This is a genomic window from Pseudomonas sp. PL-6, assembly GCF_054110165.1.
Map to the genome: position 1 here is coordinate 4493647 of NZ_CM134189.1, position 223861 is coordinate 4717507.

219 protein-coding genes, 5 tRNA genes, 3 pseudogenes and 2 riboswitches (2 of these 229 running past the window's edge) are annotated in these 223861 nt (G+C 66.0%); of the genes and pseudogenes, 83 read left to right on the top strand and 144 right to left on the bottom strand.

Annotated elements, in window-relative coordinates; all coding sequences use genetic code 11:
• On the top strand, positions 1-90 hold the final stretch of the coding sequence (locus ACW9UL_RS19550; RefSeq protein ID WP_457788007.1) for an EAL domain-containing protein. It extends 2514 nt beyond the left edge of the window; 90 of the gene's 2604 nt are visible here — the last part of the coding sequence; its start codon lies beyond the left edge, outside the window; the stop codon is at positions 88-90.
• A gap of 4 nt (positions 91-94) precedes the next feature.
• Here ACW9UL_RS19550 and ACW9UL_RS19555 read toward each other — a convergent pair whose 3' ends face one another.
• Positions 95-727, bottom strand: a complete 633-nt coding sequence (locus ACW9UL_RS19555) for a response regulator transcription factor (protein ID WP_457788008.1) — start codon at positions 725-727, stop codon at positions 95-97.
• A gap of 44 nt (positions 728-771) precedes the next feature.
• Positions 772-2682 carry a PAS domain-containing sensor histidine kinase gene (locus ACW9UL_RS19560; RefSeq protein ID WP_082457885.1) on the bottom strand — a complete coding sequence of 637 codons (1911 nt, stop codon included), beginning with the start codon at positions 2680-2682 and terminating at the stop codon, positions 772-774.
• A 141-nt stretch (positions 2683-2823) separates the two neighbouring features.
• Here ACW9UL_RS19560 and ACW9UL_RS19565 point away from each other — a divergent pair, with 141 nt between their 5' ends.
• From ACW9UL_RS19565 to glyA, 7 genes are all read left to right on the top strand, one after another.
• A complete protein-coding gene (locus tag ACW9UL_RS19565; protein ID WP_397495975.1) occupies positions 2824-4443 on the top strand; it encodes an acyl-CoA synthetase in 1620 nt (539 codons plus the stop codon).
• A gap of 102 nt (positions 4444-4545) precedes the next feature.
• The gene (locus tag ACW9UL_RS19570; protein ID WP_457788009.1) at positions 4546-5919 is read left to right on the top strand and encodes a solute carrier family 23 protein; all 1374 of its coding nucleotides are present in this window, start codon (positions 4546-4548) and stop codon (positions 5917-5919) included.
• Positions 5920-5978: 59 nt separating this feature from the next.
• Positions 5979-7751 carry an acyl-CoA dehydrogenase C-terminal domain-containing protein gene (locus ACW9UL_RS19575; protein ID WP_457788010.1) on the top strand — a complete coding sequence of 591 codons (1773 nt, stop codon included), beginning with the start codon at positions 5979-5981 and terminating at the stop codon, positions 7749-7751.
• Between the two features lie 157 nt (positions 7752-7908).
• Positions 7909-8775, top strand: coding sequence for an MBL fold metallo-hydrolase (locus ACW9UL_RS19580; protein WP_457788011.1), 867 nt, complete (start codon positions 7909-7911; stop codon positions 8773-8775).
• 106 nt (positions 8776-8881) lie between these two features.
• Entirely contained in the window at positions 8882-9364 is a 483-nt protein-coding gene (locus tag ACW9UL_RS19585; RefSeq protein ID WP_457788012.1) for a YbaK/EbsC family protein, read from the top strand.
• Positions 9364-9735, top strand: coding sequence for a thiol-disulfide oxidoreductase DCC family protein (locus tag ACW9UL_RS19590; protein WP_397495971.1), 372 nt, complete (start codon positions 9364-9366; stop codon positions 9733-9735). The genes ACW9UL_RS19585 and ACW9UL_RS19590 overlap by 1 nt, the downstream gene beginning before the upstream one ends.
• A 196-nt stretch (positions 9736-9931) precedes the next feature.
• Complete coding sequence (glyA, locus tag ACW9UL_RS19595) at positions 9932-11185, top strand: serine hydroxymethyltransferase (protein WP_031303573.1); 1254 nt, start codon at positions 9932-9934, stop codon at positions 11183-11185.
• Positions 11186-11244: 59 nt separating this feature from the next.
• Here glyA and ACW9UL_RS19600 read toward each other — a convergent pair whose 3' ends face one another.
• Entirely contained in the window at positions 11245-11751 is a 507-nt protein-coding gene (locus ACW9UL_RS19600) for a DUF3015 domain-containing protein (RefSeq protein WP_397497875.1), read from the bottom strand.
• A gap of 165 nt (positions 11752-11916) precedes the next feature.
• Between ACW9UL_RS19600 and ACW9UL_RS19605 the strand changes: the two genes are divergently transcribed.
• Positions 11917-12294 carry a PilZ domain-containing protein gene (locus ACW9UL_RS19605; protein ID WP_397497874.1) on the top strand — a complete coding sequence of 126 codons (378 nt, stop codon included), beginning with the start codon at positions 11917-11919 and terminating at the stop codon, positions 12292-12294.
• A 122-nt stretch (positions 12295-12416) separates the two neighbouring features.
• On the opposite strand, the gene radA is transcribed toward ACW9UL_RS19605, so the two are convergent.
• Positions 12417-13778: a DNA repair protein RadA gene (gene radA / locus ACW9UL_RS19610; RefSeq protein ID WP_122108958.1), complete on the bottom strand. Its 1362-nt coding sequence runs from the start codon at positions 13776-13778 to the stop codon at positions 12417-12419.
• A gap of 92 nt (positions 13779-13870) precedes the next feature.
• On the opposite strand from radA, the gene ACW9UL_RS19615 reads away from it, so the two are divergent.
• Positions 13871-14365 (top strand): GNAT family N-acetyltransferase, encoded by a 495-nt coding sequence (locus ACW9UL_RS19615; RefSeq protein WP_457788013.1) that lies wholly within the window; start codon positions 13871-13873, stop codon positions 14363-14365.
• 89 nt (positions 14366-14454) lie between these two features.
• Here ACW9UL_RS19615 and ACW9UL_RS19620 read toward each other — a convergent pair whose 3' ends face one another.
• Both ACW9UL_RS19620 and ACW9UL_RS19625 read right to left on the bottom strand, forming a co-directional pair.
• Positions 14455-14733, bottom strand: coding sequence for an HP1242/YdcH family protein (locus ACW9UL_RS19620; protein WP_457788014.1), 279 nt, complete (start codon positions 14731-14733; stop codon positions 14455-14457).
• 79 nt (positions 14734-14812) lie between these two features.
• Positions 14813-15058 (bottom strand): HP1242/YdcH family protein, encoded by a 246-nt coding sequence (locus ACW9UL_RS19625; RefSeq protein WP_021445303.1) that lies wholly within the window; start codon positions 15056-15058, stop codon positions 14813-14815.
• Between the two features lie 242 nt (positions 15059-15300).
• On the opposite strand from ACW9UL_RS19625, the gene mscL reads away from it, so the two are divergent.
• Positions 15301-15714: a large-conductance mechanosensitive channel protein MscL gene (gene mscL, locus ACW9UL_RS19630; RefSeq protein WP_021445304.1), complete on the top strand. Its 414-nt coding sequence runs from the start codon at positions 15301-15303 to the stop codon at positions 15712-15714.
• A gap of 48 nt (positions 15715-15762) precedes the next feature.
• Here mscL and ACW9UL_RS19635 read toward each other — a convergent pair whose 3' ends face one another.
• Positions 15763-17316, bottom strand: coding sequence for a TerC family protein (locus ACW9UL_RS19635; protein WP_457788015.1), 1554 nt, complete (start codon positions 17314-17316; stop codon positions 15763-15765).
• 423 nt (positions 17317-17739) lie between these two features.
• On the opposite strand from ACW9UL_RS19635, the gene ACW9UL_RS19640 reads away from it, so the two are divergent.
• Positions 17740-18765, top strand: a complete 1026-nt coding sequence (locus ACW9UL_RS19640; RefSeq protein ID WP_457788016.1) for a CNNM domain-containing protein — start codon at positions 17740-17742, stop codon at positions 18763-18765.
• A gap of 1 nt (position 18766) precedes the next feature.
• On the opposite strand, the gene ACW9UL_RS19645 is transcribed toward ACW9UL_RS19640, so the two are convergent.
• A complete protein-coding gene (locus ACW9UL_RS19645) occupies positions 18767-19543 on the bottom strand; it encodes a ferredoxin--NADP reductase (protein ID WP_397497870.1) in 777 nt (258 codons plus the stop codon).
• A 68-nt stretch (positions 19544-19611) separates the two neighbouring features.
• Between ACW9UL_RS19645 and ACW9UL_RS19650 the strand changes: the two genes are divergently transcribed.
• Positions 19612-20736 (top strand): methyltransferase, encoded by a 1125-nt coding sequence (locus ACW9UL_RS19650; RefSeq protein WP_457788017.1) that lies wholly within the window; start codon positions 19612-19614, stop codon positions 20734-20736.
• A gap of 9 nt (positions 20737-20745) precedes the next feature.
• Here the strand turns inward: ACW9UL_RS19650 and ACW9UL_RS19655 are convergent, their stop codons facing one another.
• Together ACW9UL_RS19655 and ACW9UL_RS19660 are read right to left on the bottom strand one after the other, a co-directional pair.
• Entirely contained in the window at positions 20746-21516 is a 771-nt protein-coding gene (locus tag ACW9UL_RS19655; RefSeq protein WP_457788018.1) for a YdcF family protein, read from the bottom strand.
• A 23-nt stretch (positions 21517-21539) separates the two neighbouring features.
• The gene (locus ACW9UL_RS19660) at positions 21540-21968 is read right to left on the bottom strand and encodes a hypothetical protein (protein ID WP_122108952.1); all 429 of its coding nucleotides are present in this window, start codon (positions 21966-21968) and stop codon (positions 21540-21542) included.
• 319 nt (positions 21969-22287) lie between these two features.
• Between ACW9UL_RS19660 and leuS the strand changes: the two genes are divergently transcribed.
• The 5 genes and pseudogenes from leuS (at position 22288) to ACW9UL_RS19685 (ending at position 28362) form a co-directional block, all read left to right on the top strand.
• Positions 22288-24900: a leucine--tRNA ligase gene (gene leuS, locus ACW9UL_RS19665; protein WP_457788019.1), complete on the top strand. Its 2613-nt coding sequence runs from the start codon at positions 22288-22290 to the stop codon at positions 24898-24900.
• Positions 24901-24954: 54 nt separating this feature from the next.
• Positions 24955-25566, top strand: a complete 612-nt coding sequence (locus ACW9UL_RS19670; RefSeq protein ID WP_397497866.1) for an LPS-assembly lipoprotein LptE — start codon at positions 24955-24957, stop codon at positions 25564-25566.
• Between the two features lie 58 nt (positions 25567-25624).
• Positions 25625-26653: a DNA polymerase III subunit delta gene (holA, locus tag ACW9UL_RS19675; RefSeq protein ID WP_457788020.1), complete on the top strand. Its 1029-nt coding sequence runs from the start codon at positions 25625-25627 to the stop codon at positions 26651-26653.
• 195 nt (positions 26654-26848) lie between these two features.
• Positions 26849-26998 (top strand): annotated as a pseudogene (gene arfA / locus ACW9UL_RS19680) (alternative ribosome rescue factor ArfA); the annotation flags it as partial.
• An 80-nt stretch (positions 26999-27078) separates the two neighbouring features.
• Entirely contained in the window at positions 27079-28362 is a 1284-nt protein-coding gene (locus ACW9UL_RS19685; protein WP_122108948.1) for a lytic murein transglycosylase, read from the top strand.
• On the opposite strand, the gene ACW9UL_RS19690 is transcribed toward ACW9UL_RS19685, so the two are convergent.
• Entirely contained in the window at positions 28359-28799 is a 441-nt protein-coding gene (locus tag ACW9UL_RS19690) for a GFA family protein (RefSeq protein ID WP_457788021.1), read from the bottom strand. The two genes, ACW9UL_RS19685 and ACW9UL_RS19690, sit on opposite strands and share 4 nt — an antisense overlap.
• 13 nt (positions 28800-28812) lie before the next feature.
• Entirely contained in the window at positions 28813-29757 is a 945-nt protein-coding gene (locus ACW9UL_RS19695) for a carbon-nitrogen hydrolase family protein (RefSeq protein ID WP_457788022.1), read from the bottom strand.
• Between the two features lie 98 nt (positions 29758-29855).
• Between ACW9UL_RS19695 and ACW9UL_RS19700 the strand changes: the two genes are divergently transcribed.
• Complete coding sequence (locus ACW9UL_RS19700) at positions 29856-30551, top strand: winged helix-turn-helix transcriptional regulator (RefSeq protein ID WP_457788023.1); 696 nt, start codon at positions 29856-29858, stop codon at positions 30549-30551.
• Between the two features lie 156 nt (positions 30552-30707).
• Positions 30708-31760: a lipoyl synthase gene (gene lipA / locus ACW9UL_RS19705; protein WP_457788024.1), complete on the top strand. Its 1053-nt coding sequence runs from the start codon at positions 30708-30710 to the stop codon at positions 31758-31760.
• A gap of 115 nt (positions 31761-31875) precedes the next feature.
• On the opposite strand, the gene lipB is transcribed toward lipA, so the two are convergent.
• The 11 genes from lipB to ACW9UL_RS19760 form a co-directional block, all read right to left on the bottom strand.
• A complete protein-coding gene (lipB, locus tag ACW9UL_RS19710) occupies positions 31876-32493 on the bottom strand; it encodes a lipoyl(octanoyl) transferase LipB (protein ID WP_457788025.1) in 618 nt (205 codons plus the stop codon).
• Positions 32493-32771, bottom strand: a complete 279-nt coding sequence (locus ACW9UL_RS19715; RefSeq protein ID WP_397497863.1) for a DUF493 domain-containing protein — start codon at positions 32769-32771, stop codon at positions 32493-32495. The genes lipB and ACW9UL_RS19715 overlap by 1 nt, the downstream gene beginning before the upstream one ends.
• Before the next feature lie 54 nt (positions 32772-32825).
• The gene (locus ACW9UL_RS19720) at positions 32826-33989 is read right to left on the bottom strand and encodes a D-alanyl-D-alanine carboxypeptidase family protein (RefSeq protein WP_021441828.1); all 1164 of its coding nucleotides are present in this window, start codon (positions 33987-33989) and stop codon (positions 32826-32828) included.
• Between the two features lie 111 nt (positions 33990-34100).
• On the bottom strand, positions 34101-35114 hold the full coding sequence (locus tag ACW9UL_RS19725; RefSeq protein ID WP_021441827.1) for a septal ring lytic transglycosylase RlpA family protein: 1014 nt from the start codon (positions 35112-35114) through the stop codon (positions 34101-34103).
• Positions 35111-36115: a lytic murein transglycosylase B gene (gene mltB / locus ACW9UL_RS19730; protein WP_457788026.1), complete on the bottom strand. Its 1005-nt coding sequence runs from the start codon at positions 36113-36115 to the stop codon at positions 35111-35113. Before mltB ends, ACW9UL_RS19725 begins: the two co-directional genes overlap by 4 nt.
• A 17-nt stretch (positions 36116-36132) precedes the next feature.
• Positions 36133-37236 carry a rod shape-determining protein RodA gene (gene rodA / locus ACW9UL_RS19735; protein ID WP_457791000.1) on the bottom strand — a complete coding sequence of 368 codons (1104 nt, stop codon included), beginning with the start codon at positions 37234-37236 and terminating at the stop codon, positions 36133-36135.
• Positions 37237-37274: 38 nt separating this feature from the next.
• Positions 37275-39164, bottom strand: coding sequence for a penicillin-binding protein 2 (mrdA, locus tag ACW9UL_RS19740; RefSeq protein WP_021441824.1), 1890 nt, complete (start codon positions 39162-39164; stop codon positions 37275-37277).
• 14 nt (positions 39165-39178) lie between these two features.
• Complete coding sequence (gene rlmH, locus ACW9UL_RS19745) at positions 39179-39646, bottom strand: 23S rRNA (pseudouridine(1915)-N(3))-methyltransferase RlmH (RefSeq protein WP_021441823.1); 468 nt, start codon at positions 39644-39646, stop codon at positions 39179-39181.
• 9 nt (positions 39647-39655) lie between these two features.
• Positions 39656-40009: a ribosome silencing factor gene (gene rsfS, locus ACW9UL_RS19750; RefSeq protein ID WP_031302530.1), complete on the bottom strand. Its 354-nt coding sequence runs from the start codon at positions 40007-40009 to the stop codon at positions 39656-39658.
• A 67-nt stretch (positions 40010-40076) separates the two neighbouring features.
• Positions 40077-40754, bottom strand: a complete 678-nt coding sequence (gene nadD, locus ACW9UL_RS19755; RefSeq protein ID WP_122108943.1) for a nicotinate-nucleotide adenylyltransferase — start codon at positions 40752-40754, stop codon at positions 40077-40079.
• Positions 40754-42019: a glutamate-5-semialdehyde dehydrogenase gene (locus ACW9UL_RS19760; protein ID WP_457788027.1), complete on the bottom strand. Its 1266-nt coding sequence runs from the start codon at positions 42017-42019 to the stop codon at positions 40754-40756. Before ACW9UL_RS19760 ends, nadD begins: the two co-directional genes overlap by 1 nt.
• 302 nt (positions 42020-42321) lie before the next feature.
• On the opposite strand from ACW9UL_RS19760, the gene ACW9UL_RS19765 reads away from it, so the two are divergent.
• The gene (locus ACW9UL_RS19765; protein ID WP_457788028.1) at positions 42322-43551 is read left to right on the top strand and encodes an alpha/beta fold hydrolase; all 1230 of its coding nucleotides are present in this window, start codon (positions 42322-42324) and stop codon (positions 43549-43551) included.
• A 40-nt stretch (positions 43552-43591) separates the two neighbouring features.
• On the opposite strand, the gene ACW9UL_RS19770 is transcribed toward ACW9UL_RS19765, so the two are convergent.
• Entirely contained in the window at positions 43592-44446 is an 855-nt protein-coding gene (locus ACW9UL_RS19770; RefSeq protein WP_457788029.1) for a class I SAM-dependent methyltransferase, read from the bottom strand.
• Between the two features lie 65 nt (positions 44447-44511).
• Between ACW9UL_RS19770 and ACW9UL_RS19775 the strand changes: the two genes are divergently transcribed.
• Together ACW9UL_RS19775 and ACW9UL_RS19780 are read left to right on the top strand one after the other, a co-directional pair.
• Positions 44512-45228: a DNA-3-methyladenine glycosylase gene (locus tag ACW9UL_RS19775; RefSeq protein ID WP_397497859.1), complete on the top strand. Its 717-nt coding sequence runs from the start codon at positions 44512-44514 to the stop codon at positions 45226-45228.
• Complete coding sequence (locus ACW9UL_RS19780; protein WP_457788030.1) at positions 45225-46541, top strand: bifunctional DedA family/phosphatase PAP2 family protein; 1317 nt, start codon at positions 45225-45227, stop codon at positions 46539-46541. The genes ACW9UL_RS19775 and ACW9UL_RS19780 overlap by 4 nt, the downstream gene beginning before the upstream one ends.
• Before the next feature lie 8 nt (positions 46542-46549).
• Here the strand turns inward: ACW9UL_RS19780 and ACW9UL_RS19785 are convergent, their stop codons facing one another.
• The 7 genes and pseudogenes from ACW9UL_RS19785 to pcaQ form a co-directional block, all read right to left on the bottom strand.
• Positions 46550-47287, bottom strand: coding sequence for a methyl-accepting chemotaxis protein (locus ACW9UL_RS19785; RefSeq protein WP_397486271.1), 738 nt, complete (start codon positions 47285-47287; stop codon positions 46550-46552).
• A gap of 126 nt (positions 47288-47413) precedes the next feature.
• A pseudogene (locus ACW9UL_RS19790) lies at positions 47414-48481 on the bottom strand (HAMP domain-containing protein); the annotation flags it as partial.
• Positions 48482-48670: 189 nt separating this feature from the next.
• Positions 48671-49615 carry an AEC family transporter gene (locus ACW9UL_RS19795; protein WP_457788031.1) on the bottom strand — a complete coding sequence of 315 codons (945 nt, stop codon included), beginning with the start codon at positions 49613-49615 and terminating at the stop codon, positions 48671-48673.
• Complete coding sequence (gene zapE, locus ACW9UL_RS19800; protein WP_457788032.1) at positions 49609-50631, bottom strand: cell division protein ZapE; 1023 nt, start codon at positions 50629-50631, stop codon at positions 49609-49611. The genes ACW9UL_RS19795 and zapE overlap by 7 nt, the downstream gene beginning before the upstream one ends.
• Positions 50621-51229, bottom strand: a complete 609-nt coding sequence (gene pcaG / locus ACW9UL_RS19805) for a protocatechuate 3,4-dioxygenase subunit alpha (protein WP_457788033.1) — start codon at positions 51227-51229, stop codon at positions 50621-50623. The genes zapE and pcaG overlap by 11 nt, the downstream gene beginning before the upstream one ends.
• A gap of 11 nt (positions 51230-51240) precedes the next feature.
• The gene (gene pcaH / locus ACW9UL_RS19810; RefSeq protein WP_457788034.1) at positions 51241-51960 is read right to left on the bottom strand and encodes a protocatechuate 3,4-dioxygenase subunit beta; all 720 of its coding nucleotides are present in this window, start codon (positions 51958-51960) and stop codon (positions 51241-51243) included.
• Positions 51961-52062: 102 nt separating this feature from the next.
• Positions 52063-52995, bottom strand: coding sequence for a pca operon transcription factor PcaQ (pcaQ, locus tag ACW9UL_RS19815; RefSeq protein ID WP_457788036.1), 933 nt, complete (start codon positions 52993-52995; stop codon positions 52063-52065).
• 135 nt (positions 52996-53130) lie between these two features.
• Here pcaQ and ACW9UL_RS19820 point away from each other — a divergent pair, with 135 nt between their 5' ends.
• Both ACW9UL_RS19820 and ACW9UL_RS19825 read left to right on the top strand, forming a co-directional pair.
• Positions 53131-54705, top strand: a complete 1575-nt coding sequence (locus tag ACW9UL_RS19820; protein WP_457788037.1) for a gamma-glutamyltransferase family protein — start codon at positions 53131-53133, stop codon at positions 54703-54705.
• A gap of 83 nt (positions 54706-54788) precedes the next feature.
• The gene (locus tag ACW9UL_RS19825; protein WP_457788038.1) at positions 54789-55484 is read left to right on the top strand and encodes a GntR family transcriptional regulator; all 696 of its coding nucleotides are present in this window, start codon (positions 54789-54791) and stop codon (positions 55482-55484) included.
• Here ACW9UL_RS19825 and ACW9UL_RS19830 read toward each other — a convergent pair.
• The 4 genes from ACW9UL_RS19830 to ACW9UL_RS19845 are packed head-to-tail and all read right to left on the bottom strand — an operon-like array spanning position 55481 to position 61297.
• Positions 55481-56710, bottom strand: a complete 1230-nt coding sequence (locus tag ACW9UL_RS19830; RefSeq protein WP_122108932.1) for an amidohydrolase family protein — start codon at positions 56708-56710, stop codon at positions 55481-55483. The two genes, ACW9UL_RS19825 and ACW9UL_RS19830, sit on opposite strands and share 4 nt — an antisense overlap.
• Positions 56707-59199, bottom strand: a complete 2493-nt coding sequence (locus tag ACW9UL_RS19835; RefSeq protein ID WP_457788039.1) for a branched-chain amino acid ABC transporter ATP-binding protein/permease — start codon at positions 59197-59199, stop codon at positions 56707-56709. The genes ACW9UL_RS19830 and ACW9UL_RS19835 overlap by 4 nt, the downstream gene beginning before the upstream one ends.
• Entirely contained in the window at positions 59196-60065 is an 870-nt protein-coding gene (locus ACW9UL_RS19840) for a branched-chain amino acid ABC transporter permease (protein ID WP_012019747.1), read from the bottom strand. The genes ACW9UL_RS19835 and ACW9UL_RS19840 overlap by 4 nt, the downstream gene beginning before the upstream one ends.
• Positions 60066-60109: 44 nt before the next feature.
• Positions 60110-61297 (bottom strand): ABC transporter substrate-binding protein, encoded by a 1188-nt coding sequence (locus ACW9UL_RS19845; RefSeq protein WP_457788040.1) that lies wholly within the window; start codon positions 61295-61297, stop codon positions 60110-60112.
• A 164-nt stretch (positions 61298-61461) separates the two neighbouring features.
• Here ACW9UL_RS19845 and ACW9UL_RS19850 point away from each other — a divergent pair, with 164 nt between their 5' ends.
• From ACW9UL_RS19850 to ACW9UL_RS19880, 7 genes are all read left to right on the top strand, one after another.
• The gene (locus tag ACW9UL_RS19850; RefSeq protein WP_021442789.1) at positions 61462-61860 is read left to right on the top strand and encodes a nuclear transport factor 2 family protein; all 399 of its coding nucleotides are present in this window, start codon (positions 61462-61464) and stop codon (positions 61858-61860) included.
• Between the two features lie 84 nt (positions 61861-61944).
• The gene (locus tag ACW9UL_RS19855) at positions 61945-62712 is read left to right on the top strand and encodes a sulfite exporter TauE/SafE family protein (protein ID WP_457788041.1); all 768 of its coding nucleotides are present in this window, start codon (positions 61945-61947) and stop codon (positions 62710-62712) included.
• Positions 62713-62851: 139 nt separating this feature from the next.
• Positions 62852-63094 (top strand): exodeoxyribonuclease VII small subunit, encoded by a 243-nt coding sequence (locus ACW9UL_RS19860; protein WP_021444941.1) that lies wholly within the window; start codon positions 62852-62854, stop codon positions 63092-63094.
• Positions 63091-63978: a polyprenyl synthetase family protein gene (locus tag ACW9UL_RS19865; protein WP_457788042.1), complete on the top strand. Its 888-nt coding sequence runs from the start codon at positions 63091-63093 to the stop codon at positions 63976-63978. The genes ACW9UL_RS19860 and ACW9UL_RS19865 overlap by 4 nt, the downstream gene beginning before the upstream one ends.
• A gap of 161 nt (positions 63979-64139) precedes the next feature.
• Positions 64140-67412 carry a carboxyl transferase domain-containing protein gene (locus ACW9UL_RS19870; protein ID WP_457788043.1) on the top strand — a complete coding sequence of 1091 codons (3273 nt, stop codon included), beginning with the start codon at positions 64140-64142 and terminating at the stop codon, positions 67410-67412.
• Positions 67413-67515: 103 nt separating this feature from the next.
• Positions 67516-69423 (top strand): 1-deoxy-D-xylulose-5-phosphate synthase, encoded by a 1908-nt coding sequence (dxs, locus tag ACW9UL_RS19875; protein ID WP_457788044.1) that lies wholly within the window; start codon positions 67516-67518, stop codon positions 69421-69423.
• 73 nt (positions 69424-69496) lie between these two features.
• A riboswitch (cobalamin riboswitch) is annotated at positions 69497-69699 on the top strand.
• A gap of 91 nt (positions 69700-69790) precedes the next feature.
• Positions 69791-71677, top strand: a complete 1887-nt coding sequence (locus ACW9UL_RS19880) for a TonB-dependent receptor domain-containing protein (RefSeq protein WP_457788045.1) — start codon at positions 69791-69793, stop codon at positions 71675-71677.
• Positions 71678-71711: 34 nt separating this feature from the next.
• Here the strand turns inward: ACW9UL_RS19880 and ACW9UL_RS19885 are convergent, their stop codons facing one another.
• From ACW9UL_RS19885 to nrdR, 13 genes are all read right to left on the bottom strand, one after another.
• Positions 71712-72506, bottom strand: coding sequence for a cobalamin-binding protein (locus ACW9UL_RS19885; protein ID WP_457788046.1), 795 nt, complete (start codon positions 72504-72506; stop codon positions 71712-71714).
• Complete coding sequence (locus tag ACW9UL_RS19890; protein WP_122108923.1) at positions 72506-72919, bottom strand: MFS transporter; 414 nt, start codon at positions 72917-72919, stop codon at positions 72506-72508. Before ACW9UL_RS19890 ends, ACW9UL_RS19885 begins: the two co-directional genes overlap by 1 nt.
• On the bottom strand, positions 72916-73536 hold the full coding sequence (ribA, locus tag ACW9UL_RS19895; protein ID WP_397497845.1) for a GTP cyclohydrolase II: 621 nt from the start codon (positions 73534-73536) through the stop codon (positions 72916-72918). Before ribA ends, ACW9UL_RS19890 begins: the two co-directional genes overlap by 4 nt.
• A gap of 111 nt (positions 73537-73647) precedes the next feature.
• Positions 73648-74292: a retropepsin-like aspartic protease family protein gene (locus tag ACW9UL_RS19900; RefSeq protein WP_397497844.1), complete on the bottom strand. Its 645-nt coding sequence runs from the start codon at positions 74290-74292 to the stop codon at positions 73648-73650.
• Positions 74293-74309: 17 nt separating this feature from the next.
• Positions 74310-75044, bottom strand: coding sequence for a substrate-binding periplasmic protein (locus ACW9UL_RS19905; protein WP_457788047.1), 735 nt, complete (start codon positions 75042-75044; stop codon positions 74310-74312).
• Between the two features lie 11 nt (positions 75045-75055).
• Positions 75056-75583 carry a phosphatidylglycerophosphatase A family protein gene (locus tag ACW9UL_RS19910; RefSeq protein WP_021442491.1) on the bottom strand — a complete coding sequence of 176 codons (528 nt, stop codon included), beginning with the start codon at positions 75581-75583 and terminating at the stop codon, positions 75056-75058.
• A gap of 15 nt (positions 75584-75598) precedes the next feature.
• The gene (gene thiL, locus ACW9UL_RS19915) at positions 75599-76552 is read right to left on the bottom strand and encodes a thiamine-phosphate kinase (protein ID WP_457788048.1); all 954 of its coding nucleotides are present in this window, start codon (positions 76550-76552) and stop codon (positions 75599-75601) included.
• 66 nt (positions 76553-76618) lie between these two features.
• On the bottom strand, positions 76619-77098 hold the full coding sequence (nusB, locus tag ACW9UL_RS19920) for a transcription antitermination factor NusB (protein WP_021444362.1): 480 nt from the start codon (positions 77096-77098) through the stop codon (positions 76619-76621).
• Complete coding sequence (gene ribH / locus ACW9UL_RS19925; RefSeq protein ID WP_024309628.1) at positions 77095-77571, bottom strand: 6,7-dimethyl-8-ribityllumazine synthase; 477 nt, start codon at positions 77569-77571, stop codon at positions 77095-77097. Before ribH ends, nusB begins: the two co-directional genes overlap by 4 nt.
• Before the next feature lie 139 nt (positions 77572-77710).
• Positions 77711-78790 (bottom strand): bifunctional 3,4-dihydroxy-2-butanone-4-phosphate synthase/GTP cyclohydrolase II, encoded by a 1080-nt coding sequence (gene ribBA / locus ACW9UL_RS19930; protein WP_021444361.1) that lies wholly within the window; start codon positions 78788-78790, stop codon positions 77711-77713.
• A gap of 12 nt (positions 78791-78802) precedes the next feature.
• A complete protein-coding gene (locus tag ACW9UL_RS19935) occupies positions 78803-79465 on the bottom strand; it encodes a riboflavin synthase (RefSeq protein WP_021444360.1) in 663 nt (220 codons plus the stop codon).
• Positions 79466-79591: 126 nt separating this feature from the next.
• A riboswitch (FMN riboswitch) is annotated at positions 79592-79734 on the bottom strand.
• A 220-nt stretch (positions 79735-79954) separates the two neighbouring features.
• Entirely contained in the window at positions 79955-81061 is a 1107-nt protein-coding gene (gene ribD / locus ACW9UL_RS19940; protein WP_457788049.1) for a bifunctional diaminohydroxyphosphoribosylaminopyrimidine deaminase/5-amino-6-(5-phosphoribosylamino)uracil reductase RibD, read from the bottom strand.
• Positions 81058-81525, bottom strand: coding sequence for a transcriptional regulator NrdR (nrdR, locus tag ACW9UL_RS19945; RefSeq protein WP_021445840.1), 468 nt, complete (start codon positions 81523-81525; stop codon positions 81058-81060). The genes ribD and nrdR overlap by 4 nt, the downstream gene beginning before the upstream one ends.
• A gap of 110 nt (positions 81526-81635) precedes the next feature.
• On the opposite strand from nrdR, the gene ACW9UL_RS19950 reads away from it, so the two are divergent.
• From ACW9UL_RS19950 to trxA, 3 genes are all read left to right on the top strand, one after another.
• Positions 81636-82076, top strand: coding sequence for a YbaY family lipoprotein (locus ACW9UL_RS19950; protein ID WP_457788050.1), 441 nt, complete (start codon positions 81636-81638; stop codon positions 82074-82076).
• A complete protein-coding gene (locus tag ACW9UL_RS19955) occupies positions 82073-82732 on the top strand; it encodes a class I SAM-dependent methyltransferase (RefSeq protein WP_457788051.1) in 660 nt (219 codons plus the stop codon). The genes ACW9UL_RS19950 and ACW9UL_RS19955 overlap by 4 nt, the downstream gene beginning before the upstream one ends.
• A 99-nt stretch (positions 82733-82831) precedes the next feature.
• On the top strand, positions 82832-83704 hold the full coding sequence (gene trxA / locus ACW9UL_RS19960) for a thioredoxin (RefSeq protein ID WP_397497838.1): 873 nt from the start codon (positions 82832-82834) through the stop codon (positions 83702-83704).
• A 110-nt stretch (positions 83705-83814) separates the two neighbouring features.
• Here trxA and ACW9UL_RS19965 read toward each other — a convergent pair whose 3' ends face one another.
• Positions 83815-84165 carry a hypothetical protein gene (locus ACW9UL_RS19965; RefSeq protein ID WP_122108915.1) on the bottom strand — a complete coding sequence of 117 codons (351 nt, stop codon included), beginning with the start codon at positions 84163-84165 and terminating at the stop codon, positions 83815-83817.
• 110 nt (positions 84166-84275) lie between these two features.
• Here ACW9UL_RS19965 and ACW9UL_RS19970 point away from each other — a divergent pair, with 110 nt between their 5' ends.
• The 4 genes from ACW9UL_RS19970 (at position 84276) to ACW9UL_RS19985 (ending at position 87735) form a co-directional block, all read left to right on the top strand.
• Entirely contained in the window at positions 84276-84854 is a 579-nt protein-coding gene (locus tag ACW9UL_RS19970; RefSeq protein ID WP_457788052.1) for a DUF2796 domain-containing protein, read from the top strand.
• 124 nt (positions 84855-84978) lie between these two features.
• Positions 84979-85686, top strand: coding sequence for an ABC transporter ATP-binding protein (locus ACW9UL_RS19975; protein WP_457788053.1), 708 nt, complete (start codon positions 84979-84981; stop codon positions 85684-85686).
• A gap of 1 nt (position 85687) precedes the next feature.
• Complete coding sequence (locus tag ACW9UL_RS19980; RefSeq protein WP_457788055.1) at positions 85688-86953, top strand: ABC transporter permease; 1266 nt, start codon at positions 85688-85690, stop codon at positions 86951-86953.
• A gap of 260 nt (positions 86954-87213) precedes the next feature.
• Positions 87214-87735, top strand: a complete 522-nt coding sequence (locus ACW9UL_RS19985; RefSeq protein ID WP_457788056.1) for a DUF3299 domain-containing protein — start codon at positions 87214-87216, stop codon at positions 87733-87735.
• Positions 87736-87878: 143 nt separating this feature from the next.
• Here ACW9UL_RS19985 and ACW9UL_RS19990 read toward each other — a convergent pair whose 3' ends face one another.
• The 6 genes from ACW9UL_RS19990 to ACW9UL_RS20015 are packed head-to-tail and all read right to left on the bottom strand — an operon-like array spanning position 87879 to position 92750.
• Complete coding sequence (locus ACW9UL_RS19990) at positions 87879-88976, bottom strand: tetratricopeptide repeat protein (protein ID WP_457788057.1); 1098 nt, start codon at positions 88974-88976, stop codon at positions 87879-87881.
• Between the two features lie 2 nt (positions 88977-88978).
• Complete coding sequence (locus ACW9UL_RS19995; RefSeq protein WP_457788058.1) at positions 88979-89668, bottom strand: TonB family protein; 690 nt, start codon at positions 89666-89668, stop codon at positions 88979-88981.
• The gene (locus tag ACW9UL_RS20000; protein WP_031303020.1) at positions 89668-90078 is read right to left on the bottom strand and encodes an ExbD/TolR family protein; all 411 of its coding nucleotides are present in this window, start codon (positions 90076-90078) and stop codon (positions 89668-89670) included. The genes ACW9UL_RS19995 and ACW9UL_RS20000 overlap by 1 nt, the downstream gene beginning before the upstream one ends.
• Positions 90079-90089: 11 nt before the next feature.
• Complete coding sequence (locus ACW9UL_RS20005) at positions 90090-90638, bottom strand: MotA/TolQ/ExbB proton channel family protein (RefSeq protein ID WP_122108909.1); 549 nt, start codon at positions 90636-90638, stop codon at positions 90090-90092.
• The gene (locus ACW9UL_RS20010) at positions 90631-91980 is read right to left on the bottom strand and encodes a MotA/TolQ/ExbB proton channel family protein (protein ID WP_457788059.1); all 1350 of its coding nucleotides are present in this window, start codon (positions 91978-91980) and stop codon (positions 90631-90633) included. The genes ACW9UL_RS20005 and ACW9UL_RS20010 overlap by 8 nt, the downstream gene beginning before the upstream one ends.
• Positions 91977-92750, bottom strand: coding sequence for a DUF3450 domain-containing protein (locus ACW9UL_RS20015; RefSeq protein WP_397497829.1), 774 nt, complete (start codon positions 92748-92750; stop codon positions 91977-91979). Before ACW9UL_RS20015 ends, ACW9UL_RS20010 begins: the two co-directional genes overlap by 4 nt.
• 193 nt (positions 92751-92943) lie before the next feature.
• Between ACW9UL_RS20015 and ACW9UL_RS20020 the strand changes: the two genes are divergently transcribed.
• Positions 92944-93627 carry an OmpW/AlkL family protein gene (locus ACW9UL_RS20020; protein ID WP_457788060.1) on the top strand — a complete coding sequence of 228 codons (684 nt, stop codon included), beginning with the start codon at positions 92944-92946 and terminating at the stop codon, positions 93625-93627.
• Between the two features lie 53 nt (positions 93628-93680).
• On the opposite strand, the gene ACW9UL_RS20025 is transcribed toward ACW9UL_RS20020, so the two are convergent.
• The 4 genes from ACW9UL_RS20025 to ACW9UL_RS20040 are packed head-to-tail and all read right to left on the bottom strand — an operon-like array spanning position 93681 to position 97399.
• Positions 93681-94604, bottom strand: a complete 924-nt coding sequence (locus tag ACW9UL_RS20025; RefSeq protein WP_457788061.1) for an NAD-dependent epimerase/dehydratase family protein — start codon at positions 94602-94604, stop codon at positions 93681-93683.
• The gene (locus ACW9UL_RS20030; RefSeq protein ID WP_457788062.1) at positions 94597-95481 is read right to left on the bottom strand and encodes a sugar nucleotide-binding protein; all 885 of its coding nucleotides are present in this window, start codon (positions 95479-95481) and stop codon (positions 94597-94599) included. The genes ACW9UL_RS20025 and ACW9UL_RS20030 overlap by 8 nt, the downstream gene beginning before the upstream one ends.
• 19 nt (positions 95482-95500) lie before the next feature.
• Positions 95501-95995: a single-stranded DNA-binding protein gene (locus ACW9UL_RS20035; RefSeq protein ID WP_122108904.1), complete on the bottom strand. Its 495-nt coding sequence runs from the start codon at positions 95993-95995 to the stop codon at positions 95501-95503.
• A 15-nt stretch (positions 95996-96010) separates the two neighbouring features.
• Positions 96011-97399, bottom strand: a complete 1389-nt coding sequence (locus tag ACW9UL_RS20040) for an MFS transporter (protein ID WP_457788063.1) — start codon at positions 97397-97399, stop codon at positions 96011-96013.
• Positions 97400-97590: 191 nt separating this feature from the next.
• Between ACW9UL_RS20040 and uvrA the strand changes: the two genes are divergently transcribed.
• Positions 97591-100425 (top strand): excinuclease ABC subunit UvrA, encoded by a 2835-nt coding sequence (gene uvrA / locus ACW9UL_RS20045; RefSeq protein ID WP_457788064.1) that lies wholly within the window; start codon positions 97591-97593, stop codon positions 100423-100425.
• A 48-nt stretch (positions 100426-100473) separates the two neighbouring features.
• On the opposite strand, the gene bfr is transcribed toward uvrA, so the two are convergent.
• The 52 genes from bfr to tyrS form a co-directional block, all read right to left on the bottom strand.
• Complete coding sequence (gene bfr, locus ACW9UL_RS20050) at positions 100474-100938, bottom strand: bacterioferritin (RefSeq protein ID WP_457788065.1); 465 nt, start codon at positions 100936-100938, stop codon at positions 100474-100476.
• A gap of 155 nt (positions 100939-101093) precedes the next feature.
• Positions 101094-103244 carry a catalase/peroxidase HPI gene (katG, locus tag ACW9UL_RS20055; protein WP_457788066.1) on the bottom strand — a complete coding sequence of 717 codons (2151 nt, stop codon included), beginning with the start codon at positions 103242-103244 and terminating at the stop codon, positions 101094-101096.
• A gap of 180 nt (positions 103245-103424) precedes the next feature.
• Positions 103425-104804, bottom strand: coding sequence for a Na+/H+ antiporter NhaC family protein (locus tag ACW9UL_RS20060; protein ID WP_457788067.1), 1380 nt, complete (start codon positions 104802-104804; stop codon positions 103425-103427).
• 200 nt (positions 104805-105004) lie between these two features.
• Positions 105005-105391, bottom strand: coding sequence for a 50S ribosomal protein L17 (gene rplQ / locus ACW9UL_RS20065; RefSeq protein ID WP_003243945.1), 387 nt, complete (start codon positions 105389-105391; stop codon positions 105005-105007).
• 44 nt (positions 105392-105435) lie between these two features.
• Positions 105436-106437, bottom strand: coding sequence for a DNA-directed RNA polymerase subunit alpha (locus ACW9UL_RS20070; RefSeq protein ID WP_021444321.1), 1002 nt, complete (start codon positions 106435-106437; stop codon positions 105436-105438).
• 22 nt (positions 106438-106459) lie between these two features.
• Positions 106460-107080 (bottom strand): 30S ribosomal protein S4, encoded by a 621-nt coding sequence (gene rpsD, locus ACW9UL_RS20075; RefSeq protein WP_021444322.1) that lies wholly within the window; start codon positions 107078-107080, stop codon positions 106460-106462.
• Between the two features lie 17 nt (positions 107081-107097).
• Entirely contained in the window at positions 107098-107487 is a 390-nt protein-coding gene (gene rpsK, locus ACW9UL_RS20080) for a 30S ribosomal protein S11 (protein WP_003243933.1), read from the bottom strand.
• A 30-nt stretch (positions 107488-107517) separates the two neighbouring features.
• On the bottom strand, positions 107518-107874 hold the full coding sequence (gene rpsM / locus ACW9UL_RS20085) for a 30S ribosomal protein S13 (RefSeq protein ID WP_021444323.1): 357 nt from the start codon (positions 107872-107874) through the stop codon (positions 107518-107520).
• 133 nt (positions 107875-108007) lie between these two features.
• The gene (gene rpmJ, locus ACW9UL_RS20090; protein ID WP_002555468.1) at positions 108008-108124 is read right to left on the bottom strand and encodes a 50S ribosomal protein L36; all 117 of its coding nucleotides are present in this window, start codon (positions 108122-108124) and stop codon (positions 108008-108010) included.
• A 28-nt stretch (positions 108125-108152) separates the two neighbouring features.
• Positions 108153-109481, bottom strand: a complete 1329-nt coding sequence (gene secY / locus ACW9UL_RS20095; protein WP_031303184.1) for a preprotein translocase subunit SecY — start codon at positions 109479-109481, stop codon at positions 108153-108155.
• Positions 109482-109913, bottom strand: coding sequence for a 50S ribosomal protein L15 (gene rplO / locus ACW9UL_RS20100; RefSeq protein ID WP_013717341.1), 432 nt, complete (start codon positions 109911-109913; stop codon positions 109482-109484).
• Between the two features lie 2 nt (positions 109914-109915).
• Positions 109916-110095, bottom strand: a complete 180-nt coding sequence (gene rpmD, locus ACW9UL_RS20105; RefSeq protein WP_003243922.1) for a 50S ribosomal protein L30 — start codon at positions 110093-110095, stop codon at positions 109916-109918.
• A 2-nt stretch (positions 110096-110097) separates the two neighbouring features.
• Positions 110098-110598, bottom strand: coding sequence for a 30S ribosomal protein S5 (gene rpsE, locus ACW9UL_RS20110; RefSeq protein ID WP_003243920.1), 501 nt, complete (start codon positions 110596-110598; stop codon positions 110098-110100).
• A 3-nt stretch (positions 110599-110601) separates the two neighbouring features.
• Positions 110602-110952 (bottom strand): 50S ribosomal protein L18, encoded by a 351-nt coding sequence (gene rplR / locus ACW9UL_RS20115; RefSeq protein ID WP_003243919.1) that lies wholly within the window; start codon positions 110950-110952, stop codon positions 110602-110604.
• An 11-nt stretch (positions 110953-110963) separates the two neighbouring features.
• Positions 110964-111497, bottom strand: a complete 534-nt coding sequence (rplF, locus tag ACW9UL_RS20120; RefSeq protein WP_021444325.1) for a 50S ribosomal protein L6 — start codon at positions 111495-111497, stop codon at positions 110964-110966.
• A gap of 12 nt (positions 111498-111509) precedes the next feature.
• Positions 111510-111902 carry a 30S ribosomal protein S8 gene (gene rpsH / locus ACW9UL_RS20125; RefSeq protein ID WP_013789766.1) on the bottom strand — a complete coding sequence of 131 codons (393 nt, stop codon included), beginning with the start codon at positions 111900-111902 and terminating at the stop codon, positions 111510-111512.
• 185 nt (positions 111903-112087) lie between these two features.
• Positions 112088-112393 carry a 30S ribosomal protein S14 gene (gene rpsN / locus ACW9UL_RS20130; RefSeq protein WP_003463288.1) on the bottom strand — a complete coding sequence of 102 codons (306 nt, stop codon included), beginning with the start codon at positions 112391-112393 and terminating at the stop codon, positions 112088-112090.
• Between the two features lie 14 nt (positions 112394-112407).
• Entirely contained in the window at positions 112408-112947 is a 540-nt protein-coding gene (gene rplE / locus ACW9UL_RS20135) for a 50S ribosomal protein L5 (RefSeq protein ID WP_003243911.1), read from the bottom strand.
• A 19-nt stretch (positions 112948-112966) separates the two neighbouring features.
• Positions 112967-113281: a 50S ribosomal protein L24 gene (gene rplX, locus ACW9UL_RS20140; protein WP_003243909.1), complete on the bottom strand. Its 315-nt coding sequence runs from the start codon at positions 113279-113281 to the stop codon at positions 112967-112969.
• Positions 113282-113292: 11 nt separating this feature from the next.
• On the bottom strand, positions 113293-113661 hold the full coding sequence (gene rplN / locus ACW9UL_RS20145; protein ID WP_003243907.1) for a 50S ribosomal protein L14: 369 nt from the start codon (positions 113659-113661) through the stop codon (positions 113293-113295).
• A 23-nt stretch (positions 113662-113684) separates the two neighbouring features.
• Positions 113685-113951 carry a 30S ribosomal protein S17 gene (gene rpsQ / locus ACW9UL_RS20150; protein ID WP_031303185.1) on the bottom strand — a complete coding sequence of 89 codons (267 nt, stop codon included), beginning with the start codon at positions 113949-113951 and terminating at the stop codon, positions 113685-113687.
• A gap of 2 nt (positions 113952-113953) precedes the next feature.
• Complete coding sequence (gene rpmC / locus ACW9UL_RS20155) at positions 113954-114145, bottom strand: 50S ribosomal protein L29 (protein WP_003463299.1); 192 nt, start codon at positions 114143-114145, stop codon at positions 113954-113956.
• Positions 114145-114558 (bottom strand): 50S ribosomal protein L16, encoded by a 414-nt coding sequence (gene rplP / locus ACW9UL_RS20160; RefSeq protein WP_003243901.1) that lies wholly within the window; start codon positions 114556-114558, stop codon positions 114145-114147. Before rplP ends, rpmC begins: the two co-directional genes overlap by 1 nt.
• A gap of 12 nt (positions 114559-114570) precedes the next feature.
• On the bottom strand, positions 114571-115257 hold the full coding sequence (rpsC, locus tag ACW9UL_RS20165) for a 30S ribosomal protein S3 (RefSeq protein ID WP_021444327.1): 687 nt from the start codon (positions 115255-115257) through the stop codon (positions 114571-114573).
• A gap of 13 nt (positions 115258-115270) precedes the next feature.
• On the bottom strand, positions 115271-115603 hold the full coding sequence (gene rplV / locus ACW9UL_RS20170; RefSeq protein ID WP_003103908.1) for a 50S ribosomal protein L22: 333 nt from the start codon (positions 115601-115603) through the stop codon (positions 115271-115273).
• An 11-nt stretch (positions 115604-115614) separates the two neighbouring features.
• On the bottom strand, positions 115615-115890 hold the full coding sequence (gene rpsS / locus ACW9UL_RS20175; protein ID WP_031303186.1) for a 30S ribosomal protein S19: 276 nt from the start codon (positions 115888-115890) through the stop codon (positions 115615-115617).
• Between the two features lie 16 nt (positions 115891-115906).
• A complete protein-coding gene (gene rplB / locus ACW9UL_RS20180) occupies positions 115907-116731 on the bottom strand; it encodes a 50S ribosomal protein L2 (protein WP_021444330.1) in 825 nt (274 codons plus the stop codon).
• Between the two features lie 14 nt (positions 116732-116745).
• A complete protein-coding gene (rplW, locus tag ACW9UL_RS20185) occupies positions 116746-117045 on the bottom strand; it encodes a 50S ribosomal protein L23 (protein ID WP_021444331.1) in 300 nt (99 codons plus the stop codon).
• Positions 117042-117644: a 50S ribosomal protein L4 gene (rplD, locus tag ACW9UL_RS20190; RefSeq protein WP_021444332.1), complete on the bottom strand. Its 603-nt coding sequence runs from the start codon at positions 117642-117644 to the stop codon at positions 117042-117044. The genes rplW and rplD overlap by 4 nt, the downstream gene beginning before the upstream one ends.
• A 14-nt stretch (positions 117645-117658) precedes the next feature.
• The gene (gene rplC, locus ACW9UL_RS20195) at positions 117659-118288 is read right to left on the bottom strand and encodes a 50S ribosomal protein L3 (RefSeq protein ID WP_122108897.1); all 630 of its coding nucleotides are present in this window, start codon (positions 118286-118288) and stop codon (positions 117659-117661) included.
• A gap of 83 nt (positions 118289-118371) precedes the next feature.
• Positions 118372-118683, bottom strand: a complete 312-nt coding sequence (gene rpsJ / locus ACW9UL_RS20200; protein WP_003243886.1) for a 30S ribosomal protein S10 — start codon at positions 118681-118683, stop codon at positions 118372-118374.
• A gap of 156 nt (positions 118684-118839) precedes the next feature.
• Positions 118840-120033, bottom strand: a complete 1194-nt coding sequence (gene tuf / locus ACW9UL_RS20205; protein WP_397497818.1) for an elongation factor Tu — start codon at positions 120031-120033, stop codon at positions 118840-118842.
• A 30-nt stretch (positions 120034-120063) separates the two neighbouring features.
• Positions 120064-122193 carry an elongation factor G gene (gene fusA / locus ACW9UL_RS20210; protein ID WP_031303874.1) on the bottom strand — a complete coding sequence of 710 codons (2130 nt, stop codon included), beginning with the start codon at positions 122191-122193 and terminating at the stop codon, positions 120064-120066.
• A gap of 30 nt (positions 122194-122223) precedes the next feature.
• A complete protein-coding gene (gene rpsG, locus ACW9UL_RS20215) occupies positions 122224-122694 on the bottom strand; it encodes a 30S ribosomal protein S7 (RefSeq protein ID WP_021445873.1) in 471 nt (156 codons plus the stop codon).
• Positions 122695-122797: 103 nt separating this feature from the next.
• Positions 122798-123169, bottom strand: coding sequence for a 30S ribosomal protein S12 (gene rpsL, locus ACW9UL_RS20220; protein ID WP_003463319.1), 372 nt, complete (start codon positions 123167-123169; stop codon positions 122798-122800).
• 157 nt (positions 123170-123326) lie between these two features.
• Positions 123327-127526 carry a DNA-directed RNA polymerase subunit beta' gene (gene rpoC, locus ACW9UL_RS20225; RefSeq protein ID WP_021445872.1) on the bottom strand — a complete coding sequence of 1400 codons (4200 nt, stop codon included), beginning with the start codon at positions 127524-127526 and terminating at the stop codon, positions 123327-123329.
• Positions 127527-127587: 61 nt separating this feature from the next.
• The gene (gene rpoB / locus ACW9UL_RS20230; RefSeq protein WP_031303872.1) at positions 127588-131661 is read right to left on the bottom strand and encodes a DNA-directed RNA polymerase subunit beta; all 4074 of its coding nucleotides are present in this window, start codon (positions 131659-131661) and stop codon (positions 127588-127590) included.
• 222 nt (positions 131662-131883) lie between these two features.
• Positions 131884-132252 (bottom strand): 50S ribosomal protein L7/L12, encoded by a 369-nt coding sequence (gene rplL, locus ACW9UL_RS20235; protein ID WP_021445870.1) that lies wholly within the window; start codon positions 132250-132252, stop codon positions 131884-131886.
• 81 nt (positions 132253-132333) lie between these two features.
• The gene (rplJ, locus tag ACW9UL_RS20240; RefSeq protein ID WP_021445869.1) at positions 132334-132834 is read right to left on the bottom strand and encodes a 50S ribosomal protein L10; all 501 of its coding nucleotides are present in this window, start codon (positions 132832-132834) and stop codon (positions 132334-132336) included.
• A gap of 214 nt (positions 132835-133048) precedes the next feature.
• Positions 133049-133744: a 50S ribosomal protein L1 gene (rplA, locus tag ACW9UL_RS20245; protein ID WP_397497819.1), complete on the bottom strand. Its 696-nt coding sequence runs from the start codon at positions 133742-133744 to the stop codon at positions 133049-133051.
• Positions 133744-134175 (bottom strand): 50S ribosomal protein L11, encoded by a 432-nt coding sequence (rplK, locus tag ACW9UL_RS20250; protein WP_021445867.1) that lies wholly within the window; start codon positions 134173-134175, stop codon positions 133744-133746. The genes rplA and rplK overlap by 1 nt, the downstream gene beginning before the upstream one ends.
• A 118-nt stretch (positions 134176-134293) precedes the next feature.
• Positions 134294-134827, bottom strand: coding sequence for a transcription termination/antitermination protein NusG (nusG, locus tag ACW9UL_RS20255; RefSeq protein ID WP_004373446.1), 534 nt, complete (start codon positions 134825-134827; stop codon positions 134294-134296).
• A gap of 9 nt (positions 134828-134836) precedes the next feature.
• Positions 134837-135205 carry a preprotein translocase subunit SecE gene (gene secE / locus ACW9UL_RS20260; RefSeq protein WP_021445866.1) on the bottom strand — a complete coding sequence of 123 codons (369 nt, stop codon included), beginning with the start codon at positions 135203-135205 and terminating at the stop codon, positions 134837-134839.
• Positions 135206-135247: 42 nt separating this feature from the next.
• Positions 135248-135323: transfer RNA gene (locus ACW9UL_RS20265), tRNA-Trp, on the bottom strand.
• Positions 135324-135376: 53 nt separating this feature from the next.
• A complete protein-coding gene (tuf, locus tag ACW9UL_RS20270) occupies positions 135377-136570 on the bottom strand; it encodes an elongation factor Tu (RefSeq protein WP_397497818.1) in 1194 nt (397 codons plus the stop codon).
• An 84-nt stretch (positions 136571-136654) separates the two neighbouring features.
• Positions 136655-136730, bottom strand: a tRNA-Thr gene (locus tag ACW9UL_RS20275).
• A gap of 26 nt (positions 136731-136756) precedes the next feature.
• A tRNA-Gly gene (locus ACW9UL_RS20280) sits at positions 136757-136830 on the bottom strand.
• Positions 136831-136854: 24 nt separating this feature from the next.
• Positions 136855-136939, bottom strand: a tRNA-Tyr gene (locus ACW9UL_RS20285).
• 142 nt (positions 136940-137081) lie between these two features.
• Positions 137082-137765, bottom strand: coding sequence for an SPOR domain-containing protein (locus tag ACW9UL_RS20290; RefSeq protein ID WP_122110279.1), 684 nt, complete (start codon positions 137763-137765; stop codon positions 137082-137084).
• Positions 137766-137773: 8 nt separating this feature from the next.
• Positions 137774-138523 carry a pantothenate kinase gene (locus tag ACW9UL_RS20295; RefSeq protein ID WP_457788069.1) on the bottom strand — a complete coding sequence of 250 codons (750 nt, stop codon included), beginning with the start codon at positions 138521-138523 and terminating at the stop codon, positions 137774-137776.
• Positions 138513-139478 (bottom strand): bifunctional biotin--[acetyl-CoA-carboxylase] ligase/biotin operon repressor BirA, encoded by a 966-nt coding sequence (gene birA, locus ACW9UL_RS20300; RefSeq protein WP_457788070.1) that lies wholly within the window; start codon positions 139476-139478, stop codon positions 138513-138515. The genes ACW9UL_RS20295 and birA overlap by 11 nt, the downstream gene beginning before the upstream one ends.
• Positions 139479-140035: 557 nt before the next feature.
• Entirely contained in the window at positions 140036-141235 is a 1200-nt protein-coding gene (gene tyrS, locus ACW9UL_RS20305; protein WP_457788071.1) for a tyrosine--tRNA ligase, read from the bottom strand.
• Positions 141236-141417: 182 nt separating this feature from the next.
• Between tyrS and ACW9UL_RS20310 the strand changes: the two genes are divergently transcribed.
• Both ACW9UL_RS20310 and ACW9UL_RS20315 read left to right on the top strand, forming a co-directional pair.
• Positions 141418-142845, top strand: a complete 1428-nt coding sequence (locus ACW9UL_RS20310; protein WP_457788072.1) for a peptidoglycan DD-metalloendopeptidase family protein — start codon at positions 141418-141420, stop codon at positions 142843-142845.
• 3 nt (positions 142846-142848) lie between these two features.
• Entirely contained in the window at positions 142849-143940 is a 1092-nt protein-coding gene (locus tag ACW9UL_RS20315) for an anhydro-N-acetylmuramic acid kinase (RefSeq protein WP_021443724.1), read from the top strand.
• A gap of 49 nt (positions 143941-143989) precedes the next feature.
• Here ACW9UL_RS20315 and erpA read toward each other — a convergent pair whose 3' ends face one another.
• The 4 genes from erpA to argC all read right to left on the bottom strand — a co-directional run bounded on the left by erpA (position 143990) and on the right by argC (position 146587).
• Positions 143990-144340, bottom strand: a complete 351-nt coding sequence (erpA, locus tag ACW9UL_RS20320; protein ID WP_021443725.1) for an iron-sulfur cluster insertion protein ErpA — start codon at positions 144338-144340, stop codon at positions 143990-143992.
• Positions 144341-144413: 73 nt separating this feature from the next.
• Positions 144414-144824 carry a bactofilin family protein gene (locus tag ACW9UL_RS20325; protein WP_021443726.1) on the bottom strand — a complete coding sequence of 137 codons (411 nt, stop codon included), beginning with the start codon at positions 144822-144824 and terminating at the stop codon, positions 144414-144416.
• A gap of 9 nt (positions 144825-144833) precedes the next feature.
• Positions 144834-145556: a DUF6776 family protein gene (locus ACW9UL_RS20330; RefSeq protein ID WP_457788073.1), complete on the bottom strand. Its 723-nt coding sequence runs from the start codon at positions 145554-145556 to the stop codon at positions 144834-144836.
• Positions 145553-146587 carry an N-acetyl-gamma-glutamyl-phosphate reductase gene (gene argC, locus ACW9UL_RS20335; RefSeq protein ID WP_457788074.1) on the bottom strand — a complete coding sequence of 345 codons (1035 nt, stop codon included), beginning with the start codon at positions 146585-146587 and terminating at the stop codon, positions 145553-145555. Before argC ends, ACW9UL_RS20330 begins: the two co-directional genes overlap by 4 nt.
• Before the next feature lie 133 nt (positions 146588-146720).
• Between argC and hemJ the strand changes: the two genes are divergently transcribed.
• The 5 genes from hemJ to ACW9UL_RS20360 all read left to right on the top strand — a co-directional run bounded on the left by hemJ (position 146721) and on the right by ACW9UL_RS20360 (position 151245).
• Positions 146721-147149 (top strand): protoporphyrinogen oxidase HemJ, encoded by a 429-nt coding sequence (hemJ, locus tag ACW9UL_RS20340; protein WP_457788075.1) that lies wholly within the window; start codon positions 146721-146723, stop codon positions 147147-147149.
• A 10-nt stretch (positions 147150-147159) separates the two neighbouring features.
• Positions 147160-148122 carry an NAD(P)H-dependent flavin oxidoreductase gene (locus tag ACW9UL_RS20345; protein WP_457788076.1) on the top strand — a complete coding sequence of 321 codons (963 nt, stop codon included), beginning with the start codon at positions 147160-147162 and terminating at the stop codon, positions 148120-148122.
• Complete coding sequence (locus ACW9UL_RS20350) at positions 148119-149384, top strand: alanine racemase (protein ID WP_457788077.1); 1266 nt, start codon at positions 148119-148121, stop codon at positions 149382-149384. The genes ACW9UL_RS20345 and ACW9UL_RS20350 overlap by 4 nt, the downstream gene beginning before the upstream one ends.
• A 97-nt stretch (positions 149385-149481) precedes the next feature.
• Positions 149482-150447: a DUF805 domain-containing protein gene (locus tag ACW9UL_RS20355; RefSeq protein ID WP_457788078.1), complete on the top strand. Its 966-nt coding sequence runs from the start codon at positions 149482-149484 to the stop codon at positions 150445-150447.
• 9 nt (positions 150448-150456) lie between these two features.
• Entirely contained in the window at positions 150457-151245 is a 789-nt protein-coding gene (locus tag ACW9UL_RS20360; RefSeq protein WP_457788079.1) for an SDR family NAD(P)-dependent oxidoreductase, read from the top strand.
• A gap of 149 nt (positions 151246-151394) precedes the next feature.
• Here the strand turns inward: ACW9UL_RS20360 and ACW9UL_RS20365 are convergent, their stop codons facing one another.
• Positions 151395-152876 carry an AAA family ATPase gene (locus ACW9UL_RS20365; protein ID WP_122110130.1) on the bottom strand — a complete coding sequence of 494 codons (1482 nt, stop codon included), beginning with the start codon at positions 152874-152876 and terminating at the stop codon, positions 151395-151397.
• Between the two features lie 90 nt (positions 152877-152966).
• Between ACW9UL_RS20365 and ACW9UL_RS20370 the strand changes: the two genes are divergently transcribed.
• The gene (locus ACW9UL_RS20370; RefSeq protein WP_021443136.1) at positions 152967-153305 is read left to right on the top strand and encodes a histidine triad nucleotide-binding protein; all 339 of its coding nucleotides are present in this window, start codon (positions 152967-152969) and stop codon (positions 153303-153305) included.
• A gap of 85 nt (positions 153306-153390) precedes the next feature.
• Positions 153391-154038 (top strand): 2-polyprenyl-3-methyl-6-methoxy-1,4-benzoquinone monooxygenase, encoded by a 648-nt coding sequence (gene coq7 / locus ACW9UL_RS20375; protein ID WP_457788080.1) that lies wholly within the window; start codon positions 153391-153393, stop codon positions 154036-154038.
• Between the two features lie 48 nt (positions 154039-154086).
• On the opposite strand, the gene ACW9UL_RS20380 is transcribed toward coq7, so the two are convergent.
• Positions 154087-154509: an OsmC family protein gene (locus ACW9UL_RS20380; protein ID WP_021443134.1), complete on the bottom strand. Its 423-nt coding sequence runs from the start codon at positions 154507-154509 to the stop codon at positions 154087-154089.
• 235 nt (positions 154510-154744) lie between these two features.
• On the opposite strand from ACW9UL_RS20380, the gene crp reads away from it, so the two are divergent.
• The gene (gene crp, locus ACW9UL_RS20385) at positions 154745-155389 is read left to right on the top strand and encodes a cAMP-activated global transcriptional regulator CRP (protein WP_021443133.1); all 645 of its coding nucleotides are present in this window, start codon (positions 154745-154747) and stop codon (positions 155387-155389) included.
• A gap of 57 nt (positions 155390-155446) precedes the next feature.
• On the opposite strand, the gene trpC is transcribed toward crp, so the two are convergent.
• From trpC to ACW9UL_RS20435, 10 genes and pseudogenes are all read right to left on the bottom strand, one after another.
• A complete protein-coding gene (trpC, locus tag ACW9UL_RS20390; protein WP_457788081.1) occupies positions 155447-156286 on the bottom strand; it encodes an indole-3-glycerol phosphate synthase TrpC in 840 nt (279 codons plus the stop codon).
• Positions 156283-157329, bottom strand: a complete 1047-nt coding sequence (gene trpD, locus ACW9UL_RS20395) for an anthranilate phosphoribosyltransferase (protein WP_457788082.1) — start codon at positions 157327-157329, stop codon at positions 156283-156285. The genes trpC and trpD overlap by 4 nt, the downstream gene beginning before the upstream one ends.
• Positions 157326-157922 (bottom strand): aminodeoxychorismate/anthranilate synthase component II, encoded by a 597-nt coding sequence (locus ACW9UL_RS20400; RefSeq protein WP_457788083.1) that lies wholly within the window; start codon positions 157920-157922, stop codon positions 157326-157328. Before ACW9UL_RS20400 ends, trpD begins: the two co-directional genes overlap by 4 nt.
• Positions 157923-157934: 12 nt before the next feature.
• Complete coding sequence (gene trpE, locus ACW9UL_RS20405; protein WP_457788084.1) at positions 157935-159413, bottom strand: anthranilate synthase component I; 1479 nt, start codon at positions 159411-159413, stop codon at positions 157935-157937.
• Between the two features lie 66 nt (positions 159414-159479).
• A pseudogene (locus tag ACW9UL_RS20410) lies at positions 159480-160300 on the bottom strand (phosphoglycolate phosphatase).
• Positions 160297-160971, bottom strand: coding sequence for a ribulose-phosphate 3-epimerase (gene rpe, locus ACW9UL_RS20415; protein WP_021445645.1), 675 nt, complete (start codon positions 160969-160971; stop codon positions 160297-160299). The pseudogene ACW9UL_RS20410 and the gene rpe overlap by 4 nt, the downstream one beginning before the upstream one ends.
• A 94-nt stretch (positions 160972-161065) precedes the next feature.
• A complete protein-coding gene (gene gabD, locus ACW9UL_RS20420) occupies positions 161066-162523 on the bottom strand; it encodes an NADP-dependent succinate-semialdehyde dehydrogenase (RefSeq protein ID WP_457788085.1) in 1458 nt (485 codons plus the stop codon).
• Between the two features lie 55 nt (positions 162524-162578).
• On the bottom strand, positions 162579-163958 hold the full coding sequence (locus tag ACW9UL_RS20425; RefSeq protein ID WP_457788086.1) for a hypothetical protein: 1380 nt from the start codon (positions 163956-163958) through the stop codon (positions 162579-162581).
• A gap of 78 nt (positions 163959-164036) precedes the next feature.
• Positions 164037-165185, bottom strand: a complete 1149-nt coding sequence (locus tag ACW9UL_RS20430; RefSeq protein ID WP_457788087.1) for an iron-containing alcohol dehydrogenase — start codon at positions 165183-165185, stop codon at positions 164037-164039.
• Positions 165186-165362: 177 nt separating this feature from the next.
• Positions 165363-166733, bottom strand: coding sequence for a sigma-54 interaction domain-containing protein (locus tag ACW9UL_RS20435; protein WP_457788088.1), 1371 nt, complete (start codon positions 166731-166733; stop codon positions 165363-165365).
• 259 nt (positions 166734-166992) lie between these two features.
• Here ACW9UL_RS20435 and ACW9UL_RS20440 point away from each other — a divergent pair, with 259 nt between their 5' ends.
• Complete coding sequence (locus tag ACW9UL_RS20440) at positions 166993-167982, top strand: alpha/beta hydrolase family protein (protein ID WP_457788089.1); 990 nt, start codon at positions 166993-166995, stop codon at positions 167980-167982.
• On the opposite strand, the gene ACW9UL_RS20445 is transcribed toward ACW9UL_RS20440, so the two are convergent.
• Genes ACW9UL_RS20445 through ACW9UL_RS20455 form a run of 3 tightly spaced genes read right to left on the bottom strand, consistent with a single transcriptional unit; the run spans position 167979 to position 170435 of the window.
• Positions 167979-168740: a DnaJ domain-containing protein gene (locus ACW9UL_RS20445; RefSeq protein ID WP_457788090.1), complete on the bottom strand. Its 762-nt coding sequence runs from the start codon at positions 168738-168740 to the stop codon at positions 167979-167981. The genes ACW9UL_RS20440 and ACW9UL_RS20445 overlap by 4 nt on opposite strands.
• A 1-nt stretch (position 168741) precedes the next feature.
• The gene (gene murU, locus ACW9UL_RS20450) at positions 168742-169413 is read right to left on the bottom strand and encodes an N-acetylmuramate alpha-1-phosphate uridylyltransferase MurU (protein ID WP_457788091.1); all 672 of its coding nucleotides are present in this window, start codon (positions 169411-169413) and stop codon (positions 168742-168744) included.
• Complete coding sequence (locus ACW9UL_RS20455; RefSeq protein WP_457788092.1) at positions 169410-170435, bottom strand: aminoglycoside phosphotransferase family protein; 1026 nt, start codon at positions 170433-170435, stop codon at positions 169410-169412. The genes murU and ACW9UL_RS20455 overlap by 4 nt, the downstream gene beginning before the upstream one ends.
• 124 nt (positions 170436-170559) lie before the next feature.
• Here ACW9UL_RS20455 and ACW9UL_RS20460 point away from each other — a divergent pair, with 124 nt between their 5' ends.
• The 12 genes from ACW9UL_RS20460 to ACW9UL_RS20515 all read left to right on the top strand — a co-directional run bounded on the left by ACW9UL_RS20460 (position 170560) and on the right by ACW9UL_RS20515 (position 185319).
• Positions 170560-173340: an LPS-assembly protein LptD gene (locus tag ACW9UL_RS20460; protein WP_457788093.1), complete on the top strand. Its 2781-nt coding sequence runs from the start codon at positions 170560-170562 to the stop codon at positions 173338-173340.
• Positions 173321-174613 (top strand): peptidylprolyl isomerase, encoded by a 1293-nt coding sequence (locus tag ACW9UL_RS20465; protein ID WP_457788094.1) that lies wholly within the window; start codon positions 173321-173323, stop codon positions 174611-174613. Before ACW9UL_RS20460 ends, ACW9UL_RS20465 begins: the two co-directional genes overlap by 20 nt.
• Before the next feature lie 100 nt (positions 174614-174713).
• On the top strand, positions 174714-175712 hold the full coding sequence (pdxA, locus tag ACW9UL_RS20470; protein ID WP_397497789.1) for a 4-hydroxythreonine-4-phosphate dehydrogenase PdxA: 999 nt from the start codon (positions 174714-174716) through the stop codon (positions 175710-175712).
• A 130-nt stretch (positions 175713-175842) separates the two neighbouring features.
• Positions 175843-176652, top strand: coding sequence for a 16S rRNA (adenine(1518)-N(6)/adenine(1519)-N(6))-dimethyltransferase RsmA (gene rsmA, locus ACW9UL_RS20475; RefSeq protein WP_021444781.1), 810 nt, complete (start codon positions 175843-175845; stop codon positions 176650-176652).
• A gap of 28 nt (positions 176653-176680) precedes the next feature.
• Positions 176681-177061: a Co2+/Mg2+ efflux facilitator ApaG/CorD gene (gene apaG, locus ACW9UL_RS20480; RefSeq protein WP_021444782.1), complete on the top strand. Its 381-nt coding sequence runs from the start codon at positions 176681-176683 to the stop codon at positions 177059-177061.
• A complete protein-coding gene (locus tag ACW9UL_RS20485) occupies positions 177061-177885 on the top strand; it encodes a symmetrical bis(5'-nucleosyl)-tetraphosphatase (protein ID WP_021444783.1) in 825 nt (274 codons plus the stop codon). Before apaG ends, ACW9UL_RS20485 begins: the two co-directional genes overlap by 1 nt.
• Positions 177882-178211 (top strand): thiosulfate sulfurtransferase GlpE, encoded by a 330-nt coding sequence (gene glpE, locus ACW9UL_RS20490; RefSeq protein WP_457788096.1) that lies wholly within the window; start codon positions 177882-177884, stop codon positions 178209-178211. Before ACW9UL_RS20485 ends, glpE begins: the two co-directional genes overlap by 4 nt.
• A gap of 359 nt (positions 178212-178570) precedes the next feature.
• Positions 178571-180493 (top strand): PrkA family serine protein kinase, encoded by a 1923-nt coding sequence (locus ACW9UL_RS20495; protein WP_021444785.1) that lies wholly within the window; start codon positions 178571-178573, stop codon positions 180491-180493.
• A 74-nt stretch (positions 180494-180567) separates the two neighbouring features.
• Positions 180568-181839, top strand: a complete 1272-nt coding sequence (locus tag ACW9UL_RS20500) for a YeaH/YhbH family protein (RefSeq protein WP_457788097.1) — start codon at positions 180568-180570, stop codon at positions 181837-181839.
• 12 nt (positions 181840-181851) lie between these two features.
• Entirely contained in the window at positions 181852-183417 is a 1566-nt protein-coding gene (locus tag ACW9UL_RS20505; protein WP_457788098.1) for a SpoVR family protein, read from the top strand.
• A gap of 61 nt (positions 183418-183478) precedes the next feature.
• Entirely contained in the window at positions 183479-183991 is a 513-nt protein-coding gene (locus tag ACW9UL_RS20510; RefSeq protein WP_457788100.1) for a DUF4136 domain-containing protein, read from the top strand.
• Positions 183992-184089: 98 nt separating this feature from the next.
• Positions 184090-185319: a multifunctional CCA addition/repair protein gene (locus ACW9UL_RS20515; RefSeq protein ID WP_457788102.1), complete on the top strand. Its 1230-nt coding sequence runs from the start codon at positions 184090-184092 to the stop codon at positions 185317-185319.
• A gap of 52 nt (positions 185320-185371) precedes the next feature.
• On the opposite strand, the gene folK is transcribed toward ACW9UL_RS20515, so the two are convergent.
• Positions 185372-185905, bottom strand: a complete 534-nt coding sequence (gene folK, locus ACW9UL_RS20520) for a 2-amino-4-hydroxy-6-hydroxymethyldihydropteridine diphosphokinase (protein ID WP_021444790.1) — start codon at positions 185903-185905, stop codon at positions 185372-185374.
• A complete protein-coding gene (gene folB / locus ACW9UL_RS20525) occupies positions 185896-186252 on the bottom strand; it encodes a dihydroneopterin aldolase (protein WP_021444791.1) in 357 nt (118 codons plus the stop codon). Before folB ends, folK begins: the two co-directional genes overlap by 10 nt.
• Before the next feature lie 75 nt (positions 186253-186327).
• Here folB and plsY point away from each other — a divergent pair, with 75 nt between their 5' ends.
• A complete protein-coding gene (gene plsY, locus ACW9UL_RS20530; protein WP_122110110.1) occupies positions 186328-186897 on the top strand; it encodes a glycerol-3-phosphate 1-O-acyltransferase PlsY in 570 nt (189 codons plus the stop codon).
• Here plsY and tsaD read toward each other — a convergent pair.
• Entirely contained in the window at positions 186894-187919 is a 1026-nt protein-coding gene (gene tsaD / locus ACW9UL_RS20535; RefSeq protein WP_457788104.1) for a tRNA (adenosine(37)-N6)-threonylcarbamoyltransferase complex transferase subunit TsaD, read from the bottom strand. The two genes, plsY and tsaD, sit on opposite strands and share 4 nt — an antisense overlap.
• Before the next feature lie 203 nt (positions 187920-188122).
• Here tsaD and rpsU point away from each other — a divergent pair, with 203 nt between their 5' ends.
• The 9 genes from rpsU to ACW9UL_RS20580 all read left to right on the top strand — a co-directional run bounded on the left by rpsU (position 188123) and on the right by ACW9UL_RS20580 (position 201177).
• Positions 188123-188338 (top strand): 30S ribosomal protein S21, encoded by a 216-nt coding sequence (gene rpsU / locus ACW9UL_RS20540; protein ID WP_003296736.1) that lies wholly within the window; start codon positions 188123-188125, stop codon positions 188336-188338.
• A 147-nt stretch (positions 188339-188485) separates the two neighbouring features.
• The gene (gene dnaG, locus ACW9UL_RS20545; protein ID WP_457788106.1) at positions 188486-190468 is read left to right on the top strand and encodes a DNA primase; all 1983 of its coding nucleotides are present in this window, start codon (positions 188486-188488) and stop codon (positions 190466-190468) included.
• Between the two features lie 67 nt (positions 190469-190535).
• Entirely contained in the window at positions 190536-192383 is a 1848-nt protein-coding gene (gene rpoD, locus ACW9UL_RS20550) for an RNA polymerase sigma factor RpoD (protein WP_457788107.1), read from the top strand.
• Positions 192384-192657: 274 nt separating this feature from the next.
• Positions 192658-196392 (top strand): bifunctional diguanylate cyclase/phosphodiesterase, encoded by a 3735-nt coding sequence (locus ACW9UL_RS20555; RefSeq protein WP_457788108.1) that lies wholly within the window; start codon positions 192658-192660, stop codon positions 196390-196392.
• A 16-nt stretch (positions 196393-196408) separates the two neighbouring features.
• Positions 196409-196485 (top strand) — tRNA-Ile (locus ACW9UL_RS20560).
• Between the two features lie 422 nt (positions 196486-196907).
• Entirely contained in the window at positions 196908-197678 is a 771-nt protein-coding gene (locus tag ACW9UL_RS20565; RefSeq protein WP_457788109.1) for a nuclease-related domain-containing protein, read from the top strand.
• 291 nt (positions 197679-197969) lie between these two features.
• Positions 197970-198893, top strand: coding sequence for an ABC-three component system protein (locus tag ACW9UL_RS20570; protein WP_457788110.1), 924 nt, complete (start codon positions 197970-197972; stop codon positions 198891-198893).
• The gene (locus ACW9UL_RS20575) at positions 198881-199375 is read left to right on the top strand and encodes an ABC-three component system middle component 2 (RefSeq protein ID WP_457788111.1); all 495 of its coding nucleotides are present in this window, start codon (positions 198881-198883) and stop codon (positions 199373-199375) included. The genes ACW9UL_RS20570 and ACW9UL_RS20575 overlap by 13 nt, the downstream gene beginning before the upstream one ends.
• Complete coding sequence (locus ACW9UL_RS20580) at positions 199375-201177, top strand: AAA family ATPase (protein ID WP_457788112.1); 1803 nt, start codon at positions 199375-199377, stop codon at positions 201175-201177. The genes ACW9UL_RS20575 and ACW9UL_RS20580 overlap by 1 nt, the downstream gene beginning before the upstream one ends.
• 396 nt (positions 201178-201573) lie before the next feature.
• Here the strand turns inward: ACW9UL_RS20580 and ACW9UL_RS20585 are convergent, their stop codons facing one another.
• The 4 genes from ACW9UL_RS20585 to ACW9UL_RS20600 form a co-directional block, all read right to left on the bottom strand.
• A complete protein-coding gene (locus ACW9UL_RS20585; protein WP_457791003.1) occupies positions 201574-202674 on the bottom strand; it encodes a GGDEF domain-containing protein in 1101 nt (366 codons plus the stop codon).
• Between the two features lie 96 nt (positions 202675-202770).
• Complete coding sequence (locus ACW9UL_RS20590) at positions 202771-204066, bottom strand: TRAP transporter large permease (RefSeq protein WP_457788113.1); 1296 nt, start codon at positions 204064-204066, stop codon at positions 202771-202773.
• Positions 204056-204532, bottom strand: a complete 477-nt coding sequence (locus ACW9UL_RS20595) for a TRAP transporter small permease (RefSeq protein WP_445582318.1) — start codon at positions 204530-204532, stop codon at positions 204056-204058. Before ACW9UL_RS20595 ends, ACW9UL_RS20590 begins: the two co-directional genes overlap by 11 nt.
• Before the next feature lie 154 nt (positions 204533-204686).
• Positions 204687-205688 (bottom strand): DctP family TRAP transporter solute-binding subunit, encoded by a 1002-nt coding sequence (locus tag ACW9UL_RS20600; protein WP_021445603.1) that lies wholly within the window; start codon positions 205686-205688, stop codon positions 204687-204689.
• Between the two features lie 437 nt (positions 205689-206125).
• On the opposite strand from ACW9UL_RS20600, the gene ACW9UL_RS20605 reads away from it, so the two are divergent.
• The 3 genes from ACW9UL_RS20605 to ACW9UL_RS20615 all read left to right on the top strand — a co-directional run bounded on the left by ACW9UL_RS20605 (position 206126) and on the right by ACW9UL_RS20615 (position 211048).
• Positions 206126-207538, top strand: coding sequence for a sigma-54 interaction domain-containing protein (locus tag ACW9UL_RS20605; RefSeq protein WP_457788114.1), 1413 nt, complete (start codon positions 206126-206128; stop codon positions 207536-207538).
• Positions 207539-208092: 554 nt separating this feature from the next.
• A complete protein-coding gene (locus ACW9UL_RS20610; protein WP_457788115.1) occupies positions 208093-209478 on the top strand; it encodes a GntP family permease in 1386 nt (461 codons plus the stop codon).
• Between the two features lie 10 nt (positions 209479-209488).
• Positions 209489-211048 carry an acyl CoA:acetate/3-ketoacid CoA transferase gene (locus ACW9UL_RS20615; protein ID WP_457788116.1) on the top strand — a complete coding sequence of 520 codons (1560 nt, stop codon included), beginning with the start codon at positions 209489-209491 and terminating at the stop codon, positions 211046-211048.
• 223 nt (positions 211049-211271) lie between these two features.
• Here the strand turns inward: ACW9UL_RS20615 and speB are convergent, their stop codons facing one another.
• Positions 211272-212243 carry an agmatinase gene (speB, locus tag ACW9UL_RS20620; RefSeq protein ID WP_457788117.1) on the bottom strand — a complete coding sequence of 324 codons (972 nt, stop codon included), beginning with the start codon at positions 212241-212243 and terminating at the stop codon, positions 211272-211274.
• A gap of 10 nt (positions 212244-212253) precedes the next feature.
• On the bottom strand, positions 212254-213333 hold the full coding sequence (locus ACW9UL_RS20625; protein WP_457788118.1) for a polyamine ABC transporter substrate-binding protein: 1080 nt from the start codon (positions 213331-213333) through the stop codon (positions 212254-212256).
• Between the two features lie 115 nt (positions 213334-213448).
• On the opposite strand from ACW9UL_RS20625, the gene ACW9UL_RS20630 reads away from it, so the two are divergent.
• Entirely contained in the window at positions 213449-214345 is an 897-nt protein-coding gene (locus tag ACW9UL_RS20630; RefSeq protein WP_457788119.1) for a LysR family transcriptional regulator, read from the top strand.
• Here the strand turns inward: ACW9UL_RS20630 and ACW9UL_RS20635 are convergent.
• Complete coding sequence (locus ACW9UL_RS20635) at positions 214342-214506, bottom strand: hypothetical protein (RefSeq protein WP_021442510.1); 165 nt, start codon at positions 214504-214506, stop codon at positions 214342-214344. The two genes, ACW9UL_RS20630 and ACW9UL_RS20635, sit on opposite strands and share 4 nt — an antisense overlap.
• Positions 214507-214727: 221 nt before the next feature.
• Between ACW9UL_RS20635 and ACW9UL_RS20640 the strand changes: the two genes are divergently transcribed.
• From ACW9UL_RS20640 to ACW9UL_RS20660, 5 genes are all read left to right on the top strand, one after another.
• Positions 214728-215282, top strand: coding sequence for an NADPH-dependent FMN reductase (locus tag ACW9UL_RS20640; RefSeq protein WP_021442511.1), 555 nt, complete (start codon positions 214728-214730; stop codon positions 215280-215282).
• Positions 215283-215336: 54 nt separating this feature from the next.
• Positions 215337-216263: an ion channel gene (locus ACW9UL_RS20645; RefSeq protein ID WP_122110211.1), complete on the top strand. Its 927-nt coding sequence runs from the start codon at positions 215337-215339 to the stop codon at positions 216261-216263.
• Positions 216264-216339: 76 nt separating this feature from the next.
• A complete protein-coding gene (locus tag ACW9UL_RS20650) occupies positions 216340-216915 on the top strand; it encodes a TetR/AcrR family transcriptional regulator (RefSeq protein ID WP_457788120.1) in 576 nt (191 codons plus the stop codon).
• The gene (locus ACW9UL_RS20655; protein WP_457788121.1) at positions 216912-217799 is read left to right on the top strand and encodes an alpha/beta hydrolase family protein; all 888 of its coding nucleotides are present in this window, start codon (positions 216912-216914) and stop codon (positions 217797-217799) included. The genes ACW9UL_RS20650 and ACW9UL_RS20655 overlap by 4 nt, the downstream gene beginning before the upstream one ends.
• A 405-nt stretch (positions 217800-218204) precedes the next feature.
• On the top strand, positions 218205-218864 hold the full coding sequence (locus ACW9UL_RS20660) for an endonuclease (protein ID WP_021443315.1): 660 nt from the start codon (positions 218205-218207) through the stop codon (positions 218862-218864).
• 33 nt (positions 218865-218897) lie between these two features.
• On the opposite strand, the gene hutC is transcribed toward ACW9UL_RS20660, so the two are convergent.
• The 4 genes from hutC to ACW9UL_RS20680 form a co-directional block, all read right to left on the bottom strand.
• Positions 218898-219611, bottom strand: a complete 714-nt coding sequence (gene hutC / locus ACW9UL_RS20665; RefSeq protein ID WP_021443316.1) for a histidine utilization transcriptional repressor HutC — start codon at positions 219609-219611, stop codon at positions 218898-218900.
• Between the two features lie 155 nt (positions 219612-219766).
• Positions 219767-220945 (bottom strand): hypothetical protein, encoded by a 1179-nt coding sequence (locus ACW9UL_RS20670; RefSeq protein WP_457788122.1) that lies wholly within the window; start codon positions 220943-220945, stop codon positions 219767-219769.
• 227 nt (positions 220946-221172) lie between these two features.
• Entirely contained in the window at positions 221173-222705 is a 1533-nt protein-coding gene (gene hutH / locus ACW9UL_RS20675) for a histidine ammonia-lyase (protein WP_457788123.1), read from the bottom strand.
• A 12-nt stretch (positions 222706-222717) separates the two neighbouring features.
• Positions 222718-223861 carry the 3' portion of an HAL/PAL/TAL family ammonia-lyase gene (locus tag ACW9UL_RS20680; RefSeq protein WP_457788124.1) on the bottom strand. Its footprint extends 392 nt past the window's final position, so only the last 1144 of its 1536 coding nucleotides appear in the window; its start codon lies off the right edge, out of view; its stop codon occupies positions 222718-222720.

The following is a 223861-nucleotide window of genomic DNA, read 5'->3' on the forward strand; positions in this document are numbered from 1 at the left end:
CTCTACGGCGCCCCGCAGCCGGCCGAGCAACTCGGCCTGCACGGCACGACGCCGGCCAGCGTGCGCCAGGGCGCGGGCCTGCAGGGCTGAGGCGTCAGGTCGTCTCGCGCAGCGCCAGGCCGTCCACCAGGCCGGCGGCGATGGCCATGCCCACCAGCTCCGCCAGCGTCTCGGCCTGCATGCGCTTCATCACCCGTGAGCGGTATAGGTCGACGGTCTTCACGCTGATATCGAGCTGCTCGGCGACTTCGCGGTTGGTGTAGCCGCGCACCAGCGGCACCAGCACGTCACGCTCGCGCGGGGTGAGCTGATCGAGCCGCGCCTGCACCTCGGCCAGACGCGGATCGTGCCGGGGCCGGGACGGACGGCGATCCAGCGCCTGCTGCACGCTGTCGAGCAACAGCTGCTCGTTGTAGGGCTTCTCGATGAAGTCCACCGCGCCGGCTTTGAACGCGCGCACGACTATGGGCACGTCGGCATGGCCGCTGACGAAGATCACCGGCAGGTCGATGCCGCGCGCGCGCATCTCCTCCTGCACGTTCAGCCCGCCCATGCCCGGCATGCGCACGTCCAGCAGCACACAGGCGTTGGCGCTGGGATCGCAGGCGTCGAGAAAGGCGCGCCCGCTGGTGAAGGGCACGCCGGTCAGGCCCACCGATTCCAGCAGCCAGAGCGTCGAGTCGAGCATGCCCTGGTCGTCATCGACCACGTAAACCCGTTGTTGCATCCCTGTGCTGCTCCTCTTGTTGTTATGACTCTCGTTGCTCGCGGCTACTCGTCCCTGCCCAAGGGCAAACGACACTCCAGACACAGCCCGCCGCCCTCGGCCGGGAAGGCCTCCAGCGCCCCGCCAAAGCCCTCGACGATGCTGCGGCTCATGGACAGGCCGAGGCCCAGGCCGTCCGCCTTGCTGGTGTAGAAGGGGGTGAACAGCTTGGCCAGTTGCTCGTCGCTGACGCCCGGCCCCTGGTCGATCACCCGGATCGCCAGACCGCCGTCGCGCTCGCCGGCCTCCAGGCGAACTTGCGATGCGCTGCCCGGATGCTGATCGCGGTTGGCCTCGATGGCGTTGCGCAACAAATTCAGCAGCACCTGCTCCAGCAGGACGCGGTCGGCGAATACCGGCGGCAGATTGTCCGGCAAGACGTCGCTGACCGCCACCTGCGCCGCACCGGCCTCCCAGTTGCACAGACGCACCGCCTCGCGCGCCACCTCGGCCAGGTTCAGCGCCTGCATGCGCCGCTGGCCCTTGCGCAGGAAGGCGCGCAGGCGCTTGATCACTGCCGCGGCGTGATTGGCGTGCTCGGTGATGCGCGCCAGGCCCTGGGCCACCTTGTCCGCACCGGCCGGATCGCCACCGACGCCCTGCAGGTAGCGCTGGCTGGCACTGGCGTAGTTGACCACCGCCGCCAGCGGCTGGTTGATCTCGTGGGCGATGCCCGAGGCCAGTTCGCCCAGGGTGATCAGCCGCGTGGTGTGCGCCAGCTCGTCCTCCAGGCGGCGCTTGTTCTCCTCGGCCTGGATACGCGCGGTGATGTCGCGCGACACGCTGACCACCTCCACCACCGCGCCGGTGTAGGTTTCGCGAATGGCGCGGCTGGCGGTCTCGAACCACAGGTAGTGGCCGTCGCGGTGGCGGATGCGGTAGGTCATGGTGTGGTAGCCGTCCTGCTCCAGCGCCTCGCGCGCCTGCTTGGCCTGCTGCAGTTGGTCCTGCGGATGCAGCAAGCCGTCGACCGCCATGCCGCGCAGTTCTTCCGGCCAGTAGCCGAGCAGCGTCCAGCAGGCCGGCGAGGCATCGAGAAACACGCCGTCCGGGGTATGCCGGGAAATCAGGTCGGTGGTGTTCTCGGTGATCAGCCGGTACAGCCGCCGCGCCCGCGCGGCCTCGCGCTGTTCGCGAATTTCCTGGGTCGCCTCGCGGCAGCGCGCCAGCACCCGCCGTTCGGCGACATCAGGGATAAAGCTCCAGATCAGGATGCGCTCGCCGTCCTGCGCCTCCACCGCCTCGATGGCCCGGCATTGCTCCAGGCAGGCGCGCACCAGCGGCACATGGTTGACCGGCAACAGCGCGCCGACCTGGGCCAGCGCGCGCTCGCCGAGCAGCGCCTGTAGCGCCTGATTGAACTCCAGCGGACGCGCCCGCTCGTCGAGCAGCAGCGCCGGCTGCGGATCGGCCGACAGCAGCGGCGCACCGCGGCTCATGCCACTGGCCAGGCCGACCAGTTGCGCCAGCAGCTCGCGCAGCCAGGGCAGCCATTCCAGGCCGGCGTCTTCGTCCACCTGCAGCAGCAACAGACCGGCGCCCCCCTCCTCCAGGCTCAGCGCCAGCGCCTGACCGTGATGAATGGCGGCGCGGCGCAGGCACCCGGCCAGCCAGCAGGGCAGCTGACGCACAGCTTCCAGGCTGAGGCAGGGCTGCGTCGTCAGCGCGTCGAACAGGGCCTGATCGCTGGCGGCCAGCGGATCCCCCTGCCCCGGTGGCAAACGCGGTCCGCCATCGTCCTGGGCATAGGTGCGACTGGCCGGCTGCCAGGCCAGGTACCAGGCCTGGCGCACCTGCGGGCAGCCCAGCACGGCGCGGCGCAAAGCGGCCGCCCGCTCGTGGAGGGATGGCGCTTCGCGCTGGATACGCAGCCAGGCCTGCAGCGGCACGGCCGCTCGATCGCTTGAAAGACTCATATAGTAACTATTCTATAAAACCTTGGTACATCTTCCATAAAAAATAGAAATGACCTATAAATCACCGTCAGCAAGCTTCGGTAATGCCTGCATCATTACCGGAATAACCAGAGCTAACAATCAGCCAAAGGTGTATCCGCCATGTCGATCTACGAGCAGGGCCTCGGCCGCGCCGCCGTCAACCATGTCGCCCTCAGCCCCCTGAGCTTCATCGAACGTACCGCGGCGGTTTACCCGCACTACCCGGCCGTGGTGCATGGCTCGATCCGTCGCAACTGGGCCGAGACCTACGCGCGCTGCCGGCGCCTGGCCTCGGCGCTGGCCGGCCGCGGCATCGGCCAGGGCGATACGGTGGCGGTGATGCTGCCGAACATTCCGGCCATGCTCGAAGCGCATTTCGGCGTGCCGATGATCGGCGCGGTGCTCAACACCCTCAACGTGCGCCTGGATGCCGAGGCCATCGCCTTCATGCTGCAGCATGGCGAAGCCAAGGTGGTGATCGCCGACCGCGAGTTCCATGAGGTGATCCACGCCGCCATCGGCATGCTCGACCACCCGCCGCTGGTGATCGATGTCGACGACCCCGAGTACGGCGAGGGCCAGGCGGTCAGCGAGCTGGACTACGAGGCCTTCCTCGCCGAGGGCGACCCCGCGTTCGCCTGGCAGTGGCCGACGGACGAGTGGCAGGCCATCAGCCTCAACTACACCTCTGGCACCACCGGCAACCCCAAGGGCGTGGTCTATCACCACCGCGGCGCCTTCCTCAACGCCATGGGCAACCAGATGACCTGGGCCATGGGCAACCACCCGGTCTACCTGTGGACCCTGCCGATGTTCCACTGCAACGGCTGGTGCTACCCCTGGACGGTCACTGCGCTGGCGGGCGTGCATGTGTTCCTGCGCCGCGTCGACCCGGCGAAGATCCTCACCCTGATCCGCGACGAGCAGGTCACCCACCTGTGCGGCGCGCCCATCGTGCTCAACGCCCTGGTGAACATGCCGGCCGAGGCCAAGGCGGCCATCGATCATCCGGTCAAGGCCATGGTCGCCGGTGCCGCGCCACCGGCCAAGGTGATCGGCGCGGTGGAGGAGATGGGCATCCATGTCACCCATGTGTACGGCCTGACCGAGGTCTACGGCCCCGTGACCCTGTGCGCCTGGCACGCCGAATGGGACGAGCTGCCGCTGGAAGAACGCGCCACCATCAAGGCGCGCCAGGGCGTGCGCTACCCGACTCTGGAAGGGGTGATGGTGGCCGACCCGAAGACCCTGGAGCCGGTGCCGCGCGACGGTCAGACCATCGGCGAGATCTTCATGCGCGGCAACACAGTGATGAAGGGCTACCTGAAGAACCCCAGCGCCACCGCCGAAGCCTTCGAGGGCGGCTGGTTCCACACCGGCGACCTGGGCGTGTGCCACGCCGACGGCTACGTGGAAATCCGCGACCGCCTCAAGGACATCATCATCTCCGGCGGCGAGAACATCTCCACCATCGAGGTCGAGGGCGTGCTCTATCGCCACCCGGCGGTGCTGGAGGCGGCGGTGGTCGCCCGTCCGGACGAGAAATGGGGCGAGACGCCCTGCGCCTTCATCACCCTCAAGACCGGCCAGCAGGCCAGCGACGCCGAGATCATGGCCTTCTGCCGCGAGCACCTGGCCGGCTTCAAGGTGCCCAAGACCGTGGTCTTCACCCAGTTGCCAAAGACCAGCACCGGCAAGATCCAGAAGTTCGTCCTGCGCGATATGGCCAAGGCGCTGTAGAAGCGCCCTCTCCCCCGGCCCCTCTCCCGCAAGCGGGAGAGGGGTGAATGAACCGTTTGCACAACAACAAGAACCGGCCCAGGCGGCCGACGGAGAACCCTCATGCAAATCTTCAAGCGCCGTGACGGCGACGAACAACCGTACTGGCCCCTCGGCCCGTTCAAGCTGCGCCTGCCGTTCGTGCATTACCGATGGGAAACCGCCGAGATGCTGCAGGCACTGATCATGTTCGTGGTCAGCCTGGCGATGATCCCCCTACTGGAAAAGTACCTCGGCCTGCCCTACGACGTGGCCCTGGCCTACGTGGTGGTGTGCGGCATCGGCTTCATGCTGCCGGCGCTGCTCGGCGTGCCGCTGGTGCCCGGCTGGATCACCCCCGGCATTCCGGTGGTGCTGCTGTTTCTCGGCAACTACGAGCCGGGTCCTGCGGCCATTCAGGCGCTGTTCGCCCTGCAGTTCCTGGTGTTCGTGATCTTCCTCTTCCTCGGCGTCACGCGCCTGGGCAGCGCGCTGGTGCGGCTGATCCCCAACTCGATGAAGGGCGGCATCATCATCGGCGCCGGCATCGCCGCGCTGATGGGCGAGATCAGCGCCGGCGGCCGCCTGGCCAACACGCCGATCTCCCTGGTTCTCGGCAGCCTGATCTGCCTGTATCTGATGTTCTCGGTGTCGTTCAAGGGTCTGACCGAGCGCGTGCCCTTCGCCCGCAAGATCGTCAACTACGGCATGGTGCCGGGCATGCTGATCGCCATCTTCATCGGCATCGCCGTGGGCGAGTACAAGATGCCGGACGTGAAGTGGGGCATCACCGCGCCGGCCTTCGGCGAAATGTGGAACTACCTGCCGTTCAACGTCGGTTTCCCCAGCCTCGATGTGTTCATGCTGGCCGTGCCCACGGCGGTGATCGCCTACGTGATCGCCTTCGGCGACATCATCGTCGGCCAGTCGCTGATGCAGCGCGCCGATGAACTGCGCACCGACGAGGTGATCGAAAACAACGTCGACCGCATCCACCTGGTGACCGCCATCCGCAACGCCCTGCACGCCTTCTTCGCGCCCTACCCGGGCCTGGCCGGCCCGCTGTGGACGGCGGTGGCGGCGACCATGGCCGAGCGTTACAAGTACGGGCGCAAGGCGATGGACTCGATCTACAGCGGCGCCGGCACCTTCTGGATCACCGGTTTCGCCGCGCTGTTCATGCTGCCGCTGGTCAGTTTCTTCCAGCCGGTACTGCCGATCGCCCTGTCGCTGACGCTGATCCTCACCGGCTACATCTGCCTGATGGTTGGCTTCGAGCAGCTCAACAACAACACCGAGCGCGGCATCGCCGGCACCATGGGTGTGGTGCTCGCCGTCTACGGCGCGGGCTGGGGCCTGGCCGCAGGCGCTGCGCTGTACATCCTGGTCGAACGCACCCATCTGCTTAAATTCACCAGCATCAAGGACAAACCGAACGAAGCGGCCGAGGCCGACTGAGTTCATTCGTTCACCCAGCGCCGCGCCAGTCGCGGCGCCTCCGCTGTCGAGGTTGCACCATGCCCGAATTCAACGCCCCGCTGCGCGATATGCGCTTCGTCCTCCATGACGTCTTCCAGGCGCCGAGCCTGTGGGCGCGCCTGCCGGCCCTGGCGGAAACCGTCGATGCCGACACCGCCGATGCCATCCTCGAAGAGGCGGCCAAGGTCACCGGCAGCCTGATCGCTCCGCTGAATCGCAGCGGCGACGAGGAAGGCGCGCAGTGGGTCGATGGCGACGTGCGCACCCCGGCAGGTTTTCGCGAGGCCTACGCCACCTATACCGAAGGCGGCTGGGTCGGCCTGTCCGGCAACCCGAATTACGGCGGTATGGGCATGCCCAAGATGCTCGCCGTGGCTTTCGAGGAGATGCTCTACGCCGCCGGCTCCAGCTTCGCGCTGTACTCGGCGCTGAGCTCCGGCGCCTGCCTGGCCATCGACGCCCACGCCAGCGAAGACCTTAAAACCACCTACCTGCCACCAATGTACGAAGGCCGCTGGGCCGGCTCCATGTGCCTGACCGAGGCCCATGCCGGCACCGATCTGGGCATCATCCGCACCCGCGCCGAGCCGCAGGCCGACGGCAGCTACAAGGTCACCGGCAGCAAGATCTTTATCACCGGCGGTGAGCAGGATCTGACCGAGAACATCATCCATCTGGTGCTGGCCAAGTTGCCGGACGCACCGGCCGGGCCGAAGGGCATCTCGCTGTTTCTGGTGCCCAAGGTGATGGTGGGTGCCGACGGCAGCCTCGGCGCGCGCAACGCGGTGAGCTGCGGCTCCATCGAGCACAAGATGGGCATCAAGGCCTCGGCTACCTGCGTGATGAATTTCGACGGCGCCACCGGCTATCTGATTGGCGAAGTGAACAAGGGCCTGGCGGCGATGTTCACCATGATGAACTACGAGCGCCTGTCCATCGGCATCCAGGGCATCGGCTGCGCCGAGGCGTCCTATCAGTCGGCGGTGGCCTATGCCCGCGAGCGCATCCAGAGCCGCGCCGCTACCGGCCCGGTGAACCACGACAAGATCGCCGACCCGATCATCGTCCACGCCGACGTGCGCCGCATGCTGCTGACCATGAAGGCGCTGAACGAGGGCGGGCGGGCCTTTGCATGCTACGTCGGCCAACAGCTCGACCTGGCCAAGTACGCCGAGGACGCCAGCGAGCGGCAGAACGCCGAAGCGATGGTGGCCCTGCTCACCCCGGTGGCCAAGGCCTTCTTCACCGACACCGGCCTGGAAAGCTGCGTGCACGGCCAGCAGGTGTTCGGCGGCCACGGCTATATCCGTGAATGGGGTCAGGAGCAACTGGTGCGTGACGTACGCATCGCACAGATCTATGAGGGCACCAACGGCATCCAGGCACTCGACCTGCTCGGGCGCAAGGTAGTGGCCAACGGCGGCGCCGCGCTGCGCCTGTTCGCCGGCGAGGTGCGCGACTTCGCCCATGCCCATGAATCGCCGTACCGCGAGCGCCTGATCGAGGCCCTGGAGCGCCTGGAGGCGGTCAGCGGCTGGCTGCTGGAACAAGCCAAGACCGATCCGAACTCGGTGGGCGCCGCCTCGGTGGAGTACCTGCACCTGTTCGGCTACGTCGCCTACGCCTACATGTGGGCGCGCATGGCCGCCGTGGCGCAGAGCAAGCAGGCAGAGGACGAAGCCTTCTACGGCGGCAAGCTGGCCACCGCCGAGTTCTTCTTCGCCCGCCTGCTGCCACGCAGCCTGAGCCTGGAGGCGAGCATTCGTGGCGGCAGCGCCCCGCTCTACGGCCTCGCTGCTGAGCAGTTCTGAAACCTTTGAGCGTGTTGCGCGGCGTCCGTCTGCGAGGCGCCGCGCCTTTTTATTCCCCGCAGCCCGGATGCAATCCGGGGACAGTCGGCAGGCCTCTCCCGGATTGCATCCGGGCTACAATCCCCGCCGCACCACGGCCCATAACAAGAGTCCTCCCATGCGAACCCTGACCACCCTGACCGGCAACAGCCAGAAACTCGATGGCGGCGCCATGTTCGGCAACGCGCCCAAGGCGCTGTGGCAGCGCTGGATGCCGGCCGACGACCTCAATCGCATCGACCTCGGCTGCCGCGCCCTGCTGGTGCAGGAGGACGAGCGCAATATCCTGGTGGAAACCGGCATCGGCGCCTTCTTCAGCCCCGAGCTGAAGCAGCGCTTCGGCGTGCAGGAAGAGCGTCACGTCCTGCTCGACAGCCTGGCGGCCGTGGACCTGAGCGACGCCGACATCGACATCGTCGTGCTCACCCACCTGCACTTCGACCATGCCGGCGGCCTGCTCGCCGCCTGGCAGGAGGGTCAGCCGGCGCGCCTGCTGTTCCCCAACGCCCGCTTCGTCAGCGGCCGCCGCCAATGGCAGCGGGCGCGCCAGCCCCATGCCCGCGACCGCGCCTCCTACATCCCCGAGCTGCTGGACCTGCTGGACGCCAGCGGCCGCCTGCAGCTGATCGACGAAACCGAAAGCTGTGAGCTGCTCGGCCCCGACTGGCGCCTGCACTGGAGCGACGGCCACACCCCGGGCCAGCTGCTGCCGGAAGTGGCCATGCCGGGCGGGCCGGTGGTGTTTCCCGGCGACCTGATCCCCGGCGCGCCCTGGGTGCACCTGCCGATCACCATGGGTTACGACCGCTTTCCCGAAGGCCTGATCGAGGAGAAGGAAGCCCTGCTGGCCGACCTCGTCGCCCGCGGCGGCCGCCTGGTGTTCACCCATGATCCGGAGGTGGCCATGGGCCGGGTAACGCGCGACGAAAAAGGCCGCTACGGGCTCGATGAAGCGGTAAAAGCGGCACATCTGCTGGCAAGTTGAGGCCAAGCGGTCTTGACGGCCTCGGCAGGCAGCGCGAGCATGGCCGCTTCGCTCGGCCGCCCGCCGAAACCGCCGCGACCATTCGACAGCCCTGGGGAACCGCCTTATGAGCCTGGCCTCCGTTCGTGCCTTCCTCGCTGACAAAGCGCCCGACATCCACATCATCGAGCTGCCCTCCAGCACCGCCACCGTGGCCCTGGCTGCCGAGGCACACGGCGTATCGCCGGGGCAGATCGCCAAGACCCTGGCCTTTCGCATCGCCGAACGCGACGTGCTGATCGTCGCCCGCGGCGATGCGCGCATCGACAACCGCAAGATGAAGGAATGCTTCGGCGCCAAGGCGCGCATGCTCGATGCGCAGACCGTGGTCGAACTGACCAGCCATCCGGTCGGCGGCGTCTGCCCCTTCGGCCTGGCCACGCCGCTCAGCGTCTACTGCGACCGCTCGCTGCTGGCCTTCGCCGAAGTGCTGCCGGCCGCCGGCGCCACCCACAGCGCCGTGCGCATCGCCCCCGAGCGCATGGCCGAGTTGGTCGACGCCGAGTGGATCGATGTGTGTATGGAAGTGGAACCCGAGCCCTGTCTCTGATGGCCAAGCTCAAGGTGTTCTACAACAGCGCCTGCCCGGTGTGCGACGCCGGCATCGCGGCGCAGCGCAAGCGCATGCAGGCCGGCGGCGACTGCCCGGTGGAATGGGTCGACGTGCACCGGCAGCCGCAGACGGTCGAAGAGCTGAACCAGGCTCTGGAGCCGGTGCGCGAGCGCCTGCACCTGCGCGACGAGCAGGGCCAAGTGCTGGTCGGCGTGGACGCCTTCGCCGCGCTGTTCCGCCACACCCGCGGCCAGCGCTGGCTGGCCCGCCTGCTGCGCCTGCCCGGCCTGCATTGGCTGGCGCAGCGCGCCTACAACCTGTTCGCCCGCGCCCTGTATCGCTGGAACCGCTGGCGCCGGCACTGGTAGCGCGGCCCGGGCGCCCGCTTCTCGCGCCAGGTTTCTGCACACGCAACTGCAAAACGGGCCATGGCCTGCGGAGCGCCCCCGCCATGAAGGCCATTTGTCCGCCGCATGACCGACCTTCATATGCCTGAATGCGACCTTTGCGGTAGAATCCGCCCCCTCTTTCTACCGCCCAGCTGATTTTTCTCAGGGGAATGCCATGTTCAGCCGTGATTTGAACCTTGCTCGTTATGACGCCGAATTGTTTGCCGCGATGGAGCAGGAAGCCCAGCGCCAGGAAGAACATATCGAGCTGATCGCCTCGGAAAACTACACCAGCCCGGCGGTGATGGAAGCCCAGGGCAGCGTGCTGACCAACAAGTACGCCGAAGGCTACCCGGGCAAGCGCTACTACGGCGGTTGCGAGTACGTCGACGTGGTCGAGCAGCTGGCCATCGACCGCGCCAAGCAGCTGTTCGGCGCCGACTACGCCAACGTCCAGCCACACTCCGGCTCGCAAGCCAACTCGGCCGTGTACATGGCCCTGCTCAACGCCGGCGACACCGTGCTGGGCATGAGCCTGGCCCACGGCGGCCACCTGACCCACGGCGCCAGCGTCAGCTTCTCCGGCAAGATCTACAACGCCGTGCAGTACGGCATCACCGACGCCGGCCTGATCGACTACGACGAAGTCGAGCGCCTGGCGGTCGAGCACAAGCCGAAGATGATCATCGCCGGCTTCAGCGCCTACTCCCAGGTGCTGGACTTCCCGCGTTTCCGCGCCATCGCCGACAAGGTCGGTGCCTACCTGTTCGTCGACATGGCCCACGTCGCCGGTCTGGTCGCCGCCGGCCTGTACCCGAACCCGGTGCCCTTCGCCGACGTGGTCACCACCACCACCCACAAGACCCTGCGCGGCCCGCGCGGTGGCCTGATCCTGGCGCGCAAGAACGAGGAGCTGGAGAAGAAGTTCAACTCCGCGGTGTTCCCCGGCGGCCAGGGTGGCCCGCTGGAGCACGTCATCGCGGCCAAGGCCGTGTGCTTCAAGGAAGCCCTGCAGCCCGAGTTCAAGGCCTACCAGGCGCAGGTGATCAAGAACGCCCAGACCATGGCCGGCGTGTTCATCGACAACGGCTACGACGTGGTTTCCGGCGGCACCGAGAACCACCTGTTCCTGCTCTCGCTGATCAAGCAGGACATCACCGGTAAGGACGCCGACGCCGCCCTGGGCCGCGCCTTTATCACCGTGAACAAGAACAGCGTGCCGAACGATCCGCGCTCGCCCTTCGTCACCTCCGGTCTGCGCATCGGCACCCCGGCGGTGACCACCCGCGGTTTCAAGGAAGAGGAATGCCGCCAGCTGGCCGGCTGGATCTGCGAAGTGCTGGCCAACATCGGCAACGACGAAGTCGAAGGCCGCGTGCGCGAGCAGGTCAAGGCGCTGTGCGCCAAGTTCCCGGTCTACGGCAACTAAGCCTCAGCCGCGAATGAAAAAGCCCGCCAATTCGGCGGGCTTTTTTGTGGCCAACGGAATCAGGCCGGCTGTTTCACATAGCGCGCTAGCTGGGCGTCGCGGCTCATCACGTCGAGGGTCGCGGCCAGCACCTGCTCGCTGGTGACGTCGGCCTGGGAGAAGATGCTGCCGAAGTTCTGGTGGGTGACCTTGGCGAAATGCGCGCGGTCCTGCGCCTCGATGCCCAGCAGGGTGGCATAGGCGTCCAGCGCTTCGCCCTGGCCGACCGCCATGTCTTCGGCGATGGAGTCGAGCATGCCATTCATCGCCAGCCACGAACGGCCGCCATAGCCCATCGCCACGCTGGTGTCGCAGCCGTTGGTGCCGGAGGTCATGCCGAAGGTGGCGTTGCCCGAGGTGCCGTTGGTGGTGGTGGCCAGCAGGTGCGGGGCCAGACCGCGCTGCCCTTCGAATACCATGTTGCCCCAGCCGCAGCCATTGCCGCCGGCGGCGTTGGCGAACGCCCCGGTGCTGGCCAGGCTCAGCACGCCCACAATCAAACCCCTGCTCAGCAGTCGCTTGTCCATATCTGTTGCTCCGCAATGTCTTGGTAATGGAAACCGCACAAAGAGCTTTGGCGACACTTGCCAGGCTGTCAAACTCGCCCCCGCAAATCGTGGGCCGTGCGGCAAACGGCAGCGCGCCGCCAGCAGCCTTGGCTATAGTGATGGAAATCCTCCAGGAGTACGGGCATGAGTGAATCAGCCAACGAGCGTCGGCGCTTTCAGCGCATCGCCTTCGACGCGCCCATCGCAATCGCCCAGGGCGAACGGCGCTGGACGGCGGCTCTGCACGACCTCTCGCTCAAGGGCCTGATGATCAAGAAACCGCGCGACTGGAACGGCGACCCGGACCAACCGTTCGAGGCGCAGATCGACCTGGGCGGCGAGGCCCAGGTGAAGATGGAAGTGGTGCTGACCCGCACCCAGCAGGATCACCTGGGCTTCGTCTGCCGGCATATCGACCTGGACTCCATCAGCCACCTGCGCCGCCTGGTGGAGCTGAACCTGGGCGACGAGAGCCTGCTGGAGCGCGAGCTGGCGGCGCTGGGCGAGGACGAGACGCCATAGCGGCTCGGCTGGGTTGAGCGCAGCGATCCCCATCACGGCGGCGCACCTGCCGACGCGGCGCCAGAAATCGCCGTCGACTCGGGATCAATGCCCACGCCGCTGGCCCGACCTACGCCCCGGATCTACTCGAACAAGGCATCCAGCGCCTGCTCCAAGCGCGTCACGGCGATGATCGCAAGGCCGCCCGGCGCTTCCTTGGGCGCATTGCCCTTGGGCACTATGGCGCGCTTGAAGCCGTGCTTGGCCGCCTCCTTCAGCCGTTCCTGGCCGCTCGGCACCGGGCGGATCTCGCCGGACAGGCCGACCTCGCCGAACACCAGCAGATCGTGCGGCAGCGGGCGGTTGCGCAGGCTGGAGATCACCGCCGCCATCAGCGCCAGGTCGGAGGCGGTTTCCAGCACCTTGACCCCGCCGACCACGTTGAGGAACACGTCCTGGTCGTAGGTGGGGATGCCGCCGTGGCGGTGCAGCACCGCCAGCAGCATGGCCAGGCGGTTCTGGTCCAGGCCCAGGGTGACCCGGCGCGGGTTGGCCATATGGCTGGTGTCGACCAGCGCCTGCACCTCCACCAGCATCGGCCGGGTGCCTTCCCAGGTGGCCATCACCACGCTGCCCGGCACTTCCTCCTGGGCGCGGGTAAGGAAGATCGCCGAGGGGTTGGTGACCTCCTTGAGGCCCTTGTCGGTCATGCCGAACACGCCCAGCTCGTTGATCGCGCCGAAACGGTTCTTCACCGCGCGCAGCAGGCGCAGGCGGCCATCGGACTCGCCCTCGAAATACAGCACGGTGTCGACCATATGCTCGAGCACGCGTGGCCCGGCCAGGGCGCCCTCCTTGGTCACGTGGCCGACCAGGAAGATCGCCGTGCCGCTCTGCTTGGCGTAGCGCACCAAGAGCGCGGCGCTCTCGCGCACCTGGGCGACACCGCCGGGGGCCGACTGCAGCTGCTCGGTGAAGATGGTCTGGATCGAGTCGATGACCATCACCTTGGGCTTTTCTGCCCGCGCGGTGGCGATGATGGTCTCGATGCAGGTCTCGGTCATCACCTTCAGCTGGTCCTCGGGCAGGCCGAGGCGGCGGGCGCGCATGGCCACCTGCTGCTGCGATTCCTCGCCGGTGACGTACAGCGCAGGAAAGCGCGTGGCGATGTTGCACAGGGTCTGCAGCAGGATGGTCGACTTGCCGATGCCGGGGTCGCCGCCGATCAGCACCACCGAGCCGTCCACCAGGCCGCCGCCGAGCACCCGGTCCAGCTCGCCGGAGGCGGTGGAAAAGCGCGGCACCTCCTCGACGCTGACCTCGGCCAGGGTCTTGATCTGTGCCTGCTGGCCAGCCCAGCCGGTGCGCCCGCTCGGCGCCGAGACGCCTTCCAGCACGGTTTCCACCAGGGTATTCCAGGCCCCGCACTCGCCGCACTGCCCGGCCCATTTGGGGAAGGTGGCGCCGCACTCGGTGCAGCCGTACATGCGCTTGGCCTTGGCCATGGGGGACAGTCCTGCCTGCTGAACAAAGGCTGGAACGATACCGAACAACTGGATAAATTTACAGACCCGCCAAGCCGCTCCCTGGAGCCCCCATGCAGATCGAACTGCTGCCCACCGCTGTCGACCAGCTTCCCCTGATCCGCAATCTCTACCAGTTCTACGCCTACGAGAGTTCGGACTGGGAGCAGGAAGAGGTCGAGAACGACGGCCGCTTCTATATCCACGAGCCGCACCTGGCGCGCTACTGGCAGGAGCCGGGCTGGAGCGCGCAGCTGATTCTCGCCGACGGCTTCATCGCCGGCTTCCTGCTGATCGAGCGCAGCGAACTGCCGGGCATCGACGCCGCGGAATTCGCCGACCTGTTCATCCTCAAGAAATACCGCCGCCAGGGCATCGGCCGCGCCCTGGTGCACCAGCTGCTGGGCGACGGTAGCCCCTGGCTGCTGCGTTTCTACCGCCAGGACGAACTGGCGTGCGCCTTCTGGGAACAGCTGTTCAAGGAGCTGCCGCGACCGCCGCGACAGATCTGGAGCGAGGATGAAGCGGACGGCCTGCTCAGCTACCTGATCAATCCGCCCACGCACTGAGCGGCGCCGGCAGGCGCGGCGGCCGGCCGGGAGGGCGCCGCGCGCCCAGGGCCGTGTCCGGTTTCGCGGCGCCGCCTGTGCGAATGGCGTCAGCTCTTGCAGCCGTTGCCGCAACCGCAGCACTGCCCGGCGGCGCGCTTGAGCTGGCGCGCCAGCTCGTCCTTGAGCGCCACGCGGCTGTGCTTGAGGGCGCCGAGGGCGCTATCGTCGAGCAGTTCGATGCCGTCCTCGATGCGGCAGATGCGTTTGTCCAGCGCCTCGTAGTCGTCGGCCTGACGGGCGAACTGAGCGTCCTGCCGGCGCAGGCGCTGCAGTTCGTCGCGGTGTTCGGGGAAGTCGTGGATCAGCGGGTGATGGTCGACGTGCATGCGCAAGCTCCTTGGTTGGGGGTTGCGCGCAGCCTAGACCGACCTCGGGCGCCGCTCGTTGATCCGGGTCAAGCGCCGCCTAGGTCGCGGCGGCGCGCAGCAGGCTGGCGATCTCGTCCTTCAGGCCGACCCGTTGCAGCTTGAGCCCCTGCAGGGTCAGGTCGTCGACGGCGACGCGGCCGTCCTCGATTTCGTAGATGCGCTTGTCCAGCTCTTCGTATTCTTCGGCCATGCGGGCGAAGCGCGCATCGTGCTGCATCAGCTGGCGCAGGGCGCCGTTGTGTTGGGGAAATTCGCGAGTCAGCGGATGATGTTCGAGCGGCATGGAAGTCCCTCCCAGGAGATGGCCTTATTAGCCTAGTCGAGCTGCGGCTCGGCGGCTCGGCCGACGGCGAATTTCGCCCTCGACGAGACGAGCGGCCGTGTTGCCCAGGGCCTCGCGCCCGTGCTGGTGACAGGCGCCATCGGCACGCGGCGCTTATTTCGATATTGCCTTTGCAACCTGACTGCGGCCCAATCGCAGGCTATAAACACAGTTGGCAACAGCATCGGCAAAGGGAGTAAGGCATGAGCATCCTCAGCGAATTCAAGGCTTTCGCGGTCAAGGGCAATGTGGTCGACATGGCCGTGGGCATCATCATCGGCGCGGCGTTCGGCAAGATCGTCTCGTCCTTCGTCGGCGACGTGGTGATGCCGCCGCTGGGCATCCTCATCGGCGGGGTGGATTTCTCCGACCTGGCCATCGTGCTCAAGGCCGCCGAGGGCGAGGTGCCGGCGGTGACCCTGGGCTACGGCAAGTTCATCCAGACCGTCATCGACTTCACCATCGTTGCCTTCGCCATCTTCATGGGCATCAAGGTGCTCAACAAGCTCAAGCGCGAGGAAGAAGCCGCCCCCGCCGCGCCGCCGGCGCCGACCAAGGAGCAGGAGCTGCTCGGCGAGATCCGCGACCTGCTCAAGGCGCAGCAGGGCAAGGAATAACCCCGGCAGAGAAACGACAAGGGCGCCTTCTGGCGCCCTTGTCGTAGCTCAGCTGAGCGGTGGCGTCAGCAACAACTTGCTCACCCGCCGCTCCTTGACCTCGGTGACGGTCAGGCGCCAGTCGGCGTACTCCAGTTGGTCGCCCAGCACCGGCAGGCGGTCGAGCAGGCTCATGGCCAGGCCGGCCAGGGTCTGGTAGTCGTCGCAGGGGGCGGCGATGAAGCCCAGTCGCTCGCGCAGCACCGCCAGGTTGAGCGCACCGTTGACCCGGTAGCCGCCCTCCACGTCCTCGATCTCCGGGCCGTCCACTTCGCTGGCATCCGGCAGTTCGCCGGCAATCGCCTCGAGGATGTCGGTCAGGGTCAGCAGGCCCTCGAAACCGCCGAACTCGTTGACCACGAAGGCCACATGGGTCGAGGCCTGGCGCATCTGCTTCAGCGCGCCGAGCACCGAGACGCCGTCCGGCAGGTTGATCGGCGTGCGCACCAGGCTCTCGATGTCCGGCTGCTCGCCCTTGAGCAGCTCCTTGAACAGCTCCTTCTTGTGGATATAGCCCAGCGGCTCGTCGGCGCTCGCCGCACGGCTGACCAGCAAACGCGAGTGCGGCGAGTCGAGCAGGGCCTGGTGGATCTTCTCCAGGGGCGCGTCCAGATCGATCCGGTCGACCTGCATGCGATCGGTCATCGCCGTGCTGATCGACTGCTCGGCCAGGCCCAGCACGCCGCGGATCATCACCCGCTCGCGGCGGTCGAACAGCCCCGTTTCGCCGTGGCCGCCCTCGAGCATGTCGGCGATCTCCTCGCCCACCTCGTCGGCCTCGACCTTGCCGCCGAGCAGGCGCAGCACCGCGTGCGCAGTGCGCTCGCGCAGGCCGCGTTCGCCCTGCAGGTGGCGCTTGCGGCGCGAGCGGGCGAGCTGGTTGAACACCTCGATGAGGATCGAGAAGCCGATCGCCGCATACAGGTAGCCCTTGGGAATGTGGAACCCCAGGCCCTCGGCGGTGAGGCTGAAGCCGATCATCATGAGGAAGCCCAGGCACAGCATGATCACCGTCGGGCGGGCGTTGACGAAGGCGGTCAGCGGCTTGCTGGCGAGCATCATCAGCGCCATGGAGATGACCACGGCGATCATCATCACCTGCAGGTGCTCGACCATGCCCACCGCGGTGATCACCGCGTCCAGGGAGAACACCGCATCGAGCACGATGATCTGCGCCACCACCGGCCAGAAGCGCGCGTAGGTGCGGCTGCCGCTGACCTGGTGGCTGCGCCCTTCGAGGCGCTCGTGCAACTCCATGGTGGCCTTGAACAGCAGGAAGATACCGCCGCCGAGCATGATCAGGTCGCGCCCGGAGAAGGTCTTGTCGAACACCTCGATCAGCGGCTCGGTGAGGGTCACCAGCCAGGCGATGCTGGCCAGCAGGCCGAGGCGCATCAGCAGGGCCAGGCTCAGGCCGATCAGACGTGCGCGGTCGCGCTGATGCGGCGGCAGCTTGTCGGCGAGGATGGCGATAAACACCAGGTTGTCGATACCGAGGACGATTTCCAGGACGACCAGGGTCAGCAGACCCAACCAGGCCGTGGGATCGGCGATCCATTCCATTTACAGGGATGCTCTTGTGAAGGGGAAACGAACCCAGGCGAAAGCGCCATGCAGGCACGCGACCGGCACGGGAAGACTCGACTGGGGGATACGGGAACCAGCGCGCAAGGGCTGGGGTAGAACGCTGCAGGCAGCGGCGCCTACAGGATGGGCTGCCCTCGGGCACGTTGCCGAGGGCGGTCGACTACTGTCGCTGTCCATACAGACCGGATAGAGAAAACAGGGCCGACGATCTTATTGCAGCGAACCGACGCGACTAAGCCCCGACTTGTAACCAGGCGTTACATGGACGCCCATAGGCGCCGTCCCGCGCCGATTCGAGTGCTGACAGACACGAAATGTTGCAGCTTGCCAATGGTCGGTCCGCTTCTCCGGCCTCATTTCCTATAGATTGAAGGGCCATTCGCCACCAACTCCCCCCACATGACACTCCTGATAGCGTTCGCTGTCCTCTCCATCCTGGTTTCGTTCATCTGTTCCATCCTCGAAGCCGCCCTGCTTTCCCTGACGCCCAGCTATATCGCCCAGCAGAAGGTCGATCGCCCCAAGCTGTACGAGCGGCTGAAAGAGCTCAAAGACAAGATCGACCAGCCGCTGGCCGCCATCCTCACGCTGAACACCGTGGCCCATACCGTGGGCGCCACCGGCGTCGGCGCGCAGGTGACCATCGTCTTCGGCGACGGCTATCTCGGCGCCGCCTCGGCGATCATGACCCTGCTGATCCTGGTGCTCTCGGAGATCCTGCCGAAGACCATCGGCGCCCGCTACTGGCGCGCCCTGGCGCCCTTCCTGCCGGCCCTGCTGCGCTTCATGATCCTGCTGCTCAAGCCGTTCATCGTTATGTCCGACCTGATCATGCGCCTGTTCGGCGGCAAGGAGCCGGAGCACGACATTCGCCAGGAGATCAAGGCGCTGACCCTGCTCGGCCGCGAACTGGGCAAGCTCGACGAAGACGAGCAGCGGGTGATCAGCAATATCCTCGACCTGCACGAGATCAAGCTGCGCGACATCATGACCCCGCGCATCGTCTGCGAATCGGCGGACCCGGACGACTCGATCGGCGCCTTCAAGGCGCGGGTCAAGCAGAGCCAGTTCTCCCGCTACCCGGTGATAGGCGCGGACGAAGCGCCACTGGGCGTGGTGTTCCGCTACGACGCCCTGGCCGCCGAGGACGACACCGCACCGGTGACCAGCATCATGAAGCCGCTCAAGGTGGTGCCGGAAAGCATGAACGTGGAAAACCTGATGACCCAGCTGATGCAGGAACGCCAACACATGTGCCTGGTGTACGACGAGTTCGGCAGCTGGCGCGGCCTGGTGACCCTGGAAGACATCATGGAGACCATCATCGGCAAGCCGATCCTCGACGAGACCGACGACATCCCCAATATGCGCCGCTTCGCCAAGCGCCGCTGGGAGCACCGCATCAAGGCGATCCGCGAGGAGTGAACTACCAGTAGTTCTCCACCGCCACCTGCCCGGGGCGGCGGGTCAGCGCCAGGTTCAGGTTGCGCGCCCTGAGCACGGCGCGGGTGTCCTCGATCATCTGCGGGTTGCCGCAGAGCATGATGCGCGAGTGCTCGGGCGCAAGCTTCAGGCCGGCGGCACGTTCCAGCTCGCCGCTCTCGATCAGGCTGGTGACCCGCGCATGAAGTGCCCCGGGCACCTGCTCGCGGGTGACCACCGGCAGGTACTGCAGCTTGTGCCCCGCCCCCTCCAGCCACTCGCGCCGCGGCAAATCGGCGATCAGCTCCTGATAGGCCAGCTCGCCGCGGTCGCGGGCGCTGTACACCAGGACGATACGCTCGAAGCGCTGCCAGACCTCCAGGTCCTGCAGGATCGACAGGAAGGGCGCCAGCCCGGTGCCGGTGCCGATCAACCAGAGGTCGCGGCCATCGGCGAAGCGGTCGAGGGTGAGAAAGCCGGTGGCCTGCTTCTCCACCAGCAGCTCGTCGCCGGGCGCAAGGCCGCTCAGCTCGCTGGTGAACTCGCCGCCGGGCACGACGATGGAGAAGAATTCCAGATAGTCGTCGTGCGGCGCCGACACCATCGAATAGGCACGCCAGACGATGCAGCCGCTGGCCTTGCGCACGCCGAGGCGGACGAACTGTCCGGCACGGAAGCGGAACCCCGCGTCGCGGGTGCAGCGCAGGCTGAACAGACTGGGCGACCAGACACGCACCTCGGTCAGGACCTGGCGGGTGAACTTCTCTTCGCTGACGGTCATACTTCCCCCTTTGCTCAACTCCCCTGCAGTCTCGCGCAAAGCGGGCGCGACAAACACCGACGGTTTCCATGCCTATTCTCGACACCCCCTTCGCCCAGCTCGATCTGCTGCGCCAGCCGCATCAGCCGAACGAACCGCTGCAGGCCTTCGATGCCGCCGACGAGTACCTGCTCAAGCACCTGCACGAGCAGGGCCTGGGCGCGAGCGACGTGGTGCTGCTGCTCAACGACGGCTTCGGCGCCCTGGCCTGCTCGCTGGCCGGGCAGTGCCGGCTGACCAGCAGCGGCGACTCGCACCTGGGCCGTATCGCCCTGGACAACAACCTGTCGCGCAACGGCCTGGCCAGCGACGCCGTGACCTTCGTGCCGGCCAGCGACACGCCGCAGGGGCCGTTCGACTGGGTGCTGATCCGCGTGCCCAAGACCCTGGCCCTGCTGGAGGAACAGCTGATCCGCCTGCACGGCCAGCTCGCCCCCGGCGCACGGGTGGTGGCCGGCGCCATGGTCAAGCACCTGCCGCGCGCCGCCGGCGATCTGCTGGAACGATACATCGGCCCGGTACAGGCCTCGCTGGCACTGAAGAAGGCGCGTCTGCTGCTGGCCACACCCGAGACCAAGGCAGCGCCCGCATCGCCCTACCCGACGCGTTACCGATTGGACAACCCGGCCATCGAGCTGCTCAACCATGCCAATCTGTTCTGCCGCGAGGGCCTGGACATCGGCACCCGCGCCTTCCTGCCGCACCTGCCGCGCCACCTCGGGCGCCTGCGCGTGGCGGATCTGGGCTGCGGCAACGGCGTGCTCGGCATCGCCTACGCCCTCGGCAGCCCGCAGGCGCAGCTGACGCTGGTGGACGAGTCGTACATGGCGGTGCAGTCGGCGCGGGACAACTGGCGGGCGGCCCTGGGCGAGCGGCCGGTGGAGATCCGCGCCGGCGACGGCCTGGCCGAGCAGCCGGCCGAGTCGCTGGACCTGGTGCTGTGCAACCCACCCTTCCACCAGCAGCAGGTGGTCGGCGATTTTCTCGCCTGGCGCATGTTCCAGCAGGCCCGCGCCGCGCTGGTCAAAGGCGGCGAGCTGTGGATAGTCGGCAACCGCCACCTGGGCTACCACGCCAAGCTGGGACGGCTGTTCCGCGGCGTCGAACAGGTGGCGGCGACGCCCAAGTTCGTGGTGCTCAAGGCGGTGAAATAGGCGCCGCGCTCACCGACGCCCATAGGCCAGCGGATAGAGCAGCAAGCCCAGCGCCTCGTTGAGCAACTGGCCGCTCTGCCACACCGCCTTGGCCTCCGGCAGCCAGCCGCCCAGCGGCCTGGCGCTGCCGCCGCCGAGAAAGCCCATGGGCGCCGCGATCACCTCGAGGCCGGCCTGCTCGAAACACCAGCGCGCCCGCGGCATGTGCCAGGCCTGGGTCACCAGCACCACGCGGCGCACACCCTGCGGCTGCAGCAGCTCGGCGCTGAAGCGGGCGTTCTCCCAGGTGGTGCGGCTGCGCTGCTCCAGCCAGCGCACCGGCTGGCCGTAGTCGCTGGCCAGGGTCTCGGCCATCAGCGCCGCCTCGCTGGGCGGCTGACCGTAGTGCAGACCGCCGCTGGTCGCCAGCGGCAAGCCCGAGGCCCGTGCCAGGCGCGCGGCGTAGCGCAGCCGCTCGAGCGCCAGGGTGCTGGGCTGGTCGCCGCCGCCCCAGGCCGGATCGTTCTGCTCGCGCCCGGCGCCGAGAATCACGATGGCATCGGCGCGCTGCGCCAGCGCCGGCCACTGCGCCGCGCTCAGCGCCGGCTCGCGCTCCAGCTGACGCGCGCTCCACTCCACCACGAGCGGCAGGCTCATCAGCCACAGGCCGCCGCAGCCGAGGACGAAGCAGGCGCCAGCCAGCCGCGGAAAGCGCCGGCGTAACCACCAGGCGAGCACGATGAGCAGCACCAGCACGCCGGGCGGCATCAGCAGTTGTTTGAGGATGTAACGAATCGGCATGGGCACCTCCAGGGTGCCCAAGCCTAGCGAGGATTGCCGCTGCGAAACAGCTTCGAGCCACAGGACTGACAGGCCTGGGCATCCTGACCGCGCTGCCAGCTCACCGGCGTGCCGCACAGCGCGCAACACAGCGCCTGACGCCGCTTGAGCAGTGGCTTGGCCTTGGCCACCGGGCGAACGCCGGCGGCCTTGCCGACTCGCAGCGGCTGACGCTGGATCAGCGCCAGTTCCTCGGCGGCGGCATGCCAGCCGCGCAGCCAGTGCAGGTCGCGATTGAGGTAGGCGCGGATCAGTTCCAGCTCGGCAGGGCTCAGGCCGTCCAGCTCCAGCTCGCGCATCGGCTCGGCGTGCAAGCGACTGGCGGTCTCGGCTTCCTCGAGCGCCAGGGCAAGGCGTTGCAATAGCCGCTCGTACAGGCCGCCGCCCCGCTCCACTTGCCGCAGTTCACCCATCCAACACCTCGCGAGGCCCGACACCCGCGGCCCATAAGCAAAGCTTAGCGAAGGCCCCGCAAGCAGCCGGACGCCGCGACAAACGGCGCGCGCCGTGCAATCTGGGTTTCCCTCGGCAGACGGCGCTCATGTATGCTACGGCGCTTTCCGTAAGAGCCTGTTTACGATCTTCTGGATTAGAGCCAGACAAGGCGGAAGTGGCCGAGAAAGCGCAGTTTACGAGTGGTAAATGAGCATTCGAGGGCGCTTCCAACGCCCTATGGCCGACAGCCAGAAGATCGTAGGCAGCCTCTAAAGCCCCTTTGCCAGCGCCAGAGCCATGCACGAACAGTACTCGCCCCGTGAAATCGAAGCCGCCGCGCAGTCCCATTGGGACGCGCAGAAATCCTTTGTCGTGAGCGAACAGCCGGGCAAGGACACCTTCTACTGCCTGTCGATGTTCCCCTACCCCAGCGGCAAGCTGCACATGGGCCACGTGCGCAACTACACCATCGGCGACGTGATCGCCCGCTACCAGCGTATGCAGGGCAAGAACGTGCTGCAGCCGATGGGCTGGGACGCCTTCGGCATGCCGGCGGAAAACGCCGCGATGAAGAACCAGGTGGCGCCGGCGAAGTGGACCTACGAGAACATCGAGTACATGAAGTCCCAGCTGAAATCGCTGGGCCTGGCCATCGACTGGACCCGCGAAGTCACCACCTGCAAGCCGGATTACTACCGCTGGGAGCAGTGGCTGTTCACCCGCCTGTTCGAGAAGGGCGTGATCTACCGCAAGAACGGCACGGTGAACTGGGACCCGGTGGACCAGACCGTACTGGCCAACGAGCAGGTGATCGACGGCCGCGGCTGGCGCTCGGGTGCGCTGATCGAGAAGCGCGAAATCCCGATGTACTACTTCAAGATCACCGCTTACGCCGATGAGCTGCTGAGCAGCCTGGACGAGCTGGATGGCTGGCCCGAGCAGGTCAAGACCATGCAGCGCAACTGGATCGGCAAGAGTTTCGGTGCCGACATCGTGTTCGACTACGACGTCGCCAGCATCGGCAGCGAGGGTCAGCTGAAGGTCTATTCGACCCGTCCGGACACCCTGATGGGCGCCACCTACGTCGCCGTGGCCGCCGAGCACCCGCTGGCGCAGCGCGCCGCTGCGGGCAACCCAGCGATTGCCGCCTTTATCGCCGAGTGCAAGGCCGGCTCCGTGGCCGAGGCCGACATGGCCACCATGGAGAAGAAGGGCCTGGCCACCGGCCAGTTCGTCATCCATCCGCTCACCCAGCAAAAGCTGCCGGTGTTCGTCGCCAACTACGTGCTGTGGGGCTACGGCGAAGGCGCGGTGATGGCCGTGCCGGCGCACGACGAGCGCGACTTCGAGTTCGCCCACAAGTACGACCTGCCGATCCAGCAGGTCTACGCCGCCGCGGACAAGGACTACGACAGCGCCGAGTGGCAGGCCTGGTACACCGACAAGGACGGCCTGACCACCGTCAACTCCGGCAAGTACGACGGCAAGGACTTCACCGCCGCCTTCGACGCCATAGTCGCCGACCTGGAAGCGACCGGCCACGGCGCGCGCAAGACCCAGTTCCGCCTGCGTGACTGGGGCATCAGCCGCCAGCGTTACTGGGGCTGCCCGATCCCGATCATCCACTGCGACGCCTGCGGCGACGTGCCGGTGCCGGAAGACCAGCTGCCGGTGGTGCTGCCCGAAGACGTGGTGCCGGACGGCGCCGGTTCGCCGCTGGCCAAGATGCCCGAGTTCTACCAGTGCAGCTGCCCGAAATGCGGCGCGCCGGCCAAACGCGAAACCGACACCATGGACACCTTCGTGGAAAGCTCCTGGTACTACGCGCGCTACGCCTCGCCGAGCTACACCCAGGGCATGGTCGACCCGGCCGCGGCCAACCACTGGCTGCCGGTGGATCAATATATCGGCGGCATCGAGCACGCCATCCTGCACCTGCTCTATGCGCGCTTCTTCCACAAGCTGATGCGCGACGAAGGCCTGGTGTCGTCCAACGAACCGTTCAAGAACCTGCTGACCCAGGGCATGGTGGTCGCCGAGACCTACTACCGCACCCTGGAAACCGGCGGCAAGGACTGGTTCAACCCGGCCGACGTGGAAGTCGAGCGTGACGCCAAGGCCAAGGTCATAGGTGCCCGCCTCAAGTCCGACGGTTTGCCGGTGGAAATCGGCGGCACCGAGAAGATGTCCAAGTCGAAGAACAACGGCGTCGACCCGCAGGCGATGATCGACGCCTACGGCGCCGACACCTGCCGCCTGTTCATGATGTTCGCCTCGCCGCCCGACATGAGCTGCGAATGGTCCGACTCCGGCATCGAGGGCGCCAACCGCTTCCTGCGCCGCGTCTGGCGCCTGGCTCACAGCCATGTCGCTGCCGGCCTGCCGGGCCAGCTGGATATCGCGACGCTGAGCGACGAGCAGAAGGCCGTGCGCCGCGCCATCCACCTGGCGATCAAGCAGGCCAGCAACGATATCGGCCAGCACCACAAGTTCAACACCGCCGTCGCCCAGGTGATGACCCTGATGAACGTGCTGGAAAAGGCCGCCACCGCGAGCGAACAGGATCGCGCGCTGCTGCACGAAGGTCTGGAGACCGTCGTCCTGCTGCTGGCACCGATCACCCCGCACATCAGCCACGAGCTGTGGCAGCGCCTGGGTCATGCCAACGCGGTGATCGACGCGCAGTGGCCGCAGTTCGATGAGTCCGCCCTGGTGCAGGACAGCCTGACCCTGGTGGTGCAGGTCAACGGCAAGCTGCGCGGCGAGATCATCGTTGCGGCCGACGCCAGCCGCGAGGAAGTCGAGGCCGCCGCCCGCAGCAACGACAACGTCCTGCGTTTCACCGAAGGCCTGGCGATTCGCAAGGTCATAGTCGTGCCGGGCAAGCTGGTCAACATAGTCGCCAACTGATTAAGCTCGGCGCCATTGCCGCACGGCGCCGGGAACCGCCAAGGGGATTTGATAATGATGAAACGGAATCTGCTGATCGTCGGCCTGGCCGCCCTGCTCAGCGCGTGCGGCTTCCAGCTGCGTGGCACCGGCGACGTACAGTTCGCCCTCAAGGAACTCAACGTCACCGCGCGCAACGCCTACGGCGAAACCGTGCAGCAACTGCGCGACGTACTCGAGAGCAACGACGTCAAGGTCTACGCCGGCGCGCCCTACACCCTGGTGCTGAGCAACGAGAGCGAAAACCGCCGCAGCGCCAGCTACACCAGCGGCGCCCGTACCGCCGAGTACGAACTGGTCATGGCCCTGGAGTACCAGATCCGCGGCGCGCAGAACCTGCTGCTGACCAGCAACCGCGTCGAGGTGCAGAACTACTACCAGCAGGACGACAACAACCTGACCGGTTCGGACCAGGAGGCCGCCCAGCTGCGCAACGAACTGCGTCGCGAGCTGATCCAGCAACTGGCGCAGAACCTGCAGCAGATCACCCCGGCCCAGCTCGATCAGCTGCAGCAGACCGCCGAGGCGCGCGCCAAGGCCGAGGCCGAAGCGCTGGAAGCCGCGCGCCGGGCACGCGAGGCCGAGGTCGCCCCGCAGCAGTCGCCGATCGAACTGCCGATCCAGTAAGGCCCCCGGGCCGCCGCCGCGGCCCGACGCCCTCCCCGCCTCCGATGACATCACCGCGATGAAGCTTGCCCCCGCGCAACTCGGCAAACACCTGCAAGGTTCGCTCGCGCCCGTCTACGCGGTCAGCGGCGACGAGCCGCTGCTGTGCCAGGAGGCCGCCGACGCCATCCGCAACGCCTGCCGCCAGCAGGGCTTCGCCGAACGTCAGGTGTTCAACGCCGAAGCCAACTTCGACTGGGGCAACCTGCTGCAGGCCGGCGCCAGCCTGTCGCTGTTCGCCGAAAAGCGCCTGCTGGAACTGCGCCTGCCGTCCGGCAAGCCTGGCGACAAGGGCACGGCCGCCCTGCTCGAATACCTCGCCCGGCCGCCGGAAGACACCGTGCTGCTGCTGACCCTGCCCAAGCTCGACGGCAGCACACAGAAGTCCAAGTGGGCCAAGGCGCTGATCGACGGCCAGGTGAGCCAGTTCGTGCAGATCTGGCCGGTGGACGCCAACCAGCTGCCGCAATGGATTCGCCAGCGCCTGGCCCAGGCGGGCCTCAGCGCCAGCGCCGATGCGGTGGAGATGATCGCCGCCCGGGTGGAAGGCAACCTGCTGGCCGCCGCCCAGGAAGTGGAGAAACTCAAGCTGCTCGCCGAAGGCAATCAGGTCGACGCCGAGACGGTGCAGGCGGCGGTGGCCGATAGCGCCCGTTTCGACGTCTTCGGCCTGATCGACTGCGCCCTGGCCGGCGATGCGGCGCACGCCCTGCGCATGCTCGAAGGGCTGCGCGGCGAAGGCGTGGAAACCCCGGTGATCCTCTGGGCGCTGGCGCGCGAGATTCGCCTGCTGGCCGGCATCGCCCACCAGCAGAGCCAGGGTATCCCGCTCGACAAAGCCTTCGCCAGCGCCCGCCCGCCGGTGTGGGACAAGCGCCGCCCGCTGGTTTCCAAGGCACTGCAGCGGCACAGCAGCAAACGCTGGGGCCAGTTGCTGCAGCAGGCCCAGCAGATCGATGCGCAGATCAAGGGCCAGGCCGCCGGCGACCCGTGGAGCAACCTGGCACTGCTGACCCTGCAACTGGCCGGCCAGCGCCTGCGCCTGTAATTCCTGCTGGCCTGCTTCCTTGTAGGGTGGGTTTCAGCCCACGCCGACCACCGTTGGTGGGCTAAAGCCCACCCTACGAGCTGCAACTGGCTGGCCAGCGCCTGCGTATCGACTAGCACCCTGCCTGGACATTTTCTGTACAGCGGCGCATAGTCCGCCACGCCTGCATCCACGCAGGTCTGCAGAGGAACCCGCATGAGCAAGAAAGCCGCAAAGCGGCCCAACCAGGCCAAATCCATCGTCGCCCAGCCCCTGTTCCGTTCCCGCCAGGAACGACCGCAGAAAGGCAAAGGCAGCTACCGCCGCGAAGCCTCCCAGCACAACTGGGAGGCTTCTTGCTTTATGGGCCGGGAAAATGCGTCGATGGCCCTGTTCGCGGCGTCGGCATGCTAAGGTAGCCGCCTGCAAAACGCTTCGAGATAGACATGTCGCCCCATTTCCCGCGCCGTGCTCTGGCCACGGCCATGCACCTGCTGCCCCTGCTCCTGCTGACCGCCTGTGCCCAGGCACCGGCCGAGAACCTGCCCACCACGAGCAACGCCAGCGCCATGCTCGCCCCGATCCCGGCCGAGCCGATCGCGCAGCCCGCGCCGAGCTTCGCCGAATGGCGCCAGGCCCTGCGCGACGAAGCGCTGGCCGCCGGCATCGACGCCGCCCTGTTCGACCGCGTATTCGCCGCCATCAGCCCCGACCCGGCCGTGCTCAAGGCCGACAGCAGCCAGCCGGAATTCACCCGCCCGGTGTGGGAATACCTCGACGGCGCGGTGTCCGCCAGCCGCATCGGCCGCGGCCGCGTGCTGCTGGCCCAGCACAACGCCGTGCTGCAACGCATCGAGCGGCAATATGGCGTCGAGGCCCAGGTGCTGGTGGCGATCTGGGGCCTGGAGAGCAACTTCGGCAGCAATATCGGCAGCCACAGCGTGATCCGCTCCCTCGCCACCCTGGCCTTCGAGGGACGCCGCCAGGGCTTCTGGCGCAGCCAGCTGCTGGCCGCCCTGCAGATCCTGCAGCACGGCGACATCGCCGGCGAGCGCATGATCGGCTCCTGGGCCGGCGCCATGGGTCAGACCCAGTTCATGCCGACCACCTACAACCAGCACGCGGTGGACTTCGACGGCGACGGCAAGCGCGATCTGTGGAATTCCTCGAGCGACGCCCTGGCCTCCGCCGCCCACTACCTGCAGGCCTCGGGCTGGCAGCGCGGTCAGCCCTGGGGCTTCGAGGTGCGCCTGCCGGCCGGCTTCGACTACGCCCTGGCCGACCCGGAGCAGCGCCGCAGCCTGGCCGAATGGGCCGAACTCGGCGTCCGCCCGATCGCCCCGACCGGCGCCGCCGCCAGCGCCCGCGCCAACCTGCTGCTGCCCGCCGGCCATCGCGGCCCGGCCTTCCTGCTGCTGGACAACTTCCGCAGCATCCTCAAGTACAACAACTCCACCTCCTACGCCCTGGCCATCGGCCTGCTCGCCGACAACCTGCTGCGCCCCACCGAAGTCCAGGGCAGCTGGCCGCGCGGCGAACGCCAGCTGGGCCGCAGCGAGCGCATCGAGCTGCAGGAACTGCTGGCGATGAACGGTTTCGACCCGGGCCCGGCCGACGGCATCATCGGCGCCAATACGCGCAAGGCGATCCGCGCCCTGCAGCTGCAGCTGAACTGGCCGGCGGACGGCTACCCCAACGAGGAACTGCTCAAGCAGTTGCGCGGGCGCTAGGCGGATTCGTCCAGGAGCCTTCCCGAGCCGCCCATCGGCGCCGGCAGGTCCCTGAACTTGGGCATGCCGTCGGCGATGGCCAGTACCCGTTCCTGATAGTGCACATGGACGCTGGGCCGAAACTCCAGACTCGGCAACAGTGCGGCGTAGACGTCAACCAGGCCGGCCTGCGGATGCTCGGTGAACAGGTGGCCACCACAACGGGTACACCAGTGCCGCCGGCTGCCGGGAGTGCCGGCATAGCAGCCCAGGTGTTCCGCGCCCTGCAGCAGCTCGAAGTCCTGCGGCCGCCACAAGCTGAAGGCATTGACCGGGCCGGCCGACCAGTGTCGACAGGATTCGCAGTGACAGAAACCCATGGCTTGCGGCTCACCGCGGACACGCACCTCGACGGCGCCACAGAAGCAGCGCCCTACATGTGCCAGCTTCTCGTTCATCACTCACCCCTCCTCAGCAATCATCGACAAAGCGCAGCGCCTGCGCCGGGTTTCTATGCACTTTCAGGTCGAAGATATCGGGCCGGCCGTAGTGACCGCTCACGTCCAGGGTGCGCCGCGCCGGGGCAACCCGGGCGGCGTCGATATCGGCATAGAGGATGCCTTCCTCGCGATGCATCGGCCCTGCCACCACCTTGCCGCCTGGATCCACAACTACCGAGTCGCCATCGTTGATCCACTCTTCGGGGTCCGCGAACAGCTGCTCACGCCCCGGGAAATCTGCCGGAATATCGCGGCCACGCAACAACGAACCGCTGCCCAGCACCCAGCAACGCCCTTCCAGGGCGATGTGGCGCATGCTGCACAGCCAGCCCTCGCCACTGTCGTAGGTAGGCGCCAGATAGATCTCCACACCCTGGGCGTAGAGCGCGTAACGCGCCAGGGGCATATAGTTCTCCCAGCAGATCAGGCAGCCCACTCTCCCCACCGGGGTGTCCACTACCCGTAACCCGGAAGCGTCGCCGAGCCCGTGCACCATGCGCTCCGGATTGGTCGGCATGAGCTTTCGGTGGTGGTTCTTCAGCTCGCCGTCGGTGCCGATCAGCGCCACGCTGTTGTACAGCGTGCCACCGCCCAGGCGTCGCTCACACTCATGGAAACCGCACACCAGGCTGACTCGCCGCTCGCGTGCCACCTGACACAGGGGCTGCAGGTCACCGGCGCCGAGGTCGATCGCATTGGCCTGCAAGCGGGCATGCAACTGGCTGCTCAACGCGCCATCGCGCCCCGGTGCCAGGCGCCAAATCCACGAGGGATAGCCGGGGATGTAGAGTTCCGGCAGCACCACCAGCTCGGCACCGGTGGCTGCGGCTTCCTCTACTGACTGCAGCGCACGCTCCAGACTCGCCTCGCGGTCGAGCAGCACCGGTGGGCGTTGGATGATTGCGATTCTGCTCATGACCTGATCCTCGTTCGGACTGGAGGTCCCAGCCTGAGACTGGCGAAATGCCCCGGCTAGTCCAGAATCTGAAGTGTTGGCGAGCGGAGGTGGGCGAGGTGGAAGACAGCTATGGCCAGTTCTGCACCGTGGCCCGCGGCGCCGAGGCTCTCTGCGAACGCTGGACGCCCCTGGTGATACGCGAGCTGCTGTGTGGCAGCAAGCGTTTCAACGAACTGCATCGCGGCGTGCCACGCATGTCGACCAGCCTTCTCGCCCAGCGTCTGCGCCACCTGGAAGAAATCGGCGTGATTCGCCGCGAAGCGGCGGGCAAGGTCTGGAACTATCACCTGACCGAGGCGGGCGAAGAGCTTCGTCCGGTGATCATGGCACTCGGCCAGTGGGGCGCACGCTGGATCGGCAGCCGCTTGCGCGACGACGAGCTGGATGCCGGACTGCTGATGTGGGATATCCGCCGCTTCGTCCACCTGGAGCTGTTCCCGGCGCAACCGGTGATCATCCAGTTTGACCTGCACGATGCGCGTCCAGGGGAACGCCACTGGTGGCTGGTGGTGGAAGCCGGAATCGCGGACCTGTGTCGCGACGATCCCGGCCAGGTACCAACCCTGCTGATGAGGTGCAGCGTGCGTACACTGACCGAGATATGGACCGGCGATCGCGACGCGCAGGATGCCCTGCACAACGACGACGTGCAGGTGGCGGGCCAGGCCCTTTTCGCCAGACAGCTATGGGCCTGGCTGGGCACCAGCGCCTTCGCGCCGCTACGCCGGGCACATCGCGGCTCGACGAGCTGACCCCGCGCAGCCTCGGCTCACCGCGACCTGAATGCCTCACAGCGCCTGCCTGGCGCAGAGCGGTCGACTGTCGGCAGGACGTCCGCCGCCCCCTTCTGTGATAAACTGCCGCCGGCCGCAAGCCCCTCGGGGCCTCTACCGGAGTCCAGATTGCCGATGTCAGACACATCCTCGCCCAAACCCGTTGCCAGCGGCGACAAATTCCGCACCGCTCAGGGCATCACTGCGATCAAGGATGGCCAGAAGCGCCGCGCCTCGGCCGAGCCCCAGGTGTTCGAGCCCAAGCCCAAGTGGCTGCGGGTCAAGGCGCCCGGCGGCAGCCGCTTCGAGGCGGTCAAGCGCAACGTCGGCGAACATCGCCTGAGCACCGTGTGCCAGGAATCGCACTGCCCGAACATGGGCGAGTGCTGGTCCAACGGTACCGCCACCATCATGCTGATGGGCTCGGTCTGCACCCGCGCCTGCCGCTTCTGCGCGGTGGACACCGGCAACCCGAACGGCTGGCTGGACCTGGAAGAGCCGCAGAACACCGCCAAGTCGGTGGAGCTGATGGCGCTGCGCTATATCGTGCTGACCTCGGTAGACCGCGACGACCTCGACGACGGCGGCGCCAGCCACTACGCCGCCTGCGTGCGGGCGATCAAGGACAACACCCCGCAGGTGGTGGTGGAAGCCCTGACCCCCGATTTCGACGGCGACCTGTCGGCCATCGAGAAGGTGGTGGACTCGGGCCTGGAGGTATTCGCGCAGAACGTCGAGACGGTCAAGCGCCTGACCCACGTGGTGCGCGACCCGCGCGCCGGCTACGAGAAGACCCTGGGCGTGCTGGCCCACGCCAAGCGCCACCGTCCGGACGTGCTGACCAAGACCAGCCTGATGCTCGGCCTGGGCGAGAGCGACGAAGAAGTCATCCAGACCATGGACGACCTGCGCGCCATCGGCGTGGACATCCTCACCCTCGGCCAGTACCTGCAGCCGACGCGCAACCACCTGAAGGTGCAACGCTGGGTCAGCCCCGAGGAATTCAATCGGTTCCGCGATATCGGCCTGGCGAAAGGCTTCATGGAAGTCGCCGCCGGCCCGCTGGTGCGCTCCAGCTACCGCGCCGACCGGGTGTTCGAGAAGAACAACCTGGGCCTGGCCGCGCCGGTACCAGTGCCTGGGCAGGAAGTCGACGCCAGCCTGATTCCGGCGCTGAACCTCAACTGAGCCAGCTCTTCAAGACAAACGAAAGGGACGCCTCGGCGTCCCTTTTTCGTTGCTGAGAGCAGGGTGCGCCGTGCGCACCACTGGCTCGAGGCCGGATCCTCGGTGAACGCGCGACCTAGGAATATCCCAATCTATGGCGCAGCGCCTGCTCCAGGCGCTGCGCCACCTCGTCGAGCGCAGGCGGCGCGGCGAGCAGGTCGCGCATCTGCACCATCTTCAGCCCGGCGTAGCCGCAGGGGTTGATGCGCAGGAAGGGCGTCATGTCCATGTCGACGTTCAGCGCCAGGCCGTGGAATGAGCAGCCGCGGCTGACCCGCAGGCCCAGCGAGGCGATCTTGTCGCCGGCCACGTACACACCCGGCGCGTCGGCCTTAGGCGCCGCCGCGATGCCGTAGCCGGCCAGCACATCCACCAGGCTCTGCTCCATGACGGTGACCAGCTCGCGCACGCCCAGCTCCAGGCGGCGCAGATCCAGCATCAGGTAGGCCACCAGCTGGCCTGGGCCGTGGTAGGTGACCTGGCCGCCGCGCTCGACCTGGATCACCGGGATGTCGCCCGGCGCCAGCAGGTGCTCGGCCTTGCCGGCCTGGCCCTGGGTGAACACCTTGGGGTGCTGCAGCAACCAGATCTCATCCGGCGTCTGCGCATCGCGCTCGCTGGTCAGTCGACGCATGGCCTCCAGGGTCGGTTGATAGTCGACCAGCCCCAGACGACGAACGACGAGCTCGGGCACTAGAGCACCATATGCACGCGGCCGGTGGCGCGCAGGTCGAGGTGGATGGCCTGCAGCTGCTCGACGCTGGTGGCGGTGATCAGCACCTGCACCGAGAGGAAGTTGCCGTTGCGGCTGTCGCGCATCACCAGGGTGGAGGCATCCAGATCCGGCGCGTGGCGCTGGATCACTTCGATCACCAGATCGGAGAAGCCCTCGCCGGCGGTGCCGATCACCTTGATCGGGTAACGCTCGCAGGGGAATTCGATTTTCGGGGCTTGAACGTCGCTATCGGTCATGGCTTGTGCCCGTCCAGGAAAAGGGCCACGCCGGGCTGGCGCGGCCGGGCGCTATCAGTTGAACAGGCCGAAGAAGAACAGGCGGATGCTGTCCCACAGACGGCGCAGCAGGCCACCTTCCTCGACGGCTTCCAGGGCCACCAGATCGGCGCTGTGCACCACCTGCTCGCCCAGTTTGACCTCGACCTTGCCGATCACGTCGCCCTGCTGGATAGGGGCGATCAGCTGCGGGTTGAGGGTCATGCCGGCCTGCAGTTTTTCCAGCTGGCCCTTGGGCAGAGTCAGGGTCAGGTCCTCGGCCAGACCGGCCTTGACCTGGCGGCTGGCGCCCTTCCACACGTCGGCCTGGGCCAGTTCGGCGCCCTTCTGGTAGAAGGTGCGGGTCTCGAAGAAGCGGAAGCCGTAGGTCAGCAGTTTCTGCACCTCGGCGGCGCGAGCCTGCTCGCTGACGGTGCCGAACACCGCGGCGATCAGGCGCTGGCCGTCGCGCACGGCGGAGGCGACCAGGCAGTAGCCGGCTTCTTCGGTGTGGCCGGTCTTCAGGCCGTCGACGGTCTTGTCGCGCCACAGCAGCAGGTTGCGGTTGGGCTGCTTGATGCCGTTCCAGAGGAACTCCTTCTGCGCGTAGATGGCGTAGTGGGCCTGGTCCTCGAAGATGATGGCGCGGGCCAGCTTGGCCATGTCGTGGGCCGAGGAGTAGTGCTCCGGATCCGGCCAGCCGGTGGAGTTCATGAAGTGGCTGTTGGTCAGGCCGAGACGCTGGCCATGGCTGTTCATCATGTCGGCGAAGGCCTCTTCGCTGCCGGCGATATGCTCGGCGATGGCCACGCTGGCGTCGTTGCCGGACTGGATGATGATGCCGTGCAGCAGGTCGTCGACCGAGACTTCCTTGCCCACCTCGATGAACATCTTCGAGCCGCCCATGCGCCAGGCCTTCTCGCTGATGCGCACCAGGTCGCTTTCCTTGATCTGGCCGCGATTGATCTCCAGGGTGGCGATATAGGCGGTCATCAGCTTGGTCAGGCTGGCCGGCGGCAGGCGCTGATCGCCATTGTTCTCCACCAGCACGTTGCCGCTGGCGGCGTCCATCAGCACATAGGAGGTCGCCGCCAGTTGCGGCGGCGCCGGGATCACCTGCTGCTGGCTGGCCCAGGCGAGCGGCGCGGCCAGTAGGGTCAGGAACAGGGAAGCACGTTGCGCGAAGCTGGTGATATTCATCCGTCTCTCGAAAGTCGTTGCATGGGTGTTGAATGGCCCCGCAGGGCCTGCGCTCGATCCGCCGCAAGCGGCGGACCTGGGGTTAGTCCGGCAAATGCCGGTTAAGTGCCATCAATCGGCACGCACCAGGGTCGGCTGACCCAGGTTGGCCAGGCGCACGCTGCTCTGCAGCTGCTCAGCCTCGCCCTGGCTGCCGATCGGGCCCAGGCGTACGCGATGGAGAATCTGCTGGTCGCGCACCACTGAGCTGATGAACACCGGGGCACTCACCGTCTGGCTCAGCTTGGCCTTGAGCAGCTCCGCAGCGTCCGGATTGGCGAAGGCTGCCACCTGGAGATACAGGCCAGAGGCTGCGAGTGAATCGTTTTTTTTTGCGTCGATCTGCACCGGCAGCACGGCCGCGGCGTGCTGCGCCGGCGGCGGCGAATACTGCTCGAGCACCTGCGGCAGCGGCTGGGCCACGGGCTGCGCCACGGCGGCCTTGGCCGGCTGGCTGCCCGCCAGCACCAGCGGTACCGGACGGCCCTGCTGCGCCCACCACTCGTGCGGGTCGATGCCCTCGACCTTGACCCGCGCGGTGCCCTTCTCGGCATAGCCGAGCTTCTTCGCCGCGGCGAAGGACAGGTCGATGATGCGGTCGGAGTAGAACGGCCCGCGGTCGTTGACCCGCAGGATCACCGTCTTGCCGTTCTCCAGGTTGGTCACCCGCACGTAGCTCGGCAGCGGCAGGGTCTTGTGCGCCGCGGTCATGCCGTACAGGTCGTAGGTCTCGCCGTTGGCGGTGGCCTGGCCGTGGAACTTGGTGCCGTACCAGGAGGCCGGGCCCACCGCCTGGTAGCGACGGGCGTCCTGGATCGGGTAGTACTGCTGGCCGAACACCACGTAGGGGCTGGCCTTGACCGGCCCGTAGTGCGGCATGGGGATGGCGTCGGGAATCCGCGACACGTCGACGTCCCACCAGGGCGCGCCGTCCTTGTGCGGGCGGTTGAAGTCGCCCGGTCCGGAAATCCCCGCCGGCGCGCTGGGCGTCGCCACGGTTTGCGGCGCCCGCTTCGACGAACAGCTCGCCAGCAGCAGCGCGGCGGCCACGCAGACGGCCAGCGGCAGCAGTTTGCAGCTGTTCATCGCTGCCCCCGCGCGTCGACCAAGAGTTCGGCAAGCTGGTTGACCGCCATGGCGTACATCACGCTGCGGTTGTAACGGGTGATGGTGTAGAAGTTGGGCAGGCCGAACCAGTATTCGTCGCCCTCGGCGCCTTCCAGGCGGAACGCGGTCACCGGCAAGTCGTCGGCCAGCGGATCCTGCGCCTGCCAGCCCAGTGCGCGCAGCTCGGCGACCGTCTTCACCGGGTCCAGGCCCTGGGTCAGACCCTCGTCGACGCGCGCGCCGCTGACCTGGACGCGACTGGCCACCTGGCCGCCGGCCTGCCAGCCGTGGCGCTTGAAGTAGCTGGCGACGCTGCCGATGGCATCGGTGGGGTTGCTCCAGATATTGATATGGCCGTCGCCGTCGAAATCCACCGCGTAGGCGCGGAAGCTGCTCGGCATGAACTGCGGCAGGCCCATGGCGCCGGCGTAGGAGCCCTTGAGGCTGATCGGGTCGACCTGCTCCTCGCGGGTCAGCATGAGGAATTCGCGCAGCTCCTTGCGGAAGAAGGGCGCGCGCGGCGGATAGTCGAAGGCCAGGGTGGACAGCGCGTCCATCACCCGCCAGCTGCCGGTGTTGCCGCCGTAGAAGGTTTCCACGCCGATGATGGCGACGATGAACTGCGCCGGCACGCCGTACTCGGCCTCGGCCTTGTCCAGCGCGGCCTGGTGCCGGCGCCAGAAGTCGACGCCCTGGGCGATGCGCTTGTCGGTGATAAAGATCGGCCGGTAGTCCTTCCACGGCTTGACCTTCTCCGCCGGGCGCGAGATGGCGTCGAGAATCGCCTGCTTGCGCTCCACCTCGGCGAACAGAGCGAGCAGTTGCTCGCTGGCGAAACCGTAGTCGCGGGTCATTTCCTCGACGAACTCGGCCACCTGCGGCGAGCCGTCGTAATCGGCGGCCAGTGCCTGGGCGCCGGATACCCCCGCCAGGCCTATCCCCAAAAGCGTTCGAGCTGCCCAGCCGCGCAGTAGATGCATTGAATTCATTACCCCAATCAAACCTGTGCGATCCACTTTCTATGGGTGTGGATCGCCATCAAGACCCCAAAACCTGACAGTAGCGTCACCAGATGGGTTCCGCCGTAACTAATGAACGGCAGCGGCACCCCCACCACCGGCAACAGGCCGCTGACCATGCCGATGTTGACGAACACATAGACGAAGAAGGTCATGGTCAGCGCGCCCGCCAGCAGCTTGCCGAACAGCGTCTGCGCCTGGGCGGTGATCACCAGGCCGCGCGCGATCAGCAGCAGGTACAACAGCAGCAGCAGGCAGACGCCGACCAGGCCGAACTCTTCGGCGAGCACGGCAATGATAAAGTCCGTATGGCTTTCCGGCAAAAAATCCAGGTGCGACTGGGTGCCCAGCAGCCAGCCCTTGCCCAGCACGCCGCCGGAGCCGATTGCCGCCTTGGACTGGATGATGTTCCAGCCCGAGCCCAGCGGATCGCTCTCCGGGTTGAGGAAGGTCAGCACGCGGCGCTTCTGGTAGTCGTGCATGACGAAGTACCACATGCCCACCGCGATCGGCACCACCGCCGCCACCGCGCCGAGGATCCAGCGCCACTGCAGACCGGCCATGAACACCACGAAGGCGCCCGAGGCGAGGATCAGCAGCGAGGTGCCCAGGTCCGGCTGCTTGAGGATCAGCACGAAGGGCACGCCGATCATCGCCAGGCAGACGAGCACGTGCTTGGGCCGCGGCGGCAGGCTGCGCTTGGCCAGGTACCAGGCGACCGTCATCGGCATGATGATCTTGAGGATTTCCGAGGGCTGGAAGCGGATCACCCCGGGAATGTTGATCCAGCGCGTGGCGCCCATGGCGGTGTGGCCCATCACCTCGACCACCACCAGCAGGCCGACGCCGCCCAGGTAGGCCAGCGGCACCCAGCGCGCCATGAAGCGCGGATCGAACTGGGCGATCACCAGCATGCCGGTCAGACCGATGCCGAACGAGGTGGCCTGCTTGAGCAGCAGGTCGACGTTCTTGCCGCTGGCCGAATAGAGGATGAACAGGCTGCCGGCGCCGAGGATCAGCAACAGCAGCAGCAGCCAGCCGTCGATATGCAGACGCTGCAACAGGCCGGCACGGCGGCGCAGCACGTCCTCGTCGGACAGGGTACGGTCGAAATTGCTCATCATCGTTGACTGACCTCGGCGCTCTGCGCCGGTGCGTATTCGGCCTTGAGCTGGCCACCGTCGTCCAGCAGCCAGGCGTCCATCACCTGCTTGACCACCGGCGCCGCCACGCCGGAACCGGACTCGCCGTTCTCCACCATCACCGCCACGGCGATCTGCGGGTTCTGCGCCGGGGCGAAGGCGACGAACAGGGCGTGGTCGCGGTGGCGTTCCTGCAGCTTCTCGCGGTCGTACTTCTCGCCCTGCTTGATCGCCACCACCTGGGCCGTGCCGCTCTTGCCGGCGATGCGGTAGACCGAGCTGTCGCCGACCTTGCGCGCGGTGCCGCGGGCGCCGTGCAGCACCTGCTCCATGCCGCGGATGCCATAGTCCCAGAACTTCGCATCGCGCAGGACGATGTCCGGCAGCGGGTTGGAATCGACCGGCAGCGCGCCGTCGATGCTCTTGGCCAGGTGCGGGCGAATCCACTTGCCGCGGGTGGCCATCAGCGCGGTGGCCTGGGCCAGCTGCAGCGGCGTGGTCTGCATGTAGCCCTGGCCGATGCCGAGGATCAGCGTCTCGCCCGGGTACCAGGGCTGGCGGTAGCGCGCGCGCTTCCAGTCGCGCGACGGCATCAGCCCGGCGGTTTCCTCGAACATGTCCAGCGCCACGCGCTGGCCCAGGCCGAAGCGGCTCATATAGGCATGCATGCGGTCGACGCCCATCTTGTGCGCCAGGTCGTAGAAGTAGGTGTCGTTGGAGCGGGCGATGGCCAGTTCCAGGTCGACCCAGCCGTCGCCGCTGCGGTTCCAGTTGCGGTACTTGTGGCTGTGATTGGGCAACTGGTAGAAGCCCGGGTCGAATACCCGCGAGGTGGGCGTGACCACCCCGGCATCGAGGCCGGCCACCGCCACCATCGGCTTGATGGTCGAACCCGGCGGGTAGAGGCCGCGCAGCACGCGGTTGTACAGCGGCTGGTCGATGGAGTCGCGCAGCTCGCCATAGGCCTTGAAGCTGATGCCGGTGACGAAGGGGTTGGGGTCGAAGCTGGGCTGGCTGACCATCGCCAGCACCTCGCCGGTCTGCGGCTGGATCGCCACCACCGCGCCGCGGCGCCCGCCCAGGGCGTGCTCGGCCGCCTCCTGCAGGCGCACGTCGAGGCTCAGCACTATGTCCTTGCCCGGCTTCGGGTCGATGCGGTTGAGCACCCGCAGCACCCGGCCGCGGGCGTTGGTCTCGACTTCCTCGTAACCCACCTCGCCGTGCAGCTCGTCCTCGTAGAACCGTTCGATGCCGGTCTTGCCAATATGGTGGGTGCCGGCATAGTCGGTGGGGTCGAGGCGCTTGAGCTCCTGTTCGTTGATCCGCCCGACATAGCCCACCGAATGGGCGAAATGCTCGCGCTGCGGGTAGTGGCGTACCAGTTGCGCCGCCACCTCGACGCCGGGCAGGCGGAACTGGTTGACCGCGATGCGGGCGATCTGCTCCTCGGACAGCTCGAACAGGATCGGCACCGGCTCGAACGGCCGCCGCCCCTGGCGCACGCGCTTCTCGAAGAGGGCGCGCTCGTCCGCCGACAGCTCCAGCACCTCGACCACCACGTCCAGCACCTGCTGCCAGTCGCCGGCGCGCTCGCGGGTCACGGTGAGGCTGAAGCTGGGGCGGTTGTCGGCGATGATCACGCCGTTGCGGTCGAAGATCAGCCCGCGGGTCGGCGGAATCGGCTGCACATGGATGCGGTTGTTCTCCGCCAGGGTGGTGTGATGCTCGTACTGCACCACCTGCAGGTAGTACATGCGCGCCACCAGCACGGCGCTCAGCAGCAGGATCGCGACGCCGCCGACCAGCACGCGCCGGCGCACCTGGCGGGCGTCCTTTTCGTGATCCTTGAGGCGAATCGGCTGCGGCATCGTGGCTTACTTGGTCACTTGTGGTACGGATGGCCGGACAGCACGGTCCAGGCCCGGTAGATCTGTTCGCCGAGCAGGATGCGCACCAGCGGGTGCGGCAGGGTCAGCGGCGACAGCGACCAGCGCTGCTCGCTGCGCGCGCAGACCTCCGGCGCCAGCCCTTCCGGGCCGCCGACCATGAGGTTGACGGTGCGCGCATCCAGGCGCCAGCGGTCCAGCTCGGCGGCCAACTGCTCGGTGCTCCACGGCTTGCCATGGACCTCGAGGGTGACGATGCGTTCGCCCGGCTGCACCTTGCTCAGCATCGCCTCGCCCTCCTGACGGATCAGGCGGGCGACGTCGGCGTTCTTGCCGCGCGTGTTCAGCGGGATTTCCACCAGCTCCAGCGGCAACTCGGCCGGCAGGCGCTTGACGTACTCCTGCCAGCCCTCCTCGACCCAGCGCGGCATGCGCGAACCGACGGCGATCAGCTTGATCCGCACGGTTTGCGCTTACTCGGCCGAGTGCTGGGCGCGGCTCTGCTCGGCGCCCTGCCACAGGCGCTCGAGGTCGTAGAACTGACGCGCGGTGGGCAGCATCACGTGGACGACGATGTCGCCCAGGTCGAGCAGGGCCCATTCGCCGCTGTCCAGGCCTTCGCTGCCGATCGGGCGCACGCCGCGCTCCTTGACCTTTTCCAGGACGTTGTCCACCAGCGCCTTGACCTGACGGCTGGAGCTACCGCTGGCGATCACCATGAAATCGGTGATGCTGGTCTTGTCCTTGACGTCGATCACGGTGATGTCGCTCGCCTTGATCTCTTCCAGCGCCGCGACGGCGATCTTGACCAGCTCGTCGCTGGGCATGCTGTGCTTCTTCATAAATGACTCGTTTGCCTCGTGTAATGGGACGCCTGCGCACATGCGCGACGCTTCAAGCATGCGGCGCAGAATACAAACCCTGCGCCTGGATATAGGCCAGTACTGCATCCGGCAGCAGAAAACGCGCCGATTTGCCGGCCGCCAGCAACTGGCGAATCTGCGTGGCCGACACCGCCAGCGGGGTCTGCCAGATGAAACTGATCTGCCCGCCCGGCCCCTGCAGGCTCAGCGGGTCGCTGACGCTGCGCGCCGCCAGCAGGTCGCGCAGCGCCTCAGGCGCCTCGCTGTCGGCATCCGGCCGCTGCAGCACCAGCAGGTGGCAGTGGTCGAGCAACTCCTGCCAACGGTGCCAGCTCGGCAGGCCGCAGAAGGCGTCCCAGCCAAGCAGGAGAAACAGCTGGTCGTGCGCGGCCAGCTCGCCACGCAGCGACTCCAGGGTGTCCACCGTGTACGACGGCTTGTCGCGCTTCAGCTCGCGGTCATCGACCTTGAGCCGCGGCTCGCCGGCCACCGCCAGCTCGACCATGGCCAGACGCTGCTCGGCGCTCACCTGCGGCGCCTGGCGATGCGGCGGGCGCGCGCTGGGCACCAGGCGCAACTCGTCCAGGCCCATGAACTCGGTCACCTCCAGCGCCGCGCGCAGGTGACCGATATGCACCGGATTGAAGGTGCCGCCGAGCAGGCCGATGCGTCGGGCGGCGCTGCCCCGGGCGTCGTCAGGCTTGGCCATCAGGTGCGAATATGTCCGTCGCCGAAGACCACGTACTTCTCGCTGGTCAGGCCCTCCAGGCCGACCGGACCGCGGGCGTGCAGCTTGTCGGTGGAGATGCCGATCTCCGCGCCCAGGCCGTACTCGAAACCATCGGCGAAACGGGTCGAAGCGTTGACCATCACCGAGGCGGAGTCCACCTCGGTGAGAAAACGCCGCGCATCGCTGAAGTTCTCGGTGATGATGGCGTCGGTATGCTGCGAGCCATAGTGGTTGATGTGCTCGATGGCCGCCTCCAGCGAATCGACGACGCGAATCGCCAGGATCGGCGCGTTGTACTCGGCGAACCAGTCGTCCTCGCTGGCCACCAGCACGTCGCTGCCGAGCAGCTCGCGGGTGGCTGCGTCGCCACGCAGCTCGACGCCCTTGTCGCGGTAGATGGCGGCCAGCGGCGGCAGCACGCGGGCGGCGATATCCTTGTGCACCAGCAGGGTTTCCATGGCGTTGCACGGCGAATAGCGCTGGGTCTTGGCGTTGTCGCAGACGCGAATGGCCTTGTCGAGATCGGCAGCCACATCGACATAGACGTGACAGACGCCGTCCAGATGCTTGATCACCGGCACCTTGGCATCACGACTGATGCGCTCGATCAGGCCCTTGCCGCCGCGCGGCACGATCACGTCGACGAATTCCGGCATGGCGATCAGCTCGCCCACCGCGGCGCGGTCGGTGGTTTCCACCACCTGCACGCAGGCGGCCGGCAGACCGGACTCGGCCAGGCCCTGCTGGATGCAGGCGGCGATGGCACGGTTGGAGTGGATCGCCTCCGAGCCGCCACGCAGGATGGTGGCATTGCCGGACTTCAGGCACAGGCTGGCGGCGTCGATGGTCACATTGGGCCGCGACTCGTAGATGATGCCGATCACCCCCAGCGGTACGCGCATCTTGCCGACCTGGATGCCGGACGGCAGGTAGCGCATGTCACGGATCTCGCCGATCGGGTCGGGCAGGGTCGCGACCTGGCGCAGGCCTTCGATCATGCCGTCGATCACCGCCGGCGTCAGCGCCAGGCGGTCGAGCATGGCCGGCTCCAGGCCACTGGCGCGGCCGGCGGCCAGGTCCAGTTCGTTGGCGGCGGAAAGCTCGGCGCGGGCGGCGTCGAGGGCGGCGGCGGCGGCCTGCAGGGCGCGGTTCTTCTGCGCGGTGCTGGCCCGGGCGAGCACCCGCGAAGCCTGGCGGGCGGCCTGGCCCAGGCGGGTCATGTAAGCGTGCACGGACTCGGTCATGGCGGCGGAGGTCTGGCAGTTGAAAAAAGGGGCTGATTATAGCGGGCTCGCGAGGCCGCGCCCAGCGGCGTCCGGTAAGCGGTAGACAAGCCGTTCGCCCGGCCCCCTCGGTAACGCCGCCAGGCCCCTGGCAGCGGGCCTGGCGGTGCGACGGTGACACCCGCCGGCACAGGCCGCCCGAAGGTTGGGTAAACAAAAACCGGCACAATGTTTACCTTCAAGCTCAGGTTTTGTCCGACAAGATCGCGCCGGCGCAGTCTGCCGCCCGCTTGAGAACAAGAAAAATCGCCGGAGTGCATACCATGCGTTACCGCACCGACTACAGCGCCGCCCTGCTCGCCAGCCCGCCGGCGATCCTGGCCATCGGCGACTGGCGCCTGCACTACCAGGCCTATTCGAGCCGCGAGCAGGACGCCCGCGCGCCGGTGCTGCTGCTCGGCGGTGCCTTCCAGAGCTTTCGCTCCTTCGCCGCCGAGGTCGACGAGCTGCTCGCCGCCCACCCGGTGATCCTGCTCGACCTGCCCAGCCAGGGCGGCAACCTGCAGCTGGCGCCGGAGCTCGGTCTGGAGCAGCTGGCCGACCTGATCGCCGCCTTCGCCGAACAGCTGCAGCTGCCGCCGCTGATGCCCATCGGCCTGTCCTACGGTTCGGCGCTGGCAGCACTGTTCGCCGCGCGCCATCCGCAGCGCTGCGCGCGCCTGCTGTTGGCCGGCATCACCGCCTTCGGTCGGCCTGGCGCACGGCTGCTGCTGGAAGAGGGTCTGGCCCTGCTCGACGAGGGCCGCGCCGGTGAATTCGCTCAGGGCGCGCTGACCGGCCTGCTCAACCCGCTGCACCTGGACGACACCGGCATCGCACCGGTATTTCGCAAGGCCCTGCTGCGGCAGATCCAGCGCCTGAGCCCGGCCGAGATCGAGCGCTACCGGCAGAACAGCCGGCGCCTGCTGGCCTTCCAGGGCTTTGCCCGCCACCCGCAGTGCCCGACCCTGGTGCTGGCCGGCGAACACGACCATTTCACCCAACCCTGGGAGCACGCCAACTTCGCCGCAGCCTGCGCCCAGGGCGAATGCGCCCTGGTGCACCAGGCCGACCACCTCGCCCAGTTCGAACGGCGCGAGGCCTGCGCCGCGCTCTATCGCCCCTTCCTCGGCGAGCGCCCGCTGCCGGCCCGCAGCCCGGGCAGCACGCGGTTGCCGCGCGAGCGGCTGCTGAGCCTGGACAAGCGCTGCGAACCGCGCCTGGCGCCGCGCCAGCGCCAGGCCGTGCTGCGCCATGCCGACGGCCTGCGTTGGCCGGTGGAGCTGAGCGAGCTGGGCTTCTTCGGCGGCCTGCTGCAGGCCGACCTGCCGCCCGAGCTGCCCGGCCGCGGCTGGCAGCTGCTGGCCGGCGAACTGCCGGCGCAGCCGCTGTTGCCGCTGCGCCGCGACGCCCGGGGCCTGGCCTTCGTCTTCCCGCACACCGACGCCGCGGCCAGCCAGGCGCTGGCCGCGCTGATCCAACCCGCTCCGCTGCCGGCAGCGGCCTGCGCCTAGCCCGGATGCAATCCGGGCTAGGTAAGCCCCTCGGGTCGCCCTACACCTGCGCCTGAATCACCCGCACCAGCCCGGGCACCCGCGTCGGCGGCAGGCCGAGGCTGAGCGTATCGGCGCTGGGGTCGAAGACCTGCACCGTGGCGAAACCGCAACGCTGGAAGCCCGCCACTATCTCGCCGTGATCGCGGTAGTGCAGCGGGTAGCTGCCGCGGGTCAGCCGGCCGATCAGCTCGACGCCCCAGCGCAGCTGGCGATAGCGCGGATGCTCGCGCAGGTCCGGGTACAGCTCGGTCAGGTAGGTGGCGCCGGCGAAACCGCGCAGTTCAGTGGCCAGACGGCTCCAGAAGCCTTCGATCAGCGCCAGCGGGAAGTAGTTGACCAGCCCTTCGGTGATCACCAGCACCGGCTGGCGGCGATCCAGTTCGGCGAACAGCGCGGCCAGGCTGTGACGGCCCTGCTCGGCGAGGATATCCACCGCGCGTACCTGGTGCTCGCCACCCAGCCAGCCCTCGCCGTGCAGCAGCAGGCGCTTACGCGCGGCCATGGCCGGCAGATCCGCCTCGACATAACGCAGCTGCGGATAACGCGCGCAGAAGCGCCGGCCGCGCGGCGACAGGCCGCAGGCGATTTCCACCACCTGGCGCACACCGCCCTGCTCGATGGCGGCGGTGAGCTGCGCATCGATCTGCAGGTGGCGCTGCAGCAGGAAGGCCTCGATATCCAGGCCGAAGCCGACCCGCGCGCCCCAAGTGACGGGCCACAGCAGCTTGTGCACGAAACGGCCGAAGGCAGTGACGAAGGCCGGCTCGGCCAGGCGGTGGCGGTACCAGACGTAACCGGTGTAGTGCGCGGACGGGCTGATATGGGCGCTGCTGGCACGGCTGCGTTCAGGCATTTTTAAGGCTCTTATTGTTATGCTCGCGGCCCAGCCTAAGCCGCCGCGAGCCCCTACGACAGCCCATGCCCACCGAACCCACCCTTAGTTTGCCCTGGCCGCAGGCCCGCCCGCTGGCCGACGCCTTCTTCGACCGCGATGCCCAGCTGGTGGCGCGCGAGCTGCTCGGCAAGGTGATCCGCCACCGCGTCGGCGCGCTCTGGCTCAGCGCACGGATCATCGAGACCGAGGCCTATTACCTGGTCGACAAGGGCAGCCACGCCTCGCTCGGCTACACCGAGAAACGCAAGGCGCTGTTCGCAGATGGTGGGCACATCTACATGTATTACGCGCGCGGCGGCGACTCGTTGAACTTCAGCGCCCATGGGCCGGGCAACGCGGTGCTGATCAAATCCGCGCTGCCCTGGCTGGATGCCGTCAGCGGAGAGCCGGCGCTGGCGGCGATGCAGCGCAACAACCCGGCCAGCGACGGCTCGCCGCGCCCGCCGCAGCGTCTGTGCGCCGGCCAAACCCTGCTGTGCAAGGCACTGGGCCTCAAGGTGGCGGACTGGGACGCGCGCCGCTTCGACCCGCAGCGCCTGTTCGTCGAGGATGTCGGCGAGCGGCCGCAGCGCATCGTGCAGTGCGCGCGCCTGGGCATCCCCCAGGGCCGCGACGAACACCTGCCCTACCGCTTCGTCGATGCCGCCTTCGCCCGCCACTGCACGCGCAACCCGCTGCGCCGCGGCCAGGTCGAAGGCCAGGATTACCGCCTGCTGCCGAACGCAGGAGACGCGCCATGAGCGCCTGGCTGGAACACCTCACCGACTGGCTGGGCGGCAACCCCGAGTGGCTGGGACTGGCCATCTTCCTCATCGCCCTGTTCGAGTGCCTGGCCCTGGTCGGCATCCTCCTGCCCGGCGTGCTGCTGCTGTTCAGCGTCGCCCTGCTGGCCGGCAGCGGCGTGCTGACGCTGTGGCAGACCCTGCTGCTGGCCTATGCCGGCGGCCTGTGCGGCGACCTGCTGTCGTACAGCCTCGGCCGCCGCTTCAAAGAGGACATCCCACGCCTGCCGCTGCTGCGCCGCCACCCGGAGTGGGTGCTGCGCGCCGAGCTGTATTTCCAGCGCTACGGCATGGCCAGCCTGCTGGTGGGGCGCTTTATCGGCCCGTTGCGCCCGATGCTGCCGCTGGCCGCCGGCATGCTCGGCATGCCGCTGCCGCGTTTTATCGCCATCAGCCTGCTGGCCGCCGCCGGCTGGGCGGTGGCCTACCTGCTGCCCGGCTGGGCCACCGGCGCCGCACTGCGCCTGCCGATGGCCGAGGGCTTCTGGAGCGAGGCGGCGATTCTGCTGGCCGGCATCGGCCTGATCCTGCTGCTGACGGTGCAGGCCAGCCTGGCCGAGAAGCGCTACGCCTGCCTGCTCGGCGGCGGCCTGAACCTGCTCCTGCTGCTGGCCCTGATGCTCGGCTGGCCGCACCTGGACGCCCTCGACCAGGGCTTGATGACCCTGGTGCAGGAGCAGCGCCAGGCCCATCTGGACGCGACCATGGTGCTGCTCACCCGGCTCGGCGACCTGCGCACCCAGCTGGCCGCCGCCATCCTGCTGTGCGGCCTGCTGCTGCTCGCCCGGCAGTGGCGGCCGGCACTGTTCGCCGGCGCCACCCTGCTGTGCACCGCGCTGGCCAACGGCGCGCTGAAGAACGGCTTCGCCCGCGCCCGTCCGGACATCCTCAGCGAACCGCTGACCAGCTTCAGTTTCCCCAGCGGGCACAGCTCGGCGGCCTTCGCCTTCTTCCTGGTGCTCGGCGTGCTGGCCGGCCGCGGCCAGGGCGCGCGGCTGCGCCTGGCCTGGCTGCTGCTGGCCAGCCTGCCGGCGCTGGCCATCGCCCTGTCGCGGGTCTACCTCGGCGTGCACTGGCCCAGCGACATCATCGCCGGCGCCCTGCTGGCCTGCGCCGTGTGCGGCCTGAGCCTGGCCGCCAGCCAGCGCCGGCAGACGCTGACGGCGCTACCGGCGCGGCTCTGGTGGCTGCTGCTGCCGGCCTGCCTGGCGCTGCTCGGCGGCATGGCCACCTGGCACCTGTCCGCCGCCGTGCTGCGCTACAGCTACTAGAGAGGCCGCTACAGGCGGAACTTGCCCATCTGCCCGGCCAGGTCGTCGGCCAGGCGGCTGAGGGTCTGGCAGTCCTCGCGGCAGGCGCGCACCTCGCCGGCGGTGGCGTGGGCCAGGTCGGCGATGCCCTGCACGTTGCGGTTGATCTCCTCGGTCACCGAACTCTGCTCCTCGGTGGCCGCCGCCACCTGGGTGTTCATGTCGCTGATCGCCTCCACCTGCGCAGTGATGGCGCCGAGCGACTGACCGGTGCGCTGGCTGGCCTCGACCCCGGTGCCGGTGGCTGCCTGGCCGGCGTGCATCGAGCTGACCGCGGCCTCGGCGCCGTGCTTGAGGCGCTGAATCATCTGCTGGATCTCGTCGGTGGAGGCCTGGGTGCGGCTGGCCAGGGTGCGCACCTCGTCGGCCACCACGGCGAAGCCGCGGCCCATCTCGCCGGCGCGCGCCGCCTCGATGGCGGCGTTCAGCGCCAGCAGGTTGGTCTGCTCGGAGATGCCGCGGATCACCGCCAGCACCTGGTCGATGGACGCCACCTGCTCGGCCAGCTCGGCCACCGCGCCGGCGGCGGTGCCGATATCGGCGGACATCTGCTCGATATGGCCGATGGACTGGCGCACCACCTGGCGCGCCTGCTGCGCCTCGTCGCGGGCGCTGTGCGAGGACTGCGCGGCGCTGCTGGCGTTGCGCGCGATCTCCTGCACGGTCAGGCCCATCTCGTGCACCGCGGTGGCCACCATGTCGGTCATTTCCTGCTGCTGGCCGGCACGCCCGGCGGTGTTCTCCACCACCTGGGCGACCTGGCCGACCGCGCCGCGCAGGCGCTCGCTGGTGGCCAGCACCTCGCCGATCAGCTCGCGCTGGCTGGCCAGGAAGCGGTTGAAGCCACGCGCCAGGTCGCCCAGCTCGTCGCCACGCGACTCGTCGAGACGCCGGGTCAGGTCGCCGCCGCCGCCACCGATTTCCACCAGCGCCTGGGTCACCTGGCGGATCGGCCGCACCAGGCCGCGCGCCAGCAGCACCACCAGACCGAGGAACAGCAGCGCCACGGCGACGCCGATCAGGCTGGTCAGCAGCAGCGCCTGGCGCGCCTCGGCGTAGATTTCCGCCTCCGGCACCTCGCTGACCAGCAGCCAGTCGAGGCTGGCGAACTTCTGCGCCACCGCCAGGAAGGCCTCGCCGTCGCGCTCGAAACGCACCGCACGGCCGTCGCCGAGCAGCACCTGGCGCGCCGCCTCGGCACCGAACAGCTGCTCCAGCTGGCCACTGCCGCTGAGCTCGGAGCGCGGATGCACCTTGACCCCGCCCTGGCCGTCGACCAGGAACACCTGGCCGCGCTCGCCGAAGCGGAACTCGCTGATCATCTTCGACATGTCCGCCAGGTCGTAGCCCAGGCCGGACACGCCAAGGGTCTTGCCGCCCTGCTTGATGCGCTGGTTGATGAACAGGGTCGGCTGGCGCGTGCCCTTGTCGATGTCGATTTCCAGCACCCGGTCGCGATCGCCGTCGACCAGGCGATAGAACCACTGGTTCTCCGCCTGGCTGCGGTCGAGGGTGCGCATCAGCCCCTCGCCGGTGGTGTAGTTGCCGCTGGCCAGGCCGACGATGGAGGTGGTCATGGCGTTCTGCTGGGCGCGCACGCCCTCCAGGTAGCGGGCGAACTCGTCGCGCCGCGCCTCGTCCTCGCCGGCCGCCAGCCAGTCCTGCACCAGGCTGTTCTCGGCGATCGAGGCGTTGGCGGTGATCGGCGCGGTGAGCACCCGCTCGAGGTCGTTGCGGATCGCCAGCACCCGCGCCGGCAAGGCCTCCTCTACCAGGTAGCGTTCGGTCAGGCGATCGACCACCGCCGAGTAGATGCCGACCACGATGAGGATGCTGGCCAGCAGGGCGGCGCCCATGCTGAGGATCAACTGCCACTGAATGCTGCGTTGCCAGAGGCGCATGGGGAGTCTCCCGCTTATTGTTGGAATCAGGACGAGCGACTGGATACAGAATTGTTCACAATTTGTAAATCCATGACCGCTGACCGGCGTATCGGCAACGCCGCGCCAAGCTTGATCGCCGCCCGGCGGTTAGCCGACAGCCGCGCAGCGGGCGGCGCACCCTGCACTCCCCGTCGGGCTTCGCTGCGCTCAGCGCCAACCTACCAGCGTCAGCAGCGCCAGCAGGCCGCTGATGCTGAAGAAGGCCAGCACGGTGGCCGCCACCAGGGCCGCGGCGCAGCGCTCCTCGAGGCCGAAGCGCTGGCCGAGGATGGGGTAGATGCTCATCATCGGGGCGCTGGCGAACAGCAGCCCGGCCACCATCAGCTGCGGCTCCACCCCCGGCAGCAGGAGGAAGGCCGCCAGCAGCGCCAGCGGATGCAGGATCAGCTTGCCCAGCGCGGCCTGGGTCACGTCCGCCGCCATGCCGCGGGTCTTCAGGCCGTACAGGCTGCCGCCGATGACGAACAGCGCCACCGGCGCCGAGGCGCTGGCGAGCATGTCCACCACCTTGAGCGGCACGGCCGGCAGGCGGATCTGCAGCAGCGACAGCAGCAGGCCGACAGCGATAGCGATGATCAGCGGATTGCGCGCCAGGCGCAGACCGGTCTCGCGCAGCAGCGCCCAGCCGCCGTTGCCGCGCTGCGCGCCGGCTTCGGCCAGGGCGAGGGCCAGCGGGATCAGCAGCAGGTTCTCCACCAGCATGCCCAGGGCCATGGCCACCGCCGCGGTCTGGCCGAGCACCATCACCGCAATCGGGTAGCCGATAAAACCGCTGTTGGACACCGACATGCCCATGGCCAGGATGGCGCTGGCCGACTGGCCCTGCCCGCGCCACCAGCGCGCCACGGCGAAACCGGCGGCGAACAGGCTCAGCGAGGCCAGCGCGTAGGCGGTCAGATAAGGCCAGTTGAGCACCTCGTCGAGGCGCCGCTCGGTCAGCGCCTTGAGCAGCAGCGCCGGCAGGGCGAAGTTGATCACCAAGACGCCGAGGCCGCGCATCTGCTCGCGACTGAGCAGGCCGCCGCGCACCGAGAGAAAACCCAGGCCGATGAGGATGAAGATCGGCGCGGTGATCCCCAGCACCGTCAGCATGCCAGGCGCTCCGGGCGTTCCACGCGCAGCTGCGCCAGGCGCGAGCGGGTGCGCGCGAAGTCGAGGTGGCCGACGCCGGCGCACAGCGCCGCCAGGCTGGCCTCGCCCTGCAGCCAGAGCTCGATGCCGGCGTCGTAGGCGATATCGACGAAGTTGACCAGGCGCTGCTGCTCGTCCGCCGAGCAGCGCCCGAGCGGCGGCAATTCGCCGACGGCGATACGGGCGAAACGCCGGCACAGCTCCAGGTAGTCGGCGCTGGCCAGCGGCTGGCGGCACAGCGCGGCGAAGTCCAGCCACAGGCCGCGCTCGTCCGCCGCCCAGGCCGTCAGGCTACGCCGCCCCAGCGCCACCTGTTGCGCCGCCGCGCGCCAGCCCAGGCAGGCGCCGAACAGAGCGCCCGAGCCCTGCAGGTAACGCCCCCAATGCCGCGTGCTCAGCGGGCGGTAATCGGGGCCGTCGTCCAGGCGCAGCACCAGGCAATGGCGCTGCAGCAGCTCGGCGAAGGGCTGGAAACGGCTGTGGTAGAGCGGATTGGGGCAGAGTCCGGCGGGCGCGTAGTTGGAGCTCAGCAGCAGGATGCAGTCCAGGCTCAGCAGGTGCTGCAGCAGGCGCCCGAGGAGGATCGCATCGCCGATGTCGTGCACGTGGAACTCGTCGAGGTAGAACAGCTGCGTCTCGCTCGCCAGCGCCGCGGCCACCCGCCGCAGCGGATCGGCCTGCCCGCCGTGGGTCAGCGCACGTCGCTGCACCTCCTGCAGCAACGCGTGCACATGCAGGCGCCGCTTGGCTGCGACCGGCGCGGCCTGGAACAGGGCATCGAGCAGCAGGCTCTTGCCGCGCCCGACGCCGCCCCAGAGGTAGGCACCGGCGGCGGGCCGGCGCAGCCAGGCAGACGGCCGCAGGCGCGCCTGCAGCCAGTCGCCCAGGCGCGCCAGCATGCGCGTCTGGGCCTCGTCCAGTTGCAGGCCGCGCGCCTCGATCAGGCGAACGGCCTGCGCGGCCAGCTCAGAAGTCAAAGAACACGGTCTCGCCTTCGCCCTGGATGCGGATATCGAAGCGGTAGGCCGGCTTGCCGTCCACCTCGCAGCGCTTGGCGATCAGCGTCTCGCGGCGCTGCGGCTGCTCGATCAGGTTGAGCACCGGGTCCTTGGCGTTGGCCTCGGCCTCGTCCTCGAAATACAGCCGGGTGTTCAGGTGGATATTGATGCCGCGAGCGAATAGCGCGACGTTGACGTGCGGCGCCATCGCCACGCCGGCGGCGTTGCGCACCACGCCGGGCTTGACCGTGTAGGCGGTCCACTCGCTGCCGGCATCGAAGGTGGTGGCGGTACGACCGAAACCGTTGAACGCCTTGTTCTGGTCGTAAGCCTCGTCGTACTGGCCCTGGTGGTCGGCCTGCCACAGCTCGAGGAAGGCGTCGCGCACCAGGTGGCCGTTGCCGTCGTAGACGTGGCCGAGCAGCACGATGTGCTGGCCCGGCGCATCGGGCCCCGCCATCTGGTTCCAGATTTCCTGCTCGCGGGTCGGGTTGCCGGCCGCGGCCAGGGCCAGGCCGATGTGCACGTAGGGGCCGGCGGTTTGCGAGGGGGTTTCCGGCAGCAATTCAACAGGCATGGTCATCCTCCTCACTTGTTCTCGAAATGGGTTTGGCGCTGGCCGCGCAAGACAATGTCGAAACGGTACGCCAGGCAATCCATTGGATTGGCCGTGCTCATGTCGAGCTTGGCGATCAGCGTCTGCACCGCATCCGGGTTGGCGATGGACTTGACGATCGGGCACAGCGGGATCAGCGGATCGCCCTCGAAATACAGCTGGGTGATCAGCCGCGTGGCAATCGACGGGCCGTTGAGCGAGAAGTGGATATGCGCCGGGCGCCAGTCGTTGGGGCCATTGCGCCAGGGGTAGGGGCCGGGCTTGATGGTGCGGAAGATATAGCGACCTTCACTGTCGGTCAGGGCACGGCCGACACCGCCGAAGTTGGGGTCGAGCGGCGCCAGATAGCGGTCGTTCTTGTGCCGGTAGCGGCCACCGGCGTTGGCCTGCCACATTTCCACCAGGGTGTGCGGGATCGGCTTGCCGTACTGGTCCATCACCCGCCCGGAGACGATGATGCGCTCGCCGATGGGCAGGCCACCGTGGTTGAAGTTGAGCAGCAGGTCGTTGTCGTGCTCGCCGTACTCCAGGTGCGAGAAGTCCGGGCCGGTGGTCTCGGAGATCGACTGCGGGATGCTCACCAGCGCCTGGCGCGGCGAACGGGCGATGGAGGTCTTGTAATCGGGCGTCAGGGCTTTGGGGTGCCAGTTGCGGTCACGAATGACGAAACGGCGATTGTCCTCGGCAGGCATGGTGCGCTCCTGTTGTGGCTATTGTGGAGTCAGTGGCCACAGTGTCCGGCAAAGCGCACGCGGGGAATATTGAAAAGACGCCGCCCACCCATAACCAATAGGTTATGAAAACAGCCCCTCGCGGTAGGCCTCGGCCACCTCGCGCAGCGCCGCGCAGAACTGTTCGGCGGCCAGCGGCAAGGCCAGCGCGCCGTTGCGGCAGATGCCCACCGAACCGCCCGGCTCCTGCACGCCCAGCTGCAGCTCGACCAGCTCGCCACGCTGCACGTCCAGGCACACCGCGTCCTGCGGCGCCACCCACAGCGCATCGCCGGACAGCACGTAGCGCCGACTGAGCGCCGGCGACAGGGTCTCCAGGCGTTGCCGCGACGGCGTCACTCCGCACTGCACGAACAGGCTGTCGGCGTGCTTGCGGATGGTGGTGCCCGCCGTCGGCAGCACCAGCGGGTAATCGCCAAGCTGTCCCAGCGCGGCGGCGCCGGCAGCCAGCAGCGGATGACCGGGGCGCACCACCAGGCTCATGGATTCGCTGTACAGGTGCTCGAAGGTCAGGCCCTGGATGTCCGGGCTGTCGGTCATGCGCCCGACCACCAGGTCCAGCTCGCCGACGCGCAACTGGCCGAGCAGGTAGGCGCCCGGCCCGGTGGCGACGCTGACCACCAGCGCCGCCTGGCGCTCGTGCAGGCGCCGCACCACCTCGGGAATCAGCAGGCTCTCGACGGTGGACAGCACGCCGACGCGCACCTGGCCGGCCTCGTGCTCGCCGCCGCGCAGGCTGTTGACCCCGTCGCGCAGCGCCTGCACGCAGGGCCCGGCGTAGCGCATGAAGGCGACCCCGGCCGGGGTCAGGGTCACGCCACTCTTGCCGCGTTCGAACAGGCTAGCGGCGAGGATCTCCTCCAGCTCCTTGAGCGTCTTGGAAATCGCCGGCTGGCTCACCGCCAGGGCATCGGCGGCCTTGGCGAAGCTGCGCTGACGGGCGATCTCGAGAAAGCACAGCAGGTGACGGAATTTGATGCGGGTGTCGATGTTCATCGCGGGCACCGAAGTGGAATGGGCCGATCATGCCGCAAAGCGCCGCCGCCGCCCAAGCGCTGCGGGAAACGAGGCGGCATGGCTCCTGCATAAATTGCTAGCAATATTTCATTGTTCGCTAGCCAGGAGCCTCCCATGTTGGCCGAATCCACCCGCGGCGTGATCTGCACCCCCCACCCCGCCGCCACCCGCAGCGGCCTGGCCATGCTCGATGCCGGCGGCAGCGCCATCGACGCCATGCTCGCCGCCAGCGCCACCCTGGCCGCCGTCTACCCGCACATGACCGGCATCGGCGGCGATGCCCTGTGGCTGCTCCATGACCGCGAAGTGCGCACCATTGTGGGGATCGGCCAGGCCGGCCAGCGTCTGCCGGCAGGCGGCAGCATCGGCCTGCGCGGCCCCAGCGCCCTGGCCACCACCGCCGGCGCCATCGCCAGCTGGCAGCTGGCCGCCGATATCAGCCGCCAGCAATGGGGCTCGCGCCTGGGCTGGGCGGATCTGTTCGAGCAGGCCATCCATCATGCCGAACACGGCCACCCGGTCTCCGACTCGCAACTGTTCTGGCAGGACTATCGCCGCGAGCTGATCGAACAGCTGCCGGACCTCCACCCGCTGTGCAAGACCGCCGAAGGCCACTGGCTTGCCCCCGGCGACACCCTGCGCCAGCCGCGCCTGGCCGACAGCCTGCGCCACCTGGCGCGCAAGGGGCTCGACGAGTTCTACCGCGGCGAGCTGGCGCAGGCCTTCAGCGAAGCCTTCCAGGCGCATGACTGCGGCCTAAGCGGCGAGGACCTGGCCGCCACCCGCGCCGAACTGGCCGCGCCGATCAGCATCCGCTACCGCCAGGGCACCCTCTACAACGTCGCCCCGCCCTGCCAGGGCCTGTATACCCTGCAGGCCATGCTGGCGCTGCGCAGCCGAGCGCTGGGCGACTGCGGCAACGGCAGCGCGCGCTATTACCACTGGCTGGTGGAGGCGATCAAACAGGGCCTGCTGCGCCGCAACGCCGAACTGTGCGACCCGCGCCACCGCGACTGGTCCTGGGCCGCCAGCCTCGACGACGCCATGGCCGCGCGCTACGCCGCCGCCATCGACGACCAGCGTGCCCAACCCTGGGCCGAACCCGGTCGCCCGGCCGACACCATCTGGATGGCCGCCTGCGATGCCGAAGGGCGCAGCGCCTGCCTGATCCAGAGCCTGTTCCACGACTTCGGCTCCGGCTGCGTGCTGGGCGACACCGGTGTGCTCTGGCAGAACCGCGCCGCCGGCTTCAATGCCAACCCGCAGCATGCCAACGCCTGGGCGCCGGGCAAGCGCCCCGCGCACACCCTCAACCCGTCCTGCTACCTGGCCGACGACGGCCGCCGCTGGTTCTTCGGTACCCAGGGCGGCGATGGCCAGCCGCAGACGCAGATGGTGCTGGCCAGCCAGTTGATCGATTTCCAGCAACCCATCGACCAGGCCTTGCACATGCCGCGCTTTCTGCTCGGGCGCAGCTTCTTCGACAGCACCGACAACCTCAAGCTGGAGGCGCCGGCGGGCGAGGCGGTGATGGCTGAACTTGAGCGCCTGGGACACCAGGTCGAGCGCATCCCGGCCCTCAGCCCCTACACCGGCCAGGCCGGCATCATCGCCATCGGCCGCGACGGCAGGCGCCAGGCGATGCACGACCCGCGCGGCCAGGGCGATGCGCTGGGCCAGCGCGCTTGAGCGGCGCCGGCGACGCCACGGATTTACCGGAGCCGGCGGCACTGGCGATAATGGCCGCCATTGCCCGCAAGAGCGTTGATTCGATGGCCGAGAAGACCGTGACCGCCAAACAGCAGGAGGTGCAGCGCATCGTCGATGCGCTGGCCAAGGCCATTGCCCAGCATCGCCTGCCGCCCGGCATGCGCCTGATCGAGGCGCAGATCGTCGAGTCGCTGCAGGCCAACCGCAACCATGTGCAGGTGGCCCTGCAACGCCTGGCGATGCAGAAGATCGTCACCATCGAGCCCAACCGCGGCGCCCTGGTCGCGCAGCCCAGCGCCCAGGAGGCGCGCGACGTGTTCGCCGCCCGCCGCGCGGTGGAGCGCGCCATCGTCGAGGCGATCACCCCGGCGATCATGCAGCAGCATGCCGAGCGCATCGCCGCGCAGATGGCCAGGGAACGCGCCGCCACCAGCAGCAGCGACCGCCGCGCCATCGTCCGCGAGCTCAGCGAGTTCCACCGCATGCTCGGCGAGATCTGCGGCAACGCGGTGCTGCGCGACATCCTCGACAACCTGATGGTGCGCAGCTCGCTGATCGTCGCCCTGTACCAGCGCAACGACGTGCCCTCCTGCGCCTCGGACGAGCACCAGCAGGTGCTCGACGCCCTCGCCGCCGGCCAGCGCGAGCAGGCGGTGGAGCTGATGATCGAGCACCTCGACGAACTGGAAGGCCAGCTGGCCCTGCATCAGGAGCAGAACGTCGAGGTCAACCTGCGCGAGGCGCTCGCCGAGCTCTAATCACTCGGACGCAGCAGCCGTGGCCGCTCCCGTACGAAGGTCTGCCGACCGTTCTTGAAGCCCAGCAGTGGCGGGCTGAGTTCGCCGATTACCGCCGCCGGGTGCGGTGCATCGAGGACGATGAAATCCGCCCGGCATCCCGGTGCCAGGCCGTAGTCGCGCAGGCGCAGCAGGCGCGCCGAATCACTGGAGATCCAGCCCAGGCAGGTCTGCAGCTCGGCGTGGGTGCCGAGCTGGGCGACGTTGGCGTAGAGGTTGGCCTGGCGGATCAGCGAGGCGTCGCCGTAGGGGGTGAAGGGATTGCCCAGGTTGTTGGTCGACAGCGAACAGGTCACCCCGCCGGCGTGCAAGCGCTCCAGCGGCGCCAGCCCGCGCGGTTTGCCGTGGCTGCACTGGCGGCCGCCGAGGTAGAGGTCGGTGCTCGGCAGACAGGTCACCTGCACCCCGGCCGCGGCCAGTTGCGCAGTGATCGCCTGCAGCGGCTCGGCCGCCAGCATCGACAGCTTGGTGGCATGGCCGACGGTAACCCGGCCGCCCCAGCCATGCCGCTCGGTACAGCGCAATACCTCGGGCAGGGTCATGCCCGCAGGGTCGAGGTCGAAGTCCAGGTGGAAGTCCAGATCGCAATCGTGCGCCACGGCCAGCTCGAACAAGCGGCGGATCTGCCCATGCGGATCGCTGTCGGTATAGGGGCAGCCGCCGAGCACCTCGGCGCCCTGCGCCAACGCCTGGCACAGCAACGCCTCGGTGCCCGGATTGTTGAGCAGGCCCTCCTGGGGGAACACGCAGAGCTGCAGGTCCAGCGCCCAGGCGTAGTCGGCCTGCAGCCGGCGCACCGCGTTGAAACCGGTCAGGCCGATCTGCGGGTCGATCTCGACGTGGGTGCGCATGTGCATGGTGCCCTGGGCGATGGCCAGCTCCAGCACTCGTGCGCCGCGCTGGTAGACATCCGCCTCGGTGAAGCCGGCCTTGGCCGCCGAGGTCTCGGCGATGGCCTCGGCCAGCGTGCCGGCGCGCAGGTTGCAGCGTTCGAGGATGCAGGCCTTGTCCAGGTGGATATGGGTTTCGATCAGCCCCGGCAGCACCAGGCCGCCGCCCAGGTCCAGCTCGCGCGGGCAGGCGTCGGCGCTGAAGGCATCGACGAAGCGGCCCCGTTCCACCCGCAGCTCGGCGAGGCGGGTGGGCGCGTCCGGCAATCGCAGGTTGTGCAGATACCACGCACTCATGCGGCGCTCTCCCCCAGGTAGGCGGCTTCCAGCTCGGGGTCGTTGCGCAGCTCGGCAGCGCTGCCGGATTTGACGATGCTCCCGGTCTCCAGCACGTAGGCACGGTCGGCCACCTGCAGTGCAAGGTTGGCCATCTGGTCCACTAGCAGCAAGGTCACGCCCTCGTCGCGCAGGCTCGCCAGGGCATCGTAGAGCTCGGCGATCATCGCCGGCGCCAGGCCCAGCGAGGGCTCGTCAAGCAGCAGGATGCGCGGTTTGGCCATCAGTCCGCGGCCCACCGCGACCATCTGCTGCTCGCCACCGGAAAGCAGCCCAGCCGGGCTGTCCAGGCGTTCGCGCAAGCGCGGGAAGCGGCGCAGGATGGCTTCAATCTCGGCCTCGGCATCCACCTGGTCGGTGCGGGTGTAGGCGCCCAGCAGCAGGTTGTCGCGCACGCTGAGCTGGGGGAACAACTGTCGCCCCTCCGGCACCAGGGCCAGGCCGCGTGCGGCGATGGCGCTGGCCTCGGCCTTCTCGATATTGACGTCGTCCAGCACCACGAGGCCCGACGATGGCCGCTTGAGCCCGGCGAGGCACTGCAGGATGCTCGACTTGCCGGCACCATTGGCGCCGAGAATCGCCACCAGCTCGCCGGGATTGACCAGCAGATCCACGCCTTGCACCACCGGCGCGGCGCCGTAGTCGACCACTAGGTCCTTGACGAACAGGATGGCGTCGCGGCTGCCGTCCCAGGCTGCGTCACGCGGCTGCGCCTGGTAGTCGGTGCTGCCCAGGTAAGCGGCGACCACCCGCGGGTTCTGTCGCACCTCGTCCGGGCTGCCCCAGGCAATCGGACGGCCGGCATCGAGCACCAGGATGCGCTGCGACACCGCCATCACCAGTGGCATGTCGTGCTCCACCAGGATCACCGCGATACCGAAGCCGGCCAGGGTCTTGAACAGCCCGGCCAGGCGGTCGGTATCACTACGGCTGAGGCCAGCGGCCGGCTCGTCGAGCAGCAGCACCCGCGGCCGACTGGCCAGGGCGCGGGCGATTTCCACCAGACGCCGGTCGACATGCGGCAGATCGTCCGCGGCGCAGGTCACCGAGCCGCGATAGCCCACCAGCGCCAGCAGGTTCAGCGCCAGCTCTTCCTGCTCGGCCGGCGGGCGCGCCAGCGGCAGGCCGAGCTGGCCCTGCTGCATGGCCGCCAGCAGATTCTCCAGCACGCTCATCTCGCCGAACAACTGGGTGGTCTGGTAGGTGCGGGCGATACCGGCGCGGGCGATCTTCCAGGCCGGCAGGCCAGCCAGTTGCTGCTCCAGTTCGATCTGCCCGCTGTCCGGCGCATAGAAACCGCTGATCAGGTTGAGCAGGGTGGTCTTGCCGGCACCATTGGGGCCGATCACCGAGGTGATGCTGCCCTGCTCGGCGCTGAAGCTGATCGCGCTGGCCGCCTGCACGCCGCCGAAGCGGATGCCGACGTCGCGCACCTGCAGTCCTTGCGCTTCGCCGCCGCTGCGCTCGAACCAGCGCGCCAGCAGGTGACGGTTGGCACTCTTCGGCGCGTAGGCCGGCGGCGCCTGCCACCAGCGCTGCTGCAGGGCGCCGAGCACACCACGCGGCGCCAGCCAGAGCACCGCGAGCAGGAGCATGGAGAAGATCAGTAGGCGGTATTCGGCCAGGCCCGAGAGCATCTCCGGCAGCAGCACGATCAGCAGCGCCCCGAGCACCGGGCCGAACAGCGTGCCGCTGCCGCCGACTATCACCGCCAGGACGAACAGGATCGACTGCGAGAAGGGGAAGGAGTCCGGACTGATGAACATCATCAGCGGCGCCACCAGGCCGCCGGCCATACCGGTCAGGGTGGCCGACAGGGCGAAGGCCAGGGTCTTGGTCTGCATCGGGTTGAAGCCCAGCGAACGCGCGGCGATTTCCGTCGACTTCACCGCGCGCATCGCCCGCCCCCAGCCGCTGCCCTGCAGGCGCCGGTAGAAGGCCAGTGCCGCCACCATCAGCGCGGTGGCCAGCAGGGCCAGGCCGATATTGCCGTCCAGCCCGCCAAAGGCGGGCATGGGAATACCGATCAGGCCGTTGGCACCGCCAGTCAGCGACTGCCACTCGATCAGCCCGTGGTGCACCATGAAGGCGAAGGCGATGGTCACCATCGCCAGATAGGGCCCGGTGACACGCAGCGCCGGCAGTGCCAGCAGGGCACCGACCAGGCCGCTGCCGAGGCCGGCGATGATCAGCGCCAGGCCCAGCGGCAAGCCGGCCATCAGCAGCAGCGCCGAGATGTAGGCGCCGATGGCGTAGAAGGCGATATGGCCGAAGGAAATCTGCCCGGACAGGCCCATGAGGATGTTCAGGCCGACACCGACCACGGCCGCCAGCGCGCAGAAGGTGAAGACCAGCAGCGAATAACTGTCCAGCACGAAGGCCAGGCTGCTGCCCAGCAGCGCCAGCGCGGCCAGGCCGCTTGGCGCCAGGTAGCGGTTGCTCAGGTTCATACTTTCACCAGTGTCTGTTTGCCGAACAGGCCGTTGGGGCGCAGCGCCAGGGCGATGATGACCAGGCCGAAGGTGAAGATCTGGGTGAAGGCCGAGCCGAACTGCAGGGTGATCAGCGCCTCCGCCAGGCCGAACAGCAGGCCGGCGAGGAACACCCCGTTGGCGCTGGCGATACCGCCGAGAATGGCCACGGCGAACGCCTTGAGGCCGAACAGCGTGCCCATGTCGGCATGCACGTTGTACAGCGGCGCGATCAACAGCCCGGCGATGCCGGCGAACACCGTCGACACGGCGAAGGCGCAGGCCACCACGCGGTTGACCCGAATCCCCATCAGCTGCGCCGCACGCGGATTCTGCACACAGGCCTCGAGCACCTTGCCCAGGCGCGTGTAGCGGCGCACCAGGTACAGCGCCAGGGCGATGCCGGCGCCGGCCAGGGGGATCAGCAGCTGCAGCGCCTGGACATTGCTGCCCAGCACCTGCAGGTGCTGATGCAGCAGGGCCACGTCGAACTGACGCGGCTCCTTGCCGAAGCTGAACAGCACCAGGTTATCCACTAGGATGCCGCCCGCCACCGTGGCCATCAGCCAGGCTTCAGAGCCACGGCTGTGAAAAGGTCGCACCAGGAACAGTTCGATGGCCAGGCCGTACAGCGCGCACAGCGCCAGGCTCAAGACAGCCGCCAGCCACCAGGGCAGGCCGGCGGTGACGCAGAGGCTGTAGCCGAGCACCGCGCCGATCATCATGGCGCTGCCCTGGGCGAAGTTGACGGTACGCGACACCACGTAGGTGATGTGAAAGCCCAGGGCGAGCAGCGCATACATGCTGCCCAGGCCGAGCCCGCTGATGATTGCGGCGGTAAGCATGGCAAATCCTCCACCAGCCGCTGCCGCGGCCGGACTGGCTGGGTTCAGTGCGGGATCGGCACGATTTCGTCACCCTCGAAGCGGGTGAACACGTAGTCGTCGACGCCCAGGGCATCGTGCTGCTCGGCGCTGAACGGCTTCTCGTAGGTCTTGATCAGGCCTTCGTAGCGCTGGATGCCGTAGTAGCCGTCGCGGATCGCCGGCCCCTCGGTGCTGCCCGCCGCGGCGATGGCCTGCGCGGTCAGGTGCAGGGCGTCGTAGGCGTTGGCGATGCCCACCGCCGGGGTGACGTCGGCCAGGCTCTTGATCTCCGGATAGCGCTTTTGCAGCGCAGCGAAGATCGCCTCGCCCCTGGCGTCGCCCTCCTGGCTGAAGGTGTAGGTCTGGATGAAGTGCACGCGCCCGGCATTGGGCCCGGCCAGCTCGCCGAAACGCCCGCCGGCCGGCCCCCAGTGCGACACCACCGGCACGTCCCAGCCCATGCGATCGAGCGACTTGACCACCTGCGCCGACGGCGCGACGTTGGCCACCAGCAGCAGAGTATCGGCGCCGGCCTGCTTGAGACGACTGAGCTGCGGCACCACATCGAGATCGCTGCCCTCGATGCGCTCCACCCCGGCCACCGGCATGCCGCGCGCCGCCAGCGCCTTGCGGAAACCCTGCTCGTTGGATTCGCCCCAGGGGTTGTTGATCAGGATCATCCCCGGCTTCTGGGTGGCGAAGTGCTTCTGCGCATAGCTGACCAGCGCCTCGTCCACCAGCTCGTCCACCGCCGACACGCGGAACACGTAGTTGTCGGCGGCGCCGTTGCGGGTGATCGGCGTGCCGGCCGCCCATACCCCCATGAACGGCATCTTCATCTGATTGGCCAGCGGCACTATGGCCAGCGATACCGGCGTATCCAGCCCGCCGAAGAGCACCGCGACCTTCTCCCGCTGGATCAGCTCGCGCGCCGCCAGCAGCCCCTTGGAGGGGTTGCTTTCGTCATCGCGGCGCACCAATTGCAGCGGACGCCCGAGCACACCGCCCTGGGCGTTGACCTCGTCGATGGCGATGGTCAGGCCGCGGGTCAGCGCCTCGCCGGATTTCGCCGACTGCCCGGACAGCGCCGCCACCAGGCCGACCTTGATCGGCTCGGCCGCCTGTGCGGACAGGGAAAACCAACAACTCAACGCGAACGCCGCAGCCAGGCACGGCTTCAGACGACGCGGAAACGACAATAGCGTGGACATGGCATTCTCCTAATTGCTAGCTTTTGCACAAACATTGCTAGCAAAACAGGTGCCACCCCGGCAAAGCCCGCAAATACGGGCCTTGTCCATGGCGCCACTTCCGAAACCGCCCCATTGCCTGGCACGACGCACCAGCAGGATGCAGCCAGGCCCAAGGAGAACCCATGCCCAGCGAACACCCCGCCGTCACCCTGGTTCGCCAGTTCCTCGAACTGTCGATGATCCCCGATCCGCAGGGCGCCGCCCGCTATATGGCCGCCGACGTGCGCATCACCTTCACCGGCGGCCGCGCCATGCCCGATGCCCAGGCCATCACCGCCTTCAACGGCGGTCGCTACAACTGGGTAAAGAAAGCCATGGGCCAGTTCGACTGGACCGAGCATGCCGACCACTGCGTGGTGTATTCCAACGGCACCCTCTACGGCCAGTGGCCGGACGGCCGCAGCTTCTCCGGCAATCGCTACCTCGACCGCTTCGAGGTGCGCGACGGCCTGATCACCCGCATGGATGTTTGGAACGACAGCGCCGAGTGGATTCTGCAGCCGCAAATCAACCGCGACTGACGCGACGGCGCCTGGCACTTTGGTCGCACTTGGCTGACCGAATGGTCAGCCCTATGCTGCACTCTTTTTGTGCGAGCCTGCGCCATGTCCCTGCCCGATCTGCTGCTGTTGGTCCTCGCCGGTTTCGCCGCCGGCGGCATGAATGCCCTGGCCGGCGGCGGCACCTTCTTCTCCTTCCCGGCGTTGCTCGCCGCCGGTCTGCCGCCGGTGACGGCCAATGCCACCAATGCTGTGGCGCTATGGCCGGCCAGCCTGGCCGGCGCCTGGGCCGCGCGCGCCTCGTTGCGCCCGCTGGGTCGTTACCTGCTTCCGCTGCTGCTGGCCGGTCTGGCCGGCGGCCTGCTCGGCGGCCTGTTGCTGCTGGCCGGCGGCGACGATGTATTCCGCGTGCTGATCCCCTGGCTGCTACTGGCGGCCACCGCGCTGTTCGCCGCCAGCCCCTGGCTGGGGCGCTGGCGGGCGGCGCGGCGCAAGGCCGCCGAGCACCCGCCGCACACGCCGCTGTCGCTCGGCGCACATATCGGCGTGTCGATCTACGGCGGCTACTTCGGCGCCGGCATGGGCATCCTGCAGCTGGCCGCCTTCTCCATCGAGGGCCACGCCCTGGCCCGCGCCAATGCGCTGAAGAACCTGATCTCGGCGGTGATCTACAGCATCGCCACCCTGACCTTCGTCATCGCCGGGCGGGTCAGCTGGTACGAGCTGGCCATCCTGCTCACCGGCGCCACCCTTGGCGGCTACGCCGGCGGCGCACTGGGCGAGAAGCTGCCGCCGGCGCTGCTGCGCGCCTTGGTCATTCTGGTGGGCAGCGGGATGACGCTGTACTACTTCTGGGTCACCTACTTGCGCTAGGCGTTGGGCTTCGCTGCGCTCAGCACCAACCTACGCGCCAACCTACGCCCCGACCTGGCCAGCGGCCCCGCTGATTTGCCCGAGGGGCGCGGCTCTGCTAGTGTCGCGCCCGTTTCTACGCTGCCCGAGACCCGCCGCCATGGCCCGCAAGAAAGCCGCCCCCGACTTCGAACATTCCCTCGCCGAGCTGCAGGCGCTGGTCGAGCGCCTGGAGAGCGGCGAGCTGTCACTGGAAGACTCGCTGACCGCCTTCGAGCAGGGCATCGGCCTGACCCGCGAGTGCCAGGCTGCCCTGGCCCAGGCCGAGCAGAAGGTGCAGATCCTCCTGGAGCGCGACGGCGAGCTGGAGCCGGCGCCCTTCGACGCGGACCCGGTGGCATGATCAAGGCCTACCAGGCGAGCTGCCAGGCCCGCGTCGACGCCGCCCTCGAGCCACTGTTCCAGGCCCCGCGCGCGGAACTCGAACGCCTCTACCAGGCCATGCGCTACAGCGTGATGAACGGCGGCAAGCGCGTGCGCCCGCTGCTGGTCTACGCCGCCTGCGAGGCATTGGGCGGCAAGCTGGATCGCGCCGATGGCGCCGCCTGCGCGGTGGAGCTGATCCACGCCTATTCCCTGGTGCACGACGATCTGCCGGCGATGGACGACGACGACCTGCGCCGCGGCCAGCCGACCACCCACAAGGCCTTCGACGAAGCCTGCGCCATCCTCGCCGGCGATGGCCTGCAGAGCCTGGCCTTCGAGGTGCTCGCCGACCGCCGGCGCAACCCGCAGGACGCCGAGACCCGCCTGCAGATGATCGCGGCCCTGAGCGCCGCCGCCGGCCCGGCCGGGATGGTCGGCGGCCAGGCCATCGACCTTGGCGCGGTGGGCCTGCCGCTCGACCAGAGCGCCCTGGAAACCATGCACCGGCACAAGACCGGCGCGCTGATCGAGGCCAGCGTACTGCTCGGCGCCCTGGCCAGCGGCAACGCCGACGAGCTCGGCCTCAAGGCGCTGCAGCAGTACGCCCGCGCCATCGGCCTGGCCTTCCAGGTGCAGGACGACATCCTCGACGTGGAGAGCGACACCGCCACCCTGGGCAAGACCCAGGGCAAGGACGAGGCCAACCACAAGCCCACCTACCCGGCCCTGCTCGGCCTCGACGCCGCCAAGGCCTACGCCCTGGAACTGCGCGACCAGGCCCTGCACCTGCTGCGCCCCTTCGGCAGCCAGGCCGAGCCGCTGCGCGAGCTGGCGCGCTATATCGTCGAACGGCGCAGTTAGAACCTGGCGGTGCACCCTGTGGGAGCGGCTTCAGCCGCGAAAGCCACAACGCGCCATCATCATTTGCGTCTATGTCGGCATGATCGCCATATAAGGCTTGCTTTACCCCCGCGACCGGCCTCCTAAGATGGCTCCATAACGACAAGACGTCCGGAGCCGCCATGCCCTTTTCCGCCCTGCTGATCGCCAACCGCGGCGAGATCGCCATCCGCATCGCCCAGGCCTGCGCCGACCTCGGCATCCGCAGCGTGGCGGTGTACGCCGAGGACGACAGCGCCTGCCTGCACATACGCAAGGCCAACCGCGCCGTGCCACTGGCTGGACGCGGCCCGGCGGCCTATCTGGACATGGATCAGCTCATTGCCGTCGCCCGCGAGCACGGCTGCAGCGCCATCCACCCCGGCTACGGTTTTCTCGCCGAGAACGCCGAGTTCGCCCGCCGCTGCCAGGATGCCGGGCTGACCTTCGTCGGTCCGACGCCGGAAACCCTGCGACTGTTCGGCGACAAGGCCGCCGCCCGCGCCCTGGCCGAACGCTGCGCAGTGCCGCTGGTACCGGGGATCAACCAGGCGGTGACGCTGGAGCAGGCCGCGGACTTTCTCGCCGAACACGGCAGCGTGATGCTCAAGGCGCTGGCCGGCGGCGGCGGGCGCGGCATGCGTGCAGTGGACGATCCGGCGCAGCTGGCCGAGGCCTTCGCCCGCTGCGCCTCCGAGGCCCAGGGCGCCTTCGGCAGCGGCGCGCTGTACGTGGAGAAGCGCGTGCGCCGCGCCCGGCATATCGAAGTGCAGGTGCTCGGCGACGGCAGCGGCGCGGTCAGCCACCTGTGGGAGCGCGACTGCAGCCTGCAGCGCCGCCACCAGAAGCTGGTGGAAATCGCCCCCAGTCCCGACCTGGACGCCGTCGCCCGCGAGGCCATCATCGCCAGCGCCCTGCGCCTGGCCGCCGAGGTGCAGTATCGCGGCATCGGCACCTTCGAATTCCTCCTCGACCTCGACCAGCCCGGGCGCTTCTACTTCATGGAAGCCAACCCGCGCGTGCAGGTGGAGCACACCGTCACCGAGCAGGTCACCGGCATCGATCTGCTGCATACGCAACTGCACCTGGCCGCCGGCAGCAGCCTGGCCGAGCTGGGCCTGCTCACTCCGCCGCCAGCGAAAGGCTATGCCGTACAGCTGCGCCTGAATCTGGAAACCCTGCTCGCCGATGGCAGCGCGCGCCCGGCTAGCGGCGTGCTCGGCGCTTACCAGCCGCCCTCCGGCCCGGGCCTGCGCGTGGATGGCTGCGGTTATGCCGGCTACGTCGTCAGCCCGGCCTACGACTCGCTGATCGCCAAGCTGATCGCCAGCGCCAGCGACTACCCCGGCGCCCTGCGCCGCGCCTACCGGGGGCTGTGCGAATTTCGCCTCGAAGGCGTGGCGAGCAACCTGCACCTGCTGCAGAACCTGCTGCAGCGCGACGAGGTGCTGGCCCATCAGGTCGACACCAGCTATGTCGAACGTCACCTGAGCGAGCTGCTGGCCGCCCGCGAACAGGCGCATCCGCACCGCTACTTTGCCGGCGACGCCTCTGCGCAAAGCGCCAGATCCAGCCTCGACGCCCCGCCCGGCACCCTGGCCCTCAGCGCGCCCAGCGCCGGCGTGCTGGTCAGCCTGGCGGTGGCCGAAGGCGACGCCGTGGCCGCCGGTCAGCGCATCGCCGTGTTGGAGGCGATGAAGATGGAGTTCGAGGTCAAGGCCGAGCACAGCGGTATCGTCCGCGCGCTGGCCGTTGCACCCGGGGACGCCATCGGTGAGGGCCAGGCGCTGGCGTTTCTGCAGCCGGCCGAGGTGGACAGCCTCGACGCCCACGGCGAGCAGGCCGTCGACCTGGCGCATATCCGCGCCGACCTGGCCGAAGTGCTGGAGCGCCACGCGCGCCTGACCGATGCGCGCCGCCCCGAGGCCGTGGCCAAGCGGCGCAAGAGCGGCCAGCGCACCGCGCGCGAGAACCTCGCCGACCTACTGGACGAGGGCAGCTTCAACGAGTACGGCGCCCTGGCCCTGGCCGCCCAGCGCCGCCGGCGTTCGGCCGAAGAACTGCTGGAGCTGAGCCCGGCCGACGGCCTGATCGGCGGCACCGGCACGGTCGGCGCCGCGCAGTTCGGCGCGGAGGCGGCGCGCTGCCTGGCCATCGCCTACGACTACACGGTATTCGCCGGCACCCAGGGCGTGATGAACCACAAGAAGACCGACCGCATGCTGGCCCTGGCCGAGCAGTGGCGCCTGCCGGTGGTGCTGTTCGCCGAAGGCGGCGGCGGGCGGCCGGGCGATACCGATTTCGTTGGCGTGGCCGGGCTGGACTGTCACACCTTCGTCGCCATGGCCAAACTCTCCGGCCTGGTACCGACGGTGGGCGTGGTCTCCGGCCGCTGCTTCGCTGGCAACGCCGCACTGCTCGGCTGCTGCGACGTGATCATCGCCACCCGTAATGCCAGCATCGGTATGGCCGGCCCGGCGATGATCGAAGGCGGCGGCCTGGGCAGTTTCACCCCCGAGCAGGTCGGCCCGACCAGCGTGCAGGGCCCCAACGGGGTGATCGACGTGCTGGTGGAGGACGAGGCCGCAGCGGTCGCCGTGGCCAAGCAGTACCTGGGCTACTTCCAGGGGCCGCTGGCCGACTGGCAGTGCAGCGATACCCGCGAGCTGCGCCACGTCATTCCGGAGAACCGCCTGCGCGTGTACGACATCCGCAAGGTGATCGAACTGCTGGCCGACGACGGCAGCGTGCTGGAGCTGCGCCGCCAGTTCGCCCCCGGCCTGATCACCGCGCTGGTGCGCATCGAGGGCAAGCCCTTCGGCCTGCTCGCCAACAATCCCGCGCACCTGGGCGGCGCCATCGACGCCGCGGCCGGCGACAAGGCCGCGCGGTTCATGCAGCTGTGCGAGGCGCACGACCTGCCCATCGTCTCGCTGTGCGACACTCCCGGCTTTATGGTCGGGCCGGAAGCGGAGAAACAGGCCACCGTGCGCCACGTCTCGCGCCTGTTCGTCACCGCCGCCAGCCTGACGGTGCCCTTCTTCACCCTGGTGCTGCGCAAGGGCTACGGCCTCGGCGCCCAGGCCATGGCCGCCGGCAGCTTCCACGCGCCCTTGTTCACCGCCGCCTGGCCCAGCGCCGAGTTCGGCGCCATGGGCCTGGAGGGCGCGGTGCGCCTGGGTTTCGCCAAGGAGCTGGCGGCCCAGGTGGACGACGCCGCGCGCCAGGCGCTATTCGACAAGCTGGTGGCCAAGGCCTACGAAAACGGCAAGGCGCTGAACATGGCCAGCTACCTGGAAATCGACGCGGTGATCGACCCGGCCGACAGCCGCGCCTGGCTGCTCCGCGGGCTGGCCGCCACGCCCCGGCCGGCGCGGCGCGAGGGGCGCAAGCGGCCGTTCGTCGATACCTGGTAGAGGCCTGGCGCAGGGGCGCCGGCCTGTCGCGTAGGGCTTGAAGCTTGCGGCGGTGGTTTTCGGGTAAACTGCGCATCTTTTTACGCCTATAACGATTCGCCTGATGCCGACCACTTTCCACGAGATCCCCCGCGAGCGCCCGCTGACGCCCCTGCTGGACCGCGCCAACACGCCGGACGAGCTGCGCCGGCTGGCCGAAGCGGACCTGGAAACCCTCGCCGACGAACTGCGCCAGTACCTGCTGTACAGCGTTGGCCAGAGCGGTGGCCATTTCGGCGCCGGCCTCGGCGTGATCGAGCTGACCATCGCCCTGCATTACGTCTTCGACACCCCCGACGACCGCCTGGTGTGGGACGTCGGCCACCAGGCCTACCCGCACAAGATCCTCACCGGCCGCCGCGAGCGCATGGCCACGCTGCGCCAGAAGGACGGCCTGGCCGCCTTCCCGCGCCGCAGCGAGAGCGAGTACGACACCTTCGGCGTCGGCCACTCCAGCACCAGCATCAGCGCCGCACTGGGCATGGCCATCGCCGCCCGCCTGCAGGGCGAGCGGCGCAAGAGCGTGGCGGTGATCGGCGACGGCGCGCTGACCGCCGGCATGGCCTTCGAGGCGCTCAACCACGCCAGCGAGGTCGGCGCCAACATGCTGGTGGTGCTCAACGACAACGACATGTCGATCTCCAAGAATGTCGGCGGGCTGTCCAACTACCTGGCCAAGATCCTCTCCAGCCGCACCTACGCCAGCATGCGCGAGGGCAGCAAGAAGATCCTCTCGCGCCTGCCCGGCGCCTGGGAGATCGCGCGCAAGACCGAGGAACACGCCAAGGGCATGCTGGTACCCGGCACCCTGTTCGAGGAACTGGGCTGGAACTATATCGGCCCCATCGACGGCCACGACCTGCCCACCCTGCTCGCCACCCTGCGCAATATGCGCGACCTGGACGGCCCGCAGTTCCTCCATGTGGTGACCAAGAAGGGCAAGGGCTTCGCCCCGGCCGAGGCCGACCCGATCGGCTACCACGCCATTACCAAGCTGGAGCCGGTCAAGCCCGATGCCGCGCCGCTCTCCAGCCAGAAACGGCCGTCCGGCCCGAAATACTCCAACGTGTTCGGCCAGTGGCTGTGCGACATGGCCGCAGCAGACTCGCGCCTGGTCGGCATCACCCCGGCGATGAAGGAAGGCTCGGACCTGGTGGCCTTCGCCGAACGCTTCCCGGCGCGCTACTTCGACGTCGCCATCGCCGAGCAGCACGCCGTGACCCTGGCCGCCGGCATGGCCTGCGACGGGGTCAAGCCGGTGGTGGCGATCTACTCGACCTTCCTCCAGCGCGGCTACGACCAGCTGATCCACGACGTCGCGGTGCAGAACCTCGACGTGCTGTTCGCCATCGACCGCGCCGGCCTGGTCGGCGAGGACGGTCCGACCCACGCCGGCAGCTTCGATATCTCCTACCTGCGCTGCATCCCCGGCATGCTGGTGATGACCCCGAGCGACGAGAACGAGCTGCGCCGCATGCTCACCACCGGCTACCTGTTCGACGGCCCGGCGGCGGTGCGCTACCCGCGCGGCAGCGGCCCCAACGCCACCATCGACCCAGGCCTGGCGCCGCTGGAAATCGGCAAGGGCCTGATCCGTCGCCAGGGCCGTCGCGTCGCCCTGCTGGCCTTCGGCGTGCAACTGGCCGAGGCGCTGCAGGTCGGCGAGACGCTGGACGCCACGGTGGTCGACATGCGTTTCGTCAAACCGCTGGACGCCGCCCTGCTGCGCGAACTGGCGGCCAGCCACGAGCTGCTGGTGAGCATCGAGGAAAACGCGGTGATGGGCGGCGCCGGCAGCGCGGTCGGCGAGTTCCTCGCCGCCGAGAACATCGTCAAGCCGCTGCTGCAGCTGGGCCTGCCCGACTACTACGTCGAACACGCCAAGCCGGCGCAGATGCTCAAAGAATGCGGCCTCGACCAGGCCGGCATCGAAGCCGCGGTGCGCACGCGACTGGCCCAGTTGCCCGCCTGAACATGAGACCCGCTCATCGCTGAATGAGCGGACCTTGCTTGTCATTCATCCCGCCGCGCACTAGGGTGCGCGGCATTGCATGTTCCGCCAGGGTGCGCCGCTAACACGGCGTGAAACGGGAAGTCGGTGCGCCCATCCGGGCAATCCCGACGCTGCCCCCGCAACGGTAATCGACGGCAGGCCGCAAGCCTGCACCTTGTCCACGGCCACTGGGTATTCCCGGGAAGGCGGACCGGGGTCGTGAGCCCGGAGACCGGCCCCGGCGGTGCGACTGGTGTTGCGGAGGGCCGCACCGTCAAGCGCCGCCCTGCGCGCGCTTGCCCCCTGCCCTCCTCGAACGTCTGCCGACCTTTGAGGAATACCCCTGATGAAACTGTCCCCCCTGGCCCTGGCCATCGCCGTTCTGCCCGGCCTCGCCCTGGCCGCCGAACCCTACGCCGCCGAGCCGCTGGTGATCACCTCCGGGCGCCTGGCCGAACCGCAAGCCCAGGCCACCGCCGCCACCACGGTGTTCGAGCGGGCGGATATCGAGCGTTTGCAGGTCAGCAGCGTGCCCGATCTGCTCAGCCGCGTTCCCGGCGTATCCATCGTGCAGAACGGCGGCCGCGGCAGCCTGACCAGCCTGTTTCTGCGTGGCGCCAACGCCAACCAGACTCTGGTGCTGGTCGACGGCGTGCGTCTGAATGCCGCCGCCAGCGGCCTGGCCCGCCTGGAATTCCTCAGCCCCGAGCAGATCGAGCGCATCGAGGTGGTGCGCGGCCCACGTTCGGCGCTGTATGGCGCCGACGCCATCGGCGGAGTGATCCAGATTTTCACCCGCCAGGGCGAGGCCGGCCTGCAACCGCGCCTGCGCCTGGCCGCCGGTAGCCAGCAGACCTTCGAACGCAGCCTGGGACTGTCCGGCGGCGACCAGCGCACGCGCTTCGACCTCGGCGCCAGCCTGGTCGAGCGCGCCGGCTTCGACCGCTCAGCAGACGCTCGCGGCTATGACGGCGACCACGACGGCCTGCGCCGCAAGGCCTTCAACCTGAGCCTGCAGCACCGCTTCAACGAACGCCTCGAAGGCGGTCTGAGCCTGCTCGAACAGCATGGCGAGAGCGAGTACGACGACCTGTTCAGCTTCGTGCCGGGCAACCCCAGCGAGCGCTTCAGCGTTTCCACTGCCGCCGCCCATCTCGAGGCGCAGCTCGCCGAGCGCTGGAGCAGTCGCCTGGAGCTCGGCCACGGCGAGGACAAGAGCGACAACCGCGACCCGCTGAACGCCAGTAACAACTATCAGTACAACACCTACCGCGACAGCGCGGGCTGGCTCAACACCCTGCAACTGAGCGACGCCCAGCAGCTGCTGCTCGGTCTCGACTGGTACGAGGACCGCCTGGGCAGCGACAGCGAGTTCAGCCAGACCGAGCGCTGGAACCGGGCCGCCTTCGTCCAGCACCGCTTCCGTGGCGAGGGCTTCGCCACCGAGCTGGGCCTGCGCCACGACGACAACCAGCAGTTCGGCAGCGAGAACACCTGGAACGCGGCACTGAGCCTGGACCTGAGCGAGCGTCTCGAACTGCTGCTGAGCTACGGCGAGGGCTTCCACGCGCCCACCTTCAACGACCTGTATTTCCCCACCAGCTCGTTCTATGGCGGCAACCCGAACCTGGCCCCCGAGCGCTCGAAGACCTACGAGGTGCAACTGCGCGGCGAGCACCTGGACAGCCGCTGGAGCCTGTCGGCCTACCGCACCGAGGTCGAAGACCTGATCACCGTAGTCAGCGATCCGCTGACCTTCTTCAGCACCCCGATGAACGTCAACCAGGCACGCCTGCAAGGCCTGGAACTGAGCCTGGAACGCGAGGTGCTGGGCTGGCAGGCCGCGCTCGGCGCCAGCCTGCTCGACCCACGTGATCGCGACAGCGGCCACACCCTGCCGCGCCGCGCCAAACGCAGCCTGAGCCTGGATCTGGATCGTCAGTTCGGCGCCTTCGCCGCCGGCCTCACCTGGCAGGCCGTCTCCGGCCGCTACGACGATGCCGCCAACACCCGCGAGATCGCCGGCTACGGCCTGCTGGCCGCGCGGGCCAGCTGGCGGATGAACGAGGAGCTGCAGTGGCAGGTCAAGGTCGACAACCTGCTGGACAAGGACTATTCCCAGGCGCTGTACAGCCGACCGAACGACCCCTTCTTCGGTAGCGTGAGTTACTACGGCTACCGCGAGGAAGGCCGCAGCGCCCTGCTCTCGCTGACCTGGACACCGCAACTCTGATCCCGGTGCTGACGGTGCACCAAGCCGCTCCAGGCTAACGCACCGTGGCCAGCCGCTCGCACAGCCGCTCGATGGCGCCGAGCATCTGCCGGCTGGGCCGCTCCAGGCCCCTGTCCGGCACCGCCCAGACCTGGCCGCGGCGCACCGCGCGCAGCTGCGGCCAGGCCTGCCAGCTCGACAGTTCGGCATTGCTGCCGCCGAGAATCACCTCGGGGTCGCGCGCCAGCACCGCCTCGATGCCGACCTGGGGCGCCGGCTGGCTCAGGTCGGCGAACAGGTTGCGCGCGCCGCACACCGCCAGCGCATCGCCGATCAGCTGCTCGCCGCCGATGGTATAGAGCGGCTGGTGCCAGACCTGATAGAACACCGCCAATGGCCGCTCGCGCCGGTAACGCTGGCGCAACCCGGCCAGCTCGGCGCGAAACTCCGCCGCCAGCCGCTCGCCCCGTTCGGCGCGACCGATACGCTCGGCGATAAGGATAAAGGCCTCGGCCAACTGCTCGAGGCGCGCCGGCTCGACCACCAGCAGGGGAATGCCGAAACGCTGCAACTGCGCCTGCTGCGCCGCCGGCACGCTGCCCGGAGCGATCAGGATCAAGTCGGGCGCCAGCTGCAGCAGACGCTCGAACTCCAGCTGGCCGTAGCGGCCGACGGTGGGCAGCTGGGCCAGCGCGGCGGGATGCTCGTCGCCTGCCAGCACGCCGACCAGCAGGTCGGCGGCATCCAGCTCGAGCATGATCTCGCTGAGCGACGGCGCCAGGCTGACCACCCGTGGTGCGGCCGCCAGCGGCAGGGCCAGCAGACACAGGGCCAACAGCAGCGCGCGCATCAGCCGAGTTGGCGGGGAATGCGGTAGAGGCAGTGCAGGACGATGCTCGACAGCGCCAGCAGCACCAGGGGTATCGCCTCCAGCCCGGCCAGCACCGCCAGGGCGGCGATCCAGGCCGGCAGCGCCGCGCCGAGCAGTGCGCGCAAACGCACACGATCCAGCTCCAGCCAGGCGGCCGGCTCGGCGTCGCTGTCCAGGGCTTTGTCGGTGGCGATCAGCGCACGCTTGTAGGCGGCGAACAGCGGCAGGCTGACGAACATCGAGGCCAGCCCGGCGACGAACAGCGGCAGGCTCAGCACCGTGGTGGCGCCGCCGCCGAACAGCAGGTTGAAGACGAACAAGGGTGCCAGGGCCACGCCCAGCTGGCGCCACCAGGCGAGCGCCAGACGGCGCTTGACCTGGCCGCGGGTCACAGGCTGTCCTCGGCCTCGCCCTGGTGCTGGTTGCCCAGCATATGGCCGAGCTTGCCGGCCTTGGTGGCGAGGTAGCGCTTGTTGTAGGGGTTGTGCTCGATCTGCAGCGGCACGCGGTGATCCACGGCGATGCCCATGTCGCCCAGCGCCTTGACCTTGCGCGGGTTGTTGGTCATCAGCTTGAGGCTCTTGATGCCCAGGTGCTCGAGCATCGGCTGGCAGATCGCGTAGTCGCGCTGGTCGGCGCCGAAGCCCAGGCGCTCGTTGGCCTCGACGGTGTCGGCGCCGCCGTCCTGCAACTCGTAGGCGCGGATCTTGTTCAGCAGGCCGATGCCGCGGCCTTCCTGGCGCAGGTACAGCAGCACGCCACGGCCTTCGTTGGCGATCGCCTGCAGCGCCGCCTGCAGCTGCGCACCGCAGTCGCAGCGCAGGCTGAACAGGGCGTCGCCGGTCAGGCACTCGGAGTGCAGGCGGCCCAGCACCGGCGCGCCGTCGGCCACAGCGCCGAAGGTCAGGGCGACGTGTTCCTTGCCGGTGGCCTCATCGAGGAAACCGTGCATGGTGAACACGCCGAAGGGCGTGGGCAGTTGGGAGGCGGCGACGAACACGACGGACACCGGATACTCCTAGCAATGAGTACGAAACAGGGGCGGCATTGTATCAGCAGGCCCCGCCGCCGGGTCAGTCAGAATTGCCGATCATCAGTATCGAAACGCTCAATGCCGCGCTCATAGCTTGGATTCGAGCACCAGCATCCCCTGCTCCTCGCGCCAGCCGACCCGGCCGAGGAAGCTCATGCCCAGCAGCGCCTCGTGCGGCGCGCCGCCCTCCAGCACCACGGCCTCGACGCCGAGCACCTCCAGGTCGCCGATCTTCACCCGGTCGAGCATCACCCGCCAGCCGCGGGTGACGCCGCTGGCGGTGTTGACCTGCAGCGGCCGGCCGCTGACCCGGTAATCGATGCCCAGGCGCTTGGCATGGGCGTCGTTGAGCGCCACCGAGGTGGCACCGGTGTCCACCAGGAACTGCACGGTCTGGCCGTTGACCGAGCCGGCCACCCAGTAGTGGCCGCCGATGCCCTTGGCGATGCTCAGGCGCTTCTTCACCGGTTCGGCGAAGCCGGTGCTGTATTCGCGGCTCAGCGGATAGCTGCGCTCGACGCCATCGACGCGCAGCACCGCGCCCTGCTTGTCGACGCTGACCACCTGCACCCCGCCCGGCCCGCTCTGGCCGACCCGCACCAGCTTGCGCTGGCCGTCGACGTTGAGCACCGCCGCGCCGGGGAACAGGCCGACCACCTGCACCTGCGAGGCGGCCCAGCACAGCGGGCCGAACAGCAGGCCGAGGACAACGAGGCAGTGGCGCAAATGCATGGGGACGGCCTCCCGGCTCAGTCGAAGGGATAGGGTTGCTGCCAGTGCTGGAACAGCGGGCGCAACTCGCCGCTGGCCACCAGCTCGCCCAGGCGTCGGTCGTAGACCCCGGCCAGGCTGCGGCCGCGCGGGGTGTCGGCGAAACCGAGGTACAGCGGCAGGCGGGTCAGTTCGCTGATGCGGTAACGCCCGGCGTCCGCCGCCTCGCTCAGCACCTCGTCCACCTCGGTGCGGGCGTCGATATAGAAATCCGCGTGGCCCAGCTCGAGCATGCCGAGGATACCGCTGCGCCGGTGAATTTCCCGGTAGTCGCGCACATTCGGCAGATAGGCCTGGTAGCCGTAGCCGCGCATCCAGGCCAGGCGGTAGTCGGCGAGGTTGTCCAGGGTCAGTTGCGGCTTGTCGCGCAGGCCGAGCGCGGTGATCTGGTCGGCGTCGTAGTGCCAGCGCGGGTAGAACACGCCCTCGCTGACCTCGTCGCGGTAGGAGCCGACCCAGGCATCGGCCTCGCCACGCTGCACCAGGCCGATGGAACGGGTATAGGGCACACTATGAATGCGCAAGGCGACACCGGCCGGTTCGAACACCCGGCGCAGCACGTCCCAGGCCAGCCCGGTGCCATCGGCATGGGTGTACCCGTTCCACACCTCGCTGGCCAGGCGGATCTCGCCGGGCGGGGCGTCCTGCGCCTGCGCCCCGCTCGCCCCGATCAGCAGCAACACGCCGGCCAGCAGCCAGCCCGTCAGCGCCATGCCCTTGCCCTCTAGAAGCCCAACGATGCCGCGTAGCTGTCCCAGCCCCAGACCAGGCCCTGCATGGCCAGCCAGGCGAACACCCCGGCGATCACGTCGTCGAGCATGATGCCGACGCCGCCGTGCACATGGCGGTCGATCCAGCGGATCGGCCAGGGTTTGACGATGTCGAACAGGCGGAACATGAGAAAGCCTAGCAGCAGCCAGACCCAGCCCTCGGGCACCAGCCACAGGGTGATCCACATGCCGACCATCTCGTCCCAGACGATGCCTTCGTGGTCGTGCACCCGCAAGTCATCGGCGACCTTGCCGCACAGCCAGAAGCCGAACAGCATGGTCACCCCCAGCATCAGCCAGTAGCCCCAGTCCGGCAGCATCTGCCACAGCGGCACGAACGGCAGCGCCACCAGCGAGCCCCAGGTGCCCGGCGCCTTGGGCAGGGTGCCGGAGCCGAAGCCGAAGGCGATGAAGTGCCAGGGATTGCGCCACACCGAAGGCGGGACGTACTCGGCGGGAACCTGGTTGGGGTGATCGGTCACGCGGCATTCATCCTGTCAGAAATGTTGGTAACCGCTGTGCGGCGGCGCGACGAGCCGCCCCGCACCATCCAGCAGCTGCACGCCGCTGCCGGCCAGCACCCGGCCGATGGCGCGCACCTCGGGCCAATCGGCCTGCAGGTCGGCGAGCAAGGCTGGCGGTAGGGTAAAGGCCAGTCGGTAGTCGTCGCCACCGCTCAGCGCACAGGCCAGCGCCTGCTGCTCGCCGGCGAACGCCAGCAATGGCGGCGACAGCGGCAGCCGCGCCTGCTCGACCTGCAGGGCGACACCCGAGGCCTTGGCGATATGCCCGCAGTCGGCGAGCAGACCGTCGGAGATATCCAGCGCCGCCGTGGCCCGCCCGCGCAGGGCCTGGCCCAGCGCCAGCTGCGGCTGCGGCGACCAGTAGCGCGCCAGCAGGGGCTCGGCGAGTTCGGCCGCGGCCGTCTGCTGCCCCAGCACCAGCGGCAACGCGCCGGCGCCGTCGCCGAGACTGCCGCCGACGCAAAGCAGATCGCCCACTTGCGCGCCGCAGCGAGTCAGCGCCTGGCCAGCCGGCACCCGGCCGAACACGGTCAGGGTCAGGCTCAGCGGGCCGCGCGTGGTGTCGCCGCCGACCAGCGCCAACGAACAGTTCTGCGCCATCAGCTGCAGGCCGCGAGCGAACTCGGCCAGCCAGATGTCCTCGGCGGCGGGCAGGGTCAGGGCCAGGGTAAAGGCCAGGGGCGTGGCGCCCATGGCGGCCAGGTCGCTGGCCGATACCGCCAGCGCGCGCTGGCCGAGCAGGAAGGCATCGCAGGATTCGGGGAAATGCACCCCGGCGACCAGGGTGTCGGTGGACACCGCCAGCTGCTCGCCGGCGGGCAGCGCCAGCAGCGCGCAATCGTCGCCGATGCCGCGAACCACGCCGTCGCCGCCCTGGGCGCAGAGGGCGGCGGCGAAGTAATGACGGATCAGCTCGAACTCACCCATGGAGCCTCCCCTCTCCCTCTGGGAGAGGGGTTGGGGGTGAGGGTGCTCGGACAACACGATCCATGCTCAACGCTTGTTGGCGCCCACTTCGGCGGCACGCAGCTTGGGCGCCAGCTTGTCGAGGATGCCGTTGACGAACTTGTGCCCGTCGGTGGCGCCGAACACCTTGGCCAGCTCGATGCCCTCGTTGATCACCACCTTGTAGGGCACGTCGACGCGGTTCTTCAGCTCGTAGGTGGACAGGCGCAGGATGGCCAGCTCGACCGGATCGATCTCTGCCAGCGGGCGATCGAGCAGCGGCGTGAAGGCCTCGTCCAGCTCGGTCTTCTGCCGCGGCACGCCATGCAGGATCTCGTGGAAGTAGGCGCCGTCGACCTTGCTGAAATCGTTGTCGACGCGGAACTGCGCTTCAATCTCGTTCAGCGGCTGGCCAGCGATGTGCCAGGAGTACAGGGCCTGCATGGCCAGGGTACGGGCCTCGCGGCGGGCGAGAATCTTGCCGCTGGGGCCCTTCTTGGCCGGCTGGCCGTTACCGGAGTTGCTCACTTGGCCTCCAACTGCGCCAGCAGGCTGACCATTTCCAGGGCAGACAGCGCAGCTTCGGCACCCTTGTTACCCGCCTTGGTGCCGGAACGTTCGATGGCTTGTTCGATGGAGTCGACGGTCAGCACGCCGAAGGCGACCGGTACGCCGTACTCCATGGACACCTGAGCCAGACCCTTGGTGCACTCGCCGGCGACGTATTCGAAGTGCGGAGTGCCGCCACGGATGACCGCGCCAAGGGCGATGATCGCCGCGTACTCGCCGCGCTGAGCGACCTTCTGGGTGACCAGCGGAATCTCGAAGGCACCTGGCGCGCGGATGATGCAGATGTCGCTCTCGCTCACGCCGTGGCGAACCAGGGCGTCGATGGCGCCACTGACCAGGCTCTCGACGACGAAGCTGTTGAAACGGCCTACCACCAGGGCGTATTTGCCCTTCGGGGCGATGAAGGTACCTTCGATGGTCTTCAGGGTCATGACGGGTCTCACTAGGGTTAAAGAGCCGGAGCGGCGGTGCGCTCCGAAAAAGTAAAATTCGTGCTCCCTGGGGAGCTGGCTTTGCTCCCCTCTCCCATCAATGGGAGAGGGTCATCAGCTTTGGCCCTTCGGGCCGCGGTCAGTCAGCCGGCAGGTATTCTACAACCTCGAGATCGAAGCCGGATATCGCGTTGAACTTCATCGGCGAGCTCAGCAGGCGCATCTTGCGCACGCCGAGGTCGCGCAGGATCTGCGAGCCGGCGCCCACCGTGCTGTAGGTGGCCGGAGTCGCCGGCTGCTGGCGGCCTAGGTGGGCCAGCAGCTCCGGGCCGGTCAGCGGGTTGCCCAGCAGCAGCACCACGCCGCTGCCGGCCTTGGCCACCTCGGCCATGGCCGCGCGCAGGCTCCAGCGCCCCGGCTGGTTGACCAGGAACAGGTCGCGCAGCGGGTCCATGTTGTGCACCCGCACCAGGGTCGGCTCCTCGGCGCACAGCTTGCCCAGGGTCAGCGCCATGTGCGCGGTGTCTTCCACCGCGTCGCGGTAGGTGACCAGGTTGAACTGGCCCAGCTCGGTGTCCAGCGGCTGCTCGCTGATCCGCTCGACGGTGCGCTCGTGGATCAGGCGGTAGTGGATCAGGTCGGCGATGGTGCCGATCTTCAGACCGTGCTGCTCGGCGAAGGCCTCCAGCTCCGGGCGACGGGCCATGGTGCCGTCGTCGTTCATGATCTCGCAGATCACCCCGCTCGGCTCGAAACCGCCCATGCGCGCCAGGTCGCAGGCCGCTTCGGTATGGCCGGCACGCGCCAGTACGCCGCCCGGTTGGGCCATCAGCGGGAAGATATGACCGGGGCTGACGATATCGTCGGCCACCGCGTTGCGCGCCACCGCGGCCTGCACGGTGCGCGCCCGGTCGGCGGCCGAGATGCCGGTGGTGACGCCCTCGGCGGCCTCGATGGAGACGGTGAACTTGGTGCCGAAACCGGAACCGTTGCGCGGCGCCATCAGCGGCAGCTTGAGCAGCTCGCAGCGCTCGCGGGTCATCGGCATGCAGATCAACCCGCGGGCGAAGCGGGCCATGAAGTTGATATGTTCGGCCGTGACGCATTCGGAGGCGATGATGATGTCGCCCTCGTTCTCGCGGTCCTCGTCATCCATGAGGATGACCATCTTGCCGGCGCGGATGTCTTCGATCAGTTCTTCAGCGGTGTTGAGCGCCATCGGGGCGTCTCCTCAATTCTTCAGGTAGCCGTGTTCGGCGAGAAAGCTTTCGGTCAGGCCCGAGGCCTTGGGTTCGGCGGCCTTGTCGCCGAGCAGCAGGCGCTCCAGGTAGCGCGCCAGCAGGTCCACTTCGAGGTTGACCTTACGCCCGGCCTGGTAGTCGACCATGATGGTCTCGGCCAGGGTGTGCGGCACTATGGTCAGTTCGAACTCGGCGCCATCGACCGCGTTGACGGTCAGGCTGGTGCCGTCGACGGTGATCGAGCCCTTGTGCGCGATGTACCTGGCCAGCTCGCGCGGCGCGCGCACCCTGAACTGCACGGCGCGGGCGTTATCGGCACGGGAGACGATCTCGCCGACGCCGTCGACGTGGCCGCTGACCAGATGCCCGCCGAGGCGGCTGGTGGGGGTCAGGGCCTTCTCCAGGTTGACCGCACTGCCGGGCTTGAGATCGACGAAGGCGGTGCGCGCCAGGGTCTCGCGGCTGACGTCGGCCCAGAAGCCGTCGCCGGGCAGCTCCACTGCGGTCAGGCACACGCCGTTGACGGCGATGCTGTCGCCGAGCTTGACGTCGCCCAGGTCGAGCTTGCCGGTGGCGACATAGACGCGCACATCACCGCCCTTGGGGGTCATGGCACGGATGCTGCCGATGGCTTCGATTATGCCGGTGAACATGCGCCCTCCGGTTTCTCACTGAAGATGATGCGAAACAGCATGGACGAACTCCTGTTTGGGTCAGAAACAGGGCAATGCCGATCGATAGGGATTTCGCGGACGCGCACGCGGCGCCCGAGGAGGGAATCCCGCTCTCTCTTTATCCGGACTATACCGTCGGCCCCGGAATCGCACCGGGTCTGCTGACCTCGCCTAAACGAGCGCTCGCGGGCTAGGCAGAATCCGCCATTACCGCCGGTGGGGAATTCCACCCCGCCCTGAGAACGTTGCGGCCAGTCGCCCGGCCGAGTGGCGTTTTACCATATTTATCGCCGCACCGCATGACCCCAGGGGGGACGCCGTGGCGACCTGCCGTCGGCAGGTTGGGCTGAGGAGCCTGCGACCAAGCCCAACATGGGCGTGGGGATCGCCGGGATCGTGGTGAACTCCGAGATCGCCGGGCGGAGCGCAACGCGCTCTCTGTTGGGCTTCGCTGCGCTCGGCGCCAACCTACGGCCGCGCGGTGATCTGCCAGTCGTCGCCGATGGCGCGGATATCCACGATCTGCAGCTCGGGCGCCTCGGCCATGCGGTTGAGCGGCAGGTCGAGCAGCGGCCGAGCACTGGAGCCGAGCAGCTTGGCCGCCATGAAGATGCGGTATTCGTCCACCAATCCGGCGCGGGCGAAGGCGCCGGCCAGGCGCGGCCCGGCCTCCACCAGCACCTCGTTGGCGCCGCGCGCGGCCAGTTCTTCGAGCAGCTTGCGCAGGTTGACGTGACCGTTGCTGCCGGGCACGGCGAGCAGTTCGTGGCCCTCCTGCTGGTAACGCTCGCGCGCCAGCGCGGCGGCGCAGGTCGCCACCAGCGCCGGCCCGGCCAGGAAGAACGCCTTATCCAACGGCACCCGCAGGCGTCCGTCGACCAGCACGCGCAACGGCGGGCGGCGCTGGGCCAGGGCGGTCAGCTCGGCGCCCAGGCCCAGTTCGTCGGGGCGCACGGTCAGCCGCGCGTCGTCGCTCAGCACGGTATCGGCGCCGCTCAGCACCACGCTGGCCTGGGCGCGCAGGCGCTGCACCTCGGCACGCGCCGCCGGGCCGGTGATCCACTGGCTCTCGCCGCTGGCCATGGCGGTGCGCCCGTCCAAGCTCATCGCCAGCTTGACCCGCACCAGCGGCAGGCCGCTCTCCATGCGTTTGACAAAGCCGGCATTGAGCGCTCGCGCCTCGCTTTCCAGCACGCCGCTGCGCACCTCGATCCCGGCCTCGGCCAGGCGCTTGAGACCCTTGCCTGCGACCTGCGGATTGGGGTCCTGCATGGCCGCCACCACCCGCGCCACTCCGGCGGCGATCAGGCCGTCGGCGCAGGGCGGGGTGCGGCCGAAATGGCTGCAGGGTTCCAGGGTGACGTAGGCGGTGGCGCCGCGCGCCAGCTCGCCGGCCTGGCGCAGGGCGTGCACCTCGGCGTGCGGCTCGCCGGCACGGGCATGCCAGCCTTCGCCGACGATGCGCCCGTCACGCACGATGACGCAACCGACCCGCGGATTGGGATGGGTGGAGTACAGGCCCTTGCGCGCCAGCTGCAGGGCGCGCGCCATGAAGGCGTGGTCTTGTGCGCTCATCGGGCTTTCGACGGCTCGCGAGAGAGGCGTTCGATCTCCTCGCGGAACTCGTTGAGATCCTGGAAACGCCGGTACACCGAGGCGAAACGGATATAGGCGACCTCGTCGAGCTTGCGCAGCTCGCCCATCACCAGCTCGCCGAGCACCAGGGACTTCACCTCGCGCTCGCCGGTGGCGCGCAGTTGCTGCTTGATGCGGGCGATGGCTTCCTCGAGACGCTCGACGCTCACCGGGCGCTTCTCCAGCGCGCGCTGCATGCCGGCGCGCAGCTTGTCCTCGTCGAACGGCTGGCGGCTGCCGTCCTGCTTGATCAGGCGCGGCATCACCAGTTCGGCGGTCTCGAAGGTGGTGAAGCGTTCGCCGCAGGCCACGCATTCGCGGCGACGGCGCACCTGATCGCCCTCGGCGACCAGACGCGAATCGATGACCTTGGTGTCGTTGGCGGCGCAGAATGGACAATGCATGGCAGGCGCTGGCAGGTGGCGGCAAAGGCGCCATGGTAGCGCATCGAAGCGGCAAGACAAGCCAGGTGCTTTAGGCTATATAGACGCCCGCCCGAACAGCAGAAGACGCCATGAACCTATACCTGCCGCTGCTTGCCCTGATCCTCACCGGCCTGCTCGGCGCCTGCGCCAGCGAGCCCGCCACGCCGCCCGCGCCGCCGCCGAGCCCGCCGAGCGCGGCGCCCGCGGTCGAGCCGCGCAACCTGCTGCCCAGCCTGCGCGGTCAGCTGCTCGGCGTGGCCGCCGGCGCCGAGGTGGACCTGGCGCTGCTGGCGGTCGACGCGCGCGGGCGCCCCGGCACCCTGCTCGGCCACCTGCTGCTGCGGGGCGACGGCAACCCACTGCCCTTCGCCCTGCACTTCGAGCCGGCCAGTTTTCCCGGCGACCAGCGCGTCGAGCTGCGCGGCCGCGTCACCCAGTCCGGACGCCTGGTGCAGCGCCTGCCGGCGCAAACCATCGCCGCCCCGCAGAGCCGCGACCTCGGTCCGCTGCGTCTGGTGCCGGCGCCATGAGCGCCCCGGCATCCCTGCAAGGCGCGCTGAGCGAACTGCTCGGCGATGCCCGCCTGGTGGCCGAAACGCTGCCCGGCAGCGACATCGCCCTGTGGCTGATCGACGCCGGCAATATGGACCGCGCCTTCAGTCCCGAGGAAACCCGGCGCATCCTCGAAGAGCCACCCTACTGGTGCTTCTGCTGGGCCAGCGGCCTGGTGCTGGCGCGCTGGCTGGCCGAGCGCCCCGAGTGGGTGCGCGGCAAGCGCGTGCTGGATTTCGGCGCAGGCAGTGGCGTAGCCGCCATCGCCGCAGCCAAGGCCGGCGCCGCCGAGGTGGTGGCCTGCGACCTCGACCCGCTGGCGCTGGCCGCCTGCCGCGCCAATGCCGCGCTCAATGGCGTGACGCTGGACTACTCGGAAGATTTCTTCGCCGAGGCCGACCGCTACGACCTGATTCTGGTGGCCGACGTGCTCTACGACCGCGCCAACCTGCCTCTGCTCGATCATTTCCTCAGCCGCGGTCGCCAGGCGCTGGTGGCCGACTCGCGGGTCAAGGACTTCCAGCACCCGCTGTACCGCCGCCTGGCGCTGCTCGAGGGCTGTACCTGGCCGGATCTGGCCGAGCCGGCCGAATTCCGCGAGGTCAGCCTGTATCATGCGCTACGACCGACGTAGCCCGGATGCAGTCCGGGGAACAGACAGCAGCGCCACCCCTTGTTTCGCGGGTCGCCTGCCCGCATTAATAGACCATTGCCCCGCCCTTCGAGACCGACCATGAGCGATTCCCCCTATATCTTCGACGTATCCGGCGCCGCCAGCTTCGAACAGCTGGTGATCGAAAACTCCTTCCACAAGCCGGTACTGGTGGACTTCTGGGCCGAATGGTGCGCACCGTGCAAGGCGCTGATGCCGCTGCTGGCGAAGATCACCGAGCAATACGCCGGCGAACTGCTGCTGGCCAAGGTCGACTGCGACGTCGAGCAGGACATCGTCCAGCGCTTCGGCATCCGCAGCCTGCCCACCGTGGTGCTGTTCAAGGACGGCCAGCCGGTGGACGGCTTCGCCGGCGCCCAGCCGGAAGCGGCGATTCGCCAGATGCTCGCCCCCCATGTCGCCGAGCCGGCGCCGGCCGCGGCCGACCCGCTGGAGGCCGCCCAGGCGCTGTTCGCCGACGGCCGCTTCGCCGACGCAGAAGCGCTGCTCAAGCAGCTGCTGACGGAGAACAACGAGCACGCCGCGGCGCTGATTCTCTACGCCCGCTGCCTGGCCGAGCGCGGCGAGCTGGGCGAAGCCGAGGCGGTGCTGAATGCAGTGAAAGGCGACGAACACAAGCAGGCACTGGCCGGCGCCAAGGCGCAGTTGACCTTCCTCCGTCAGGCCGCCGACCTGCCGGAAGTGGCTGACCTGAAGAGCCGTCTGGCGCAGGACGCCGGCGACGACGAGGCGGCCTATCAGCTGGCCGTGCAGCAACTGGCCCGCCAGCAGTACGAACCGGCGCTGGATGCCCTGCTCAGGCTGTTCGTGCGCAACCGCAGCTACCAGGACGGCCTGCCGCACAAGACCCTGCTGCAGGTGTTCGACCTGCTCGGCGGCGACCACCCGCTGGTCACCGCCTACCGCCGCAAGCTGTATCAGGCGATCTACTGACTCAGGCCGGAACCCGGACGATAGCTTGGGCTGAGCGCCGCGAAGCCCCACACCGCGCACCAGAGACAGCGGCAGAACGCTTTGTTGGGCTTCGCAGGCTCAGCAACGACCTAGGCTGGCTCGCCCACCCAGCGATAGATCGGCGCATCGGCGCCGGTTTCCATACGGATCTGCGCGCAGTGGCGCAGGCGCACCAGCAGGCGCTTGCCGGCCGCCTCGCCGCCGGCCAGCGCGGCCAGTTGGCCGAGCAGCTGCGGCCCCTCCACCTGCCCGGCGTCGCGCACCAGTTGCAGGGCGGTCTGCCAGAGCGCGTCATTGCTGCCGGCCGAGACGGCCGGCGCTGGCACCTCGGTCGCCGACGCGACGCTCAGGCCAGCCGTCAGGCGCGCCCAATCCTCGGCCTCCAGTTCCACAGTCAGGTCCACCGGCCAGTCGCCGATGCGTCCGCGTATGCGCAGCATGATCGTTCTCCCATTCCCAGCGCCCATGCTCCCATGACGCCTGTGCGCTGGCCAGGCCGGCACAAAAGTTGTTATAACGTAACGATTAAAACCCGTACCGGAGACGCCCCATGCGCCGACTGCTGCTCGCCCTGCCCTTCGCCCTGCTGCCCCTGGCCGCCGCCCAGGCGCATGAACACAAACACGACCACGATCATCATGACCACGCACACTACAGCCTCGGCGCTCACGAGCACGGCGTCGCCAGCCTCAACGTGGCGCTCGACGGCCAGACCCTGGAGCTGCAGCTGGAAAGCCCGGCGATGAACCTGGTGGGTTTCGAGCACGCCGCCAAGAGCGACGCCGACAAGGCCAAGGTGGCCACCGCCAAGGCCGAACTGGAACAGCCGCTGAGCCTGTTCGCCCTGGCCGCCGGCGACTGCAAGGCGACCCAGGTGGAACTGCAGAGCCCGCTGTTCGGCGATGCAGGTCACCATGACCACGACCATCATGAGCATCAGGGCGAGCACAGCGAGATCCACGCCCACTACCGTTTCGACTGCGCCCGCGCCAACGACTTGAAACAGTTGGACCTGGCCGAGCTGTTCAAACGCTTCCCCGCCACCGAGAAGATTCAGGTACAACTGATCGGCCCGAGCGGCCAGCAGGGCGTGGAACTGACTCCCGCCCAGCCGCGCCTGAGTTTCTGAAGCCGTAGGGTGGATCGGGGCGCGTAGCTGACGCTCTTCTCATCCACCCTGGGAGCGCCATGGTGGATGGGTGAAGCGTCATCCACCCTACACGCAGGCCCATAAACCACCCGATAGCCGGACCATGACCCAATCCCTGATCGACCTCGCCGACCTCGGCTTCGCCTGGCCCGGCCAGGCGCCCTTGCTGGACATCCCCCGCTTCACCCTCGAGCGCGGCGAGACCCTGTTTCTCAAGGGCCCCAGCGGCAGCGGCAAGACCACCTTGCTCGGCCTGCTCGGCGGCGTGCAGAAGGCCCAGCGCGGGCATATCCGCCTGCTCGGCCAGGACCTCGGCCAGCTCTCGGCCGGCGCCCGCGACCATTTTCGCGTCGATCACACCGGCTACATCTTCCAGCAGTTCAACCTGCTGCCCTTTCTCTCGGTGCGCGACAACGTCGAGCTGCCCTGCCGCTTCTCGCGCCTGCGCGCCGAGCGTGCGCGCCAGCGCCATGGCAGCGTCGATGCTGCCGCCGCCGCCCTGCTCGACCACCTCGGCCTGCGCGCCGACCTGCTCGGGCGGCGCGCCGACGAGCTGTCGATCGGCCAGCAGCAGCGTGTCGCCGCCGCCCGCGCGCTGATCGGCCAGCCGGAGCTGGTGATCGCCGACGAACCCACCTCGGCGCTGGACTTCGATGCCCGCGAGGCCTTCCTCCAGCTGCTGTTCGCCGAATGCCGCGCGGCCGGCGCCAGCCTGCTGTTCGTCAGCCACGACCAGAGCCTGGCGCCGCTGTTCGACCGCAGCCTGTCGCTGAGCGAACTCAACCGCGCCACGCGTCCCCAGGAGGCCTGAGATGCATCTGATCCGCATCGCCCTGGCCAGCCTGGCCAATCGCCGTTTCACCGCCCTGCTCACGGTGTTCGCCATCGCCCTGTCGGTGTGCCTGCTGCTGGCGGTGGAACGGGTGCGCACCGAGGCGCGCGCCAGCTTCGCCAACACCATCAGCGGCACCGACCTGATCGTCGGCGCGCGCTCGGGCAGCGTCAACCTGCTGCTGTATTCGGTGTTCCGCATCGGCAACGCCACCAACAATATCCGCTGGGACAGCTTCGAGCGCTTCGCCGAGCACCGCCAGGTCAAATGGGCCATCCCCATCTCCCTCGGCGACTCGCACCGCGGCTACCGGGTGATGGGCACCAGCGCCGCCTATTTCGAGCACTACCGCTACGCCCGCAGCCAAGAGCTGCAGCTGGCCCAGGGTCGCGCCTTCGCCGAGGATCCCTTCGAGGTGGTGCTCGGCGCCGAAGTGGCCCAGGCCCTGGGCTACGACCTCGGCGAGCAGATCGTCCTCGCCCATGGCGTGGCCCGCATCAGCCTGGTCAAACACGACGACAAGCCGTTCACCGTGGTCGGCATCCTCGCCCGCACCGGCACCCCGGTGGACCGCACCCTGCATATCTCCCTGGCCGGCATGGAGGCGCTGCACGTCGACTGGCAGAACGGCATGCCGGCGCGCGGCGCGGCGCAGGTCAGCGCCGAGCAGGCGCGCGCCATGGACCTGCAACCCAAGCAGATCACCGCGATGCTGCTGGGCCTGAACAGCAAGATCGCCACCTTCAGCCTGCAGCGCGAGATCAACGAGTTCCGCGGCGAACCCTTGCTGGCGATCCTCCCCGGGGTGGCCCTGCAGGAGCTGTGGAGCCTGATGGGCACGGCCGAGCAGGCGCTGTTCGTGGTCTCGCTGTTCGTCGTGCTGACCGGCCTGATCGGCATGCTCACGGCGATCCTCACCAGCCTTAACGAACGCCGCCGCGAGATGGCGATCCTGCGCTCGGTGGGCGCGCGGCCCTGGCATATCGCCAGTTTGCTGGTGCTGGAGGCCTTCGCCCTGGCCCTGGCCGGCGTGCTGCTCGGCCTGCTGCTGCTGTACCTGGGCATCGCCGCCAGCCAGGGCCATGTGCAGGCCAACTACGGCCTGTACCTGGCGCTCAATGCGCCGTCGGGTTACGAATGGACGCTGCTGGGCGCCATCCTCGCCGCCGCCCTGCTGATGGGCAGCGTGCCGGCCTGGCGTGCCTACCGCCAGTCGCTGGCCGATGGCCTGTCGATCAGGCTCTGAGAGCCTGTTCATGATCTGCTGCGCGTCGGCGCTACTGCGTTAAAAACAAGCTCGGAAAGCCGCTTGCGGCTAACGCACTTCAGTGCGGCCCCGAAGGGGCGAGCGGAGCGAGTAATGCTCATGTACAAAAAGTACACTCCGCTTCCTCCCTTGTTTTTGCCTTGTATCGCTCTAGCTCGCAAGATCGTGAACAAGGCTCTGAGGCAAAGTGGGTAGCGCCTGGCGTACACTGCGCGGGCGCTCCTACAACGAGGTTTTCCATGTCCCGCCCCCTGCTCGCCACCCTGCTGCTCTCGCTGGCCCTGCCGCTGGCCGCCGCCGAGGTGCGCGAACTCACCTGGTCCGAACTGGTGCCGGCCGATGCGCCGCCGCAGCAGATGGACGCCGCCCCTATCCACGACCTCTCGCAGCTGGCCGACGCCCTGGCCGAGTCCGGCCCGGCGGCCATGCAGCAATCGCCGGCCGCACCGGTGGTGAAGGAACTGGACGGCCAGGCCATCAAGCTGCCCGGCTATATAGTGCCGCTGGACGTGACCGACGAAGGCCGGGTGGTCGAGTTCCTCCTGGTGCCCTACTTCGGCGCCTGCATCCACGTGCCGCCGCCGCCGTCGAACCAGATCGTGCATGTCACCAGCGAGCTGGGCGTGCTGCTCGATGCGCTGTACCAGCCGTTCTGGGTCGAGGGGCCGCTGAAGGTCGAGCACGTCAGCAGCGAGCTGGCCGAGGTCGGCTACCAGATGACGGCGGACAAGATCTACGCCTACGAGCTGCCCGATAGCTGAGCCGCCCGCGACACAAAACGAAAAAGCCAGACCCCAGGGTCTGGCTTTTTCGTTGGCACAGGCTGCGCTAGCGCCGGTGTAGGAGTGGCTCTAGCCGCGAAACCCTCGCCGCGCTGCGCACGCCGCCCCCAAGGGTCGGTGGCCTAGCTGCGACTGGCGACTCGGTTTTCCTGCTCGAAGCGCAGCTCGCTTTCCGCCCACTGGCGCCAGGAGCGCACCTTGCTGCGTTCGGCGCCGCTGCGCTCGGCACGCGCCAGCGCCTCCAGGCCGGCCTGCCAGCGCGCCTGCTCCAGCTCCAGCTGGGCGACGTACAGCCAGTGCTTGCCGTTGCCGCTGCGCTCGGCCAGTGGGCGCAGCACACGCACCGCTGCGGCGCGATCGCGCGCCTGCCACCAGAACAGGCCCAGACGCTCCTGGCGCGCCGCGGTGTTGGCCAGCAGGCCGCTGTCGAGCATGCCGGCAAGCAGCTTGGCGCCCTGCCAGGGTTGATCCGCTGCGCCGGCGAGCAGCACCAGGTTGTCCAGCTCGGACTCGCTGAAACGCAGACCCTTGCTGTGCGCCGCACGCAGGGTGGCCAGCGCCTTGTCCTGGCTGCCGGCCATCTGCTGCAGCCCGGCCAACTGGCGCCAGCCCTTGGCGTCGTCCGGCTTGCGTGCCAGCAGCTGGCGCTGCCAGCGCTCGGCCTGGGCATAGCGCTTGAGGTCGGAGTTGGCGCCGACCAGAAACTGCAGCCAGATATCGCCGGCCTTGGGATTGGCCTGTACGTAACGCTCGGCCAGTGGCAAGGCCTTGGCCGGCTGGTTCAGGCCCTGATAGGCCTGCACCAGCATCTGCAGCACGTCTTCGGAGGCCTTGCCCTGCTCCGGCGCCAGCAACTCCACCACCTTGGCGAAACGGCGCTCGCCGAGGTTGAGCTTGGCCAGGTTGAGGCGTTCGCCGGCGAGCATCTGCTCGTCCAGCTTGCCGCTGCGCACGGCCTTGTCCAGCCAGTCGATGGCCTGGCCGTTGTGACCGGACGACCAGGCCACATAGGCCTGGCTGCGCCAGATCAGCGCCTCTTCGAGGCTGCCGCTCTTGGCCTCGGCAGCCTCCAGCGCCTGGCGCGCCGCGCCGTGATCGCCCTTCTGCTGCGCCGCCTGCGCGGCATTGAGGGCGCGGAACACGGCCGGGTCGATGGTTTGCTGGGCCATGCCGGGCACGGCCGCAGCGCTGAGCATCACGAGCAACAACCAACGGTACATGGTCAGCTCCTTTGCAGACGGAAGTAGAGGGTTTTCACCGCCTCGCGATCCACCGCCAGGCCGCCCTCGGTGCGCGGCGCGAAGCGCCAGCGCGCGGCGGCGCGGCGCGCCTCGCGTTCGAACACGTTGCGCGGGTTGGCCTCCAGCACGCGGATGTTCTCCACGTTGCCGGAGCGGTTGATGGTGAAGGCCAGCTTGACGAAGCCTTCGATGCCGCGCTGCAGGGCGTAGCGCGGGTAGTCCGGGCGCACGTCGTTGAGCGGCATCACTTCGCTTTCCATGCCGCCCATCTGCCCACCGGAATCGGCCGCGGTGCTCGGCGGCGTCGGCGCCGGCGCCGGCGCACCCGGGGCCAGGCCGGACAGGCTCGGCGCCGGCGCACTGTTGACGGCAATGCCGCTGGCCAGGCTGGGCAGCTGGATATCCAGGGCCGGCAGCTTGGCACTCGGCGTGGCCGTCTGCGGGGTGGGCGGCGTCGGCGGTTGCGGAGTCTGCGGCTGCGGCGGTTGCGGCGCCTGCTGGCGGGTGCGGCTGGCCGTCTCGCTGGCGTTGCCGTCCATGCGCACGAAGTTGGCCACGCTGATCGGCTCTTCGCTCGGCTTGGCGCGGGGCGGGGCGACCATATAGAGCATCAGGGCGAACAGGCCCAGGGCCATCAGGCAGGCGCCGAGAAAGGACAGCGGCAGGCGCATCAGTTGACTCCGCTACCGGCGGCCAGCGCCACGTCCTGCACGCCGGCCAGGCGCGCCTGGTCCATGACCTGCACCACCAGGCCGGTGCGGGCGTCCTGGTCGGCCTGCACCACCACCGCGCCCTCCGGCTGGTCGACGCGCATGCGCTCGACGTGGGCGCGCACGCTGCGGATGTCCACCGGCTGCTTGTCCATCCACACCTGGCCGTCGGCGGTGACGGCGATGAGGATATTGCCCTTGTCCTGCGGGTTGGCGGTTTCCGCCTGCGGCCGCTGCACTTCGACGCCGGACTCGCGGATAAAGGAGCTGGTGACGATGAAGAAGATCAGCATGATGAAGACCACGTCGAGCATCGGCGTGAGGTCGATGCCGGTGTCTTCGTCCTGCTGGTGGTGACGACGCATTCTCATGTTGGGCGATCTCAGTCGTGACGCAGCTGGTCGGCCAGCCGCTCGATGGCCTGGCTGGCTTCGCGCTCGAGGCGCGCCAGGCTGAACAATCCGGGAATGGCCAGGACCATGCCGGCCATGGTCGGCAGGGTCGCCTGCCAGACGCCGGCGGCCATGCCGCGCGGGTTACCGGTGCCGTTGAGGGCGAGCACGTCGAACACCGCGATCATGCCGACCACGGTGCCGAGCAACCCCAGCAGCGGATAGAGTGCCACCAGGGTCTTGCTCAGGCGCAGCGGCGCGGCCAGCTGCTGGCGGGCCTGGGCCAGCCAGGCGGCGCGCACCGCGCGCTGCCAGTTGCCGGTGTCGTCGGCCAGCACCTGCTGCCAGGCCTCGCGGCGCTCCTGCACCCAGCGCGGGAAGACCCGGCGCATGTACCAGAAGCGCTCGAACACCAGGGTCCAGAACACCACGCAGAGCGCGGCCAGCGCCCACATCACCACGCCGCCGGCGCCCATGAAGTCGCGCAGCGCATGGGCGCTGTCGACCAGGTGCAGCCAGAAGGCGAACAGCTCAGTCACGGCGCGGCGCTCCCGACAGGTGCAGGGCGATCAGGCCGGCGCTCTGCTGCTCCAGAATCTGGATCAGGCCCTTGCTGCGGCTGGCCAGCAGGCTGTGCAGGAACAGCAGCGGGATGGCCACCACCAGACCCAGCACGGTGGTCACCAGCGCCTGGGAGATGCCGTCGGCCATCAGCCGCGAGTCGCCGCCACCGCTCTGGGTGATGGCCTGGAAAGTGACGATCATGCCGGTCACGGTGCCGAGCAGGCCGAGCAGCGGCGCCACCGCGGCGAGCAGCTTGAGCAGGCCCTGGCCCTTCTCCAGCGGCGGGGTCTCCTGCAGGATCGCCTCGTCCAGCTTCAGCTCCAGGGTTTCCAGATCGGCCAGCTGCGGCTTCGGCCCCAGCACGCCGATCACCCGGCCCAGCGGGTTGTCGCCCCGCGGTGCGCTGAGGTCGTGCATCTGCGCCTTCACGCCGCTGCCGACGCGGCCCAGGTAGACCATGCGCCAGGCCGCCAGGAGCAGGCCGAGCGCGCCGAGCACGACGATCACCCAACCGACCAGGCCGCCCTGCTGCAGGCGATCCCACAGCGTCGGCTGCTGCTGCAGCTGCGCCAGCAGGCTGCCGCGGCTGGGGTCGATGGGCAGCGTGGCGAGGGCATCGCGGCTGTCCAGGTAGTCTTCGACCTGGCCCAGGCCGGAGGGTTGCCGCGGCGGCGCCACCAGCTCGCCGGCGTCGGCGTCGTAATGCAGGAAGGCGTCCTCGCCGTACACGGCGAAGGCGCCGACGCGCAGTACCTGCTGCTCGCTGCGCGAGCCATCGGCAGCGACCACCGGCAGCTGCACGCGCTCGATGCGGCCGCTGGCGGCCAGGTCTTCGAGCAGCAGCATCCAGTAGCCGTCGAGGTCTTCGGCAGACGGCAGCGAGCGGCTCTCGGCCAGTGCCTTGAGACGCTTCAGGCGCTCGGGGTACTGGGCGTTGAGCAGGCTGTCCTGCCACTGCCCGGCAACGTCGCCGGCGCTCTGGCGCACCACGCCGAACAGCTCGCCGAGGTGGCCGACGCGCTGCGCCAGGAGTTTTTCCTGTTCGGCCAGCTCGGCTTCCTGGCGATCGAACTCGGCCTTCAGCCGCTCGGCCTCGGCCTTCTGCAGGTTCAGTGCAGAGCGGGCCGCGGCGAGCAGTTGTGCCTGCTCGCCGCGCGTGGCGAGGAAGGCCTGCTCGCGCTCCTGCATGGCGCTGACTTCGGCGGCGCGCTCGCTGCGGATGCGCTGCAACAGTTGATCGGGGCTGAGGGTTTCGGCTACGGCGGCCAGCGCCGGCAACAGGCTGAGCGCCAGTACGGCTACAACACGACGACTCATTGGGCGGCCTCCTCGGCCAGGGTCTTGATCGGCAGGGACAGCACGGCGGGCGCCTGCTGCTGACGGGCGATGGCGATGGCCTGGGTCAGCGGACGCCGCGCGCCGCCGTCGAGCACCTGCCAGGCCTGAGCCTGCGGGTTCCACCAGCCGCTCTCGTGGGCATCGAGGGTCTGGTAATAGAGCATGCTGCGGCCCAGGCGGAGGAATTCGACGCTGCGCGAGTCGCCGTCGGCCTGGCTCAGCTCGCCGCGCCAGGCCTCCAAGGTGCGGCCGTAGTCGCTCTCGATCTGGTAGGCCTCGAGGATGCGCCGGTACTTGTCGGCCAGGCTGACGTCGGCGCGCGGCAGCAGATCCTGCAGCTGGGCCAGACGATCCTCGCGCTCCTCGGGGAGGAACGGCAGGTCGGCGGCGATGAACTGGCCGAGCACCTCGACCATCTTGACCATCTGCGGGCTGACCGCCTCCTGGGTGCGTTCGATGCCGTCCAGCTGCTGCTGGTAGCTGGCCAGTTCCTGGCGCTGCGCTTCGACCAGGTCACGCAGCTGACTGTTATAACCTTTCAATGCCTCAGCCTGCTGCAAGGCATTGCGGTACTCGGTGAGCATTTCGCGGCTGGCATCGTCCAGCTGCTCGACGCGGCCCTGGGAGGCCTTGGCCTCAGCGGCCAGGCGCTGGCTCTCGTCCAGTGCGGCATCCAGCGGCGCGGCAGCCAGCGAACCGCTGGCCAGCATCAGGGCGACGGCCAGGGAGCGAAGGGGGAAGCGATTCATGCGGAGAAGGTCCTCGACAGACGGGCTTGCTGCAAAAAGAGAAACATTATCATCTGCAAAGTACAATCGAAGCAATGGACAAATCGCCGTACGCAGAACCCGCTCATCCATTGAGCTGGATCAAAGAGCCAATCGATGCATGGCTTAGCATTTATTCCAACCCAGACATCCGCCGACTCGATTGGAGTTCACTATGCACAAGTCGCTGTTCACCGCCTCCCTGCTGGCCCTGGCCATCGCCGCGCCCCTGGCGCAGGCCCACCAGGCCGGCGACATCATCGTGCGCGCCGGCGCCGCCACCGTCGATCCGCGCGAAGACAGCGGCAACATCGATCACGCCGTGCTGGGCAAGGTCCCCGGCAGCGGCGCCACCCTCGACAGCGACACCCAGCTGGGCCTGAACTTCGCCTATATGCTCACCGACCACCTGGGCATCGAACTGCTGGCGGCCACCCCGTTCAGCCACGACGTCGGCGTCAAGGGCATGCCGGGTGCCTTCGCCGGGCTGAACGGCAAGCTGGGCAGCCTCAAGCATCTGCCGCCGACCCTCAGCGCCGTCTACTACCCGCTGGACAAGGCCTCGGCCCTCCAGCCCTACGTCGGCCTTGGCATCAACTACACCTGGTTCTTCGACACCGAGCTGAGCAGCGAGGCCGAAGCCAAGGGCTTCAGCGGCCTGGACCTGAAGGACTCCTGGGGCCTGTCCGGCCAGGTGGGCATGGACTACATGCTGAGCGACCAGCTGATGCTCAACGCCCAGGTGCGCTACATCGACATCGATACCACCGGCACCACCTACCTGGCCGGCGACAAGGTCAAGGTCGACGTGGATGTCGACCCCTTCGTGTACATGGTCGGCCTGGGCTACAAGTTCTAAGCCGTCCTGCAACGAAAAAAGCCGGCATCAGCCGGCTTCTTTCATTCCAGGGGCTACAAGGCGAGCAGACGCCTGAGCCCTTCGCGCAGCGGCGTCGGCGGCGGCAGGCGGTACTGCGCCCGCAGGCGGCGGTTGTCGGCACGGGAATGGCGGATATCGCCGGCGCGCGCCGGCAGATGGCTCACCGGCGGCAGGCCGCCACAGAGCGCACCGATCTCCGCCAGCAACTGGTTGAGGCTGACCGCTTGGTTCCAGCCGACGTTGGCTGGCTGCGCGTCGACCTGCGCGCCGGTCAGGCCCTGGACCAGCAGCTCGATCAGATCGCCGACGTAGAAGAAGTCGCGGGTCTGCTCGCCGTCGCCGAACACGCTGATCGGCAGGCCCTGCTGCACGCGCTGGGTGAAGATGCTGATCACCCCGGAATAGGGCGAGGATGGATCCTGGCGCGGACCGTAGATATTGAAGAAGCGGAAGATCGCCGGTTCCAGACCATGCTGGCGGCGGTAGAAATCCAGGTACTGCTCGCTGGCCAGCTTGTCCACCGCGTAGGGGGTCAGCGGCGCCTTGGCGGTGTCCTCGTCGATGGCCTGGCCTTCGCCGTTGTTGCCGTAGACCGCCGCGCTGGAGGCATAGAGCACGCGGCGCACGCCGTGCCGGCGCATGGCCTCGCAGACGTTGAGGGTGCCGACGAAGTTGCTCTGGTGGGTGGCCACTGGGTCGTCCACCGAGGCCTGCACCGAGGCCACCGCGGCCAGGTGCGCCACTGCCGCGCACCCGGCCACCGCCTGGGCAACGACCTCGGCATCGGCTACATCGCCCTCGATCAGGCGCAGGCGCGGATTGTCCAGCGGCAGGTTGCTGCGCTTGCCCATGGACAGGTTGTCCAGCACGCGCACGCCGTGACCGGCGGCCAGCAGGGCATCGACCAGGTGCGAGCCGATAAAGCCGGCACCGCCGGTTACGAGAATTTCAGCCATGACGGTAATAGCGGTCCAGCAGGCTCGGCAGACCGGCACGCCAGGCGCGCGGCTTGATGCCGAAGGTATGAAGGATTTTCTTGCAGGCCAGCACTGCGTGCTGCGGCTCGTCGGCGGCGTCCGGGCGGGCGGCGTGGGCCTGCGGCGCGATGTCCTCGACCAGGTTGCCGCGGTAATGGCGCGCCTCGCTCAGCACCGCCTGGCCCAGGCTCAGCGAGGTGCTCGCCTCGTGGCCGCCGTAGTGGTAGGTGCCCCACAAGGGCGATTCGCAGTCGAGCTGCTTGAGCACGGCGAGGATCACCCGCGCGGCATCGTCCACCGGCGTCGGGTTGCCACGCCGGTCGTCGGCCAAATACAGCGCGTCGTCGCGCTCGGCGCGCTGCAGAAAGCGCCCGAGCAGGCCTTCGCGGCTGTCGTCGAGCAGCCAGCCGAAGCGCAGCAGCACATGCCGCGGACAGATCGCCCGCACGCTCTGCTCCAGCCGCCACAGCGCCTGGCCGCGCAACCCCAGCGGAATCGGTTCCTCCTTCTCGCTGTAGGCCGTAGCCCGCGAGCCGTCGAACACCCGGTAGCTGGAAGGTTGCAGCAGGACGATGGCGTGATGCTGGCAGAGTTCGGCGAGCCGCTCGACCGCGCGCTCCTGGGTGGCCAGGCGCGCCTCGGCCACCGCTTCGGCCTGAAACCAGTCGAAGTAGTAGGCCAGATTGACCAGGGCATCCGGGCGGGTGTCATCGAGCAACTGGGTCAGGCTGGCGGCATCCCAGCCCGCCTCGGGCGGCCTGGGCGCGAGGAAGCCGATGTCTTCCTCGGCGCCGAGACGGATCAGCGCTTGCCCCAGGGCACTACCACCGCCCAGCAGCATCAGGCGCATTCGCATAGGCTAGAGCCCGCTCCGCTTAGAACGGGATGTCGTCGTCGAAGCTGTCGTAGTCCGGCGCTGGCTGGGCCTGCTGTTGCGGCGCGGCACGCTCCTGACGCGGCGCCTGCTGCGGCTCGCGCTGCGGGGCCGGGCGCGACTGGCGCGGCGCACCGCCTTCGTCACCGCTCGGGCGGCCGCCGAGCAGCTGCATGGTGCCCTGCATGTCGACGATGATCTCGGTGGTGTAGCGCTTGATGCCGTCCTTTTCCCACTCGCGGGTCTGCAGCTTGCCTTCGATATACACCTGCGAACCCTTGCGCAGGTACTCGCCGGCGATCTCGGCGACCTTGCCGAACAGGGCGACGCGGTGCCACTCGGTCTTCTCGACCTTCTGCCCGGTCTGCTTGTCGGTCCACTGCTCGCTGGTGGCCAGGCTCAGGTTGGTGACCGCGTTGCCGCTGGGCAGGTAGCGCGTTTCCGGGTCCTGGCCGCAGGTGCCGACCAGAATGACTTTGTTAACCCCACGGGCCATAACGTTCTCCTAGGCTCAGCACGCCGCTGGCGCCGCTGCAATCAGGCGTTCCAGGGACGTGCGATCCACTTGTTGGGTGTCCACTTTGATATAGATGGCCGCTTCGTCGACCACCACCACGGCATCCGCCACTCCCGGCGTAGCCTTCAGGCGTTCGACCAGTCCGACATCGGCCAGTGCCGCGGCGTCGAGCGGCAGGCGCAGGCTGGTCACATACGGCGGTTCGCGCATAGTAACAGCAATGGCCAGCCAAATTGCACAGAGCGCCGCACAGCCGATGAACACGCCACCCAGGCCATGCTGCTGGTACAGCCAGCCGCCGAGAATGCCGCCCAGCGCGGCGCCGAGGAACTGGCTGGTGGAGTACACGCCCATCGCCGTGCCCTTGCCGCCGGCCGGCGCCACCTTGCTCACCAGCGACGGCAGCGAGGCCTCCAGCAGGTTGAACGCGGTGAAGAACAGCACGGTGCCCAGCACCAGCGCGCGCAGGCTGCTGCCGAACAGGGCGAAATACAGCTCGCAGAGCAGCAGCACCGCCACCGCACCGAGCAGCACGCGCTTCATCTGGCGCTTCTTCTCGGCATAGATGATGAACGGCACCATGCCGAAGAAGCCGATCAGCAGCGCGGTGAGGTAGACCCACCAGTGTTCTTCCTTGGCCAGTCCGCCCTGCTCCACCAGCGCCAGCGGCAGGGCGACGAAGCTGGCCATCAGCACCGCGTGCAGGGCCAGGATGGCGAAGTCCAGGCGCAGCAGGTCGGCGTGCTTGAGGGTCGGCCACAGCGCCTGCGTCGCCACCCCGGATTCGCGGTGCTGCAGCGGCCCGGCGTTCCTCGGCACCAGGCCGGCGACGATCAGGATGCCCAGCAGCGCCATCGCCGCGGTGGCCCAGAACAGCCCGGCCAGGCCGAAGGCGCGGGTCAGCAGCGGGCCGAGCACCATGGCCACGGCGAACGACAGGCCGATGCTCATGCCGATCATGGCCATGGCCTTGGTCCGGTGCTGCTCGCGGGTCAGGTCCGAGAGCAGCGCCATCACCGCCGCCGAGATGGCCCCGGCGCCCTGCAGCACGCGGCCGGCGATCACGCCCCAGATGGAATCGGCATTGGCCGCCAGCATGCTGCCGGCGGCGAAGATCAGCAGCCCGGCATAGATCACCGGGCGGCGGCCGATGCGGTCGCTGAGCATGCCGAAGGGAATCTGCAGCAGCGCCTGGGTCAGGCCGTAGGCGCCGATGGCCAGGCCGATCAGCGCCGGGGTACTACCGGCCAGGTCCATGCCGTAGGTGGCCAGCACCGGCAGGACCATGAACATGCCCAGCATGCGGAACGCGAACACCAGCGCCAGGCCACCGGCCGCGCGGGCTTCGCCGCCACTCATGCGCTCGCTGTGCGGATCGTGCATGGAAAAAGTCCCGTGAAAATCAGCCGGCGATTCTAGCAGCGAAGGCGCAGGCGGCACAGGCACGCGAATTGCCGCAGGGCGCAGCCGGGGTGCACGCGCAGGTCGTTCGGCAAGCGGCGATGCAGGTCGCGGCCAGACCGCAACAGGCCCTATACTCGCCGGTTTCTGCCCGCCACGCGAGGCCGCTGTAAGTGGACAAGATTCTGATCCGGGGTGCGCGCACCCACAACCTGAAGAACATCGACCTGACCCTGCCGCGCGACAAGCTGATCGTGATCACCGGCCTGTCCGGCTCGGGCAAGTCGTCGCTGGCCTTCGACACCCTCTACGCCGAGGGCCAGCGCCGCTACGTGGAGTCCCTGTCGGCCTACGCCCGGCAGTTCCTGTCGATGATGGAGAAGCCCGACGTCGACACCATCGAGGGCCTCTCCCCGGCCATCTCCATCGAGCAGAAGTCCACCTCGCACAACCCGCGCTCGACCGTCGGCACCATCACCGAGATCTACGACTACCTGCGCCTGCTCTACGCCCGCGTCGGCATCCCGCGCTGCCCGGACCACGACGTGCCGCTGGAGGCGCAGACCGTCAGCCAGATGGTCGACCAGGTCCTCGCCCTGCCGGAAGGACGCAAGCTGATGCTGCTGGCGCCGGTGGTGCGCGAGCGCAAGGGCGAGCACCTGTCGGTGTTCGAGGAGCTGCGCGCGCAGGGCTTCGTCCGCGCCCGGGTCAACGGCAAGCTGCATGAGCTGGACGAGCTGCCCAAGCTGGACAAACAGAAGAAGCATTCCATCGACGTGGTGGTGGACCGCTTCAAGGTGCGCGAAGACCTGCAGCAGCGCCTGGCCGAATCCTTCGAGACCGCCCTCGGCCTGGCCGACGGCATCGCCCTGATCGCGCCGATGGACGAGGAAGAAGGCGACGAGATCATCTTCTCCGCGCGCTTCGCCTGCCCGCACTGCGGCCACTCGATCAGCGAGCTGGAACCCAAGCTGTTCTCCTTCAACAACCCTGCCGGCGCCTGCCCGACCTGCGACGGCCTGGGGGTGAAGCAGTTCTTCGACGCCAAGCGCCTGGTCAATGGCGAGCTGACCCTGGCCGAGGGCGCGATCCGCGGCTGGGACCGGCGCAACGTCTACTACTTCCAGATGCTTGGCTCGCTGGCTGCGCACTATGGCTTCAGCCTGGAGCAGCCGTTCGACGACCTGGCCGCCGAGCATCAGAAGGTCATCCTGTTCGGCAGCGGTACGCAGAACGTCGACTTCAAGTACCTCAACGACCGCGGCGACATCGTCAAACGCTCGCACCCCTTCGAGGGCATCATCCCCAACCTCGAGCGACGCTACCGCGAGACCGAGTCGGCCAGCGTGCGCGAGGAGCTGGCCAAGTTCCTCAGCACCCAGCCCTGCCCGGACTGCCGCGGCACCCGCCTGCGCCGCGAGGCGCGGCATGTCTGGGTCGGCGAGAAGACCCTGCCGGCGGTCAGCGGCCTGCCGGTGGGCGACGCCTGCGACTACTTCGGCAGCCTGCACCTGACCGGCCGGCGCGGCGAGATCGCCGAGAAGATCCTCAAGGAAATCCGCGAGCGCCTGCAGTTCCTGGTCAACGTCGGCCTCGACTACCTGACCCTGGACCGCAGCGCCGACACCCTGTCCGGCGGCGAGGCGCAGCGCATCCGCCTGGCCAGCCAGATCGGCGCCGGCCTGGTGGGGGTGATGTACATCCTCGACGAGCCCAGCATCGGCCTGCACCAGCGCGACAACGAGCGCCTGCTGGGCACCCTCACCCACCTGCGCAACCTGGGCAACACGGTGATAGTGGTCGAGCACGACGAGGACGCCATCCGCCTGGCCGACTACGTGGTGGACATCGGCCCCGGCGCCGGCGTACACGGCGGGCGCATCGTCGCCGAGGGCACTCCGGACGAGGTCATGGCGCATGCCGATTCGCTGACCGGCAAGTACCTCTCCGGCCGCGAGAGGATCCGCTACCCGGCCACGCGCACCCCGCGCGACAAGAAGAAGCAGCTCAAGCTCAAGGGCGCGCGCGGCAACAACCTGCGCAATGTCGACCTGGAGATCCCGGTCGGCCTGCTCACCTGCGTCACCGGGGTGTCCGGCTCGGGCAAGTCGACCCTGATCAACAACACCCTGTTCCCGCTCACCGCCACCGCGCTGAACGGCGCCACCACCCTGGAAGCCGCGGCCCACGACTCGTTCGACGGACTGCAGCACCTCGACAAGGTGGTCGACATCGACCAGAGCCCGATCGGCCGCACACCGCGCTCCAACCCGGCGACCTACACCGGGCTGTTCACCCCGATCCGCGAACTGTTCGCCGGCGTGCCGGAATCGCGCTCGCGCGGCTACGGCCCGGGGCGCTTCAGCTTCAACGTCAAGGGCGGACGCTGCGAGGCCTGCCAGGGCGACGGCGTGATCAAGGTGGAGATGCACTTTCTGCCGGACATCTACGTGCCCTGCGACGTGTGCAAGGGCAAGCGCTACAACCGCGAAACCCTGGAAGTGAAGTACAAGGGCAAGAGCATCACCGAGGTGCTCGACATGACCATCGAGGAGGCGCGCACCTTCTTCGACGCCGTGCCGGCCATCGCCCGCAAGCTGCAGACGCTGATGGACGTCGGCCTGTCCTACATCAAGCTGGGGCAGAGCGCGACCACCCTGTCCGGCGGCGAGGCGCAGCGGGTCAAGCTGAGTCGCGAGCTGAGCAAGCGCGATACCGGCAAGACCCTGTACATCCTCGACGAGCCGACCACCGGCCTGCACTTCGCCGATATCCAGCAGTTGCTCGACGTGCTGCACCGCCTGCGCGACCACGGCAACACCGTGGTGGTGATCGAGCACAACCTGGACGTGATCAAGACCGCCGACTGGCTGGTGGACCTCGGCCCCGAGGGCGGCTCCAAGGGCGGCATGATCATCGCCACCGGCACCCCGGAAGAGGTGGCGGCCAACCCGGCGTCGCACACCGGGCACTTCCTGGGGCCGCTGCTGGAACGCGAACGCGCCTGAAACCAAAGAGCCCCGCACATGCGGGGCTCTTGGGTTAATGGGCACAGCTTACATCTGGCTCTGCAGGTACTTCTCCAGGCCCAGCCTGTCGATCAGCTGCAGCTGGATCTCCAGCCAGTAGGCGTGGTCTTCCTCGGTGTCCTTGAGCTGGGTCAGGAGGATGTCGCGGCTCTGGTAGTCCTGATGCTTCTCGCACAGCGCGATGCCCTTGCTCAGGGCCGCGCGCACCTCGTACTCCAGGGCCAGGTCCAGCTTCAGCGCCTCGGGCACGGTCTGCCCGTACGTGAAGGCATTCGGCGCCATGTCCGGCACGCCTTCGAGGAAGATGATGCGCTTGAGCAGCGCATCGGCGTGCTGGGTCTCCTCCTCCATCTCGTGGTTGATGCGCTCGTAGAGCTTGGCGAAGCCCCAGTCCTCGTACAGGCGCGAGTGGATGAAGTACTGGTCGCGCGCGGCCAGCTCGCCCTTGAGCAGTTGCTTGAGGTAATCGATGACTTCGATATGGCCCTTCATGCCGGTGGTCCTTGTTGCAGCCGTGAAATGGGCGAATGCTCCGCCGGCCGCCTGTCGCGGTCAAGCGAAACGCACGGCGCCTCCACTAGGGAGGCGCCGCCGGGTGGATCGGATGGTGCCGGTGAAGCGCCGGATGGAGCGCCACCGGCAACGGCTCAGGCCAGATCGAAACGATCCAGGTTCATCACCTTGGTCCAGGCGGCGACGAAGTCCTTGACCAGCTTCGCCTTGCCGTCGGCGCTGGCATAGACCTCGGCATAGGCGCGCAGCACCGAGTTGGAACCGAAGATCAGGTCGTTGCGGGTGCCGGTGTATTTCACCTGACCGCTCTTGCTGCACTTGCCCTCGAACACCTCCGCGCCGCCATCCACCGGTTTCCACTCGATGCCCATGTCCAGCAGGTTGACGAAGAAGTCGTTGGACAGCACCCCGACCTGGTCGGTGAACACGCCATGGGCACCGCCGTCGTGGTTGGCGCCGAGCACGCGCAGGCCGCCGACCAGCGCGGTCAGCTCCGGCGCGCTCAGGGTCAGCAGCTGCGCCTTGTCGATCAGCATGGCCTCGGTCGGCACGCCCAGCTTGCCCTGGCTGTAGTTGCGGAAACCGTCGGCGACGGGCTCGAGCACCGCGAAGGACTCGACGTCGGTCTGATCCTGGCGCGCATCGACCCGTCCGGGGGCGAAGGGCACGTCGACCGCCACCCCGGCCGCCTTGGCGCCTTGCTCCACGCCGACGTTACCAGCCAGCACTATGACATCGGCCAGCGAGGCCTTGCCCGAGGCTTTCTGGATTTCCACCAGCTTGGCCAGCGCCTTGATCGCGCGCTGGTTGACCGGCCAATCCTTCTGCGGCGCCAGGGCCAGACGCGCACCGTTGGCACCGCCGCGCTTGTCGCCGCCGCGGAAGGTCGAGGCCGAGGCCCAGGCCACCGACACCAGATCGCCCACCGACAGCCCGGAGGCGGCGATCTTCGCCTTGAGATCGGCGATGTCGGCGGCGCTGGGGTTGTGCGTGGCGGCCGGCAGCGGGTCCTGCCAGATCATGTCCTCTTTCGGCACTTCCGGGCCGAGGTAGCGGGCCTTCGGCCCCATGTCGCGGTGAGTCAGCTTGTACCAGGCGCGGGCGAAGGCCTCGGCGAAGGCTTGCGGGTCATTGAGGAAACGCTGGGAAATCTTGCCGAACTCCGGGTCGAAACGCAGGGTCAGGTCGGTGGTGAGCATGGTCGGCTTGTGGAATTTGCCCGGCACATGAGCGTCCGGAATGATGTCCGGGGCGTCCTTGGCCACCCACTGCTTGGCGCCGGCCGGCGACTTGGTCAGTTCCCACTCGTACTTGAACAGGTTCTCGAAGAAGTTGTTGCTCCACAGCGCCGGGGTCTTGGTCCAGGTGACCTCGATGCCGCTGGAGATGGTGTCCTTGCCGTGACCGCTGCCGAAATCGCTCATCCAGCCCAGGCCCTGCGCCTCGATCGGCGCCGCCTCCGGCTCCGGCCCCTTGTGCGATTCCGGCGCGGCGCCGTGGGCCTTGCCGAAGGTGTGGCCGCCGGCGATCAGGGCGACGATTTCCTCGTCGTCCATGGCCATGCGGTTGAAGGTGGCGCGAATGTCCTTGGCCGCGAGCATGTAGTCGCCGCTGGCATTCGGCCCTTCCGGGTTGACGTAGATCAGGCCCATGTGGGTGGCGCCGAACGGCGCCGCCAGCTCGCGATCATCCGAGACCCGCTCCGGGTCGACGCCCAGCCAGGCGATCTCGGCGCCCCAGTTGACGTCCAGATCCGGTTCCCACACGTCTTCGCGGCCGGCGCCGAAACCGAAGGTGCGAAAGCCCATGGACTCCAGCGCGACGTTACCGGCGAGCACCAGCAGGTCGGCCCAGGAGATCTGCTGGCCGTACTTCTGCTTGATCGGCCACAACAGGCGGCGGGTCTTGTCGATGTTGACGTTGTCCGGCCAGGAGTTCAGCGGGGCGAAGCGCTGCTGACCACGACCGCCGCCGCCGCGGCCGTCGGTGATGCGATAGGTGCCAGTGGCGTGCCAGGCCATGCGGATCATTTGCGGGCCGTAGTGGCCGAAGTCGGCCGGCCACCAGTCCTGGCTGTCGGTCATCAGCTTTACCAGGTCGGCCTTCAGCGCCTTGTAGTCGAGCTTCTTGAATTCTTCGGCGTAGTTGAACTTCGCGCCCAGCGGGTTGGACTTTTCCGAATGTTGATTGAGCAGATCCACACGCAACTGGTTCGGCCACCAATCCCGGTTGGTCGTGCCGCCGCCAGCGACGTGGTTGAACGGGCATTTACCTTGGTTCGACATGCTTCTCTCCTTTTTCTCATCGGGTCGGTCCCATCGACTGCGGCCGACGATGGAACAAGCCTAGACCCGCTTCGCCAGGCGAACCAATGCATGGAGCGTAACGACTCGATAGTTATTTTCTTTCAAGAGGCGCATAAAAAACGGGCCGCAGGGGCCCGTTCTTCCATACCTGCAGCAGGCTCAGGCCACGAGGATGAAGCCGACGAACGCCACGCCGGCCGCGATCAGGGTATAGGGCAGCTGGGTGACGGCATGGCTGATCAGGTCGCAGCCGGAACCCTGCGCCGCCAGCACCGTGGAATCGCTGTAGAAGCAGGCCTGGCTGCCGAAGGCCGAGGCCGACATCAGCGCGCCGATCACCAGCGGGATGTCCGCGCCCAGCGCATAGGCCAGCGGCATGACGATGGGGATGGTCACGGCGAAGATGCCCCAGGACGAGCCGGTGGCGAAGCTCAGCACCGCCATGCACAGGAACACCATGGCCGGCAGCATCTGCGGGGTCATGTAGGGCTTGAGGCTCTCGACCACGTACTGCGGCAGCATCAGCTGGTCGCAGACGTCCTTGAAGATGAAGGCGGCGACGCAGATGCCGATGGCCGGCAGCATGGTCTTGAAGCCGTCGACCATCTGATCGAGCATCTCCGTCAGCGGCATCAGGCGCTGCAGCAGGTAGAACGGCAGGGTCAGCAGCATGGTGGCGATCATGCCCATCCACACGTCGATGTCGAAGTAGACGGTGAAGCCCACCAGCATGGCCAGCGGCACCAGGAAGTTGTGCAGCTTACCGCCCTCCTTGTCGGCGCCCTCGAACTCCTCCTCCAGCGACTTCATCGCGTAGTTGTGCTCGGCGCTCAGCTCGCCCACGTGCATGGCCCCGGCCGAACCGTGGCGCGCCAGCATCTCGACCCTGCGCATCGGGCCGATATCGGGGAACAGGCCGGCGGCCACCAGCAGCACCAAGAGCACCGCGGCCCAGGCGTAGAGCATGTAGGGAATGGCCTGGACGTACACGCCGATGCCCTGGCCGGTCTCGGCGATGCCGTTGTTCTCCAGCAGGCCGCCGAAGAACACCGCCCAGGTCGACAGCGGCACCAGCACGCAGATCGGCGCGGCGGTGGAGTCCACTATGTAGGCCAGCTTCTCGCGGGAAACCTTGAAGCGGTCGGTGACGCGCTTCATGGTCTCGCCCACGGTCAGGGCATTGAGGTAATCGTCGACGAAGATCACCACGCCGAGGACGAAGGTCATCAGCAGCGAGGAACGCCGGCCCTTGGCCAGCTTCAGCGCGGCACGACCGAACGCCAGGGCGCCACCGGTACGCACCAGCAGGGCGATGAGTGCGCCGAAGCTGCCGCACACCAGGATCAGCCAGCCGATGGTTTCGTCCTGCATCACCTTGAGGGAAATTTCCGCGAAGCTTCCTAGCGCATCCTGCGGCGATAGCAGCAGCAGGCCGCTGCAGGCGCCGATCAGCAAGGCGAGGATGGGGCGACGCAGCCAGATGGCGAGGGTCAGGACAACGGCAGGCGGGATAAGACTCAGAGCAGTAGGTTCGGACATGATCAGCAATTGTTCTTATTGGGGCCGGCACACCGGCGAAGCGGAGACTGCCGCACCTTACCCGAGCCCCGGGGCGTACACAATATCAAACACGACGTGCGGAAAAATATTCACGCATCAGGATGGTCCACCTGCGACTCGACGAATCACGGGCAACAAAAAACCGGGCACGAGGCCCGGTTCTTCGTACAACCAGCAACTTACTCGGCAGCTTCTACCGAACCGCCGACCGGACGGTCGACCAGTTCAACGTAAGCCATCGGAGCGTTGTCGCCAGCGCGGAAACCGCACTTGAGGATGCGCAGGTAGCCGCCGTTACGGGTGGCGTAGCGCTTGCCCAGATCGTTGAACAGCTTGCCGACGATGGCTTTCGAACGGGTACGGTCGAAGGCCAGACGACGGTTGGCAACGCTGTCTTCCTTGGCCAGGGTGATCAGCGGCTCGGCAACGCGACGCAGTTCCTTGGCTTTCGGCAGGGTAGTTTTGATCAGCTCGTGCTCGAACAGCGAGACCGCCATGTTCTGGAACATGGCCTTGCGGTGAGCGCTGGTGCGGCTGAGGTGACGGCCACTTTTACGATGACGCATGGTTCAATTCCTTACCAAACTTGTTCGTTCGGTGATGATGACGATCAGGCAGTGGCCTTATCGTCTTTCTTCAGACTTGCCGGCGGCCAGTTGTCGAGGCGCATACCGAGGGACAGACCGCGAGAAGCCAGAACATCCTTGATTTCGGTCAGGGATTTCTTGCCCAGGTTCGGGGTTTTGAGCAGCTCTACTTCGGTGCGCTGAATCAGATCGCCGATGTAGTAGATGTTCTCTGCCTTCAGGCAGTTGGCCGAACGTACGGTCAGTTCCAGGTCATCGACAGGACGCAGCAGGATCGGATCGATCTCGTCTTCCTGCTCGACCACTACCGGCTCGCTGTCGCCCTTGAGGTCGACGAACGCGGCCAGCTGCTGCTGCAGGATGGTCGCGGCACGACGGATGGCCTCTTCGGGGTCCAGAGTACCGTTGGTTTCCAGGTCGATGACCAGTTTGTCCAGGTTGGTGCGCTGCTCGACACGGGCGTTTTCCACCACGTAAGCAACCCGACGCACAGGGCTGAACGAAGCATCCAGCTGCAAGCGACCGATGCTGCGGCTTTCGTCCTCGTCGCTCTGACGCGCGTCAGCCGGCTCATAGCCGCGACCACGAGCTACGGTGAGCTTCATGTTCAGCGCGCCATTGGCGGCCAGGTTAGCGATGACGTGGTCGCCATTGACGATTTCGACATCGTGATCCAGCTGAATATCGGCAGCGGTAACGACGCCCGGGCCCTTCTTAGCCAGAGTCAGGGTCACTTCGTCACGGCCGTGCAGCTTGATAGCCAGACCTTTCAGGTTGAGCAGGATCTCGATGACATCTTCCTGCACACCTTCGATCGCGGAGTACTCGTGGAGTACACCGTCGATCTCGGCCTCGACTACTGCACAGCCAGGCATGGAGGACAACAGGATGCGACGCAGCGCATTGCCCAGGGTATGGCCGAAACCACGCTCGAGAGGCTCGAGGGTGATCTTGGCGCGGGTCGAACTGACCTCCTGCACATCGATGTGGCGGGGGGTCAGGAACTCATTTACCGAAATCTGCATGGATGCACCTATTTTCTAGCCCTTACTTGGAGTAGAGCTCGACAATCAGGCTCTCGTTGATGTCAGCGGACAGATCGCCACGAGCCGGTACGTTCTTGAACACACCAGACTTCTTCTCGGCGTCTACTTCGACCCACTCAACGCGGCCACGCTGGGCGCAGAGCTCAAGAGCCTGAACGATGCGCAGCTGGTTCTTCGATTTCTCGCGAACAGCAACGACGTCGCCAGCTTTAACCTGATAGGACGGTACGTTTACGGTCTGACCGTTGACGCTGATTGCTTTGTGCGAAACCAGCTGACGGGATTCGGCACGGGTAGCGCCAAAGCCCATACGGTAAACCACGTTATCCAGACGGCATTCCAGCAGCTGCAGCAGGTTTTCGCCGGTGGCGCCCTTCTGGCTGGCAGCTTGCTTGTAGTAACCGCTGAACTGACGCTCCAGCACGCCGTAGATACGACGGACTTTCTGCTTCTCACGCAGCTGGGTGCCGTAGTCGGACTGGCGACCGCGACGCTGACCGTGAATACCGGGAGCTGCTTCGATGTTGCACTTAGATTCAAGCGCGCGAACACCGCTCTTCAGGAAGAGATCGGTGCCTTCACGGCGAGACAGTTTGCACTTGGGACCAATGTAACGAGCCATTTCTCACTGTCTCCTGTTTACACGCGACGCTTCTTCGGCGGACGGCACCCGTTGTGCGGGATAGGCGTCACGTCGGTGATGCTGGCGATTTTGTAGCCGCAGGCGTTCAGAGCACGCACAGCGGATTCGCGACCCGGACCCGGGCCCTTGACGTTCACGTCGAGGTTCTTCAGGCCGTACTCCAGTGCAGCCTGACCAGCGCGCTCGGCGGCGATCTGGGCAGCGAACGGAGTGGACTTACGCGAGCCGCGGAAACCCGAACCACCCGAGGTAGCCCAGGACAGGGCGTTGCCCTGACGGTCGGTGATGGTCACGATGGTGTTGTTGAAAGACGCGTGGATGTGGGCGATGCCATCGACCACCGTCTTTTTGACTTTCTTACGAGTACGAGCAGCAGGTTTTGCCATGACTAAATTCCTGTCGATTCGCGAATGCGATTACTTGCGGATCGGCTTACGCGGGCCCTTACGGGTGCGAGCGTTGGTCTTGGTACGCTGACCGCGAACCGGCAGGCCTTTACGGTGGCGCAGGCCACGGTAGCAACCCAGATCCATCAAGCGCTTGATCTTCATATTCACTTCACGACGCAGGTCGCCTTCGGTATTCACCTTGGCTACTTCGCCACGCAGCTGTTCGATCTGCTCGTCAGTCAGATCCTTGATTTTCGCAGCCGGGTTTACACCGGTAGCGGCACAGATTTGCTGTGCGGTGGTGCGACCGACACCATAGATGTAGGTCAGCGAGATAACAGTGTGCTTGTTATCCGGAATGTTAACGCCTGCAATACGGGCCATTCAGTGGAACTCCAATTGACAGCTACCTACGCCCCGGAAGCCAAGAAATAGGGCGCGAGATATTAACGCTGTAGAAACGATTAATCAACCCGGCAGCGCACTAGCTGCCGGGCTTATCACGCGTGGTTCACACTCAGCCTTGGCGCTGCTTGTGACGCGGCTCTGCGCTGCAGATCACCCGCACGACACCTTCGCGACGGATAATTTTGCAGTTACGGCACAGCTTTTTCACCGATGCACGAACTTTCATTACCAACTCCTCGAACCTTACGGGTGGATCAGCGGAGCATGCCGCTGCCATAGCCCTTCAGGTTGGCTTTCTTCATCAGGGAATCGTACTGGTGAGACACGAGGTGCGATTGCACTTGGGACATGAAGTCCATGACAACCACGACCACGATCAGCAACGAGGTCCCGCCAAGGTAGAACGGAACGTTGGCCGCCACCACCAGGAACTGGGGCAGCAGGCACACGGCCGTCATGTACAGAGCACCGAACATGGTCAAGCGGGTCAGAACGCCATCGATATAGCGCGCCGACTGCTCGCCCGGACGGATGCCCGGAATAAAGGCACCGGACTTCTTCAGGTTTTCCGCTACGTCTTTCGGGTTGAACATCAGCGCCGTGTAGAAGAAGCAGAAGAAAATGATCCCTGCACTAAACAGCAGAATGTTCAACGGCTGACCAGGAGCGATCGCCTGCGAAATGTCCTGCAGCCAGCCCAGACCCTCGGACTGACCGAACCAGGCACCCAGCGAGGCCGGGAACAGCAGAAGGCTGCTGGCGAAAATGGCCGGGATGACCCCCGCCATGTTCACCTTCAACGGCAGGTGGCTGGTCTGCGCGGCGAAGACCTTGCGGCCCTGCTGACGCTTGGCGTAGTGCACCGCAATGCGACGCTGACCACGCTCGATGAACACCACGAAACCGATGATCGCTACTGCCAGCAGGCCGATGGCAATCAGGGCGAAGATGTTGATATCGCCCTGGCGCGCAGACTCGAAAGACTGCCCGATTGCCGACGGCAGACCGGCTACGATGCCTGCAAAAATCAGCATCGAGATACCGTTGCCGACACCGCGCTCGGTGATCTGCTCGCCCAACCACATCATGAACATCGCGCCCGCCACGAAGGTGGTGACCGCAACGAAGTGGAAGCCGAAATCGACCGAGAACGCCACGCCCTGACTGGCCAGACCAACGGACATGCCGATGGCCTGAACGAACGCCAGGACGAGAGTGCCGTAGCGGGTGTACTGGCTGATCTTGCGACGGCCAGCTTCACCTTCCTTCTTCAACTGCTCCAGCTGCGGGCTGACGGCGGTCATCAGCTGCATGATGATCGAGGCCGAGATGTACGGCATGATCCCCAGTGCAAAGATGCTCATCCGCTCCAGCGCGCCGCCGGAAAACATGTTGAACAAGCTAAGAATGGTCCCCTCATTCTGCCGGAACAGATCCGCCAGTCGGTCTGGGTTGATGCCAGGAACCGGGATGTGCGCACCTATCCGGTAGACGATGATCGCCATGAACAGGAAACGCAGACGAGCCCAGAGTTCGGACAACCCGCCACCTGCCAGCGCTGAGAGAGCACCTTGCTTAGCCATTTAGTCCTCGAACTTACCGCCAGCTGCTTCGATAGCCGCGCGCGCACCCTTGGTGGCGGCGATACCTTTCAGGGTGACCGCACGGGTGACCTCACCGGACAGCATGACTTTTACGCGCTGTACGTGTTGGCCGACCAGGTTGGCATCCTTCAGCGCCTGCAGAGTGACGACGCCTTCCACCTTGTTCAGCTCGGAGGTACGCACTTCGGCGCGATCCATAGCCTTCAGAGAGACGAAGCCGAACTTCGGCAGACGGCGGTGCAGCGGCTGCTGACCACCCTCGAAGCCCGGAGCGATGGAGCCACCGGAGCGGGAGGTCTGACCCTTGTGGCCGCGGCCACCGGTCTTGCCCAGACCGCTGCCGATACCACGGCCCGGACGGTGCTTCTCGCGACGGGCACCCGGCGCGGAACGCAGATCGTTCAGTTGCATGATTAACCCTCCACCTTCAGCAGGTAGTAAGCCTTGTTGATCATGCCGCGGTTTTCCGGAGTATCCAGAACCTCTACGGTGTGACCGATGCGACGCAGGCCGAGGCCCTTGACGCAAGCTTTGTGATTGGCCAGGCGGCCATTGGTGCTCTTGATCAGAGTCACTTTGACGGTATTAGCCATGGTTAGAGAATCTCCTCGACGCTCTTGCCACGCTTGGCTGCAACGGATTCCGGAGACTGCATGGTCTTCAGACCCTTGAAGGTGGCGTGAACCACGTTCACCGGGTTGGTCGAGCCGTAGCACTTGGCCAGAACGTTCTGCACACCCGCCACTTCCAGCACGGCACGCATGGCGCCGCCGGCGATGATGCCGGTACCTTCCGAAGCCGGCTGCATGTACACCTTGGAGGCGCCATGAGCGGACTTGATCGGGTACTGCAGAGTGGTGCCGTTCAGATCCACCTGGATCATGTTGCGACGCGCAGCTTCCATCGCCTTCTGGATGGCGGCCGGCACTTCGCGGGACTTGCCACGGCCGAAACCGACGCGACCCTTGCCATCACCCACCACGGTCAGCGCGGTGAAGGTGAAGATACGGCCACCCTTTACGGTCTTGGCAACGCGGTTAACCTGGACCAGCTTCTCGATATAGCCTTCGTCGCGCTTTTGGTCGTTATTTGCCATAACTTAGAACTCCAGCCCGCCTTCACGAGCAGCATCGGCCAGCGCCTTGACGCGACCGTGGTACTTGAAGCCAGAACGGTCGAATGCAACCTGAGTCACACCAGCGGCTTTCGCGCGCTCGGCAACCAGTTGACCTACTTTCTTGGCGGCGTCGACGTTGCCAGTGGCGCCATCACGCAGTGCTTTGTCCAAGGTCGAGGCACTGGCCAGAACCTTGCTGCCGTCGGCCGAAATGACCTGGGCGTAGATGTGTTGCGAAGAGCGGTACACGCACAGACGCACGGCTTCGAGCTCGTGCATTTTCAGGCGTGCTTTGCGAGCGCGACGCAGACGAGTAACTTTTTTGTCGGTCATATCTCAGCCCCTTACTTCTTCTTGGCTTCTTTACGACGGACGACTTCATCCGCGTAACGAACGCCTTTGCCCTTGTAAGGCTCAGGACGACGGAAGTCACGGATCTCCGCAGCCACCTGACCCACCAGTTGCTTGTCGATACCCTTGATCAGGATTTCGGTCTGGTTCGGGGTTTCGGCCACGACGCCTGCCGGCAGTTCGTAGTCGATCGGGTGGGAGAAGCCCAGCGCGAGGTTCAGCACCTGGCCTTTGGCTTGAGCTTTGTAGCCCACGCCGACCAGCTGCAGCTTGCGCTCGAAGCCCTGGCTGACGCCGATGACCATGTTGTTGACCAGAGCACGAGTGGTGCCGGCCATGGCGCGGTTCTGCTGATCGCCATTACGAGCGGCGAAACGCAGCTCGCTGCCTTCCTGGATCACTTCCACGGACGAGTGTACGTTCAGTTCGAGAGCGCCCTTGGCGCCCTTCACCGAGAGCTGCTGACCGGCGAGCTTGACCTCGACACCGGCAGGCAGCACTACGGGGTTCTTAGCAACGCGAGACATGCTTATCCCCCCTTAGAACACGGTGCAGAGCACTTCGCCGCCGACACCGGCAGCGCGCGCAGCGCGGTCCGTCATCACACCCTTGTTGGTGGAGACGATGGAGACACCGAGACCGCCGCGAACTTTCGGCAGATCGTCGACGGATTTGTACTGGCGAAGGCCGGGACGGCTCACGCGCTTGACTTCCTCGATGACCGGACGGCCTTCGAAGTACTTCAGCTCGATGGACAGCTGCGGCTTGGCTTCGCCGCTGATCTGATAACCCGCAATATAACCTTCGTCCTTCAGAACTTTGGCTACAGCCACCTTCAGTGTGGAAGACGGCATGCTTACGACGGACTTTTCAGCCATCTGGGCATTACGGATACGAGTTAGCATGTCCGCTAACGGGTCCTGCATACTCATGGGCTAGACGCTCCTGATACAAAAAGAACAGCCCGAAGGCTGTGGGATCATCCAAAAGCTCGGCATGCAAAATGCCAGGCTCAGGAGAGCCGGACATTCTAGAGACCGATCAAAAATGAATCAAGCCCCAAAAGGGGCTTGATTCGGATAAAACAAAGCCGGCGCGAGGCCGGCTCCGTTTCGACTTACCAGCTGGCTTTCACCAGACCCGGTACGTCGCCGCGCATGGCGGCTTCACGCAGCTTGTTACGCGACAGACCGAACTTGCGGTAAACGCCGTGCGGACGGCCAGTGATGCGGCAGCGGTTACGCAGGCGCGAGGCGCTGGCGTCACGCGGCTGCTTCTGCAGAGCGACCTGGGCTTCCCAACGCGCTTCCGGACTGGTGTTCGGATTGGCGATGGTGGCTTTCAGCTCGGCACGCTTCTTGGCGTACTTGGCAACCGTTTGCTGACGCTTCAGCTCGCGGTTCTTCATGCTTGTCTTGGCCATGTTCCAGACTCCGATCAGTTGCGGAACGGGAAGTTGAAAGCACGCAGCAGGGCGCGGCCTTCATCATCGTTACGGGCAGTGGTAGTCAGGGTGATGTCCAGACCACGCAGCGCATCGATTTTGTCGTAATCGATTTCCGGGAAGATGATCTGCTCTTTCACGCCCATGCTGTAGTTGCCGCGGCCGTCGAAGGACTTGGCATTCAGGCCGCGGAAGTCACGCACGCGCGGCAGGGAGATGGACAGCAGACGATCCAGGAACTCGTACATACGCTCGCGACGCAGAGTGACCTTGACGCCAATCGGCCAACCTTCACGAACCTTGAAACCGGCGATCGATTTGCGGGCATGAGTCACGACGACTTTCTGACCGGTGATCTTCTCGAGGTCGGCAACCGCGTTCTCGATGACTTTCTTGTCACCGATCGCTTCGCCCAGGCCCATGTTCAGGGTGATCTTGGTGATGCGCGGAACTTCCATCACGTTCGCCAGCTTCAGTTCTTCCTTCAGCTTGGGCGCGATTTCCTTCCGGTAAATCTCTTTCAGTCGTGCCATGGTGTTTTACCTATGATTCTCAAGCGCCAACCGGCTTCTGGGTGGACTTGAAGACACGAATTTTCTTGCCGTCTTCGATCTTGAAGCCAACGCGGTCAGCCTTGTTGGTCTCAGAGTTGAAGATGGCAACGTTGGAAGCGTGCAGCGGCGCTTCTTTCTCGACGATACCGCCTTGAACGCCCGACATCGGGTTCGGCTTGGTATGGCGCTTCACCAGGTTGATGCCGCCAACGACCAGACGGTCGTCAGCGAGAACCTTGAGCACCTTGCCACGCTTACCTTTGTCTTTGCCGGCGATCACGATGATCTCGTCGTCACGACGAATCTTTTGCATGTCGGATCTCCTTAAAGCACTTCAGGGGCGAGCGAGACGATCTTCATGAACTTCTCGGAACGCAGTTCACGGGTCACTGGCCCGAAGATACGGGTACCGATCGGCTCCTGCTTGTTGTTCAGCAGAACAGCAGCGTTGCCGTCGAAGCGGATGATCGAGCCGTCGGCACGGCGAACGCCGTGACGGGTACGAACGACCACTGCGGTCATGACCTGACCTTTCTTCACTTTGCCGCGCGGAATTGCTTCCTTGACGGTGACCTTGATGATGTCGCCGATGCCGGCGTAGCGACGATGAGAGCCGCCCAGCACCTTGATGCACATGACGCGACGTGCACCGCTGTTGTCAGCCACATCGAGCATGGATTGAGTCTGAATCATAAAATTTCTCCGACCCCTAGCCCTTAGACTTCGACTGCGCGTTCGAGGACTTCAACCAGGGCCCAAGACTTGGTCTTGGCCAGCGGACGGGTTTCACGGATGGAAACCTTGTCGCCGATGTGGCACTGGTTGTTCTCGTCGTGCGCGTGCAGCTTGGTCGAACGCTTGACGTATTTACCGTAGATCGGGTGCTTGACGCGACGCTCGATCAGAACGGTGATGGTCTTGTCCATCTTGTCGCTGACAACACGGCCGGTCAGCGTACGGACTGTTTTTTCGGCTTCAGCCATGATCACTTACCTGCCTGCTGGTTGAGCACAGTTTTCACACGAGCGATGTCGCGCTTAACTTGCGAGAGCAGGTGAGACTGCCCCAACTGGCCAGTTGCCTTCTGCATACGCAGATTGAACTGGTCGCGCAGCAGGCCGAGCAGTTGCTCGTTCAGCTGCTGTGCGGTTTTTTCACGAAGTTCGGTCGCTTTCATCACATCACCGTCCGCTTAACAAAGGTGGTGGCGAGCGGCAGCTTTGCAGCAGCCAGGGCGAAAGCCTCACGCGCCAGCTCTTCGGAAACGCCTTCGATCTCGTACAGGACCTTGCCTGGCTGGATCTGGGCTACCCAGTATTCGACGCCACCCTTACCTTTACCCATCCGCACTTCGAGAGGCTTCTTGGTAACCGGCTTGTCCGGGAACACGCGAATCCAGATCTTGCCGCCCCGCTTGACGTGACGAGTCAGAGCACGACGAGCGGACTCGATCTGACGGGCGGTGAGACGACCGCGGGCGACAGACTTCAGCGCGAACTCGCCGAAGCTGACCTTGCTACCGCGCTGAGCCAGACCACGGTTGTGGCCGGTCATCTGCTTGCGGAACTTCGTACGCTTTGGTTGCAACATTTTGCGTACCCCTTACTTAGCAGCTTTTTTACGAGGAGCGGGTGCTTGCGGCTTCAGCTCTTCCTGGCGACCACCAATCACTTCGCCTTTGAAGATCCAAACCTTGACACCAATCACACCGTAGGTGGTGTGCGCTTCGTAGGTGGCGTAATCGATATCGGCACGCAGGGTGTGCAGCGGCACACGACCTTCGCGATACCACTCGGTACGGGCGATTTCAGCGCCGCCGAGACGACCACTCACCTGGATCTTGATGCCCTTGGCACCAATGCGCATGGCGTTCTGTACAGCGCGCTTCATGGCGCGACGGAACATAACGCGACGCTCCAGCTGCTGAGCTACGCTCTGCGCAACCAGCATACCGTCGAGCTCCGGCTTGCGGATCTCTTCGATGTTGATGTGCACCGGCACACCCATTTGCTTGGTCAGGTCCTGACGCAGCTTCTCAACATCTTCACCTTTCTTGCCGATCACGATGCCGGGACGAGCGGTGTGGATGGTGATGCGTGCGGTTTGTGCCGGACGAGCGATGTCGATACGGCTTACGGACGCGCTTTTTAGTTTGTCTTGCAGGTATGCACGAACCTTCAGGTCGGCATTCAGGTAGTCGGCGTAATTGCGACCATCTGCATACCAGACCGAGGTGTGATCCTTGACGATTCCCAGGCGGATGCCAACGGGATGTACTTTCTGACCCATCTGATCGACTCCGTTACTTGTCCGCAACCTTGACAGTGATATGGCAAGACCGCTTGACGATGCGATCAGCACGGCCTTTGGCACGCGGCATGATGCGCTTAAGCGAACGCCCTTCGTTGACGAAAACGGTGCTGACCTTCAGGTCATCGACGTCTGCGCCTTCGTTGTGCTCGGCGTTGGCAACGGCCGACTCCAGCACTTTCTTCATGATCTCGGCGGCTTTCTTGCTGCTGAAAGCCAGGAGGTTGAGCGCTTCGCCCACCTTCTTCCCGCGGATCTGGTCGGCGACCAAGCGGGCTTTCTGGGCGGAGATGCGAGCGCCCGACAACTTAGCGGCTACTTCCATTTCCTTACCCCTTAACGCTTGGCTTTCTTGTCGGCCACGTGACCACGATAGGTACGGGTGCCGGCAAATTCGCCCAGTTTGTGGCCGACCATGTCTTCGTTCACGAGGACCGGGACATGTTGACGACCGTTATGCACAGCGATGGTCAGACCGACCATCTGCGGCAGGATCATGGAACGGCGCGACCAGGTTTTAACCGGCTTGCGATCGTTCTTTTCCACCGCCGCTTCGACCTTCTTCAGTAGGTGAAGATCGATAAAAGGACCTTTTTTCAGAGAACGTGGCACTGTCGTATCCCTCTATTTACTTGCGACGACGGACGATCATGTTGTCGGTGCGCTTGTTAGCACGGGTCTTCGCGCCCTTGGTCGGGAAGCCCCATGGCGACACCGGATGACGACCACCGGAGGTACGACCCTCACCACCACCGTGCGGGTGATCAACCGGGTTCATGGCAACACCACGAACGGTCGGACGAACACCGCGCCAGCGCTTGGCACCGGCCTTACCCAGCGAACGCAGGCTGTGCTCGGAGTTCGAGACTTCGCCCAGGGTCGCACGGCACTCGGCCAGGACTTTGCGCATTTCGCCGGAGCGCAGACGCAGAGTCACATAGGCACCTTCACGGGCGATCAGCTGCGCGGAAGCGCCAGCGGAACGCGCGATCTGTGCGCCTTTGCCCGGCTTCAGCTCGATACCGTGAACGGTCGAACCCACCGGAATGTTGCGCAGCTGCAGGCTGTTGCCCGGCTTGATCGGCGCCATGTTGCCGGCTACCAGCTGGTCGCCAGCGCTCACGCCCTTCGGCGCGATGATGTAGCGACGCTCACCGTCGGCATACTTCAGCAGAGCGATGTGAGCAGTACGGTTCGGATCGTATTCCACGCGCTCGACGGTGGCCGGAATGCCATCCTTGTCGTTGCGACGGAAGTCGACCAGACGGTAATGCTGCTTGTGACCACCACCAACGTGACGCGTGGTGATACGGCCGTTGTTGTTACGACCGCCGGACTTCGACTTCTTCTCGAGCAGCGGAGCGTACGGAGCGCCTTTGTGCAGCTCCTGGTTGACCACCTTGACCACAAAACGGCGGCCAGCGGAAGTCGGTTTGCACTTAACGATTGCCATGATGCACCCCTTCCTTACTCAGCACTGCTGGTGAAATCGAGATCTTGGCCCGGCTGAAGGGAGATAACTGCCTTCTTCCAGTCGTTACGCTTGCCCAGACCGCGAGCGGTGCGCTTGCTCTTGCCCAGAACGTTCTGGGTAGTGACGCGCTCAACCTTCACGCTGAACAGGCTTTCGACGGCCTTCTTGATTTCCAGCTTGGTCGCATCGGTAGCGACCTTGAAAACGAACTGACCTTGCTTGTCAGCCAGAACCGTGGCCTTCTCGGAGATGTGCGGGCCAAGCAGCACTTTGAATACGCGTTCCTGGTTCATCCCAGCAGCTCCTCGAATTTCTTCACGGCCGAAACGGTGACCAGCACCTTTTCGTACGCGATCAGGCTGACCGGATCGGAACCCTGAACGTCGCGAACGTCGACGTGCGGCAGGTTGCGGGCAGCCAGGTACAGATTCTGATCAACAGCATCGGACACGATCAGAACATCGTTCAGACCCATGCCGTTCAGCTTGGCCAACAGGGTCTTGGTCTTCGGCGCATCAACGGCGAAGTCTTCGACCACGACCAGACGGTCGGTACGCACCAGCTCAGCAAGGATGGAGCGCAGAGCTGCGCGGTACATCTTCTTGTTCAGCTTTTGCTCATGGTTGCGGGTGGACGCTGCGAAGGTCACACCACCGCCACGCCAGATCGGACCACGAGTGGTACCGGCACGGGCACGACCGGTGCCCTTCTGACGCCACGGGCGCTTGCCGCCACCGGAAACGTCGGAACGGGACTTCTGGCCTTTGGTGCCCTGACGGCCGCCGGCCATGTAGGCCACGACTGCTTGGTGAACCAGGGTCTCGTTGAACTCGCCACCGAAGGTCGCATCGGACACTTCGATCGCCTGAGCGCCATTTACATTCAATTGCATCTCAGATTCTCCCCTTACGCCTTGACAGCCGGACGAACGATAACGTCGCCGCCAGTAGCGCCCGGAACGGCACCCTTGACCAGCAGCAGGTTACGCTCGGCGTCTACGCGAATGACTTCCAGGGACTGCACGGTCACGCGCTCAGCGCCCATATGACCGGACATCTTTTTGCCCTTGAATACACGACCCGGGGTCTGGCACTGGCCGATGGAACCCGGCACACGGTGAGAAACGGAGTTACCGTGAGTGTTGTCCTGGCCGCGGAAGTTCCAACGCTTGATGGTACCGGCGAAGCCTTTACCTTTGGACTGACCGGTGACATCCACCAGTTGACCAGCTTGGAAAATTTCAGCGTTGATCAGATCGCCGGCCTGGTAGTCGCCTTCTTCAAGACGGAATTCCAGAACGGTACGACCTGCCGCGACGTTCGCCTTGGCGAAGTGACCGGCCTGAGCCTTGCTGACGCGCGAGGCGCGACGCTCGCCGACAGTGACCTGCACTGCACGGTAGCCATCGGACTCCTCGTTTTTGAACTGGGTGACGCGATTCGGCTCGATCTCGATGACCGTGACCGGAATGGAGACACCTTCTTCGGTGAAAATGCGGGTCATGCCGCACTTACGACCGACTACACCAATAGTCATGTTGTAAACCTCATGAGTGTACGGGGCTTTCACCCGCTATGGCCGCCCATTTCAGAGCGTTACACGACTAAAACCGCCAGGTTTTAGCCGAGGCTGATCTGCACTTCCACGCCTGCCGCAAGGTCGAGCTTCATCAGCGCGTCGACGGTTTTGTCCGTCGGCTGAACGATGTCCAGCACACGCTTATGAGTGCGGATTTCGTACTGATCGCGCGCGTCTTTGTTGACGTGCGGAGAAATCAGAACGGTGTACCGCTCCTTACGAGTAGGCAGAGGAATCGGACCACGCACCTGAGCACCAGTACGTTTCGCGGTTTCCACGATTTCCTGGGTAGATTGATCGATCAGGCGATGGTCAAAAGCCTTCAACCGAATACGGATTTGTTGGTTTTGCATTTTGACCTCAGATTCCAAGCTGCTAATCCCTGCGGACGGACTACGCCCGCCGAAAGGAGGCGCAATTGTACGGATGGCCCCAGGGGGTGTCAACTTTTAACCAGTTCAAAAGAAAAGGGCCCCGAAGGGCCCTTTTCTCTTTAACGGATCAACCGATTACTCGACGATCTTGGCAACCACGCCGGCGCCGACGGTACGACCGCCTTCGCGGATCGCGAAGCGCAGGCCGTCTTCCATGGCGATCGGCTTGATCAGGGTGACAACCATCTTGATGTTGTCGCCCGGCATTACCATCTCAACGCCTTCCGGCAGTTCGCACGAACCGGTCACGTCGGTGGTACGGAAGTAGAACTGCGGACGGTAGCCCTTGAAGAACGGGGTGTGACGACCACCTTCTTCCTTGGACAGCACGTACACTTCAGCTTCGAACTTGGTGTGCGGCTTGATGGTGCCCGGCTTGGCCAGAACCTGACCACGCTCGACTTCATCACGCTTGGTGCCGCGCAGCAGCACGCCGCAGTTCTCGCCAGCACGACCTTCGTCCAGCAGCTTGCGGAACATCTCCACGCCAGTGCAGGTGGTCTTGGTGGTCGGACGCAGACCGACGATTTCGATTTCTTCCTGGATCTTGACGATACCGCGCTCGACACGACCGGTTACCACGGTACCGCGGCCGGAGATCGAGAACACGTCTTCGATCGGCATCAGGAACGGACGGTCGATGGCACGCACCGGCTCGGGGATGTAGGTATCCAGAGTCTCAACCAGCTTCTTGACGGCAGTGGTGCCCAGCTCGTTGTCGTCCTGACCGTTCAGCGCCATCAGCGCGGAACCGATGATGATCGGGGTGTCGTCGCCCGGGAAATCGTAAGTGCTGAGCAGGTCGCGCACTTCCATTTCCACCAGCTCCAGCAGCTCGGCGTCGTCGACCATGTCGGCCTTGTTCAGGAACACGACGATGTAGGGTACGCCAACCTGACGAGACAGCAGGATGTGCTCGCGGGTTTGCGGCATGGGGCCGTCGGCAGCCGAGCAGACCAGGATCGCGCCGTCCATCTGGGCAGCACCGGTGATCATGTTCTTCACGTAGTCGGCGTGACCCGGGCAGTCAACGTGCGCGTAGTGACGAATGTTGGAGTCGTACTCGACGTGCGCGGTGTTGATGGTGATACCACGAGCCTTTTCTTCCGGGGCGCTGTCGATCTTGTCGAAATCAACGCGAGCGGAACCGAAAACCTCGGAGCACACACGGGTCAGAGCAGCGGTCAGAGTGGTTTTACCGTGGTCAACGTGACCGATGGTGCCGACGTTGACGTGCGGTTTGTTACGTTCAAATTTTTCTTTAGCCACGACAGTGAACCTCTTGCCTAAAGGGCTGGATTAGCCTTGTTTTTTAACCAGTGCTTCGACGATGTTCGCCGGAGCTTCGGAGTACTTGGAGAATTCCATGGAGTAGCTCGCGCGACCCTGGGACATGGAACGGACGTCGGTCGCATAACCGAACATCTCGCCCAGCGGAACCTCGGCACGGATCACTTTGCCCGATACCGAATCTTCCATACCCTGGATCAGACCACGACGACGGTTCAGGTCACCCATCACGTCACCCATGTAGTCCTCAGGCGTTACAACTTCAACCTTCATGATCGGCTCAAGCACAACACCGCCGCCCTTCTGAGCGAGCTGCTTGGTCGCCATGGAAGCCGCCACCTTGAACGCCATCTCGTTGGAGTCGACGTCGTGGTAGGAACCATCGAATACGGTCGCCTTCAGGCCGATCAGCGGATAGCCGGCGACGACGCCGTTCTTCATCTGCTCTTCGATACCCTTCTGGATCGCCGGGATGTATTCCTTCGGAACCACACCACCCACAACTTCGTTGTGGAACTCCAGACCCTCTTGACCCTCGTCAGCCGGGGCAAAGCGGATCCAGCAGTGGCCGAACTGGCCACGACCACCGGACTGGCGAACGAACTTGCCTTCGATCTCGCAGCTCTTGGTGATTTTTTCGCGGTAGGAAACCTGCGGCTTGCCGATGTTCGCCTCGACGTTGAACTCGCGACGCATACGGTCGACGAGGATGTCCAGGTGCAGCTCGCCCATGCCAGAGATGATGGTCTGGCCGGTTTCTTCGTCGGTCTTGACGCGGAACGACGGGTCTTCCTGGGCCAGCTTGCCCAGTGCGATACCCATCTTCTCCTGGTCAGCCTTGGTCTTCGGCTCTACGGCAACCGAGATTACCGGCTCCGGGAAGTCCATACGCTCGAGGATGATCTGCTTGTCGAGGTCGCACAGGGTGTCACCGGTGGTGACGTCCTTCATGCCGATCAGGGCCGCGATGTCGCCAGCGCGCACTTCCTTGATCTCGTCACGCTGGTTGGCGTGCATCTGCACCATACGACCAACGCGCTCTTTCTTGCCCTTGACCGAGTTGATCACCGAGTCGCCGGAGGTCAGAACGCCCGAGTAGACGCGAACGAAGGTCAGGGTACCGACGAACGGGTCAGTGGCGATCTTGAACGCCAGCGCCGAGAACGGCTCGGCATCGTCGGCATGACGCTCGTCGTAGTCGGCGTCGGTCAGCTCGTCCTTCGGCTTGTCGATGACATCCGGGTGGATGCCCTTGATCGCCGGGATCTCGGTCGGAGCAGGCAGGTAGTCGATGACGGCGTCGAGAACCAGGGGCACGCCCTTGTTCTTGAAGGAAGAACCGCAAACGGCCGGAACGATCTCGCCAGCCAGGGTGCGCGCACGCAGACCGGCCTTGATTTCCTCGGCGCTCAACTCGCCGCCTTCCAGGTACTTGTTCATCAGCTCTTCGTTGGCTTCGGCGGCGGCTTCGATCATGTTCGAACGCCACTCTTCAGCCAGATCCTGGAGCTCGGCCGGGATCTCTTCCTCGCGATAGGAAGTACCCTTGTCGTCCTCGTTCCAGTAGATCGCCTTCATCTTGATCAGGTCGACCTGACCTTCGAAGTTGTCTTCCGCACCGATGGCCAGCTGGACCGGAACCGGGGTGTGACCCAGGCGGTTCTTGATCTGACCGATGACGCGCAGGAAGTTGGCGCCGGCACGGTCCATCTTGTTCACGTAAACCACACGCGGAACGCCGTACTTGTTGGCCTGACGCCATACGGTTTCGGACTGCGGCTCAACGCCGGAGGTACCGCAGAACACCACGACCGCACCGTCGAGCACGCGCAGCGAACGCTCTACTTCGATGGTGAAGTCGACGTGGCCGGGGGTATCGATCACGTTGACGCGGTACTTGTCGTACTGGCCCTTGGAGCCCTGCCAGAAGGTGGTCACGGCAGCGGAGGTAATGGTGATACCGCGCTCCTGCTCCTGCACCATCCAGTCGGTGGTCGCAGCGCCGTCATGCACCTCGCCCATCTTGTGGCTCAGACCCGTGTAGAACAGGATCCGCTCGGTAGTGGTGGTCTTGCCCGCGTCAACGTGGGCACAGATACCGATGTTACGGTAGCGGTTAATTGCTGTATTACGAGCCATAAAGCCCTCGCAAAGTTAGTGGAGCCGGAATTAGAAGCGGTAGTGCGAGAAAGCCTTGTTGGCCTCGGCCATACGGTGCACGTCTTCACGCTTCTTGACAGCAGCGCCTTTGCCTTCAGCAGCATCCAGCAGCTCGCCAGCCAGACGCAGAGCCATGGACTTCTCACCGCGCTTGCGCGCGTAGTCCACCAGCCAGCGCATAGCCAGGGCGTTACGACGGGACGGGCGAACTTCGACCGGAACCTGGTAGGTAGCACCGCCGACACGGCGGGACTTGACTTCGACCAGCGGAGCGATGGCGTCGAGAGCTTTCTCGAAGATCTCCAGGGGATCGGTGTTCTTGCGCGCTTTGACAGTGTCCAGGGCACCGTAAACGATGCGCTCGGCCACGGCCTTCTTGCCGCTTTCCATCACGTGGTTCATGAATTTAGCGAGGATCTGGCTTCCGTATTTCGGATCGTCCAGGATCTCACGCTTTGCTGCTACACGACGTCTTGGCATTGATAAGCCCTCAAACGGTCTTCAGGTTAGCCCGGGACTGACGGCATTCGCCGCGCCCGACCTTACTCTTATCGACTCAACTAAATAAAAAGATCAGGCGGCCTTATTTCGGACGCTTGGTACCGTACTTGGAACGACCCTGCTTACGGTCTTTGACGCCGGAGGTATCCAGCGAACCGCGCACGGTGTGGTAACGCACACCCGGAAGGTCCTTTACACGACCGCCACGGATCAGCACTACGCTGTGCTCTTGCAGGTTGTGGCCTTCACCGCCGATGTACGAGGAAACCTCGAAACCGTTGGTCAGACGCACGCGGCATACTTTACGCAGTGCCGAGTTAGGTTTTTTCGGCGTGGTGGTGTACACGCGGGTGCACACGCCACGACGTTGCGGGCAGTTCTGCAGCGCAGGCACGTCGGATTTCTCGACGATGCGCTTACGCGGCTGACGTACCAGCTGGTTGATAGTTGCCATCTACTAGCTCCACTGTTGTCTTTCGACGCTATTTAGCTACACACAAATAAAGATGGCAGAGCCAAGCGCCCTGCCAAATTTAGGGGTGCATGAGTCTAAAGAGACTCAACGCCCCAGTCAAGGCAAAGCCCCGCCGGCAAACCGGCGGGGCCTCGACTCAATTTCCGCTGGAGTTCAGCGCTTCGGTCAGTGCGGCTTCCACCTCACTGGCGCTGACCCGTACCGGCTTGTCGGCTTCACGCTTGCGCTTGCGCTCGCTGTGATAGGCCAGACCGGTACCGGCCGGGATCAGACGACCCACGACCACGTTTTCCTTCAGGCCCCGCAGGTAGTCGCGCTTGCCGGTAACCGCCGCTTCGGTGAGGACGCGGGTGGTTTCCTGGAACGATGCCGCCGAGATGAACGACTCGGTGGACAGCGACGCCTTGGTGATACCCAGCAGTACGCGGGTGTACTTGGCGACGAACTTGTCCTCTTCGGCCAGACGCTCGTTCTCGCCCAGCACCGCGGTCAGTTCCATCTGGTCGCCCTTGATGAAGCTGGAATCGCCCGACTCGCTCACTTCGACCTTGCGCAGCATCTGGCGCAGGATGGTCTCGATGTGCTTGTCGTTGATCTTCACGCCCTGCAGGCGGTACACGTCCTGGATCTCGTTGACGATGTACTTGGCCAGCGCGCTGACGCCCAGCAGACGCAGGATGTCGTGCGGATCGCTCGGACCGTCGGAGATGACTTCGCCCTTGTTCACCTGTTCGCCTTCGAACACGTTCAGGTGACGCCACTTCGGAATCAGCTCCTCGTACGGATCGCTGCCATCGGTCGGGGTGATGACCAGACGGCGCTTGCCCTTGGTCTCCTTGCCGAAGCTGATGGTGCCGCTGATTTCCGCCAGGATCGAAGCTTCCTTCGGACGACGGGCTTCGAAGAGGTCGGCAACGCGCGGCAGACCACCGGTGATGTCACGGGTCTTCGAGGTTTCCTGCGGGATACGGGCGATAACGTCACCGACCGCGATCTGCGCACCGTCGGCCACACCGACCAGGGCGTTGGCCGGCAGGAAGTACTGGGCGGGAACGTCGGTACCCGGCAGCAGCAGCTCCTTGCCATTGGCGTCGACCAGCTTGATGGCCGGACGAATGTCCTTGCCGGCGGCCGGACGATCCTTCGGATCGAGCACTTCGATGTTGGTCAGACCGGTCAGTTCGTCGGTCTGGCGCTTGATGGTGATGCCCTCCTCCATGCCGACGAAGGTCACGGTACCCTTCATTTCGGTCACGATCGGGTGGGTGTGCGGGTCCCACTTGGCGACGATGGCGCCAGCGTCGACCTTGTCGCCTTCCTTCACCGAAATCACCGCACCGTAGGGCAGCTTGTAGCGCTCGCGCTCGCGACCGAACTCGTCGGCAATCGCCAGCTCGCCGGAACGCGACACCGCGACCAGGTTGCCGTCGAGACGCTCGACGTGCTTGAGGTTGTGCAGACGAATCGCACCGCCGTTCTTCACCTGCACGCTATCGGCCGCCGAAGTCCGGCTGGCCGCACCACCGATGTGGAAGGTACGCATGGTCAGCTGGGTACCCGGCTCACCGATGGACTGGGCGGCGATGACGCCGACCGCTTCACCGATGTTGACCTGGTGACCGCGAGCCAGGTCGCGACCGTAGCACTTGGCGCAGATGCCGTAGCGGGTTTCGCAGGTGATCGGCGAACGCACCACCACTTCGTCGACGCTGTTGAGCTCGATGAACTCGACCCACTGCTCGTCGATCAGGGTGCCGGCCGGCACGATGACGTCCTCGGTGCCCGGTTTGAACACGTCCTTGGCGATCACTCGGCCCAGTACGCGCTCGCCCAGCGGCTCGACCACGTCGCCGCCTTCGATGTGCGGGGTCATCAGCAGGCCGTGTTCGGTGCCGCAATCGATCTCGGTCACCACCAGGTCCTGGGCCACGTCAACCAGACGACGGGTCAGGTAACCGGAGTTCGCGGTCTTCAGTGCGGTATCCGCCAGACCCTTACGCGCACCGTGGGTGGAGATGAAGTACTGCAGAACCGACAGACCTTCGCGGAAGTTCGCGGTGATCGGCGTTTCGATGATGGAGCCGTCCGGCTTGGCCATCAGGCCACGCATACCGGCCAGCTGACGGATCTGGGCGGCGCTACCACGCGCACCGGAGTCCGCCATCATGTACATGGAGTTGAACGACTCCTGCTCGACGGTCTTGCCTTCGCGATCGACCACCGGCTCTTTCGAGAGGTTGGCCATCATCGCCTTGGAGACTTCGTCGTTGGCCTTCGACCAGAGGTCGATCACCTTGTTGTACTTCTCGCCCTGGGTGACCAGGCCGGAGGCGTACTGCGACTCGATTTCCTTCACTTCCTCGGTGGCGGCGTCGATGATGCGCGCCTTTTCGTCCGGGATGACGAAGTCGTTCACGCCGATCGACACACCGGAGATGGTCGAGTAGGCGAAACCGGTGTACATCAGCTGGTCGGCGAAGATCACGGTGTCCTTCAGACCCACGGTGCGATAGCACTGGTTGATCAGCTTGGAGATCGCCTTCTTCTTCATCGACTGGTTGACCACGTCATAGGACAGGCCGGCCGGGACGATCTGGAACAGCAGCGCGCGGCCGACGGTGGTGTCGACGATGCGGGTGTTCTTGGTGATCGAGCCGTCCTTTTCCTTGATGGTCTCGTTGATGCGCACTTTCACGCGGGCGTGCAGGGACGCTTCGCCGGCGCGGAACACGCGGTCGACTTCCTGCAGGTCGGCGAACACGCGACCCTCGCCCTTGGCGTTCACCGCCTCACGGGTCATGTAGTACAGACCCAGTACCACGTCCTGCGACGGCACGATGATTGGCTCACCGTTGGCTGGCGACAGGATGTTGTTGGTCGACATCATCAGTGCGCGTGCTTCGAGCTGGGCTTCCAGGGTCAGCGGCACGTGAACGGCCATCTGGTCACCGTCGAAGTCGGCGTTGTACGCGGCGCAGACCAGCGGGTGCAGCTGGATCGCTTTACCTTCGATCAGGACCGGCTCGAACGCCTGGATACCCAGCCGGTGCAGGGTCGGGGCGCGGTTGAGCAGGACGGGGTGTTCGCGGATCACTTCAGCGAGCACGTCCCACACTTCCGGCAGCTCGCGCTCGACCATCTTCTTGGCGGCCTTGATGGTGGTCGCCAGACCACGCATTTCCAGCTTGCCGAAAATGAACGGCTTGAACAGCTCCAGGGCCATCTTCTTCGGCAGACCGCACTGGTGCAGACGCAGGGTCGGGCCCACGGTAATAACCGAACGACCGGAGTAGTCCACGCGCTTACCGAGCAGGTTCTGACGGAAGCGACCTTGCTTACCCTTGATCATGTCGGCCAGCGACTTCAGCGGGCGCTTGTTCGAGCCGGTGATGGCGCGACCGCGACGGCCGTTGTCGAGCAGGGCGTCGACCGCCTCCTGCAGCATGCGCTTTTCGTTGCGCACGATGATGTCCGGCGCCGACAGGTCGAGCAGGCGCTTGAGACGGTTGTTACGGTTGATCACGCGGCGGTACAGATCGTTCAGATCCGAAGTCGCGAAGCGGCCACCATCCAGCGGTACCAGCGGACGCAGATCCGGCGGCAGCACCGGCAGAACGGTCAGCACCATCCACTCCGGCAGGTTGCCGGAGTCCTTGAAGGCTTCCATCAACTTCAGGCGCTTGGACAGCTTCTTGATCTTGGTCTCGGAGTTGGTCTGCGGAATCTCTTCGCGCAGGCGGCCGATCTCGTGATCCAGGTCGATGGCGTGCAGCAGCTCGCGAACGGCCTCGGCGCCCATGCGCGCGTCGAAGTCGTCACCGAACTCTTCGAGGGCTTCGAAGTACTGCTCGTCGTTCAGCAGCTGGCCCTTCTCGAGGGTGGTCATGCCCGGATCGATCACCACGTAGCTCTCGAAATAGAGCACGCGCTCGATGTCACGCAGGGTCATATCCATCAGCAGGCCGATACGGCTCGGCAGCGACTTGAGGAACCAGATGTGGGCGACCGGCGAGGCCAGTTCGATGTGCGCCATGCGCTCACGACGAACCTTGGCCAGGGCCACTTCCACGCCGCACTTCTCGCAGATCACGCCGCGATGCTTCAAGCGCTTGTACTTGCCGCACAGGCACTCGTAATCCTTGACCGGGCCAAAGATCTTGGCGCAGAACAGGCCGTCACGCTCAGGCTTGAACGTACGGTAGTTGATGGTTTCCGGTTTTTTTACTTCACCGAACGACCACGAACGGATCATCTCGGGCGAGGCCAATCCGATACGGATGGCGTCGAACTCTTCGATCTGACCCTGGTTTTTCAGCAGATTCAGTAGGTCTTTCAAGGCCTTTCCTCCTGGCGGAGCAGGGAGTGGGCTAACCGCCCCACTCCCGTCGCGTCACGTGTTATTCGGTTTCCAGATCGATGTCGATGCCGAGCGAACGGATCTCTTTGATCAGCACGTTGAAGGACTCGGGCATGCCCGGCTCCATACGGTGATCGCCATCCACGATGTTCTTGTACATCTTGGTACGGCCGTTCACGTCGTCCGACTTCACGGTCAGCATTTCCTGCAGGGTGTAGGCGGCGCCGTAGGCTTCCAGCGCCCAGACCTCCATCTCCCCGAAGCGCTGACCACCGAACTGCGCCTTACCACCCAGCGGCTGCTGGGTAACCAGGCTGTAGGAACCAGTGGAACGGGCGTGCATCTTGTCGTCCACCAGGTGGTTCAGTTTGAGCATGTACATGTAGCCGACGGTGGTCGGGCGCTCGAACTGATTGCCGGTGCGACCGTCGAACAGGCGCATCTGGCCGCTTTCCGGCAGGTCGGCCAGCTTCAGCATGGCCTTGATCTCGCTTTCCTTGGCGCCGTCGAACACCGGGGTGGCCATCGGCACACCACCTTTGAGGTTCTTCGCCAGCTCGAGGATTTCGCTATCGGACAGCTCGTCGAGGTTTTCCTGACGACCGCCGATCTCGTTGTAGATCTCCTGCAGGAACTTGCGCAGCTCGGCGATCTTGCGCTGTTCTTCGAGCATGCGGTTGATCTTCTCGCCCAGGCCCTTGGCCGCGAGGCCCAGGTGGGTTTCGAGGATCTGACCGACGTTCATACGCGAAGGTACGCCCAGCGGGTTGAGGACGATGTCGACCGGGGTGCCATTGGCGTCGTGCGGCATGTCTTCGACCGGCATGATCACCGAGACCACACCCTTGTTACCGTGACGACCGGCCATCTTGTCGCCCGGCTGGATGCGGCGGCGGATGGCCAGGTAGACCTTGACGATCTTCAGCACGCCCGGCGCCAGGTCGTCGCCCTGCTGCAGCTTGCGCTTCTTGTCTTCGAACTTGTCGTCGAGCAGCTGACGGCGGTCGGAGATGTAGGCCTGGGCCTTCTCCAGCTGCTCGTTCAGGGCGTCGTCGGCCATGCGCAGCTTGAACCACTGGCCACGCTCTAGGCCGTCGAGGAACTCGTCGGTGATCGCGGTGCCCTTCTTCAGGCCGGCGCCGCCTTCTGCGATGGCGCCGACCAGGGCGGAGCGCAGACGCTCGAAGGTGGCGCCTTCGACGATGCGGAACTCTTCGTTGAGGTCCTTGCGGATCTCGTCGAGCTGCATCTTCTCGATCGACAGGGCGCGCGAGTCGCGCTCGACGCCGTCGCGGGTGAAGACCTGGACGTCGATGACGGTGCCCTTGGTGCCGGTCGGCACACGCAGGGAGGTGTCCTTCACGTCGGACGCCTTCTCACCGAAGATCGCGCGCAGCAGCTTCTCTTCCGGCGTCAGCTGGGTCTCGCCTTTCGGGGTGACCTTGCCGACCAGGATGTCGCCCGGGCCGACTTCGGCACCGACGTAGACGATACCGGCCTCGTCCAGCTTGTTCAGTGCAGCTTCACCGACGTTCGGGATGTCCGAGGAGATTTCCTCTGGGCCGAGCTTGGTGTCGCGCGCCACACAGGTCAGTTCCTGGATGTGGATGGTGGTGAAACGGTCTTCCTGCACCACACGCTCGGACAGGCAGATGGAGTCTTCGAAGTTGAAGCCGTTCCACGGCATGAACGCCACGCGCATGTTCTGACCCAGCGCCAGTTCACCCATGTCGGTTGACGGGCCGTCGGCCATGATGTCGCTGCGCGCCACCTTGTCACCCTTGCTCACCAGCGGACGCTGGTTGATGCAGGTGTTCTGGTTGGAGCGGGTGTACTTGGTCAGGTTGTAGATGTCGACACCGGCTTCACCGGTTTCGACTTCGTCATCGTTGACCCGCACCACGATACGGCTGGCATCGACCGAGTCGATCACCCCGCCACGACGGGCCACGACGCAGACGCCGGAGTCACGGGCGACGTTGCGCTCCATGCCGGTACCGACCAGCGGCTTGTCGGCACGCAGGGTCGGCACGGCCTGACGCTGCATGTTCGAGCCCATCAGTGCACGGTTGGCGTCGTCGTGCTCGAGGAACGGAATCAGCGAGGCAGCGACGGAAACGACCTGCTTCGGCGACACGTCCATCAGGGTGACGTCTTCCGGCGCCTTGACGGTGAACTCGTTGAGGTGACGCACGGCCACCAGCTCGTCGACCAGCATGCCCTTGTCGTTCATGGTCGCCGATGCCTGGGCGATCACGTGATCGGCCTCTTCGATGGCGGACAGGAACACGATCTCGTCGGTGACCAGACCGGCCTTGACCACGCGGTACGGGCTCTCGAGGAAGCCGTACTGGTTGGTGCGGGCGTAGGCGGCCAGCGAGTTGATCAGACCGATGTTCGGACCTTCAGGGGTTTCGATCGGGCACACGCGACCGTAGTGGGTCGGGTGTACGTCGCGCACTTCGAAGCCGGCGCGCTCGCGGGTCAGACCGCCCGGGCCGAGTGCGGAAACGCGGCGCTTGTGGGTGATCTCGGAGAGCGGGTTGTTCTGGTCCATGAACTGCGAGAGCTGGCTGGAACCGAAGAACTCCTTCACCGCCGCCGCGACCGGCTTGGCGTTGATCAGGTCCTGCGGCATCAGGCCTTCGCTTTCGGCCATCGACAGGCGTTCCTTGACCGCGCGCTCGACGCGCACCAGGCCAACGCGGAACTGGTTCTCGGCCATCTCGCCGACGCAACGCACGCGACGGTTACCCAGGTGGTCGATGTCGTCGACGATGCCCTTGCCATTACGGATGTCGACCAGGGTCTTCAGTACGGCAACGATGTCTTCCTTGCTCAGCACGCCCGAACCTTCGATCTCGGTACGCCCGATACGACGGTTGAATTTCATGCGGCCGACGGCGGACAGGTCGTAACGCTCGGCGCTGAAGAACAGGTTGTTGAACAGGGTCTCGGCAGCGTCCTTGGTCGGCGGCTCGCCGGGACGCATCATGCGATAGATCTCGACCAGCGCTTCCAACTGATTGGTGGTGCTGTCGATCTTCAGCGTGTCGCTGATGAACGGACCGCAATCGATGTCGTTGGTGTACAGGGTCTCGAAACGCACCACCTGCGCCTTGGCCATCTTGACCAGCAGGTCGGCGGTCAGCTCGGTGTTGCACTCGGCGATGATCTCGCCGGTAGCCGGGTGCACGATGGCCTTGGCGGTGGTGCGGCCAATGACGTAATCGAGCGGAACTTCCAGCTCCTTGATGCCAGCCTTGTCCAGCTGGTTGATGTGGCGAGCCGTGATACGACGGCCCTGCTCGACGATCACCTTGCCGCTGCCGTCCTTGATATCGAGGACCGCGACTTCACCGCGCAGACGCTGCGGCACCAGCTCCAGGCTCAGGTTCTCGCCCTTAACGTGGAACACGTTGGTGTCGTAGAAGGCATCCAGCACCTCTTCGGTGCTGTAGCCGAGCGCGCGCAGCAGGACGGACGCCGGCAGCTTGCGGCGACGGTCGATACGCACGAACACCGCGTCCTTCGGGTCGAACTCGAAGTCCAGCCAGGAACCGCGGTAAGGAATGATGCGAGCGGAGTACAGCAGCTTGCCGGAGCTGTGGGTCTTGCCACGGTCGTGGTCGAAGAACACGCCCGGGGAGCGGTGCAGCTGGGAAACGATCACGCGCTCGGTACCGTTGATGACGAAGGTACCGTTCTCGGTCATGAGCGGAATCTCGCCCATGTACACTTCCTGCTCTTTGATGTCCTTGATCGCTTTGTTCGACGATTCTTTGTCGAAAATGATCAGGCGCACTTTCACGCGCAGCGGCACGGCGAAGGTCACGCCACGCAGGACGCACTCCTTGACGTCGAACGCCGGCTCGCCCAGGCGATAGCCGACGTATTCCAGAGCGGCGTTGCCGGAATAGCTGATGATCGGGAATACGGATTTGAAGGCCGCGTGCAGGCCGATGTCGCGGAACTGTTCCTTGCTCACTCCTTGCTGCAGGAATTCGCGGTACGAATCCAGCTGGATGGCCAGGAGGTAAGGCACATCCATGACATCCGGCAACTTGCTAAAGTCCTTGCGGATACGTTTTTTCTCAGTGTATGAGTAAGCCATCAGCGTTCCCCAGCTTGGTCACCTGCTTATTTGGCCAGCGCCGGCGGCGATGACCAGAAAATCGTGCAAACCCTCGGTTTGCGGCCGCCTCGAGGGGCGGGATCTTTCCGATTCCAGGCCGACTGACGAACAGCCGACCTAGAACGGAAAAAGGCCGGTGGCAAAAGCCACCAGCCATCAGCCTTGTGCGAGTCGCTCGGGCTGTAGACGCAAGGCGCGAACTTACTTGAGTTCGACCTTGGCGCCAGCTTCTTCCAGCTTCTTCTTGGCGTCTTCGGCAGCTTCTTTGCTCAGGCCTTCAGCGATAACCTGAGGAGCGGTGTCGACCTTCTCCTTGGCTTCCTTCAGACCCAGACCGGTCAGCTCGCGAACAGCCTTGATCACATTCACTTTCTTCTCGCCGGCTTCGGCCAGAACGACGTTGAACTCGGTTTGTTCTTCAACAGCAGCGGCAGCAGCGGCCGGGCCGGCAGCAACAGCGGCAGCGGCGGTAACGCCGAACTTCTCTTCCATTGCCTTGATCAGTTCAACAACCTGCATCACGGACATTTCGGAAACGGCGTTGATGATGTCTTCGTTGGTCAGAGCCATGACTCTAATTCCTGTATTGGGGTGACAGCCTTCGCGGCCATCGAATTAAACAAATAACGTATAAAGGGTGATGCGCCTGGATCAGGCGGCAGCGCCTTCTTTCTGGTCGCGAACAGCTGCCAGAGTACGAACGAACTTGCTGGTGGCGCCTTGCATCACGCTCATCAGCTGGGCAATAGCTTCGTTGTAGGTCGGCAGGGTAGCCAGCACGTCGATCTGATTGGCTGCGAGGAACTGGCCCTCGAACGCAGCTGCCTTGATCTCGAACTTGTCCTGACCCTTGGCGAATTCCTTGAAGATACGGGCAGCAGCGCCCGGATGTTCGTTGGAGAACGCGATCAGGGTCGGGCCTTTGAACACGTCGTTGAGCACGTCGAACTGAGTGCCTTCAACGGCGCGGCGCAGCAGGGTGTTACGTACGACTTTCACGTACACACCAGCCGCACGGGCCTCTTTACGGAGTCCGGTCATTGCGCCGACGGTCACGCCACGGGCATCAGCCACGACAGCGGACAGACCGGCTTTGGCAGCCTCGTTGACTTCAGCGACGATGGCCTTCTTGTCTTCGAGTTTAATTGCCACGGGTTTACTCCTGGATGTTACCGTTTCGTCCAGCACGAGCCGGACGGCGTTTTGGTGTCTGATTCGGTAAGAATCGGGAGCACCATCTGCGTAGGCGACCGCGGATCGCTCCACGGGTTTAAGGCTTGCGCCACCTACGGTCTTGGATAGCCCCCGCCAGGCAGGGACCCCAATTTTTCAAGGCCGGCGACGCGCACGCCGCCGACCCAATCACTTACGCGTCGAGCGAAGCCTGATCGATGATCAGACCGGGACCCATGGTGGTGCTCAGGGTCACGCGCTTGACGTAGATACCTTTGGAAGTGGACGGCTTCAGACGCTTCAGGTCAGCCAGCAGGGCTTCCACGTTCTGCTTCAGCGCGGCGGCTTCGAAGCCGACCTTGCCAACGGAGGTGTGGATGATGCCGTTCTTGTCGGTACGGAAACGTACCTGACCAGCCTTGGCGTTCTTCACGGCGGTGGCGACGTCCGGAGTCACGGTGCCGACTTTCGGGTTCGGCATCAGGCCGCGCGGACCCAGTACCTGGCCCAGCTGGCCAACGACGCGCATGGCGTCCGGGGAAGCGATGACCACGTCGTAGCTCAGATCGCCGGCCTTCATTTCGGCAGCCAGATCGTCCATACCGACCTTGTCGGCACCGGCAGCCAGGGCAGCTTCAGCGCCCGGACCCTGGGTGAACACGGCAACGCGTACGGTCTTGCCAGTGCCGTTCGGCAGCACGGTGGCGCCACGTACAACCTGGTCGGATTTACGCGGGTCTACGCCCAGGTTCACGGCGACGTCGAAGGACTCGGTGAACTTGACGGCAGACAGCTCGGCCAGCAGGCCGGCCGCTTCTTCGAAGGTGTAGGCCTTGCCGGCTTCAACCTTGGCCGCGATGGCCTTTTGGCGCTTGGTCAACTTAGCCATTACACACCCTCCACGTTCAGGCCCATGCTACGAGCGGAGCCGGCGATGGTGCGCACGGCCGCATCCAGGTCAGCGGCAGTAAGATCGGCCTGCTTGGTCTTGGCGATCTCTTCCAGCTGAGCACGGGTAACGGTGCCTACTTTGACGGTGTTCGGACGAGCGGAACCGCTGGTCAGGCCGGCGGCCTTCTTCAGCAGCACCGATGCCGGGGTGCTCTTGGTTTCAAAGGTGAAGCTGCGGTCGCTGTAAACGGTGATGATCACAGGAGTCGGCAGACCAGGCTCCATGCCCTGAGTCTTGGCGTTGAACGCCTTGCAGAATTCCATGATGTTCACGCCGTGCTGACCCAGAGCCGGACCCACGGGCGGCGACGGGTTTGCCTGAGCGGCTTTAACCTGCAGCTTGATATAAGCCTGAATTTTCTTAGCCATTAGCTACTCCAATTTCGGGTTCGAACGCCTGACGGCTCCCCGGGTTACTTACGCATTTATCCCAGTGACGACAAAACCCCGCAGCCTAAGGCTGCGGGGTGAGGGATGCTTATGTCAGTTATGCCTTCTCGACCTGACTGAACTCCAGCTCGACCGGGGTGGAGCGACCGAAGATGGTCACAGCAACCTGGATACGGCTCTTTTCGTAATTCACTTCTTCGACCACGCCACCGAAATCGGCGAACGGGCCATCGACCACCCGCACCATTTCGCCCGGCTCGAACAGGGTCTTCGGCTTGGGCTTGTCGCCACTATCGGCAACACGACGCAGAATGGCTTCGGCTTCTTTCTCGGTGATCGGCGCCGGCTTGTCGGCAGTACCACCAATGAAGCCCATGACGCGCGGCGTATCCTTGATCAAGTGCCAAGTCGCCTCGTTCATCTCCATCTGCACCAGGACATAGCCGGGGAAGAACTTTCGCTCGCTCTTGCGCTTCTGACCGTTGCGCATCTCGACCACTTCTTCAGTGGGCACGAGAATCTCGCCGAAGTCGTCTTCCATGCCAGCCAGCTTGACGCGCTCGATCAGCGAGCGCATGACATGCTTCTCGTAACCCGAGTAAGCATGCACAACGTACCAACGCTTAGCCACGGGACACCCTTAACCAACAATCAGGGAAACAAGCCAACCGAGCAGGGAATCGAGCCCCCACAACAGCAGCGCCATTACCAACACTACAGCCACGACAATCAGGGTGGTCTGCGTGGTTTCCTGGCGGGTCGGCCAAACAACCTTGCGAATCTCGACGCGCGCCTCTTTCAACAGCACCGCGAAGGCCTGACCACGAGCAGTCTGCAGGGCAACCACACCCGCCACGACCGCCAGCACCAGCAGACCGAGAACGCGATACAGGATCGGCTCCGCAGAAAAGTACTGATTACCGACCACACCCACTACAACCAGGGCAGCGACAATCAGCCACTTGACCAGATCAAAGCGAGAGTCTTTGGCTTCAGCCTTAACATTCATTCGAGAGGATCCTGTGAAAGACACGCCAGATTCGTTAGAAAATGGCAGGTCAGGAGGGAATCGAACCCCCAACCTGCGGTTTTGGAGACCGCCGCTCTGCCAATTGAGCTACTGACCTAAAGCAAAATCAGGCCGACCATTATGCCGGCCTGAGAGGGACAGATCAACCGATTACTCGACGATCTTGGCAACCACACCGGCGCCGACGGTACGACCGCCTTCGCGGATCGCGAAGCGCAGGCCGTCTTCCATTGCGATCGGCTTGATCAGGGTAACAACCATCTTGATGTTGTCGCCCGGCATTACCATCTCAACGCCTTCCGGCAGTTCGCACGAACCGGTCACGTCGGTGGTACGGAAGTAGAACTGCGGACGGTAGCCCTTGAAGAACGGGGTGTGACGACCACCTTCTTCCTTGGACAGCACGTACACTTCAGCTTCGAACTTGGTGTGCGGCTTGATGGTGCCCGGCTTGGCCAGAACCTGACCACGCTCGACTTCATCACGCTTGGTGCCGCGCAGCAGCACGCCGCAGTTCTCGCCAGCACGACCTTCGTCCAGCAGCTTGCGGAACATTTCCACGCCGGTGCAGGTGGTCTTGGTGGTCGGACGCAGACCGACGATTTCGATTTCTTCCTGGATCTTGACGATACCGCGCTCGACACGACCGGTTACCACGGTGCCGCGGCCGGAGATCGAGAACACGTCTTCGATCGGCATCAGGAACGGACGGTCGATGGCACGCACCGGCTCGGGGATGTAGGTATCCAGAGTCTCAACCAGCTTCTTGACGGCAGTGGTGCCCAGCTCGTTGTCGTCCTGACCGTTCAGCGCCATCAGCGCGGAACCGATGATGATCGGGGTGTCGTCGCCCGGGAAATCGTAAGTGCTGAGCAGGTCGCGCACTTCCATTTCCACCAGCTCCAGCAGCTCGGCGTCGTCGACCATGTCGGCCTTGTTCAGGAACACGACGATGTAGGGTACGCCAACCTGACGGGACAGCAGGATGTGCTCGCGGGTTTGCGGCATGGGGCCGTCGGCAGCCGAGCAGACCAGGATCGCGCCGTCCATTTGGGCAGCACCGGTGATCATGTTCTTCACGTAGTCGGCGTGGCCCGGGCAGTCAACGTGCGCGTAGTGACGAATGTTGGAGTCGTACTCGACGTGCGCGGTATTGATGGTGATACCACGAGCTTTTTCTTCCGGGGCGCTGTCGATCTTGTCGAAATCAACGCGAGCGGAACCGAAAACCTCGGAGCACACACGGGTCAGAGCAGCGGTCAGAGTGGTTTTACCGTGGTCAACGTGACCGATGGTGCCGACGTTGACGTGCGGTTTGTTACGTTCAAATTTCTCTTTAGCCATCTTGACCGTCTCCTAGCGAAGAATTGAGCAAGCCATGCCGCCATTAAAACAAAGGCAGATACTTTCATATCTGCCTTCATTAGATGGAGCTCATGAGCGGATTTGAACCGCTGACCTCACCCTTACCAAGGGTGTGCTCTACCAGCTGAGCTACATGAGCCAAACTCTATTGCGCCAACCACAAACTGGAGCGGGTAGCGGGAATCGAACCCGCATCATCAGCTTGGAAGGCTGAGGTTCTACCACTGAACTATACCCGCGGAGCTTGCAGCTCACGCTGAATCTGGTGGAGGGGGAAGGATTCGAACCTTCGAAGTCGATGACGTCAGATTTACAGTCTGATCCCTTTGGCCGCTCGGGAACCCCTCCAAAGTGAGGCGGCATTTTCTAGATCTGCCACCCTGCTGTCAAGCATTTTCTCATTTAAAATCGTGAGGTTAGCTACTTTGACAACATCTTCGTCGGGAACCAACTTTGACCACCCTGCGAAGCGGGCGCCATTCTATGCAAACTACTGGAGCAATGCAACGCCTTCGCAGGGCATTAGTTGATGCTGCAAACCGGCGAAATCGCCGGCCAATCGCCCGAGCAAAAACTCATCGGCCAGGCGTCTGCTTTCCGGCGCGACACGCACCCAGAAACTGCGGTGCGCGCGCGACAACTCGCGCATTTGCGGCTCGTAACCCACTTCGCGCAGGCGCTGCATGACGCTATCGGCCGAGTCGCTGCGCGGGAAAATACCCAGGGAGATGCCGTTGGCCAGATCGCCTTGGGTAATGATGTAGCTATCGATACGCCGTGCCTGCAGCTCGCGCAGCTGCCGCAACGACGCCTGTCGCGAAGCCAGCGGCGGTAGATAAACCCAGTATTCAACCCCGGCTGCCGCATCGACGCTACGCACCTGGGCCTGAATATCCAGACTGAGCAAGCGCTGCTCCACCACCTTCGCCCGCGCCTCCTCCTCGAAGCTACCGAGAAACAGACAGACCGCCGCCGAGGCCGGCGACTCCTCTTCCGCCGGCTCACTGACACGCGCGCGCGGCGCAGTGGTCTCGCTCAGCAGGCGGATATCCTTGCGCGCGCCCTGGTAACTGCTCGTCGGCGCGACTTCCTTGGCGCGCAGTGGCGCCTGCTGCTGGTGCCAGACGTAATAGAAGACATTGAGCAGAACGAGCAACAGTAAGATCCAACGCATGCCTTGCCTCAATTCAGCGGACAGGCGATGGCCAGCCCGACAAAGACCAGATCGGCCACGACTTGCGCGCCCGGCACGACATCGCGCACCAGGTCAGCATCCCCGCCAGTCAGGAAAACCTCGAAACCTTCCGGAAAGCACAACCGCGCCTGCTCCAGCTGCACCGCGACAAAGCCCCTCAGCATCAACACGCAACCGCGCTCTACCGCCTCCGCCGTGGAGCGCCCGGGCTCCAGCTCCTGCAACGCCGCCAATGCCGACTGCCGGTCGTAGCGAATGCGCCGGGTATGCGTGCTCAGCTGATCACGCATCAAGGGCAGGCCAGGGCAGATAAAACCACCGAGATGCGCGCCATCGGCCGCCACCAGATCGGCGGTGACCGCCGTACCGAGGTCCACCACCAGGCAGGCGCGCTGGCCCAGGTGGTAGGCCCCCAGCACCGCCAGCCAGCGATCCAGGCCAAGGCGCTGGTAATCGTCGTAGCCGTTGCGCACCCCCCCGGCTTCTTGGGCCGGCTGAGCACAGCAAACCTCGACGACGAAGGCCGCACGCAACTCCTCGACCAACCGAGTGGTCTCCGCATCACTGCGCACGCTGACCAGGCGACAGTAGCGAATGCTCAAACCCGGACACTCCGCCAATTCGGCAAACAACCCGGCATCGGAGTCGACCACTCCCGAGCAGACCCGCTCGCCCCCCTGCGCCGTGATCACACGCCACTTGATGAAGCTGTTACCGCAGTCGAGCTCAAGAATCATGCTGCAACCTCAGGCTCAACTCTCCGCCACTGAAAGAACGCTCGACGCCCTCCACACTCAAGCGGATGGCACCGCGCTCGTCCACTCCGAGCACCACGCCAAGGGTTGCATCATCGCCCGCAAGCAATGCAACCGAACGACCGCGCCACAGATGCAGCGCCTCCCACTCCTCGCGCAAGCCGGCAAAACCCAGTCGCCAGTGGCGAGACAGATGCTCGGCCAGTTGGCATAGCAGCTCGCCTGCCAGCAGATTGCGATCGAACATGCCACCGAGACACTGACGCATGGAGGTCCAGGGCTGATCGATGGCCGCCGACGAGTCGAGCGCCATGTTCGCATTGATACCAATACCGATCACCACATGGCAGACATCCGCCGGGTCGCCGGAAAGCTCCAGCAAGATCCCGGCAATCTTGCGCCCATCCACCAGGACATCGTTCGGCCACTTGAGCCCAGCGGCATTCAGGCCACAAACCTGCAGGGTACGAGCCACCGCCAGCCCCACAGTCAGACTCAACGCCTCGACCTGGCGCATCCCGCCGTCGACCCGCAATGCCAGGCTGCAGTAGAGGTTTTCCGCAAAGGGACTCGCCCAGGCACGCCCGCGCCGCCCACGCCCGGCCGTTTGCCGCTCGGCGAGCACGACAAAAGGCGCGCTTTGTCCCCCCTCGAGTCGGCGCATTACCTCCGCATTGGTCGAGTCGAGACTGGCCAGCACGGATACCGGCCACGCCAAGGTCGCGACCTGGCGCTCGATCAGAGCGGCATCCAACAAGGTCATCGGCGCAGCCAAGCGATAGCCACGCCCAGGAACCTTGAATACCTCGATCCCAAACTCGGACTCCAGGCCCTGCAACTGTTTCCAGATGGCGCTGCGACTGACACCCAGCGCTGCCCCCAAGGCCTCGCCAGAATGAAAGCGCCCATCCTGTAGAAGTTTCAACAATGCCAGCATGCCAGGCCCCGCCACGAACAAGGCTGGCATGATAACGACGAGCCCACGGCTTGCATAGAAAGCAGAAGACTGCAGGAGCGCGCGAACGGCGCACCCCGCTGCAAAGCCGGACAGCCTTAGGATGCCCCGCGCGCACCGGCCGTTAGCTGCGCCGGCGCCGTTCCCGGTTTTCCCGGCGCAAAGAAGAAACCCCAGACCGCGTTGGCGATCTGGGGTTTCGTATAGGAGCTTGACGATGACCTACTCTCACATGGGGAAGCCCCACANTGCGCCTTCGATCCGAACATCTTCTCGTCAGCGGGAGGCGCATTCTACAGCGTTCAAAACCGCTGTCAACCACCTCGCTTACCGCCTTCAATCCATCCGACCGAAGCACCAACAGGATCTAACCACCACCCTGTCCACCGGCGCGCATTCTACACACCAGATTCAGCTTTGCAACCCCTCTTTTAAACTTAACTCATTGATTAACAAGAAGTTTTAGAAGAGCTTCAGCACTGAAGTGGCGCGCATTCTACCGCCAGGAGAACGCGCGTCAAGCATAAATTGCAGCTTTATTACTCAGCCTTGAGCGTGATGCGCGCAAAGGCCTTCTTGCCGGCCTGGCAAACGTGGGTCGCCCCCACCTTGAACAGAAAGGCCCGATCGACTACTTCGCCATCCACGCGCACACCGCCAGAGCCCAGCAGGTCGCGCGCAACGGCGGCGTTCTTCACCAACCCCGCCTTATTAAGGACGGAGGAAATCGGCATATCCTCGGCCGAGGCCAGTTCCACCTCGGGCAGATCCTCGGGCAGCTCGCCTTCTTTCATGCGGTTGCCGGCAGAACGATGCGCAGTGGCCGCCGCCTCTTCACCATGGAAGCGGGCGACGATTTCTTCGGCCAGCTTGATCTTGATGTCGCGCGGATTGGCGCCCTGCTCGACGTCGCGCCTGAACTGCTCGATCTCTTCCATGGAGCGGAAGCTGAGCAGCTCAAAGTAACGCCACATCAGCGCATCCGGCATGGACACCAGCTTGTTGTACATCACCCCTGGCGCTTCCTGGATGCCCACATAGTTACCCAGGGATTTGGACATCTTCTTCACGCCGTCCAACCCTTCCAGCAGCGGCATGGTGACAATGCACTGCGACTCCTGCCCATAGGCGCGCTGCAGCTCGCGCCCCATCAGCAGGTTGAACTTCTGGTCGGTGCCGCCAAGCTCGACGTCGGCTTTCAACGCCACCGAGTCGTAGCCCTGCACCAGCGGATAGAGGAACTCGTGAATGGCGATCGGCTGGTTGCTGGTGTAGCGCTTGTCGAAATCGTCGCGCTCAAGCATGCGCGCCACGGTGTACTGCGAGGCCAGACGAATGAAGTCGGCCGGCTTCAGCGCATCCATCCAGGTGGAGTTGAACGCGACCTCGGTCTTGGCCGGATCGAGGATCTTGAACACCTGCTGCTTATAGGTCTCGGCGTTATCCAGCACCTGCTCGCGGGTCAGCGGCGGGCGGGTGGCGCTCTTGCCGCTGGGGTCACCGATCATGCCGGTGAAGTCGCCGATCAGGAAGATCACCTGATGCCCCAGCTCCTGGAACTGACGCAGCTTATTAATAAGCACGGTATGGCCGAGGTGCAGATCCGGCGCGGTCGGATCGAAACCGGCCTTGATCCGCAGCGGCTGACCCCGCTTGAGCTTCTCGACCAGCTCCGCTTCAACCAGAACCTCTTCCGCACCGCGCTTGATCAGCGCCAGCTGCTCTTCGACCGACTTCATGACAGGACTCGCGACCACTCGAAAATGAAAGGGAACCAACCATACAAGATCGCGAACTAATTACAAGTTTTGCCCCGGGCAAGCGCCCGTACGTCTCCGCTCGGCATGTCAAGGGTTGCCCCACGCCGATTTTGGTTATATTTTATACAGTTAATGCATATTCCAAGAAAACGCCTCACGCCATGACGCAAAATACTCCCAAAGCCCCGCCCTACCCGAAGAGCCATATCCTGGCCGCTAGCGGTGTAGCTGCGCTGCTGAGCCTGGCTCTGCTGGTGTTTCCATCGCGCGAAGTCGAAGCGCAGAAGACCTTCCTCGACCTGGATCTCGGCAACGATGCCGAACTGGTACTGCAGGAAAAGGACGACCTCCGAGCGGGACAGCCCGCCACCGGCGCCGCCTCGCCTTTCGCCAAGATCGAGCAGAGTGCGGAGAACGCCGAACACAGCGCCGGACATGACGCTGATGATAAGAATCTCGAAACAGCCGACTCCCCCCCCACCGATCCCAGCCAACACAACGTCACCGTCAGCAACGGCGATACGCTGTCGACCCTGTTCGCCAAGGTAGGCCTGAGCGCCAACGACCTGCACGAAGCGCTCAACAGCAGCAAGGAAGCCAAGCGGTTCAGCCGCCTCAAGGTCGGCCAGGTGCTGGCGTTCGAACTGGACGAAGCCGGCAAGCTGAAGCACTTGCAAAGCAAGCTGAACGACCTGGAAACCATCCGCCTGAGTCGCAGCGACAAGGGCTTCGACTTCCAGCGCGATCTGGTCAAGCCGGAAGTGGTCACCACCTACAGCCATGGCGTGATCAACAGTTCGCTGTTCCTCTCCGCCAAGCGCGCCGGCCTCTCCCACGGCCTGACCATGGAGCTGGCCAACGTGTTCGGCTACGACATCGACTTCGCCATGGATATCCGCGAGGGCGACGAGTTCGAGCTGATCTACGAAGAGAAGGTGGTCAACGGCAAGCGCGTCGGCACCGGCAACATCCTCTCGGCGCGCTTCACCAATCGCGGCAAGACCTACACCGCGGTGCGCTACACCAGCAAGCAGGGCACCACCAGCTACTACAACGCCAACGGCGAAAGCATGCGCAAGGCGTTTATCCGCACCCCGGTGGACTTCGCCCGAATCAGCTCGCGCTTCTCCACCGGCCGCAAGCACCCGATCCTGAACAAGATTCGCGCGCACAAGGGCGTGGACTACGCGGCGCCGCGCGGCACGCCGATCAAGGCAGCCGGCGACGGTCGCGTCAGCCTGGCCGGCCGTCACGGCGGCTACGGCAACACCGTGATCATCCAGCACGGCCAGCGCTACCGCACCCTCTACGCCCACATGCAGGGCTTCGCCAAGGGCATCCGCAATGGCAGCACCGTCAAGCAGGGGCAGATCATCGGCTATATCGGCACCACTGGCCTGTCCACCGGCCCGCACCTGCACTACGAGTTCCAGGTCAACGGTGTGCACGTCGACCCGCTGAGCCAGAAGCTGCCGATGGCCGACCCCATCGCCGCCAGCGAGAAGCAACGCTTCATGCAACTGAGCAAACCGCTGATGGCGCGCATGGACCAGGAAAAGGCCACCATGCTGGCCGCCAACCAGCGCTAAGCCATGCCTCTCTATCTCGGCGTGATGTCCGGCACCAGCCTGGACGGACTGGACATCGCGCTGATCGAGCAAGAGCAGCACACGCGCCTGCTCGCCACCCTCTACCGGCCCATGCCGGATCGGCTACGCAGCGAACTGCTGGCATTGTGCGCCTCGGGCGCCGACGAGCTGGCACGCGCGGCGATGGCCGAACAGCAGTGGGTCGAACTGGCCGCCGCCGCCATCAATGAGCTTCTGCAGCAGCAGAACCTGACTCCGCAGCAGATTCGCGCCATCGGCAGCCACGGCCAGACCGTGCGCCATGAGCCGGCACGCGGTTTCACCATCCAGATCGGCAACCCCGCCCTGCTCGCCGAGCTGACCGCTATCGGCGTGGTCGCCGACTTCCGCCGCCGCGACGTTGCCGCCGGCGGCCAGGGTGCCCCCCTGGTACCGGCCTTCCACCAGGCACTGTTCGGCGATAGCGCACGGCATATCGCGGTGCTCAATGTCGGCGGCTTCAGCAACCTCAGCCTGCTCTCGCCCGGGCAGGACGTGCTGGGCTTCGACAGCGGTCCGGGCAACGTCCTGCTCGACGCCTGGATTCAGCACTGCCAGGGTCTCGCCTATGACCGCGATGGCGCCTGGGCGGCCAGCGGCAGGGTGCACCCCGAGTTGCTGAGCCGGCTACTGAGCGATCCCTTCTTCGCGACACAAGGCCCCAAGAGCACCGGCCGCGAGCTGTTCAATCTCGCCTGGCTGCTTGGCCATCTGCAAGCACTGCCGCCGCTGGCCGCCGAGGACGTGCAGGCGACTCTGGTCGAGCTTACCGCGCGCAGCATAGTCGGCGCCCTGCGCAGCGCGCAGGGCCGTACCGACGCTCTGCTGGTATGCGGTGGCGGCGCGCACAACGCCTGCCTGATGCAGCGCTTGAGCGAGCTGCTGGCGGATACCGAAGTGAGCAGCACCGCCGCTCAGGGCGTCGATCCGGACTGGGTCGAAGCCATGGCCTTCGCCTGGCTGGCCCACTGCGCGCTGGAAGGCATTCCAGGCAACCGCCCGAGCGTTACCGGCGCGAAAGGATTGCGCATCCTCGGCGCCATCTATCCGGCTTGAAACGAAAACGCCGCGCTTCGAGCGCGGCGTTTGTCATCCTGCGAAAACTTCAGATCGAGAACGACGAACCGCAGCCGCAGGTGGTGGTGGCGTTGGGGTTCTTGATCACGAAGCGCGAACCTTCCAGACCTTCCTGATAGTCGACTTCGGAACCTGCCAGGTACTGGAAGCTCATGGCATCGACCACCAGGCTGACGCCTTCGCGCTCGACTATGGTGTCGTCCTCGGCCACGTCCTCGTCGAAGGTGAAGCCGTACTGGAAGCCCGAGCAGCCGCCGCCCGTGACGAACACGCGCAGTTTCAGACGCGGGTTGCCCTCTTCATCGACCAGGGTCTTCACCTTGCTGGCCGCACCCTGGGTGAAGTGCAAAGGGGCGGGGGTGAAGGTTTCGACGCTCATGCTGTGACTCCCGGCGCCATGCGCCATACTGCGTTGGGCGTGCATTATCCGCTTGCCCCAGAAAATTGGTCAACTATTGCTCGGTGTCCAGCGTTTCGGGCAGCTCCAACGGCCGCACGCCGTCCTTCACATGGCACAGCCGGCCTTCGATCTGCGCGCCCATGGCCATTTCCATCAGGCTGTAATGCAGATTGCCGCGCACCCGCGAGCGCGCGCCCAGCTCCAGATGGCCGCTGGCGAACACATCGCCGCTCACCTCGCCGTCGATCACTATATGGGGTGCGCGCACCTCGCCTTCAACCAGGCCGCCGACGCTCACCCGCACCAGCCCCTCGCTGGCCAGCAGATTGCCGGTGACCCGACCATCCACCTGTACCGCCCCCTGAAAACGCATATCGCCCACCAGTTCGGCACCGGCGGCGATCAGGCTGGTCTTGCCGCTGAAACGCTGCAAGTCGGGCTTGGCCTTGTCTTTATTCCACATTGGCGGATGTCACTCCTCATCAATCCATTCGAATGTACGGTCCAGCGGCTTGTCGCCCTTGACCTCGGCGCGAACCTTGACCTGACGCGGCTCGAAGCCTTCCGGCAGCTCCAGTTCGGCGAAGCGTCCGGCTTCGGGGAAGGACTGGAAGTGTTTGAAGGAGAAGGGAATCGCCGCCTCGCCCACTTCGTCGGACAGCGCCGACAGTTCCAGACTGACGTCCTTGCCGCCCTGTCGCCCCTCGATGGTGACGCGCAGCTGCCCCTGCAGCGGCTCGTCGCCCGTGCCGACCCGGCTCAGCAGCAATTTGTAGCGGAAACGCCGCGGGGCGTCCGTGGCCTGCAGCTCAAAGGCGCGAATGCGCAGGCCTTCGCGACGACTGGCAGGCGCCAGCACGCCCTTGTAGAAGGCCAGGTCCTGTTGCTGCTTGAAGATCTGCTCCTCGAGCAACTTGATGGTACGGCGGTTCTGCTCCATGGCCTGCTGGGTGACCTTCTCGCTGCTGTCGACCACCGCCAGGCGCTGGCGCAGCAACTCCAGCTCCTGTTCCTGTTCGGCCAGGCGGGTGAGCTGGGCCTGGACCTCAGCCTGCTCGGCCTGTGTCTGCCGCTCGCCCCACCACAGGCCGAGGACAAAGGCCAGCGGCACGCTCAGCACCAGCAGGAGCAGCAGGACGAGGCGCCGGCGTTCGCGGCGCGGGTCGCTGACGCGGACCTCCCAGCCCGGTGTCACGGCAGCAGGGCCGCGTGCGACAGGCCGAGGCGCTCGTCGAGACCGAAGAGGATGTTCATGTTCTGCACCGCCTGACCGGAGGCGCCCTTGACCAGGTTGTCGATCACCGACAGCACCACCACCAGCTCGCCGCCCTGCGGCCGGTGCACGGCGATGCGGCAAACGTTGCCGCCGCGCACGCTGCGGGTCTCCGGATGGCTGCCGGCCGGCATCACGTCGACGAAGGGCTCATTGGCGTAACGCTGCTCGAACAGCGCCTGCAGGTCGACCGTGGTGTCGGCCACGCGCGCATAGAGGGTGGCGTGGATGCCGCGGATCATCGGAGTCAGGTGCGGCACGAAGGTCAGGCCGACCTCGCCGCCGGCGGCCAGGCGCAGACCCTGGCGGATCTCCGGCAGGTGGCGGTGGCCCTTGACCGAGTAGGCCTTCATGCTTTCGCCGGCTTCGCAGAACAGCGAACCGACGCTGGCGCCGCGCCCGGCGCCGCTGACGCCGCTCTTGCAGTCGGCGATCAGGCTGGCGCTGTCGGCCAGGCCGGCTTCCAGCAGCGGGATCAAGCCGAGCTGGGTGGCGGTCGGGTAGCAGCCGGGCACGGCGATCAGGCGCGCGCCCTTGATCGCCTCGCGGTTGACCTCGGGCAGACCGTACACCGCCTCGGCCAGCAGCTCCGGGGCACCGTGCGGCTGGCCGTACCACTTGGCCCACTCCTCGGCGTCCTGCAGGCGGAAGTCGGCGGACAGGTCGATCACCCGCGTGCCGGCGGCCAGCAGTTCGCCGGCCAGAGCATGGGCGACGCCGTGCGGGGTGGCGAAGAACACCACGTCGCAGGCGCCCAGGGTGGCGACGTCGGGCACGCTGAAGGCCAGCTCCGGGTAGTGCCCGCGCAGGTTGGGGTACATCTCGTCGACGCGCAGGCCGGCTTCGGAGCGCGAAGTGATCACCGCCACCTCCGCCTGCGGGTGCTGCGCCAGCAGACGCAGCAGTTCGACACCGGTGTAGCCCGTGCCGCCGACGATACCGACCTTGATCATCACATGCCCCTTTGCAAAAGCCATTGGAAAGGTGCCGATGATAAAGCCGCATCGGCCAAGCTCCAACCGCGCAGGTGACGCAGGCCGTCGCCTGCCTCTACTATCGAGGACATTTTCTGCCCGAGGATCGGCAATGCTCTACCTGTGGCTCAAGGCCCTGCACATCGTCGCCATGGTCTGCTGGTTCGCCGGCCTGTTCTATCTGCCGCGGCTGTTCGTCTACCACGCCATGAGCACGGACGCCGCCAGCCACGAGCGTTTCTGCACCATGGAGCGCAAGCTCTATCGCGGCATCATGATGCCCTCGATGGTCGCCACCCTGGGCCTCGGCATCTGGCTGCTGAGCCTCAACCCCGGCTACTACTTCGCCCAGGGCTGGATGCACGCCAAGCTCACCCTGGTGATCGCGCTGGTGGTCTATCAGCACCTGTGCGGCGCCCAGCTCAAGCGTTTCGCCCGCGGCGAGAACACCCGTAGCCACGTGTTCTACCGCTGGTTCAACGAGGCGCCGGTGCTGGCGCTGCTGGGTATCGTCGTTCTGGTCGTCGTCCGCCCCTTCTGAGGAATCCGTCATGTCCCTGCCCGCCCTGCTCGAACAACGCCTGCGCCTGCCGCTGATCGCCGCGCCGATGTTTCTGGTGTCCAACCCGGCGCTGGTCGGCGCCTGCTGCAACGCCGGCATAGTCGGCAGCTTTCCCGCGCTCAACCAGCGCGACAGCCAAGGCTTTCGCGCCTGGCTCGACGAAATCCAGGCCAGCCTGAGCGCCGACGCCGCGCCCTACGCCGTCAACCTGATCGTCCATCACAGCAACCCGCGGTTGCAGGCGGACCTGGCGATCTGCGTCGAGCGCCGCGTGCCCATCGTCATCACCAGCCTCGGCGCGGTGAAGGAAGTGGTGGATGCGGTGCACGGCTACGGCGGCCTGGTGTTTCACGACGTGACCACCCGCCGTCATGCGGAAAAGGCCGCCGAAGCCGGCGTGGACGGGCTGATCGCGGTCGCCGCCGGCGCCGGCGGCCATGCCGGCACCTGGAGTCCCTTCGCCCTGCTCGCCGAGATCCGCCAGTTCTTCGACAAGACCCTGCTGCTGTCCGGCTGCCTCAACCACGGCCACGAGCTGCTCGCCGCGCAACTGCTCGGCGCCGACCTGGGCTACATGGGCACGCGCTTTATCGCCAGCCAGGAGAGCAACGCCTCCGACGATTACAAGCGCATGATCCTCGCCGCCCACGCCGCCGATATCGTCCACACCCCGGCGGTCTCCGGGGTGCCGGCCAGCTTCATGCGCCAGAGCCTGGAGCAGGCCGGATACGACCTGAAGCAGCTGCAGAACAAGGCCGACATCAACTACGGCGAGAAGCTCAAGCCGGTGGACGACGAGGCCAAGGCCTGGAAGACCGTGTGGTCGGCCGGCCAGGGCGTCGGCGGCATCGACGACCTGCCCGCGGTCGGCGAACTGGTGGCGCGCCTGGACGGCGAGTACCGTGCCGCCCTGCAGCAGGCCGGCAGGCTGGGGCAACGCTGGCCGCGATGAAGCGCCGCCAGCTGCTCGGCCTCGCCGCCCTCGGCCTGCTCGGGGCCTGGGCGCTGCGGCCGCGCGACCGCGGCCAGGTGCACGACGCCTATTTCGCCGGCCTCAACCGCCTCATGCACGCCGAAGGCAACGGCATTGCGTCGCTGCTGCTCGATCTGGATCGCCTCGACGCCAACGCCGAACTGCTCGCCCAGCAACTGCCCGCGCACTTGGCGCTGCGTCTGGTGGCCAAGTCGCTGGCCAGCACCGGGCTGCTCGACTACCTGGCCAAGCGCCTGCGCACCCAACGCTTCATGGCGTTCCACCAGCCGCAGCTGAACCAGCTGGCGCGCAGCTTTCCGCAGGCCGACCTGCTGCTGGGCAAGCCGCTGCCGGCACAGGCGGCGCTGAACTTCTATCGCCAGCTGCCGCAGCACCCGGGTTTCGACCCCGCGCGCCAGCTGACCTGGCTGATCGACAGCGAGGCGCGCCTGAGCCAGTACGCCGAGCTGGCCAGGGCGCTGGGGCAACCACTGCGCATCGCCCTGGAAATCGATATCGGCCTGGCCCGCGGCGGCTTCGCCGATCCCCAGGCGCTGGGCCAGACCCTGCAACGGCTACGCCGGCAACCGGGGCAACTCCAGCTGCAGGGATTGATGGGCTACGACGCCCAGGTCGCCCACGCCCCGCCCTGGCTGAGCCAGGAGCGTGCGTTCGCCCAGGCCAACGCGCGCTATCGCGAGTTCGTCGCAGTGGCGCGAGGCTTTACCGAGCTGTGGCCGGCGCAGCCGCTACTCAACGGCGGCGGCAGCCTGACCTACGCCCTGCACAGCCGACTGGACAGCCCGCTCGGCGAAGTCGCCCTCGGCTCGGCCCTGCTCAAGCCGGGCGACTTCGATACGCCGCTGCTGGAGCAGCACCAAGCGGCACTGTGGATCGCCAGCCCGGTGCTCAAGGCGGTCGACGGCGCCCTGCCCTTCCTGCACGCGGCGCAACCGCTGCTCGCCGCCTGGAACCGCAATCGCCAGCGCGCCTACTACCTCCAAGGCGGCCGCTGGCCGGCGACGCCGGTATCGCCGCCCGGCCTCGCCTACGACTCGCTGTACGGCCGCAGCGCCAACCAGGAACGCCTGATCGGCAGTGCCGCCAGCGGCCTGAGCACAGACGACTGGGTCTTTCTGCGCCCGGCGGTCAGCGAGGGCCTGCTCGGCGACTTCGGCGAACTGCAGCTGCTGCGAGGCGGCCGCCTGGTCGGACGCTGGGCCGCCCTGCCCGGCGGCTGAGAGACCGGCGCGAACTGCGGCGCAGGCCGCTTGTGCATTGGCCTGTCGGCACTCTAGGCTTAGCTCACCTCCACTTCCCGCAGACAAGGAAGCTCGCATGAATCAACCGCGCTACAAGATAGTGTTCGACGGCGAACTGATGCCCGAGATGACGCTGGAGTCGGTGAAGGACAACCTCGCCCGCCTGTTCAAGAGCGATATGGCGCGCATCAACGCCCTGTTCAGCGGCGCCCAGGTGGCCCTCAAGCGCGACCTCGGGGAAAACGAGGCCGACCAGTACCTCAGCGCCCTGCACAAGGCCGGCGCCAAGGTGCGCAAGGAGCTGGACCAGGCCGCCAGCCTGAGCCTGGTGTCGACCGACGACCACGCCGAGGCGGATGCCGCACCGACCGATACCGCCGCCGGCATGAGCTGTCCCAAGTGCGGCCATCGGCAACCCCAGGCGGACGAGTGCGCGGCCTGCGGCATCATCGTCGAGAAGTATCTCGCCCGTCAGGCGCAACTGAACGCCATGAGCCAGCCGACGCCGGCGCCCGCCAGCGCCTCACCCTACGCACCGCCGCAGGCCGACGTCGCCGAGCAGTTGCCGCAATTCGGCGAGCTCAAGGCATTCGGCGTCAACGGCCGGATCGGCCGCGTGCGCTACCTGGGCTGGAGCATGGCCATGTTCCTCTGCGCGCTGCCGGTGCTGCTGCTGGGCATGGGCGCCGCCGCGCTGCCCGATGCCCTGAGCATGGTGCTGCTGGTCGCCGCCGGCCTGGCCATGATGGTGCTGAGTATCTGCTTCGGCGTGCAGCGCCTGCACGATATCGGCTGGTCCGGCTGGCTGTGGCTGATCAACTTCATCCCCCTGGTCGGCGGCGTGTTCGCCCTGCTGATGTTCATCGTTCCCGGCAACCAGGGGGTCAACCGCTTCGGCCCGCCGCCGCCGCCCAACAGCACCGCGGTCAAGCTGCTGGCCTGGTTGTGCCTGCTGGTGCCGATCAGCGGCATCCTCGCCGCCATCGCCATTCCGCAGTACCAGAGCTACGTCGAGCGCGCCGCCGAAATGCAGGGACAGTGACCCCGCGCCATGCCCAGTTATGCACTGATCACCGGCGCCTCCAGCGGCATCGGCCTGGCCCTGGCCGAAGCCCTGGCGCGCCGCGGGCGCAACCTGATCCTGGTGGCGCGGCGCCGCGACGCCCTGGAAAGCATCGCCTGCGAATTGGCCCAGCGCTTCGGCGTCGAGGTGCTGTTCCGCCTCTGCGACCTCAGCGAACCGCTGCAATTGTCCGGCCTGCTGCTCGAACTGGAACAGGGCCAGTGGCGCATCGATCTGCTGGTGAACAACGCCGGCCTCGGCTGCGCCGGGCCCTTCCTCGAACAGGACTGGGGCCGCGAGCTGGAACAGCTGGAAGTCAACGTACTGGCCCTGACCCGGCTGTGCCACGCCATCGGCCAGCGCATGGCCGAACAGGGCGGTGGCCAGATCCTCAACGTCGCCTCGATCGCCGCCTTCCAGCCAGGCCCCTGGATGAGCAGCTACTACGCCAGCAAGGCCTATGTGCTGCATTTCTCCGAGGCGCTGCGCGAAGAGCTGCGCGAGCACGGCGTGCGCGTCTCGGTGCTGTGCCCGGGGCCGACGCGCAGCGCCTTCTTCCGCAGTGCGCAGATGAACGCCGCCCGCCTGGACGCCAGCAAGCTGCTGATGAGCGCCGAGGAAGTGGCGCTGCTCGCGGTGCGCGCGCTGGAGAAGAACCGCGCCATCATCGTCCCCGGCTGGCGCAACCGGCTGCTGACGCTGAGCCCACGCCTGGCGCCGCGCTGGCTGGTGCGCAAACTCAGCGGGCGGCTGACCCGGCCCTTTACCCGCGGTTGAGCAGCCCCAGAATCTGCTCCCGATCTCGCGAGCTAGAGATAAACAGCGGCGAAAGCGGCCGAGGAAGCGGAGTTTACGAAAGTAAATGAGCATTCCGAGGCTGTTTTCAACGCCGTTTAGCCGACGCGCAGCAGATCGTGAGCAGGTTCTCAGCCGGCGTTGACCGTGCGCCCATCAGCCCAGCCGCGCAACGCCGCGAGCTGCTCGGCCATCACCACCGACAGCGGCGCCGTGCCTTGCAGCGCGCGCAGCAGCAGCGCCTGATCCACCGCCTGCTGCTGCGCCTGAGCGGCATACAGGGCGCTGACCACCGCCTGCTCGATCTCCGCCCCGGAAAAGCCCGCGCTGGCCGCGGCCAGCTGCGCCAGGTCGAAGGCGCCAGGCTCCAGCTCGCGGCGCTGCAGGTGGATGCGGAAGATCTCCGCGCGCACCTCGGCAGCGGGCAGATCGACGAAGAACAGCTCGTCGAAGCGGCCCTTGCGCACCAGCTCCGGCGGCAGGCGGTCGATGGCATTGGCGGTGGCGACGACGAACACCGGCGCCTTGCGCTCGGCCATCCAGGTCAGCAGGGTGCCGAGCACGCGCTGGCTGACGCCGCCGTCGTGGTCGCCGCTGGCCAGGCCCTTCTCCACCTCGTCCATCCACAGCACGCAGGGCGCCATCTGTTCGGCCAGGCGCAGCGCCTCGCGCAGGTTGCGCTCGGTCTCGCCGAAGAACTTGTTGTACAGGCAGGCGAAATCCAGGCGCAACAGCGGCAGGCCCCAGAGTCCGGCCACCGCCTTGGCCGCCAGGCTCTTGCCGCCACCCTGCACGCCGACCAGCAACACCCCCTTGGGCGCATCGACGCCCTTACCCTCGAGAAAGCCGACCTGGCGCTCGGCCAGCCAGCGCTTGAGGTTGAGCAGGCCGCCGACGTCGGCGAAGCGCGCGGTGTCGTACTCGAAACTGAGCACACCCTCCAGATCCAGGAGCTGGAACTTGGTCTTGTTCAGTTCGGGGATGTCTTCCTGGGTGATCGCGCCGTCGTCGCAGATCACGTTGCGCGCCAGCGCCCGCGCCTCGGCGTGGCTGAGGCCGCGCAGGTTCTTCACCACCTGCTGCAGGGTGCGATTGTCGGTGCGCACCCGGGCGCCGCGGTTGCGCTCGCTCCAGCGCGTGGCCTCGTCGCGGACGATGCTCAGCAGCTCATCTTCCGACGGTAATGCCAGGCTGAAGCGCGCGGCATGGCGCTGCACCTCGGCCGGCAGCCTGAGCGCGTGGGACACCAGCACCAGGGTCGGCTTGTGCGCCGCCTCGCTCATGGCGATCTCCTTGAGCAGGCGCACCAGGCGGGGATTGTCTTGCAGATACGGATGCAGGTCGCACATCACGTAGAGGTTCGGCTGCTGATCGGCCTTGATCAGCTTCAACGCCGCCTCCGGCTCCAGGCTCGCCTCCTCGCCCAGCGGCGCGCCGCCGAAACCCAGGCGCTGCAGGCCCTCGGTCACCGACCAGGTGTGTAGGCCGAGGCCGCGTTTGACCGCCAGGCTGGTCAGGGTTTCCAGCACGCGCAGCTCGTCCCAGGACTCGATGACGACCAGCTTGACCTTGGAATCCAGCACCAGGCCGAGATCGTGGATATCGTTCTTCACCGCCGCTCCTTGTGGGCGCGCCGCCGATTGGCCGGCCTTGGCGCACGCGATTAAACTCAGGGCTTCCAGCAATGGCTCGGGAGCCTGCCCATGGACTGCCTGTTCTGCAAGATCGTCGCCGGTGAGATTCCGGCGCGCAAGCTCTACGAGGACGATCAGCTCGTCGCCTTCCACGATATCGGCCCGCAGGCGCCGGTGCATTTTCTGGTGATCCCCAAGCGCCACATCGCCACCCTCACCGACCTCACCGAAACCGACAAGGCGCTGGCCGGCCACCTGCTGTACACCGCCCAGCAGCTGGCCAGCGAGCAGGGCTGCGCCGAGGGCTTTCGCCTGGTGATGAACTGCAACGAGCTGGGCGGACAAACCGTCGGCCACATCCATATGCACGTGCTCGGCCAGCGCCAGCTCCACTGGCCGCCGGGCTGATGTGCCAGTCGGTCGCGGCGGCGAGGCGCACTCGCCGCCGCGCTTTGCAGTAAACTGGCGCCTTCGTGTTCCCCGGAGGTGCCCCATGGCCAGCGAACGCCAGTACTCCCCAGTCGACCGCCTGCTGCTGCAGGCCGATGCCGCCCTGCGCACCCTGCTGCCGTTCAGCGGCGCCTCGAGCCGTCCTTCGCCGGCCATCGTGGAGAACGAGGCCGAGCTGTCCAGCGAGGAATCCCGCCATATCGCCGGGCTGATGCGCATCAACCATACCGGCGAGGTCTGCGCCCAGGCGCTGTACCAGGGCCAGGCGCTGACCGCCAAGCTGCCGCAGGTGCGCAGCGCCATGGAGCAGGCCGCCGATGAGGAGATCGATCACCTGGCCTGGTGCGAGCAGCGCATCCGCGAGCTCGGCAGCCAGCCGAGCCTGCTCAACCCGCTGTTCTACGGCCTGTCGTTCGGCGTCGGCGCGGTGGCCGGGCTGGTCAGCGACAAGGTCAGCCTGGGCTTCGTCGCCGCCACCGAGGATCAGGTGTGCAAGCACCTGGACGAGCATCTGGAGCAGATTCCCGAGCGCGACGCCAAGTCGCGGGCGATTCTCCAGCAGATGCGCATCGACGAGCAGCAGCACGCCGACAGCGCCCTGGACGCCGGCGGCCTGCGTTTTCCCGCACCGGTCAAGCTGGGCATGACCCTGCTGTCCAAGGTGATGACCAAGAGCACCTATCGCATCTGAACGAACAAGGGCGCCGATTGGCGCCCTTGTCGTTTGCAGCGAAGCGATTCAGCCCAGCTCGATGATTTCGTAGTCATGGCTGATAGCCACCCCGGCACGGCCGAGCATGATCGAGGCCGAGCAGTACTTCTCCGCCGACAGCTCCACCGCGCGCTTGACCTGGGCCTCTTTCAGCCCGCGGCCCTTGACCACGAAGTGCAGGTGGATCTTGGTGAACACCTTGGGCTCCTCGCCGGCGCGCTCGGCGTCGAGGAACACCTCGCAGCTCTCCACCGGCTGGCGCGACTTGCGCAGGATGCTGACCACGTCGAAGTTGCTGCAACCGCCGAGGCCGACCAGCAGCATCTCCATCGGGCGAATGCCCAGGTTGCGGCCACCGGCGTCCGGCGGACCGTCCATCACCACGGCATGGCCGCTGCCGGACTCGCCGAGAAACAGGGCTTCGCCGGCCCACTGCACACGCGCTTTCATCGATCCAGACTCCCTCGGTTGCAAAGGTTCGCAGGTTAGCACAGGCGCCGAGCGAACCGATGGGCGGCCAGCGCGCTAAAGTTCCCCGGCGTTGTGTTAGCCAGGTCGCAAAATACGCCCTGGTCATAGTATGTCTGTTAAGCTGGCGCCGGATTGCTGGCACACTGGTACGGATAACCAATAAGAAATTGCCTGTTGGACAAAGGCTTATCTTTTTTATATTCGGGACTCGGGCATGGTCGCTATTACCCTTACACCTAAAATCAAGAACCTCGACAAGCTCCTCGCACACTGTCACCGCCGCCGTTACACGGCGAAAAGCACCATCATCTATGCGGGCGACCGCTGCGAAACCCTGTTCTTCATCGTCAAGGGCTCGGTCACCATCCTGATCGAAGACGACGATGGCCGCGAAATGATCATCGCCTACCTCAACGCCGGCGACTTCTTCGGCGAGATGGGCCTGTTCGAGAAGGACGGCGCGGAGAAGGAACGCAGCGCCTGGGTACGCGCCAAGACCGAATGTGAAGTGGCGGAGCTGAGCTACGCCAAGTTCCGCGAACTGACCCAGCAGGATCCGGACATCCTCTACGCCCTCGGCAGCCAGATGGCCGAACGCCTGCGCAACACCACGCGCAAGGTCGGCGACCTGGCCTTTCTCGACGTCACCGGCCGCGTCGCCCGCACCTTGCTCGACCTGTGCAAGCAGCCGGACGCCATGACCCACCCGGACGGCATGCAGATCAAGATCACCCGCCAGGAGATCGGCCGCATCGTCGGCTGCTCGCGGGAGATGGTCGGCCGCGTGCTCAAGGCCCTGGAGGAACAGGGCCTGGTTCACGTCAAGGGCAAGACCATGGTGGTCTTCGGCACCCGCTGATAAACAGCGCGTATAAAAAAGCCGGCAGGGATGCCGGCTTTTTTATACGCGCGGGTGTCAATCGGGATCCTTGCCGATCACCGCCGGCCGCCCGCGCTCGGGAAAGAACAGGCGCTGCAGTTCGCCGCCCGGGCTCTCGGCGCGCATAAAGGCCTCACCGACCAGGAAGGCGTAGACCTCGTTGATCTCCATCAGCTCGACGTCGGCGCGGTTGAGAATACCGCTCTCGGTCACCACCAGGCGCTCGCGCGGAATGCGCGGCAGCAGGTCCAGGGTGGTTTCCAGGGACACCTCGAAGCTATGCAGGTTGCGGTTGTTGATGCCCACCAGCGGCGTGTCCAGGGTCTTCAGCGCGCGTTCCAGCTCGTCGCCGTCATGCACCTCGACCAGCACGTCGAGGCCGACGTCCTTGGCCACCGCGGCCAGCTCGGCCATGCGTCCGTCGTCCAGGCAGGCGACGATCAGCAGCACGCAGTCGGCGCCGAGGGCGCGGGCCTCGACGATCTGGTAGGGATCGACCATAAAGTCCTTGCGGATCACCGGCAGCGCACAGGCCGCGCGGGCCTGCTGCAGGTACGCATCGGCGCCCTGGAAGAAATCGATATCGGTGAGCACCGACAGGCAGGTGGCGCCGCCGGCCTCGTAGCTGCGGGCGATATCGGCCGGCACGAAGTCGGCGCGCAACACGCCCTTGCTCGGCGAGGCCTTCTTGATCTCGGCGATCACCGCCGGCTGCTTGCGCGCGGCCTGCTCGATCAGCGCGCGAGCGAAGCCACGCGGCGCATCGGCGCTACGCGCGGCGCGCTCGATCTCGGCGAAACTGACCTGGGCGCGACGCGCCGCCACTTCCTCGAACTTACGGGCGACGATCTTCTCCAGTACGGTTGGCACGCTCACCCTTCGTTCTCCTGTTTGAATACTGCGGTAAAGGACACCAGCTCCTCCAGCTTCTCCCGCGCCAGCCCGGTGTGCAGGGCGTCGTGGGCCAGCTGCATGCCTTCGCGCAGGCTGCTGGCGTGGTCGGCGGCGTAGAGCGCGGCACCGGCGTTGAGCACTATCATGTCGGCGGCCTTCTGGCCGTTGTCGGTCTTGCGCCGGCCCAGCGCATCGCGGATCAGCTCCAGCGACTGCTCGGCGTTCTCCACGGTCAGGCCGATCAGGCTCTGGCTCTTGATGCCGAAGTCCTCGGGCTGGATGCGGTACTCGCTGACCACGCCGTCCTTGAGCTCGGCGACGAAGGTCGGCGCGGCCAGGCTGATCTCGTCCAGGCCGTCCTGCGCGTGCACCACCAGCACGTGCTGGCTGCCCAGACGCTGCAGCACCTCGGCCATCGGCCGGCACAGCGCCTGGCTGAACACGCCGATGACCTGATGCCTGGCACCGGCCGGGTTGGTCATCGGGCCGAGCATATTGAACAGGGTGCGCAGGCCCAGCTCGCGACGCGGGCCGATGGCGTGCTTCATCGCCCCGTGATGGGACGGGGCGAACATGAAACCGACGCCCACGCCTTCGACACAGCGCGCCACCTGCTCGGGCTTGAGCCCCAGGTAGACGCCGGCGGCTTCCAGCAGATCGGCACTGCCGCTCTTGCCGGAGACCGCGCGGTTGCCGTGCTTGGCCACCTTGCCGCCGGCCGCGGCGACGACGAAGGCCGCGGCGGTGGAGACGTTGAAGATGTTCATGCCGTCGCCGCCGGTGCCGCAGGTGTCGACCAGGCGTTCGGCGTCGATCACCACCGGCGCGGCCAGCTCACGCATGACGCTGGCGGCGCCGACGATCTCGTCGATGGTCTCGCTCTTCATGCGCATGCCCATGAGGAAGGCGCCGATCTGCGCGTCGGTGCACTGCCCGGTCATGATCTCGCGCATCACGTCCTGCATTTCCTCGGTGCTCAGGTCGAGCTGGGCGACGATGCGGCCCAAGGCTTCCTTGATATTCATGCGCGCACGCCTCCGGTCTGCTTGAGGAAGTTGGCGAACAGTTCGTGGCCCTGCTCGGTGAGGATGGACTCGGGGTGGAACTGCACGCCCTCGATGTTCAGGGTCTTGTGGCGCAGGCCCATGATCTCGTCGACCGAGCCGTCGTCATGCTGGGTCCAGGCGGTGATTTCCAGGCAGTCCGGCAGGGTTTCGCGCTTGACCACCAAGGAATGATAGCGGGTCACGGTGAGCGGCTTGTTGAGGCCGGCGAACACGCCCTTGTCTTCGTGGAACACCGGGCTGGTCTTGCCGTGCATCACCTGGCGCGCGCGCACCACGTCGCCGCCGTAGGCCTGGCCGATGCTCTGGTGGCCGAGGCAGACGCCGAGAATCGGCAGCTTGCCGGCGAAATGCAGGATGGCCTCGATGGACACACCCGCCTCGGTCGGCGTACAGGGACCGGGCGAGACCACGATGTGCTCGGGCTGCAACGCCTCGATCTCGGCGATGGTCAGCTCGTCGTTGCGGATCACATGCACCTCGGCACCCAGCTCGCCGAGGTACTGCACCACGTTGTAGGTGAAGGAGTCGTAGTTATCGATCATCAGCAGCATGTCACGCTCCCCTTATTCGGCGGTCTGTTCGGCAAGGGCGACGGCGCGGAACATGGCGCGGCGCTTGTTCAGGGTTTCTTCCCACTCCAGGGCGGGCACCGAGTCGGCGACGATGCCGGCACCGGCCTGCACGTGCAGCTCGCCGTCCTTGATCACCGCGGTGCGAATGGCGATGGCGGTGTCCATATTGCCGTTCCACGCGTAGTAGCCGACCGCGCCGCCGTAGACGCCGCGCTTGACCGGCTCGAGCTCGTCGATGATCTGCATGGCGCGGATCTTCGGCGCCCCGGACAGAGTGCCGGCCGGCAGGATGGCGCGCAGCGCATCCATCGCCGACAGCTCGGGTTTGAGCTGGCCGGTGACGTTGGAGACGATGTGCATGACGTTGGAATAGCGCTCGATGACCATCTTCTCGGTGAGCTTGACCGAGCCGATCTGCGACACGCGGCCGGTGTCGTTGCGGCCCAGGTCGATCAGCATCAGGTGCTCGGCGATCTCCTTGGCGTCGGACAGCAGGTCCTCTTCCAGCGCCAGGTCGGCTTCTTCATTGGCGCCGCGCGGGCGGGTGCCGGCGATCGGGCGCACGGTGACCAGGCCGTCCTCGACCCGCACCAGCACCTCCGGCGAGGAGCCGACCACGTGGAAGTCGCCGAAGTTGAAGAAGTACATGTAGGGCGTCGGGTTGATGCAGCGCAGCGCGCGGTACAGGTCGATGGGCGCGGCCTTGAACGGGATCGACATGCGCTGGGAGATCACCACCTGCATGCAGTCGCCGGCGAGGATGTATTCCTTGATCGCGCTGACCGCCGCCTCGTAGTCGTCACGGCTGTAACTGGAACGAAACGCCGGCTCGGCGCCGGGCGGTGCGCCGAGATCGACGCCCAGACGCGGGGTGATCGGCTGGCGCAGCTGGCGCAGGATCTCGCGCAGGCGCGCCTGGCCCTGTTCGAAAGCATCCGGCTCGGCCGGATCGGCAAGAACGATGGCGTGCATCTTGCCGGCCAGGTTGTCGAACACCACCACGGCATCGGAGACCATCAGCAGGATATCCGGCGTGCCCAGCGGATCGGGGTTGGGGCAGCTGGCCAGCTTCTGCTCGACGTAGCGCACGCTGTCGTAGCCGAAGTAGCCGACCAGGCCGCCGTTGAAACGCGGCAGACCGGCAATGGTCGGCACCTTGTAGCGCGCCTTGAACTGCTCGACGAAGGCCAGCGGATCGACGCTCTGCTGACGCTCGACCTCGACGCCATCGGTGCTGACCAGGATGTCGTGGCCGTGCACGCGCAACACGGTGCGCGCCGGCAGACCGATGATCGAGTAACGCCCCCACTTCTCGCCGCCCTGCACGGATTCCAGCAGGTAGGAGTTGGGCGCATCGGCCAGTTTCAGGTAGATCGACAGCGGCGTGTCGAAATCCACCAGGGTTTCGCAGGCCAGGGGGATGCGGTTGTAGCCTTCGGCGGCTAAACGCAGGAATTCTTCATGGGTCATGATCAGCCTCATGGCTCGGGGAAAACGGTCGGGTACAAACGGGTCGCGCGCGGCGACCGGACGAAATCAGGCGCGCCAGCGCCAACGGGCCAGGGCCTTGATCACTTTCATCCAGAGTTTGCAGCTGACCACCACGGTGCGATCTCGACAGGCGGGGGAATAAGGAGAGCGGCCACGGTAGCGCAGCCGCTCGGCCTAAGCAACCGTCAGAGCAGTGCGGCCAGGCTATCGACCACCAGACTCGGCTGTTCCTCGGCAATCGGCCGACCGTGGTTGTAACCGTAGCTCACCGCCACGCAGGGCACGCCGGCGGCGCGCGCCGCCAGTACGTCATTGCGCGAGTCGCCGACGAACAGCGCCTGCGCCGCGTTGACGCCGGCCAGACGCATCACCTGCAACAGCGCGGCCGGGTCCGGCTTCTGCTGCGGCAGGGTGTCGCCGCCGACTATCCAGCGAAAGTAGCCGCCCAGGCCGACCTGCTCCAGCAGCGGCGCAACGAAGCGCTCCGGCTTGTTGGTCACCACCGCCAGCTCCACCGCCGCCGTGCTCAGCGCCTCGAGCAGCTCGTGCACGCCCGGATAGAGCGCGGTCAGCTGGTGGCAGTCGGCGTAGATATCGAGAAAGCGCGCCAGCGCGGCGTCCGCTTCGGCCTCGCTCACCGCCGCATGCTCCAGGCCGCCGGCCAGGGCACGGCGCACCAGCACCCGCGCGCCGTTGCCGACCCAGTCGCGTACGCGATCGACGCCGACCGGCTCGCGGCCCAGTTCGACCAGCATGCGGTCGACCGCCGCGGCCAGGTCCGGCACCGAATCCACCAGGGTGCCGTCCAGGTCGAACATCACCAGACGCGGCAGCTCGCCGCGGCACAGCGCGCGCAGCGGTTTCATCCGCGCACCTGGGCCAGTTCGGCGCGCATGGCGTCGATCACGGCCTTGTAGTCCGGCTGGTTGAAGATCGCCGAGCCGGCGACGAAGGTGTCGGCGCCCGCCGCCGCGATCTCGCGGATGTTCTGCACGTTGACCCCGCCGTCGATCTCCAGGCGGATCTCGCGGCCGCTGGCGTCGATCAGCGCGCGCGCCTCTTTGAGTTTATCCAGGGTGGCGGGGATGAACTTCTGCCCGCCGAAGCCGGGGTTGACGCTCATCAAGAGGATCATGTCGACCTTGTCCATCACGTACTTGAGCACGTCCAACGGGGTGGCCGGGTTGAACACCAGGCCGGCCTTGGCGCCGCCTGCCTTGATCAGCTGCAGCGAACGGTCGATGTGCTCGGACGCTTCCGGGTGGAAGGTGATGTAACTGGCGCCGGCCTCGATGAAGTCGCCGATGATGCGATCCACCGGCTTGACCATCAGGTGCGCGTCGATCGGCGCGGTGATGCCGTACTTGCGCAGCGCCGCGCAGACCATCGGGCCGATGGTCAGGTTGGGCACGTAGTGGTTGTCCATCACGTCGAAGTGAACGATGTCCGCCCCGGCGGCGAGCACGTTGTCGACTTCCTCGCCCAGGCGGGCGAAGTCGGCGGAGAGGATCGACGGGGCGATGGCGAAGGGTTGCATGGCGCACCTCTGAGTGCTGAATCACGGTGGCGCGCATTGTAACGGTTGAAACGGCCGCTGGCAGCGCCACCAGACGGTGGCGCGCCAAAGTGACTCAGACACCCAGACAGAGATACTTGATCTCCAGATACTCATCCAGCCCGTACTTGGAGCCTTCGCGGCCGAGCCCCGAAGCCTTCATACCGCCGAATGGCGCCACTTCGTTGGAGATCAGCCCGGTGTTGATACCGACCATCCCGTACTCCAGCGCTTCGGCTACACGGAAGGTGCGGCCCAGGTCGCGGGTATAGAAGTAGCCAGCCAGACCGAACTCGGTGTCGTTGGCCTGACGCACCACTTCGGCCTCGTCACTGAAACGGAACAGTGGCGCCAGCGGGCCGAAGGTCTCTTCGCGGGCCACGCGCATATCCGCGGTGACACCGGCGATGACCGTGGGCTCGAAGAAATGCCCGCCCAACGCATGTGCCTTGCCGCCCTGCAGCACCGTGGCGCCCTTCTCCAGCGCATCGGCCAGATGAGCCTGCACCTTGGCCACGGCATTGCCGTCGATCAACGGGCCAATGACGACGCCTGCTTCATCACCCGGACCAACCCGCAGTTTGGCCACGGCAGCGGCCAGTTTTTCGGCAAAGGCGTCGTAGACGGCCTCGTGCACATACAGGCGATTGGCGCAGACGCAGGTCTGCCCGGCATTGCGGTACTTGGCCACCAGCGCGCCTTCGACCGCGGCGTCGAGATCGGCATCCTCGAAGACGATGAACGGCGCATTACCGCCCAGCTCCAGCGAGAGCTTCTTCAGGGTCGGCGCACATTGCTCCATCAATTTGATGCCGACGCCGGTAGAGCCGGTGAACGACAGCTTGCGCACGATGGGGTTGGCGCACAGCTCAGAGCCCACCTCGCGGGAACGCTCGGCATCGGCCGGCAGCACGCTGAACAGCCCGGCCGGGATGCCCGCACGCTCGGCCAGCACCGCCAGCGCCAGGGCGCTGAACGGTGTCTGCGGCGCCGGCTTGAGCACCATGGCGCAGCCAGCAGCCAGGGCCGGACCGGCCTTGCGGGTGATCATCGCCGCCGGGAAGTTCCAGGGCGTGATCGCCGCGGTCACGCCAATGGGTTCCTTGGTCACGATCAAGCGCTTGTCCGGCTGATGACCGGGAATGGTGTCGCCGTAGACACGCTTGGCTTCCTCGGCGAACCACTCGATGAAGGATGCGGCGTAAAGCACTTCGCCACGGGCCTCGGTCAGGGGCTTGCCCTGCTCGGCCGTCATGATCCGCGCCAGATCTTCCTGATTGGCCAACATCAGCTCGTACCATGTGCGCAGCCGCACCGCGCGCTCCTTGGCCGTCAGCGCACGCCAGGCGGATTGGGCAGCCTGCGCCGCCTCGATGGCCTGACGGGTCTGCGCGCCACCGATGTTCGGTACGCAGCCCAGCGACTTGCCGTTGGCGGGGTTGAAGATTTCAGTCACATCGCCATTGCTGGCGTCGCACCACTGGCCGTCGATATAGGCCTGATGGCGCAGCAGATCGGGATCGTTCAGTTGCATGATTTTCTCCTGCTGCCGAGATCACCCCTCGGCTGAATTAGGGATTGCAAAGGCCTCACTCGGCGGGCGGCAAGTCCTTGGTAAAGGTCTGGTCGTTCTCGCCGCGGAACATCCGTGCCCCATAGATCAGCGCGCACAGACCGACGCCGATGGCGAAAGCCCAGCCGGCGCCCTTGATCGCCAGCACCGCACCGATCACCCCGGCGATGCCCAGGTCACGCTGACTGCGTGCTTCCATGATGCCCAGGCGCACACTGACGTAGCCCTGAATCAACAGGGTCAGCGCCAGCGCAACGCCGAGAATCGGCTGCACCAGCGTCACCACCGGCAACAGCAGCAGACCGGTGTTGGTGCCCCAGCGGAACGAGCCAACCCCGCCGTAGATGGACTTCATCGCCTTGGCGCCGCCCTTGAAGCGTTCGGTGATCACCACCTGCATGGCGGACCATTGCGGGCCACACATGGCCACGTCCGGCCCGAAGATGCTCATGAAGGCATTGCGCCCACCAAAGATCAGATGCGAGCGGTTGGGGTTGAAATCGACCTTCTCGTCACGCCGCACATGGTCGGCCTCGCCGAGGATCGCCTTGGCGCCGAGCACGTCGCCGAACACCACCAGATAGGCGGCGAACACGGTGGGAATGGCGGTGACGAACATCATCAGTGGCGGCATGCCGAGGCCGAATACGGTGTACTCGTTCCACAGGGTGACGAAGTCCGGCTGGCTGATGCCCCACTCGATGCTGGGCCAGGGTGCCTCGCCGAAAATCGGCGCGACGATCACCGCCAGCAGGATGATCGGGAAGATGCCCAGCTTGGCGAAGTTCCACCAGAAGCGGTTGCGCTTCTTCAGATCCTGAAAATGGATGGAGAAGACTAGATAGAAGGCGATGCCGATGGCGATGGAAATGGTCCAGGGGAAGCTGTCGAAACGACCGCCTTCCTTGAATACCGTCACCACCGCGCTGAGGCCGGCGCCCATGATGATGCCGGCCTTGAGCGCCGAGGGCACCAGGGACACCACCTTGCGCGCCATGCCCGTCATGCCCAGGCCTATAGAGAACGCGCCCAGCATCAACTGGAAGGCAATCAGCGCATGTACCCGCTCCGGGCCCTCCGGAAACTGGCTGCAGTAGGCCATCAACAGAGGAATCGCCGGGGTGATCCAGCCCGGAACCACGGGGTCGCCCAGCAGGTGGTGGGCCAGATACAGCAGGCCATTGAGCATGACCACCGCCAGCGCCACCTCGAAAGGCATGCCGAGGAATTCGGTCATCAGTGGAATCGCCGCCAGATCCACCGCACACATGAGCAGGCCCTGCATGTAGTCGGAGACTTCGAAGCGGTAATGAATGAAAGGCAGACGCACCTTGAATGGCCCCACCGGCCAGTAGGGGGCTTCCACACCAAGGTCTTGCTGATGCAGTTCGGACATTTGAGTCACCCAACTTTATTAGAGTTGTAAGCAGCGAGTCCCGACATTGCCGGGGCTGTTCATCGGTTGTTGCGTGGATCAGTAGGCAGCGCGGTAGATCTGCTCGATGTCGCCTGCCGTCAGGCGCCGCGGATTGTTGCGCATCAGGCGGTCGATCTTGCTGGCTTCCTCGGCCATGGCCGGGATGGCGTCTTCCGGCACGCCGAAGCTACGCATGCCCTTGGGAATGTCGACGCTGGCGCACAGCTCGGCCATGGCCTGGACGGCCAGGTCGGCGGCGGCCTTGTCGCTCAGGCCATGCGTTTGCACACCGAGAGCAGCAGCGATCTCGGCCATGCGCTCGACACAGGCCAGCTTGTTCCAGGCCATCACGTAGGGCAGCAGCAAGGCATTGCTGACGCCATGAGCGATGTTGAAGCGCCCGCCCAGCGGGTAGGCCAGCGCATGCACGGCGCCGACACCGGCATTACCGAAGGCCATGCCAGCCATCAGGCTGGCGGTGGCCATGTCTTCGCGAGCGACCAGATCCGCCGGGTTGGCATAGGCCTTGGGCAGCGCCTTGGCGATCAGCTTGATGGCGCCAATGGCCAGGGCGTCGGTGATCGGCGAGGCGTTGACCGACAGATAGGACTCCACCGCGTGTACCAGTGCATCGACACCACTGGCAGCGGTCACGCCGCGCGGACAGGTCAGGGTCATCAGCGGGCTGACCAGGGCGACGTCGGGCAACAGGTAATCGCTGACGATGCCCTTCTTCAGTTGCGCCTGCTTGTCGGAGAGGATCGACACGTTGGTCACTTCCGAACCGGTGCCGGCGGTGGTCGGGATGGCAATCAGCGGCGGCCCCTTGCGCTTGATCTGATCGACGCCGAACAGCTCTTCCAACGCACCGTCATGCCCCACGTAACCGGCCACCGCCTTGGCGATATCGATGGCGCTGCCGCCACCGACGCCGATCAGACCATCGTGACCGCCGTCGCGATAGACCTTGGCGCAGGCTTCGACGATGGCGATCTCCGGCTCCGGCTCGACACCATCGTAGATGCCATAGCGGCGCTCGCCGAGTTGCTTGAGGACATGCTCGACCGTACCGGACTTGATCAGGATGGCGTCGGTAACGATCAGCGGGTTGGTGATATTCAGTCGAGGCAGTTCGACCGCCAGTTGCTCCACGGCACCCTGGCCGGTCAGCAGCTTGTTGGCGATCTTGAATGCGGCAGTATTCATCAGCAGGCCCTTTATGCGTTGTTGTGCTGAACGGGTTCGGGGCTTGCCATAGCCATTCCTGTGCCAGCTCACTGAAAGTGGCGTGACAGAGGGCTTGCGTCGATTTGTCACAGCGCGCTGCGGGCTGCGCTTGATCAGAAAACCAATCAGAAGAGCCTATTTCGATCCATTTTCCAATCAACCCTGTTCCCAGCGCTTCATCTTCTGCACCAGCGTCGCCTGGCTCAGACCGAGCACCTTGGCCGCTTCGCGGGTGGTCTTGTGCTGCATCAGCGCACGGCGGATGAGGCGCCGCTCGAGGTTCTCCACCTGCTTGCGCAATGGCAACAGGTCGTCTTCGCTGGCGTCGCTGCGGGCGGTACGCATCTCCTCCGGCAGATCGAACAGCTCTATGCATTCGCCGCTGGCGGTGACCACCAGGCGCTCGACCAGATTGATCAGCTCGCGGATGTTGCCGGGCCAGGCGTAGTCGGTCAGTGCATCGAGCGCCTCGAGCTCCCAGCGCAGTGCGCGGCCATAACGCTGGTTGAATTCGCTCAGATAAAAGTCCAGCAGCGGTTGAATTTCCTCGGGGCGCTCGCGCAAGGCCGGGATGTGGATCGGCACCACGTTGAGCCGGTAGTAGAGGTCGGCGCGAAAACGGCCCTCGGCGACCATCGTGCGCAGGTCGTGGTGGGTGGCGGTGATGATGCGCACGTCCACCTCCTTCAACTCCAGGCCACCGACCGGAATGAAGCGGCTCTCCTCGATCACCTTGAGCAGCTTGACCTGCAGCGGCAGCGGCAGATCGCCGATCTCATCGAGAAAAACCGTGCCCTGGTGCGCCAGTTCCAGCAGACCGCGCTTGCCCTTGCTGCCGGCGCCGGTGAACGCGCCCGGCACATAGCCAAACAACTCGGCCTCGATCAGGTTCTCCGGCAGCGCACCGCAGTTCAGCGCCAGAAACGGCTGCGCCGCGCGCGGGCTGCTCTTGTGGATGTATTGGGCGACCAGTGTCTTGCCGACACCGGTCTCACCCTGCAGCAGCACCTTGACGTCGCTGGCCGCGACCTGCCGCGCCTGCATGAAGACTCGCCCCGAAGCGGGCTTGTCGGCAACCGGGGAGGCATCGAGCAGGTCGTCACGCTGCCCGGCATGCAGCTTGGCCGTGCTGTTGCGCAGCTGCTTCAGTTGCTGCAGCTCGTCGCGCTCGTGCTTCATGCGCAGCAGCTCGGTCATGTCGCGCACGGTGCTGACCACGTAGCGCACCCGACCATCGGCAGCGAAGATCGGCGTGCCGCTGACCAGCAGGCGTTTGCCCTGGCTGACGCTCTGCATCAGCGACAGTGCCTTGCCTTCCTTGAGCACGCGCAAGGACACCGACTGCGAGATCACGCCCTGCTCCACCAGCGCCTGCATGTGCTGGCCGACCAGATCCTCACCACGCAGCCCGGTCAGGCGCTCATAGGCGCTGTTGACCATCAGGGTTATGCCGGCAGCGTCGGTGATGTAGACGCCGTCATGCAGCGCGTTGATCAGCTCGCAGAAGGCGGGAGCTTCTAGTTCCATCGTGTACCTCAGCAGGGTGGGACGCCGCCCCATCTTAACGCTTCCCGCCCCATTGCCCGGCAAGGCCTCGCCGCGCGCCTCTGCGTTCGCATAGCCCTAACGGCAAGACGAGGCAGGACGTTGTTTGGCGTGCCGCGGCAATGCGTGCGGATTCCACACCCCGCTCGAGTATTTGCCCGGATAAGCCGGAGTGGCCTGACAAGCGTCGGAGTGCAGATTAGGCTCAGCTACAAATCAGCACCGTTCCGGAGAGTTCCAGATGCTTCGCACGCCACGCCTGCTGCCCGGTCTTTGCCTGCTCGCATCCCTGCAGTCATGGGCAGAGCCCCCCGCCACAGCAGAAACACCTGCCCCAGCCGAGAACTCTCTGCCGGCAGAGGAGGTTCGCCCTCCACTGCCCGAGCGCAGCGTCAGCGCGGCCCAGGCGCTGGAACAGCGTCTGGAGCAGCGCGAACAGCAGTGGCTGCAGGCCGGCGACGAGCGCTTCCTCGCCCTCTGGCTGCCGGCCAATGTCGGCGAACCCAGTGGCGCGGTGATCCTCTTGCCCGGCGATGCGGAAAACGCCGACGGCGCCACCGCCGTCGGCCCGTTGCGGCGCAAGCTGCCCGAGGGCGGCTGGCACAGCCTGAGCCTGACCCTGCCCGATCCGGACCACGACGCGCCGCCGCTGCGCCTGCCTGAGCCGCCGACCAGCGCAGCCGCAGAGGCTGCGGCCGACGACGAGGCCTCGGGCGAAGCCGAGACGGCGCCCAGCGCCGCGCCCGATCCGGCGGCGAACGACGCCGCCCGCCGCAGCGCCCATGCGCAGCGGGTGATGGCGCGCATCGACGCCGGCATCGCCTTCGCCCGCCAGCAGCAGGCCAGCCGCATCGTCCTGCTCGGCCACGGCAGCGGCGCCTACTGGGCCGCCCAGTACCTGGCCGAACGCCAGCCGGAAGATATCCACAACCTGCTGCTGGTGGCCGCCGCCGTACCGGCCGGCTTTTCCCCGCCGCTGGACGAGCTGGTGCCGCAACTCGAACTGGCCACCGGCGACTTCTATTACAAGGACCAGGCCGGCGACCGCCAGGCCGCGCTCAGGCGCCTGCAGGCCAGCAAGAGGGTCAAGCACCCGACCTACGTGCAGGTGGCGATGAAGGCCCTGCCGGGCAATCGCGGCGTCGAGCAGGAACAACTGTATCGCCGCCTGCGCGGCTGGCTGAGCCTGAATATCCGCGCCGCGGCGCCGAGCGCGATGAGCGGCGGCTAACGCCAGCCACGCCGCTCGCGAATCAGCGCATAGGCCTGGTGCAGCTGGCGGGTGGTTTCGGTGGCTTCGCGCAGGCGCGCAGGCGACGCCCCGGCACCAGCCAGCTTGTCCGGATGGTGTCGACTGAGCAGACGGCGATAGGCGCGCTTGACCTGCTCGGGCTCGCTGTCCGCCGCCACCCCCAGCAGCCGCAACGCCTCCTTGTAGCTGCCGCCGGTGGCCACCGGCGGCTGACTGCGGCGCGGCGCGTACTCCTCGCCCAGGGCCTCCAGGCGGGCGCCGTTCCAGCCCAGCCATTTGCCCCACAGCAGCATCAGCTCGTGCTCCGCCGCACCGACCCGACTGTCGACCCAGGCCATGCGCCAGCAGGCGCGCAACAGGGCCTCGCCGCGCTCGGCCTGGCGCTGCAGCGGGGCGCGCAGGTTGTCGCGAGCGGTCTTGCCGCGGGAGAAGGCCTCGATGGCGCGGCGCTGGGCGAACTCGTCCAGGCCCAGGCGCTGCATCTCCGAGCGCGCCTGCTGGATATGGCTCGGCAGCACGCGGCCGTCGCTCTTGGCCAGGCGCCCGAGCATCAGAAACAGCAGCTCCTCGTCGGCCGGCGCCGGGCGCCCGCCGAGGCGCTCGCGCAGGTTGGCCCAGTCGTGCAGACGCAGGCGGCGGTCGAGCACCTGACCGAGCAGGCCGCCGAGCAGGGCGCCGGGAATGCTGGCCACCGCCAGACCGGCCACGGCGCCGAGCAGGGTCACCGGCCAGAGCACCTCAGCGCCCCTGCGCCAGCAGGCGCTCGACTTCGGCCAGGCGCTCGTGGGTGCCGACATCCACCCAGCGTCCGGCGTAGCGCTCGCCGCTCACCAGTCCCGCGGCCATGGCCCGGCGCAGCAGCGGCGCCAGCTTGAAGGCGCCCGGCTGGCAGTCGGCGAACAGTGCCGGCGACAGCACGGCCAGACCGCTGTAGGTCAGGCCCGTACCCGCACCGTCGAGCTCACCCACCCGGCCGTCGGCGAGGCGAAAGTCGCCCTGGGCGTGGTGCGGCGGGTTGTCCACCAGCACCAGATGGGCCAGCCCCTGCAGCGGACAGCGCAACTCGGCGAAGGGGTAGTCGGTGAAGATATCGCCGTTGACCAGCACGAAGGGCTCATCGCCCAGCAAGGGCAGCGCCTGGAAGATGCCACCACCGGTTTCCAACGGCTCACCCTCGGCGGAATAGGCGATGCGCAGGCCGAAGCGCGCGCCGTCGCCGAGATGCTCCTCGATCTGCCGGCCGAGCCAGGCATGGTTGATCACCAGCTCGGCGAAGCCGGCGGCGGCCAGGGCGCGCAGGTGGTACTCGATCAACGGCACGCCGGCGACGCGCACCAGCGGCTTGGGCGTATGCAGGGTCAGCGGGCGCAGGCGCTCGCCCTTGCCCGCGGCGAGAATCATGGCCTTCATGCGCGAGCGACCTCGGCCTGCGCCAGGCTGGCGAGCAGCGCGCCCAGTTCGGCCAGCTCCGGCCGGCGGGCCAGCACCGCCTCGATATAGGCGAAGAAGCGCGGCACGTCGCCGAGGTACTTGGGCTTGCCATCGCGGTGGCAGATGCGCGCGAAGATGCCGATTACCTTGAGATGGCGCTGCACGCCCATCAGGTCGCTGGCGCGCAGAAACTCGTCGAGCGCGGGTTGCACCGGGATGCCGGTCGCCTGCGCCCGCTCCCAGTAGCCCTGCAGCCAGCCCCGTACACGCGCCTCGGGCCAGCTGAGGAAGGCGTCCTTGAACAGGCAGGTGATGTCGTAGGTGACCGGGCCGTAGACGGCGTCCTGAAAATCCAGCACGCCGGGATTGGGCGCGCTCTGCATCAGGTTGCGCGGCATGAAGTCGCGGTGCACCAGCACCTTGGGCTGGGCCAGGGCGCTGTCGATCAGCAGGGCGCAGATGCGCTGCCAGGCCGCCTGCTGCTTCGCGTCGAACTCGTAGCCCAGATGGCGCTGCACGTACCACTCGGGAAACAGCTGCAGCTCGCGACGCAGCAGCGCCTCGTCGTAATGCGGCAGATCGCCGTCCAGCGGCAGGCGCTGCTGCAGCAGCAAGGCTTCGACAGCGTCGTCGAACAGGGTGTCGGCGTTGTGCTCGTCGATCACCTCCAGATAGGTCTGGTGGCCGAGATCGTCCAGGATCAGAAAGCCCTGCTCCAGATCGGCGGCCAGCACTTCGGGCACATGCACGCCAGCGCCGGCCAACAGCGCGGCGATGCGCACGAAGGGCGCGCAGTTCTCCTGCGGCGGCGGCGCGTCCATCAGGATCAGGCTGCGCTCGCCCGCCTGCCAGCGAAAATAGCGGCGAAAGCTGGCGTCGCTGCTGGCTGGGGTCAGCTGCGCAGGCGGCACCTGGCCCCAGCCGCGAGCGGCGAACAGGGCGGGTAATTGCTGAGCGAGCCAGGTGTGCAGCTGTTGCAGACGTACATCGTGTTCAGGCATCAGGGGGTCTCCGACGGCGCTAGCCGTTGCGCGGGTCATGCTTTATTATCCAGCATCTTTTTCAGCCCATCGAGAGGCGTGCGGCCCCTGGGCCGATAGCGCGCAGGAAGCCCGGACTAACAAGATGGCAGTAAAATACCCCGCGTTCCGCAAGAAATTCCCGCTGCTGGTCACCGGCAGTCTTCTGGCCCTACAACCCGCCGTCAGCCTACAGGTTTTCGCCGCCGAGCAGTTCGACTGCCAGGTGTCGCCCAGCGGCGGTTGGGCCTGCGCGCCCAAGGCCCCTGCCGCCAGCCTGCCGCCCCGTCCTCAGCACAGCACCAGCGCCGTCAGCGCGAGCGACGCCACCAGCGGCAAAGCCAGCGCCAAGCAGGAAACCACCACCCTGGTCACCGAGAGCAAGGGCCGCGCCCTGGCCTCGCGCAGCGCCGACTACAGCCACCTCGACTGGGTGCCGCGCGACAAGCTGACCGCCGCCCAGCTGGCCGAAGCCGGCCCTTACTGCGCCGGCGCCTATGTCGAGCCGCTGCGCCCGGGCATGGACGACGACACGCCGTTGGACGAAGCGCCGATGTTCGTCTCGGCCAAGGCCTCGCGTTACGAGCAGGAAAAGCAGGTGGCGACCCTCGCCGGCGACGTGATCCTGCGCCAGTCCGGCATGCAGGTGGAGGCCGACGAGGCCAGCCTGCACCAGACCGAGAACCGTGGCGAGCTGATCGGCAACGTGCGTCTGCGCGACAAGGGCATGCTGGTGGTCGGCGACCGCGCCGAGCTGCAACTGGACAACGGCGAAGCCAAGATCGACAACGCCGAGTACGTGATGCACGAAGCCCACGTCCGCGGTAGCGCACTCTATGCCAAGCGCGAAGAGACCGCGATCATCCGCCTCAAGGACGGTACCTACACCCGCTGCGAGCCGGGCGACAACGCCTGGCACCTGAAGGGCAACAACGTCACCCTGAACCCGGCCACCGGCTTCGGCACCGCGACCAACGTGACGCTGCGGGTCAAGGACATCCCGGTGTTCTACACCCCCTACATCTATTTCCCGATCGACGACCGTCGCCAGTCCGGCTTCCTGCCGCCGAGCATGGGCACCTCGAGCGACAACGGCTTCTCGCTGCAGACGCCCTACTACTTCAACCTGGCGCCGAACTACGACGCCACGCTCTACCCGACCTACATGGCCAACCGCGGCCTGTTGATGGAGGGCGAGTTCCGCTACCTGACCGAGAGCAGCGAAGGCCAGATCGGCGCCGCCTACCTCGACGACAGCGAAGACGAGCGCAAGCTGCAGTCCGAGTACGAAGACCAGCGCTGGCTGTACAGCTGGCAGCACAAGCAGGGCCTGAACTCGCGCCTGCTGGCCGAGGTTGACTACACCGACATCAGCGACCCCTACTACTTCCAGGACCTGGATACCGACCTGGGTATCGACACGCCCACCTACGTCAACCAGCGCGGCAGCCTGACCTACCGCGGCGACAGCTACCGCGCGCAGCTCAACCTGCACGCCTACGAGCTGGCCAATATCACCGACGTCACGCCGTACGACCGCCTGCCGCAGCTCACCCTGGACGGCAAGCTGCCGTTCAATCCGGGCGGCCTGGACTTCACCTACGGCAGCGAATACGTGCGCTTCGACCGCGACCTGCGCTCGGGCAACTTCATCAACGAAGACGGCGTGGCCGAACAGACCTGGTACGACACCCGTATTCGCGGCCTGGCCCGCGCCAACGGCGAGCGCCTGCACCTGGAGCCGGGCGTCGCCCTGCCGCTGGACTGGACCTGGGGCTTCCTCAAGCCGCAGGTCAAGTACCGCCAGACCCACTACGACATCAGCCTGGATCAGCAGGGCAAGAACAGCCTGCTGGCCGAGCAGGAGTTCGACAGCACGCAGAACCGCGGCGTCGGCCTGTTCAGCGTCGACAGCGGCCTGTACTTCGACCGCAACACCCAGCTGTTCGGCAAGGACTTCCGCCAGACCCTGGAGCCGCGCGCCTTCTACCTCTACGTGCCGGAAGAAGACCAGACCGACATCCCGGTGTTCGACAGCGGCGAGCCGACCTTCAGCTACGCCTCGCTGTGGCGCGAGAATCGCTTCTCCGGCAAGGATCGCATCGGCGACGAGAACAAGCTGTCGCTGGGCGTGACCAGCCGCTGGATCGAGCCCAACGGCTTCGAGCGTCAGCGCTTCAGCATCGGCCAGGCCTTCTACTTCGAGGACCGCAAGGTGCAGCTGGCCGGTATCGACTACCGCACCCGTCCGGATGCCACCGCCGACGTCTCGCCCTATGCGCTGGAGTACCTGTACCGCTTCAACCGCGACTGGCGCGTGTCGTCGACCTTCAACTGGGACCCGGATACCCACCGCACCCGCTCGGGCAGCGCGATGTTCCACTACCAGCCGGAAGACAACCCGAACAAGGTGGTCAACCTCGGTTATCGCTACCGCAACGACACCGTGCGCTACGACCGCGACAGCGGCACCTGGACCACCAACCCGGACTACGGCAACCCGACCCTAGGCGACGGTTCGCCGAACCCGAACTACATCAAGAACTACTACAAGATCGACCAGCATGACTTCTCCGTCATCTGGCCGCTGGTTCCACAGTGGAGCCTGATCTCGCGCTGGCAGTACGACTACGGCCGCAACCGTACCCTGGAAGCCTTCGGCGGCTTCGAGTACGACAGCTGCTGCTGGAAGCTGCGCCTGATCAACCGCTACTGGATCGACTACGACGAAGTCAGCCTCAACCCGTCGCTCAACGACGAGGCCGACCGCGGCATCTTCCTGCAGATCGTCCTCAAGGGCCTCGGCGGCGTAGTGGGCAACAAGGTGGAAACTTTCCTCGACCAAGGCATTCAAGGTTACCGTGAACGTGAAGACCAAGCTTTCTGATTGCCTGCGCCCCCTGCTGTTGGGCGCAGCGCTGCTCGCGGCGACGGCCCAGGCCGATGTCCGCCCGCTGGACCGCGTGGTGGCCATCGTCGACAACGACGTGGTCATGCAGAGCCAGCTCGACGCCCGCCTGCGCGAGGTGCAGCAGACCATCGGCAAACGCGGCGGCGCCCTGCCGCCCGAGCACGTGCTCAGTCAGCAGGTGCTCGAGCGCCTGATCATCGAGAACATCCAGCTGCAGATCGGTGACCGCTCCGGCATCCGCATCACCGACGAGGAGCTGAACCAGGCCATGGGCACCATCGCCCAGCGTAACGGCATGAGCCTGGAGCAGTTCCGTCAGGCTCTGGCGCGCGACGGCCTGTCCTACGCCGACGCCCGCGACCAGGTGCGCCGCGAGATGATCATCAGCCGCGTGCGCCAGCGCCGGGTCGCCGAGCGTATCCAGGTCACCGACCAGGAAGTGCAGAACTTCCTCGCCTCCGACCTGGGCAAGATGCAGCTGTCGGAAGAGTTTCGCCTGGCCAACATCCTCATCCCGGTCTCCGAAGGCGCCTCCTCCAGCGAGATCCAGGCAGCCGAGCGCCAGGCCCGCGAGCTGTACCAACAATTGCAACAGGGCGCCGACTTCGCCCAGCTGGCGATTTCCCGCTCGGCCAGCGAAACCGCGCTGGAAGGCGGCGAGATGGGCTGGCGCAAGGCCGGCCAGCTGCCGCCGCCGTTCGACTCGATGGTCAGCGCGCTGAGCCCGGGCGAAGTGACCGAGCCGCTGCGCACGCCGGGCGGTTTCATCATCCTCAAGCTGCTGGAAAAGCGCGGCGGCGACACCCAGGTGCGCGACGAAGTGCACGTGCGCCATATCCTGATCAAGCCCAGCGAGATTCGCAGCGCCGAGGAAACCCGCCGTCTGGTCGAACGCCTGTACCAGCGCATCGTCGCCGGCGAGGACTTCGCCGAGCTGGCCAAGAGCTACTCGGAAGACCCGGGCTCGGCGCTCAACGGCGGCGACCTCAACTGGATCGACCCCAACGCGCTGGTGCCGGAGTTCCGTCAGGTGATGAGCGAGACCGCCAGCGGCGAGCTGTCCAAGCCGTTCCAGACCCAGTTCGGCTGGCACGTGCTGCAGGTCATGGGCCGTCGCGCCACCGACAGCAGCGCGCAGTTCCGCGAGCAACAGGCGGCCAACCTGCTGCGCAACCGCAAGTACGACGAGGAACTGCAGGCCTGGCTGCGCCAGATCCGCGACGAAGCCTACGTCGAGACCAAGCTGTGACGGTGGTTTCGCACGCAAGAGCCCGGCCCCGCGCCGGGCTTTTTCGTTATCGACCCAGGCAGCGTAAACTGGCGCCCCCGCGGCGCAACCGAGAATGCCCATGAGCGCACCCCGAGTCTTTGCCCTGACCCCCGGCGAACCGGCCGGCATCGGCCCCGACCTCTGCCTGCTGCTTGCCCGCCAGGCGCAGCCCGAGGCGCTGGTGGCCATCGCCAGCCGCCAGCTGCTCGGCGAGCGCGCCGCCCAGCTCGGCCTGCACATCGCGCTGCTGGATGTCGCCCCGGGCCGCTGGCCGAGTGCCCCCGCGCCGGCCGGCAGCCTGTATGTCTGGGACACCCCGCTGGCCGCCCCGAGCCAAGCCGGCCGGCTCGATCCGGCCAACGCCGGCTACGTGCTGGAAACCCTCACCCGTGCCGGTCAGGGCTGCCTGGACGGCAGCTTCGCCGCGATGATCACCGCACCGGTGCACAAGGGCGTGATCAACGAAGCCGGCATCGCCTTCTCCGGCCACACCGAGTTTCTCGCCGAGCTGACCCACACGGAGCAGGTGGTGATGATGCTCGCCACCCGCGGCCTGCGCGTCGCCCTGGTCACCACCCACCTGCCGCTCAAGGACGTCGCAGCAGCCATCACCGCCGAACGTCTGGAGCGTGTGACCCGCATCCTGCATGCCGATCTGCAGAGCAAGTTCGGCATCGCCGCGCCGCGCATCCTGATCTGTGGACTCAACCCCCATGCCGGCGAAGGCGGCCACCTCGGTCGCGAGGAAATCGAGATCATCGAGCCGACGCTGGAGCGCCTGCGCGGCGAAGGCATGACCCTGATCGGCCCGCTGCCGGCCGACACCCTGTTCACCCCCAAGTACCTGGAGCAGGCCGACGCAGTGCTGGCCATGTACCACGACCAGGGCCTGCCGGTGCTCAAGTTCAAGGGCTTCGGCGCGGCGCTCAACGTCACCCTGGGCCTGCCGATCATCCGCACCTCGGTGGATCACGGCACGGCGCTGGACCTTGCCGGCAGCGGCAATATCGATACCGGCAGCCTGCAGGTGGCCCTGGAAACCGCCTACCAGATGGCCGCCGCTACCAGCCGCAAGTAGACGGCAGCCCAGCCCGGATTGCATCCGGGCTACGGGTGTTGTCGCTTTTTGCCTTAAACTACCCGACTTCGTTTTTTCGCTTTGCGCTCTTGCTTGATGCTTGCAGCTTGAAGCCTGGAGCTGCCCTGCCATGTCCGAATACCAACACCGCGCGCGCAAGCGCTTCGGCCAGAACTTCCTGCACGATGCCGGCGTCATCGACCGCATCCTGCGCGCCATCCGCGCCAAGGAGGACGAGCGCCTGCTGGAGATCGGCCCGGGCCAGGGCGCGCTGACCGAGGGCCTGCTCGGCAGCGGCGCGCAGCTCGACGTGATCGAGCTGGACCTCGACCTGATCCCCATCCTGCAGAGCAAGTTCGGCGCCAACCCGCGCTTTCGCCTGAACCAGGGCGATGCGCTGAAGTTCGACTTCGCCCGCCTCGAGGCCGCCCCCGGCAGCCTACGGGTGGTCGGCAACCTGCCGTACAACATCTCCACCCCGCTGATCTTCCACCTGCTGGACAACGCGGCGCTGATCCGCGACATGCACTTCATGCTGCAGAAAGAGGTGGTGGAGCGTCTGGCCGCCGGCCCCGGCGGCGGCGACTGGGGCCGCCTGTCGATCATGGTGCAGTACCACTGCCGGGTCGAACACCTGTTCAACGTCGGCCCCGGCGCCTTCAATCCGCCGCCCAAGGTCGACTCGGCCATCGTCCGCCTGGTACCGCACGCGGTGCTGCCGCATCCGGCCAAGGATCATCGCCTGCTCGAGCGGGTGGTGCGCGAAGCCTTCAACCAGCGGCGCAAGACCCTGCGCAATACCCTCAAGCAACTGCTGCCGGCCGAGGCCATCGAGGCCGCCGGCGTCGATGGCAGCCTGCGCCCGGAACAGTTGGACCTGGCCGCCTTCGTTCGCCTGGCCGATCAACTGGCGGCGCACCTGGCCGCCAGCCAGGGCTAAACTGCCATACGCCACACGGGTTACTCGCATGTCCGACCCTCGTTACCAGATCGACGTCAGCGTCACCACCCGCTACCTGGCCGCGCAGTCGCAGCCGGAGCTGGGCCGCTACGCCTTCTCCTACACGGTGACCATCCGCAACCAGGGCCAGCTGCCGGCCAAGCTGCTGTCGCGCCACTGGATCATCACCGACGGCGACGGCCGCGTGCAGGAAGTGCGCGGCGCCGGCGTGGTCGGCCAGCAGCCGCAGATCGCCCCGGGCGCCAGCCACACCTACAGCAGCGGCACGGTGATGACCACCCAGGTCGGCACCATGCAGGGCAGCTACCAGATGCTCGCCGAGGACGGCAAACGCTTCGACGCCGTCATCGCGCCGTTCCGCCTGGCCGTGCCCGGAGCCCTGCACTGATGGCGCTGTATGCCGTCGGCGACATCCAGGGCTGCCTGCGACCGCTGCAGTGCCTACTCGAGCGGGTGGCCTTCGACCCGGCGCAGGACCAGCTGTGGCTGGTCGGCGACCTGGTCAACCGCGGCCCGCAATCGCTGGAAACCCTGCGTTTTCTCTATTCCATCCGCCAGGCGGTGACCTGCGTGCTGGGCAATCACGACCTGCACCTGCTGGCCGTGGCGCACAACATCGAGCGGCTGAAGAAGGGCGATACCCTGCGCGAGATTCTCGACGCGCCGGACCGCGCCGACCTGCTCGACTGGCTGCGCCTGCAGAAGCTGGTGCACCACGATGCCGAGCGCCGGGTGACCCTGGTGCATGCCGGCATCCCGCCGCAGTGGAGCCTGACCAAGGCGCTGCGCCGCGCCGCCGAGGTCGAGGAGGCGCTGCGCGACGACGCCCGCCTGCCGCTGTTTCTCGACGGCATGTACGGCAACGAACCGGCCAAATGGCACAAGGACCTGCACGGCGTCACCCGCCTGCGGGTGATCACCAACTATTTCACCCGCATGCGCTTCTGCAAGGCCGACGGTACCCTGGACCTTAAGAGCAAGGAAGGCGTCGGCAGCGCCCCGCCCGGCTACGCCCCCTGGTTCAGCCACCCGCAGCGCAAGATGCGCGGCGAAACCATCATCTTCGGCCACTGGGCCGCCCTCGAAGGCAACTGCCAGGAGCCCGGCCTGTATGCGCTGGACACCGGCTGCGTGTGGGGCGGCGCGATGACCCTGCTCAACGTCGACAGCGGCGAACGCCACCGCTGCACCTGCCCCAAGGAGCACCCATGAGCGAATTCCAGCGTATCTCTCCCCAGCAGGCCCAGGCCCTGCGCCAGCAAGGCGCCGTGGTCGTGGATATCCGCGACCCGCAAAGCTTCGCCGCCGGGCATATCCAGGGCTCGCGTCACCTGGACAACCACTCGCTGCACGACTTCATCCGCAACGCCGACCTCGACGCGCCGCTGATCGTCTCCTGCTACCACGGCAACTCCAGCCAGGGCGCCGCCGCCTACCTGGTCGGCCAGGGTTTCAGCCAGGTCTACAGCCTCGACGGCGGTTTCGAGCTGTGGCGCGCCACCTACCCCGACGACACCGCGCAAAGCCCCGCAGAATAATTTTGATGCCCTGCCGTCCCTGGCGGCCACCCCTCCTGGCCGCCGCTGCGCGACGTTAAAAATGGCTCCCGGCCATTTTTTTCCGAGCCGGCAGGCCGCGCCTCCTCTGGCCTGCCGAGGATTCCCGACGGACGGTAACATCTGGTTATCCTTGTCCCCGCCTTGACCCCCGCCAGAAAGAACTATCCTGTAGCTCAGGCCATCCAACTCAAGGTAGAGCCGGCCAACCGGCATCGGGCCATCGGTAACGACCTTTAGGTGTTCTGGGGGATTCTTCCCGGCCAAGTCCCAGGCCGGGGCTACCAAGCACCCGCACGACCGAACCCGAACCGGCTTTCAGCATCGAGCGAGGTGAAGTCATGAGTATTTTCAGCCACTTCCAACAACGTTTCGAAGCGACCCGCCAGGAGGAGTACTCGCTGCAGGAGTACCTCGAACTGTGCAAACAGGATCGCAGCGCCTACGCCACTGCGGCCGAGCGCCTGCTGATGGCCATCGGCGAGCCGGAGCTGCTCGACACCTCGACCAACTCGCGTCTGTCGCGCATCTTCTCCAACAAGGTGATCCGCCGTTACCCGGCCTTCGCCGACTTCCACGGCATGGAAGAGTGCATCGACCAGATCGTCTCCTACTTCCGCCATGCCGCGCAGGGCCTGGAAGAGAAGAAACAGATCCTCTACCTGCTCGGTCCGGTGGGCGGCGGCAAGTCGTCGCTGGCCGAGAAGCTCAAACAACTGATGGAGAAGGTGCCCTTCTACGCCATCAAGGACTCGCCGGTGTTCGAGTCGCCGCTGGGGCTGTTCAACGCCGCCGAGGATGGCGCCATCCTCGAGGAGGACTACGGCATCCCGCGCCGCTATCTCAATTCGATCATGTCGCCCTGGGCCACCAAGCGCCTGCAGGAATTTGGCGGCGACATCAGCCAGTTCCGCGTGGTCAAGCTCTACCCCTCGATCCTCAACCAGATCGCCGTGGCCAAGACCGAACCGGGCGACGAGAACAACCAGGACATCTCCGCGCTGGTCGGCAAGGTGGATATCCGCAAGCTCGAGGAATTCCCGCAGAACGACGCCGACGCCTACAGCTACTCGGGCGCGCTGTGCCGGGCCAACCAGGGCCTGATGGAATTCGTCGAGATGTTCAAGGCGCCGATCAAGGTGCTGCACCCGCTGCTCACCGCCACCCAGGAAGGCAACTACAACAGCACCGAAGGCCTCGGCGCGATTCCCTACAGCGGCATCCTGCTGGCCCACTCCAACGAATCCGAGTGGCACAGCTTCCGCAACAACAAGAACAACGAGGCCTTCATCGACCGCATCTACATCGTCAAGGTGCCGTACTGCCTGCGCGTCACCGACGAGGTGAAGATCTACGACAAGCTGCTGATCAACAGCTCGCTGGCCAAGGCCCACTGCGCCCCGGACACCCTGAAGATGCTCGCCCAGTTCAGCGTGCTGAGCCGCCTGAAGGAGCCGGAGAACTCCAACATCTACTCGAAGATGCGCGTCTACGACGGCGAGAACCTCAAGGACACCGATCCCAAGGCCAAGTCGATCCAGGAATACCGCGACAGCGCCGGCGTCGACGAGGGCATGACCGGCCTGTCGACCCGCTTCGCCTTCAAGATCCTGTCCAAGGTGTTCAACTTCGACCCGCACGAGATCGCCGCCAACCCGGTGCACCTGCTCTACGTGCTGGAACAGCAGATCGAGCAGGAGCAGTTCCCCGCCGAAGTGCGCGAGCGCTACCTGCGCTATATCAAGGAATACCTGGCGCCGCGCTATATCGAGTTCATCGGCAAGGAAATCCAGACCGCCTACCTCGAGTCCTACAGCGAGTACGGACAGAACATCTTCGACCGCTACGTGCTGTACGCCGACTTCTGGATCCAGGACCAGGAATACCGCGACCCGGAAACCGGCGAGATCCTCAACCGCGTGGCGCTCAACGAGGAGCTGGAGAAGATCGAGAAACCGGCCGGCATCAGCAACCCGAAGGACTTCCGCAACGAGATCGTCAACTTCGTGCTGCGCGCCCGCGCCAACAACAACGGCAAGAACCCCACCTGGCTCAGCTACGAGAAGCTGCGCGTGGTCATCGAGAAGAAGATGTTCTCCAACACCGAGGACCTGCTCCCGGTCATCAGCTTCAACGCCAAGGGCAGCAAGGAGGAACAGCAGAAGCACAACGACTTCGTCAAACGCATGGTCGAGCGCGGCTACACCGAGAAGCAGGTGCGCCTGCTGTCGGAATGGTATCTGCGGGTACGCAAGTCGCAGTGATCCGCACCCGGCGCGCGCCGCGCGCCGGGCTATCCGCCGCACGCCCGTGGCCACGGGCGTGCTAGGGAGACGTCATGAGCTACGTGATCGACCGGCGCCTGAACGGCAAGAACAAGAGCACGGTAAACCGCCAGCGTTTCCTGCGGCGTTACCGCGAGCACATCAAGAAGGCGGTCGAGGAGGCCGTCAGCCGGCGTTCCATCACCGACATGGAGCACGGCGAGCAGATCAGCATTCCCGGCCGCGACATCGACGAGCCGGTGCTGCACCACGGCCGCGGCGGCAAGCAGACCATCGTTCACCCGGGCAACAAGGAGTTCACCGCCGGCGAACGTATCCCCCGCCCGCAGGGCGGTGGCGGCGGGCGTGGCAGCGGCAAGGCGAGCAACTCCGGCGAGGGCATGGACGAGTTCGTGTTCCAGATCACCCAGGAGGAATTCCTCGACTTCATGTTCGAGGACCTGGAACTGCCCAACCTGGTCAAACGCCACCTGACCGGCAGCGACACCTTCAAGACCGTGCGCGCCGGCATCAGCAACGAGGGCAACCCCTCGCGCATCAATATCATCCGCACCCTGCGCTCGGCCCATGCGCGGCGCATCGCCCTGTCCGGCTCCAGCCGCGCCAAGCTGCGCGAGGCCAAGGCCGAACTGGAGCGCCTGCGCCGGGAAGAGCCGGATAACTTCGGCGATATCCAGGCAATAGAGGCGGAAATCGAACGCTTGAGCGCACGCATCCACCGCGTGCCCTTCCTCGACACCTTCGACCTCAAGTACAACCTGCTGGTCAAGCAGCCCAACCCCAGCTCCAAGGCGGTGATGTTCTGCCTGATGGACGTCTCCGGCTCCATGACCCAGGCCACCAAGGACATCGCCAAGCGCTTCTTCATCCTCCTTTACCTGTTCCTCAAGCGGAACTACGACAAGATCGAGGTGGTGTTTATCCGCCACCACACCAGCGCCAAGGAGGTGGACGAGGAGGAGTTCTTCTACTCCCGCGAGACTGGCGGCACCATCGTCTCCAGTGCGCTCAAACTGATGCAGGAGACCATGGCCGCGCGCTACCCGATCAACGAGTGGAACATCTACGCCGCCCAGGCCTCGGACGGCGACAACTGGAACGACGACTCGCCGGTGTGCCGGGATATATTGATCAACCAGATCATGCCGTTCGTGCAGTACTTCACCTACGTCGAGATCACCCCGCGCGAACACCAGGCGCTGTGGTTCGAGTACGAGCAGGTGGCCGAGGCATTCGCCGACACCTTCGCCCAGCAGCAACTGGTGTCGGCGGCGGACATCTACCCGGTGTTCCGCGAGCTGTTCCAGCGCCGGCTCGCGACCTGAAGGAGGCGTGACATGAGTGCCAGCAGGAAGGAACGCAAGCCCATCTCCACCGGCTCGGAATGGACCTTCGAGCTGATCCGTCAGTACGACAAGGAAATCGCGCGCATCGCCGAGCGCTACGCGCTGGACACCTACCCCAACCAGATCGAGGTGATCACGGCCGAGCAGATGATGGACGCCTATGCCTCGGTGGGCATGCCGCTGGGCTACCACCACTGGTCCTACGGCAAGCACTTCCTGGCCACCGAGAAGGGCTACAAGCGCGGGCAGATGGGCCTGGCCTACGAGATCGTGATCAACTCCGACCCCTGCATCGCCTACCTGATGGAGGAAAACACCATCTGCATGCAGGCCCTGGTGATCGCCCACGCCTGCTACGGCCACAACAGCTTCTTCAAGGGCAACTACCTGTTCCGCACCTGGACCGATGCCAGTTCGATCATCGACTACCTGGTGTTCGCCAAGCAGTACATCATGCAGTGCGAGGAGCGCCACGGCATCGACGCGGTGGAGGAGCTGCTCGACTCCTGCCACGCCCTGATGAACTACGGCGTCGACCGCTACAAACGGCCCTACCCGATCTCCGCCGAGGAGGAGCGCAAGCGCCAGAAGGACCGCGAGGAGCACCTGCAGAAGCAGATCAACGACCTCTGGCGCACCATTCCCAAGAGCGCCGGCAAGCACAGCGACCAGGACAACAAGCGCTTTCCCGCCGAGCCGCAGGAAAACATCCTGTACTTCCTGGAAAAGCACGCGCCGCTGCTGGAGCCCTGGCAGCGCGAGGTGATCCGCATCGTGCGCAAGATCGCCCAGTACTTCTATCCGCAGCGCCAGACCCAGGTGATGAACGAGGGCTGGGCCACCTTCTGGCACTACACCCTGATGAACGACCTGTACGACGAGGGCCTGGTCACCGACGGTTTCATGATGGAATTCCTCCAGTCGCACACCAGCGTGGTCTACCAGCCGCCGTTCGACAGCCCCTACTACAGCGGCATCAACCCCTACGCCCTGGGTTTCGCCATGTACCGCGACATCCGCCGCATCTGCGAGGAGCCCACCGAGGAGGACAAGCACTGGTTCCCCGACATCGCCGGCAGCGATTGGCTGACCACCCTCAAGTTCGCCATGGCCAGCTTCAAGGACGAGAGTTTCATCCTGCAGTTCCTCTCGCCCAAGGTGATCCGCGACTTCAAGCTGTTCGGCATCCTCGACGACGACCAGAAGGACGAACTGCTGGTGCCGGCGATCCACGACGAATCCGGCTACCGCACCATCCGCGAACTGCTCGCGGCGCAGTACAACCTGGGCAACCGCGAGCCCAACGTGCAGATCTGGAGCATCGATCGCCGCGGTGACCGCTCGCTGACCCTGCGCCACCAGCAGCACGACCGCAAGCCGCTGGGCGACTCCACCGAGGAAGTGCTCAAGCACCTGCACCGCCTGTGGGGTTTCGACATCCACCTGGAGGTGTGCCAGGGCGACCAGCTGATCACCACCCAGCACGTGCCGCCGCGCGGCGACACAGAGGGCGAAGGCGACTACCCGCGTCTCGACCTGATCATTCCACCCATTTGATCGGTTGCCGGGCATGCGCCGCGCACTCAGCATCGCCGGCAGACTCCGCGAGACGCCGTGCATGCGTGTATTTCTGGTTTTCCTGCTGTGCCTGGGGCTGGCCACCTGCGCCAGCCATATCCCCCAGGCGCAGATCCTCAGCCCCGCCAACGCCGCGCTGGCCGGGCGCCACAGCTTCGAGCTGATCGACCCGCAGCACAGCCTGGCCGGCGAGCCGCCCTTCCCCGAGCGCTACCGCCAGCTGCCGCAGCTGCTGCGCCATGGCCTGTCGTCACGCGGCTACCACGAGAGCCAGCAGCCGCAACTGCGTCTGTACTACTGGCTGGCGGTGCAGGACGGCCCGCTGACCTTCAGGGTCGACGTGCCGCCGCCCAACGCCCTCGGCCCCTACCAGGCGATCCATCGCCTGCGCGACGAAACCGGCACGCTGCGCCTGCGCCTCACCGACCTGGACCAGCGCGTGCTATGGGAAGGGCTGATCAGCACCGGTCTGAGCCCGGCGAGCGACAGCGCCGAACTGCTGGAACGCGCCGCCCAGGCGCTGATCGACCAGATTCCCCAGGCCACGCCGTAGCCCGGAGGCAATCCGGGCCGCGTAATCCCCGGAGTGCATCCGGGCTACCCCGCACAGCCGGCCAGCCGCTATCCTCCGCACTCAGCGGAGGAACAATGATGCAGATCTACAAAGTCGGCGGCGCCGTGCGCGACCGCCTGCTCGGCCGCCCCGTCGAGGAAATCGACCGGGTGGTGGTGGGCGCCAGCGCCGAACAGATGCTCGAGCTGGGCTATAGGCCGGTGGGCGCCGACTTCCCGGTCTTCCTGCATCCAGACAGCGGCGAGGAATATGCCCTGGCCCGCACCGAGCGCAAGAGCGGGCGCGGCTACGGCGGCTTCGTCTTCCACGCCAGCCCCGAGGTCACCCTGGAGCAAGACCTGATCCGCCGCGACCTGACCGTCAATGCCATGGCCGAAGATGACCAGGGCAGGCTGATCGACCCCTATGGCGGCCAGCGCGACCTGCAGGCGCGCGTGCTGCGCCACGTTTCCCCGGCCTTCGCCGAAGACCCGCTGCGGGTGCTGCGCGTCGCCCGCTTCGCCGCCCGCTATGCGCCGCTGGGCTTCAGCGTGGCGGCGGAAACCCTGGCGCTGATGCGCCAGCTGGCCGAGTCCGGCGAACTGGCCCACCTCACCGCGGAGCGCAGCTGGAAGGAAATCTCCCGTGCACTGCTGGAGCCGCGCCCGGACGTGTTCGTCCAGGTGCTGCGCGACTGCGGCGCCCTGGCCGCCCTGCTGCCGGAGGTCGACGCGCTGTTCGGCGTGCCGCAGCCGGCCGCTCATCACCCGGAGATCGACACCGGCGTGCATGTGCTGAGCGTGCTGCGCCAGTGCGCCGAACACGAGCAGCCGCTGACGGTGCGCTGGGCCTGCCTGCTGCACGACGTCGGCAAGGGGCTGACACCCGAGACTGAGTGGCCGCGGCATATCGCCCACGAGCCCAAGGGCCTGCGCCTGATCCAGGCCATCAACCAACGCTGCAAGGCGCCGCGCGACTGCGCCGAGCTGGCGCTGCTGGTCGGCGAATTCCACACCCACGGCCATCGCGCACTGGAACTCAAGCCCTCGACCCTGCTGGAACTGCTGCAACGCTTCGACGTATTCCGCCGCCCGCAGCGTTTCGCCGAGTTCGTCGCCGCCTGCGAGATGGACGCCCGTGGCCGCCTGGGGCTGGAGCAACGCGAATACCCGCAGGCCGCCTACCTGCTCGGCGCCGCCGAGACGGCGCGCCAGGTAGCGGTCAAACCGCTGCTGGAAAAGGGTTTGAAGGGCGCGGAGCTGGGCGAGGCGCTGGCTCGCGAACGCCTGCGGGCGCTCAAGGCCTACAAGGATCAGCAGGCGCAGTAGCCCGGATGCAATCCGGGACGGTTCCGGGGTCGAGTCCCGGATTGCAGCCGGGCTACGAAGAGCGCGTCCGCAACAGCGCTGCGGGCGTCAGCTCGACGCCGCGCCACTGGAAAGCAGCCGGCCACAGTTGCTGATCGATTTGCGCCGACGCCCACAACTCGGCGAACGAACGTCCATCCACCGGGTGCTGCAACTGCGGCGCCAGCAGCGCCAGCGGCCAGAGCACGAAGGCGTTCTTGAGGATTTCCGCGCGCGGCAGCACCAGCCCGTTGAAGTTGCCGACCTGCTCACCGTACAGCAGCACGTCAATGTCCAGCGGCAGGCCCTTGCGCTCCGGCGCGTAGCGGCCATTGTCGGCCTCGATGAACTTGAGCCGGCGATCCAGCTCCAACAGTGGCAGCTCGGTCTGCCCGGTCACCACCAGATTGAAGAAGTTGCCGCTCTTGATGCCCACCGCATGGCTCTCGAATACCGGCGAGCAGCGCATGTCGCCGAGCAGGCCGGCCAGCGCATCGAGCCCGGCGCCAAGGTGAGCCTCGCGCTCGATATTGCTGCCGAGGCCGAGGTAGACCCGAGTCAGAGGCATCCGCGCTCGATCTCCACGCCCACGCCGCCGCGCGCGGCCGGTACTGCGCCGGGCTTGGTCAGCTTGAGGCGCATCCAGGGGATGTGGAACTCCTCCATCAGGGTCTGCACCAGGCGCTCGGCGAAGGTTTCCACCAGGATGAACTGCGACGCCTCGGCGAAGGCCTGCACCCGCGCGGCGACGCTGGCGTAGTCGAGCGCCTGGGCGAGATCGTCACCGGCCGCGGCCGGACGGTTGTCCCAGCCCATCTGCAGGTCGAGACGCAGGCACTGGCGAATCTCGCGCTCCCAGTCGTAGGCGCCGATCACCGTATCGACCTCCAGGCCCTCGATAAATACTCTGTCCACCCGCACTCTCCGCGCCACGACAAGGGCGCCGCACCTCGTTAGAATCGGGCCATCCCATGCCCTGGAATGGCCACCATGTTCTGGCTTCTGGCGATCCTCGCCTACCTGCTCGGCTCGCTGTCCTTCGCCATCCTGCTCAGCCGCCTGGCCGGCGGCCCGGACCCACGCGCCAGCGGCTCGGGCAACCCCGGCGCCACCAACATGTTGCGCGTGGCCGGCAAGAAACTCGCCGGACTGACCCTGCTCGGCGACCTGCTCAAGGGCCTGCTGCCGATCCTGATCGCCAAACTGTTCGGCCTCGACCTGCAGCAACAGGCCTGGATCGGCCTGGCCGCGGTGCTCGGCCATCTCTACCCGCTGTACTTCCGCTTCCGCGGCGGCAAGGGCGTGGCCACCGCCGCCGGCATGCTGCTGGGCCTCTACCCGCCGGCCGCGCTGCTGGCCATCGGCGCCTGGCTGCTGGTGTTCGTGCTGACCCGCACCAGCTCGCTGGCCGCGCTGATCGCCACGCCGCTGACCCTGCCGCTGCTGGCCTGGCAGCAACCGGCGGCGCTGCTGCCGGTCTGCGTACTGACCGGGCTGATCGTCTGGCGCCACCGCGGCAACCTGCGCGATCTGTTCGCCGGCCGCGAGCGCCGCTTTTAAAGCGCCGGCAACGACTCCATCGGCCAACGCGCCTGCACCTTGATCGCCAGATCCTCGTGCTGCCCGGCCAGCAGCCGCTGGCAGCCGGCGTAGGCGATCATCGCGCCGTTGTCGGTGCAGAAACGCGGCCGAGCGTAGAACACCTTGCCCTTCAGCTCGCCCAGCATGCGTTCCAGATGCTCGCGCAGGGCCTTGTTGGCACTCACCCCGCCGGCGATCACCAGGCTGTTCAGCCCGGTCTGCTTGAGCGCGCGCTTGCACTTGATGGTGAGAGTCTCGACCACCGCCTGCTGGAAGGCCAGGGCGATGTCGCGGCGGGCTTGGTCGAGGTCGTGATCGCCGTCGCGGCACTGCTGCCAGGTGTTGAGAGCGAAGGTCTTCAGCCCGCTGAAACTGAAATCCAGGCCAGGGCGGTCGGTCATCGGCCGCGGGAAGACGAAACGCCCCGGCGTGCCCTGCTCGGCCAGCCGGGCGATCTCCGGGCCGCCGGGATAACTCAGGCCCATCAGCTTGGCGGTCTTGTCGAAAGCCTCGCCGGCGGCGTCGTCCAGCGACTCGCCGAGCAGCTGGTACTGGCCGATGCCATCGACCCGCACCAGCTGGGTGTGGCCGCCGGACACCAGCAGGGCGACGAAGGGAAAGGCCGGCGGCTGCTCTTCCAGCATCGGCGCCAGCAGGTGACCTTCCATATGGTGCACGCCGACGGCCGGCACGCCCCAGGCAAAGGCCAGGGCCTGGGCACAGGAGGCGCCCACCAGCAGCGCGCCGACCAGGCCGGGGCCGGCGGTGTAGGCCAGCGCATCGATATCGGCCGGCTCGCGCCCGGCCTCCTCCAGCACCTGGCGGATCAGCGGCAGCATGCGCTTGACGTGGTCGCGCGAGGCCAATTCCGGCACCACGCCGCCATAGATGCGGTGCAGGTCGATCTGACTGAACAGCGCGTCGGCCAGCAGGCCGCGCTCGCTGTCATAGAGCGCGACGCCGGTTTCATCGCAGGAGGTTTCCAATCCCAGTACGAGCATGGAGCTTGAGCCTTGATTTGCCGCGGGGAACAAAGGCGCGCATGATAAGCGCCGCTCGGCGGAGCGGCTACTGCTTTTCGACCTAAGGCCTTTGCATTCCGCACGGCGAGGCGGTAACATCCGCAACCCTTAAAAACCGACGCAACCCGAGCCAATTTGCCGGGAACGCGTTCACCCCGGTAATTAATGAAGGTACGACCTGGATGCCAGCCGTCAAAGTTAAAGAGAACGAACCCTTCGACGTAGCCCTGCGTCGTTTCAAGCGCTCCTGCGAAAAGGCCGGTGTACTGGCCGAAGTTCGTAGCCGCGAATTCTACGAAAAGCCGACCTCCGAGCGTAAGCGCAAGGCTGCTGCCGCTGTTAAGCGTCACGCCAAGAAAGTGCAGCGCGAGCAGCGTCGCAGCGTCCGCCTGTACTAATCAGTACGCGCAACGCCCGAATGCCCGGCCTAGGCCGGGTATTGCATTTCAGGAAACTCCGCCTCGCCGTTCGGCGAATGAGCGGAGTTTTCTGCTTTCTGCCCGAGACTGTCCAGCCTCGCGCCACGACAGTATGCTGAGCACCCTATGGCCGGCCTGATTCCGCAATCCTTCATCGATGACCTGCTCAACCGCACCGACATCGTCGATGTGGTGAGTTCGCGCATCCAGCTGAAGAAGACCGGCAAGAACTACAGCGCCTGCTGCCCCTTCCACAAGGAAAAGACCCCCTCCTTCACCGTCAGCCCGGACAAGCAGTTCTACTACTGCTTCGGCTGCGGCGCCGGCGGCAACGCCCTCGGCTTCGTCATGGACCACGATCAGCTGGAGTTTCCCCAGGCGATCGAGGAACTGGCCAAGCGTGCCGGCATGGACGTGCCGCGCGAGGAAGGCGGGCGCGGGCGCACGCCGCGCCAGCCGGTGGACTCGCCGCTCTACCCGCTGCTGGAGGCCGCCGCCGAGCACTACCGCCAGGCGCTGAAGAGCCACCCGCAGCGCAAGTACGCGGTGGACTACCTCAAGGGCCGCGGCCTGACCGGCGAGATCGCCCGCGACTTCGGCCTCGGCTTCGCCCCGCCCGGCTGGGACAACCTGCTCAAGCAGCTGGGCGGCGACGTCCTGCAGCAGAAGGCGATGATCGACGCCGGCCTGCTGATCGAGAACGCCGAGAACGGCCGGCGCTACGACCGCTTCCGCGACCGCATCATGTTCCCCATCCGCGACAGCCGCGGCCGGGTGATCGCCTTCGGCGGCCGGGTGCTGGGCGACGACAAGCCCAAGTACCTCAACTCGCCGGAAACCCCGGTGTTCCACAAGGGCCAGGAGCTCTACGGCCTGTTCGAGGCGCGCAAGCACAACCGCGACCTCGACGAGATCATGGTGGTCGAGGGCTATATGGACGTCATCGCCCTGGCCCAGCAGGGCCTGCGCAATGCCGTGGCGACCCTGGGCACCGCCACCAGCGAAGAGCACCTCAAGCGCCTGTTCCGCATCGTGCCCAGCGTGCTGTTCTGCTTCGACGGCGACGCCGCCGGGCGCAACGCCGCCTGGCGCGCCCTGGAGTCGACCCTGCCGAGCCTGCAGGACGGCCGCCGCGCGCGCTTTCTGTTCCTGCCCGAAGGCGAAGACCCGGACACCCTGGTGCGCGCCGAGGGCACCGACGCCTTCCGCGCCCGGATCAACCAGCACGCCCAGCCGCTGGCCGACTACTTCTTCCAGCAGCTGTCCGAAGAGGCCGACCCGCGCTCGCTGGAAGGCAAGGCGCACTTGGTCACCCTGGCCGCACCGCTGATCGACAAGATTCCCGGCAACAACCTGCGCGCCCTGATGCGCCAGCGCCTGAGCGAGATCACCGGCCTCTCCGGCGAAGCCCTCAGCCAGGTCGCCAGCGCCCCGCGCAGCCAGCCGAGCCACGCCAGCCCGGCGCCCGGCGGCGACTACCCGGACTACGCCGACATCCCCGACAGCGCCTTTTACGACGCCGCGCCGGATCTGGGCGGCTACGAGCAGCCGGCGTCCGCGCCGAGCTACGAACGCAGCGCCGGCAAGGGCAAGGGCGGCTGGAAGAAGGACGGCGGCAAGTGGAGCAAGAAGGGCCAGGGCGACTTCGCCCCGCGCGTACCGCGCACCGCGGTCAGCGTCGAATCGCCGCACCTCAGCGCCCTGCGCACCCTGCTGCACCATCCGCAGCTGGCGCAGAAGGTCGAGGACGTCAGTCACTTCGCCGACGAAGACGACACCTACGCCCAATTGCTGGTGGCCCTGGTCGGCGCCCTGCAGAAAAATCCCGGGCTGCGTTCGCTGCAGTTGATCGCACGCTGGCACGGCACCGAACAGGGCCGTCTACTGCGGGCCCTGGCGGAAAAGGAATGGCTGATTTCAGCGGACAACCTTGAACAACAGTTTTTCGACACTATAACTACTCTTGCAGCCCGCCAACGCGAGCGCAGCCTTGAACAACTGCTGCGCAAGGCCCGTCTAAGTGAGTTGAGCGCAGAGGAAAAAGATCAGCTGCGCGCCCTGCTAAGCCGTAACGCATCACCAGTCTCCCCCTCCCCAACTGGCGCGTAAGGGTCTTAATCAGGTATAATCCGCGGCTTGTTTTCAGCCCGCCAAGACCTTCAGTGGATAGGGTGTTATGTCCGTAAAAGCGCAACAGCAATCTCGTTTGAAAGAATTGATCAGCCGCGGTCGCGAGCAGGGCTACCTGACGTACGCGGAGGTCAATGACCACCTGCCGGAAGATATTTCCGATCCGGAACAGGTGGAAGACATCATCCGCATGATCAACGACATGGGGATCAACGTATTCGAGAGTGCTCCGGATGCGGACGCCCTGTTGTTGGCCGAAGCCGACACCGACGAAGCCGCGGCCGAAGAAGCCGCTGCCGCCCTCGCCGCCGTTGAGACCGATATAGGCCGCACCACCGACCCGGTGCGCATGTACATGCGCGAAATGGGTACCGTGGAACTGCTGACCCGCGAAGGCGAGATCGAAATCGCCAAACGCATCGAGGAAGGCATCCGCGAGGTGATGAGCGCCATCGCCCACTTCCCCGGCACCGTCGACGGCATCCTCGCCGAGTACACCCGCGTCACCACCGAGGGCGGCCGTCTGGCCGAAATCCTCAGTGGCTATATCGACCCGGATGACGGCAGCGTACCCGACGAAGCCGCCGCTCCCGTCCCCGTCAAGGAAGGCGCCGCCGCTGCAGACAGCGACGACGACGAGGAAGAAGAGAGCAGCGACGACGAGGAAGAAGAAGGCGACGGCGGTCCGGACCCAGAAGAGGCGGCGCGCCGCTTCAATGCCGTGGCCGAGCAGCTGGACAAGGTGCAGAAGGCGCTGAAGAAGCATGGCCGTGGCAGCAAGCAGGCCACCGAAGAGCTGGCCGCGCTGGCCGAGCTGTTCATGCCGATCAAGCTGGTGCCCAAGCAGTACGACGCCCTGGTCAGCCAGGTGCGCGACGCCCTCGACCGTCTGCGTGCACAAGAGCGCGCCATCATGCAGCTGTGCGTCCGCGATGCGCGCATGCCGCGTGCCGACTTCCTGCGCCTGTTCCCGGGCAACGAAATCGACATGGCCTGGGCCGCCGACCTGGCCAAGGGCAAGGCCAAGTACGCCGAAGCCCTGGGCAACCTGCAGGCCGACATCCAGCGCTGCCAGCAGAAGCTGGCCGACCTGGAAGCCGAGTGCAGCCTGAGCCTGGCCGAGATCAAGGACATCAACCGGCGCATGTCCATCGGTGAAGCCAAGGCTCGCCGCGCCAAGAAGGAAATGGTCGAGGCGAACCTGCGCCTGGTGATTTCCATCGCCAAGAAGTACACCAACCGCGGCCTGCAGTTCCTCGACCTGATCCAGGAAGGCAACATCGGCCTGATGAAGGCGGTGGACAAGTTCGAATACCGTCGCGGCTACAAGTTCTCGACCTACGCCACCTGGTGGATCCGCCAGGCGATCACCCGCTCGATCGCCGACCAGGCGCGCACCATCCGTATCCCGGTGCACATGATCGAGACGATCAACAAGCTCAACCGCATCTCCCGGCAGATGCTCCAGGAAATGGGTCGCGAGCCCACTCCGGAAGAGCTGGGCGAGCGCATGGAGATGCCCGAGGACAAGATCCGCAAGGTGTTGAAGATCGCCAAAGAGCCGATCTCCATGGAAACCCCGATCGGCGACGACGAAGATTCGCACCTGGGCGACTTCATCGAGGACAGCACCATGCAGTCCCCGATCGACGTAGCCACGGTCGAAAGCCTCAAGGAAGCCACCCGCGAAGTGCTGGCCGGCCTCACTGCCCGTGAAGCCAAGGTCCTGCGCATGCGCTTCGGGATCGACATGAACACCGACCACACCCTCGAGGAAGTGGGCAAGCAGTTCGATGTCACCCGCGAGCGTATCCGGCAGATCGAAGCCAAGGCGCTGCGCAAGCTGCGCCACCCGACGCGCAGCGAGCATCTACGCTCCTTCCTCGACGAGTGACAACAGAACCCCCGGCCCAGGCCGGGGGTTTTGCTTTGGCGCTGTCCCAGTTGGCTGTTGCCAGGGCTCCAAGCAAGGCTCGGGGGTCTTAGGCGCGATGCGCGGTGGCCCACGCCAGCCGCCATTGCCGGGCTAAAGCCCAGCCTACGGGCCTTTGCCCCCATTCCCGAGCATTGATGCAGACATCGCCTCTGCTTTAGTGCGCAGGCAAACTGCCATCTATGCGGCAGCCGGTCTACACTGCGACAGGTACTGGTTCCGAAACGAGGCTGTTATGCCACGCTTGCCGGCCATTCTGTTGTTGTGCCTGGCGTACTGGACGACCCCGGCCTCGGCTCTGACCCTCAGCGAGGAGGAACGCCGCTGGCTGGCGGCCCATCCCGAGCTGCGCCTGGGCGTCGATGCCTCCTGGCCGCCCTTCGAATTCCGCGATGATCAGGGTCAGTACCAGGGTCTGGCCGCCGATTACGTGCGGCTGATCGAAAGCCGCCTGGGCGTGCGCCTGCAGCCGGTCGAGCCGAGCAGCTGGAGCGAAGTGCTGGCGCAGGCCCGCGCCGGCGAAATCGACCTGCTGCCCGGCATCATGTCGACCCCGGAACGCCAGACCTACCTGGCCTTCACCCGCCCCTACCTGGATTTCCCCATCGTCATCCTGGCCCGCAACGGCGGCCCACAACCCAGGCACATGGACGACCTCTACGGCCTGAAGGTCGCCGTGGTGGCCAACTACGCGCCGCACGAGCTGCTGCGCCAGCGCCACCCCGACCTCAACCTGCAGCCGCTGCCCAGCGTCGCCGCGGCCCTGCAGGCGCTGGCCACCGGCCAGGCCGACGCCCTGGTCGGCGACCTCGCCTCCAGCGTCTGGAGCCTGCGCCAGCTCAAGCTCGACGGCCTGTTCATCAGCGGCGAAACGCCCTACCGCTACCAGCTGGCCATGGCCACCCCGCGCGACCAGCCGGTGCTGATCGGCATCCTCGACAAGCTGTTCGCCGAACTCAGCCCCAGCGAGATCGCCGTGCTCCAGGCGCCCTGGGTCGGCGGCGTGCTGGATCGCCGCAGCATCTGGCGCGAGGTGCTGCTCTACGGCCTGCCGGCGCTGCTCGGCCTGCTGGCGGTGATCGCGATCATCCTGCGCATCAACCGCCGCCTGCACAGCGAGATGCAGCGCCGCGCCGAGCTGGAACAGGAGCTGCGCAGCCGCGAGCAGCACTTCCGCGACCTGGTGGAAAGCCTCTCGGCCATCGCCTGGGAGGCCGAGCCGGGCGACCTGCGCTTCACCTACGTCTCGCCGCATGCCGAGAAGCTGCTCGGCTACCCGCAAGGCGACTGGCTGCAGCCGGGCTTCTGGCAGCAGCACCTGCACCCGGACGACCACCAGCGCACCCTGCGCCAGTGCCTGGAGCACTGCAGCGCCGGCCAGGATCATGTCCTCGAATACCGCCTGCAGGCCGCCGACGGCCGCAGCGTGTGGGTGCGCGACATCATCACCCTGCTGCAGCGCGGCGAACGTCAGGTGGTGCGCGGCCTGATGATCGACATCAGCGAGACCAAGCAGACCGAGCAGGCGCTGCGCCTGTCGGAACAGAAGTTCGCCTCGGTGTTCCAGCAGTGCCCGGACATCCTGGTCATCGCCCGCCGCGCCGACGGCGTGCTGCTCGAGGTCAACGCCGCGTTCACCGAGCAGACCGGCGTCAGCGTCGAACGGGCGATCGGCAAGACCGCCACCGAACTGGACATCTGGGGCGTGCCCGGCATCGGCCCGAACCTGCTGCTGCGCCTGCAGAACGAGACCCTGCGCAACCTCGAGCTACCCTTCCGCCGCGCCGACGGCAGCCTGTTCACCGGGCTGATCTCGGCCGAGGCCTTCCAGCTCGCCGACACCCCCGCGCTGGTGGTGGTGGTGCGTGACATCAGCCAGCTCAAGGCCACCCAGGAGCAGCTGCAGATTTCCGAGGAGAAGTTCGCCAAGGCCTTCCACGCCTCGCCCGACGGCCTACTGATCACCCGCCTGCGCGACGGCCTGCTGGTCGAGGCCAACGAAGGCTTCAGCCGCATCACCGGCTACCGCCTCGACGAGATCGCCGAGCAGAGCACCCTGAGCCTGGGCATCTGGGCCGACCCGCGGGATCGCCAGCGTCTGGTCGACGCCATCCGCCTGCGCGGCCGGGTGCGCGAGATGATCGCCCCGGTGCGCACCAAGGACGGCCAGCTGCGCCTGTGCGAACTGTCGGCGCAGCCCTTGCCGATCGGCGGCGAAGACTGCCTGCTGACCATCGCCCGCGACATCACCGAGCGCCAGCAGATGCAGGAGGAACTGCAGCAGGCCGCCACCGTGTTCGAGAGCACCGCCGAAGGGGTGATGATCACCGACCTGGAGCAGCGCATCACCGCGGTCAACCGCGCCTTCACCCAGATCACCGGCTACGCCGAGGCCGAGGCGCTCGGCCAGCGCCCCAGCCTGCTCGCCTCCGGCCAGCACGACAGCGCCTTCTACGCCGCCATGTGGCACAGCCTGGCGGCCAACGGCCATTGGCAGGGCGAGATCTGGAACCGGCGCAAGAACGGCGAGCTCTACCCCGAATGGCTGACCATCAGCGCGGTGCGCAACGCCGAGGACCGGGTCACCCACTTCGTCGGGGTGTTCGCCGACATCTCCAGCCTCAAGCACGCCCAGGCCCGCCTCGACCACCAGGCCCACCACGACCCGCTGACCGGCCTGCCCAACCGCCTGCTGTTCGAGAACCGCCTGCGCAGCGCCCTGGAGGGCTCGCGCGCCGACGACCAGCTGGGCGCCGTGCTGTTCCTCGACCTCGACCGCTTCAAGCAGATCAACGACAGCCTCGGCCACCCGGTCGGCGACCTGCTGCTCAAGGCCATCGCCGAGCGCCTCAAGCTGCAGCTGCGCGACATCGACACCGTGGCCCGCCTCGGCGGCGACGAATTCATCATCCTGCTGCCCGGCCTGCACCAGCCGCAGGACGCCGAACAGGTCGCGCAGAAGCTGCTGGAGTGCTTCGCCGCGCCCTTCCAGATCGACAACCACGAGTTCTTCATCAGCGCCAGCATCGGCATCAGCCTCTACCCCAAGGACGGCGCCGACGTCGCCACCCTGGTGAAGAACGCCGACGCCGCCATGTACCAATCCAAGGCCAAGGGGCGCAATCGCAGCGAACGCTACACCCGCTCGCTGACCTTCCAAGTCAACGAGCGCATGGCCATGGAACAGGAACTGCGCCGCGCCCTGGAGCGCGACGAGCTGTGCCTCCATTACCAGCCGAAACTCTGCCTGCGCAGCCAGCGCCTGGTCGGCGCCGAGGCCCTGGTGCGCTGGCCGCACCCGGTGTTCGGCGATATCCCGCCGGATCGCTTCATCCCGGTGGCCGAGGAAAGCGGGCTGATCCTGCCGCTGGGCGACTGGGTGCTGCAGCAGGCCTGCCGCCAGCTGCAGCACTGGCAGGAGGAACACGGCAGCTTCGGCCCGCTGTCGGTCAACCTGGCCGGCGCCCAGTTGCACCAGGCCAACCTGCTCGCACGCATCGACGAACTGCTGCAACAGCACGGCCTGGCGCCGCAGCGGCTGCAGCTGGAGATCACCGAAAACTTCATCATGAACCAGGCCGAGGAAGCGCTGGGCATCCTCCACCAGCTCAAGCAGCTCGGCGTGCAACTGGCCATCGACGACTTCGGCACCGGCTACTCCTCGCTCAGTTACCTCAAGCGCCTGCCGCTGGACGTGCTGAAGATCGACCAGTCCTTCGTCCGCGGCCTGCCGGACGACCCGCACGACCTGGCGATCACCCGCGCCATCATCGCCCTGGGCCACAGCATGCAGCTGACGGTGATCGCCGAAGGGGTGGAAACCAAGGCCCAGGAGCTCTGCCTGGCCGCCGAGGGTTGCCTGCAGATCCAGGGCTACGTGGTCAGCCGCCCCTTGCCCGCCGACGCCTTCGCCCGCAAGTTTCTCTCGCCCGGTCACGCGCTTGGCACTGGCGAGAGCGCGCCGGTATAATCCGCCGGCCTTCTGGGGGCCTATAGCTCAGTTGGTTAGAGCACTCGACTCATAATCGATTGGTCGCAGGTTCAAGTCCTGCTGGGCCCACCACCTTCAAAGCCGCGCATTGCGCGGCTTTCGTGTTTCTGGCCCACCAGGCGGCCACGAGTCACCGCGGTACGACGCATTCACGCTACGCGGGCCTGCTTGCAGCGCCTTGCTGCGCCAGCCTACAGAACCGAAACGTGTGCGAATGCAGCGCATGATTCGGCTCACCAGGTGAGCCGAACAGCATTCCTAATCGGCTCACACGGGGATGACCGCCGGCGACAGGCTCCCTCACACCGCCACGGATACAGCGTGCCACCTGAGCCCTGACGACCCGCCGCATCGCACTCGCCGGCCATAGGACAATGGTCGCGCCCCCTTGAGCCATACAAAGCAATTAGCCATTATCCAGGGCAGTGCCAGGCGCCTGGATTTCGGCACGCCTGCTCGCCCGGCCCTCAAGCGGCTCTGCTCAAGGAAGAAAAATGGATTACAGCCCGATAGTCGCCCAGGTCTGGGGCATGCTGAGCTGGTTCATCCCGGCGGCCCTGCTGATCGGCCTGCTCAAGTCGCCCTGGGCCAAGGGCCAGATCGGCGAGCTGCTGGTGCGGCTGTTCGCCCACTGGCAGCTGGACCAGCAGACCTACCGCCGCCTGCATAACGTCACGCTGGACACCCCAGACGGCACCACGCAGATCGACCACGTGTTCCTCTCGCCTTATGGCCTCTTCGTGCTGGAAACGAAGAACATGAGCGGCTGGATTTTTGGCAGCGAGAAGCAGCAACAGTGGACGCAGAAGCTCTTCAAACGCAGCTTCAAATTCCAGAACCCGCTGCGGCAGAACTACAAGCACCTCAAGGCCCTGGAAGCCACCCTGGGCGTCAGCCCCGAGCACCTGCACTCGGTCATCACCTTCGTCGGCGGCAGCACCTTCAAGACCGAGATGCCGGCCAACGTCACCCAGGGCATCGGCTTTATCCGCTATATCCAGTCATTCCAGCAGCCGGTATTCAGCGCGGCCGAAGTCGACGCCATGCTGCAGGCCCTGCAAAACGGCCGCCGCGCACCGACCCTCGCCACCCATCGTGAACATGTGCAAAACCTCAAGCGCCGCAGCGATCCGACAGCCGAGCGGCAATGCCCGAAGTGCGGCAGCGCGCTACTGATACGCACCGTGAAATCGGGGGCGAAAACGGGGCAGCAGTTTTGGGGGTGTTCGGCGTTTCCTAAGTGCCGAATCATGCAAAGTCTTTAACACGCGGCCATACCATCAATCCTGCGCTTGGAGTCACAATGTCAGTCCCAACCTACGACCTGTTCATTGAACCGATCCTGCTCTACTTGGTCGCCACGCCCGAACTCGTTTTTAAACGAACCAACTAATCGTTGTAACGCCACCTACAAGCGATTCAAATGAGAGGGAAGCATGGGGCCGAGAAAGATACGGCAAAAACTAAATCATGCGAAATATCCACCATCATCTTTAGTGCAACTATTAAGCCCAGATGACTGGGAGGACTTTATAGAAGACTGTTGCCGAGTATGCATGGGCGACGGCGAGAAATATAAATTTGTCCAGCGAATTGGCGGGGCAGGGGATGCCGGGCGAGACATTGAAGCACGCTACACACTAGAGCTTGCTGCCGGAAAGTGGGATTTATTCCAGGCAAAACACTATACATCAGCCATCGGCGAATCCATATTATATCCAGAACTAGCAAAAGTCATACACCATATCAGTATAGAAACATATCCGCCGCCTAACTTTTATTATGTTTGCGCACCCAAAAACACAACACCAAAGCTGCATGACTTAATTGCCAATCCCGACATTTTGAAAAGAAAATTCCTGCAGAGCTGGACTGAGGGAAAGCACGGGATTGATCTGAAGAATTTTCCTCTCACAGAAAAATCATTAGACGCCCTAAAGAGCTTTGATTTTTCAAAAATCAAAGAATACCCAGTCAAAGACCTAATTGACCTACATTCAAAAAACCATTTGGCTCATGAAATTCTTTTTGGCGTTGAGTCAGCCCGGGGAGATAACCCTGCGATTCCAGAGCTACCCACTACTGAAGAGCTAATATATTTAAATCAACTGCTTAAAGTTTATTCTGAGCATGGCGGCAACCCCCTCACTCTTGATCATGCGCTTAAGTCAATTGAATATGGCGAGCATCTAAGCGGATGTAGAGGTGAATTTTATAGCGCTGAAGGACTAAAGCGATTTAGTAGAGATGTACTTCCCGGAGAGTTTGAAAAATTTTTAACAGCCGTACTTGACGGAGTTAAGCGTGTGTCCGCGAGCCCTGCACATAAAACCAGCATGGACCGATTAGAGTCAGTGCTTGAAAGTGCATCAAAGCTGCAAATCACCAACAACCCATTATCTAGTCGACTTCTACCTGCGGATCTTCCTGGAGCTTGTCACCAACTCGTTAATGAAGAGAAATTAAAATGGGTAAAATAAACCCTGCCGGGCTTGCGCCATTTAACTCACCTTATGAACTTGGCATTAGAATGGTCTATATGCTTAGCAGCCTATTTCCGAATGGTGCGGATTTGCAGAAATTAATCTTACTGGATTACGCGGCAATATACTCAGAGGACTTTGGCGGCCCCAATAGCCTACATACGCCAGTACCCTTCAGAAATGCCGAACTCTACGGCAGGCGAAACCTGGTCCAAACAGGGCTCTATTTAATGTCAACAAAAGGGCTCGTAGATGTTAAGTTAGATGAAGACGGAATCACCTACTACGCCGGTGAAAACTCCAGAGCGCTAGTCGGCTCGATAGGATCATCATACTCGCTTAATTTAGCACTGCGCTGTGAATGGGTAGTCTCACGCTACGGATCAATAGACACCATTGAGCTAACTAATATCTTCCATGAGCTCGGGCGGCGCTGGGAAGCGGAAATTGATGGCTTTGCGAGGGGGATGGAAAGCTAATGTCAATAGTACTGCAAAGACTAATTTCACGCGGACTTAATCAACCTGACGCAGATATACCATTTAAATCACCAAGCACTCTTATAAGGGGCCCTAGCGACACTGGAAAATCATATATTAGAGACTGCCTTTGGTATTTGCTTGGGGGCGACAAAGCACCTAAAGAAATACCTCAAAGCAAAGGGTATGACAGCTTGTTTCTACAGCTCCGCGCTTTCGGCGGCGATGTATACACCATCAAGCGCTCACTCTTTGGCGGAGGAGCAGAAATATACGCAGAAGAAATCGAAGGCATTAAATCAAGCGAGCCCTTGCCTGACGATGTTGGACAATTATTAGTAGGGTTATCTGGGGCAAAAGAAAAGTTACTACTGCGATCAGCTGCAAAACGTGGACCGATGACGGGTGGAGATTTACGCCATTGGTCTCTTTTGTCTCAGCCGGCGATGATTAGTGAAGCCCCTACGACTGGCGCACCTACAGAACAGACGCAAAGGAAAGCAGCATTTTCGGTGTTCTTGACTGGTCAAGACGACTCATCAGTAGTTCTAGCTCAACCAAAAGATGAAAAAATAAAACTAAAGGCATTGATTGCAGCAATTGAACAGGATCTAGAACGCGTAAATACCGAGATACCTGAAGGAAAGACCAAACTAGAGATTCAAGATGCTCTAACGAAAGTCGATGAAACACTCGAGATGCTCTCCACGCAGCAAATAGAGCGATCATCGCAACTGCGGGAAATTCGCAACTCATTATCCTCAACGCTTAAAGAACTCTCTGAGGCCGAGAAAAAACTAAATCAATCGAAACTTATGGCTTCTCGATTCAACTTACTGGATGATAAATACGCGAGCGATTTAGAACGACTTCGATCAGTTGGCGATGGCATTGCAGTTTTTGAGGCCCTTGAAAATCAGCCATGCTTGCTCTGTGGTACGCCGATTGAAAAGCAGGTTGATATGAGCCTTCTGGCAAAAGAAGCGACCCAAAAACAACGCATTGCTATGGATGCTGAGGCGAGAAAGATTGAAAGCCTAAGAATTGGATTGCTCGATGCATTATCCCGAGAAAACCACTCTATTTTAACTATGACTAGCGAAGTAGCACGACTCACCAAATCATTAGACAAGATAGCCTTCAACGAAAAAAACGCCATTCGCCTGAGCGTGACAGAGTTCAGTGCAGACCCTAAAAAGCTGGCTGAGGTCAGGACTGAATACGCCGCACAGGTTAAGCTTTTTGATGAGCTCGATAGATTAAAGTCTGAACACAATAGAATCTCAGGCCTTATTCCAGAAAAAAAACAAAAACCTATAAAAAGACAAACAGATGTAGACTCGGTAAAAGTTGGAGAGCTGGCACAACAAATTCTGCATTCCTGGGGATTCAAGCAAATTAAAACAGTGGAGCTTGATGCATCTGAATGCGACATAAAAATTGATGGACGCTCAAGATTGACTTATGGCGCAGGCAAACGAGCAATATTTCTGTCCGCAATGACTATTGCCTTAATGCAACATGCAATGTCCAGCAATTATCCACACCTGGGATTAGTAGTTCTCGACTCTCCAATCAAGTCTTATTCCGATCCAGAAAACAAATCGGATGTAACCATTTCACCAGTAATTGTCAGAGACTCTTTTTACGACTGGTTATCTAAGTGGCAGGGCCCTGGCCAAGTTATTGTTTTAGAAAATGAACCTATACTCGAAAACACAGCGAGTCAGCTTCTCCCTATAGAGTTTTCAGGTTCTATTTTTGATGGGCGTGCCGGGTTCTACCCCGGAACCAAATCTTAATTTTTAAAGCAATATATTGGAGAGCAATAAAGAGCACAGATTTATTTGTCTCTAAACGGCAGTCATGGACAGACTGCTAACAGTCATGGGCATTAAGTCTGCGCAAAGCTGACCATCACGAAGGACAAAAAACAGTACACTGACGGTACAGTTCCCAGCTTTTACAGATTTCGCAAAAATTACGCTTAACCCGCTCTACGACGCTGCTTTCAGCTAACTGTACCTGCGCTAAGCTACACACGATTTCACTGGGTTTGCAGCGTTTCTAGGTAACTCATAATCCTTTGGTCCACGGTTCGAGTCCGTGTGGGCCCACCACTCAAATCAAGAGTTCAGGCCAGCCTCCGGGCTGGCCTTTTTCTTACCGAGAGCGTTCGCATTCCCCCAGCCCTCCACTCACAAGCGCAGATCGAACTTATCCAGCAGCAACTCCCCCGGCAGATCGCCGCTGACCAGCTGGTTGCGCCCGCGCGCCTTGCCGCTGTACAGGCGGCGGTCGGCGCTGCGGTAGAGTTCGGCGGCGCTGCGGCCGTCCCTGGGCCAGGCGGACAGGCCGAAGGTGGCGGACAGGGGGATCGGCTGGCCGTCGTATTGCAGCGGTTGTTCGGCGATCTGCTGGCGCAGGCTTTCCACCAGCGGGTCGGCGCCGGCGCAGTCGGTATGGCGCAGCAGTAGGCCGAATTCCTCGCCGCCCAGGCGGCCGAGCAGGTCGGTGACGCGCAGGCGTTGCTGGAGGATGGCGCAGATATGCTGCAGGGCCATATCGCCGGCCTCGTGGCCCCACTGGTCGTTGACCTGTTTGAAGTGGTCGACGTCGAGCAGCACCAGCACCAGTTGCCCGTTACTGCGCTCGGCCTCCTGGACGGCGCGCTGCAGGGCGTGCTGGAAGCTGCCGCGGCTGGCCACGCCGGTCAGCGAGTCGGTTTGCGCCTGGCGTTCCAATTCCTCGTAGGCCTGCATGCGCAGGCCGTCGTAGATATGCACGAAGAACAGGATCAGCACGCCGCAGAGCGTGGCGTTGCCCAGGTCGATCAGCCCGGCGGCGTCCAGCCGCAGGTGGTTGTCGGCGAAGTACAGCAGCAGCGCCGCCAGCATAAAGGGCGCGGTCAGCACGAAGCCGCGCTTCTTGCCCAGCAGCAGGTAGGCCAGCAGCGGGATCATGTAGACCCAGACGAAGGCGGCGGACGAGGCGTCCGGCATGACGATGATGTAGAGAATGAAGGCGAAGGTGGGGATCAGGTAGAGGTACACCCACAGGTCCAGATGGCGCGCCTGCTCGATGCGCCAGCCGCCGAACAGCAGCACCACCGTGCAGAGCAATTCGAGGATGGCGAAGGGGTAGTTGCCGGCCAGCGTCTGCAGCATGGCGAAGCCGCCCAGGGTCAGGCCGGTGGCGAGCAGGATGGTGCGCATCAGCGCGCGCTTGCCGGCTTCGCGCAGCCCCGCGCAGTGCCCCGTCGTCAGGTCCTTGTCATCGTCTCGCTTGCCATCGACCATCAGTCCGCCCAGCACCGCCGCCGTCGTTGGTGCGCGGCCCCCCGCCACGCACTTTCACCCAACTATAGACGGCAAACCGCCAGTACCCAGCCGGCGCTACACCGCGTAGCCGAGCACACGCGGCAGCCACAGGGCGATTTCCGGGAAGATCGCCACCAGCAGCAGGGCGCTGGACATCACCAGGACGAACAGCAGGGCCCAGCCCACGGTCTGTTCCAGGCGGATCTTGGCCACCTCGGCGGTGACCATCAGGTTGATCGCCACCGGCGGGGTGAACTGACCGATGGCGATGTTCATCGCCAGCAGGATGCCGAACCACACCGGGTTCCAGCCGAAGTGCTGCATCACCGGGATCAGGATCGGCATCAGGATCAGGTAGATGGAAATCGCGTCCAGCAGCATGCCGGCCAGCAGCACCGCGAGCATCACCAGCGCCAGCAGCACCCAGCCGTTGTCCGACAGCGAGATCAGCCATTCGGCCAGATGGCGGAAGGTGCCGAGCATGGTGCCGGCCCAGGCGAAGATGCCGGCCAGGGCGATGATCAGCATGACCACGCCGGAGATCACCGCCGCCTCGCCGCAGAGCTTCCACAGGCTGCGCCAATTCAGCTCGCGGGTGAGGAAGAGGCCGACCAGCACGCCGTAGGCCACCCCGGCCACCGCCGCTTCGGTGGGGGTGAACAGGCCGCTGCGCAGGCCGCCGAGGATCAGCACCGGGGCGAACAGCGCTGGCAGCGCCTGCTTGAAGCTCTCGCCCAGCGGCGGCCGCTCGCCCTCCTCCGGCGCTTCCCAGCCGTAGCGCCGCGACAGCAGCCAGGCCGGCAGCAACAGCACCAGGCCAGCGAGGATGCCGGGGAACAGGCCGGCGGCGAACAGCGCGCGCAGGTCCACGCCCGGCACCACGATGGAGTAGAGGATCAGCGCGATGGACGGCGGAATCAGGATCGCGGTGGAGGCGGACGCGGCGATCAGCGTCGCCGAGAACGGCTTGGGATAGCCGGCCTTGGTCATGCTCGGCAGCATCACCATGGCCACCGCCGCCGCATCGGCCGGGCCGGAGCCGCTCATGCCGCCCATGATCAGGCACACCAGCACCGCGACCAGGGCCAGGCCGCCGTGGCGCGGGCCGATCAGCGCCTGGGCGAAACGCACCAGGCGCAGCGCCACCCCGGCCTTCTCGAACACCAGGCCGGTGAGGATAAACAGCGGAATGGCGATCAGCGGATACTTGGCCACGCCGTTGTAGGTGTTGGTGCCGAGGGTGGCGAGCATGTCCGGCGACAGCCCGGCGATGATGCCGATGGCGCCGGACAGGCCGAGGGCGAAGGCCACCGGCACGCCGAGCGCCAGCAGCACGGCGAAACTGAGGATCAGCCAGAGATCAGGGCTCATCGCCGAGCCTCCCGCGCAGGCGATCGAGGGTCATCTGAGTCAGGCGCACCAACAGCAGCAGCGCCAGGAGCGGCAGCCAGACCACGTACCACCAGTTGGGCAGGCCGAGGCCGGGAGACTCCGAGTCCCACTGGTATTCCTCCCAGGCGAACTGGCCGCCGTACCAGCACACCAGAGCCAGCACCAGCACGCCGGCCAGCCACTGCAGCAGGATCAGCGGCGTGCGCAGGCGCGGGAACAGGCGCTCGAGCAGGCCGATACGGATATGCCGGTTGCTGCGCATGGCCACCGAGGCGCCGGCGAAGGTGAGGATGACCAGCAGGAACACCGAGATTTCCTCGGTGAAGGCGAAGGATGCATCGGTGAAATAACGCACCACCACGTTGGCCAGGCTGATCAGGCTGATGATCACCAGGGCTAGGGTGGCGAGCACGCGCTCCAGCGGCGCGTCGACTGGCTTGCTCATAGAAACCTCGAATGACCGTGTTGGCGTGGTTCAGCGGCGGCTGTTCGCCCTCCCCCCTCGCCCATAAATGGGCGAGGGGGGCGGATCGGTGTCGCGCCACAGACTTCCAGCCCCCCGCCCCAGAGCCCTGGGGCTTGCGGTCAGATAGAACGAATCAGGGCTGGGCCACGGCCTGGCGGGCGGCGTCCATCAGCGCCTCGCCGATACGCGGCGCCCACTTCTCTTGCACGCCGGCGGTGGCTGCGGCGAAGGCGGCACGCTCGGCCTCGCTCAGTTCGATCACCTCCACGCCACGCTCGCGGATATCGGCCAGGCGCTGGGCCTGGGCGCTGCGCGACAGCTCGATCTCCCACTTGCCGGCGTCGATGGCGGCCTGGCTGAGCAGCTCGCGATCGGCCTCGGGCAGCGCTTTCCACACGCGCTGGTTGACCGCGAAGATCAGCGGGTCGGCCATGTAGTCCCACAGGGTCAGGTACTTCTGCCCGACCTGGTCGATGCGCGCCACGTCGAACACCGATAGCGGGTTCTCCTGGCCGTCCACCGCGCCGGTGGTCAGCGCCGGCTTGGCGTCGGCCCAGCTCATCTGCGTGGGGTTGGCGCCGAGGGCATTGAAGGTGTCCTGGAACAGCGGCGAGCCGACCACGCGGATCTTCAGGCCGGCCAGGTCGGCCGGGCTGCGCACCGGCTTGGCCGAGTTGGACAGCTGGCGGAAGCCGTTCTCGCCCCAGGCCAGCGGCACGATGCCGCGCTGCTCGATGGCGGCGAAGGCCAGCTTGCCGGCCTCGCCCTGGGTGATGGCGTCGAGGTCGGCGTCGCCCTGCATCAGAAACGGCAGGGAGAACAGGTTGAGCTCCGGCACCTGCGGCGACCAGTTGATGGTCGAGCCCACGGCCATGTCGATCAGGCCGGAGCGCATGGCGGAGAATTCCTTGGTCTGGTCGCCGGCGACCAGCTGCGCGTTGGGATAGACGCGCAGGGTGATGCGCCCCTCGGAGCGCTCGTTGACCAGGTCGGCCCACTTCTGCGCGGCCTGGCCCCAGGGGAAGGCGTCCGACAGCACGGTGGAGACGGAGTATTCGCGCGCCTGCGCGGTGGCGCACAGGGCGGTCAGCGCGGCGCCGGCGGCCAGCGCGGAGAAGAGTCGCTTGAGTTTCATCGGGGGCGTCCTTGTATGGATCTTGGTCGTTGTCGTTGTGTGCGCAGGCTGCACCTGGGCGATCCAGCGGCGAGCGGGTGGCTCGCCTGGCGCGCCTGGTCGGCGCGCGAAGGGGACACGGCGGGTGTCACGACTGCCGGGCAGGCCTTGTGGGCGAACGGCAGGGGCCAGCGGGTTACGCTTAGCCGCCTAACTATTCCAGAAGCGCGCGGCGAATGCCATTGTCCGATGTCTGTTAACGTTGCCCGGCCGAACGAGCCCCACCCATAATCGCCGACACCTGATTTCGGACCCTTGCCCATGGCCATTTCCCGCGACGACCTCGACCAGCACGGCCTGATCATCGGCGTGTCGCCCGAGCGCTTTCGCGCCGTGGCCATGCCGCTGCTGTTCGACCACCTCGNGACGACCTCGACCAGCACGGCCTGATCATCGGCGTGTCGCCCGAGCGCTTTCGCGCCGTGGCCATGCCGCTGCTGTTCGACCACCTCGACGCCCAGTGCGAGGGCACCATCGCGGTCAACCGCCAGGCGCGCATCGTCTGGATCAACGACAAGTACGCGCAGAAGGTCGGCATCAGCGACCCGCGCAGCGCGCTGGGCAAGGAGGTCGAAGAGGTGCTGCCGGCCAGCCGCCTGCGCGAGGTGGTGGAAAGCGGTCAGCCGAGCATGCTCGACCTGATGGCCTTCGGCGACGAGCACTTCGTGGTCACCCGCATCCCCCTGCGCGACGCGGACGGCACCCTGGTCGGCGCCCTCGGCTTCGTGCTGTTCGACCGCGCCCGCCATCTCAAACCGCTGATGGCCAAGTACAACCAGCTGCAGAGCCAGCTGCTCGCCACCCAGCACGAGCTGGCCAAGGCGCGCCGTGCGCGCTACACCATCGCCGGTTTCATCGGCGCCAGCGCGGCGGCCAGCGAAGTGAAGCGCCAGGCGCGCCGTGCCGCGCAACTCGACGCCACGGTGCTGCTGCGCGGCGAGACCGGCACCGGCAAGGAGCTGCTGGCCCAGGGCATTCACAACCTATCGCCGCGGGCCAACGGCCCCTTCGTCGCGGTCAACGTCGCGGCGATCCCGGAAACCCTGGTCGAGGCCGAGCTGTTCGGCACCGCGCCGGGGGCCTTCACCGGCGCCGAGCGCAAGGCGAGGATCGGCAAGTTCGAGGTGGCCAACGGCGGCACGCTGTTTCTCGACGAGATCGGCGACCTGCCGCTGCCGTTGCAGGCCAAGCTGCTGCGGGTGCTGCAGGAGCAGGAGGTGGAGCCGCTCGGCTCCAACCAGGTCAAGCCGCTCAACGTGCGGGTGATCGCCGCCACCCATATCGACCTGGAAGCCAAGGTGGCCGCCGGGCAGTTTCGCGACGACCTCTACTACCGCCTCAACGTCCTGGCCCTGCGCGTGCCGCCGCTGCGCGAACGCGCCGGCGACATTCCCGCGCTGATCGAACACCTGCTCGACGACCTGGCCAACCGCTCCGGCCTGGCGCCGCTGGAGCTGAGCGACGACGCCCTGGCCCTGCTCTGCGCCCAGCCCTGGCGCGGCAACGTGCGCGAGCTGCGCAACCTGCTGGAACGGGCGCAGCTGGCGGTCGACGGGCGACTGGATGGCGCGGCCTTGCGCGCTCTGCTGGTCGATCCGGTGGCGCCGAGTGCGCAGATTCCCGTCGCCCCCGTCGCGATGGCCGGCGCGCGGACGCTGGCCGAGCAGCTGGCGCAGGCCGAGCGCCAGGCCCTGCAGGCGGCACTGGACGCCACCGGCGGCAACCGCCAGCAGGCGGCCGAACGCCTGGGCATTTCCCGCGCCGGCTTCTACGCCAAGCTGGCGCAGCATGGGTTGGGGCGCCGAGGCTAATTCTGCTCATTTGCGGGGGCGGCTGGGGCGGCATTCCGCTTCAGCCGCGAAAGCCGTTGCGCCAAGCTTCGCGGCTAAAGCCGCGCCTACAGAAGGCGTTGTGGGCCGCAGTTAGGTAGCCCGGATGAAATCCGGGAATCGACGCCCCCAAAGCCCCGGATTGCATCCGGGCTACGACTCGGGCGTAGGGTGGATCACGCTTTATCGATCCACCATTGGCTACCCCACGAAACGCAACGGTGGAAATGCACAGCGATTACCCCCCTACAACACGCCCCAGAAATCCAGATATCTGGACAACCTTCGACCTTTCAATTCCATGAATCTGGACTAAATCCAGAAAGCTGGAGGCCATCTCGTACCTCTCCTGCTTTCCCGCGCTCGGTCTGAAAGCCTGAAAACCCCTGGCCATAGGCCCTCCCGCCCTATCGACCAAAGTCGTAACGCCCTCTGGCACGACTCTGGCTCTATATCCGGCAAGGGCGCGCTGCCGCATGCGCGTCTTCTCGATAAACGGCCCAGAGCCGCTAGAACAACAACAAAAGGAACCACCCATGGGTACCCTAGGTATTCTGATTTCCCTCGCGCTGCTGATGTACCTCGCCTACCGCGGCATCAACGTGCTGATCCTCGCTCCCCTGCTGGCCCTGCTGGCGTTGCTGTTCGCCGGCGACATCGGCCTGCTGCTGCCCACCTACACCCAGGTGTTCATGAAGGCCATGGGCGGCTACGTGATCCAGTTCTTCCCGCTGTTCCTGCTCGGCGCGCTGTTCGGCAAGCTGATGGACGACTCGGGCTCGGCCCGCGCCATCGCCCACGGCATAGTCGCGAAAGTGGGCAGCGAGCGGGCCATCCTGGCCATAGTGCTGGCCTGCGGCATCCTCACCTACGGCGGCGTGTCGCTGTTCGTGGTGGCCTTCGCCGTGTACCCGATCGGCGCCGCGCTGTTTCGCGAGGCGGGCATTCCCAAGCGCCTGATCCCCGGTGCCATCGCCCTCGGCTCGTTCACCTTCACCATGACCGCGCTGCCCGGCACCCCGGCGATCCAGAACGCCATCCCCAACCCCTTCTTCGGCACCGATGCCTTCGCCGCGCCGGGTCTGGGCGTCATCGCCGGGCTGATCATGTTCGGCCTCGGCACCTGGTGGCTCACCGCCCAGTCGCGCAAGCTGATGGCCGCCGGCGAAGGCTACGGCGAACACCGCGACGACCCGGTTGCCGAGGACAAGCGCGACATTCCCGGCTTCTGGCTGGCGCTGCTGCCGATCTTCGTGGTGATCGCGCTGAACTTCCTGATGGCCAAGCAGATCCTGCCTAGCCTCGACACCAGCTACCTGGCCAAGCCGGAATTCGGCGGCCTGCAGGATGCCAAGTCGCTGATCGGCATCTGGTCGATCATCGTCGCCCTCGGCGCCGCCATCGTGCTGCTGATCGGCCTGCACTGGCGGCGCTGGATGGACCTGAAGCAGAGCGTCAACGACGGCGCCTTCGGCTCCATGCTGCCGATCCTCAACACCGCCGCCGAGGTGGGCTACGGCACGGTGATCGCCTCCCTGGCCGGCTTCGTCATCATCCGCGACCTGGTGCTGGGCGTATCGAGCAACCCGCTGATCTCCGAGGCGGTGGCGGTGAACATCCTCGCCGGCATCACCGGCTCGGCCTCCGGCGGCATGTCCATCGCGCTGAAGACCCTGGGCGAGCAGTACCTGACCATGGCCAACGCCGCCGGCATCAGCCCCGAGCTGCTGCACCGCGTCGCCGCCATGGCCTCGGGCTGCATGGACACATTGCCGCACAACGGCGCGGTGATCTCGCTGCTGGCGATCTGCAAGCTCAGCCACCGCGAGTCGTACAAGTTCATCTTCGTCAACACCGTGGCCTTTCCGCTGGTGGCGCTGGCGGTGGTGATCACCCTGGGCACTCTTTTCGGTAGTTTCTAAGGTTCGTTGCATGAGCAAGATCATCAGTGCCGCAGAAGCCGTGGCGCGCATCCCGGACAACGCCAACCTGGCCACCGGCGGCTTCGTCGGCATCGGCTTCGCCGAAGAGATCGCCATCGCCCTGGAGCGGCGTTTTCTCGCCGAACGGGCGCCGCGCGACCTGACCCTGGTGTACGCCGCCGGTCAAGGCGACGGCAAGGGTCGCGGCCTCAACCATCTGGCCCACGAGGGCCTGGTGCGGCGGGTGATCGGCGGTCACTGGGGCCTGGTGCCGGGGCTGCAGAAGCTGGCGGTGGACAACCGCATCGAGGCCTACAACCTGCCGCAGGGGGTGATCTCCCAGCTGTTTCGCGATATCGCCGCCGGCAAGCCGGGGCAGCTGTCGCGGGTCGGCCTGGGCACCTACGTCGACCCGCGCCACGGCGGCGGCAAGCTCAATGCGCGCACCACCACCGAGCTGGTGCGGCTGATGCCCATCGACGGGCAGGACTACCTGTTCTACCCGACCTTTCCCATCGACGTGGCGGTGGTGCGCGCCACCAGCAGCGACCCCGACGGCAACCTCAGCTTCGAGCGCGAGGCGTTGACCATCGAGAGCCTGGCCATCGCCATGGCCGCGCGCAATTCCGGTGGCCTGGTGATCGCCCAGGTCGAGCGCCTGGTCAAGCGCGGCTCGCTGAATGCGCGCGAGGTGAAGATCCCCGGCATCCTCGTGGACTGCGTGGTGCAGGCCGAGCCGGCCAATCACCAGCAGACCTTCGCCACCGCCTACAACCCGGCCTTCGCTGCCGAGACGCGGGTGCCGGTGGACAGCCTGGCGCCGCTGCCGCTGGACGTGCGCAAGCTGATCGCCCGCCGCGCCGCGCTGGAGCTCAAGGGCGGTGCGGTGGTCAACCTCGGCATCGGCATGCCCGAGGGCGTCGCCGCGGTGGCGGCCGAAGAAGGGGTGATCGAGCGCCTGACCCTGACCGCCGAGCCCGGGGTGATCGGCGGCGTGCCGGCCTCGGGGCTGGACTTCGGCGCGGCGAGCAACCACAGCGCGCTGCTCGATCAGCCCTACCAGTTCGACTTCTACGACGGCGGCGGCCTGGACATCGCCTTTCTCGGCCTGGCCCAGGCCGATGCCGCGGGCAACCTCAACGTGTCGAAATTCGGTTCGCGCCTGGCCGGCGCCGGCGGTTTCATCAATATCAGCCAGAACGCCAAGCAGGTGGTGTTCGTCGGCACCTTCAGCGCCGGCGCCCAGGACATCCGCGTCGAGGACGGCCAGTTGCGCATCGTCCAGGACGGTGCGCTGCGCAAGTTCGTCGCCGAGGTGGAGCACCGCACCTTCGCCGGCCGCCTGGCCGCCGAACGTGGCCAGCCGGTGCTCTACGTCACCGAACGCTGCGTGTTCCGCCTGAGCCTGGACGGCCTGGAGCTGATCGAGGTGGCGCCGGGGGTGGATATCCAGCGCGACATCCTCGCCCGCATGGACTTCGCGCCCATCGTGCGCGAGCCGAAGTTGATGGACGCGCGGCTGTTTCGCCCAGAGCCCATCGGCCTGGCCCAGTGCCTACAAAATCTTTGAGCGTGAACTTACGGGCCTAACAGGCCCGATTATTTGCCGGAATGCTTAAGGTGCTCACGCCTCATCGATCCACCCTGGGCAATCGAGGCGAACGCCCCGAGATAGCGCCCCCGGATTTCATCCGGGCTACGCCGGCTAGACCGTAGGGTGGACCACGCTTCATCGGTCCACCATGGGCAATCGAGACAAAGGCTCATGGTGGAAATGAACAGCGATTTCCACCCTACATCCTTTCCCCCAGCTTATGCCGCGCGGCATACAGGCAAACCATCTCCATGGCCACGGTGGCGCCGGCCAGGGCGGTGATCTCGGCGTGGTCGTAGGGCGGCGAGACCTCCACCACGTCCATGCCCACCAGGTTGATGCCGCGCAGGCCACGCAGGATCTCCAGCGCCTGGTGGGTACTCAGGCCGCCGCACACCGGGGTGCCGGTGCCGGGGGCGAAGGCCGGGTCGAGGCAGTCGATATCGAAGGTCAGGTACACCGGGTGGTCGCCGACCCGGGCGCGGATCAGCTCGGCGATCTGCTGCGCGCCGCGGCGATGCACCTCGGGCGCGTCCAGCACCTGGAAGCCCAGGGTGTCGTCGTTGGTGGTGCGCAGGCCGATCTGCACCGAGCGCGCCGGGTCCACCAGGCCCTGGCGGGCGGCGTGGTAGAACATGGTGCCGTGGCTGACGCCCTGTTCGCTGGCATCGCTATCCGGCCAGGTGTCGCTGTGGGCATCGAAGTGCACCAGCGACAGCGCGCCATGCCGCTTGGCATGGGCCTTGAGCAGCGGGTAGCTGATGAAGTGGTCGCCGCCCAGGGTCAGCAGGCCACAGCCGGCGGCAACGATCCGCTCGGCATGCGCCTCGATGGCCGCCGGAATCCTGTGCGGCAGGGCATGATCGAAGTTGCAGTCGCCGTAGTCGATCACCGCCAGCTGGTCGAAGGGGTCGAACTCCCAGGGGTAGTGGCGTTCCCAGGCGCTGGTCACCGAGGCGGCGCGGATCGCCCGCGGGCCGAAGCGGCTGCCGGGTCGGTTGGTGGTGGCGGTGTCGAAGGGCACGCCGCTGACCACCAGGTCGACGCCCTCCAGGTCGCGCGAGTAGCGCCGGCGCATAAAGCTGGTGACGCCGGCGTAGGTCGGCTCCGAGTAGGTGCCGTAGAGGCTGTCGCGGGTGATCGCCAGGTCGTTGCCTTGGAATGCTTCCATTGCCTTGTCCTCAATACTGACTGCGAAAGGTGGTCCAGATACGGGTGCGCTCGCGCTGCTGGCGCAGCGGCATCAGCTGCTCGCTAAACAGCCGCGCGCGGACTTCGGCCGGCGGGTAGATATCCGGATCGCCGGCGATGGCCTCGTCCACCAGCGCGGTGGCGGCCCGGTTGGCGTTGGCGAAGAACACGCTGTTGGTCAGCTCGGCGATGGCTTCGGGACGCAGCATGAAGTCGATAAAGGCATGGGCGGCCTGCGGATGCGGCGCGTCGGCGGGGATGGCCATGGTGTCGAACCAGATCAGCGTGCCTTCGACCGGCACGCGGTACTCCACGCTGAACGGCTGGCCGGCCTCACGGGCATTGTCGGCGGCCATAAAGGCGTCGCCGTTGTAGGTCAGCGCCAGGCAGATCTCGCCCTTGGCCAGGTCGTCGATATGCCGGCCGCTGCCGACGTAGCGCAGGCTGGGCTGGAGGCCGGCGAGCAGTTGCCGTACCGCCGCCAGGTCGGCCTTGTCGCTGCTGTAGGGGTCCTTGCCCAGGTAGTGCAGGGCGATGCTGATCACCTCCTGGGGCGAGTCGATCACGGCGATGCCGCAGTCCTTGAGCCGTCTGGCGTATTCGGGCTTGAACAGCAGGTCCAGGCTGTTGCTCGGCACGCCCGGCAGGCGCTGCGCCACGGCCTCCTTGTTGTAACCCAGGCCGACCGTGCCCCAGGTGTAGGGCACGCCGTAGCGGTTGCCGGGGTCGGCCACGGCCAGCTTGGCCAGCAGCTCGCCGTCCAGGTTGCCCAGGTTGCTCAGCCGGCGGCGCTCGACCGGCTGCACGGCGCCGGCCTGGATCGCCCGGGCCAGGCCGCTGGAAGCGGGAAAGACGACGTCGTAGCCGCTGCCGCCGGTGAGCAGCTTGCTGTCCAGGGCTTCGGCGCTGTCGAAGATGTCGTACTTGACCCGGATGCCGGTCTCGTCCTTGAAGCGCTGCAGCGCCTGCTCGGGGATATAGGCCGACCAGCTGTAGAGATTCAGGGCCTTGTCTTCGGCCTGCACGGCGAAGGCGCTGCACAGCAGCAGGGGGAGGATGACCTGGCGCATCGGGAATGGCCTCGTGGTGGTGATGGGCTGGGGGTCATCCTGCGCCCGGCGTTGCTTCGAATAAATACGAAGTGATCTACTCTGGCATCGATGAATATCAATGTATGGAGCCGCCATGCTCAGCCAATTGCGCGACCTCGACCTGCAGCTGCTGCGCCTGTTCGTCACCGTGGTGGAGAGCGGTGGCTTCAGCGCGGCGCAGGGCGAGCTGGGCATCGGCCAGTCGACCATCAGCACGCAGATGGCCAAGCTGGAGACGCGCCTGGGTTTTCGCCTGTGCGAACGGGGCAAGGCCGGCTTTCGCCTGACCGCCAAGGGCGAGCAGGTGCTGGCCGCCACGCGCAAGCTGTTCGGCGCCATCGAGACCTTCAAGGGCGAGGCCCAGGGCATGGCCGACAAACTGCTCGGCGAACTGCGCATCGGCCTCTCCGAGGCGCTCTCGGACCAGGTGCTGGAGCGCCTCGGCGATACCATCGGGCGTTTCCGTCGGCGCAACCAGGCGGTGCAGATCGAGCTGCTCAGCGCCATGCCCGCCGAGCTGGAGAGGCGCCTGCTGCAGGACCAGCTGCAACTGGCCATCGGCTATTTCTCCGGCAGCCAGACGGCGCTGGACTACCGGCCCCTGTTCGCCGAGCGCCAGCGCCTGTACTGCGGGCGCCAGCACCCGCTGTTCGGGCGCGAGACGGTCGCGGCCAGCGACCTGGAAGACGGCGACCGGGTGCTGCACCCCTACCGCTTCGGCGCCGCCGGCGAGCCCTGGCAGTCCAGCGTCAGCAGCGCGCGCTGCGAACAGGTCGAGGGCAGCCTGGCCTTCGTCCTCTCCGGCGCCCACCTGGGCTACCTGCCCGAGCATATCGCTGCGCCCTGGGTGGCGCGCGGCAAGCTGCGCTGCCTGCCGGACAGCTGGGATTTCACCGTGCAGTTCCGCCTCGCCAGCCACCGCGGCCATAGCCCCGGCGAAGCGCAGCTGGCCTTCGCCGAGGACCTGCTGGCAGCCTTCGGAGCGGACTAGGGGCGCTGCGCGCCAGGCTCCCCGGCCGTCCTCAGTTCGGCGGCCAGGGCTTCCAGCGCAGCGAGGATCGCCACGATCTCGGCATGCAGGTCGCGTTCGTCGGGGATTTCCGCTTCCAGTTGCAACTGTGGATCGAAGCCCAGGGGGATATGGATACCCATAACGTTGTCCTCGTCGGCGCTGGCCGAACATGGCTGATGGATAGTTGGGCAGGGGATGAGCCGAACGGCTCGAAACGGAATGCTGCGCATCAGACTGTGCTCGCAACATGACGCCTTTATGACCCTGATCGGTAGCGAGGCTCAAGCTAGAGCGTCCGGCAGGCGATAAACGGCGGTCTATAGTTGCTCACTCCCATTCGTTCTCGCCGCAAGGAGTTCCCATGAGCAAGACCTACCACGTCGCCGTGCTGGTCGGCAGCCTGCGCAAGGCCTCGATCAACCGCAAGCTGGCGCTGGCCCTGGCTCAGCTGGCACCGCCCTCGCTGAAGCTGGAGATAGTCGAGATCGGCGACCTGCCGCTGTACAACGAGGACATCGACCAGGGCAGCCCGCCCGAGGCCTACGTCGCCTTTCGCGCCAAGCTCAAGGGCGCCGACGCGCTGCTGTTCGTCACCCCGGAGTACAACCGCTCGATGCCCGGGGCGCTGAAGAACGCCATCGACGTCGGCTCGCGGCCCTACGGCCAGAGCGCCTTCAGCGGCAAGCCCGGCGCCGTGCTGAGCGCCTCGCCCGGGGCCATCGGCGGCTTCGGCGCCAACCATGCGCTGCGCCAGTGCATGGTGTTTCTCGACGTCTACATGATGCAGCAGCCGGAGGCCTACCTCGGCGGCGCCGGCAGCTTCTTCGAGGAGGCCGGCATGCTCGGCGACGGCATCAGACCCTTCCTGCAGAAGTTCATCGACGCCTATGCCGCCTGGGTGGCGCAGCACGCCTGACACCGGAGCGGGCGGCACGGGCTAGGCTTGAGGAAAGCGCCACGAGGCTCGGCCATGGCAACCATCCAGCCCGACGAGGGCTTCTGGCAGGACGCCGAAACGGACAAGCAGCACGCCGCACTGCGCGCCGCCCTCGAGCAGCGCGCGCGCAGCGGCCAGCCGATGCTCGGCTTCCAGCTGAAGAAGGCCGAGCTGGCCGGCATCGATCTGGTCAACCACGGCAGCCGCGCCGGCTTCGTCCTGCGCGATGCCGACCTGTACCGCGCCGACCTGCAGCACGCCCATCTGTTCGCCCTCGACCTGCGCGGCAGCTCGCTGATGAAGGCCGACCTGCGCCAGGCCAACCTGCACTGTGTCGACCTGCGCGACTGCAACCTGCTGGGCGTGCGCCTGGAAGGCGCGCGACTGGACAACGTGGTGTGGGATCGCCAACTGCTGCAGGAGCGGGTGGCGCGCGAGCTACTGCGCCGCGGCGACGCCAGCGCGGCGCAGCAGCAGTTTCAGGAGGCCGAGGAAACCTATCGCAACCTGCGCCTGCACCTGGAACAGGCCGGGCTGTTCGAGCAGGCCGGCTACTTCTTCCACCGCGAAATGCTCATGCGGCGCCTGCAGATGCCACGGCTCTCCGCGCGGCGCCTGCTGTCCTGGCTGGTCGACCTGTTCTGCGGCTACGGCGAGAAACCGCTCAACGTGGTGCTGTTCTCCCTCGGCCTGATCGGCGTCTGCGGCCTGCTGTACTTCCTCACCGGGGTCAACCAGGGCGGCCAGACACTGGGCCTCAGCCTCGACCGCGGCCTGCTGGCCAACCTGCAGGACCTGCTCGCCTGCCTCTACTACAGCGTGGTCACCTTCACTACCCTGGGCTACGGCGACATCACGCCCGGCGGCCTGGCGCGGCTGATCGCCGCCGTCGAAGCCTTCGTCGGCAGCTTCACCATGGCCCTGTTCGTGGTGGTGTTCGTAAAGAAAATGACTCGCTAGCCTGGCGCATTTGCCGCCAGACGCGACCGGAATGCCGCTTGCCCGCCTAGACCGACCGGTCTACATAATCTCTCCCATGAACAAGACCACCCGCGACAAGTTGATCGACGCCATGATCGACGCCCTGCAGCGCAAGGGCCTGCACGGCGTCGGCCTGAGCGAACTGCTGGCCGACGCCGGCGCCCCCAAGGGCAGCCTCTATCACCACTTTCCCGGCGGCAAGAGCGAGCTGGCGGTGGCCGCTATCGAGCGCATCGGCCAGCGCGCCGAACAGGCCTTCGCCACGCTGTTCGAGCACCAGCCCGAGCCGCTCGACGCCCTCGCCGCCTGGCTGCATGGCGCCCTCGGCCAGCTGCAGGGCAGCGCCTTCGAGCGCGGCTGTCCGCTGGCCACGGTGGCGCTGGAAAGCGGCCCCGAGGACGAGGACATCCGCGCCGCCCTGGCCACGGCCTTCGCCGCCATTCGCCGGGCGCTGCAACGCCAATTGCAGGCGCACGGTTACCCCGAGGCCGAAAGCCTCGCCGCGCTGTTCGTCGCCCTCTACGAAGGCGGCCTGCTGCAGGCTCGCGTCGCCGGCAGCGCCGAGCCGCTGCGCCAGGCCGCCGACGCCCTGTTCCACCTGACCCGCCAGCAACGAGTGCCACTGACATGAACCACGACCGCCCGACCATCCCCAGCGAAGCCGTAGCACTGGCGGCCCGCGACGGCTACCCGCTGACCGCCACCCTGTACCACGCGCGCGAACCCCGCGCGCAGTTGCTGATCGCCGGCGCCACCGGGGTGCCGCAGGGCTTCTACCGGCGTTTCGCCGAACACGCCGCCGCCCGCGGCTTCAGCACCCTGACCCTGGACTACCGCGGCGTCGGCCAGTCCAAGCCGGCCAGCCTGCGCGGCTTCGACATGGATTACCTGGACTGGGCGCACCTCGACCTGGCCGCCGCGGTGGATCAGCATCGCCACGGCGAACGCCCGCTGTTCATGGTCGGCCACTCCTTCGGCGGCCATGCCTTCGGCCTGCTGCCCAACCATGATCAGGTGACCGGCTTCTACACCTTCGGCACCGGCGCCGGCTGGCACGGCTGGATGCCCAAGGCCGAACAAGTGCGCGTGCTGGCCATGTGGCGGCTGATCGGCCCGCTGATGACGCGCTACAAGGGCTACCTGGCCTGGAGCAAGCTGGGCATGGGCGAGGACCTGCCGCTGGGCGTGTACCGCCAGTGGAAGCGCTGGTGCCGCTACCCGCGCTACTTCTTCGACGACCCGCAGATGCCCGGCCTGACCGAGCGCTTCGCCCGGGTCGCCACGCCCATGGTGGCGCTCAATACCCTGGACGACCTGTGGGCGCCGCCCGCCTCGCGCGATGCCTTCATGGCCGCCTACGTCAACGCGCCCTACCAGGCGCGCACGCTCGATTCGCAGGCCGAGGGCCTGGGCAATATCGGTCATATGGGTTACTTCCGCCCCGCCGCCCAGCGCCTATGGGACGAGACGCTGGACTGGTTCGAGCGACTGCACGCCGAGCGACGGGCGGCCTGAGCCGATAGTGGTGGGGATGGGTGTGCGCGGCGCACCCTGCGGCGAGCTAGGCCAGCAGCGCGGGAATCCGAAGAGGTCGGGCGAACGCCCCAAAAAAGAAAACCCCGCGTTTGCGGGGCCTTGCAGACTGTAGTCCTGACATCCTTGATCTGCTCACCGTCCTGGCGGCTGTCCAGTGTGTCCCTGTTCGTTTGTGCGCTTCCTGCGCTGAATCCGTAAGCAGAAGAGTACGCCCGTGCCGAATCGCCCGACAGTGGCGATAAGCGGCAGCCTGTGTAAGCCATGGCTTACAGGCAACCAACCAAGCATTCGCTCGGGGTTATCTTGTGACGCGCGTCTTGCTAGACTCCGGCTTGTCCTACAAAAACAACAGACTCCGTCAACGGCGGTCATTGGGGCTCGATCATGCGCGCAGTCACCCTGATTCTCGGTTGCCTGGCAACAGCTTTTGGCACGTTCGTCCTGGCTTCTGGCCAGACTCAACTGGGCGATCCCAAGCAGGCCATCGCACAGGCCTTCTGGCAGGATCTCTACGGCGCCGGCGGCACCACGCTGTATTGCGCCAAGCCCTTCGACGGCGAGAGCGGCACCGTCACCGCCAGCCCGATCTACAGCAGCAAGCAGCTCAAGAGCGCGCTGCGCTGCGTCACCGACCGTCAGTGCACCATCATGAATCCGCGCTATCCCTACATCGCCGCGGACCTGCACAACCACTATCCGGCCCTGACCCGCGTCGAGCTGGCGCGGCGCAACGCCCAGTTCGCCGACCTGGCCGACGATGTGCCGAGCAAGTTCGCCGACATCGGCTGCGACCTGAAGACCAGCTTCCAACTGGTGGAACCGCGCGACGAGGCCAAGGGCAATATCGCCCGGGCGATCTTCTACATGCACGTCGAGTACGACCTGCCCATCGTCGGCCTGGTGCCGATGTACAAGGCCTGGCACCGGCTGGATCCGCCGGATGCCGAGGAGAAGGCGCGCAACGACAAGATCGAGGCGCTGCAGGGCACCCGCAACCGCTTTATCGACGATCCGGCGTTGGTGGATCAGCTAATCAGCGATTGACGCGGGGGGTGCCGCGCGCACCCTACGGGCGGGTTATCCCCGGCGTTTATGCAGCGACCGCAGCTTGTAGCGATCGCCGGGATGGATCAGCCGCGCGTAGCTGATCAGGTGATCCTCCGACCAGGTGCGGCGGATCACGCTCAAACAAGGCATGGCCGGGTCGATCTGCAGCAGTTCGGCGGTAGGTGCATCCACCAGCACCGCCTCGACCACGTGCTCGATGTCCGAGATCGGGCAGCTGGCCACCAGCACCTCGTTGGGCGTGTGCTGGCTGAAGTCGGTGTCCAGGTAATGCGGCACCCAGCGCGGGTTGACGAAGCGATCCTCGAGCTGGATCGGCAGGCCGTCCTGCAGGTGCACCAGGATGCTGTGAAACACCTCCGCGCCCAGGCGCAGGCCGAGGCGCAGGGCCACCTCGTCGTCGGCGGCGATGGCCTCGCAGCGCACCACCCGGTTGCCGTAGACATGGCCGCGGCCGCGTACCTCGGCGGCGATGTTCATCACCTCATGCAGCGGCGACTCGGCCTTGCGGTCGGTGACGAAGGTGCCGAGTCCGGCCTGGCGCACCAGATAGCCCTGCTGCACCAGATTCTGGATCGCCTTGTTGGCGGTCATCCGGCTGACACTGAAATCGCGCGCCAGCTGCTCCTCCGGCGGGATCTGGTGGTTGACCGGATAGGCGCCGTCGCGGATGCGCTCGAGCAGGTATTCCTCGATCGCCCGGTAGCGGGGGGTTGTGCTGGTCACTGCGATTCCTTGGGTTGTACCCGAAGCGCAGATGATAGCCTCCCCTCTCGCCCGCGCGTAGGGACAACGGCGTGCGATTGCCACAATATGGGGCACAGGCCGGCGGATCGCCGACCTGTGCCTGTGACGCACTCAGCGCGCCGCTTCAGGCTGACTCAGAAGTAGTAGCCGATATTGGCGTAGAGCTGATTTTCCCACTGGTCGCTGCCGCCACTGCCGAGGCTCTGGGTGTAGCTGCTGCCGCCCAGGTAAGGATCGTTCTTGCCATGCAGCCATTCCAGGGCGATCCACAGCTCCTTGAAGGAAAACGAGGTGCCCAGGATAAAGCGCTCGGAATCCTTGAAAGAACTTTCCGACTTGTCGAAGCGGCTGTAGTTGCCGTACAGCTTCACGCCGGAAAACAGCCAGTAGCTGCCCGGCAGGTCGTAGCTGAGGTCGGCCAGGTACAGGTTGCCCTTGGACGCCACGTTGAAGGTGCCGTCGAAGCTGCCGAAGGTCACGACCTTGTCGGTGCCGGCATTCTTCGGCTCCATCTGCTGCCGCGTCGCCTGCAGTTGCACGCCCCAGGGGCCGTTCTGCCCCAGGTAATGCGCAGCGAACACCGAGCGCCGGCCATCCTTGCCGGTGTCCTGGTTCTCCAGGGTCGAGGTCAGCAGCGAGCCGCCGATTTCCGACGACCAGCCGCCGACCCTGAGCTGGCGCGCCAGACGCAGCACCAGCTTGTTCTGCTCGTCGTTGTCGCTGCCGTCGACCACGTAGTCGTCGGCGTCGGCGACGTTGGTCGAGAAGGACTTGCCGCCGCGGCTGGTGCCCGTCCACTGGCCGCCGTCACTGGGGTAGAAAGCGGCGTGGAGGCTCCAGTCGGCATCGTCCTTGATGTATTTGACGCCGAGGTTGTGCACGTCCTCCAGGCCGATGACGTTGCCCAGGCCCAGGTAGAAGGTGCTGCCGTAATAGGGCAACAGGCCAAAGGGCATCTGATTGATGCCGACCTGCACCTGCTGCGTTTCATCGAACTTGTAACCTATCCAGGCCCAGGCCGGGAAAGAGACGTCGCCAATGCTGTCGACATAATCGTAGGGATAGGAGCCACCATAGAAACGATACTGCGCCGAGCCGATCCAGGTCTCCGAACGGTAATTCACGTCGATGCGAAAAGTATCGAAGGACAACTTCTGGATATCCCGATCCGGGTCGTAGTCGAAACGCGCCCGCAGCGCCCCGCCGACGTCCAGATTCTCGGTCACCGGCGCCGCTGCCACGCCTTGCGCGAACAGCAGCGCGGCGCAAAACATATAGCGCGGTCGGTGTTTCTTATAGTTATCGAACAACATATGGTCACCCTCTATTTTTGTGTTTTTACGGACAAAGCCCTGCCGCAATGCCATGCAGCAGCTGGCACTCTTGTTGAACGTGGGAAACAGGCACGCAGGGGCTAGCCCCGCCCTGCAAGCGACACGGAAGTTATTGCGAGTCGATGTTTAGCGCGCGGTTAGTTGTCCATGCACAGCCGCCCCTGGCTGTGCATGGCATCCGCCATCGCTGGCGCCGCGTCGGAGGGTTAGCCCGACGGCAACAGCCCGGCCGGCAGCAACGGCGTCAGCACCCGTTCGGCCAGCAGGTCGTTCGCCGCGGCGATGTCCGGGGCGAAGAAACGGTCTTCCACGTAGTAGGGCACCTTGGCGCGCAGCGCCTGACGCGCCTGCTCCAGCGCCGGCGAGCTCTTCAGCCCTTCGCGGAAATCCAGGCCCTGACAGGCGCCCAGCCATTCCACGGCGAGCACGCCGCGGGTGTTGGCGGCCATTTCCCACAGGCGCTTGCCGGCCGCCGGGGCCATGGACACGTGGTCTTCCTGGTTGGCCGAGGTGGGCAGGCTGTCGACGCTGTGCGGGTGGGCCAGGGCCTTGTTCTCGCTGGCCAGTGCGGCGGCGCTGACCTGGGCGATCATGAAGCCGGAGTTGACCCCGCCGTTGGCCACCAGGAAGGGCGGCAGCTGCGACATGTGCTTGTCCATCATCAGCGAGGTGCGGCGCTCGCTCAGCGCACCGATCTCGGCGATGGCCAGGGCCAGATTGTCGGCGGCCATGGCCACCGGCTCGGCGTGGAAGTTGCCACCGGAAATCACCTCGCCCTCGGCGGCGAACACCAGCGGGTTGTCCGATACCGCGTTGGCCTCCACCGCCAGCACCTCGGCGGCCTGGCGCAGCTGGGTCAGGCAGGCGCCCATCACCTGCGGCTGGCAGCGCAGCGAGTAGGGGTCCTGCACCTTGTCGCAGGCGGCGTGGGAGCGACCGATCTCGCTGCTGGCGCCGAGCAGATGGCGATAGGCGGCGGCGGCGTCGATCTGCCCGCGCTGGCCGCGGGCGGCGTGGATGCGCGCATCGAAGGGCGCTCGCGAACCGAGCATGGCCTCGACGCTCAACGCCCCGCAGACGCTGGCGGCGGCGTACAGGTCCTCGGCCTCGAACAGCCCGCGGAGGGCGTAGGCGGTGGACACCTGGGTGCCGTTGAGCAGGGCCAGGCCCTCCTTGGCCGCCAGGCACATCGGCTCCAGGCCGGCCAGCGCCAGCGCTTCGGTGGCCGGCAACCACTCGCCCTTATGGCGCGCCTGGCTCTCGCCGAGCAGGATCAGCGACATATGCGCCAGAGGCGCCAGGTCGCCGGAGGCGCCCACCGAGCCCTTGAGCGGGATATGCGGGTAGACCTCGGCGTTGACCAGGGCGATCAGCGCCTCGATCACCTGCCGGCGGATGCCGGAGAAACCACGCGCCAGGCTGTTGATCTTCAGCAGCATGATCAACCGCACCATGGCGTCGTCCAGCGGCTCGCCGATGCCGGCGGCGTGCGACAGCACCAGCGAGCGCTGCAGCTTTTCCAGGTCGGCGTTGGCGATGCGGGTCTGCGCTAGCAGGCCGAAGCCGGTGTTGATGCCGTAGGCGGTGCGGCCCTCGGCGACGATCTGGTTGACGCAGGCGACGCTGGCGTCGATGGCCGGATAGGCGCTGGCGTCCAGGGTCAGGCACACGGGCGCCTGGTAGGCGGCGCGCAGGTCGGCCAGGGTCAGCTGGCCGGGGCGAATATGCAGAACGGGCATGACTCTACTACCTCAACAGTCGATGGGCGCCAGCTGCTCGCGCAGCGCGGCCAGAGTGTGGGCGTCGCGCAGCAGCTGGTAGCAGGCACGGATATCCAGGTACAGCGGGTGTTCTTCGGTGTAGTGGGCGACCCGCTCGCGCAGGCGTTGCCAGGCGTGCCCGGTGCCGGTGCCGAAGGGCCGGTGCTCGATGAAATCGAAGGCCTGGGCCGCCAGCAGGTACTCGATGGCGAGCACATGGAAGGCGTTGTCGAGCGCCTTGTCCAGCTTCAGCGCGGCGCTCTCGCCCAGGCTCAGGTGATCCTCCTGCAGACCCGAGGTGAGGAAGTTGTCGGTCACCGCCGGCAGCGCCAGGCGCTTGTTGTCCGCCACCAGCGAGGCGGCGCTGTACTGGGCGATCATCATCCCCGACTTGACCCCGCCCTCGGCGGTGAGGAACGCCGGCAGGCTGTTGGCCTGCGGCGTCACCAGGCGGAAGGCGCGGCGCTCGGCGATGCTGCTCCACTCGCACACGGCGATGGCCAGCAGGTCGCAGGCCAGCGCCACCGACTCGCCGTGGGGGTTGGCCTGGGAGATGATCCGATGGCCTTCGCCCTGGCGCACCACCAGCGGGTTGTCGGTGGCCGAGTTGAGCTCGTCGACCACCTGCCGGGCGGCGTGCCGCAACTGGTCGCGGCAGGCGCCGTGGACCTGGGGAATCGAACGCAGACTGAGGGCATCCTGCAGGCGCTCGCCCTGGCTCAGTTCCAGCACCCGACTGCCGGCCAGCAGCCGGCGCAGGTTGGCGGCGCTGCGCTGCATGCCGGGGTGCGCCTTGCGCTGGATCGCCGCCGGGTCGATGGCGTCGAGCTGGCAGCCGAGCGCCTCGAAACTCATCGCCGCGACGACGTCGGCCCAGTCCGCCAGGGCGCTGGCATCGGCCAGGGCCAGGCAGGCCAAGCCGGTCATCGCCGGGGTGCCGTTGACCAGGCTCAGGCCATCCTTGGGCCCCAGCGTCAGCGGCGCCAGGCCGATGGTCTGCAACGCCTCGCTGGCGGCAAGACGGCGGCCGGCCAGCTCCACCTCGCCGACGCCGAGCAGGGCCAGGCCGATATGCGCCATGTGCGAGAGGTAGCCGACCGAGCCCTGCGCCGGCACCTGCGGCAGCAGGTCGTGC

Coding starts and splice junctions, on each gene's coding strand:
- ACW9UL_RS19565 (WP_397495975.1), top strand. CDS start 2,824: ATGTCGATCTACGAGCAGGGCCTCGGCCGCGCCGCCGTCAACCATGTC.
- ACW9UL_RS19900 (WP_397497844.1), bottom strand. CDS start 74,292: ATGCATTTGCGCCACTGCCTCGTTGTCCTCGGCCTGCTGTTCGGCCCG.
- ACW9UL_RS20440 (WP_457788089.1), top strand. CDS start 166,993: ATGCTTCGCACGCCACGCCTGCTGCCCGGTCTTTGCCTGCTCGCATCC.
- rpsU (WP_003296736.1), top strand. CDS start 188,123: ATGCCAGCCGTCAAAGTTAAAGAGAACGAACCCTTCGACGTAGCCCTG.
- ACW9UL_RS20645 (WP_122110211.1), top strand. CDS start 215,337: ATGGCAACCATCCAGCCCGACGAGGGCTTCTGGCAGGACGCCGAAACG.
- ACW9UL_RS19870 (WP_457788043.1), top strand. CDS start 64,140: ATGCCCTTTTCCGCCCTGCTGATCGCCAACCGCGGCGAGATCGCCATC.
- ACW9UL_RS20295 (WP_457788069.1), bottom strand. CDS start 138,523: ATGATTCTTGAGCTCGACTGCGGTAACAGCTTCATCAAGTGGCGTGTG.
- ACW9UL_RS19905 (WP_457788047.1), bottom strand. CDS start 75,044: ATGGCGCTGACGGGCTGGCTGCTGGCCGGCGTGTTGCTGCTGATCGGG.
- ACW9UL_RS20035 (WP_122108904.1), bottom strand. CDS start 95,995: ATGGCCCGTGGGGTTAACAAAGTCATTCTGGTCGGCACCTGCGGCCAG.
- ACW9UL_RS19775 (WP_397497859.1), top strand. CDS start 44,512: ATGCCCACCGAACCCACCCTTAGTTTGCCCTGGCCGCAGGCCCGCCCG.
- ACW9UL_RS20000 (WP_031303020.1), bottom strand. CDS start 90,078: ATGAGAATGCGTCGTCACCACCAGCAGGACGAAGACACCGGCATCGAC.
- ACW9UL_RS20640 (WP_021442511.1), top strand. CDS start 214,728: ATGAGCAAGACCTACCACGTCGCCGTGCTGGTCGGCAGCCTGCGCAAG.
- nrdR (WP_021445840.1), bottom strand. CDS start 81,525: ATGCATTGTCCATTCTGCGCCGCCAACGACACCAAGGTCATCGATTCG.
- rplN (WP_003243907.1), bottom strand. CDS start 113,661: ATGATTCAGACTCAATCCATGCTCGATGTGGCTGACAACAGCGGTGCA.
- ACW9UL_RS20580 (WP_457788112.1), top strand. CDS start 199,375: ATGTCAATAGTACTGCAAAGACTAATTTCACGCGGACTTAATCAACCT.
- ACW9UL_RS20310 (WP_457788072.1), top strand. CDS start 141,418: ATGACGCAAAATACTCCCAAAGCCCCGCCCTACCCGAAGAGCCATATC.
- apaG (WP_021444782.1), top strand. CDS start 176,681: ATGTCCGACCCTCGTTACCAGATCGACGTCAGCGTCACCACCCGCTAC.
- ACW9UL_RS20020 (WP_457788060.1), top strand. CDS start 92,944: ATGCACAAGTCGCTGTTCACCGCCTCCCTGCTGGCCCTGGCCATCGCC.
- rpoB (WP_031303872.1), bottom strand. CDS start 131,661: ATGGCTTACTCATACACTGAGAAAAAACGTATCCGCAAGGACTTTAGC.
- dxs (WP_457788044.1), top strand. CDS start 67,516: ATGCCGACCACTTTCCACGAGATCCCCCGCGAGCGCCCGCTGACGCCC.
- ACW9UL_RS20585 (WP_457791003.1), bottom strand. CDS start 202,674: ATGGTCGATGGCAAGCGAGACGATGACAAGGACCTGACGACGGGGCAC.
- ACW9UL_RS19600 (WP_397497875.1), bottom strand. CDS start 11,751: ATGGACAAGCGACTGCTGAGCAGGGGTTTGATTGTGGGCGTGCTGAGC.
- rpoD (WP_457788107.1), top strand. CDS start 190,536: ATGTCCGTAAAAGCGCAACAGCAATCTCGTTTGAAAGAATTGATCAGC.
- ACW9UL_RS20030 (WP_457788062.1), bottom strand. CDS start 95,481: ATGCGAATGCGCCTGATGCTGCTGGGCGGTGGTAGTGCCCTGGGGCAA.
- rplP (WP_003243901.1), bottom strand. CDS start 114,558: ATGTTGCAACCAAAGCGTACGAAGTTCCGCAAGCAGATGACCGGCCAC.
- ACW9UL_RS20290 (WP_122110279.1), bottom strand. CDS start 137,765: ATGCGTTGGATCTTACTGTTGCTCGTTCTGCTCAATGTCTTCTATTAC.
- ACW9UL_RS20660 (WP_021443315.1), top strand. CDS start 218,205: ATGCGCGCAGTCACCCTGATTCTCGGTTGCCTGGCAACAGCTTTTGGC.
- ACW9UL_RS19570 (WP_457788009.1), top strand. CDS start 4,546: ATGCAAATCTTCAAGCGCCGTGACGGCGACGAACAACCGTACTGGCCC.
- rpsJ (WP_003243886.1), bottom strand. CDS start 118,683: ATGCAAAACCAACAAATCCGTATTCGGTTGAAGGCTTTTGACCATCGC.
- ACW9UL_RS20565 (WP_457788109.1), top strand. CDS start 196,908: ATGGATTACAGCCCGATAGTCGCCCAGGTCTGGGGCATGCTGAGCTGG.
- ACW9UL_RS20670 (WP_457788122.1), bottom strand. CDS start 220,945: ATGTTGTTCGATAACTATAAGAAACACCGACCGCGCTATATGTTTTGC.
- ACW9UL_RS19670 (WP_397497866.1), top strand. CDS start 24,955: ATGATGAAACGGAATCTGCTGATCGTCGGCCTGGCCGCCCTGCTCAGC.
- ACW9UL_RS20575 (WP_457788111.1), top strand. CDS start 198,881: ATGGGTAAAATAAACCCTGCCGGGCTTGCGCCATTTAACTCACCTTAT.
- ACW9UL_RS19935 (WP_021444360.1), bottom strand. CDS start 79,465: ATGTTCACCGGCATAATCGAAGCCATCGGCAGCATCCGTGCCATGACC.
- rplA (WP_397497819.1), bottom strand. CDS start 133,744: ATGGCTAAGTTGACCAAGCGCCAAAAGGCCATCGCGGCCAAGGTTGAA.
- ribBA (WP_021444361.1), bottom strand. CDS start 78,790: ATGGCGCTCAACACCGCTGAAGAACTGATCGAAGACATCCGCGCCGGC.
- birA (WP_457788070.1), bottom strand. CDS start 139,478: ATGCTGGCATTGTTGAAACTTCTACAGGATGGGCGCTTTCATTCTGGC.
- fusA (WP_031303874.1), bottom strand. CDS start 122,193: ATGGCTCGTAATACAGCAATTAACCGCTACCGTAACATCGGTATCTGT.
- ACW9UL_RS19640 (WP_457788016.1), top strand. CDS start 17,740: ATGACACTCCTGATAGCGTTCGCTGTCCTCTCCATCCTGGTTTCGTTC.
- bfr (WP_457788065.1), bottom strand. CDS start 100,938: ATGAAGGGCCATATCGAAGTCATCGATTACCTCAAGCAACTGCTCAAG.
- ACW9UL_RS19715 (WP_397497863.1), bottom strand. CDS start 32,771: ATGACCGATAGCGACGTTCAAGCCCCGAAAATCGAATTCCCCTGCGAG.
- ACW9UL_RS20355 (WP_457788078.1), top strand. CDS start 149,482: ATGAATCAACCGCGCTACAAGATAGTGTTCGACGGCGAACTGATGCCC.
- ACW9UL_RS19635 (WP_457788015.1), bottom strand. CDS start 17,316: ATGGAATGGATCGCCGATCCCACGGCCTGGTTGGGTCTGCTGACCCTG.
- rpsQ (WP_031303185.1), bottom strand. CDS start 113,951: ATGGCTGAAGCCGAAAAAACAGTCCGTACGCTGACCGGCCGTGTTGTC.
- ACW9UL_RS20325 (WP_021443726.1), bottom strand. CDS start 144,824: ATGTGGAATAAAGACAAGGCCAAGCCCGACTTGCAGCGTTTCAGCGGC.
- hemJ (WP_457788075.1), top strand. CDS start 146,721: ATGCTCTACCTGTGGCTCAAGGCCCTGCACATCGTCGCCATGGTCTGC.
- plsY (WP_122110110.1), top strand. CDS start 186,328: ATGTTCTGGCTTCTGGCGATCCTCGCCTACCTGCTCGGCTCGCTGTCC.
- ACW9UL_RS19580 (WP_457788011.1), top strand. CDS start 7,909: ATGCGAACCCTGACCACCCTGACCGGCAACAGCCAGAAACTCGATGGC.
- pdxA (WP_397497789.1), top strand. CDS start 174,714: ATGAGCGCACCCCGAGTCTTTGCCCTGACCCCCGGCGAACCGGCCGGC.
- rplE (WP_003243911.1), bottom strand. CDS start 112,947: ATGGCACGACTGAAAGAGATTTACCGGAAGGAAATCGCGCCCAAGCTG.
- glpE (WP_457788096.1), top strand. CDS start 177,882: ATGAGCGAATTCCAGCGTATCTCTCCCCAGCAGGCCCAGGCCCTGCGC.
- rsmA (WP_021444781.1), top strand. CDS start 175,843: ATGTCCGAATACCAACACCGCGCGCGCAAGCGCTTCGGCCAGAACTTC.
- ACW9UL_RS19975 (WP_457788053.1), top strand. CDS start 84,979: ATGACCCAATCCCTGATCGACCTCGCCGACCTCGGCTTCGCCTGGCCC.
- crp (WP_021443133.1), top strand. CDS start 154,745: ATGGTCGCTATTACCCTTACACCTAAAATCAAGAACCTCGACAAGCTC.
- mrdA (WP_021441824.1), bottom strand. CDS start 39,164: ATGCCGCAGCCGATTCGCCTCAAGGATCACGAAAAGGACGCCCGCCAG.
- ACW9UL_RS19840 (WP_012019747.1), bottom strand. CDS start 60,065: ATGCTTACCGCCGCAATCATCAGCGGGCTCGGCCTGGGCAGCATGTAT.
- ACW9UL_RS20455 (WP_457788092.1), bottom strand. CDS start 170,435: ATGCCTGAACACGATGTACGTCTGCAACAGCTGCACACCTGGCTCGCT.
- ACW9UL_RS19690 (WP_457788021.1), bottom strand. CDS start 28,799: ATGAACGAGAAGCTGGCACATGTAGGGCGCTGCTTCTGTGGCGCCGTC.
- mltB (WP_457788026.1), bottom strand. CDS start 36,115: ATGCATCTACTGCGCGGCTGGGCAGCTCGAACGCTTTTGGGGATAGGC.
- secE (WP_021445866.1), bottom strand. CDS start 135,205: ATGAATGTTAAGGCTGAAGCCAAAGACTCTCGCTTTGATCTGGTCAAG.
- ACW9UL_RS20500 (WP_457788097.1), top strand. CDS start 180,568: ATGAGCTACGTGATCGACCGGCGCCTGAACGGCAAGAACAAGAGCACG.
- ACW9UL_RS20610 (WP_457788115.1), top strand. CDS start 208,093: ATGGGTACCCTAGGTATTCTGATTTCCCTCGCGCTGCTGATGTACCTC.
- ACW9UL_RS19645 (WP_397497870.1), bottom strand. CDS start 19,543: ATGACCGTCAGCGAAGAGAAGTTCACCCGCCAGGTCCTGACCGAGGTG.
- ACW9UL_RS19625 (WP_021445303.1), bottom strand. CDS start 15,058: ATGCCGCTCGAACATCATCCGCTGACTCGCGAATTTCCCCAACACAAC.
- ACW9UL_RS20060 (WP_457788067.1), bottom strand. CDS start 104,804: ATGTCCGAACCTACTGCTCTGAGTCTTATCCCGCCTGCCGTTGTCCTG.
- ACW9UL_RS19685 (WP_122108948.1), top strand. CDS start 27,079: ATGTCGCCCCATTTCCCGCGCCGTGCTCTGGCCACGGCCATGCACCTG.
- ACW9UL_RS19955 (WP_457788051.1), top strand. CDS start 82,073: ATGAGCGCCCCGGCATCCCTGCAAGGCGCGCTGAGCGAACTGCTCGGC.
- dnaG (WP_457788106.1), top strand. CDS start 188,486: ATGGCCGGCCTGATTCCGCAATCCTTCATCGATGACCTGCTCAACCGC.
- ACW9UL_RS20600 (WP_021445603.1), bottom strand. CDS start 205,688: ATGAAACTCAAGCGACTCTTCTCCGCGCTGGCCGCCGGCGCCGCGCTG.
- ACW9UL_RS20595 (WP_445582318.1), bottom strand. CDS start 204,532: ATGAGCAAGCCAGTCGACGCGCCGCTGGAGCGCGTGCTCGCCACCCTA.
- ACW9UL_RS20495 (WP_021444785.1), top strand. CDS start 178,571: ATGAGTATTTTCAGCCACTTCCAACAACGTTTCGAAGCGACCCGCCAG.
- pcaG (WP_457788033.1), bottom strand. CDS start 51,229: ATGCCTGTTGAATTGCTGCCGGAAACCCCCTCGCAAACCGCCGGCCCC.
- rpsD (WP_021444322.1), bottom strand. CDS start 107,080: ATGGCTCGTTACATTGGTCCCAAGTGCAAACTGTCTCGCCGTGAAGGC.
- ACW9UL_RS19765 (WP_457788028.1), top strand. CDS start 42,322: ATGCGTTACCGCACCGACTACAGCGCCGCCCTGCTCGCCAGCCCGCCG.
- rpsC (WP_021444327.1), bottom strand. CDS start 115,257: ATGGGTCAGAAAGTACATCCCGTTGGCATCCGCCTGGGAATCGTCAAG.
- gabD (WP_457788085.1), bottom strand. CDS start 162,523: ATGCAACTGAACGATCCCGATCTGCTGCGCCATCAGGCCTATATCGAC.
- rplD (WP_021444332.1), bottom strand. CDS start 117,644: ATGCAATTGAATGTAAATGGCGCTCAGGCGATCGAAGTGTCCGATGCG.
- rpsH (WP_013789766.1), bottom strand. CDS start 111,902: ATGAGTATGCAGGACCCGTTAGCGGACATGCTAACTCGTATCCGTAAT.
- speB (WP_457788117.1), bottom strand. CDS start 212,243: ATGGAAGCATTCCAAGGCAACGACCTGGCGATCACCCGCGACAGCCTC.
- ACW9UL_RS19795 (WP_457788031.1), bottom strand. CDS start 49,615: ATGCTGACGGTGCTGGGGATCACCGCGCCGATCTTCATCCTCATCGGC.
- erpA (WP_021443725.1), bottom strand. CDS start 144,340: ATGAGCGTCGAAACCTTCACCCCCGCCCCTTTGCACTTCACCCAGGGT.
- ACW9UL_RS20625 (WP_457788118.1), bottom strand. CDS start 213,333: ATGCGCCAGGTCATCCTCCCCCTGCTGCTGTGCAGCGCCTTCGCCGTG.
- rplQ (WP_003243945.1), bottom strand. CDS start 105,391: ATGCGTCATCGTAAAAGTGGCCGTCACCTCAGCCGCACCAGCGCTCAC.
- ACW9UL_RS19995 (WP_457788058.1), bottom strand. CDS start 89,668: ATGCGCCTGCCGCTGTCCTTTCTCGGCGCCTGCCTGATGGCCCTGGGC.
- ACW9UL_RS19830 (WP_122108932.1), bottom strand. CDS start 56,710: ATGAGTGCGTGGTATCTGCACAACCTGCGATTGCCGGACGCGCCCACC.
- ACW9UL_RS20650 (WP_457788120.1), top strand. CDS start 216,340: ATGAACAAGACCACCCGCGACAAGTTGATCGACGCCATGATCGACGCC.
- ACW9UL_RS19980 (WP_457788055.1), top strand. CDS start 85,688: ATGCATCTGATCCGCATCGCCCTGGCCAGCCTGGCCAATCGCCGTTTC.
- ACW9UL_RS20510 (WP_457788100.1), top strand. CDS start 183,479: ATGCGTGTATTTCTGGTTTTCCTGCTGTGCCTGGGGCTGGCCACCTGC.
- holA (WP_457788020.1), top strand. CDS start 25,625: ATGAAGCTTGCCCCCGCGCAACTCGGCAAACACCTGCAAGGTTCGCTC.
- ACW9UL_RS20040 (WP_457788063.1), bottom strand. CDS start 97,399: ATGCACGATCCGCACAGCGAGCGCATGAGTGGCGGCGAAGCCCGCGCG.
- hutH (WP_457788123.1), bottom strand. CDS start 222,705: ATGCCCGTTCTGCATATTCGCCCCGGCCAGCTGACCCTGGCCGACCTG.
- ACW9UL_RS20590 (WP_457788113.1), bottom strand. CDS start 204,066: ATGAGCCCTGATCTCTGGCTGATCCTCAGTTTCGCCGTGCTGCTGGCG.
- lipA (WP_457788024.1), top strand. CDS start 30,708: ATGTCAGACACATCCTCGCCCAAACCCGTTGCCAGCGGCGACAAATTC.
- ACW9UL_RS20400 (WP_457788083.1), bottom strand. CDS start 157,922: ATGCTGCTGATGATCGATAACTACGACTCCTTCACCTACAACGTGGTG.
- ACW9UL_RS20025 (WP_457788061.1), bottom strand. CDS start 94,604: ATGGCTGAAATTCTCGTAACCGGCGGTGCCGGCTTTATCGGCTCGCAC.
- ACW9UL_RS19780 (WP_457788030.1), top strand. CDS start 45,225: ATGAGCGCCTGGCTGGAACACCTCACCGACTGGCTGGGCGGCAACCCC.
- ACW9UL_RS19970 (WP_457788052.1), top strand. CDS start 84,276: ATGCGCCGACTGCTGCTCGCCCTGCCCTTCGCCCTGCTGCCCCTGGCC.
- ACW9UL_RS20515 (WP_457788102.1), top strand. CDS start 184,090: ATGCAGATCTACAAAGTCGGCGGCGCCGTGCGCGACCGCCTGCTCGGC.
- ACW9UL_RS20655 (WP_457788121.1), top strand. CDS start 216,912: ATGAACCACGACCGCCCGACCATCCCCAGCGAAGCCGTAGCACTGGCG.
- rplR (WP_003243919.1), bottom strand. CDS start 110,952: ATGACCGACAAAAAAGTTACTCGTCTGCGTCGCGCTCGCAAAGCACGC.
- ACW9UL_RS19850 (WP_021442789.1), top strand. CDS start 61,462: ATGCCCAGCGAACACCCCGCCGTCACCCTGGTTCGCCAGTTCCTCGAA.
- ACW9UL_RS20360 (WP_457788079.1), top strand. CDS start 150,457: ATGCCCAGTTATGCACTGATCACCGGCGCCTCCAGCGGCATCGGCCTG.
- ACW9UL_RS20570 (WP_457788110.1), top strand. CDS start 197,970: ATGGGCGACGGCGAGAAATATAAATTTGTCCAGCGAATTGGCGGGGCA.
- nadD (WP_122108943.1), bottom strand. CDS start 40,754: ATGGCCAAGCCTGACGACGCCCGGGGCAGCGCCGCCCGACGCATCGGC.
- pcaQ (WP_457788036.1), bottom strand. CDS start 52,995: ATGAACATCGACACCCGCATCAAATTCCGTCACCTGCTGTGCTTTCTC.
- trxA (WP_397497838.1), top strand. CDS start 82,832: ATGAGCGATTCCCCCTATATCTTCGACGTATCCGGCGCCGCCAGCTTC.
- ACW9UL_RS20435 (WP_457788088.1), bottom strand. CDS start 166,733: ATGGAACTAGAAGCTCCCGCCTTCTGCGAGCTGATCAACGCGCTGCAT.
- ACW9UL_RS19725 (WP_021441827.1), bottom strand. CDS start 35,114: ATGAACAGCTGCAAACTGCTGCCGCTGGCCGTCTGCGTGGCCGCCGCG.
- rpsL (WP_003463319.1), bottom strand. CDS start 123,169: ATGGCAACTATCAACCAGCTGGTACGTCAGCCGCGTAAGCGCATCGTC.
- ACW9UL_RS20350 (WP_457788077.1), top strand. CDS start 148,119: ATGAAGCGCCGCCAGCTGCTCGGCCTCGCCGCCCTCGGCCTGCTCGGG.
- rpmJ (WP_002555468.1), bottom strand. CDS start 108,124: ATGAAAGTTCGTGCATCGGTGAAAAAGCTGTGCCGTAACTGCAAAATT.
- ACW9UL_RS19825 (WP_457788038.1), top strand. CDS start 54,789: ATGGCCGAGAAGACCGTGACCGCCAAACAGCAGGAGGTGCAGCGCATC.
- trpE (WP_457788084.1), bottom strand. CDS start 159,413: ATGACCCATGAAGAATTCCTGCGTTTAGCCGCCGAAGGCTACAACCGC.
- rpsN (WP_003463288.1), bottom strand. CDS start 112,393: ATGGCCAAGACAAGCATGAAGAACCGCGAGCTGAAGCGTCAGCAAACG.
- ACW9UL_RS19650 (WP_457788017.1), top strand. CDS start 19,612: ATGCCTATTCTCGACACCCCCTTCGCCCAGCTCGATCTGCTGCGCCAG.
- rsfS (WP_031302530.1), bottom strand. CDS start 40,009: ATGCCCAGCGACGAGCTGGTCAAGATCGCCGTCGCGGCGCTGGAAGAG.
- ACW9UL_RS19585 (WP_457788012.1), top strand. CDS start 8,882: ATGAGCCTGGCCTCCGTTCGTGCCTTCCTCGCTGACAAAGCGCCCGAC.
- rplW (WP_021444331.1), bottom strand. CDS start 117,045: ATGAACCAGGAACGCGTATTCAAAGTGCTGCTTGGCCCGCACATCTCC.
- mscL (WP_021445304.1), top strand. CDS start 15,301: ATGAGCATCCTCAGCGAATTCAAGGCTTTCGCGGTCAAGGGCAATGTG.
- rplK (WP_021445867.1), bottom strand. CDS start 134,175: ATGGCTAAGAAAATTCAGGCTTATATCAAGCTGCAGGTTAAAGCCGCT.
- ACW9UL_RS19655 (WP_457788018.1), bottom strand. CDS start 21,516: ATGCCGATTCGTTACATCCTCAAACAACTGCTGATGCCGCCCGGCGTG.
- ACW9UL_RS19555 (WP_457788008.1), bottom strand. CDS start 727: ATGCAACAACGGGTTTACGTGGTCGATGACGACCAGGGCATGCTCGAC.
- ACW9UL_RS19785 (WP_397486271.1), bottom strand. CDS start 47,287: ATGACCGACATGGTGGCCACCGCGGTGCACGAGATGGGCCTGACCGTG.
- rplV (WP_003103908.1), bottom strand. CDS start 115,603: ATGGAAGTAGCCGCTAAGTTGTCGGGCGCTCGCATCTCCGCCCAGAAA.
- ACW9UL_RS20370 (WP_021443136.1), top strand. CDS start 152,967: ATGGACTGCCTGTTCTGCAAGATCGTCGCCGGTGAGATTCCGGCGCGC.
- ACW9UL_RS20070 (WP_021444321.1), bottom strand. CDS start 106,437: ATGCAGATTTCGGTAAATGAGTTCCTGACCCCCCGCCACATCGATGTG.
- rpmD (WP_003243922.1), bottom strand. CDS start 110,095: ATGGCTAATACCGTCAAAGTGACTCTGATCAAGAGCACCAATGGCCGC.
- ACW9UL_RS19720 (WP_021441828.1), bottom strand. CDS start 33,989: ATGAATATCACCAGCTTCGCGCAACGTGCTTCCCTGTTCCTGACCCTA.
- pcaH (WP_457788034.1), bottom strand. CDS start 51,960: ATGCCTGCCGAGGACAATCGCCGTTTCGTCATTCGTGACCGCAACTGG.
- ACW9UL_RS19835 (WP_457788039.1), bottom strand. CDS start 59,199: ATGAACCTGAGCAACCGCTACCTGGCGCCAAGCGGCCTGGCCGCGCTG.
- murU (WP_457788091.1), bottom strand. CDS start 169,413: ATGAAGGCCATGATTCTCGCCGCGGGCAAGGGCGAGCGCCTGCGCCCG.
- rplC (WP_122108897.1), bottom strand. CDS start 118,288: ATGACTATTGGTGTAGTCGGTCGTAAGTGCGGCATGACCCGCATTTTC.
- rpsE (WP_003243920.1), bottom strand. CDS start 110,598: ATGGCAAATAACGACCAAAAGCGCGACGAAGGCTATATCGAGAAGCTG.
- ACW9UL_RS19855 (WP_457788041.1), top strand. CDS start 61,945: ATGTCCCTGCCCGATCTGCTGCTGTTGGTCCTCGCCGGTTTCGCCGCC.
- argC (WP_457788074.1), bottom strand. CDS start 146,587: ATGATCAAGGTCGGTATCGTCGGCGGCACGGGCTACACCGGTGTCGAA.
- ACW9UL_RS19885 (WP_457788046.1), bottom strand. CDS start 72,506: ATGCGCGCGCTGCTGTTGGCCCTGTGTCTGCTGGCCCTGCCGCTGGCG.
- secY (WP_031303184.1), bottom strand. CDS start 109,481: ATGGCTAAGCAAGGTGCTCTCTCAGCGCTGGCAGGTGGCGGGTTGTCC.
- ACW9UL_RS19950 (WP_457788050.1), top strand. CDS start 81,636: ATGAACCTATACCTGCCGCTGCTTGCCCTGATCCTCACCGGCCTGCTC.
- rplO (WP_013717341.1), bottom strand. CDS start 109,913: ATGCAACTGAACGATCTGCGTTCCGCGCCGGGTGCCCGTCGCGAGAAG.
- ACW9UL_RS20430 (WP_457788087.1), bottom strand. CDS start 165,185: ATGAATACTGCCGCATTCAAGATCGCCAACAAGCTGCTGACCGGCCAG.
- ACW9UL_RS19985 (WP_457788056.1), top strand. CDS start 87,214: ATGTCCCGCCCCCTGCTCGCCACCCTGCTGCTCTCGCTGGCCCTGCCG.
- ACW9UL_RS20460 (WP_457788093.1), top strand. CDS start 170,560: ATGGCAGTAAAATACCCCGCGTTCCGCAAGAAATTCCCGCTGCTGGTC.
- ACW9UL_RS19880 (WP_457788045.1), top strand. CDS start 69,791: ATGAAACTGTCCCCCCTGGCCCTGGCCATCGCCGTTCTGCCCGGCCTC.
- rpsG (WP_021445873.1), bottom strand. CDS start 122,694: ATGCCAAGACGTCGTGTAGCAGCAAAGCGTGAGATCCTGGACGATCCG.
- glyA (WP_031303573.1), top strand. CDS start 9,932: ATGTTCAGCCGTGATTTGAACCTTGCTCGTTATGACGCCGAATTGTTT.
- ACW9UL_RS19965 (WP_122108915.1), bottom strand. CDS start 84,165: ATGCTGCGCATACGCGGACGCATCGGCGACTGGCCGGTGGACCTGACT.
- rplX (WP_003243909.1), bottom strand. CDS start 113,281: ATGCAAAAGATTCGTCGTGACGACGAGATCATCGTGATCGCCGGCAAA.
- ACW9UL_RS19660 (WP_122108952.1), bottom strand. CDS start 21,968: ATGGGTGAACTGCGGCAAGTGGAGCGGGGCGGCGGCCTGTACGAGCGG.
- tyrS (WP_457788071.1), bottom strand. CDS start 141,235: ATGAAGTCGGTCGAAGAGCAGCTGGCGCTGATCAAGCGCGGTGCGGAA.
- ACW9UL_RS19865 (WP_457788042.1), top strand. CDS start 63,091: ATGATCAAGGCCTACCAGGCGAGCTGCCAGGCCCGCGTCGACGCCGCC.
- ACW9UL_RS19760 (WP_457788027.1), bottom strand. CDS start 42,019: ATGACCGAGTCCGTGCACGCTTACATGACCCGCCTGGGCCAGGCCGCC.
- leuS (WP_457788019.1), top strand. CDS start 22,288: ATGCACGAACAGTACTCGCCCCGTGAAATCGAAGCCGCCGCGCAGTCC.
- folK (WP_021444790.1), bottom strand. CDS start 185,905: ATGCCTCTGACTCGGGTCTACCTCGGCCTCGGCAGCAATATCGAGCGC.
- ACW9UL_RS20315 (WP_021443724.1), top strand. CDS start 142,849: ATGCCTCTCTATCTCGGCGTGATGTCCGGCACCAGCCTGGACGGACTG.
- ACW9UL_RS19845 (WP_457788040.1), bottom strand. CDS start 61,297: ATGTCCACGCTATTGTCGTTTCCGCGTCGTCTGAAGCCGTGCCTGGCT.
- trpD (WP_457788082.1), bottom strand. CDS start 157,329: ATGAATATCAAGGAAGCCTTGGGCCGCATCGTCGCCCAGCTCGACCTG.
- radA (WP_122108958.1), bottom strand. CDS start 13,778: ATGGCCAAGGCCAAGCGCATGTACGGCTGCACCGAGTGCGGCGCCACC.
- ACW9UL_RS19575 (WP_457788010.1), top strand. CDS start 5,979: ATGCCCGAATTCAACGCCCCGCTGCGCGATATGCGCTTCGTCCTCCAT.
- ACW9UL_RS19695 (WP_457788022.1), bottom strand. CDS start 29,757: ATGAGCAGAATCGCAATCATCCAACGCCCACCGGTGCTGCTCGACCGC.
- ACW9UL_RS19590 (WP_397495971.1), top strand. CDS start 9,364: ATGGCCAAGCTCAAGGTGTTCTACAACAGCGCCTGCCCGGTGTGCGAC.
- coq7 (WP_457788080.1), top strand. CDS start 153,391: ATGGCCAGCGAACGCCAGTACTCCCCAGTCGACCGCCTGCTGCTGCAG.
- ACW9UL_RS19770 (WP_457788029.1), bottom strand. CDS start 44,446: ATGCCTGAACGCAGCCGTGCCAGCAGCGCCCATATCAGCCCGTCCGCG.
- ACW9UL_RS20485 (WP_021444783.1), top strand. CDS start 177,061: ATGGCGCTGTATGCCGTCGGCGACATCCAGGGCTGCCTGCGACCGCTG.
- rplB (WP_021444330.1), bottom strand. CDS start 116,731: ATGGCAATCGTTAAGTGCAAACCGACTTCCGCTGGCCGCCGTTTTGTG.
- ACW9UL_RS19620 (WP_457788014.1), bottom strand. CDS start 14,733: ATGCACGTCGACCATCACCCGCTGATCCACGACTTCCCCGAACACCGC.
- rplF (WP_021444325.1), bottom strand. CDS start 111,497: ATGTCTCGCGTTGCTAAGAACCCCGTAGTGCTGCCTGCCGGTGTCGAG.
- ACW9UL_RS19605 (WP_397497874.1), top strand. CDS start 11,917: ATGAGTGAATCAGCCAACGAGCGTCGGCGCTTTCAGCGCATCGCCTTC.
- ribH (WP_024309628.1), bottom strand. CDS start 77,571: ATGACCCTGAAGACCATCGAAGGTACCTTCATCGCCCCGAAGGGCAAA.
- tsaD (WP_457788104.1), bottom strand. CDS start 187,919: ATGCTCGTACTGGGATTGGAAACCTCCTGCGATGAAACCGGCGTCGCG.
- ACW9UL_RS19560 (WP_082457885.1), bottom strand. CDS start 2,682: ATGAGTCTTTCAAGCGATCGAGCGGCCGTGCCGCTGCAGGCCTGGCTG.
- ACW9UL_RS20635 (WP_021442510.1), bottom strand. CDS start 214,506: ATGGGTATCCATATCCCCCTGGGCTTCGATCCACAGTTGCAACTGGAA.
- tuf (WP_397497818.1), bottom strand. CDS start 136,570: ATGGCTAAAGAGAAATTTGAACGTAACAAACCGCACGTCAACGTCGGC.
- katG (WP_457788066.1), bottom strand. CDS start 103,244: ATGTCGAACCAAGGTAAATGCCCGTTCAACCACGTCGCTGGCGGCGGC.
- ACW9UL_RS19615 (WP_457788013.1), top strand. CDS start 13,871: ATGCAGATCGAACTGCTGCCCACCGCTGTCGACCAGCTTCCCCTGATC.
- ACW9UL_RS20380 (WP_021443134.1), bottom strand. CDS start 154,509: ATGAAAGCGCGTGTGCAGTGGGCCGGCGAAGCCCTGTTTCTCGGCGAG.
- thiL (WP_457788048.1), bottom strand. CDS start 76,552: ATGGGTGAGTTCGAGCTGATCCGTCATTACTTCGCCGCCGCCCTCTGC.
- ACW9UL_RS20345 (WP_457788076.1), top strand. CDS start 147,160: ATGTCCCTGCCCGCCCTGCTCGAACAACGCCTGCGCCTGCCGCTGATC.
- ACW9UL_RS20010 (WP_457788059.1), bottom strand. CDS start 91,980: ATGAGTCGTCGTGTTGTAGCCGTACTGGCGCTCAGCCTGTTGCCGGCG.
- rpe (WP_021445645.1), bottom strand. CDS start 160,971: ATGCAACCCTTCGCCATCGCCCCGTCGATCCTCTCCGCCGACTTCGCC.
- rpsK (WP_003243933.1), bottom strand. CDS start 107,487: ATGGCAAAACCTGCTGCTCGTACTCGTAAGAAAGTCAAAAAGACGGTG.
- ACW9UL_RS20615 (WP_457788116.1), top strand. CDS start 209,489: ATGAGCAAGATCATCAGTGCCGCAGAAGCCGTGGCGCGCATCCCGGAC.
- rplL (WP_021445870.1), bottom strand. CDS start 132,252: ATGGCTCTGACCAACGAAGACATCATCAACGCCGTTTCCGAAATGTCC.
- ACW9UL_RS20015 (WP_397497829.1), bottom strand. CDS start 92,750: ATGAATCGCTTCCCCCTTCGCTCCCTGGCCGTCGCCCTGATGCTGGCC.
- ACW9UL_RS19860 (WP_021444941.1), top strand. CDS start 62,852: ATGGCCCGCAAGAAAGCCGCCCCCGACTTCGAACATTCCCTCGCCGAG.
- ribD (WP_457788049.1), bottom strand. CDS start 81,061: ATGAGCGCACAAGACCACGCCTTCATGGCGCGCGCCCTGCAGCTGGCG.
- ACW9UL_RS20425 (WP_457788086.1), bottom strand. CDS start 163,958: ATGTCCGAACTGCATCAGCAAGACCTTGGTGTGGAAGCCCCCTACTGG.
- ACW9UL_RS19820 (WP_457788037.1), top strand. CDS start 53,131: ATGTTGGCCGAATCCACCCGCGGCGTGATCTGCACCCCCCACCCCGCC.
- ACW9UL_RS20505 (WP_457788098.1), top strand. CDS start 181,852: ATGAGTGCCAGCAGGAAGGAACGCAAGCCCATCTCCACCGGCTCGGAA.
- rpmC (WP_003463299.1), bottom strand. CDS start 114,145: ATGAAAGCGACCGAACTTCGTGAAAAAACCGCACAGCAGCTGAACGAG.
- ACW9UL_RS20555 (WP_457788108.1), top strand. CDS start 192,658: ATGCCACGCTTGCCGGCCATTCTGTTGTTGTGCCTGGCGTACTGGACG.
- rpsM (WP_021444323.1), bottom strand. CDS start 107,874: ATGGCCCGTATTGCAGGCGTTAACATTCCGGATAACAAGCACACTGTT.
- ACW9UL_RS19990 (WP_457788057.1), bottom strand. CDS start 88,976: ATGTACCGTTGGTTGTTGCTCGTGATGCTCAGCGCTGCGGCCGTGCCC.
- ACW9UL_RS20630 (WP_457788119.1), top strand. CDS start 213,449: ATGCTCAGCCAATTGCGCGACCTCGACCTGCAGCTGCTGCGCCTGTTC.